We start from the raw sequence: 230,686 nt of genomic DNA on the forward strand, positions 1-230,686 counted from the left end.
CGCATCGGCCAGGGCCTCGACGATTTCCGAATCGGCCCCGGTGCGGTAGAGGGTCTGCCGGATGGCCAGAACGTGCGGGTCCTTGGCGGCCTGGCGCAGCAGGTCGACAACGGGACTGAAATTCTCATAGGGATGCAGCAGCAGGATCGGTCGCTTGCGAATCGCATCGAACATCGAATCCCTGCTGCGAATCTGTTTCGGAATCGAGGGAGAGAATCCCGAATAGGTCAGATCCGGGCGATCCACCAGGCCGTTGACGGCCATCAGCCGGGTCAGGTTGACCGGTCCATGGACCTGGTACAGGTCGCGCTCGGTCAGGCCGAACTCGGTCAGCAGGAATTCCATCATTTCCTGCGGGCAGTTGTCCGCCACCTCCAGGCGCACACCGTCACCGAAACGCCGGCTCAGCAACTCGCCTCTCAGCGCAGAGGCCAGATCCTCAAGGTCGTCTTCGAGTTCCAGGTCGGCGTTGCGGGTCAAACGGAACTGATAGCAGCCCTTCACTTCCATGCCTGGAAACAGTTCATCGGCGTGAGCGTGAATCATCGACGACAGAAACACCAGGTTGTCGCCCTCGCCGCAAACGTCGTCCGGCAGCCTCACCAGCCGTGGCAATGACCGGGGGGCCGGCACGATCGCCATGCCGGTCTCGCGACCAAAGGCGTCCTTGCCATCCAGCTCGACGATGAAGTTGAGACTTTTATTCACCAGTCTCGGGAACGGATGGGACGGGTCCAGCCCGATGGGACTGACCACCGGCAGAATTTCTTCCTCGAAATAGTTACGCACCCACTCGGCCTGCTCAGGCGTCCACTCCCTGCGCCGGACAAAATGAATGTTCTCCCGCTCCATCTCCGGAATCAGGACATTATTGAGGATGTCGTACTGCTCGTTGATGTATTCGTGGGCAACCCGGCTGATTTCGGCGAGCGCCTGTTCCGGGAGCATGCCATCGGCACCAATGGTTTCCCGCCCATACTTCATCTGCTGACGGAGACCGGCCACCCGGATCTCGAAAAACTCGTCCATGTTGCTGCTGAAGATGCAGCAGAAAATCAGCCGATTGATCAGCGGATGGGTGGGGTCCATCGCCTGCTTCAGCACCCGGTAATTAAACTGGAGCTGGCTCAGTTCCCGGTTGAAGTAATTTTCGCTGGCGTCAAGATTGATCTCTTCGCCGGCGGGGGGTACGTCGACCGGAGCCGGGACGCTCTGGTCCGCGTCCGCCACTGCCCGTGTTTTTGCCGTTTCCGTTGTCATACGCTTCTCGATCCCGCTCCTCTGACGTGCATTCTCTGGCCTACTGCCCTGTCCCTTCTCACCGGCCCCGCATCAGGCGGGCCGCACGTACGGCAAAATAGGTCAGAATGCCATCGGCACCGGCCCGTCGCATCGCCATCAAGCTTTCCATCATTACCGCGTCACCGTCGAGCCAACCGTTCTCCGCGGCCGCCATGTGCATCGCGTACTCACCACTCACCTGATACACGAAGGTGGGCACCTGCAATTCCTTTTTTACACGGTGAACGATATCCAGATAGGGCATTCCCGGCTTGATCATTACCATATCGGCGCCTTCGGCAAGATCCATTGCCACTTCGTGCAAGGCCTCATCGCTGTTGGCCGGATCCATCTGATAGGTCGATTTGTTGCCCTTGCCAAGATTGACCGCGGAACCGACCGCATCCCGGAATGGCCCGTAGTAACTGGAGGCATACTTGGCAGAATAGGCCAGAATGCGGGTATTCACATACCCTGCCGACTCCAGGGCATCGCGAATGGCCTCAATCCGGCCATCCATCATATCGGAGGGAGCCACCACATCGGCCCCCGCATCGGCGTGGGACAGCGCCTGGTTCACCAGGGCCTCTACCGTCACATCGTTGAGCACATAACCATCGTTGTCGATAATCCCGTCCTGTCCGTGGGTGGTAAACGGATCCAGCGCCACATCGGTGATCACGCCCAGTTCAGGGTGGGCTTTCTTGAGTGCCCGCACAGCACGCTGTGCCAGACCATCAGAATCCCAGGCGCCGGAACCCGACAGGTTTTTCTTTTCTTTTGGTACCACCGGGAACAGCGCAACCGCAGGAATACCGAGCTCGACCAGCTCAGCCGCCTGTTCCACCAACAGATCAATACTCAGGCGTTCAACGCCGGGCATGGACGGAACGGACTCGCGTTGCCCCTCTCCCTCCAATACGAATACCGGATAAATCAGGTTGTCCGGGGTCAGCTGGTTTTCCCGCACCATACGCCGTGAAAAATCACTGGCGCGGTTGCGGCGCAGACGGGTACGCGGAAATGAGCGGGGGGTCAGAGTCGACACGGAAGGCCTCCTGATAGCATGACGGGAAAGTGTTGGTGATGGCGCCCGGGAACCCCGAAAAACCACTCCGCCTGCCATGATACACGGCAACTGCCTGCCGATGCAGTTGCTGCAGAGGCAATCCTCACGGAGACTTATGGCATTTTCATGACGAAAGGCTCAAAAGACGTCCCCAACCGCCCGCCAGAATTCCAGGTTCCTGCTATTATCCGGGGCAGGCTATCGCAGGAATATGGGCACAGGACGGCGCTTTGGCGCCGCCCTGTGCCCTCGGAACGGGATCAGAAGGAGCGATTATTGAATCCCACATCTACCTTTCGGGGGGAATTGGCGCGGAAGGCATTGTCCACCTGCTGGATTTTGCCACCCTGTTGCAGGAACGCCTCAATATCCGCCTGCAACTGCGCCCTCACCCGCGCCCGACCGGCGACCGAATGGGTATCCTCGCTGTCGTTGCCCCAGTTCCCGTTCCCGGATTGCTCCAGGTTGCTTTCGTCGAATTCACTCACGGGTTCATCTCCATCAACGAAAACAGATCTGAAAGTACGCTCCCCTGACGGGCCTGACGCGCACTCTGTGTCGACGAACGCGCCGTCAATCGGTTCGTCTTGGCGTCTTTATAATCCCGAAACCCTGACGACGCCATTTCCCGGCAACGATATTTTTGTAAATTTTTGTAACTCATCGCAATGTACTGATTTTAAAGATTAAATACACATAAACGACACTAACCGCTGATTGACACAAAGAATGAATAATGATTCACTGCTTTTAAGGAGTAGGCATGGCCTATCGTGAGACGGAAAAGATGCGGCAGCGCAAGGCGGAAGCTCGCCGGCGAATCGTGGAATGCACCTACGAGTGCGTTGCCGAAGGCGGCTTCCGGAGCGCACGGATCACCAGGATCGCCGGACTCGCCGGCGTAGCGACGGGAACGATCTACCGGCACTTTGAATCCAGGGAAGACCTGTTTGCCGAGATCTTCCGTACGGCCACCCAGAAGGAAGTGGACAAGGTCGCAGAGGCGCTGGACACCCCCGGTGACGCGACCACAAGACTGGAGAACGCCCTTCGGCAATTCGCCGAGCGTGCATTACGGGGCCCGATGATGGCCTGGTCGCTGATTGCCGAGCCCGTGGATCCGAAACTGGAGGAGGAACGGCTGGTTTACCGCCGAGCCTATGCCGAACACTTCGAAAGAGCGATCCGGGAAGGTATAGCCGAGGGCTGCATACCGGATCACGACGCCCGCCAGAGCAGCACCTGTCTCGTGGGTGCGATTGCAGAAAGTCTGGTTGGTCCGCTGTCTCCGACACTGGCCGGCCAGAATTCACTGACCGAAACGGACAAGAACCGGCTGGTCGACTCCATCGTCCGTTTTTGCGTGCAGGGGTTGACCGGCTCCAGGAGATAGCCATGACAGCGCGCCAGCTCAAACCCGGAAGCAACACCCAGAAATACGAAGATCGCTACCTGGCGGTTACCCACGACGTATTCAACCAACCGCCAGCCCTGCAGGACTACAACCTGTTCGAACAGGACCAGGCGCTTCGGGAGGCGACTGTACGGGAAGGCGCTGCTCACGCCGCCAGCGACCTGCAGGCGTTCGGCGCGTTGGCCGGAGCCGCCGACACCATCGACCTGGGCTTTCGCGCCAACAACAACAAACCGGTGTTCAATACCCACGACCGGTTTGGTCATCGCATCGACGAGGTCGACTTCCATCCCTCGTACCATGAACTGATGCGCATCGCCATGGAAAACGGCCTTCACAGCAGTCCCTGGACCCATCCGGGCCAGGGCGCCCACGTCGCCCGTGCCGCCCGCTATTACATGCATTCCCAGGTGGAAGCGGCTCATTGCTGCCCGGTGACCATGACCTTCGCTGCCATTCCCTCCATTCGAAAGCAGGCCAACCTGGCGGCGGACTGGGAACAGAAAATCCTCGCCAATCAGTACGATCCCCGAAACCTGCCCGACTCGGACAAGACCTCGGTCACCATCGGCATGGCCATGACCGAAAAGCAGGGTGGCAGCGACGTTCGTGCCAACAGCACCCGGGCCTATCCGGTAGGAAACGAGGGGCCGGGCGAAGCCTACGAGCTGGTGGGGCACAAATGGTTTGTCTCTGCACCCATGTGCGATGCGTTTCTTGTGCTGGCCCAGACGGCCAACGGTCTTTCCTGCTTCCTGATGCCGCGCTGGCGGCCGGATGGCAGCAAGAATCCCTGGCAGGTCCAGCGACTGAAAAACAAGATGGGTAACGTCGCCAACGCCTCCAGCGAAGCGGAACTGCGCGGCGCACTGGCCTGGATGGTCGGTGAAGAAGGCCGCGGCGTACCCACCATCATCGAGATGGTTGCCATGACCCGCTTCGACTGCATGATCGGCAGCTCAGCCGGTATGCGCCAGGCTGTCGCCCAGGCCACGCACCACTGCCGCCACCGGAGCGCCTTCGGCAATCGCCTGATCGAACAGCCACTGATGCAGAATGTCCTGGCCGACCTGGCCCTGGAAAGTGAGGCAGCCCTCGCGTACACCATGCGAGTCGCCCGCGCCCTCGATAACCAGGATGACGAGCGCGAACGGCTGTTCACGCGCCTGGCGACCCCCGTCGGCAAGTACTGGATCTGCAAACGCACCCCCAACCACGCCTACGAGGCCATGGAGTGCATCGGCGGAAGCGGCGTCATGGAAGACTGCATCATGCCCCGCCTGTTCCGGGAGTCGCCGGTAAACGCCATCTGGGAAGGCAGCGGCAACGTCCAGTGTCTCGACACACTCCGAGCCCTGCAGAAAGAGCCCGAGACCCTGGATGCCTTTTTCCGGGAGACCGCCGAAGCCAGAGGCACTGACCGGCGCTTTGACCAGTTCCTGACCCAGTTGCAGGACGATTTCGCCGACATCAGCGATTTCCAGTACCGGGCCCGCAACCTGGTGGACCGGATGGCCCTGGCCCTGCAGGCCTCCCTGCTGATCCGTCACTCCGACAAGGCCGTGGCAGACGCCTTCTGCGCCTCCCGCCTGGAAAACACCGGCGGTCAGAATTACGGAAACCTGCCCTCTGGCACAGACCCCGCGGCCATTATCAAACGGGCCACGCCTGTAGTAGGCTAATGATATTGTCGCCGGCGGGACCCCGTTCCCGCCGGGTCCTGCATCAAAGCCGGAACCAGCCATGTCGGAAGCTCTGAGAAAACTCCTGAGGGAAGGCAACGTCCCCCAACAGCCGGTGATCACGCCGCACGTGGGCGTCCTGACCCTGCATTTCCAGCTCTATGGTTGCGAAGACCTGAAGGCCAAACGCAAGGTATTTACTGCACTGAAAGCGGTCTGGGGCAAAGAACCGGATCTGGCCGTGGCTGAAACCGCCGATCACGACGCGCTGGATTGCGCCACCTGGACCATTGCAGCCCTCGGCACCTCCTCCCGTCAGATCAGCCAGCGACTGGACCTTGTCGAAAAGGCGATTGAGGAGAAGGTAGACGCCGCGGTGCTTGATGTGCAGCGTGAAATTCTTTGACATCATGCCAGCTCCGGCACGTCGGTGGCGTAACCGCCAGTGACGCCGTATACTACGCGTCCTCAGGGATGCCAGCTAACCTGCATGAAGCGGGTAACCAATTTGCCGACGCCGGAACGTGTTCCGGCTATGTCCGTTGGGCATCCGGAACCGGCCCTCGGATGACCACTGATTGTGCGTGGTGCCTATGACCGGAAAGAAAAAGTCCGCCCAGGCCTCGGTTGAGGCGATGTATCGTGTGTTCACGGTGCCCGAAGCACCGGAATCCACGCTCAGCCGCATAGACCAGGACATCTCCCGAAACCTTGCGGGCTTCCTGCAGGAACACATCGTTGCGGTTGAGCGGGACCTCTCGGAAGTCGAGAAAGACTTCTCCGAGTACAACATCCCGGAAAAGCCCGTGTTCGTCTCCGAGCAGGCCCAGTTCCTGCTCGACAAGCTGGTCGCCAACTCGGTCCATACCGCCTCGCCCGCCTTCATCGGCCATATGACGTCGGCCCTGCCCTACTTCATGCTGCCGCTGTCGAAGATCATGATTGCGCTGAACCAGAACCTGGTGAAGACGGAAACCTCCAAGGCCTTTACGCCCATGGAGCGTCAGGTGCTTGGCATGATCCATCGGCTGGTGTACGAAGAAGATGGCTCCTTTTACCGCAAATGGATGCACGATCCCCGGCACACTCTCGGGGTCATGTGTTCCGGAGGCACCATTGCCAACCTCAGCGCCCTGTGGGTCGCCCGAAATCGGGCATTTCCGGCCGAGGGCAGCTTCCGGGGACTGCATCAGGAAGGCCTGTTCCGGGCCCTGAAATATTACGGGCACGAGGGCGCAGCAATCCTCGTCTCAAGCCGTGGGCACTACTCCTTGCGCAAGGCCGCGGATGTTCTTGGCCTGGGCCGGGACGCGCTGATTGCCGTCGACACCGATGACAGGAACCGCATTCAGCCGGATGCGTTGCGGGAGAAGTGCCTGGAACTGCAAAAGCAGAAGATCAAGATCATGGCCATCTGCGGGGTTGCGGGCACCACCGAAACCGGCAACGTCGATCCGCTTGATGCGGTCGCGGACATTGCCCGGGAATTCGGTGCCCATTTCCATGTGGATGCGGCCTGGGGCGGGCCCACCCTGTTCTCGCGCACCCACAAGCACCTGCTACGCGGCATCGAAAAGGCCGATTCGGTAACCTTCGACGCCCATAAGCAACTGTACGTTCCGATGGGCGCCGGCCTGGTGGTCTTCAAGGACCCAAGCCTCGCCAGCGCAGTCGAACACCATGCCCAGTATATTATCCGTAAAGGCTCCCGGGACCTGGGAAGCACCACACTGGAAGGCTCCCGCCCCGGCATGTCCATGCTGATCCATTCCGGCCTGAGAATCCTCGGGCGGGAAGGGTACGAGATCCTGATTGACCAGGGCATCGAAAAGGCACGCATCTTCGGCGAGATGATCAACGAAGCACCGGACTTCGAGCTGGTCACCGAGCCGGAACTGAATATCCTCACCTACCGTTATTGCCCCGAGGACGTGCAACAGGCGCTGAGGTTGGCGGATGAGCTGCAGGCAGAAAAGCTCAACACCTGTCTCAACCGGATCACCAAGTTTATCCAGAAAATCCAGCGTGAACGGGGTAAGGCCTTTGTATCCAGGACCCGCCTTGAGCCCGCTCACTACTATCGCTTCCCGTGCATCGTCTTCCGGGTGGTACTGGCCAACCCGCTGACGACCCGCGAGATTCTGTCGGACATTCTGGAGGAACAGCGGAAGCTGTCCGGAGATGAAGGGATTTCTGACGAGATGAACATCCTGCACCAGATGGCGGCAGCGGTGCTAAAACAGCACGAACCGAGCGCCAGGCAGGCATAAAGCGCCCCGGGACCGCGCTGTGAATGGCCCCGGCCCCGGGCAATTTCCTGGATTCAGTAAAGCGCTTCCTCGTCGTCCAGGACATCGTGAATGATGTCCAGGAACATCCGGTCCGCCTCACTCCAGTGCTCGGGAATGCGGATCGTGGTGTTGGCACTGATCTCCCGGGCAATCACCTCGTCCGCATTGGGCTCAGCCCGATGTTTCCTGGCGATTTCCATCGATTTTACGGCGATTGTGGGGTCACTCAGGACCTTTTTGATAAAGACTCGCAGCTCGTCGATCATCTTCGCCTGACGGCTTTCAACGGATGAACTCATACGTCACTCCCGGAACCATGGAATACCGGGGGGCAGAATGCCCCCTTCGCAGGGAATAGTATGACCAAAGCCGGCCGATACAACCAGCCCGATCAGATCAACAAGCCACGCAGCGTGAAGAACAGAATCGCAGCCATAAAGGCGGAAGCCGGGACGGTAATGACCCAGGCCGCGGCAATTTTCACCAGCTGCGACCGCTTGACCATCTCTTCCCGGTAAATCTTCTTGAGTCGCTTTCGCTCCGACTTGGACAGCGGAACCTGCTTCTTTTTCTTCGCCTGCTTGAGCAGCTTTTCCATTTCTTCCACGGTAGCGTTACGGAAATCATCCAGGAAGGGCTTCAGGCGCTCCTGCTCGGCCGCATCATGATGCTCCATGATCTTGTGCAGCTGGGTGGCGTAGTTACGCTTGAGATACTCCCTGAGGAATCCGACGCCGAAAACACCGCCGATGGCGATATGGGTTGAACTCACCGGCAACCCGAGTTGCGACGCCAGGATCACGGTCAGGGCAGCCGACAGGGCAATACAGAACGCCCGGGTCTTGTCCAGTTCGGTAATTTCACTACCCACCGTCTTGATCAGGCGGGGGCCGAACAGCATCAGCCCGACGGCAATGCCCAACGCACCGACCATCATGACCCACAGGGGAATGCCGGCCGAGGTAACCACTGCGCCCGCCGCCAGGGCATCGTTGATGGCCGCCAGCGGACCAATCGCATTGGCCACGTCGTTGGCACCGTGGGCGAAGCTCAACAAGGCAGCCGCAAAAATCAGCGGCCAGGTGAACAGGGTATTCACGCCACTGGAACTGTTTTCCATGGTCGCCGCCCGGCGGCTGACCAGAACCCGGACAATGAAGAAGACCACCGCTGCCGCAACCAGTCCGATGAGCGACGCTTGCAGGAAATCCACCTTGATGATCTTCTTGACGCCCTTGATCATCAGATAGGTCCCGAAGGCCCAGGCCATGATCCCCACCAGCCAGGGCACAAAGGTGCGCGCAGCCGCCACGACATTCTGACGGTATAGCACGGTCTTCTTGATAACCAGCAGGAACAGGGCAGCCAGCAAACCGCCGAGCACCGGCGAGATGACCCAGCTGGCCACGATCTTGCCCATCACCGACCAGTCGGCGATGCCCCAGCCTCCAGCCGCGATGCCGGCACCCAGGACGCCGCCGACGATGGAGTGCGTGGTCGACACGGGCGCGCCCATCCAGGTGGCCAGGTTCAGCCAGAGCGCACCGGCCAGGAGCGCTGCAGTCATCAGCCAGACGAACGCCTGGCCGTTACCCAGAATCGTGGGATCGATGATGTCACCCTTGATGGTGGACACCACATCACCTCCGGCAATCAGAGCCCCACCGGCCTCAAAGACGGCCGCGATCAGGACCGCAGCCCCCAGCGAGAGGGCGCCAGACCCCACCGCCGGCCCGACATTATTGGCGACATCGTTGGCGCCAATATTGATCGCCATGTAGCCGCCAATCACTGCTGCGGCCATAAGAAGCATGCTGTTTGGCATTCCATTGCTGAAAGAACCGACGGCCAGCCAGATGCCGAGCAAAAACAGCAGGCTGATCCCGACCCTGTATCGTTCCGTGGAGGGGCTCGTGAGGATGGTATCCAGGAATCCGGTTGAACGGGCCATGGCGACTGAATCTCGCGTGATAGGGGTTAAATTTTGCCCGCAACTATAAATTTTTTGACATCAAAATGAAACACAACTGTCATGTACGTCAGTTGTGATACGTCGCAGCGTTTTACATATATTTTGACGCATAATATTTTGAATTCGCGTCAAAAAGACAAAAGAGCCCCCATGACAGACCCTCTTTCAGCAAGCCATGAAGCAGCCGGTGCCCGCGAGGACGCCCAGGTCGCCGGGTTACTGAACTGGCTGTCCGGGGCAGCGATCCTGTCCCTGTCCGGCATTGGCACCAAAGCCTGGTTTGCCGGACATACGCTTCACGCCTGGGTACTCTGGACCTTTGCGGTCCTGGTCGGGCTGACCATCCTCCAGTTTGCACTGACCCGGAACCAGCCCCGCCAGAAAGGCAGCCTCATTGTTATTGCCGCCCTCCTGTTCATGTATCTCGTAGCCTCCGGGGGTGAGAGCAATACCGGCCCACTCTGGTTCTATGTGTTTCCGCCGCTGCTGTTCTTCCTGACCGATCTGAAAACCGGCACCGCGGTCCTCCTGATGTGCTGCCTGGTTGCCGCCATCGTCTTCGAGTTTCCCCAGCTGCCGTTTGTCGGCGCCCATTACAGCTACGACTTCAAGATCCGCTTCTTCGCGACTCTCGCGTTCGAATCCATTTTCTGCTTCATCCTGGAAGCGGGCCGACTGAAAGCACGGAACGAACTGGTGGAGCTGGCAGCAACCCACGAGCACGCCGCCAGGACCGACGAACTGACCGGGCTGGCCAACCGGCGCGATATGCAACAGCGGCTGGCCGAGGAATTTTCCCGCTACCAGCGATCGGGACATCACTTCTCCGTCGTGCTGATTGACCTGGACCTGTTCAAGAAAATCAACGACGTCTTTGGTCACGACGCCGGCGATGCGGTGCTACGACAGTTTTCAGAGGTCCTTTCAGAGGTCGTCCGAAAAACCGATTCCGCCGCCCGTTGGGGGGGCGAGGAATTCCTGCTGCTGTTGCCCAACACTTCCCTGCTCCAGGCATTGACGCTTGCCGAGCGGCTTCGGCAGAAGGTTGCATCGACCTCCTTCGCGTTCAGGGACCAGACGTTGCCGGTGACCCTCAGCGCCGGGGTCTGCTCGATTGCCAACTCGGCCACGCTGGCAGACCTGCTGAAGCAGGTGGACCTGCATCTTTACAACGCCAAACAGGCGGGCCGCAACCGGATCGCACCGCGGGTTCGTCAGAGCGAGGACGGGGAGACCGCGTCGACTTGAGTCGATGAAGGGCCATCGCTATGATCGGGCGCCCGACCCTTCACGCAAACCGACCATCTCAGGACCCAAGATGACCGCGATCCGAATTCTTGTTGGCACCGTTTACGGCGGCGCCCTGCTCACAGCCCGGGAAATCAAGAAGGCGCTGGAGACCGAGGGACACCGGGTGACTGTGCTCGAACAGCCTCAGCTGGAGGACATCACGAACAACGATGATCCCCTGCTCGTATGCACATCAACCACCGGCCAGGGTGAGATCCCACCCAACCTCCTGCCGTTCTATGCCAACCTCCGTGATCAGCTTCCACAACAGCCCGGACGACCGTTCGGGATGATCGTGCTCGGCGACAGCTCCTATGGCGACACCTACTGCGGCGCCGGAGAGCTGATGGAGGAAGCCCTGTATGAAACCGCTGCCCGCAAAGTGGGCGAGACCCTGCGCATCGATGCCATGGAAGTGCTTGAACCCGAGGCCGAAGCCGTCCCCTGGGCGCGGGACTGGGTCACAACTCTGTAAACTGCCTGGCAGTAGCAGCGCCGGCACTTGAGCCAATCCGGGGTTATGGCCATACTCGACAGAAAACGACAACAAAACCGACCGTCCGTGACTCCGATACGCTGGCTTCAAACACTGATCGTTCTGATGATCTCTGTCCTGGCGGTGCCCTGCCAGGGCGCCGAGGGACCGTTCGTGCCCGAAGTAACGTTCCTGAGAGTGACACCAGAAAGCAACCTGAGTCTGGACCAGGCGATCCAGGAGCCGGGCTGGCAGCCACTGTCGGATCGCAGCCCGAATTTCGGCTACATCAATGATCCAATATGGCTGAGTTTCCGCATTCCGCCCGATCCGAAGATCAACGTCCTGGAGATCGGCTACAGCCATCTGGACCATATCCGGTTCTTTCTCCTAAGGGACGGTAAGATCGTGGACCGGATGGTCTCCGGTGACCGGCTGCCCTTTTCCGAACGCCCGATCCAGTACCGCAACTTCCTGTTTCCGTTCGAACATGACGACAGCGCCGATTACCGGATTGTGCTGGAGATCCGGAGCAAGGGAGCCATGCAGGTGCCCCTGCAACTGTGGAACAGCCAGGCCTTCTTCGAGAACGCGTTCCGTGAAGATCTGGCCCACGCGGTCTACTACGGCATCCTGATCACCGTCATCTTTTTCAACGTCTTTATCTTTTTCGCCCTGCGTGAACCCATCTACCTGCTCTACGTCCTGTCGACACTGGGTTACCTCAGCATCATTGCCTGCCTGAACGGCGTGGCCTACCAGCTTTTCTGGCCGGCCTCCCCGGACATCCAGAACCAGGCCATGCTGGTCAGCATTCCGTTTACCATGATCGCCACCCTCTGGTTCTCCAGTACCTTCCTGGAACTTCGCACACGCAGCCCTGCCATCATGCAGGCTATTGGATGGCTGATCGCCGTGAATGCGGTCGCCGCTGGAGCCACCTTCGTCATCGACTACAACACGGCCATCCGACTGGTGGTGGCACTGGCCATTCCCTGCTGTCTGCTGCTGACGTTCCTTGGCCCCCAGCAATGGCTTCGCGGCAACCGCCAGGCGGTCTACTACACCCTGGCCTGGGGTGCGCTGACGCTGGGCAGCGCCATCACGGCGATGAACAAATATGGGTTGTTGCCGAACACCGTTGTAACGGTTTATGGCATCGAGATGGGGTCGGCACTGCAGGCGGTCCTTCTGGCGCTGGCACTGGCCGTTCGAATCTACCGGGAACGACAGGACAAGGTACTCGCACAATCAGCAGAATTGCGGGCGCTGGAAGCCAGACGTTCCGTGGAACACCGCCTGATGGAACAGGCCCTGCACCACCCGCTGACCGGACTGCCCAACCGGGGCAGCTTCGAAATGACACTCAGCGACCTGATCAGCCGTGAACCGGACCGGCGCTATGGCATCGCGGTGATCCATCTCGAAAACCTGGACTCGGTGACCAAAACGCTGGGTCACCGCAATACCGATCGGATCCTGGAACTGGCATCCCGGGCCTATCACGCCATCATGCGCGACGTGCCCGGAGTCCTGCCAATTGAACAGACCGAAAGGCACGTGTACTACCTGGCGTCACTGGACCCGCAATCCTTTGCCCTGATCACCGATGCCAGTCGCTCCGAAGCCATGCCCAAATCCGTGGTGCGCTGCCTGGAGCAACTTCGGCGCCCCATCGATTACCTGGGCATGCAGGTCCCCCTGGACCCCCGGATCGGCGTGGCGATCTTTCCCGAGCACGGCGACGATGCCAACACCCTGGTCCGGCGAGCCATCATTGCCGAAGGATCCGACCGGGCCCGCGATCGGGGCATGGCCTATTACAAGCCTTCCCGGGATGCCTACAGCGCCGAGCGGCTGACCCTGGTGTCCGAACTCCGTCACGCGCTGGAAAACAACGAACTGGCGCTGTACCTGCAGCCCAAACAGTCCCTGCATGACAACACCATCGTCGGCATGGAAGCACTGATCCGCTGGCCCGATCGCAAGGATCGGATCCGGCCGGATGAAATCGTACTCCTGGCGGAGCAGACCGGGCTCATAAAACCGCTGACCCGATGGGTTCTCGAGGAGGCCCTGTCCCTGCGTAGCCGCCTCCTGGACCAGGGCTGGGAACTGGATCTGTCGGTCAACATCTCGCCCAATAACCTGCGGGAGGCGGACTTCTCCCTCTATGTCCAGCGCCTGATGCAGAGTTATCACTCCCACCAGGGCGCGGTAACCTTCGAGGTGACCGAAACGTCGATGATGCTTGATCCGACAAACGCCCTGGAAGCATTGAACGCCCTGGATGGCGCCGGCATACGGGTGTCCATAGATGACTTCGGCTCAGGCTACTCATCCCTCTCCTATATCAAGCAGCTGCCCGCCGGCGAAATCAAGATCGACCAGTCCCTGATCCGCGATCTGGCTACTCAGAGCGACGACCGGGTTATCGTGCAGACCACCATCGACATGTGCCATTCCCTGGGGTATGAGGTGGTGGCAGAGGGTGTTGAAAACGAGGAAGTGGCAGACCAGCTCAGGGGCATGGGGTGCGACATGATTCAGGGCTATCTGCTCACCCCGCCGCTGCCGTTTGCCGAGTTCATGGATTGGCTGGGTGAGCGCGAACCGGGGCGCGCCCACAACCTCGGTTAGGAGCGCTGGCGGATCAGAGCTTCCTGAGTGGTTGAGGCCACCAGGACGCCCTCACGATTGTAGAAGTTGCCGCGATTGAATCCCCGACCGCCTGAGGCACTGGGGCTGTCCTTGTCGTACAACAGCCACTCATCCATCCGGAAATCACGATGGAACCAGATGGCATGATCGAGACTGGCCACCTGCAGCTTCTTGCTCATGAAGGTCACGCCATGGGGGTTCATGGCGGTACTGAGGAAGTGAAAATCGGAGGCGTAGGTCAGCAGGCACCGATGCAACACCGGATCATCCGGAAGGGGGCCCTGTGCGCGGAACCAGCTTTGCTTGTGGGGCGACCGTTTTTCCGGGTGCAGAGGATGAATCGGATTCACGGGCCGGATTTCGATCGGGCGCTCCCGGGTCAGGTTGTCCCTGAGCTTCTCGGGCATCTGCTCCGCCAGCTTCTTACCCAATGCCTTCTCGGATTCGAGGGCTTCCGGCTCGGGTGCGTCGGGCATGTCGAACTGGTGATCAAACCCCTGTTCATCCACCTGGAATGACATTGAACCGGTCAGGATCTCCTTGCCATCCTGGCGGGCAATCACCCGGCGCACTGAAAAACTGCCCCCATCCCTGACCCGCTGGACTTCGTAGTCAATGGGCATACTGTGATTGCCCGGGCGCAGGAAATAGGCATGGAGTGAGTGGCAGAGCCGGTCTTCCACGGTCCGGCTGGCGGCCATCAGGGCCTGTCCAAGGACCTGGCCTCCAAAGACGTTCGGGAACCCGAGGTCCTCGCTGTCACCCTGAAAGTGATCGTCGCCGATGGGAGACAGGTCCAGTAACTCGACCAGCCTTTTTGTGACATCTAGCATGCCTGCTCCTGTTAACTAATTAGCTCACGAATGGGTTTTCTACCCCAAGCGGGCCGTTTTAGCAACGAAAAGCAGGCAACGGACTCCCGGACACTAGCCGTGCAGGGGAGGCACTTCCTTCGCCAGAGACTGCTTCTCGATCGCAAACTGGCCCGTCACCGCAAAGCCCAGTATCTCGCCGGATGCATTCTTGAACAGCGCCCGGACACTGGTGCCATCAGACTCCACTTCCCAGTCACCGTCCGCATCATCCGGCGGCGGGCAAACGGCCGTCGGACAGCAGGGTGTTTTGATCATCACCGGCATGGTGCCATAGCGCACCTCCGTCCGCTCGCCTTTGAGGGTCTTTGCCAGCGCCCGGGCACAGGCCATTAACGGCAGAACATACAGCAGAACGTGACCATCAACTTCGGCACAGTCGCCGAGCGCATACACGTCCGGCACCGACGTTTCCAGTGCCCGGTTCACCTGTATGCCACGACCGACGTCCAGACCAGCCTGCCTGGCCAGTTCGATCCTCGGACGCAGACCGACGGCAGAAATCACGAGGTCGGCATCGACGGTTTCGCCGCTGGCCAGCGCCAGACGAACGCCCTCCCCGTGATGATCGATACGGTCAACCACGGTTTCGAGATGGAACCGGACACCGAGATTTTCCAGTTCCTTCTGCACTGCATTCGCGGCCGGCTCCGGCAGTAATCCGGGCATCACCACGTCTGACGGTGCAATGACATCCACCTCATAGTCTCCGTTGCGGAGATCGTTGGCAAACTCACAGCCAATCAGGCCGGCGCCCATGATGGCCACTCTGCGACCGCCCTCAAGGGCCTGACGAAAGGCCCGATAGTCCATCAGGTCGTTGATGGAGAAAACACGATCCTGGCCATCGCCCTCGATGGACAGGCGGATGACATCCGCGCCCCAGGCCAGAACCAGTTTCGAGTAGGCCAGACGCTCGTCTCCCAGAATCAGCTCATGGGCCGCGTGATCAATACCGGTCACGGTGCTGTATGTCTTGAGCTGAACACCCAGCTGTTCCGCCATCGACTCGGTGGACGCCTGTGCCAGACCATCGGCGTCCTTGCCCTTGGTGAAACCGGTGGACAGCATGGGCTTGGAATAACTGACGCCATCGTCGGCGGTCACCATGATCACCGGCGTTTCTTTATCCTGTTTCCGGAACTCCCGGGCCAGGGAGTAACCGGAGAGACCGGTACCGACGATCACGACGGGGGCTTGCTCAGACATACGTTTAACTCCGCTTTATTAGCCGATCTCGATCATTTCAAAATCTTCCTTGCCCACCCCGCAGTCGGGGCAAACCCAGTCTTCGGGGACATCTTCCCACTTGGTACCTGGCTCGATGCCGTCTTCCGGCCACCCTTCCGCTTCGTCGTAAATAAGCCCGCATACAACGCACTGCCACTTCTTCATGGGTTCTCTCCTGATTATTGGATCTGGCGCATATTAATTGTCAGACAATCATGCACGCAAGTTTTTTCATCAATGTCGCAGCCGACTTGCAGGGTTGCAGGTCCGCCAGCCAATACTTGCTGCGACCATGATACCGGCGGCCCGGCCGTTCACCAATGCCAGTATGGACGCCCCTCGGGGAGGTTTTCTGCCAATAGCCACAAATACAGATATGCCCCACAACCCCAGCCCCTCCCTTCAGGCCACCCACTTCGGTATAATCGCCCGTTTTAGACAGGACCCGACCGTTATGAACGATATCGTCGCCGAAATGAATCAGGTTATGGCCGAAGCCGACTGTCTGGTTAATGAGCAGCAGGTGCAGGCCGCCATAGGGTCACTGGCTGACGACATTTCCGCCCGTCTGAAAGACAGCAACCCGCTGGTTTTCTGCGTCATGAACGGCGGACTGATTCTGACCGGCCAGTTACTGCCCCGGCTCGCCTTTCCGGTTCAGGCCGAATACCTGCATGCAACCCGGTACCGCCAGGAAACCACCGGTGGCATCCTTGAGTGGAAACTGCAACCCGAAGCCGACATGAACGACCGCACGGTACTGATCGTCGACGACATCCTCGATGAAGGCACCACACTCTGCGCCATTGCCGACTATTGCCGCGCCCACGGTGCCAGCAACGTACTGACGGCGGTCCTGGTCGACAAGCAACACGACCGAAAGGCACGGCCGGGCCTGAAAGCCGACTTTACCGGCCTGGAAGTTGAAGACCGCTTCCTGTTCGGGTACGGCATGGACTACAAGGGCTACTGGCGCAACGCTCCGGGAATCTATGCCGTCAAGGGACTGTGAGCCGGTTTTGAGCATCCCTCCTACCCGTTGGTATCGATCGCTCGCCTCTGCCGGATTGCGTGAACCGTCCGTTCATGGCCCCGCAAGGTACTGGTTGAAGGTCGAGGGATCTTTTACCCGGGCGATCCAGCGAGAATGCCACAACGCCTTCCATGTCGAGGTCCGGCACGAAGGGTTCGCACAACCGACACTGGAAGAAGCGCGCCGGCTGAAGATTCCCCTCCGGCAGAAAGCCTGGATTCGGGAGGTCCGCCTGTGCGGCGACGGCCACCCCTGGGTGCTCGCTCGCACCATCATTCCCCTGAACTGTCTTTCTGGCCGCAATCGCGTGCTTCTGAACCTGGGCAACAAGCCGCTGGGAGCCTACCTGTTCAGCAGCCCCCAATGGCGGCGTGGCCCGCTGGAAACCGGCATCTGTGAGCCGCAGGGGCCGGGGCAACCGCGACTGGCCCGCCGCTCCGCCTTTCATCACGGTGAGTGCTCATTGCTGGTAGGCGAATACCTCCTGCCCATCCTCTACCGTTAACATTGCCAGCCTTCCTCCGCCGAGCGCTTTAATACCGCCAGAGCCACTGGCTATAATCAGCGCAGTATTTCCACTCAATACAATCAATCACCGGATGCGCACCATGTTCCTGAATGCCATGCCCGATCACGTCCAGAGCCGCCTGACTGACTACGCCCGGTTACTGCGCATTGATCGCCCGATCGGCTCACTGCTGCTGCTATGGCCGACCTACTGGGCACTCTGGCTGGCCGGCGATGGCCAACCCTCCATTGGCAACATTGTCATCTTCACCCTTGGGGTTTTCTTCATGCGTGCCGCCGGCTGCGCCATCAACGACTTTGCCGACCGGGACTGGGACAAGCATGTCAAACGAACCCAGGACCGCCCACTGACGGCGGGTCGCATCGAACCCTGGGAGGCGGTTGCGCTGTTTCTGGGCCTGTGCGTTGCCTCCTTCCTGATGGTCGTCCTGTTTACCAACACACTGACGTTCTACCTGTCGTTTGGCGGTCTGGTGCTGGCCTTTATCTATCCGTTCATGAAACGGTACACCCACCTGCCCCAGCTGTTTCTCGGCGCCGCGTTCTCCTGGGCCATCCCCATGGCCTGGGCCGCGCAGGCCGGAGAACTGAGCCAGCTGACCTGGCTCCTGTTCACCGCCAATGTGCTCTGGACCGTAGCCTACGACACGCTCTATGCGATGGTAGACCGGGATGACGATCTGAAAGTGGGCATCAAATCCACCGCCATTCTGTTCGGCGATGCGGACCGCGCCATCATCGGTATGCTTCAGGGACTGGTAATACTGATACTGGTGATGGTCGGCGCCCGCGCCGATCTCGGAACCTTCTTCTATCTCGGCGTGTCCACGATGGCCGGTCTCTTTGTCTATCATCAGTACCTGGCGCGCAATCGGGAACGAGCGGGCTGTTTCAAGGCCTTCCTGAACAACAACTGGGCCGGCTTTGCGGTCTTCGTGGGCCTGGTTCTCGACCTTTTGGTTCGGTGAGACTGTCATATACTTGTCATACTTGGACGTTGTAATAAGGCAGCAACAAATCAAGGTCTGACACAGGTTCTCGCTCATGAATGGAAAAACTGTCCTGATCGTCGATGACGAGGCGCCCATCCGGGAGATGATCGCAGTGGCGCTGGAAATGGCGGATTACGACTATCTGGAGGCAGAGGATGCCCGGGAAGCTCACGCACTGATCGTGGACAAGCAACCCGACCTGGTGCTGCTCGACTGGATGCTGCCGGGTACCAGCGGTGTGGAACTCGCCCGTCGCCTGAAAAAGGACGAAGCCACCGCCGATATCCCCATCATCATGCTGACCGCCAAGGTCGAGGAAGACAACAAGATCCAGGGCCTGGAGGTAGGTGCCGACGACTACATCACCAAGCCGTTCAGTCCTCGCGAACTCGTGGCCCGCCTGAAGGCCGTACTTCGCCGCGCCACCCCACCAGGCGTCGATTCCCCGATCGAAGTGGAGGGGCTGACCCTTGACCCGGTTGGCCATCGCGTCACCACGGCAGAGGGCGCCATCAATATGGGACCAACCGAGTACCGGTTACTGCAGTTCTTCATGACGCACCAGGAACGGGTATATACTCGCTCCCAGCTTCTGGACCAGGTCTGGGGCGGCAACGTTTATGTGGAAGAACGAACAGTGGACGTCCATATCCGGCGACTGCGGAAGGCCCTGGGCGACCAGTACGATCACCTGATCCAGACCGTACGGGGCACGGGTTACCGATTCTCCACCAGAGCCGCTTAAGCATTTCCGGCCATAGGGCATCCGGCCGGCATCACAACAAGGCAGCTTTCGATGCAAGACAACTGGTCACGCTACCTGCGGATGATCATCGGCGGGCTCGCTGGTACGACACTGGTGGGCCTGTATTTTGGTGAGCCGCTTTACGGCCTGGTCGTCGGGCTCACCATTTACCTCTGGCTGACCCTGATCCAGGCCCGTCGCCTGCATCACTGGCTGACCCATCCCAGTGCCACTGACGAGGCACCCAAGAGCGTCGGATTCTGGGGGAGTATTTTCGACAACCTCCACAAGCTGCATCAGAATCACCTTCGCACCCAGGATCGCCTCAGGGCCCAGATCAATCGGGTCCAGGAATCCACCAACGCCATGCGTGACGGCGTCATCATGACCGATTCCCGGGGCACCATGGAATGGTGGAACGGATCCGCCGAATACCTTCTTGGTTTCCGACGAAACACCGACCGCGGCCAATACATTCACAACCTGATCCGAAACCCTGCCTTCAAGAGCTATTTTGATTCCCGGGACTACCGTGAGCCACTGGAGATCCATTCACCGGCCAGGCCCCACATCCACCTCCAGATTCAGATCAGCCTCTTTGGTGACGACGACCGGCTCATCGTTGCCAAGGATGTGACGCGCCTGTATCAGCTCGAACAGATGCGCAGGGACTTTGTCGGAAACGTGTCACACGAGATGCGCACGCCCCTGACCGTGATCAGCGGATACCTTGAAACCCTGGTGGATCATTCCGATGAACTGCCGCCAAAATGGCGCAGAGCCATCCGGACCATGGCGGTCCAGTCGTCCAGGATGGAGGCCCTGATCACCGACCTGATACTGCTGTCACGCATTGAAACGGGCGAACAGACGGTGCACGACTCTCTCACCGACGTGGATCGACTGATCCAACAGATCTGTCAGGATGCCCGGGCACTCAGTGGCGACAAACAGCACGAATTCACGGTCAATGTGACCGATCATCGGCTCCTGAAAGGTGACGAAAGCCAGCTTCGCAGTGCGTTCTCAAACCTGGTGTTCAATGCCGTCAAATACACGCCCGCCGGCGGGCACATCACCATTTCCTGGACCACGAACCGGGAAGGCGCACATCTCTCGGTGAAAGACACCGGCATCGGGATCGATCCCGTTCACATTCCACGACTGACCGAACGGTTCTACCGGGCAGATCCGAGCCGCCACAAGGACACCGGCGGGACGGGTCTGGGCCTGGCCATCGTCAAACATGTCCTGCTGAACCACGATGGCAACCTGGAGATCCGCAGCCAAATCGGAGACGGCAGCGAGTTTATCTGCCACTTCCCGCGGGAGCGTCTGGTGGAGCGGGCCCCGGAAGCCACGGCAGACAAGAGATAACCGGTCAGCAAGCGAGCGACTAGCGATTGCCCGCCCGGAAACGTGCAACAAAGCGAGACAGGTCTTCGAGCTTTTTCGGATCCTCATCGACAAACCGGATCGTGACACTGACAAAATCCGTGTCCTGACGTTTGTCGACCGCCTGCAACTGGTGCACATAGCCGTTCAGTCGTGCCATCTGATCCTCGCCAACCTCAATATCAACCACCGCCTGGTCCAGAATTCCCGGAAACACCTGGTCCCGCTTAGCGATAACCCGCACTTCCGTCAGATTGATATCCTTGACCACGGACTTGAGTGTACTGTCGGCGAAACGGATGGACGCCAGACTCATGTTGGTCCTGGGCGAAGCCCGGCCGGTGCTGGCAGGTGCAGGAGCGACCTTTCCGGATTCGGCCTCCGGCGGGGCGGATACCGGCTGGCCCGGCGGTTCCCGTTTCTGGGTCAACAGGGTCGCCGATTCCTTGAAGGCATCGGCCGGACCGGCCATGGACTTACCACTGCCGTCCATCGCCTCTTTCAGCCGACGCCCCATCACCTTGATCACCTTCCGGCTCAGGCCGTCCGGACTGAAAGGCTTGCCCAGGTACTCCGATACCCCTTCCTTCACGGCTTCGATGACATGATCCTTGTCACCCCGACTGGTAATCATGATAAAGGGAACCTTGGCGTACTGCGGCTGCTGGCGCATCCACTGAAGCAATTCGAGCCCCGACATTTCCGGCATTTCCCAGTCGCACAGCACCAGGTCAAATGTGGTTCGTGACATCAAAGACTGGGCCCGGCGCCCGTTCTGGGCATCGGTCGTCTCGATCACAGGAAAACGCTGGCGCACGGTACGTTTGACCAGGTCCCGAACGAAGCTGGCGTCATCCACAACCAGCGCTTTCAACATTGCCATTGTTTCAAGCCTTCCACAGCACACGAGCGGTTATTGTTCGCTCAACTATAGAACAAAGCCCCGCCCATAGGACCCGCTCGCTACAAAAAAACGACAAACGGAATACCGGGGAACCCACCGATTAAACATTTGTCACCCTGTGACAATCCGTAGAGTGTTTTCACGCCGCGAAAACGCGCTACCATGTCCTCCGACACATTTTCATACCCTGACGGGATTTGAGGTATCGAGTGCGCACACCGCCTGCAAGGATCTTTCACCTGGCCCTGATTTTCACAGGTTTCACCGTTGCATTTTCCGGCCGCGTGGCTGCCGAGGCGGCGGCCCCCAGCAGCGACGACTTCGCTCAGTGCAAACAACGCCTTGAACAACGGGCCATTTCCGAGGGTGTCAGCCCCAAGACGGCCGACGATGTCATGACCAAGGCCCAATACCTGGCCCGGGTTATCGAGCTTGACCGGCGCCAGCCGGAGTTCACAACGACCTTTGCCGATTACCTCAACCGCAGGGTCAATGCCGACCGTGTCAGCAAGGGCCGGGAAATGCTCGATAAACACCGGGATCTGCTGGCAAGAGTCACCCGCGAAACCGGCGTGCCGGGCCCCTATCTGGTGGCGTTCTGGGGCCTTGAAACCAATTTTGGCAGTTATTTCGGAAAAATGTCCGTCCCCAGTTCCCTGACCACGCTGGCCTGTGATCCAAGACGCAGCGAATTTTTCAGCAAACAGCTGATCGCCGCCCTTCGCATCATTGATGAAGGCGCCATACCCGCGGACCAGATGGAAGGGTCCTGGGCCGGAGCGATGGGGCACGTGCAATTCATGCCAACGGTATTCCTCAAGCACGCGGTGGATGCCGACGGGGATGGCCGCAGAGACCTCTGGAACAGCCTCCCTGACGCCATGATGTCGGCAGGTCGCTTCCTTGAGTCCATGGGCTGGGATGGCGACTATCGGTGGGGACGGGAAGTGCTCCTGCCCAAAGACTTCGACTACGCCCTCTCAGACGGGCGGCGCCTGCCACTCGAGCAATGGCGCGCCATGGGCATCACTGACGCCTTCGGCAACAAGCTTGCCCATGAGCCCATCAAGGCCGCGCTGTTGGTGCCGGCCGGACACCGGGGCCCCGCGTTTCTGGTCTACCACAACTTCAAGGTGATCATGGGGTGGAACCAGTCGGAATTCTATGCGATCGCCGTCGGCTATCTTGCAGACCGTATCGCGGGCGCAGGGAAACTGCAGAATCCGCCACCGGAAGATGCCCCGGCCCTGTCCCGGCAGGCCGTCACTGAGCTCCAGAAAGCGTTGAGCGCCCGGGGATTCGATGCGGGCAAACCGGATGGCATTCTGGGCCCCTCCACTCGAGCCGCCATCCGCCAGTTCGAGGCGTCGGTCGGAATGGTCGCCGACGGCTATCCCGGCACGGATGTGCTGAGCCGACTCAAGGTGGATAACGAACGCTGACACCCATGCGACTGGACCAGTTCATTGCCCACTGCACGCCCCTGTCCAGGAAAGAGGCCAAACGGGCCATCGCCCGGGGCCGCGTAACGGTCCGGGGTCTCTCCTGCCGGGACGCTGGCGAGAAGATCACCGACGCCTGTCCGGTCTGCCTCGACGGTCAGGGCCTGCATCGCCCCGAAGAGCGCTACCTAATGCTGAACAAACCGGCGGGCGTGGTCAGCGCCACCACCGACGCCGACCATCCGACGGCTCTGGATCTCCTGCCGCACGAGCTCGTCCGGGACCTGCACATCGCCGGCCGGCTGGATCTCGATACCACCGGTCTGCTCCTGCTCACCACCGACGGTCAGTGGTCCCACCGCATAACATCTCCCCGGACGGATTGCCCGAAGGTCTATCAGGTGACCCTGGATACCCCACTATCCAACGAAGCTGAAAGACAACTGACCCGGGGTGTCCGGCTGAAATCCGAAGACAGGATTACCCGCCCCGCCGGTGTCAGGCGTTTGGGGGATCGCATTATCGAGCTGACCATCTCCGAGGGGCGCTATCATCAGGTCAAGCGGATGCTGGCGGCCGTCAGCAATCATGTGCAGGCGCTTCACCGGATCCAGGTTGGCAACATTCGGCTGGACCCCGGCCTGGAAACCGGGGAATTCCGCCCCCTGACACCAGAGGAAGTCGCCAGCGTCGGGTGACCATCCAACGCCTCGCTCAGGCTCGCTCGAAGCGCTGGGCCTCCCGATTCTTCCGAACCGCCCCTGCCTCGAATACTTCCCCGTTCATCGCAATGTAGACACCACTGGGCAGGTTCTGAACAGCGCCCCAGGCAAACCCCAGGTTGAATACCGCATCGGAAACCCGCATCCGCGCCGGCTGCATGGCGCCGAACAGGACAATAGTTTTATCGGAAACAGCGTCGAGCGCGTCGGCGGTTTCGGCCATGGTATCGGTACCGTGAGTGATCAGGATTCGTTGTCCCGGACACGAGCGAACCGCAGACACAATGCAATCCCGGTCTTCGGCGGTGAGATCCAGACTGTCCTTTCGGAGCAACTCGTGGATATGGAAACCATCCCGGATATTGGCCTCGGCCAGCATCTCCGACACCCGTGAAGCGCCGATCTCGAACTGACTGTTGGCGTCGAAATACACCTTGTCGATGGTGCCGCCGGTGGTAAAAATATCGATCATGTGAATGTTTTCTCGCAGCTGACCAGGCGCCCTGAGCGCCCCTTGATGATGACCAGACTATACCAGCCCCTCCGCCTTGCCGGCAGCCCAGGCGTCTCGGGCATCCGTTTCAAACAGAGAATGCAAAATACCTTTAAATGAAGTAAAATTTACGTAAATTCATAAGGTTACAAAAGGTAAAGGGATGTAAGCGAACGTAAAAGCTACTCCTCCCTTCCTCTCAGGATCTGTTCCGAATGGACTCGTCAGCCCCCAATCAAGCCGCTGCGCGCTTTCCCGGAACCCTGGCCAGACGGTTCTTTCTCCGCCTTCGGCCATGGTGGCCGTTGCTGCTACTTGCATCGAGTTTTGCCTACGGCATTCTCGTGGCGCTCTGGCAAACACCCACGCTCCTGAACCCGGCCGTCCCTGCCACCACGCCAACCCCACAGCCGGTGGTCACGCAGATCCTTCCGGAAACCGGTTACCGGCTTGAGACACTGGCATCGGTGCTGGCCAACCGGCGCTGGCAGGATGCCTCCGCCTGGCAACCGACGGACAACCGTCGCTCGGGTATTGGCTATCCGTATCAGCCGGCCACGTACCGGGTAACCCTGGCCAACCTCTCCGATGCGCCCGTCCAACGCAACCTGGTGCTCGACGCGCCCTATCTTGATCATGTGCAGCCTGCGCTGATTTCCCCGGATAACGACGTCCAGACACTGATCGCAATGGGTGACAGCTACCCCGACGGGCACCGGTTGATTGATCTGCCGACCTGGATGTGGCCCGTCACCCTGGCGCCGGGCCGCACCACGCTTCTGGTTGAAGTCCGCAACAATGGGCCCGTGCTCCTGCCCTTGAGCCTTGTGGCGTCCGCGATGCCCGACACCGGGGATATCGTGGCGCTGACCTGGAAGTCGTTCATTTCAGGGTTGCTGGTGTTCGCACTGATCCTGAACCTGAGTACCGTTATCCGGCTCCGTAAACCCGGCCTCGGATGGCTCAGCGTGTTCATGGCCGGCCTGATCCACAGCCAATTGGTCATGGATGGACTCGGGTTCTGGTTGCTGTGGCCCGAGCTGCCCGTTCTGAATACCCTGCTGGGTATCAGCTTGCCCCTGTGCCTGCTGGCCTTGTGCGAGTTCACGCCGCATTTCATCAGTGTCAGCAGGACCTCCGCCGCTGTCCTCAGACTGTTCAGTCTGCTGGCCGGTGCCCACCTGCTGGCCGCGCCCTTCGGCCTCAGACTGATCGGCCAGGATTCCCTGCTGGCGCTGGCGGCTCTTGGGGGTATTTTTATTCTCTCCCTGGTCGTTCGCTATCACCGTCGGGTCTATGACCGATACTTCGGGCTGTCGGTACTGTCGATTCTCATCGGCGTCGTCATTACCTCGTTGCGTACCATCGGTTGGCTGCCGGTCACGCCGCTGACCGACTCGGCCTTTTTCCTCGGCGCCGCTCTGGGATCGGTAATTCTGACCAGCGGAATGGGCAGGCTGCTCGTTGAGGAACGGAACCGCAGGCTGGGGTCCGATATCCAGGCCCGGCAGGAGCGCAAGCTGCGTGCACGCGTGGAGCAGGACATCGACCGGCTGATGAAAACGCACCGGGTAACCGGCAAACCCAACCGGCCGATGCTCGAGGAAACCCTGGACGGCATAAACAGCCAGGCTTCCCCCTACAGCGTCTGCATGATACGTCTGGCCCGGATCAACGAACTGGAACAGGCCCTGGGCTATCGCACCACAGAGGATCTGCTCAAACAGTACCTCCGGCGGCTGAACGGTTTTCTGAAACGGACGGTGGGCGATCGTCTGATCATGGTCAACGGTTTTGCAGTGTCCTCCCTGGACGCCGCCAACCATGCCTTCGCCTTTTATCGCAATGCGCCAGAGAGCGAGGACGACATTCTACTCAACGCCATTGTCGCCTGGCTGGGAACAAACTTCCGGGAAGGCCGCTTCTCGTTTTCCTGGGCCCCTTCGATAGGGCTGGCCCATGCCCCCCAGCATGGCAGCGACGCCTCCAGCATCCTCTCTTCTGCCGGCTTTGCCTCACTCGACGACAGCCGACCACTGACTACCTACGACCCCGCCGTCGCAGACTGGCAATACCGACAGCAGATTCTGATGCTGGAACTCGAGGCATCACTGCGCAGTGACGATATGTGGCTGGAATACCAGCCGAAGGTCTGCATCCGGGATGGACGCATCGCGTCTTTCGAGGCCCTGTTACGCTGGCACCACAGCGAGTTTGGCCGGGTATCCCCGGAGCAGTGGATCCCCGTTGCCGAGGAGGTGGGCCTGATCCCACTGGTTACTCAATGGGTACTGGAGCGCGCCTGTCGGGATTTCGCCAGACTCAGGGACCGGCACGGGCCGGACATTGCCGTTTCCATCAACGTCTCCGCAAAAGACCTGGCAAGGAAGTCATTCCCCGAGAGCGTCATCGAAACCACGGAGCGCCATGGGCTTCGTCCGGAAAACCTGATTCTTGAAATTACCGAAACCGCGGTCATGAACGATACCGAGTTGGCCCGCAACAGCCTTCTCTCCCTCAGCCAACGCGGCTTCAGGATTGCCCTGGATGATTTCGGCACCGGCCATTCATCGCTGGGCACGCTGGCCAGCTTTGAACTGGACGAACTCAAGATCGACCGCAGCTTTCTGATAGACATCATGACCTACCCACGACGCCAGAATATCCTGCGCGTGGCGCTGGACCTGGGCGAAACCCTCAACCTGGATGTGGTGGTCGAGGGAGTTGAGGACGAAGCTACCGCCGTCTGGCTCCAGCAATTCCCCGGACTCTATGGACAGGGGTATTACTGGGGCCGTCCGACGCGCCTGCCTGACGCCTAGAAGTCGTCGGTCACGGCCCCGCCGGACGCGGATCCGACGGTGTGGGCATACTTGGCCAGCACTCCCCGGCGAACCTTGGGAGCCGGTGGTTGCCAGGCCTTTCGGCGACGCTCAAGCTCCGCTTCTTCCACCGCCAGTTCCAACCGGTTGGCAACCGCATCGATCGTGATCCGATCACCGTCTTCCACCAGCGCAATCGGCCCGCCCTCGGCCGCCTCCGGAGTGATATGGCCAACCACGAATCCGTGGCTGCCGCCGGAGAACCGGCCATCAGTAATCAATGCCACATCGTTGCCAAGCCCTTTCCCCATAATGGCCGAGGTCGGGCTGAGCATTTCCCTCATACCCGGACCGCCCCTGGGCCCCTCGTAGCGGATCACGACCACATCTCCAGCCACTACGGTTCCGTCAAGGATTCGTGCCTGGGCTTCTTCCTCGGACTGAAAAACCCGGGCGCGCCCCTCGAAATAGGTTCCCTCTTTCCCGGTGATCTTGGCGACGGCACCGGTGGGTGCCAGGGAGCCATACAGAATGCGCAGGTGGCTGTCTGCCTTGATGGGATCATCGAAGGCATGAATGATGTCCTGCCCATCGGGATAGGGCGCGACATCGGCCAGATTCTCTGCCAGCGTCTGACCCGTAACGGTCAGGCAATCCCCGTTCAGAAGCCCTCGCTCCAGCAGCATTTTCATCAACGGCTGGATACCACCGATCGCCACCAGTTCGGACATCATGTAATGCCCGCTGGGGCGGAGATCCGCGAGCACGGGAACCCGCTTGCCAATCTCGGTAAAATCGTCAAGCGACAGTTCGACCCCCATGGTTCTGGCCATCGCCAGAAGGTGCAGGACGGCGTTGGTGGATCCGCCAAGGGCAATCACCACGGTGATGGCGTTTTCGAAAGCCGCGCGGGTCATGATGTCCGACGGCCGGATATTTCGGTCCAGCAGGTTCAGGACCGCCGCACCAGCTGCCCGTGAATCCTCGGCCTTCACCGAGGAAACGGCATTCTGAGCGGAACTGCCGGGCAGGCTCATGCCCATCGCTTCAATCGCGGAGGCCATGGTATTGGCGGTATACATACCACCGCAGGAACCAGGGCCCGGGATAGCGGTCTCCTCGATCTGTTTGACATCAATGAGGTCCAGATCACCCCGGGCATGGGCACCAATGGCCTCGAACACGGAGATAATATCGGTGTGGTTGGCTCCCGGCTGGATGGTACCGCCGTAGACGAACACCGATGGCCGATTCAACCGGGTAAGACCGATCATGCAGCCCGGCATGTTCTTGTCACAGCCTCCGATGGCTACGAGGCCGTCAAATCCTTCACACCCGGCGACGGTTTCCAGGGAATCGGCGATCACTTCCCGGGAGACCAGGGAGTACTTCATACCCTCCGTTCCGTTAGCAATCCCGTCCGACACGGTTATGGTATTGAAAATCAGCGACTTACCACCAGCCTCATCGGCCCCGCTCGCGGCTTCCTCGGCCAACTGATTGATGTGCATGTTACAGGGGGTCACGTTGCTCCAGGTCGAAGCAATGCCCACCTGGGGCTTGCGGAAATCTTCGTCCTGGAAGCCCACCGCACGAAGCATGGCCCGGCTGGCCGATTTGCCCACACCGTCCACCACGGGCGCAGAATATCGCCGGCGTGAATCTGCAGTCATTGCGTCTACCTCCTCATCACTCATCACTGGCCATTACCGTCATGGAGGGCCCTCTGCGCGACCTCCCGGCGACACGGTGACAGATCTGCCATTTGTCCACAAACATCGCACCGGTTCAGATGCACCGGAAATATGACTTTGCGAATGACCTGCATCAACCACCGTGGCTGCACCCGACCTTACAATCAATTCATAGCAGATATCAGCCACGGAGGCATGGGATGCCAACGCCCACACAGTCCAGCCTGACATCGACCATCGGTGAGCAATGCCCGGAATATCAGGTCTGGCGCAAGGGCTATGGCGTGATCAAACACAGCGAAGCCACCTGCCAGGCGGTCGTGGCGCTGGCTGATCGACTGGTTGAACAGGGTCTGCAACAGGACACCCGGACCGTCTATCGCAAGCTGGCGGCACTGGACCGTATCGCCAGCGCGGGACTCTGGCTTGTGGTGCACATGTCCTATACGAACCGGGTCAACCTCTCCGGTGCTCCGCTGACGCCACAGGATTTCAAGCCAACGCCCCGCGGCCATGCCGGCAGCGCCCTGAATATGGTTCCGGCCTACGCCGGTTATCTGGCGCTCAACGATCTGACCGGACGCACGCGCAGCTGGGTAATGGGTCAGGGACACTGCGTCGCGGCCATCGAGGCCATCAACGTCCTTACCGGCAACATCTTTCCGGAGCAACGCGAGCGCTACCAGAGTCCGGAAGGCCTGTCGCGGCTGGCCGCCGATTTCTACAGTTTCCGACAACGGCCCGACGGCTCGCTCGCAGCGCCCGCCGGCAGCCATGTCAGCGCCCAAACCGCCGGGGCGATACTGGAAGGCGGCTATCCCGGCCTCGCTGAACTTCAGTGCAGCCATATGCCACTTCCCGGTGAATCACTCGTTGCCTTCTTCTCCGATGGTGCCATTGATGGAGAGCGGGGCAGCGACTGGATTCCGCGCTGGTGGCGGGCCAGTGACTGCGGACTGGTTCTGCCTCTGCTGATCCTCAACGACAGGTGTGGCGAACCGGTCCGGGATCCGGAAACCGGGGAAGGTCTTGATGGGCTGGAAAGCGATCTGCGCTACCGGGGCTTCGCCCCGTTCCGGTTCGATGGCCGGGACCCGGCGGCGTATGTTTGCGCCCTCCTCCGCATGGAGTACGACCTCCAGGCCCTCAGCGACGCCGCGTCAAAGGGGCAGGTTCAGTACCCCATCGAGATGCCTTTTGGCCTGGCGCAGACTGTCCGGGGCTTCGGATTCTATGGCGCCGGAACCGAAATCGATCACGACCTCCCGTTACCCGGCAGTCCGCGGACCGATTCCCGAGCCCGGGATCTGTTCAATACCCATGCGGCGCCGTTGTGGGTCGATCCGGAGGAGTTGCGGGAATCGGTTCAGCAACTGAGCGGCCATGCCATGCAGAATCGTCCACTGGAAAGGGATCATCCGCTGGCAGGGCGCAACCCGTCGGATCCGGCTCTCCCGAGACTGTCATCATGCCGTGAGGCCCAGGCATCTCCCATGCACGCTGTGGATCATTTTTTCACCGCTCTGGCAAAGAACAATCCTCAACTTCGGGTTCGTATCGGCGACTCCGGGAACCTGTCAGAACACCGGCTGCCCGGCGTGCTGGACGAATTCCGGAAACGGGTCAGCCAACCCCGCAATCCGCACGAAGACGTCTACGGTGGCATTGTATCCGTCCGGAATGACGAAGCTGTCGCGTCCGCCTGCCTGGGCAACAAGGCCGGACTGAACCTGGTGGTGGGTGATGAGGCATTCTGCGTCAAGATACTGGGCATCCTGCGCCAGGAACTGACTTTCGCCCGCCAGCAGAAAGAAGCAGGCAGACCACCCCGGTGGCTTGGTCTGCCCGTGGTGGCAACCGCCCATACCTGGGAGAACCCCAACAACGCGATCTCCCAACAGGACACTACCTTCTGTGAGGCATTGCTGGGCGAGATGGGCGACGTGTCCCGTGTTCTGTTCCCCGCCGATTACAACAGTACCCTCGCCACACTCCCTTCCGTCTATACCGACCGGGGCCGCATCACCGGGCTGGTGGTACCCGCACAGGATCGTCCACGGGTCTTTGACGCCAGCGAAGCAGAGAGCCTTGCCCGTAACGGTGCGCTGGTGGTGGATGAAGATACCTGCGCCGGCGAACCGCTGTTGCTGATGGCAAGCGGTGCCTATCAGCTGTCCGAGGCGATCCGGGCCTGCGAACGACTGCGGGAAACCGGCACGCCCTTCCGCCTGGTCTACCTTCAGGAACCCGGCCGCTTCCGACAGCCCCGGGATGCCTTCGAGGCTCCGTTCTGTGCCTCGGAACTGGAAAGGGAGCGGCTTTTTCCACACCGCTTGAACTGCCGCGTGGCCCTGACCCACATGCGACCGGAAGTCTTCCGTGGCCATTTGCACCCGCTTTTCCCGTCCATGGAACGATCCCGGGTACTCGGCTTCATCAACCGTGGAGGCACGCTGAACCCGGCGGGCATGCTGTTCGCGAATCAAAGTTCCTGGGGACATGTGCTGGCCGCCTGTGCGGCGATCATGGAAAAACCGCCGGGCGAATGGTTATCGAGCGCGGAACTGGCTGCCGTCGAGGGTCGCGGGGATCCGACGGTCATCACCCGGGGCTTGCCCACCGCCTGAGGCAGACAACAGGCCCGGCCAATAAAAAGGGGAGCAACCCGCTCCCCTTCTGCGTGATGGATGGTCCTGCGGGACTATCCGCTGACAAACACCGGACCGATCCCCATGTTCCAGATAATCGCGGAACCGGCCCTCGTGGACACCAGGATCACCAGTGCAACGGTCAGCAGGGCGCCACCGTACATGACGGCCTGTTCCTTTTCGATACCCATGACAATGGGCAGACCGTCATACATCAACCAGGCGCCATAGCAGGCTGCCACCAGAAACACGATGGCATTGAACCAGGGCACCGGATACAGCAGCGCAAATCCGGCGAGGAACAACGGTGTGCAGGAATAGGCTGCCAGGGCAATGCCGTTGGAAGGCACATGCTCCTCTTTGGCTCCGTAGGTGCGCGCCATCCAGTTGATGGCATAGCCGAGTGCAAAGACTCCGATCAACATGGATATATAGGTCAGCACACTCAGTTGCATGGCGCTGATTTCCGTCAGCTTGATCAGCCGTTCATTGCCGACCGTCCAGCCGAAATGGGCTGTGGATATATAAGCGCATACCGGGCCAATCAGGGCCAGGATCGCGACATAGGCCACATAGACCCGACGTGGAGTTTCATGTTCTTTACGTATGGACACCCACTCTTCATCGGGGTGCGTGAACATTCCGAACGCATGTGACAGGAGCATGGATACCCCCTCTTCTTGCTGTTTTTGGGTCAGGGAAGGCCGGGAGGCAACACACCTCCGGCACATCCCTTTCATTAACTATAGTCAAGAACAGGGGGTGAAACAGAACCGACTGATGATATTTTGTTCAGTTGATAGCCTGTTTCATACAGTTTGGTTCTGACGAGGATCCGTCTGGGCGACCCAGGGATTGTCCTTGCGGGCATCCCGGAAGTCGACGAGGCTTTCAACCCCGCTGAAATCGACGAGATCGCGGAAATCGAGCCAGTCCACCAGGCAGTAGAGGCAAATCGAAGGGTAGTCCCAATTTTCAAAGCGGCCGTCATCAACCTGAGCCGCCAGGGTCCTGAGCGTCGTCATGATCCGCTCGCGCTGGAGGTTGAAGAACATGACATCCGCGTCGACGTCAACGCCGGACTTCTTGGACAGCAACAGCGTCACGGCCGAATCATTGGCCGCGTCAACCAGGGTCAACTGGTTCTCCTGATCCCAGGTCAGGGGATCCCGATTCTGTTTGGCACTCAGATACCTGGCGATGATCCGGGAATCGAAGAGCTCCTGCCCGTCATCCTCGATCATCGGGATTTTCAGGGCCGGATTGTTACGACGGAGTTCATCCCGACCCTCGCCGTAGATATCGAGATTGACGAACTCGTAGGGGTCTTCTCCGAGCAGAATGCGTATACGTCTGACGTAAGGAGAGGTGGTGGATCCGATCAGTTTCATGACTGCTCCGGTTTTCAGGTTCCCAGAAGGGATTCTGGATCTGTGTATGGGTACCCGGTGGCTTCCGCCACTTCCCTGTAGGTCACCTTGCCAGCCATCACATTCAGGCCGGCCATCAGGTGCGGGTCCTCTCTCATCGCCTGTTCGGCCCCCTTGTTCGCCAGCGCAGCGATAAACGGCAAGGTGGCGTTATTCAGGGCAAGCGTGGAAGTCCGCGCGACGGCTCCGGGCATGTTTGCCACGCAGTAATGTACCACACCATCAACAACGTACGTGGGGTTATCATGGGTGGTCGGCTTTGAGGTCTCCGCACAACCACCCTGATCAATGGCAACATCAACGATCACGCTCCCCTCGGGCATTCTTCGGATCATGTCGCGGGTAATCAACTTGGGGGCGGAGGCACCGGGAATCAGCACACTGCCGATGACCAGATCCGACTCCACAACGGCTTCATCCAGGGCATGGGCCGTGGAGAACAGCGTGGTTATACGGTTCCCATAGTGGTGATCGAGCTGCCTCAGAACGTCCATGCTCCGGTCAATCACCGTGACATGTGCGCCGAGACCAATGGCCATGGCCACGGCGTTCTGGCCCACAACACCGCCACCGACGACGGTTACCCTCGCGGGACTGACACCCGGGACACCACCGAGAAGCACGCCCCGGCCGCCCAGATACTTCTCCAGACAGTGGGCGCCCGCCTGGATTGACATTCGTCCTGCGACCTCGGACATCGGCGCCAGTAACGGCAAATGGCCAGCCCTGTCGGTCACGGTTTCGTACGCAATGCAGGTCGCTCCCGACGCCACCAGGTCATCAGTCTGCGCCTGGTCCGGGGCAAGATGGAGGTAGGTAAACAGGGTTTGGCCCTTCCTCAGGAGGGCGCGCTCCGCGGGCTGCGGCTCCTTGACCTTGACGATCAGCTCGGCCTGCTCGAAGACGTCCTCCGCGCTGTCAACAATCCGGGCACCGGCCTGGCGGTAGTCATCGTCGGAGAATCCGCTGGCGGAACCAGCACCCTGCTGCACACAGACATCATGCCCGTGACTGTACAACTCGTGAACCGACGCCGGAGTCATGCCGACACGATACTCGTGATTCTTGATTTCCCGGGGTACACCAACTTTCATGAACACGCTCCCACGATCCGTCCAAACATTCGTAAGTTCTGCTCATCCAGTGTAGTCAAAAGACCCGCACCCGGTGCCGGGGCCATATCCGTACTTTTACAGGGTACCCGCGATCGTGCTTCTGACCTCTTCCATCAGGGTTTCCAGAGACTTGTCGCCGACCGTTACCGGCGGGTGAATCACGATGTGAATGTCGCCACTGCTGAAGGCTGCATGGCCCTTGGGCAACCGGTCATGGGAACCGCGAATGGTGACCGGCAGAATGGGCAGCCCGCCATCCCGGGCGATCACGAAGCCACCGCGCTTGAAAGGGAGCAACCGGCCGTCCCACGATCGGGTGCCCTCAGGAAACAACAGGATACTGGTGCCGTCCGGCAATTGTGCGACGCCCTGTTTGATGCTCTCGAGGGCATCTGAACCTTTTGACCGATCGATGAACAGATTCCGGGAAGTTTCAAGGGCCAGGCCGAACAACGGGACCTTCCGCAACTCCTTCTTGATGACCCACCGGTACTGCAGACCCAGCGCGAGCACCAGTGCCGGAGGATCGAAATACGAAGCATGGTTGCTGAGGATGACGTAACGCTCGCCGGGCCGGATGTGTTCCCGGCCGCTCACTCGCAGGCGGATGCCACAGACCTTCAGAATGACCCAGGCATAGATCTGGGTACCCTGGAACGCTGCGTCCCCGCGTTTGCCTATAAGCGCGGCCACAACAATAGGAACAAACAGAATCAGGGTGAGAAGGATGGCCCAGAAGAAAATCCAGACAGTCTTCAGAACTCGCAGCGGCATGAAACCTTCCCGTGTATCTCGACGACAAATTAAACGAGCAACCGGGAAAGAAAGATTACACAGTCGAAAAAAAATCACAAAAAAAGGCAGCCGAAGCTGCCTTTTTGATGTTGCCGAAGCCGTCAGGACTTACAGGGCAACAACGTTCTCCGCCTGAGGACCTTTCTGGCCCTGAGTCACGGTGAACTCGACCTGCTGGCCTTCGGCCAGGGTCTTGAAACCAGAGCCCTGAATGGCGCTGTAGTGAACAAAAACGTCCGGGCCGCCTTCACGAGTGATAAAGCCAAAGCCTTTTGCTTCGTTGAAGAACTTAACAGTACCGGTAACAGTAGACATACTTAAATTTCCTGAAATCAATCATATTCTCTGCCGCCACACGCCTCGTGCGCATGGTCAGCGTTTGCGGAAAAACAGAACTCGCGGAATCAAAAACAGGACGGCACTACTGACTACAGGTACGTCTTATTCATGAAATGCTTTACTAATCTTTCCTTGAGAACTCACTCTACTCGGGAATTCGGGAATTGCCAAGGGAATTTTCGAACATTTGTATAGGTACTCATACCCATGGCACTACCTGGCCCCGATGGCAAGGCGGGCACCGGTCTGTGCACCGCCAGGACCACCGGGAAACAGCCTTCGGATCAGGCGGGGTTATGGTCGATTAACGTATCCTTGTTGCGGGCGAATTCGTCGAAGGGGAAGTCGTCTACCGTCAGCATTTCCAGCACGACCTGCTCATACTCGCGCATGAAGTCGGCTTCTTCCTTCGTGAACACGCCCGCCTCCAGCGCCGCGTCAAACCGCTCTTCGGGATGCAACGCCGTCATTGGCAACTCGCCCTTCGCGTAGGCCTTGGTTGCCTTGCGGTAGAGCTGTTCCGCCTTGTCATAATCCTTCAACAGCGCATTGTAGCGAGCCACCGGATTCTCCACGTCACCCTCCCCTTCGCTGGTCCAGATGCTGGCCAGCAGACGGTTCCGGATGGGCGTATCGGTGGTGATGGACCTGGCCAGCTTTCTCGCCAGGTCATCGCCGGGCGCATGCCAACGCCGACCCAGGGGCAAGGTGACGGCCCGAAGCACCAGGGCCACCGCCCGGTTCGGAAGATTCTGGAGAAATTCATCCAGCGCGGATTCGGTACGATGCAGCAACAGTTCCATGCTGTACTCCATCACTTCCTTCTCCCCGGCCACTGGCTGATTCTCGTGCCAGTTTTTCAGCACCATCGAGGCGAGATAGAGGTTCGACAACATATCCCCGAGACGGGCTGAAATCAGCTCACGCATCTTGAGTTCGCTGCCCAGCGTTGTCATGGCCGCATCGGAGCATAGACCGAAGGCCGCGCTGAACCGTGCCACCGCCTGTGCATAGCGGCGGCTGACACTGTCAAACGGCACATCCGCATGGCCCAGACCCAGTGCCTGTGTAAAGGCCCGGGCAGCATTTCCGAAGATCAATCCGGCGTGACCGAAGAACGCCTTGTCGAAGGCCCGGATGTCGTCGTTATCTTTTGCCGCCAGCTCCTCGAGGACGTATGGGTGGCAGCGAATCGCGCCCTGGCCGAAGATCATCAGACTCCGGGTCATGATGTTGGCACCTTCGACGGTAATGGAAACCGCTGCGCCGCTGTAGCCAATGCCCAGGTAGTTACGGGGGCCCAGGGTCACCGTCTTGCCACCATGAACATCCATTGCGTCGGACAGGACGCCCCGCTGGAACTCGGTCAGGTGGTATTTCAGAATCGCCGACGGTACCGCGGGCTTTTGCCCGTTGTCGATCATGTTGGCGGTGTGATTTACCGCAGCCTGGGAGATGTAGGTCTTTGCCGCGATTCGTGCCAGCGGCTCCTGGACACCTTCCATCTCAGCTACCGGCGTATTGAACTGGCGACGAACCCGTGTGAATCCGCCGGCGGTACCGACGGAATAAGCCGCAGCACCGGCTGCGCCGGAGGGCAGCGTGATACAGCGCCCCACCGACAGGCACTCTACCAGCATCCGCCAGCCCTGGCCGGCCATTTCCTGACCGCCAATAATGTAGTCGAGAGGGATGAATACATCCTTGCCCCGAATCGGCCCATTCAGGAACGGTGTTCCAATCGGACAGTGACGTCGCCCGATTTCCATGCCCTCGGTATCCCGGGGAATCAGGGCACAGGTGATGCCATAGTCCTTGGTATCTCCCAACAAGCCGTCCGGGTCGAACATCCGGAATGCCAGACCAACCACGGTGGCCACCGGCGCCAGGGTAATCCAGCGCTTCTCGAAGTTGAGCCGGATACCGAGAACTTCCTTGCCGTCCACTTCCTGCTTACAGACGATACCCGTATCGGGCAGCGACGTCGCATCGGACCCTGCGCGCGGACCGGTCAGGCCGAAACAGGGGATTTCCCGGCCGTCAGCAAGCCTCGGGAGGTAATACTGCTTCTGCTCTTCCGTACCGTATTTGACCAGCAGTTCGCCCGGCCCCAATGAGTTGGGCACGCCGACGGTCACCATCAGCATTTCGTTACCAGCCAGCTTCTGCAGTACAGCGGTCTGCGCCTTGGCGGAGAATTCCAGCCCACCGTACTCCCTGGGGATGATCATGCCGAAGAACTTTTCCTTTTTCAGCAGCTCCCAGAGTTCCGGCGGAAGGTCTGCACGCTCCACGGCGACATCCCAGGCGTTACACATGGCAATGGCCTGCGTGCACTGGTTGTCCACGAACGACTGCTCTTCCTCGGACAGCCCGTTATGGCGATTGACCAGCAGGTTCTGCCAGTCCGGGCGCCCGGTGAACAGTTCCCCGTCCCAGCCAACCGTACCCGCTTCCAGCGCTACCTTTTCGGTATCCGAGACTTTAGGCGCCACTTTCTTGAACATGGCAAAAATGCGCGGGGTCAGCCAGCTGCGGCGGAATCCGGGAAGACCGGCAACCGCCGTTACCGCAGCGCCTGCGAAAAGAATCAGGGCCAGCCACCCGGATGCAAAAATCCAGGACAAAAGGCCGACAACCGCCATAACACCGATCGCCTGACCGGCACCGGATTCACGGCGCATTACAATCAACAGGCCGGCCAATGCGACCAGAAACAGAATGAGAGTCATCATAGGTTTTCTCTGTCCTCCATGGATTTCGAGACCCCACCCCGACCCCATGCCAGGCACGGAGTCAGGGAAGCACCAAGACTACACTGTGTTACGTTTACGGTAACGCATCGGATGAGAGCTGACCAGCAACTGCCGCACAGTCAGGGGCTTAGCACCATCAGGCGGTTACGATCACCCGTATTCCCTCCAGGGCGAGACTCGCCCGCCCCACGGCTTCCCGGGCCGCGTCAAGCTGACTCCGGAAGAAATCGATTTCTTCCTCGCGGATGGCGGGATTAACCTTCTGCAAGGCAGTCAGGCGCTGGATTTCCGGTTCAAATGCAGCTTCAACCCGAGCCAGCGCCCGCTCTTTCAGGGGTTCCAGATGCGGTTCGGACAGTCGCTCGGCGTGATCGACCATGGTTTCAACCTGCGGACGGATTTGCGGCACGATGGCCTGCGCGGTGCGCCGGCGGATATTGGAACACAGATCATTCAGACGATCGTGGGGCAACGCCGCCGACAATTCCTTGCCGTTCACATCCACCAGGAGCCGAAGCGGCGAAATGGGAAGATAGCGGGTCAGCTGCAGTGACTCGGGCGCCGGACAATGAACAGTGAACAGGGCTTCCAGCAGCAACGTGCCCGGCGGCAACGCCTTGACGGACAGGCTCGCCAGAGCCGCCTTTCCCAGCCCCGAACTGGTGACCGAATCCATCACACCGGTAACCATGGGATGCTCCCAGCTGATAAACGCCAGGTCCTCACGCTCCAGAGCCTGCTCCCGGCTCCAGGTCACGGTTATGCCTTCCTCGGGCAAGCCCGCCACATGGCCGGGCTGGTATTGCTCTCCCGGCTTCAGGACATCCGAATGCTCGGTGTGATCCTCGATATCCACACCCAGGATATCGAACGCGTCGACCATGTAATCCCGGACCTGCGTCGAGCTTTCTTCCTGCTCGATCCGTTCGATCAGTTCGTTGGCCACCTGGGGCCGACAGGAATTGAGCTCAATGAGCGCGTCCCGGCCGTTCTGCAGTAATGTCTTGAGGCGATGACTCTCTTTTTCCGAGCGCTCGATCAACGTCTCCAGTGCCTCGGGGGCTCCTGCCAGCGCCTGCTGCCATTGATCCTGAACGATCTCCTGGACCGCGACGCCCACAGAGCAACTCTCGGCAAACGCATTGAGCCCCTCCTGAAACCAACGATACTGGACTTCCTGACTGGTCCCTTCCAGGTAGGGAATATGGATCCGGATCGCTTCCTGCTGACCGATCCGGTCGAGCCGCCCGATTCGCTGTTCCAGCAAATCCGGATTGGCGGGCAGATCAAACAGGACAAGATGGTGGGCGAACTGGAAATTGCGGCCTTCGCTGCCGATTTCCGAACAGATGAGTGCCTGCGCCCCCTGTTCATCATCCGCAAAGTAGGCGGCCGCCCGGTCCCGCTCCACCAGGCTCAGGTGTTCGTGAAACGCGGCACTGCGGATACCGGCCCTGAGCTGCAGATAATGCTCCAGCGCCATAGCCGTTTCGGCACGGGCGCAGATTACGACCACCTTGGCCGGACGCAGGCTCTTGAGCGTCTGCTCCAGCCAGGCAACACGGGGATCGTCGGTCAGCCATTGCTCTTCCGGACAACCCCGCTCGGGTGTCAGGCCATCGACTCCGGTTGACGCCCCGGCGAAGAGTTCCGGGCAGGGCAATGCGACAGGAACAGGCTGTCGCTCGGGGAAATCCGGAATGGCGGCCCGGGTATTACGAAACAGCACCCGGCCGGTACCGTGCCGGTCCAGCAAGGCATCAATGATGGCATCCCGGGATTGGGCTTCGAGCTGATCCAGATCGTCCCCCAGCCAGGTACGCAGAATCCCGCGATCGTCGTCGCTGATGGAATCATCCGCCTGCAGGCGTCGAACCACATCGTTCACCGACTGATACTGCGACTCCTGTTCACGGAACACCTCCAGGTCGTGGAAGCGGGCCGGATCAAGGAGCCGCAGGCGTGCGAAATGACTGGCGATACCCACCTGCTCAGGCGTGGCGGTCAGCAGCAACAATCCCCGGGTACGCGCGGACAGCGACTCCACAACCTCGTATTCGGGGCTGGCCGCTTCCGGCGCCCAGGCCAGGTGATGGGCCTCGTCGACGATCATCATGTCCCACCCAGCGGCAAGCGCATCCCGCCGGGCGCGCTCACTGCCGGTCAGGAAATCGAGGCTGCACAGGACCAGCTGTTCGCTTTCGAACGGATTCTCCGAATAGTCGTCACCAAAAATATTGTTGACCAGGGCATCGATATCATCTTCGCCCTCCTTGAGTGCGTCGTATCGGGTCTGGTCGACAATCGAGAATCGCAGATTGAAACGGCGAAGCATCTCCACCAGCCACTGGTGGATCAGGGAATCCGGCACCACGATCAACGCCCGCCGGACCCGGCCTGTCTGCAACTGATAATGAAGGATCAGGCCGGCCTCAATGGTTTTACCCAGACCCACTTCATCGGCAAGCAGTACCCGGGGGGCATGGCGTCGGGCGACTTCATGGGCAATATAGATCTGGTGCGGCAGATGCTGGGTTCGCGCGCCAATCAGCCCCTGGGCGGGCGACGCCCTCAGCCGATCCATATGCTGCAACGTGGCATACCGAAGCCGGAACGCGCCGTTACGATCGAACTGACCGGCAAACAGGCGCTGGTGGGGCGCCGAGAAATCCACGGATCCGGCCAATTTGACTTCGGAGATCGGGTGGATGTTCTCGCCATCGTCCGCGTGATACATCAGGACACCACCCACCTCCTCAACGGCTCTGACAATATATCGCTGACCATCGTAGGTCTCTATTTCCTCGCCCATCTGAAACACGATGCGGGACAGGGGGGCGTTGTCGATGGCGTAGGTGCGTTCTTCGTCCGCCGCCGGGAACCCCAGTGTTACCCTTCGGCCGGCAATGTCCGTGACAATGCCCAGCCCCAGTCCGGTATCGCTGTGGCTGACCCAACGCTGGCCAATGACGAAATCCGATGTATCCAAGAAACCTCCAATCCGAAATTACTGATGATTTGAATCGTTTTCACGCACCCAGAACGCGGTCGCTCCGCATACCGCGGCTGGCACGACAACCAGGTTCAGCAACGGCACCATGGCCGCCAGTGCCACAGGTAACCCGAAGCCCAGTGCCGACAGGCGGGAACCACCGAGCGTTCGGCGCAGAGCCGGAAAGCTCACCCGGTGATTGTCGGCAGGGTAATCGACATACTGGAGAGCCATCATCCAGCTGTTGAACAGGAACCAGAGGACCGCCGCCACCAGGTTGACCACCGGTACCAAACCAATCATGAACAGACCAATGGCGCGGGGCAGGTAATACAGGATCTTCTGCACCTCACGCCAGAGGGCCCGGGGAATATCCTTGACGATGGTGGCCCAGCCATCCTCGGTGGTGACTTCCTGACCGGTGAGATGCTTTTCCGTCAGCTCAGCCAGATATCCGTAAAACGGAGAACCAATCAGATTGGCTACAATCACGAAGCCATATGCCAGCATCAGAAGAATCACGGCGCCGTAAAGAATCCAGAACAGCCAGTCCAGCGACTGCAGCCAGTTCCAGTCGGGCAGCCAGCCCATGGCCGTGGCAATCAGCGCCGAAAAGCCTTCCGCCATGAAGTAGAAAAGAACGGCGAATAGAACGATATTGATGGCGATAGGCAGCAGCACGAAAAGTCGCAGGCCAGGCTGTCGGATGAGGTGAAAACCTTCCCCCAGGTAGCCCAGTCCACGAAAAAAGTTACCCTTGAGCATAACTGGCAGATCCTCCGTTCCAATGACAGTGACGGGGCGCAAAGCATATCATGATGGCTTCCGGCCCACAGCCTGTAAGGACCTACGGAAATTCCCCATGGCATCATTCAGACACAGCATGAACACCCTTTTACAGAACCGGACATTGTGGCGCATCGCGCTCCTGATTTCCGTTCTGGTGATCATTGTGCTGGCAACGGCAGACCCCAAAACGCCACTGCCTTCAACTCCCAGCGACAAACTGAACCACCTTCTGGCCTTCGTTGAACTGACCCTCCTGGCGCGACTGTCATGGCCGGACCGCAGTCCCATTGTCTATGTGCCCGCCCTGCTTGCCTTTGGCATGGGCATCGAACTCGTCCAGGCCAACCTGCCCTACCGGGACTTTTCGTTGATGGATTTCGCCACAGACGCCATTGCCATCGGGATCGGGCTCCTGCCCTGGCCCGGTATTCCAGGGCTCAAAAAAACTGATCTGGGAAAAACACCCGGGGGCATGTGAGATATCTCCTACATGGCTGTAAGCCGATTTACCGACATGGCGTACGCAAGCATGGTCAAACTCACCAATTTTTTCATCATGTCATTGATAAAAAAGGATTTTTTTATTAGCCGGAAATGGAGCCTCCCTGTAACCGTGCAAGGTTCACAGGTTTGTCAAAGTCCGATTGGTATATTGTTCTCGTCAGGGATGACAAGGAAAAGGACGACGCACCGGATGCACCCCGGCACGGAATGCGGGGAGAGGCAAGGACACAGGGATGCCTCGCTTAAGGGATAACAAATTGGAGCGCCGGCTCGGATGCCGGCACCACGGAGTGGAAGCACGGACCGGCAACAGGGTTGTTGCCATCGCGCAAGGACGCGCCGACCTGTTCCGAAAGGGTAGCCGGGAAGGCTGCCCTTCATTTTTTTATGGGCACCGGCCAGCCCGGTAGATCCGCACCCGATTGAACTCCTCGAACTCGTTAAGATCCGGCCAGGTACGAGCCTCTATCACCCCCTGACGAACATACCGCTCATCGCCCAGATCCTTCACCCGCGAATCCGCCAGCAGTACCTCCGGGGCCGCCTCCAGGAACTCGTTCAGGAACGACCGGTTCTCCCGATCGTACAACACATCGGCAGCGGTGATGACATCGACGGTGTCCGGGCGGGCCGCCCAATCGCTACAGACTTCCAGCTCCACGCCATTCAGCGCTGCATTCGACAGGGCCGCATCCAGCGCGGCCGGATCCAGATCACAGGCGATCACCCGGGCGGCGCCGGCCAGGGCTGCCGCCACAGCAACCACACCCGAGCCGGTACCGAAATCCAGCAATGTTTTGCCCGCCACCGCGTCCGGATGGTTCAGTATCCAGTTCGCGAGTACCTGACCGCTGGCCCAGCAAAACGACCAATACGCCGGTTCAGCCACCACCGACTGAGCCTCGTCGTGCGAGAGCGGGCCCTCCAGAACCGTTGGATCGAACAGATAAAGGGACAGCGTCGGACATCCTGCAGGGCGGCTCTTTGCCACTCGTCCACGGGTCAGGGTCTTGCGCAAGTGTTTATTCAGGCGTTCCGCGGACATACTCCCTCCGGCTCGGACAGATCAAAGCGGCTTATTGTACCGGGGCATCCATCGGGGATCAGCGGCTCCCGAGCAGAAAGACGCCGGTTTCGATATACTCGGGCCTCACATTTCCAATCTCCAGGTCCGTGAAATGGCAAGCCGACCCGACACCGACGACTATCTTTTCCTGTTTCTTGACGACGTTCCGCTGATGGATGTGCGGGCGCCCGTGGAGTTTGCCCGCGGCAGCTTCCCCGCGGCGGAAAATGCCCCCCTCATGAACGACGAAGAGCGGCACCGGGTCGGCATCTGCTACAAGGAGAAAGGTCAGGACAAAGCCATTGAGCTGGGACACCAACTGGTTTCCGGAGACATCAAGGCCCAACGCATAGAAGCCTGGAAACGTTTCATCGCGCGGAATCCGGACGGCTACCTGTTCTGCTTCCGGGGTGGACTGCGCTCGCGCCTGACCCAGCAATGGATCCGTGATGCCGGCATCGATTATCCACTGGTCAAGGGTGGGTACAAGGCCCTCCGGCGCTTCCTCATTGACAGCCTGGAAGGGCTGATCGAGACATCCGATTTCCACATTCTCAGTGGCCGCACCGGTACCGGCAAGACACGTGTCCTGCAACAATTGCCGAATCCGGTCGACCTGGAGGGACTGGCCAATCATCGGGGCTCCAGCTTCGGGCGCCGGGTGACGCCGCAGCCCTCACAGATCGATTTTGAGAATCGGCTGGCCGTGGCCATGCTGAAAGCCCATCACCGCATCGGCGGCACCATTTTCCTGGAGGACGAAAGCCGTCTGGTGGGTCGCTGCGCCCTGCCCGAAAGCCTGCGTAAGCGTATGGCCGAAGCGCCCCTGCTGGTGCTGGAGCGTCCGATGGCCGAACGCATCGCTATCATTCGCCAGGACTATGTCGAAGATATGCACGCCGATTACGTGGCCCGTGATGGCGAAGAGGCCGGGTGGCTCAACTTCCGCGACTACCTGCTCGCAGCCCTGGATCGAATCCGCAAACGCCTCGGCGGAGAACGGCACCAGCAACTGAGGGCGTTGATGGAGTCCGCACTTGAAACACAGGCGCACCAGGGCGTGCTCTCCGGACATGACGCGTGGATTGAGGCCCTGCTCACGGACTATTACGACCCCATGTATGACTACCAGCTCAGCCAGAAGGAAGGGCGCATTCTGGTCCGGGGGGGACCGGCTGTTATCCGGGAGCAAGCCAATCTGGCCCAGCCTGCGTAACAATGCGGTTGGGTGCTCCCGGTATCGTTATACCACCGAGACAAATCTCTGCTATATAAAAGGGGCTGGCAGTCCCTGTTTTGTTACGGCACCTTCCGATCCGGTACACCTGGAAAAACACGAATGAACAAGGAGTCTTAGTATGGAAGATCTTTTCGGCGCGGATGGTAGCGCTTCCCAATTTATGGATCATGCAGTGACGCTGGTCATGACCTATGCGCCCAAGGTCGTGCTCGCGATCGTCACACTGATCATCGGTATGTGGCTGATCAACCGCTTCGTCGCCATCCTCGACAAGAAGCTGGGACAGAAAGACCCCACCCTGAACAAGTTTCTGTGCGGCTTGATCAACGCACTTCTGAAAGTACTGCTCCTGATTTCAGTGGCCTCCATGGTCGGCATCGCAACGACCTCCTTTATCGCTGTCATCGGTGCCGCAGGCCTCGCCGTCGGTCTGGCCCTGCAGGGCAGCCTGGCAAACTTCGCAGGCGGCGTCCTGATCCTGATCTTCAAACCCTTCAAGGTCGGCGACACCATTGAAGCACAGGGATTCCTTGGTGCCGTAAAAGAGATCAGCATTCTGTATACGATCATTGACACCTTCGACAACCGGCGCATCGTGATTCCTAACGGCCAGCTTGCCAACGCCAGCCTCACCAATGTGAGTATTTACGATACCCGTCGCTGTGACATGACCTTCGGCATCGGATATGGCGATGATATCGACAAGGCCAAGCAGGTGATCAAGCAATGTCTGGAGGAGGATGAGCGAGTCCTGCCCGAACCAGCTCCCAGGATTGCCGTCGGTTCCCTTGGAGACAGCTCGGTCAACATCATTGTTCGCCCCTGGACGAAAACCGACGACCTCTGGCCGGTCTATTGGGACATGCACGAAAAGATCAAAAAGGCGTTCGACCGCGAAGGTATCTCCATTCCGTTCCCACAGAGAGATGTACATCTCTACAAAGAGGAGTGAACGGTTTCGCATTGATACACCCCGTAACTCGCAAACGGCGTATGCTCAACTAAGCTGAGCAGTAAGGGCGGGAGGCTGAACCAGTCCTCCCGCCAGTTCCGACGGAGCCCGGCCAACCAACAATGAACGGCTCCGAAACGCTGTCATTGCTGGTAGGAGGATGTAACGATGCCGGTACAGCAGTTGAAGGATTACCTCGATACGGCAGGCGTGGAGTACATGTGCCTGTCCCACCCTCCCGCGTTCACGGCCCAGGAACTGGCCCACCACGTCAAGATTGCCGGTGATCGCGTCGTCAAGACGGTCATTATCGAACTGGATGGCAAGATGGCCATGCTGGTGATGCCCGCAACCTGGCGCATCCGCTGGGATCGCCTGTCCCGCATACTCGACACCGATTTCGTCGACCTTGCCGACGAGCAGGAATTCAAGGATCGCTTCCCCGATTGCGAGGTGGGTGCCATGCCTCCCTTTGGCAACCTGTTCGGTATGACCGTTTACTGCGCCGAATCCCTGACAGAACAGCCAGAGCTGGCCTTCGCGGCGGGCAGCCACACGGAATCGGTGCATATGAAGACGGCAGACTTCCTGAATCTGGTGCAACCGATGGTCCTGAACCAGGGGTTCATCAAGCCGGGGGCGAAAAAGCCTGCCTGGCTGGTGAAAGGCCGCCGTCAACCGGAGAATGTCGAAGAGGCAGGTATTTCAGGCGCCATCGGCTACTGAGATCATCGCACCGACTTGATTCGGGTCGCTTGTCTGGGCGCTGCCATCGCGTAAACTGACGGCAACAGACAGGAACCCGATATGAACCAAGCATTCGACATTGCCATCGTCGGCGCGGGCATGGTGGGCAGTTCGCTCGCAACCGGCCTCGGCCGCGACGGCTTCTCCGTTGTACTGATCGATCAGGCCACTCCGCCCGCCTTTGATCCGGCCGGAGCGCCAGACATCCGCGTATCCGCGCTCAGCGCGGGCAGCGAACGATACCTGAGAGATCTTGGAGCGTGGCCTCGAATTCTGGCCATGCGCACAACGCCCTATCGGCGCCTTGGCGTCTGGGACGAAACCCCGCATCCCCTGAACAACCTGTTCCCGACTCCGTTCGCAAAGGTCATGTTCGATGCCCGGGATCTAGGCGCTTCCCACCTCGGCCATATCGTCGAGAACACCGTCACCCAGCAGGCGCTCTGGCAATGTGCCCGGGACGAGAAGACCGTGACCATCCGGGCGGGTGAGGGTGTGAGTGATCTGGAAGAACACGGCGACCATGCCGTCATACGCCTTGAAAACGGGGAGCAACTCACTGCAGGCCTGGTTATCGCCGCCGACGGTGCCCAGTCGAAGGTCCGGACACTGGCCGGCATCGGTGTGAGTCGTGACCAGTATGCCCAGCAAGCCATGGTAATTTCGGTTCGTTATCGGGGAGCCGTGGAAGATATTACCTGGCAGGGATTTTACCCCTCGGGACCGAGGGCCTTTCTGCCGTTACACAGCGCCGGAGCGGAACATCCCGGAGAGAGCTGGGCCTCGCTGGTGTGGTATGACGCCCCTGAGGCGTTATCGACGTTGAAGGACCTGGACGAGCCGGCCCTGATGGATTCGATTCAAAAGGCCTTTCCCGAAAACCTGCCGCCCCTGACCCACATTGACGCCCGGGCCAGTTTCCCGATCGCCCGACAGCACGCACGGCGCTATCATCAGGGACGCGTAGTGCTTGCCGGCGATTCCGCCCACACCATCAATCCGCTGGCCGGACAGGGGGTAAACCTTGGCTTCCAGGACGCGCAATGCCTTCAGTCCATGCTCCGGGAAGCGCGGCGCAGCGGTGCGGATCTGGCGGATGAGCGCTGGCTGACCCGCTATGAACAGCAGCGCCGACCGGCCAACCAGCGCATGATGATGGCCATGGACCTGTTCTACTACCTGTTCAGCAACAACATTCCGCCGGTCCACCTGCTGCGGAATCTGGGGCTCGGCGCCGCACGTGCCCTGCCCTTTGCCCGCAATCGCGTCGCCCGCTACGCCATGGGCATCGACGAAGAATGGCCGGCAATCCTCAAGCGCCTGGCGAGCAGCCTGCCGGGACGTCCCCGGCGTCTGATGCCATAGTCATCGATTCAAACCACAAGAAAGGAGCCTCCATGTCCGAGACGATCTTTACCAAAATCATTAATCGAGAGATTCCCGCTGACATCGTTTACGAAGACGACATCAGCCTGGCCTTTCGGGATATCAACCCCCAGGCACCAGTGCATCTTCTGGTCATCCCCAAGAAGGAAATCGCGTCTATCAACGACATCGAGGAAGGTGATCGGGAGCTGGTGGGACACCTCTACTGGGTAGCCGGCAAGCTGGCCAGGGAGATGGGGTTTGCCGAGGACGGCTATCGGACCGTGATGAACTGTGGCGAGAATGCCGGGCAGACGGTCTTCCATATCCATCTGCACCTGCTGGCTGGAAAGCCGTTCGGCTGGCCTCCCTATACCGACAAGATGAAGCAGGCCTGAGCGGTCTTATCCGCCAGCGACCGTGCGGGGTAAAGGGGTGCTCCCGTGATCACCCCGCACGACTGCCAATCAACCGAAGCGACCGGTGATGTAGTCTTCCGTTTCCTTCCGGTCCGGGTTGGTGAAGATGTTGTCGGTGTGGTCGTACTCCATCAGATCCCCAAGGTACATGAACGCGGTATAGTCAGAGACCCGGGCCGCCTGCTGCATGTTGTGGGTTACGATCGCGATGGCGAAATCGTCCTTGAGTTCGTAGATCAATTCCTCAATCTTCGACGTGGAGATCGGATCCAGTGCCGAGGTAGGCTCATCCAGCAGGAGAACCTCCGGTTTGACGGCGATGCCACGGGCAATACACAGCCTCTGCTGCTGACCACCGGACAGCGCGCCACCGGTCTGTTTCAGCTTGTCCTTGACCTCATCCCACAAGGCTGCACGCTGCAGCGCCCACTCCACACGTTCGTCCAGTTCGGATTTTTTCAGCTTCTCATACAGCCGGACGCCGAAGGCGACGTTGTCATAGATGGACATGGGGAACGGCGTCGGCTTCTGGAACACCATGCCAACCCGCGCCCGCAGCATGTTGACGTCAATCCCGGACCCGAGGACGTTCTCCCCGTCCAGGATCAGGTCACCCTCCGCACGCTGGCCCGGATACAGGTCATACATCCGGTTGAAGACCCGGAGCAGTGTGGATTTGCCGCACCCGGACGGACCGATGAACGCCGTTACCTTGCGGTCGGGAATGCCCATGGAGATATCGTGCAGGGCCTTGAACTTGCCGTAGTAGAAACTCAGATCCCGCAGAACAATCTTGGGATCCGCCACCGCCCGGATGTAATTCGTTTTCTCGAGCAGATCGTCGGTATTACCAGACGCCGACAACGCGGACGCCTCCAACCCGGTGGAGTCTTGGTCGATAGACGATTCTTGAGTCATAGTCGCTGCCTTCATAGTGTCAATCTCTGGCGCTGCCTGAGTAGTCGGTATCACGGCTTCTGTTTATGGCCTTTCAAGCCGTAACGGGCAAATATGTTCATCGCTAGAACGCTGATCGTAATGAGCAGTGCCGCCGCCCACGCGAGATTCTGCCAATCGCTATAGGGGCTCAGGGCGTACTGGTAGATCACCACGGGCATGTTGGCCATCGGCTGGCTCATGTCGGTTGACCAGAAATTGTTGCTAAGAGCGGTAAACAGAAGCGGCGCCGTCTCGCCCATAATCCGTGCCGTCGCCAGAAGGAGGCCCGTGATCATGCCGCTGAGGGCCGCCTTATACACCACGTGAACCGTCACTTTCCAGCGCGGCGCGCCGAGGGCTGCAGCCGCTTCCCGAAGCTGCGAGGGCACCAGTTTGAGCATGTCTTCCGTGGTGCGAACGACCACCGGCACCACCAGAATGGCCAGCGCGACACCCCCGGCCCAGCCGGAAAAATGCCCTACCGGGCTGACAAACAGGGTGTAGACAAACACACCTACAACGATGGAGGGAGCTGACAGGAGGATGTCGTTGATAAAACGCACGGTACTGGCGAACCGGGACTTGCCTCCGAACTCCGCCAGATAGGTCCCCGCCATGATGCCGATGGGGGTGCCAAGCAACACCGCCACCACCGTCAGCAGAAGCGTGCCCACAATGGCGTTGAGCAAACCACCCGACTCACCCGGAGGCGGGGTCATCTCGGTAAACACCGCCCAGTTGATGTGGGCGAAGCCTTTGATAAAAAGGATCGAGAGAATCCAGCCCAGCATGACCAGGCCGAACAGGGTGACCGCAATGGAGGCGGTCAGGTTAAACGCATTGATCATCTTACGGCGGTGATATCGGGTCATATCAGGTACTCCGTCCTTCCTGTACCTTCCCGAGCCGGAGCAGGAACCATTTAGAGATGGCCAGGACAATGAAGGTGATGATGAACAGGATCAGGCCGAGCGCAATCAGCGAGGACATGTGCAGACCATCGGCTTCGTTGAATTCATTGGCCAGTGTCGAGGCAATGGTGGAACCGGGGTAGAACAGGCCGGTCATCAGTTCCTGGGCATTACCGACAACGAAGGTCACCGCCATGGTCTCGCCGAGCGCCCGACCGAGCCCCAGCATGATGCCCCCGATAACCCCCACTTTGGTGTAAGGGAGGATGACTTTCCAGACCACTTCCCACGTGGTTGACCCCATGGCGTAGGCGGACTCTTTCAAATCCTTGGGAACGACATCAAACATGTCACGCATCACCGACGCGATGAACGGAATGATCATGATCGCCAGAATGAAACCGGCGGTGAACAGGCTCACACCGATCGGTGGCCCCTGGAAGAACTGGCCGATCAGCGGAAGCTCACCGATGGTGTCGGTCAGCACAGGTTGCAGGTTTTCGGAAAACCAGGGGGCAAAATAGAACAGGCCCCACATGCCGTAGATAATGGAGGGGACCGCAGCCAGCAGTTCCACCGCAATACCGACCGGCTTCTTCAGCCATTCCGGTGCCATTACGCTGATGAAAAGGGCAATACCAAAGCTCACCGGTATGCCGATCAGAATGGCGATAAACGAGGTAACCAGGGTTCCGACGATGGGAATGACGGCACCATATTGATCATTCACCACATCCCATTTTTCGGTGGTGAAAAAATCGAGACCAAAGGTCTGAAACGTCGGCCAGGCATCCTTGAACAGCATCAGGATGATTGCGGCCAACACCACCAAAACCATGGCGGCAAAAAAGAAGGCGGTGCCCTTGAAGAGCTTGTCGCCCAGCGTACCTATCATCGCTTGCCGGGAGTGTTTCGAATATTGAGTTTCTGGCGCTGCCATGGGTTCTCCCGCCTGGATCAACACGGTTTCAGGATGAACTCCGGCCATAGGGGCCGTTTTCGGGTGGAGCGATTATGCCACAACAAGAAAGGACAGGCGAAAACGCCTGTCCTTCGTTCACAAAAACCCCGATTACTTGAGGTTGATCTTCTCTTCCCAGGAAGATTCGATCAGTTCAGCAACGCTCTTGGGGATCGGGATGTAGTGCAGTTCAGCGGCAGCCGGCTGGCCATTGGCCATGGACCACTTGAAGAAGTCCAGGACTGCTTTCACCTGAGCCGGGTTCTTCGGATCGGTGTGAACCATCGCGAAGGTAGAACCGGTGATCGGCCAGCTGTTTTCGCCCGGCTGGTTAGTCAGGACAACACGGAAACCCGGAGTACCTTTCCAGTCAGCACCGGCAGCGGCGGCTGCAAAGTTATCGCTGGTGGGCGCAACACGGTTGCCGTCGCGGTTGATCATGTCCATGTAGGTCAGCTTGTTTTCCAGGGCATAGGCATACTCAACGTAGCCGATGGCGCCCTTGATGCGACCGGTGTAGGAAGCAACGCCTTCGTTACCTTTACCACCGAGGTTACCCTTGGACATCCAGTTTACGGTTTTGCCTTCGCCAACTTCGGATTTCCAGGCGTCACTGGCCTTGGACAGGTAGTTGGTGAAAATGGCGGTGGTGCCAGAAGAATCTGAGCGGTGAACCACTGTAATACGCAGGTCAGGCAGGTCGGCATCCGGGTTCAGCTTGGCGATGGCCGGATCGTTCCAGTTGGTGATCTTGCCCATCAGAATGGCTGCGAGGGTTTCGCCGTCGACAGCCAGCTCACCCGGCTTGATGCCCGGAACGTTGGCAACCGGTACGATACCGCCCATGATCAGCGGCCACTGGGTCAGGCCACTGTCTTTCAGATCTTCGACAGTCAGGGGTGCGTCGGAAGCACCGAAATCCACGTTACCGGCCTTGATCTGCTTGATGCCAGCACCGGAGCCAACTGACTGGTAGTTTACTTCAATACCGGTCTCTTCCTTGTAAGCGCTGGCCCACTTGGAAATGATCGGATACGCGAAAGATGAACCGGCACCGGTCACCTTCTCGACGCTGGCAGCGTGACCAGCTGCAGAAACAGTTACGGCGGCAGCGGCGAAAATACCCGCAATCAGCTTTCTGTCGAATTTCATGAACTCTCTCCTAAAGCAGTTGAATACTTCTGCCACACTCGTTCCGGTGTAGCTGGTGGCCGTGACCAGCGAGTGGCTGGCAAGTTGTGACCTGCACGCAGTATCCAGAATAATTATGTCAGTTTTATGACGACGACGATAATGGCGACACAAAGGAAAGGAGGTGAGAAACGAAACGTCGGAGGAAACCGGAAGAGAGCGCCGGATGATCCAGCAATCATCCGGCAACACGAGGGGAAATGCGCAGCCCGACCTTAACTGCCGACGACCTGCTCGGCCCACTTGGTCGGCTTGTGACGAACGTCTTCTCCCTCCACCATGTAGATGACATTCTCGGCGATGTTACAGGCGTGGTCGCCCACCCGCTCCAGGGCTCGCAATATCCACATGACCGACATGCATTTCGAAATATTGCGGGTATCTTCCATCATGAACGTCAGCAGTGAACGGGCCGCCGCCTTGTACTCCTCGTCAACCCGCTTGTCCTCTTTCATGATACCGATCGCCGGTTCGGGATCGAGGCGGGCGAACGCATCCAGGGCGTCCCTGAGCATGCCGCGCACATGGTTAGCAATGTGCTGGACTTCCACGTAACCACGCGGGGCCTTGCCCTCCTCGGCGAGCGTGATTGCCAGTTTGGCGATTTTCTTGGCCTCGTCGCCGATCCGCTCCAGATCCGCTACCATCTTGATGACCGCAATCACCAGGCGGAGGTCGCGGGCCGTCGGCTGACGACGGGCAATGATGTGGGTTGCCTCTTCATCAATGAGCAACTCGAGCTGGTCGACCTGCTTGTCCCCGTCACGGACCTTCTCACCGAGATGACCGTCATTCTCCACAAGAGCGGTTACCGCTCCTGCAACATGGGACTCGACCATGCCACCCATTTTCAGAAAGTTGGCCTTAAGCTCGGCAAGATCCTCGTCAAACTTCGCCGAGATGTGATCCCCGTGGCTCATATCCTTTTTATCTGGCATACAAAGCAGTCTCCAAAACGTAACTGTGCAGGTCGCGACCCGGAAGGAGGCCAAGCTGGGAGAGGCCCTGAATTATGGCGTCGCCGGCAAAGCACTAAAAGTCCTAATATAGAGGAGGTGCAAACCTCTGCGCAAACTGTCCTCATGCGCGGCTCTGCTCCGATGGTTACCACACCAACATGACAATCGCATGGCACCCGGATGAATCGGCCCGGATCGTGTAAATTTACTTGCAGAGTGCCCGCAGGCCATTAACATGCAAGCTACTATAATAAATCGCAGAACAGGCTGGCTCCATGACCGATTACGACGACGACAAACCAAAACCCCGCGGCGAACTGACGCTTCAGGTCATTCCTCTCCCCTCTGACACCAATGCCAATGGTGACGTATTCGCCGGCTGGCTGGTCAAACAGATGGACATAGCGGCGGCAACTATGGCCGGGCGGATTTCCCAGGGCCGCAATGCAACCGTCGCCATGGACCGGATGGAATTCCTGTCGCCACTGAGGGTGGGGTCACAGGTTGGCTGTTATTGCGAACTGGTGGATATCGGCCGAAGCTCCATGAAGATCAACGTGGAAGTCTGGACACTGGACCGAACCGCCCGAACCCCCCGCAAGGTCACCGAGGGGCTCTTTGTTTACGTGGCGATCGACGAACACGGTCGGATCCGGGAAGTCCCGGAGCAGAACCTGTAGCACTTACCGCCAGCCCTGCAAGAGGCGCGCGTAATTGAGGCGCTCCCAGGTGTGAGCATTGGGGGCGTTGTCCAGTGACAGGGCCCCGCGTGCTTCTGCCAGCGTGTTATACCCCATTCGATCCAGTTGTCGACTGGCCTCTTCGGTGATCCGCCCAAGCGCTTCAGGCCCGTCCGCCAGCAGCGCCGAGACCACCTGCACCACAGTGGCGCCCGCCAGAATGGCTTTCACCGCATCATCGCCACTGTGAACACCGCCCGAGACAGCCATTTCAAGGCCCGTGCGACCGAACAGAGAGGCCACCGCATGCAGGCGAAGCGGCAATTCGGCATTGCTGGAGAGCACCACGTCCCGGCTCAGGGTCAGTTCGTCCAGATCCATATCCGGTTGGTAAAAGCGGTTGAACAGCACCAGCCCTCGGGCGCCCGCCGCTTCCACGCCGGTCACGAAGGCTGGCAGGGCGGAGTAGAACGGGGACAGTTTAACGCTGACCGGCACAGAAACCTGCGCCACAACGGCCTGCACCACCTCCAGCTGTCGTTTCTCCAGTGTCGCGGCGGTATCAGACGGATCCGTGGCGAGATCATAAAGATTGAGCTCGATGGCCTCCGCTCCCGCGTCTTCCAGTTCCCGGGCATGATGGGTCCAGCCACCGGGCGTAACTCCATTGAGTGAGGCAATCACGGGCACATCCAGTTTGCTGCGGAGTAATTCCAGACGCCTGAGGTAACTGTGTGACCCTACTTCAAAAATCTCTGACTCCGGGAAATACGAGCGCGCCTCGGCGTCTCTGTTGATCTGGGAGTCGATAAACTTGTGCGCCGCCATCTGCTCGGCCACCAGCTGTTCCTCGAACAGGGAATGCATCACCACCGCGCCGGCGCCAGCATCGACACAGGCCTTCAGGGCGTCCAGGTCATCAGTCAGCGGGCTGGCACCCACCACCAGGGGCGAGCGCAGGTCCAGTCCGAGCCATCGGGTTGTCAGCTCAGTCATGACGTTCGCCCTCCTCCGGGTCCGATTCCACGTGTTCATGGGGCTCAAAGTGTATACCGGCCAGCTGTTTGTAGAGCTCTCGCTGGTCGTGGGCCGCTTCAGTGGCCGCGGCTACCAGTTGTTCGTACCGTTCCGGGTCCCGCAGTTCCAGCATCCGGAACCGCGCCTCTTCCTGCATGTATTCTTTCATCGTTACTTTCTGGCGTACGGAATCCAGCTGCAGGGGCGGTAAGCCATCGTCAATCCGCCGGGGATCGAAACGGTAGAGAGGCCAGGCCCAGCTGTCCACCGCTCGACGTTGCTGGGCGGGCGAATGCACCAGATCATAACCATGGGCAATACAGGGACTGTGGGCGATGATCAGCGCCGGCCCCTCGTAGCTTTCGGCTTCCTGCAAGGCTTTGGTGGTCTGGTTGCTGTGGGACTGCAGGGCAATTTGCGCCACATACACGTGACCATAGCTCATGGCCAGCAGGCCCAGGTCCTTCTTGCGGGTTTCCTTGCCAGCCGATGCAAACTTGGCCACGGCCCCGATGGGCGTCGCCTTGGATTGCTGACCACCAGTGTTGGAATACACCTCGGTATCCAGCACCAGCAGCTTGAGGTTCTGCCCGGAGGCCAGAGCATGGTCGAGCCCTCCATAACCGATGTCGTAGGCCCAGCCATCCCCACCAATCACCCAGACGCTCTTGGGGCACAATTCATCCGCCAGGCTGGCCAGCTCGTCGGCCTCGGCACCCGGCTGGTCCGCCAGCCAATCCCGAAGACGGATGACCGCCTCCCGCCGGGCGATCAGGGCGGTTTCATCGATGGTGGCGCAGGGCCCTGTCAGACCGCTGTAGAGCGCCTCGGGCAATCCGGGGCGAAATTCCTCGAGCAGTTGCCGGGCCCGTGTCACCAGCTGGTTCAGCCCAACACGCATCCCCAGCCCCAGTTCTGCGGCATCTTCGAACAGCGAGTTGTTCCAGGTAGGTCCCCGGCCATCGGGGTTGACGGTGTACGGCGTCGTCGGCAGGTTACCGCCATAGATGGAGGAACAGCCAGTGGCGTTGGCAATCAGCAAACGGTCACCGAGCAACTGGGTCAACAGGCGGATATAAGGTGTCTCGCCACAACCACTACAGGCGCCGGAATACTCGAACAGCGGAATCAGCAATGGCAGTGCCTTGAAGTCCCGGGGAATCCGGTCCCGCGGCACCGGCGGGAGGTTACGGAAAAACGCCAGGTTCTCGGCCTCAACCGTTCGATGGTCTTCCAGCGGCCTCATGTTGATGGCCTTGCGTTTCGGCTGACTTCGATCCTTTGCGGGGCAGACTTCGACACACAGACCGCACCCGGTGCAATCGTCGGGCGCGACCTGAATCCGGTAGTCCAGTCCCTCCAGTTCCGACGTCTGGGTTTCCGGCACGGTCTCGAACGCTTCCGGCGCACCCTGGACCGCATCCGGCTCGAACACCTTGCTGGTGATGGCCGTGTGCGGACAGATCATTGCGCAGAAATTGCACTGCACACAGATATCCGACTCCCAGATCGGAATCTCGAGGGCAATGGTGCGTTTTTCATACTGACTCGTGCCGGTCGGCCAGGTGCCGTCCGGTGGAAACGCACTGACCGGCAGCCTGTCGCCCTGCCCCTCGAGTAGAAGCCGTGTGACTTTCTGGACGAAATCCGGGGCATCGTCCGGTACCCGGGGCGGTCGGCTTCGGGTTGCCGTCACCTGGTCCGGCACCGGCACTTCGTGGAGATTGGCCAGGGCGGAATCCACCGCTTCCACGTTGCGGCGAACCACCTCCGGTCCGCGACGCCCCCAGGTCTGACGAATGGACTCCTTGATGCGGTCAATGGCTTCGGCCCGGGGCAAGATGTCCGCCAGGACAAAGAAGCAGACCTGCATAACGGTGTTGATCCGCCGCTCCAGCCCGGCCTTTTCGGCGACGTCTGCCGCATCAATCACATACAGGCTTGCCTTGCGCTCCACCAGAACCCGCTGGGCCTCCACGGACAACCGGTCCCACACCTGGTCCGGCGGCCAGGGTACGTTGAGCAGGACCGTGGCGCCCGGAGCGGCATGCTCAAGCACATCGAACCGCTCCAGAAACTGCGGGGTATGCACGGCCACAAACTGGGCCTGACGAATCTGGTAGCTTGAGCGGATCGGATGCGGCCCGAAGCGCAGATGGGATACCGTGGTGGCCCCGGATTTCTTCGAATCATAGACAAAATGCCCCTGGGCATAGAGGTCCGTACCCTCCCCCAGGATCTTGATGCTGGCCTTGTTGCTACTGACCGTACCATCGGCCCCCAGGCCGAAGAACAGGGCACGGCGGGTTTCCGGCGATTCAATGTCCAGCTCGGCATCAACCTCCAGCGAAAGATGCGAGACATCGTCACGAACCCCCACGGTAAAGCGGGTTTTCGGAGCCGCTGCCTTCAATTCATCAAAGATGGCGCAAACCATGGCCGGCGTGAATTCCCGGGAAGACAGACCGTAGCGACCTCCGACCAGCCTTGGCAGTGTCTGGCGTTCACCCCGGCTATAGGCTTCCATCAAGGCACCACTCACTTCCAGCAGCAGCGGCTCGCCCTGGGCACCGGGTTCCTTGGTCCGATCCAGCACCGCCAGTTGCTGGACCGATTCAGGCAGCGCCTGGAGAAAGCGATCGGTCGCAAACGGCCGGAACAGGCGTACCTTGAGCACCCCGACCTTCTCGCCCTTGCTGACCAGCCAGTCCACGGTCTCGTGGGCGCACTCGGCGCCGGATCCCATCAGGATCACCACCCTTTCGGCTTCGGGGTGGCCGACGTAATCAAACAAGCGGTAGCGACGCCCGGTTATGTCCGCGAACCGCTCCATCACCGACTCAAGCGTGTCGGGAAACGCCTGGTAGAAGGGATTGGTGGCTTCCCGCGACTGGAAAAAAGCGTCCGGATTCTGGGAAGTGCCCCGGACGACCGGGCGATCCGGTGTCATCCGTCGGGCACGGTGGGCATCCAGACCCGCACGGGGCACCAGCGCCCGCAGCTCCTCATCGCCGAGCGCCACAATCTTGGAAATCTCGTGGGAGGTGCGGAAGCCGTCGAAGAAATGCATCACCGGCACCCGGCTTTCCAGCGTTACCGCATGGCCGATGGCCGCCAGGTCCTGTGCCTCCTGTACCGATCCGGACGCCAGCAGCGCGAAGCCGGTGCCCCGCGCCGTCATCACATCGGAATGATCGCAGAAGATGGACAGGGCATGTGTTGCCACGCTGCGGGCAGCGATGTGCATGCAGAAGGGCGACAGTTCACCGGCAATCTTGAACAGATTGGGCAGCATCAGCAGCAGCCCCTGAGAAGCGGTGAAGGTGGTCACCAGGGAGCCCGCCTGAAGGGCCCCATGTACAGCACCGGCAGCACCAGCCTCGGATTGCATTTCAACAACCTTCGGCACCTCGCCCCAAAGGTTTGGCCTGGTCAGGGCCGACCAGTCATCGGCGTGTTCACCCATGACCGACGCTGGGGTGATCGGGTAAATCGCGATGGTCTCACTCAGACGGTAGGCCACTGAGGCGACTGCTTCGTTCCCGTCAAGGGTATGGAATTCCATGGCCACTTCTCCCTGTCATGACCGTCCGGCTTTTCTGAGTCTAGGCAGGGCGCCTGCTGGCCGCAAGCGACCACAGGCCGAGAATCGGGCCGGGCACCAGAATCCACACCACCCACACACCCAGGGATTGCCAGAGACCACTGGTCAGCCAGATGGCCGGCAGGGTCAGGCCGAAACCGATGGCGTTCATGACTGCCAGGGACGAGCCGACGAATTCCCGAGGGGCATTGGCAGCAGCCAGGGCGGAAAACTGGGGCGAATCGGCAACGACAGCAACCCCCCAGCAACACAGGGCCAGCAGCAGGAAGCCGGAAGGCAGGCCGCTGATCAGGGGGTAGATCAGACAGAATACCCCGGAGGTCGTCAGGGCAACCCTGGCGACCCACTCACTGCCCCGGGTCCGGCTCAGCCGGCCACCGCCGATGCACCCGAGCGAGCCCAAAGCAATGATCGCGAACGCCAGCCAGGGAACGAGCGAATCAGGGAGCGCCAGCCGGTCCAGCTCCCTTCCGACCAGCAGCGGTGTCAGCATCCAGAACGCATAGAGCTCCCACATATGCCCCATGTACCCACCAGCGACAGCCCGGAAACGCGGCATGCCCAGCGCAACCAGGCCTTTCCGAAGCGGTACCGGCCCGGCACTTTTCGGCAGGTGCGGACCATCGCCCAGACGCCAGATCAGGCCAGCGCCGATCAGAGCCAACACCGACGCACCCGCCAGCGGCCATTGCCAGGGCATTCCGAGTGTTGCGCCCCGCATCAGATGAGGCAATGCGGTACCCAGCGTAAGCATGCCCACCAGCCAGGCCAGCGCGGCCCCCGCGTAGCGGGGTGTCCACGCAATCACCATTTTCATGCCCAGCGGGTAGATGCCCGCCAGGCAAAGCCCCGTCAGAAATCGCAATACCAGTGCCAGTGGAAAGACACCCGCGGCAAGAATGAATCCTGCGTTGACCAACGCACCGACCACGCTGGCAACCGCGAACATGACACTGGCACCAAAGCGGTCGGCGAGACCGGTGACCGCCAGCAGAAGGGTGCCGCTGATGAAACCGGCCTGGACCGAGAGCGTCATCAGCCCCAGATCGCTCTCGGTCAACACCAGCTCCCGGGAAAACGAGAGCCAGACACCGTTCACACTGAACCATAACGAGGTGCCGAAAAGCTGCGCGATCACGATAACCGGAAGGGGGTAACGCCGGAAAAGATTCATCATTGTTGTTATCGTCATTCTTGATGGCTTGATTCCAACCTATAGCCCCGTGCGTAAAGGCGAAATGCTACTTTGGTTGGCTTCTGACAAAGCTGTAATGAAGACTCTTGGATAGCCTGCTACTATCCACGCTGGCTCTCGGCCGCCTACCCGAACCTTGTAACGGACAGCACTCTATGGAATCTTCCCACGCCCTTTTCCTTGGCCTGCTCCAGGGTTTTACCGAATTCCTGCCCATTTCCAGCTCCGCCCACCTGATCCTGACACCGGTATTTTTCGGATGGAGCGACCAGGGCGTCGGGTTCGACCTGTCGGTGCACTTCGGGACGCTACTGGCGGTGGTGCTGTATTTCCGCCGCGATGTGTTCGGTATCGCCCGGGATGGGCTGGTGTCGCTGTCGAGACGCAAACTGGTCGGTCAGGGCGCTCTTGCCTGGTATCTTGTGATCGGCACCATCCCCGCAGGCCTGGCCGGACTGGCCCTGCTCGATCTGATCGACACCGTGCTCCGGTCGCCCACGATTATCTTTGCCACCACACTGATTTTCGGCATCCTGCTCGGGGTTGCCGACTGGCGGCCGAGCCGCCACCGCACGATGGATTCGCTAAGCTGGAAGGATGCCCTGATCGTCGGTCTCGCCCAGGCCCTGGCTCTGGTTCCCGGCACGTCCCGCTCCGGGGTGACCATTACCGCCGGACTGTTCCTCGGCATGACCCGGGAAGCAGCATCCCGCTTTTCTTTCCTGCTGTCGATCCCCATCATTGTGCTGGCAGCGTCGGTGAAGCTGCTTGAGGTGGCCACCTCCGATGTCGCCGTTGACTGGAGCGGCTTCCTGACCGGCGGCATCACCTCGTTTATCATGGCGATCACCGCGATTCACTTCTTCCTGAAGTGGCTCAACAAGGTGGGCATGTGGCCCTACGTCATCTATCGCCTGATCCTTGCCGCGGTCATCTATGCTGTACTCATGAACTGATCCAATCGACAGAGCAGGAGCGGCCCATGCTGAGATTCTTCAAGATCGTCAACGGCCTGATCAAGGAGCTGGACATCCCCCCCGAATCGGTCCGGGAACGCCTCCACGAGGCCGACTGGATCGACGCCTACGAGCCGGATGAAGACGAACGGCAGATTTTGCAGGGGCTGCTCAAGACCGATGTACCCGAACTTGACGACGTCGAGGAAATCGAAGCCTCCGCCCGCTGCTTTGTCGACCAGGCCGGCATCCACGTCCACTCCCTGTTCCTGACCCAGGCCGACGGCCGCCATACCACGGTGTCGGTGGCTTGCATCCTGCAACGCAACTGCCTGATCACGGTGCGGGAGGGTGAACTGGCCGACTTCCGCCTGTTACGAATGCGAGCCCGCCGCGGCCAGGTCGAAGCGCTGGACCCTTCGGGCCTGCTGGTGACCCTTCTTGAGCAGAAGGTGGAAAATCATGCCGACGGCCTGGAAGACCTCCACCGGCAGCTGGAGGAAGTCAGTTACCTGGTTTTGGAGGACGAGGACTCTGAGCTGGACGAGGCCATTAACCGCCTGGCGCGACTGGAAGACAGTAACGGAAAAACCCGCCTGTGCCTGATGGATACCCAGCGCAACATCTCATTCCTGCTGCGTCATCTGAGCAAAGAAGGCGAACTCCGGGAAACCCTCCGGGAGATCAACCGGGACATCGAAACACTGATGTCCCATACCACGTTCCTGTTCGACAAGATCAACTTCCTGATGGATTCCACCCAGGGGTTCATCAACATTGAGCAGAACCAGATCATCAAGATCTTCTCCATCGCGGCGGTGGTTTTCCTGCCACCAACTCTGGTCGCGAGCATCTATGGAATGAACTTCGTGCACATGCCGGAGCTGCAATGGCAGTTTGCCTACCCTGGCGCCATCGGGCTGATGATTCTGGCCGGGATTGCGCCCTACTGGTATTTCAAGCGCAAGGGTTGGTTATAACTAGCAGGCCTCCAACGGCGCATAAGCCAGCACCAGCCATTTGGCGCCATCGTCGAAGTTCACCTGCACGCGCGTGTGATGGCCGGTGCCCTCGGAGTTCATCACGATCCCTTCTCCGAATTTCGGGTGCCGGACCCGCTGGCCGAGACTGAAACCCGACTGCTGAGCCGAGTCCTGGCTGAACAGCGACTCATTCGGGCGTTCCACCATCGCTGGCCGGGTGACGGTGTTTCTCAGGCGCACTTCCTGCAGGCAGTCACCGGGGATTTCCCGGACGAACCGGGACAGGGCATGGAATTTTTCCTGGCCATACAGGCGGCGGGATTCGGCGTAAGTGAGCACCAGCTTTTTCATGGCGCGGGTAATACCCACGTAGGCCAGTCGGCGTTCTTCTTCCATCCGGCCCGGCTCTTCCAGCGACATGCTGTGGGGGAACAGGCCTTCTTCCACGCCGGCCATGAATACCAGCGGGAACTCCAGCCCCTTGGCAGAGTGCAGGGTCATCAGTTGTACGCTGTCCTCGTGGGCATCGGCCTGGGACTCTCCGGCGTCCAATGCCGCCTGGGCGATGAATTCCGACAGCGGATCGACACCTTCTTCGACCTCAAAATCAGACAGCGCATTGACGAGCTCTTCGAGGTTTTCCACCCTGGCCTGGCCTTTCTCACCCTTTTCACTGGCGTGATAATCCTTCAACCCGCTGACTTCGAGAGTCTGTTTCATCAGGCCTTGAAGGGAGGCGTGGTCCACCATCTCTGACAGGCTATTGATGATCCCGAGGAAGGATTGGAGACCGGTTTTCGCACGGCCTTTGACCTGCCCTGCCTCCAGCAGTCGTTCCGACGATTCCCAGAGCGAAATTCCCTGCTCGGTGGCGTATTCCCGGAGCTCCGCCAGGCTCTTGGCACCGATGCCCCGGGTTGGCACATTGACCACCCGCTCGAATGCGGCATCGTCGCGACGGTAATGAACCAATCGAAGGTACGCCAGGGCGTTGCGGATTTCCTGGCGATCGTAGAACCGCAGCCCGCCGTAAACCCGGTAAGGAATACCCTGGCGCATCAGTGCCTCTTCGAGCAGCCGGGACTGGGCGTTGGAGCGGTACAGGATGGCGACTTCGCTGCGCAGATTCCCTTCATCCACCCACGCGGAAATACTGTCGGCAATGTAGTTGGCTTCGTCCTGCTCGTTGAACGCGGCGTACAGACTGATCGGCTCTCCGTCCGGACCGTCCGTCCAGAGTTCCTTGCCCAGACGCCCCTGATTGTTGGCGATGACCGAGTTGGCCGCCTTCAGGATCATTTGCGTCGATCGGTAGTTCTGCTCCAGCCGAACCAGCCGGGCATTGGGGAAATCCCGCTGATATTGCTGGATGTTCTCGATTTTCGCGCCCCGCCAGCCATAGATCGACTGGTCGTCATCACCGACTACCGTCAAGGGCACCCGATTGCTCGCCAGCACCTGCAACCAGGCGTACTGGATGGTGTTGGTGTCCTGGAACTCGTCTACGAGCATGTGCTGGAAACGACTCTGGTAATGAGCCAACAGTTCCGGCTTATGGAGCCAGAGCTCGTGGGACCGGAGCAGCAGCTCACCGAAATCCACCAGGCCACCCTGCTGGCAGAGGGTTTCGTACTGGCGGTAGATCTTCAGCATGGTCGAGGTGAAGTGATCGCCAGGGTTCTCCTGGATGTGATCCGCACGCAGCCCCTCGTCTTTCTGGCTGTTGATGAACCACTGGGCCTGTTTTGGCGGCCACCGGCTCTCGTCGATCTGGTTTTCCCGCATCACCCGCTTGATCAGCCGCAGCTGATCGTCACTGTCCAGCACCTGGAAATTCTCCGGAAGACCGGCATCCTGCCAGTGCGCCCTCAGCAAACGGTGGGCAATGCCGTGAAACGTGCCGATCCACAGTCCGCGAGTCGGGATCTGCATCATCTGTTCGACCCGATAGCGCATCTCCCGCGCCGCCTTGTTGGTGAACGTCACCGCCAGAATGGCGGTCGGCGGCACCCGGTCCACGGTCATCAGCCAGGCGATCCGGTGCACCAGCACCCGGGTCTTGCCACTGCCCGCGCCAGCCAGTACCAGCAGGTGGTCATTCTGGGCAGTCACGGCTTCGCGCTGGGCATCGTTGAGGGGGTCGATGATGTGGGAGACGTCCATAGGAAATCGGTTCGCTACTGGTTAAATAAACAGGGAAATGAGTATAACAGGGAAGGGTGCGATTGTCGGGCCCGGGACAGCCCTCTTCCGTTTGGCGGAAACGCACGAGGGAGGGCGGTTGTTCAGGACACGCTACGAGCACATCCATGTGCGCTTGAGTGTGGCCATCCCTGGCCACACACAGTCCTGAACAACCGCCCTCCCCCGTGCTTTGCGTACCTGGGAGAAGGCTTTTCTATCAAAAGCCTCTTGGCACGGTTTGCGGTTCCACAAACTCAAACAGGCCCTCAAGGCCGCCTTCGCGGCCGATGCCGGAGGCCTTCATGCCACCGAACGGCGCTTCCGGTGTCGGACCGGTACCGGTGTTCCAGCCAACGTGGCCGAACCGGAGGCCGGCCGCCACCCGCTGGGCACGCTCGGCATCCGCGGTGAACACGTACGATGCCAGACCGAACTCGGTGTCGTTACCGGCCTTGATGACTTCCTCTTCAGTGCGGAACCGCGCCATCGGGACCAGTGGTCCGAAGGTTTCCTCCTGGTAGCAGCACATGTCGCGGTTAACACCCAGAACAACCGTTGGCGGGAAGAACAGACCGTCGCCCAGCTCGCCAGGCTGCTTGCCGGCGACCAGATCGGCACCCTTGTCGAGGGCGTCTTCCAGGTGGCGCTTCACCTTGTCGAAGCCCTGTTTGTTAATCAGGGGCCCGATGTCGATGCCCTCTTTCATGCCATCGCCGACGGTCATCTTGTTGACTCGCTCCGCCAACTTCTCACCGAAGGCATCCGCCACTTTCTCATGCACGAAAATCCGGTTGGCACAGACACAGGTCTGGCCGCCGCCGCGGAACTTGTTCGCGATCAGGTTATCGGCCGCCGCATCGAGATCGGCATCCTCAAAGACAATGAACGGGGCGTTGCCACCCAGTTCCAGGGCCAGCTTTTTCACGTGGTCTGCTGTATCGAGGATCAGTTTCCGGCCGACCTCGGTGGAACCGGTAAAGCTCAACATCGTCACATCCGGATGCTCGCACAGGACCTTCCCAATGACGCTGGCCTTGCCCATCACCAGGTTGACCATGCCGTCCGGCAGGTCGAGTTTGTCCATCAGGCTGAACAGGGCCACCATGGTCAGTGGTGTCTCACTGGCCGGTTTGATCACGGAGGGGCAACCGGCCGCCAGGGCGGCGGACAGCTTCTTGGCGATCATCCCGATCGGGAAGTTCCAGGGCACGATCAGACCGGTCACACCAACCGGGCGATAATGCACGGTCCAGGTGCAGTCCTTGGGCTTCTCCGGAATGGTGTGGGCATCCAGCGCCTGAATGTGCTTGGCGCAGTAATCAAAGAAACCAGCCGCGTAATCTACTTCACCCTGCGCTTCTTTCCAGGGTTTGCCATGTTCCATGCACAGAATCCGCCCTACTTCCTCGCGGTTGTCCTTCAGTGCATCGCGGATGTCCTCAAGCCACTTGCGGCGGGTCTCGATCGGATAGGGCTGGGTCAGCCTGAGTGCCGACTGCCCGGCCTCCACTGCCGCCTTCACATCGTCTTCGGGCATCGAGGGAACTTTTGCAATCACCTCGCCGGTGGCGGGGTTGTAGACATCGAAGGTATTGCCCTGGGCATTATCCGTCCAGCGACCGCCGATGTAGCCAGTAAGCTTGTCCAGCAGTGGTGACTCAATCATCTCGGCTCCTTTTCTGAAATTGGCGACGCCCCGACCACGGGACGAGTTGCGTCAGTGATTCATGTCTTTCATAGTGGATCTTGAGTCTAAGACTGTAAAGTCAAGGCCCGGTTTTTGACGCGACTCCGACACTGCCTATACTCGGAGAATCAGAATTTAAGGAGCCCGGACCATGAAAGCGTATTTCCATCCTTCTCAGGATCTGCACGTACCCAAGACCTACTTTACCCGTGGCCAGATGCGGGAGCCGCAGGAGATCCCGGCTCGTACGGAGCTGATGCTCAAGGGGCTGAAAGACATGGGCATTTCCGTGCTTCAACCGGCAGACCAGGGCGCCGGCCCTATCTCGAAGGTCCACGATCTGGGGTATCTGAGATTCCTGGAATCCGCGCACCGGCGCTGGATGGAAATGGGCGACTGGGGCGATGAGGTCATGTCGAACATCTTCGTCCGTTCCCCCAATGCCATGCGGGGCGTTTTGGCCGAGGCGGCACGCTACCTGGCCGATGGCAGCTGTCCCATCGGCGAGCATACCTGGGAGGCCGCTTACTGGTCCGCCCAGACCGCCCTCGGGGCCGCGGACGCCCTGATTGCCGGGGAACGCACCGCCTACGCCGTCTGTCGTCCGCCGGGGCACCATGCCCGGAAAGACGCCGCCGGCGGCTTCTGCTACCTGAACAATGCCGCGATTGCCGCAGAGCACATGAAGTCCCGGTTCCCGAAAATTGCGATCCTGGACACCGACATGCACCACGGCCAGGGCATCCAGGAAATCTTCTACGACCGCAGTGATGTCCTGTACATCTCCATCCACGGCGATACGACCAACTTCTACCCGGTAGTGACCGGCTTCGAGGATGAACGTGGTGAAGGTGACGGGTACGGATACAACATCAATATGCCCATGCCCCACGGCTCCAGCGAGGATTATTTCTTCGGCAAGGTGGCCGAGGCGTTGACGGCTATCCGGCTGTTCCAGCCCGATGCACTCATCCTGACCCTCGGTTTCGATGTCTACAAGAACGACCCGCAGGCCAAGGTGTCGGTGTCTTCAGAGGGCTTCAACCGGCTCAGTACCGAAGTCCGGGAGTTGCGCCTGCCCACACTGGTGGTGCAGGAAGGCGGCTACGACCTGGAGGCGCTGACCACCAACGTACAGCAGTTCTTCGAGGGCATGGAGGGCTGACCGTCCCTCAGGAGGCCGGAGTGTAGACCTTGACGTTGTTGTGCCCTTCGGCCTTCAGATGACCGGCATGCATGCGACTCATCGAGCCCCGGTCGCAGTACAGCAGGTACTGCCGGTTCCGGGGTAGCGTGTCGATCTGCTGGTTCAGCTCGTAAAACGGAATTTTCAGGATCTGGTTGTTGGTCAGCGTCAGAGGGGCTCGCTCTTCCTCGGACGGATGGCGGACGTCGATGATGACGTCATCTACCCCGGGGGTCTGAACCAATTCCACTTCTTCCGGCGTCGAGGTTGATTCAAGGAGCCGATTCACCGGCGTTTCCTCCCGGTTCTCGATCGCCTGCGCCAGAGCCGCCGGATCCATTTCGGCTTCATCGGCCTCAACACGATGAAGTTTTGCCCGGGTCGCCGGCTTCTGGGAAATCACACCGCAGTATTCCGGCATGTTACGGGCAAAGGACTCGGTCCCGATGTCGTGCGCAATCCGGATAATCTCCTGCTTGTCCATCGCGATGAGCGGACGCAACACCACCTGTTCACAGGCCCGGTCGACCACGTTGAGGTTCGACAGGGTCTGGCTGGACACCTGGGCAACCGCATCGCCCATCACCAGGCCGGACACATTCAGCGTGTCGGCGATCTCGGCGGCGGCCTTGAGCATCTGGCGCTTGAGCACCACGCCCCAGTGGCGATGGTTGACCGAGCGCATGATTTCCGCCACCACTCCGTCAAAGGGTACGGAGATGAATTTAACGCTGTGAGAGGCCTCATAACGTTCCCAGAGGTAATGGACCACCTGACGCACCCCGACTTCGTGCGCGGTGCCTCCGAGGTTGAAAAACAGGAAGTGACTCCGTAGCCCCCGACGCATCATCAGGTACGCCGCGACCGAGGAATCATAGCCTCCGGAAATCAGCGTCATGACGCTCTCCACAGAGCCCAGCGGATACCCCCCGAGCCCAGGATGTTTGCGTCGGGAGACGTGAAAACCGTCTTCCTTGACCTCCACCCGGACTTCCACCTGCGGAGATTTGAGATCCACACCGGCTGTTTCATAAGCGTTCAGCAACGCCGCGCCAACTGCGCGTTCGATATCGATCGAACGGAAATCGTGATCTCCCAGGCGCTTGGCACGGACGGCAAAGGTCTTGCCGTCGAGCAGACCGGCATAGGCCGCCACGGCCTTGTCCGCAATATCCTCCAGGGAAGTCAGCGGATAGACGGCAATTTCCTGGATGCTGGAAATACCGGGCACACGCATCAGCACATCAATCACCGATCCGTACAATCCACGATCATCGGGGACGTCCACGTCGACCCGATCCCAGGTCCCGGTGACGTCAATATCGGAATCGAGCCGAACCAGCAGCTTGCGAACGTTCTGACGGAGTTGACGCATCTGTTGCTGGCGCACGGGCTTGCTTTTGATGGCGACTTCCGGAGCGGGACGGATTAACAGTTTCATAGATCGGAGTTTTGTCGGGTGGCGTATAAAGCGGAAAGCGCCTAGTGTACCTGTTTGTCGGATTGCCTCAAAATCCGGCACGGTCGAAACCATCAGGAGTATCACTGTTACATGAGCGAATCCACGATCACCGCCCTGGTCTCTCCGGAGGGCTCCCTTGAAATCCTGTCCAACCACGAGGTCAACCGACTCAAGGATAAAAGCGAGGGAGGGCTGTACCGGCTGTTCCGCCAATGCGCGCTTGCGGTGCTCAATACCGGCGTTGAAACTGACGATTGCAAGGCCCTGATGGAGATGCACGCCGATTTCGACGTACGCCTCGTCCCCCAGCCGCGCGGTGTGAAACTGGAGCTGATCAATGCCCCGGCCCACGCGTTTGTGGATGGAGAAATGCTCAGGGCCATTCGGGAACACCTGTTTTCGGTACTCAGGGACATCATCTACACCCACTCCATCCCGGAGACCGTACCCGGGTTCCGACGGGACAATCCCGATGACATCACCAACCTGGTCTTCCACATCCTCCGCAACGCCGGGGTCCTGCAGGCGGGGCGGCAGCCGGATATGGTGGTGTGCTGGGGTGGTCACTCCATTGGCCACTCGGAATACCAGTACAGCAAGGAGATCGGCCACCAACTGGGCCTGCGCGGCCTCAGCATCATTACCGGTTGCGGTCCCGGTGCCATGAAAGGGCCTATGAAGGGGGCCACCATCGGCCACGCCAAGCAACGGGTCCGTAACGGGCGTTACGTGGGCATTACCGAACCGGCGATCATCGGCGCCGAAGCCCCGAACCCCATTGTCAACGAACTGGTAATCATGCCGGACATCGAAAAGCGGCTAGAGGCGTTTATTCGTTGTGGCCACGGCGTGATCGTCTTTCCCGGGGGCGTAGGCACCGCCGAAGAAATCCTGTATCTGCTCGGCATCCTGCTGCATCCGGACAACGCCGACCTGCCGTTCCCGGTGATCTTTACCGGACGCCCTGAAAACGCGGAATACTTCGAAATGATCGACAAGTTCATCCGCAATGCCCTTGGCGACAAAGCGGCGGAAAAATACGACATCATCATTGATGATCCGGTTCGCGTGGCGCAAACCATGAAGAAAGGCATGAAAGAAGTGGAGACCTTTCGCAGGGCCATGCAGGACGCCTACTACTTCAACTGGATGCTGAAGATCGATCCGGTGTTCCAGCTCCCGTTCGACCCCAACCACGCCACCATGCGGGCGCTCGAACTCCATCGGGACCAGCCCGTCCACCTGGTCGCAGCAAATCTTCGCAAGGCATTCAGCGGCATCGTCGCCGGGAATGTAAAGGAAAACGGGATTCGGCAGATTCAGGAGAAAGGCCCCTTCGAAATCGCCGGGGACCCGACTCTGATCAAACCGCTCGAGGCCATGCTTGAGCAGTTTGTCGCCCAGGACCGGATGAAGCTTCCGGGCCTGCAGGCCTACCGTCCCTGCTATCGGATCGTCAGCGGAGCGGCCTAGACTGCCCCGCTGACGCAGCGGCCGGAGTTACTTACCGCCGGCGGGGAGGCTTGAGAAGTACGCCGCCACGTTGGCGATATCCTCATCACTCAGTGCAGCCGCCTGCCCCTGCATGATGGCTGCCTGACCACCCGTGCGCTGCTTGTTCTTGTAGGCCTTCAACGCCATTACCAGGTATTGCTCATTCTGGCCCGCCAGGTTCGGATAGGTCGGAATCTGGGCAACGCCGTTCTGACCATGGCATGCCGCGCAAACAGACGTAGCCTTGGCCTTTCCGGCTGCCATATCGGCAGCGGATGCCGCCGTCGGCAGAGCAACGACGGCCGCAACCAGTCCCGCAACTGCAAAATGCTTCAATTTCATGGTAGTGCCCTCTCAACAGTGTTTTTGGTTTTGAGAAAATGAGGCCGGTGTGTTGTCACCGCACATTCATGGGAGTCACTTATAGCACACCAAACACGAGGCTCAAATGTGATCCGTCAAGGTTGTCGTTGCGACATTTGTCCTCTTTACGGCAATTGCCACTTGATGACAGAGTACGTTTCGATCCCAGACCCGGATTTTGTCCGACCTGAAGCGGAGACTTCTATGTCCATTGAGTTGCAGGAACTCCCCTGCCTGGAAGGCAAGCTTGGCCTGCTTACGCTGAATGCCCCGGCAACCCTGAACGCCCTGAGCACAACCATGATTGATCAGGCCCAACGGGCACTGGATGCATGGGCAGACGATGACAGCATCTGCCTGGTCGTCGTTCAGGGGGCGGGCGAACGGGCGTTCTGCGCAGGCGGCAACCTTCGACAACTGTACGACGCCATGATCGGCGGCGAGGATCCGGATCTCCCGGGACAATTCTTCAGCCATGAGTATCGGCTGGACTACAGTCTGCACCGATTTCCGAAACCGGTCGTCGGCATCGGCCACGGCATCGTCATGGGTGGCGGCCTGGGCCTGTTGTCTGCCTGTCGCTATCGCCTGGTCACACCGGATCTCGTATTGGCCATGCCCGAGGTCGCGATTGGTCTGTTTCCCGACGTGGGCGCAAGCTGGTTCCTGAATCGCCTGCCCGGCAGGCTCGGCCTTTTCATGGGGCTCACAGGCGCCCGCCTCAATATCACCGATACGCTCCGTGTCGGCCTTGCGGATATGGCATTGCTCCCGGAAGACCGGGAACCTCTGCTGCGCCAGCTCCAGGAGCAACGCTGGACCGGCGACCCGCCTGCCGACGATAACCGCCTCTTTCGTCTGCTGAACCAGATGCATGCACCCGATTACCATGCGTTGCCTCCCAGCAACCTCGAGCGTCACGAGCAGACCATCGCCCGCCTCAGTGCCGGCACCGACCTGCCCGATATCATCGATCGCCTGCTCTCGTCCGAAGCGGACACCGACTGGTGGAAAGCCTGCATCGAAAACCTCCAGGGCGGATGTCCGGTGTCTGCCTGGCTGGTCTGGACCCAGCTCCGCAAGGCCCAGCAGATGTCCCTGAAAGACGTTTTCCGGATGGAACTGGCGATGGCCAGGGAATGCTGCCGCCGGCCTGATTTGCCGGAGGGCATCCGGGCAAGGATGGTGGACAGGGACCAGAGCCCTGCCTGGTCATATACGTCGGTCGGCGACGTACCGGAAGAGGTGATCGAGGCTCATTTCGAGCCCCAGTGGAACGATGAAACCGATCCCATGCAGCTTCAATAGATGACTACGGGCGGGCGCCCGCCTGCACCAGGAGCATTTCCAGATCCTGGTTCTGGATGGCCCTGGCGCGGTCCAGTGCCGTACTGCCGTCAGCTGCCCGGTAGTTGACGTCCGCACCGGCCGCCAGGAGCATTTCGGCGGTCAGCAGATCGCCGCTGCCCACGATTTTCATTAGCAGGGATTCGCCACCCTGACTGACATTGACGTTCGCGCCAGCCGTCAACAACACTTTGACCACGGCCAGATTGCCCTCCTCCGCAGCTCGGATGACCGGCGTGTAGCCATTGCGATCAACGGCGTTGACCCGGGCACCCGCAGACAACAGCAGTTGCACCAGCCTGCGGCTGCCCGAAGCAGCCGCTTCCATCAGCGGCGTTTCTCCATCAGGCCCGGCCAGATCCGGATCGGCGCCTTCCGACAGCAGGTACCACGCAACCCGGTCTTCGCCCGCCGATACCGCCGCCATCAGCGGCGTACCCTGTTCAGTGACGGTATTGAGAGAATGACCAGCCTCCGCCAGTGCCACGACAGCCTCCAGATCGCCGGAGCGCGCCGAGTCCATCAGTGGTGTGTCGTTCTGGGCGCGGGTCTGATGTTGCAGATTGCTGTGGCCGGAGTCCGAGGCGCAACCGGACAGCAGCCCGAGAATGACAAACGTAAGCAGAAATGAGCGGGCAGCGCCGGGTCCCTTGGCCATATCAACGGTCTCTGTTGTTATCGGTTATCAGAATTTGGCCTATTCTGATCAGCACCGGCGGGGATTTAAATCGAGCGGTTCACAACTCCGGACCGTTTTGCAGAAGTTCGCGAACCATTGACCGCAAACGGTCTTCACCATCGCGCTGTCCAAGGCACCGGCCGGATACCTGCAGTTCCGGCCATGAACGTTGCTGCAGCACAGATTCCGCCCACAACAGAGCATCTTCTGACCGTTCCAGCCATTCAATCACGCCCGGGCACTGGCTCAATACCTGCAGCACCGGCAGACACAGGTCGAATCCGCGATGCCCGCGCGCGAAATGAAACAGGTCCCGATGATCGTCCCCGTCCAGGCGGCCGGTTGCCGGCAAGGCCCGGGTCAGCGCCATCACCAGCTCGGGCGACAGATCACGCCAGTGGCCAGCCAGGTAGGCGGTCCAGTACCTGGCCAGCCGTGAGCGCAGGCGCGACACCAGGTCGATACCCGAAACACTCACTCCGGACAACACCTGAAAGGGATACTCGCCACTGGTCGCCTCCTGCTGGAATCCGAGTCGGACGAACGCCAGATCGCAGGCGCGCCAGAAAGCCAGGAGCTCCGGGGTACCACCAAAACTGCTGCCCAGGGTATCCAGCTCCTCACTGACTGCGTAGTTGCGCGCCGCCAGAACCAGCCGTCGGCCAACTCCACCGTGTCGCAGGTCATTGCGCACGGCAATCCGGATTACCCGGAGAGTACGTTGACAGGCCGCCTCGGGAAAGCCGGCGTGCGACGCCAGCGACTGCGGAAGCAGGTGGCCGCGCACTCGCCGTTCCCCCAGGGCGATCTGCGCCCCCAGGTCTTCCGGCAAGCCGCCCTCCCTTGCCGCCCAGAGCACGCCGACAATATGCCCCTGGCAACGGGCGACCCAGCTTACGGCTGCAGGATCGTCCAGCCATTGGCGGAGGTCTGCCGGCGTCGTGCGGTAGTGCGCATCAACAAGCAGGCCGAAGGCCTCGTTTCGCTCTGCCTCCGTGGCTCCAGCCGGCTGCCAGCGCTCGATCCCGATCCCGGGATCAGTCAGATCACCGGTAAAGCCGCTGGCAGACAACAGGAAGAGCCGGTCAATCAACGGTTCCAGCGGATCACCGGCCGCCCAGCGTATCGGTTCACGCAGGGTAAGCCCCTGCCACCGTGGCGTTTCACTCTCCAGTATGGCCCGGAAACGGATATTGAACCCGCGCCCGGCGCCTTCGTACCCGTGTACGGTGGAGCAGAAAGCCACTCTCGGCCAGCCCGTGAGTATACGTTTCAGAGTATGGGGCGGTATGGCGGCGGCCTCATCGACGAGGACCACTTCCGCGTCTGGACGCTCCGCCAGCAAAGCCTGAACGGGCAGAAAATTCAGCTCCCCGCCGTTAACACAGAGCAGCCGACCATCGTCTTCCGCTGCCAGCTCATCGCCGAGCGTTTCCCGCGCATGCCGGAACAGCGTGGCCACACTTACCCGGCTGGGCGCGGTGACCAGCACCCGTTGCCGTCCCTGCTGCAGGAGCCTTGCAGCCGCCATGCCCAGGGCAGCCGATTTGCCGCGACCGCGATCGGCCGTCACCACGACCGGACGGCGACGACGGCCAAGGCCGAAGGTCACCAGCTGGTCTACCAGTTGTTGCTGATCCGCATTGGTTCCTACGCTGAATGGTCGCTCTGCAACCGGCAAGGACGGTAGCCGAACCTGTTCCGGTGTTGCAGCGTTCACCCGTATCACCGCGGGATCCGCGCCCAGAATGGTCGCCATCCGGTCGGCGAAGGCGTGATACCGAGCCGAATCCAGGCCGGTACGGGCATAATCCGGATCGGGCCAGGCCGACCATTGCGACAGCGGCGGCATGAGCCAGAACAGCAGGCCACCGGCCGTCAGGGTGCCGGCAATGGCTGCGAGTCCATCCGGCGGATTGCCATGCCAGCCGTCCCAGACTACCAGTCCGAGTTCACGCCCGAGCCAGGACCGGGCTTTGCCCGGGGCAACGGTGGCCAAGTCAGGGTCAGGAGAGGCTTCCGGTGAGCCCACCCAGAGTCCGGGTCTGGACGACAGCGATGGCAACAGGCGGCCTAACCAGTCAAGTGCCGCGTCCCGATCCCCTTCGATCAGAACCAGGCGACGTTCGCCCAGGGCGGCAAGCCGGTCCAGCAGATGCTGCCAGTCGGCGGTCTGCGCAGAAGCCTCCCGGGGCATCAGCTGAGGTCGGCTGCGTGGGCTTTCAGGTCAGCGAGATCACACGCTTCCAGCGCGGCCCGATGGGTTGCTCGCAGGCGAACCCTCGGGGCGCTTCCGGCTTCGAAGGCTTCCTGCCAGCGCCCGGCACACAGGCACCAGCTGTCGCCGGCTTTCAGGCCAGGAAAGCCGAATTCCGGTCTCGGGGTGCTCAGGTCGTTGCCCCGGGCTTTGGAGAAGTCGAGGAAGTCGTCGGTGACGACGGCGCAGACGGCGTGAACGCCCAGGTCGTCGGGGCCGACATTGCAGCAGCCGTCGCGGTAGAAGCCGGTTTCGGGGTCGGTGCCGCAGGTTTCCAGCTTTTCGCCCAGGACATTCACCGATTCAGATATCTGCATTTTCTGGTCCTCTGGTCTGGGAGCCAGCAACCTTTTGACAGGCTTTCCAAAACCCGCTCAAGCACATCCATGTGACGCTTGAGCTCCGCCATCCCTGGCTCCGCACAGTTTTGGAAAGCCTGTCAAAAGGTCGCTCTCAAGTTGGGAGACGATCGTTCATCATGTTTAATTCACTGCCCGCAATTATGCGGGACCGGTATCTCTGCTACCAGTTGCCCATTACAATACCGGCCATGCCGACCAACCCCCAAACTCCTGACATTGCCAACCTGCCTGATTACCTGACCGATGAACAGCGGGCGATCATTACCGCCGGCTACGAGCATTCGGTGATTACCGCCGTGGCAGGGAGTGGCAAGACCTCCACGCTCGCATGGCGAATCCGCTATCTGCTGGAGCAGGGACACGATCCGGCCCGGATGCTGGTGCTGATGTTCAATCGCAGCGCCCGGGTGGATTTCGAACGCAAACTGCAGGAGGTATGTCATCAGTCATGGCTGGCGCTGCCGGAAATCCGGACCTATCACGCCATGGGGCTGCGGCTTTACAGGCGGTTTGTCCGGGAGGGGTATCTGCCGGGCTTCTCGGAGAAGATCCTGACCGAGCAGGAGATCGGGTTTCAGGCCTGGCAGCTGACGCGGCGGTTGGCGCCGGAGGATCTGGCGGATGAGATCCGGCGCAACAAGAAGGATTTTGTGGAAACAGCCACAGGGTTCATCGACCTGGTGAAGACCACGTTGTCGCCGGCGGAGGTGGTGTTCGAGGAGCTGGGGTACTCGGACAAGCACAAGTACCTGGTCGACCTGTTCCACAGCTTCGAGCAATGGCGCAAGCGTCAGAGTCGCATCAGCTATGCGGACATGCTCTATGAACCGGTGATGGCCATCCATCAGAATCCGCCGCTGCAGCGGCTGGTGGGGAACAAGATGGATCTGATTCTGGTGGATGAGTACCAGGACACCAACGAGATTCAGCACCTGCTGCTGCGTTACGTGGCCGGCGACCGCGCCCGGGTCACGGTTGTGGGCGATCCGGACCAGACCATCTATGAGTTCCGGGGCGCCAAACCGGAGTTCATTCTCAAGCGCTTCAGTGACGAATTCGAAAGCCCGCTGGAGCAGACCCTGAGCTATACCTTCCGCTACGGCCACCGGGTGGCGCTGCTGGCGAACCATCTGATCAGCCACAACACCGGCCGCAAGGATGTGCTGTGTCATTCGCACCCCAGCACACCGGATACCGAAATCCACCTGCACCGTGTCGAAAGCGACAGCGATCAGGTTCTGCAGCTTCTGGGCGAAATCGAGCCAGGGAAACTGGATGGTGTCGCCATTCTTTTCCGGGTCTGGAGCCAGAGCGTTCCAATCGAACTGAAACTGCTGGCTCGACAAATCCCCTACCGGATTGATGCCGGCAAGGGCGCCTTGTTCAGCCGGGAAGTACAGGCGATCACCGCCCTGCTGATGGTGGTCACCGGCCATCTGGCGAGGCTCCCGGATGCCGACCGGCTGGATCTGGCCCGGCAGCTGTTGCGGTTTCCCCACGTCGGACTGAAAGAGCCGGAGCTGGAGCATCTGGCACAGCAACTGGCAACGCAGGATGGGCGCTGGCATGAGTACCTGCTGGCCATGGAGTTTGATGCCCTGGGTCCGCTGCCCGCCAGAAAGCTGCGCAAACTCGGCGAGGTGCTTGGACAGCTTCAGGGGTTTGCTGGCCCGGTGGCCGGACTGATCAGCGTTTATGCCGAACACACGGACTTGTATGAGGGCATCCGGAGTCTTGCCCTGACTCACGAAAGCGCGGAAGAGCGCATCGATACCATTCAGGGGTTCCGGCAGTACCTCAAGGGACTGGACGTGGATGCAAAGGGCGCACTGGCACACCTGAAGACGCTGAAACAGCAGGCGGGCGAGAAGCAGACGGGCGGCGTTTTGCTCTCCACCATCCACCGGACCAAAGGCCTGGAGTGGCCCGTGGTGATCATCCCCGGATTGCAGGAGAAATACCTGCCGTACAGCCCCCGGCAACACGACGATGCCCGGGCCTTTCTGGAGAGCGAGCGACGACTGCTGTATGTGGCCATGACCCGTACCCGTCAGTCGCTGCATCTGATCACCCGACCGGTCAGCAAGCGTCCTCACCTGGACGGCGACCAGGGCCCGAGCCGGTTCGTCCAGGAATTCTGTTTCGAGCTGTCACAGGCATTCGGGACGGCCCTGGATCTCCGCCCGGATGAGTCGCCGCTGTCGTTCTCCGTGCCTCTTACCCCGATCAGTCAACGCTATGCCGAACGGGAAGGTGTGACGCTGGAGGGTGCCATGGCGCAGGCGGACACCCGGGAGGAACCGGTCTGGCATTGCCAGCGTGTCAGTCATGCCGTTTTCGGCGCCGGACAGGTGGTGAATGAGGACGAAAGCTCTTTCGAGGTGCACTTCGACAACGGCGACACTCTGAACTTCAGCAAAAAAAGTGCGCATCTGTATTTCACCTCCCTGTCGTAAACAATACAGGGGCCAGCAGTTTTGTGTTTTTTGGCCCCATCGCCTAATTTCCAAGTAAGCGGCATTTCTATATTGTGCCTGCAAACCTCAAAAGACCAGAAAGGAGATTCTGAATGAGCATGATGCGCCCCCTCGCGGTAGCAGCTCTCGCCACGACACTGGCCACGCCCGTGCTGGCAGCAGAACGTCAGGAAACCATCTACATCAATCCCTTCGCCGGCTTCCAGCTGTTCGATGACGCCCGTGATCTGAGCGAGACCGGCACCTTCGGCGTGGGTGCGGAATATCGCTTCGCGCCCCGCTGGTCCGTTGAGGCGGTCTATTCCCGCGCCGACGCGGATCGCAAGTATGTACCTGGCTCCTCCGATTTCGAGGAAATCCGGGTCGACGGTACCTATTATTTTGCCGGACCGGACGAAGCCTGGAATCCATACGTCTCACTGGGTGCCGGCAACGCCGACTTCGGCACCGATCCGAACGGACCGCGTACGGCGGGCACCAACCACGATGAAACCCGGGTCAACCTGGGCACCGGCGTTCGCTACAACATCAGCGACAGCGTCTCGCTTCGGGGCGACTTGAGGGAATTCCATGGCATCGACGAGAGCACCTTCGACACCATGGTGTCTCTGGGCCTGAGCTTTGCCTTCTCTCGCACCGTCGGAACGGCCACGCCCGCTGCACCGGCGGATAGCGATAATGATGGTGTCCCCAACACCCGCGACCAGTGCCCTGGCACCACGGCTGGCGCCGTTGTCGATGACACCGGTTGCGAGCCGGATGCGGATATGGACAGTGTGGCGGATGCCCGCGACGCCTGCCCGAATACTCCGACCGGCGCAGAAGTCGATGCCCGCGGATGTGAGATCGACAGCGACAACGATGGCGTTGTGAACAGTCAGGACCAGTGTCCGAACACGACGGCGGGTGCCGAGGTAGACGAACAGGGCTGTGAGGGTGTCACCGAAACCGTCCAGACGTTCACCATCGAGGTGAAGTTCCCGTCCAACAGTTCTGTGATCGGCAATGCTTACGATTCTGAAATTCAGAGGGTGGCTGACTTCCTCAAGGAGAACCCGGAAACCTTCGTCGAAATCGCCGGTCACACGGACAACCGGGGCGAGGCGAAATACAACCAGTTCCTGTCCCAGCGCCGCGCAGAGGCCGTAGCCCGTCGGCTGACCGGACCATTGGGTGTTGATCCGGACCGCGTCAACGCGGTGGGTTACGGTGAATCCGATCCGATTGCCTCCAACGACACCGCCGAAGGCCGCGCCGCCAACCGTCGGGTCGAGGCACGTATCCAGGTTCGTCGCTAAGTGCGACCGGACGGGCTACGTTCATGAAGGCGCCTGCGGGCGCCTTTTTTCTTGGTCTGTTCGGGAATGCAGTGTTCGTATGCCACATCCCTTCCTGCTGATACTGCTGTTGCTGGGCCTGCCGTCAATGGCAGACGCCCAGGTGTATCGCTGCGAGGACGGTCAGGGCGTCACCTTCGCCGATCATCCCTGCAGCGAAACCGCACAGACCGTGGACATTCCCGATAACCGGCTCGGGGGCCGCTTCGACCAGAACCTGCCTGAACCAGATCCCGCTTCCGACAAAACTGCGGATTCGGATGCTTCGGCAACACCGGAAGCAGGCTCGACCTGCCGGTTCATCAACTCAACGGACCTTCGGCGCTACATCGTCCGGCAGCAGGTGATTCCGGGAATGACCCGGGAAAACGTGCGCCGGGCGTTCGGTTCGCCACCCGAGCGCTACACCGATCCGCAGGAAGTCTGGATCTACCAGACCCGATACTACGGAGCCCTGTATGAGCTCACCTATGTGTATTTCAGGGATGGCTGCGTGGATCACGTGGAGTATCGGAAACCCTGACCGCGTCCACCAGCAGGTTTCTCGGCGTCAGCGCCCGTTCACAGAAAGTCCCCAGACGGACCTCATAGCCCTGTTCTTCAAGGAATACGGCGTAATCCAGCACCAGCCAGAGTTCCAGCGGACGCCGGAACAGATGTCGCAATAGCTCGTGCCGTTGAACCTGGCGATGCCGGCGTTCACCCTCCCGACGCCAGTGCACCCAGTCGAGTGAATCCGGCAGGGGCAGTCCCTTCTTCGCCGCAGCCCACTGACAGAAGCCCTCAAAGTCGCCATGGTTCAATCGTGAGGGATGGGAGGGCACCGGAAGATAGTCATCGACGCCACGGAGTGCCCGCTGCAGGGCATCAAAGCCGAGACGCCACTGACGAACACGGACCCTCTGCGCCCGCACCCTGGCCGGCGCTGTGACCGTTTCCTGAACCGCAAGGCGGAGTTCCTCGCGAGACAGGACGAGGGCGTTAACGGCCGATCGCACCCGGGTGGCCATGGGATGATAGGCGTCGGACACGGTCCGATGATAGCAGCAGGGGGAAAAACTGATCCGGGGCGCCTGGCTGTCACTCCCTTTGGCGATCAGGCGGCGGTGGAGATCACCACAGGCATGAAGTGCCACGCCGTGGGCGACATCCGGCCAACGCAGTTCCGGCGCCATCACATCCTGACAGTGAATGGTTAACCGGTCCGAAAACCGTGCCGCCAGACGGTTTCCGTCCTCGACCAGGGCCGCATCCCACTCGAACCCGTTCACCGGTGCGGTGCATTGGCGGGCCAGCGTTCGCGTAAGGTGGCCTTTGCCACAACACCAATCCAGCACCGGTCCGTTCAGCGGCAGAATTGCCGCGGCAAAGGCGCCGGCCTGGGCGCGTTTGCGGCCGGGCATGTCGGTCGCATCAACCTCGTCCAGGGTGACCCTGGCCACAGCGGCCTCCGGGGGCGAGATCGCCGACAGATCGGTCAGTGCCGGATAGTCAGCCATTCCCGGTACCCAATGGGCAATGCGGGACGCCAGCTCCGCCGGATGCCTGTCGAAATAATCGAGAGCAGCCGGGTCGAGAGCATCGAGCCACCGGACCAGCCCTGGAGACCGGCCCTCCCACTGTGGAGACGGTGTCTTGAATGGCGCCGGACGCCAGAACCCGGCATGGCTGGCCAACCAGTCATTCAGGCACTCCCAGCGGGTGTAAAACGATGGCGTCGGCTCGTGCCCTGTGCGGCAACCTGGAGCACTCCCTTCGGAACGAGTAATCATTCCTGAAAGCGGCCGGGCCTAAACGCATCCAGACAGATCGCGGGCTCCTCGCCGTCGATGATCTGAGCGATCACATCCGCACTGCCGGCGGACAGCGTCCAGCCGAAAGTGCCGTGACCGGTATTCAGATAGAGATTCTCGCGCGGACCACGACCAATGATAGCCGGACCGTCCGGAGTCATTGGCCGGAATCCGGTCCAGGTTTCGGCCGCCTTCAGATCCGCACAGCCCGGGAATCGGGACTCCACCGATTTGCGAATTGTTGCCAGCCGGCTTTCAGGGATATCCCGGTTGAAATCCGCCAGTTCAACGAACCCGGTCGCCCTCAGCCGATTGCCAAGGCGGGTACTGACGACCTTGTAGTTGTCGTCGTGAATGGTACTGGCGGGTGCCCGATCCGCATCACGCAGGGGAACGGTGATGCTGTACCCCTTCACCGGATAGATCGGGAGGTTCAGGCCCAGCGGCCGGACCAGCGACGGCGACCAGCACCCGGCACTGATCACGAAGGCATCGGCCTGAATGACTTCCCGCAGCCCCTGTTCATTGCGGATGGCGACCGCATCCACCCGGCGTTCACCCGCCACGAGATTTTCCACCTCGACGTTGAAACGAAACGACACCCCCTGCTTTTCGCACTCGGCGGCCAACGCCCGGGAAAACAGGTGACAATCTCCGGTGCCATCGGTGTCAAAACTCAGGGCACCATAGAGCGGCCCGGGGCCCACCATGCCGGGCTCGGCCTCCCGCGCCTGCTCGGGCGTCAGCAGACGGGAAGCGATACCCATTTCCTCAAGGAGCTGGTGTACCTCCCGATATCCGTCCATGGCTTCCGGCGTACTGGCCAGATGAAGCAGGCCCTTGTGTGCACCGTCGAAGGCAAGGTCGAGCTCCTTTTCCAGTTTCAGGAAACGATCCCGGCTATGCATACCCAGGCGCAGCATGGCACGGCGATTGAGGCCGAACAGGCCCGGCGACCAGGCATACCGGAGCGTGGCAAACATGAAGCGCACGGCTTCCACAGACGGCGGTATACGAAGCTTCAGCGGCCCGTCGGCCTTGAACAGCCAGGGGATCGCCTTGAGTACCATGGACGGATCGGCCCAAGGATAGACCACACCGTAGGATCGCTGTGCCGCGTTGCCCTTGCTGGTCTCATTACCGGTAATCCCGTGTCGCTCCAGCAGGGTGACCTGATGCCCCCGGCGATTCAATTCATAGGCGGTTGTGACACCAACCACACCCCCACCTACGACCACAATATGCATGTGCGCCTCCGCTTGCTTGCTACCGGACCCCATTCTTCGCCAGCAGGCGCCGGTATTCGTCCAAAATGGCTTCATCCTCTGCCGGGTAGTCCGGCGCCAGCCGAATCAGCTGATCCGCCAGAATGGCCGCCACAATGGCCCTGGCTTCCGGCTTACGATCGCCCGGAATGATGAACCAGGGCGCCTCCTCGATGTGAGTGGCTGCCAGCGCCTCTTCGGCAAAACCTTCATAATCTGCCCGTTTTGCCCAGCCATCAATATCGGATTTATCGAATTTCCAACGCTTGCGAGGCTTGTCCAGCCGTTTGAGGAGCCGGTGACGGTGCTCATCCCCGGACAGGTTCAGCCAGATTTTCAGAATCGTCGTGCCTTCCCGGACCAGATGCCGTTCGAAGTGACGAATGGATCGATAGCGACCGGGCCAGTCGTACTGCTCCGGGTTCAGGACCGGCCAGACCCGTTCTCCGATGACGGCCTCGTGATGACTGCGATTGAAGGCGACCATTTCGCCGAAGGCCGGCAGATAGGGCGTCACACGCCACAGGAAATCATGGCGGGCTTCCAGGCCCAGCGGTCGACTGAAGGACCACGCATGGAACCCGGCAGGGTCGGCGTAGGTCGAGAGCGTGCGAATCAGACTGTCCTTGCCGCTGGTATCCGGGCCGTGAACCACCACCAGTAATCCCTTCCGCCGGTTGGCCCAGAGTCGACGCTGGTATTCACCGATGGTCTCCAGACTGTCCTGCAGATCCGGCAATTCCGAATCCTCGGGCGCCAGGGTCGGATAGTCCCGGAATCGCGGGCGCTCCGGGGCGTAACACCAGTGTTCGGCAAACGCCGTCATCTCCATAAGTGGTTTTCCTATCGCCTTGATGTAGGTCAACAATCACACAACCTGCTAGAATTGCGCGTTCAAGTTCCCAGAATAGCAGCCCCGACGCGGGTTGCGATGGAGTTCAGCCCGAGTAATGAGCAAGAAGCGTCGCGAGATTCCCGTTTTCGATCATCCCATCATCGAAACCCACTGCCACCTGGACTACCTCAAGGATCGCCCCCTCGAGGAAACCCTGGAAGAGAGCCAGCGGGTCAACATTGAGCGGGTCATCACGATTGCGGTGGCCCCGGACAACCTGGCAAAGGTCCGCGAACTCAGTAACGTGGCGCCCTGGGTCTACGGTACCCAGGGCATTCATCCCCACGAAGCGGAAACCTACACGGACGCGGTAGAAGAAGAGATTCGCCGGCACGCGGGCGACGAGAAGATCGTGGCCGTGGGCGAAATCGGTCTGGACTATTTCTACGACAACGCCGACCGTGAGGTACAACGCAACGTCTTCCGTCGCCAGCTGCAACTGGCCTGTGACGCCGACCGGCCGGTGGTCATTCACAGCCGCGAAGCCGACGAGGACACCATCGCTATCCTGAAGGAATTCGAGAACAGCCTTACACGACGCGGTGTCATCCACAGCTTCACATCCGGTCCAGGGCTGGCCAAGTACGCCCTGGACCAGGGCTGGTGTCTGGGCTTCAATGGCATTACCACCTTCAATAAGGCCGAGAACGTCCGGGACATCGTGCGCATGTCGCCCATTGAGCAGATTCTGTTGGAGACCGACGCGCCGTTCCTTACTCCGGTGCCCTACCGTGGGCGTGAGAACGCGCCTTTCTACCTGCCGTTTGTGGCCGAGAATATCGCGAAGGTCAAAGACCTGCCCCTGGAGCAGGTGCTCAGCCAGACCTACCTGAACAGCCTACGGACGTTTTTTTCCGAACAATGATCAAACGCATACCGGTTTCGGCCCTCAAGGTCGGGATGTACATCACCGACCTGAACAACGACTGGATTCCTCACAACACCCAGCGCAAGCGGGGTTTTATCAAGCGTGAGGAAACCATCGAGAAAATCCGCCAGATGGGGGTGAAATACATCTACATCGACACCGGGCGGGGTCTCGATACCCAGGATGCCGAAACCGCCGGCGAAGTCGATCGCAGGAACGAAGCTGCGCTACAGAAAGCGGGCGAAACGTCGCCCGGTCTCAGAGCGGCGACGCCGATGGAGGAAGAGATCGTTATTGCCCAGCAGATCCACTCCCAGGCACAGGGTCTGGTGGGCAGCTTCCTGAACAACGTGAAGATGGGCACCGCCGTGGATGTGGCTCCGATCCACCAGCTGGCGGACGAATTGCAGAACTCGGTGTTCCGGAATGCGAATGCGCTGAGTTGCCTGGGCCGGATACGGGAGAAAGACAACTACCTGTTGGAGCACTCCGTCAACCTCAGCGTGCTCATGTCGCTGTTCGGAAATTTCCGGAAACTGTCATCCGACGTGCTGCACCAGACGATTGTCGGCGCCCTGCTCCACGACCTGGGCAAGATCCTGACCCCCGACGAGATCCTGCACAAACCCGGTCGACTGACGGCAGAAGAATTCGAGGTCATGAAGCTCCACGCCCGTCATTCCCGGGACATCCTCTCAAGCACGGAAGGTATCGGCGAGATTAGTGTCATTACCGCCGCCCAGCACCACGAGAAGCTGGACGGCAGCGGCTATCCCGAAGGCCTGAAAGGCGACGAGATATCCGAATACGGCCGCATGGTCGCCATTACGGACGTATACGATGCTATTACGGCCGATCGCGTCTACCACAAGGGGATGACCCCCACCCAGGGCCTGAAAAAGCTGCTGGAATGGAGCGGCGACCACCTCGATCCGGTACTGGTCAAGCAGTTCATCCGGTGCCTGGGGCTGTACCCCGTGGGCTCACTGGTTCTGCTTGAGAGCGGAAGGCTGGGTGTGGTCGTGGAAACCAACGATCACGATCAACGTCTGCCAGTAGTCCGCCTGATGTACCACACCCGTTTTCGCATGCCGATCCCGGTTGAAACCCTGGACCTATCGAAGCCCAACGTCCAGGACCATATCATTCGCGCCGTCGACCCGGACGATTATCACATCGACATCCGTAAATTCCTGATTTGAGTCAGCGGGGTTCTCCCCCGGTCTGCTATCCTCGGAATATTACATCGGTCACGACACCCGCTTTACATGATGGCATCCCTTTTCCAGATTCTCGGTGGCCTGGCCCTGTTTCTCCTGGCCATGGAAATGATGACGGACGGTCTGAAAAGTGCCGCCGGACATCATCTGCGTCATATGCTGGGAAGCTGGACCCGTACGCCACTGCGTGGCCTGGCTGCGGGTTGCCTGATTACCGGCCTGGTGCAATCCTCGGGCGCCGTGACCGTGGCCACCCTGGGATTCGTCAATGCCGGCCTGCTGGGGCTCGGCCAGTCCCTGGGCGTGATCTTTGGGGCCAACATCGGTACCACCGTCACCGCCTGGCTGGTCAGCCTGATCGGCTTTGGCTTCAACATCGAAGCCATTGCGCTTCCGCTGTTGACCTGCGGGGTGGCCCTGAAACTGATCAGCAATCGTTCGCGGGTCCAGTCACTCGGACAGGCCCTGGCCGGCTTCGCCCTGTTTTTCCTGGGCTTGTCCATTCTGAAAAGCTCCCTGGAAGGTTTCACCGCAGGTTTCGACAACCAGCACCTGCTGGCCAATGCCTACGGACTGCCGGCCTGGCTTCTGACCGGCTTTCTGGCGACCGTGCTGACGCAATCCTCCAGTGCCGCGCTGGCCATTGTCCTGACCGCCGCGGCCGGCGGCCTGATCCCGCTCAACAGCGCGGCAGCAGCGGTAATCGGGGCCAACCTGGGATCCACCTCCACGGCGGCGCTTGCCGCCATCAAGGCAACGGCCAACGCCCGACGACTGGCCATCGGCCATATCCTGTTCAACGCCATGACGGGAGTCGTCGCCCTGCTCATTCTTCCAATCATGCTCTGGGTGGTCGAACGGCTGGCAGACTGGCTTGATATGACGGCCAATGTGGCCGTCTCCCTGGCGCTGTTTCATACCCTGTTCAATGTCATCGGGGCCCTGATCATGATGCCCCTGACACCTCGCTTTGCCTACCTGCTCAGCCGCCTGTTCCGGAGCCAGGAAGAAGACAACGCCGAACCTCGGCACCTCGACAGCACTCTGGTCACCACGCCGGAGGTCGCCGTGTCTGCCGTGGATCAGGAGATGAAACGACTGGTAGGCCTGACACGGGGGCTGCTGCGCGTGTGCCTCGACCGGGAAGACCTGACAGGCGCCCAGATCCAGCCCAAAGTGGAGGCCTGTCGCAGCCTCAATGCGGCCATCAACGAATACATATCGAGACTCCGGGCGGAAAAGATGCAGCCGGCCACCGTAGATGCCCTTACTGATACCATACGGGCCTGCCGATATCTGCTTGAGGCCACGGATCTGGCGGTTCAGTTGCTTCAGTTCCGGGATGCCCGGGACGATGTCCGGCTGGCGCCACTGGCCACCCGGATTGATCAGTACCTGGTGACCCTGAGGTCATTGGTGGCCGCAGAAGGCCCAGCGCCGGAGACCTTCGAGCAGTCGGAAGTGCTCTACCACCAACTGAAATCCGGCCTGCTTGCGATGATTGTCCGAACCGAAGTACCGACATCGACCGGAGAAAGACTGCTCGATACGCTGAGCGGGATACGGCGCCTGGCCGACCAGTGGGCAAAATCGCTGGCCTGGCAGCCGGCAACGTCACGACTGAATCACTCCGGGCCGGACTCCCCCACCCTGAACGCGCAATAACGATTGCGCCCGGTCTGTTTGGCCCGGTACATGGCCTGATCTGCCTGCCTCAGGAGCTGGTCACCATCCAGCTCTTCGGGTTGCGGGTAATAGGTGTAGCCCATGCTGGCCGAAACCCGGACCGAGTGGCTGGCAACCCAGGTCGGCTTGGCGATGGCCTGGAGCAGGCGATCCAGCAGGGCCTCAAGCGCCGCAGTATCGCCGACATTGACCACCAGAGCGGCGAATTCGTCGCCACCCAGCCGTGCCAGGGTATCTTCTTCCCGAAGCTCCGCCCGCATGCGGGTGGCGACATCCACCAGCAACTCATCGCCGGCCTGGTGACCAAAGGCGTCATTCACCGGTTTGAACTCATCCAGATCGATATAGACAACGGCCAACCGATAGTCCTGGCGACGCGCCTGGGCCATCGCCTGCTGAAGCCGCTCGGCGAACAGGACCCGGTTAGGCAACTGTGTCAGCACATCGTAGTGCGCCATGGTCCGAAGTTTCTCTTCCTGGGCTTTGAGCTTGCTGATATCGGAAAACAATCCGACAAAATGGGTCACGGAACCATTGTCGTCCCGCACCGGGCTGATGGTCAGGGCCGCCATGTAACGCTGGCCGCCCTGTCGCTTGCTGGCGAATTCTCCACGCCAGAACCCCTGCTGGAGGCAGCTTGAGAAGACCGCAGTGCCCTCGTCCAGCGGCAACGGAGGCAAACGCCCGATGGCCCGGCTGCGCACCCAGCCGGTAATTTCGGTATAGGCATCGTTAACGTCGATCACCATACCGCGGCTATCGGTGATGAATATCGCTTCTCGTGCATGCTCGAAGACACTGGCGGCGAGGCGCTGCCGTTGCTCGGACTCTTTCCGGTCGGTGATGTCATACCACGAGCACAGGATGAATGGCTCGCCCTCACCGGGTTCGTGAATCGGCGCCAACGTCATATCCACCCAGACCTGAGAACCATCGGATCGCCGGAACAGCCATTCCAGTTGTTCCACGGCTCCGTCCCTGACGTGATCCAGCAACGTGGCCAGTTTCGCGCTGGACAGACTGCCATCGGGCTGCAACCGGGGTGAGAAAGCAGCGATGTCCTTCCCGATCAATGACAGTGGCGAACTGAACTGGAGCAGATCGACCGCAGCGCGGTTGCTGTCCATGAACACGGAATCACTGAGCGTGAGCATGGGCTGCGGCCAACTCAGGATCAGACGTCGCAGCCGTTTCTGCTCCTTTCCCAGCTGACGCTTTTTCCGTCCCAGCCAGAGTGCCGTCATCACAAGCATCAACAGCAGAACCGATACGGTAATTATCCAGATGCGGTATTGCTCAAACACTTCCGTCCAGGCAACCCGCGGCACCTGATCGTAGGGCGCAACCCGCAAGCTCCGGGCCAGGGCTTCCACCGAATGGTAATCCGCCGGGGGCGAAAAGCCGGCGATGCCTGCTGCCAGGGCTGCCGGATAGGTATCCTCAATGGAAAACAGCGCCGAGGCGAACCGCCGAACGATCTCGTCATCCACGTGGGGCAATGCGGCCATGGGCCACTCCGGGTAAAGACGGGTTGAGACGACGAAGGGAAAACCTCTCAGATCCTGCCGGTTCACGACATGTATGCGGTCAGCCAAGGTGGGGTCCTCGGCCTCCAACTGCTCAAGAATCCCGGACCTGACAAATCCTACATCCGCATCCCCGGCCAACACCGCGCGAACCACCCGGTCGTGGGTCCCTACCAGTTTGAAACGGTTCTCCCGACGGGCATCCACGCCGGCATTTTCCAGTTCAAAAAGAGGCGCCAGGAAACCGCCCAGATAGTCCATACCCGGTGTGGCAACGGTCTTGCCCGCGACATCTGCGAGGGTCTGGATATCATTGCGGCCCGCCTCTGTGAATATCACCCCTCCGAGACTCGAGGTTGCCGTCTCGCCCTCTTTGCGAACGAGGGTGGCCAGAACACCCGTCAGGCTGCGCTCACTGCGGATAACCAGAAAATGACTGGGATTGGTCATGAAAAAATCAAGCTGGTTGGCCGCCAGGGCGCTGTTCATTTCCTCCTGAGTCAGCACTTCCAGTTGGATGGGTATACCAATCCGGCCAGACAGGTAGTCCGCCAGCGGCTGGTATCGGTTGACAACGATCGAATCCGGACGGTAGGCGAGGATCCCCAGCTTCAGGGAACTGACCGTCTTTGCCAGCGCCAGGCATGGCGGGGCCAGAGACGCCAGAGTGACAATCAGGAACACCATGATCGCGCGTTTCATGAGGCGTCTCCGGGCAGGAAGGCGTCATTGCTGAGCACAGGCGTCGTCAGTGCCCGCGACATCAATCCCTCGCCCAGAAGCAGGCGGGACAGGTGCCGGGCAACCGTATCGATACGACCATTGGTCTCGAGATACCGACGATTGGCGGCCAGATCGGGCAGCATGACCGTCGCCAACGCCGAACGGACATCGTCTGGTGAAACACCCTGACGGGCAGCTACCCGGTAGACCGAGTCATACATGTTGCGAACAAGGTAACGCAACCCGGAAAAGTGCGCCTCCAGAAGATCCGGCACCACCTGGGGGTTCGACCTGACCTCTTCACGGGTCACAACCAGCACGTCGAAAATGGTATCCGGCACCATACTGCTGTCAAACAGCCGCTCTCCGCCGGCGTCTTCCAGAAGCGAGGCGACAGGTTCATAACACACCGACGCGTCCACCTCATTCCGTTTCCAGGCATCAAGGTGTTCATCCACCGGCAGGTCCACAATGACCACCTGTTCCGGGGCAATATCCGCTCTGTCGAGAATGGTCAGTAGCAGGGTGCCGGAAACACCGCCAAGTTCCGTGGCGATACGCTTGCCCCGCAGTTGATCAATCGATCGGATACCCGGCCTGACGATGAGCACATCCGCTCCGGCCGACACATCGGCAACGCCCACCACATACAGCTCCGGCCCTTCGACATGCACCCGGATCGCCTCATCCAGCGTCAGGGCCGCACCGGCCAACGTGCCGGACTGGAGGCCGTCGATCGAATCCGCCGACGACTGGCCTTTTATCAACTTAACGTCATCGCTGAGCCAGCCAAACTCCTCAGCCAGGTACAAGGGCTCGTAGCCAATCCAGGGATGAACGCCAAAACGGAGGGGTTTTCGGCGCGAACAGCCACCAAGACCGGAGACTGCCAGACCCGCGGCAAGGGAGAGACCAATGAATTCGCGGCGGTGCATGCGGGCGTCAGGTCCTTGTACTTCGGGAAGGCCGGTGGTTACCTTTTGCACGATAGTCTATCGCGTCCTATAGAGGCCACCAAATTTATCCCGAATTTGCATCAGATCAACTATCAGCCCAGGGCCAGGAAAACCCCCATCAGAACGGGCGAAAGAAAGGACAGCAGAAAACCCGAGGCAATCGCGACCGGGACACAGGCCAGGCCGCCACTGTTCTTGATGACCGGCAAAGTGAAATCCATGGCCGTGGCACCGCCATAGCCGATCGCCATTGCAGGCCGGGACCGGATGATGACCGGGATCAGTGCCAGGGCAATGATTTCCCGAAGCACGTCGTTCAGGAAAGCCACGCCACCCCAGGCCGGCCCCAGGGCATCTCCCACCACGATGCCAGACAGGGAATACCAGCCAAACCCGGATACCAGGGCCAGCACATCGTGCCAGGGCAAGTCCAGAACCGGCATCAGCAACAGCCCTGCAACCAGGGAACTGGCGGTAACCGCCAGGGCCATACCCAAACCGAAGCGATTGACCAGCAAACGACGCAGGGAGAGCCCTGCATTACGAAGCTGCAAGCCAATCAGGAAAAGCAACAGCATCAAGGCACCGGTGGCCACCTGATCGACCATGGGCAGGGCAGGCAGCAGGAAAAATCCGGCCAGAAGCCCGGCAACAACCGCCATCAAGGGTTTGAGCCCGGCGAGAAACAGGCGCCGATACCCCGCCTGACCGGCTTCTGTCGGCTCATCGATCGGCATCGGGTCCCAACGATGACACAGCCAGAGCCCCAGCATATTGGCGGCCAACAGGGTAATAACCAGCACACCAACCTGGCCAGCCATGTTCGCCAGCTGGTCAACCAGCCCTTCCATCTGACCCAGCCCCAGACCGAGCAGCGCAAGAATGAAATAGACCAGAACCTCCACAGTGTGGTGGATAACGGTCATGACACGCCGATTGGACAGGGACAGGGCAAAGCCAAGGAACAGCGGCGCCAGGATGAGCAAAGCTCCGGTCAACATAGATGTCTCGATTCAGTGAAGTTTCTGGCCGGATTGATCCTGGACCAGGACCCAGGGCGCCACCACCACGGCCCATAATTCAGCATTGCGGTCGTACCAGGCGCGAGCCAGATCCGGGCTGACTTCGCCCACCAGGTCTTCGCGCATCCAGCTTTCAAACCGGGCCTTGTTGTCCTCGGTGAGCTCGGCGGCAACCTCCAGAAGGTCCAGCGCCGGCGCCACCCGGACAACGTTGCCACGGGCGTAGTAGGTTTGCAGTTCGTGCCAGTGAATACGGGACGTTTCGAGGTTCAGCTTTGCTTTCAGTTCGTCCCGGGAGGAAGTTGCCATAGGTGCCTCTCGCTGCAAGATCAGAATCCGGGCGCAAGCCTACCGAAAAAGGCGCGTCGGCGCACCAGCCGGGGCACGCAAAGATCAGCTGTCTGCAAGGATATGACGGATCGTGTCGGCCAGCGTCATCGGGTCAAAGGGTTTGGGAATCACGCCGAGCGCACCCAACTTGAGATAGTGATCCACTTCGGATTCCTGGAGCCGTGCAGTCATGAAAATCACCGGCACATCCCGCACTCCCTGATCGTTACGGAGCGCCTGGAGGGTTTCGGGACCATCCATGCCGGGCATCATGACATCCAGCAGTACCAGATCGGGCGCAAAACCGGGGGCCTCCAGCAAGCCCGCTTCCCCGCTTTCGCAGGTCCGGACGGTGAAACCGCCAACATCCTCAAGCGCCAGCTCGGCAATGGCGCGGATATCGGGATCATCCTCGATATACAGGATACGGGCAGCCCGATCAGTTGGTAGAAGCATTGTCCGGAACCTCCTGCTGGCTGCCACCCAGGCCGAGCCGTCTCATCAGCCTCCGGCATTCGTCAGTCTCGGTTTTACCATCGGCCAGCAAAGCGGCAGTCCTCATCAGAAGACAATCCTCCTGGGTCGAACCCTTCGGCAGGAAGTGAACGGCCCCGATCATTTCACGCAGCTCCAACGCGAGGCGCCACTGGACTTTCAACTCATTGCCAAACGTTTGCGCCCACTTCCGGAGGCATTCCTCGGCCTCGGCTTCATCAAGGCTCCCACCCTGTAAAACGTATTCGTTCAACACCCTCAATACGGCCAGCTCGCCAACACGACTGAGCAATGCCGCCTTCTGAAACGCAAAGGGCGACTTTTTGAGACTCAGAGCCAGGCGCTGGGCCTCCTTCGAGATCGACAGCGTCATGTCCCGGTAGCGATCGGCGAGCATTTTCAAAACCGGACTTTGCATGGCGCCGGACACATCCAGCGACAGCGCCAGCACGTAGTTGAGCGCCATCGGTATACCGAGAAAGCTGATGGCATCCCTGAGGGTCTGGATGGGCTCTCCAGAACGCCTGAGCGATGCCCCATTGGACACATCAAGGAGGCGCGCCAGAATACCCGTCTGATCCCGCCAACGTTCGGCGAGCTGAGCCGACGAGAGCTGATCCCGGCGCGTTATCAAATCCAGGACTTCGGTGACGTCCATAGCCCCGGGCAGCTGAACAATATGGCCCTGGTAGCTGGCCAACATCTCGGCCGGCGTACGCGAAGACACACCATCATCCCTGACTTTCAACAGCGCACTCAGGCGTTTATGGAGCACATCAACGTTGAACGGTTTGGTGATGTAGGCGCTTATTCCGTAGTGGGCCGCCTGCAACACGGAATCCCGGTCTGAACGCCCGGACACCATGACGATCGGCAAATCCCGGTCCTTCGACCGAATGGTTTTCACCAGCTGAAGCCCGGAACCATCCGGGAGATTCCAGTCTGCCACCACCAGGTCAAAAGACGATTCCTGCAGGGCCGATCTGGCCCCACGCACATCCGGGGCCAGCGTTACCTGCATCCCGGGATGCAGCCCGACCAGCACCGTTTCGAGGAGCTCACCTACCAGCTCATCGTCTTCAATAATCAGGGATTTCAATGGGCCTCCTGCGGAGCGTTCTGGGGCCCCGACCGAAAAACCGTAACGCCGTTTCTGCCATTGTACTTACGCCGATACAGTGCTGTGTCTGCGGCGTTGAGCGACTCGTCCGCCGTGCTCAGGGCATGGATGGCAGCGATCCCGGCACTCAAGGTGACGTGGAAACGGTCCTGGCCAGCGGTAAATGCCAGTGCCGAGAAACTGGCGGCGATGTCTTGCATGACCCTCTCCGCGTCGTCGAGATCACATCCCGGCATGACGACCAGAAACTCCTCACCACCATAACGGCCAATCAGATCCGTTTCGCGCAACCGGTTGCGCAACAGATTGGCCAGCGATTTGATGACCGTATCGCCGACCATATGCCCCCAGGTATCGTTCACCGTCTTGAAATGATCCAGATCCAGCATCACGACTGCCGAGGTGTGCCCGTCACGACGGCACCGCGCCACTTCCTGCTCCAGAGTCTGCTTGATCAATGAGTGTTTCAGCAAACCGGTCAGGCTGTCCTGATTCATGAGGTCCGAAAGCAGGCGGGCTCTCAGGCAACGGATCTGCACCGAGCGCACCAGATAATCATCGGACACCGGTTTCATGAGAAAATCGTCCGCGCCCTTGGACAGGGCATCCAACTGGATGTCCGGATCGTCCTCCGAGGACAGGTATATAATCGGCAGACTCAGCCACTGCGCATCGAACCGGATCATGCGGGCCAGGTGGACCCCCGAATACCCATCCAGTTGCACGTCCATCAAGACCAGATCCGGACGGAATGCGGCCATATCCGACAACAGCCTGGTCGGATCATTGACGATCCGCACGTCAATGCCTGCCAGATGCAGCACCAGCCGGTAATGCTCTGCAAGATCCGGATCGTCTTCGACGAGAATCACCCTCCCCCGGGTACCCCGGGCCTGATCCGCAGACAGTTTTTCTATGCGCTCCACCAGCTCCGGCAGCTGTATCGGATCCGGGAAAAATCCCCGAGCGCCGTTTTCAGCCAACTCATATCGATTGTCAAAAGAATCGTGTCCACCGACTGCAAAAATCGGCAACCGGAGAATAGCCGGATCCGAACTCGAATTACGGACCGTCCGGACCTTCGGGACTTTCACCGGCGACGCCAGAAGCGCGACGACACCCGAGTTCTCGGCGCAATCAATCGCGGTCATCATGGCATCGACGGACACTTCCAGGCTATCAAACCCGTAACTCGACAGTTCCCGACACAGCAATGAGGCCCGATCTGTATCCTCATCCACGATCAGTAACCGTGCCTGTTTACCCTCAAGCCGGGTTCGGTCGAATACATTCGCCTTATCAAGAGATGGGTCATGCGCGCTGCTCGTTTGATGGCCAGCTAGTGAGCGGAGTACCTGAAGCCCGGACGACAGTTCCTCGAAAAGCCTTGCCTTATGTCCCGAATCAAGCCTGCTTTCATCCTCTATGCAGGCAACCGGTTTGAGGACCTTTTCCAGCGCGCGCGCCGTCCGCCCGACATCCGGCATACCAAAGGTTCCGGCCGAGCCGGCGAGACGATGGAGGCGATGATACGCCGAGCACAGTGCGCCACCGTCATCATCAGAAACCAGACGATCCGCTTCTTTCTGCAGACACTCCAGATCTTCGGAAAGCCGGACAAGGAAGCGCTCTCTCAATCTGGCCAGCTTGGCAGGCATGTCTGGTGCGTTGGTATACGGCAAACCACAATCTCCACGAGAACCGGATGTTCCCGACACAAAAAATCCACTAATCTTCGGTCTATAAAATCACGTTTCGCTGACCGACACTATTATCCTGAGGAATGAATTTGAAAAATCTCTCTCTGGGGAACCGGATTGTACTGATCACGATTGCCAGCAGCGTTCTGTCAGCGGCATTGCTCCTGGTGATCGCCTACCACCAACTGGTCGGTGATTTCGAAAAAGTACTGACGGATCGCCAAAAGCTCGAAACCCGTTCCTACGCGCTCCAGGTTGATCAGGATCTGCAAAAGCGCCTGAATGCGTTGGGAACATTTGCAGGGAAGCTTAGCAATGGCCAGAGCCTGGTGTCCCTGTCCCAAATCAAACGTTCGTTTGAGCGCCAGCAGAAACTGGCCATGCTTTTTCCGACAGGCCTGGTCGTCTTTGATGCCCGCGGCGTCGTCATTGCCGAAAATGTCCAGGTACCGGGCCGAGTCGGTACCTCCTATGCCGATCGCCGACACATACAGCGGGCCATCAGAACGCACGAACCGGCCATCAGTCATCCGATCATCGGTCGCAAAACGGGTCTACCATTGTTGTCGTTTGTGTATCCGATCGAAGGGGACAATGGCCGCTTGCTGGGTTTGGTGGGCGGCATTCTCAGCCTGGCCACCTCGGGAATTCTCCCGCATCCGGAACTGGCGAACGACAGCGTGCTGTTCAACGTCCTCGACACCCAGAACTTCACCCAGGTGGATTCCCTGAGGCCGGGCAAACCGATGCCGGATCTACCGCCCCCCGGCGAGGATCCATTGATCGACGCTGCGCTCTCAGGCATACCCAGCGGTGTTGTTCAGCGGCCAGACGGTGAACGCTGGATTTACGCCTCCCGGCATCTGGACCGGATTGGCTGGGTGCTGCTTAGGGCCGTCCCATACACACAAGCCATTGCGCCGGCCCGAACGTCCTTTATGCTGTATCTCGCTATCAGCCTGATTGCGCTGGTTCTGATCATCATCGTGGTGATCGCTCTCTCACGGGCGGCTACCCGCCCTCTGGAAAGCATGTCGAGGCGCATACGGCGGATGATGAAACATCCCTCAGACAGGATTCGATTGCGAGAGACCGGACCTCCGGAAGTCCGGAATCTGGCCCGTGCATTTAACCAGTTAATGGCTGAGCGTGAGGCTCTGGATGCGCTGAAAGATCAATTTGTCTCGACCGTCAGCCACGAGCTGCGTACACCGCTGACCTCCATTGGCGGCTCGCTGAAATTGCTTGATGCCGGCGCTACCGGTCCACTGCCCCCGAAGGCAGGAAAGCTCGTGGCGATGGCGCTTCGAAACAGTGAACAACTGCAGATGTTGATTTCCGACCTTCTGGATTTCAACAAAGCCGCGCAGGGTCAGCTGGTGGTCACGCCAGAGATCGTCAAGCTTGCCAGCGCCATGGAGGCTGCCTGTCGTGGCAACCGGACCACGGCGGCAACCCGGGGTGTTCAGCTCACCTACAAAGAAGACAGCGACCTCTGCGTCCGTGCCGACCCCTACCGCCTGCGGCAGATTCTCGACAACTACATCAGCAATGCCATTAAATTCTCCCCCCAGGGGGGCTGCGTGACAGTCTCTGCTGATACGGTCGATGACAACCGGGTTCGGCTAACGGTGTCAGACCAGGGCGAAGGCGTGCCGGAGCACTTCGTGCCGCGACTCTTCCAGCGTTTCTCCCAGGCCGAGTCACACACGGACAGGGCACGCGCAGGCACCGGTCTTGGCCTGGCGATCTGCCGGGAGCTGGCCACCCTGATGGAAGGCGAGGTAGGCTACTATTTCGACGGGGGCGCCCATTTCTGGGTCGAATTCCCCCTGATGCAACCGACAAGGGAGAACGACCGTGCAAACGCCTCCTTTGCCACCCAATGAAGCCGAGCGTCTCCGGGCGCTGGAGCAGACCCGATTGCTGGATACCGCAACGGAGGATCGCTTTGATCGGCTCACCCGCATCGCGCGTCGCCTGTTCGACGTCCCCATTGCATTGATTACCCTCGTGGACCACGACCGGCAATGGTTCAAGTCCTGCCAGGGGCTTACAACGCCGGAAACCCCTCGCGCCATTTCATTCTGCGGCCACGCCATCCTCCATTCCGAGCTTTTCGTCGTGAACGACGCAGGCGAGGATGAGCGCTTCCGCGACAATCCGCTGGTGACTTGCGAACCCCACATCCGCTTCTACGCCGGCGCACCTTTACACTCGGACGACGGCTACCGGCTGGGTACGCTCTGCGTCATTGACCGGAAACCGCGGGAGTTTGACCGGGAACAACGAATGCTGCTGCGGGATCTGGCCAAGAACGCGGAACGTGAAATCAGCCTGCGCCAGAGCGCCGAAACCTATCAACGACTGCGCCAGAGTGAGCGGCGGGCACGGGCCGCCATCGAGGGAACCCGTGTCGGTACCTGGCAATGGAACATCCAGACCGGAGAGACCGTATTCAACGAACGCTGGGCCGAAATCTGTGGTTACACCCTGTCCGAGCTGGAGCCGGTGGACATCCAGACCTGGCTCAATCTGGCGCACCCGGACGACCTGGAAGAATCCGAGGCACGACTGAACGCTCATTTTGAAGGCGCGACCGACGAGTATGACTGTCGATGCCGAATGCGCCACAAGAATGGGCAATGGGTCTGGGTGCATGACAGAGGCCGCGTATTCGAATGGACCGCGGACGGCTCGCCGTTGATGATGTATGGCACCCACGCGGACATCACAGAGGAGATGCAGACTCTCCAGAGGATGGAACAGCAGAATCGAGCCCTGGGCATTCTCAATGATCTGGCCATCAACTCCGACGGATCTCTCAACGCCCGGGTCAACCGCGCCCTGACAAAAGCGAGAGAATTTCTCGAGCTACCGATTGCGATCGTCAGCGAAATCAATGGTGATGCCTACACCATACGGTGGCTTGAAGCGCCCGATGCGCCGGACATCACACCGGGGATCACACTCCCCGTGTCCCAGACATTCTGTTCCCTCCTGCTTGAGCACGGCAACCACCTGGCTATCGAGCACATGGGCAACTCCAGGTTCCGGCACCATGACTGCTACCGGCTGCAGGGTCTGGAAAGCTATATTGCCGCACCAATCCTGGTGGGAGGGCAGCTCTACGGCACATTGAATCTTTCATCGGCCGAACCCCATGGAAAGCCCTTTACGGAAACCGAAATCACATTCGTGACCCTGCTCGCCAAATGGCTCGCGAGTCAGATTGAGCCCCACATGACGTCACGGATCCTCAGCAAACTGGCCGAGCAGGCACCCGGCGTACTCTACCAGTACCGGCAGTGGCCGGATGGTCATTCATCGTTCCCATTCGCAAGCACCGGCATGACCGACATCTACGATGTCACGCCTGAGCAGGTTGTCTCAGACGCATCTGTCGTCTTTGATCAGATACATCCGGACGACCTGCCCAAGGTAAGCCAGACCATCCAACACTCCGGCGAGGCACTGGAGATCTGGCAGTGCCAGTACCGGGTCCGACATGGCGAGGACTGGAAGTGGGTGGAAGGCCGGGCAAGCCCCGAGCGCCTGCCGGACGACAGCATCATGTGGCACGGCTATATCGTCGACATTGACGACAAGAAGCGGACGCAACTGCAGCTTCAGGAGAGCGAAGAACAACTGCGCCGACTGTTCGAGCTCTCGCCTATCGGCATTGCCCTGACCGATTACCAGTCTGGCGAAGGCCTCGCCGTCAACGAGGCCTTGCTGCGCCCGACTGGCTACAACCGAGAGTCCTTCCTGGCACTGAGGCTTGAGGATCTCATCCCTGAGGATTTTGACACCCTGCAGACAGAAGCACTTGAGGCGCTGAGAACAACAGGACGTTTTGGCCCATTCGAGCGCAACATCGCCCGGGCTGACACCTCGACATTTCCAGCGCGGGTTCAGGGCCTTCTGATTCATAATTCGTCGGGCCGCTCACTGATCTGGACCCTGGTCGAAGATATTTCGGAACGCCGGAAAGTGGAGCAGATGAAGAACGACTTCATTGCCACGATCAGCCACGAACTGCGAACACCGCTGACCTCCATCGCCGGCTCTCTCGGCCTCATTGCCGGTGGGGCGCTTGGCCACTTACCGGACAAGGTCAATCGTATGATCGCCATTGCAGCCAGGAACAGCGATCAGCTACGGCTGCTGATCAATGATCTTCTCGACATGGACAAGTTGGTGTCCGGGCAAATGTCGATGACATTGGCTGATCATCCGGCCGGGCCGCTGCTTGAGCGGGTGATTGAACAATTGCACACATATTCAGTGGAACGGGGAGTGGAAGTGCGCCTGCATCAGGAACCTTCCGTGCTTATATACACCGACGCCTTCCGCCTGCAGCAGGCCCTGAACAATCTGCTGTCCAATGCAATCAAGTTTTCGCCGCAAGGCGGCATCGTTGATGTGTTACAAAGTCAGCATGACGGGAAACTTCGGATCCATGTGCGGGACCAGGGTCCGGGGGTACCTGAAGACTTCCAGCCACGTCTGTTTGAGAAATTCGCGCAGGCACACAGTCCCGATAGCCAGAGCCGGGGAGGTACAGGCCTTGGGCTGGCCATCACTCGTGAAATCATGAGTCAGCTGGGTGGGCAGGTCGGTTTCCAGGCGGAACCAGGTGAAGGCACGGTGTTCTGGCTGGAGGTACCACTGGCAGTCCCTGCCTGACACTCGTCAGAGACAAAAAGAAAGGGGCGCCTCACGGCGCCCCTTTCACTGCTTAGGCGGCCTCACCGTTCAGGCGGATTTCAGCATTTCACGCACCACATAATGCAGGATGCCGCCATGCTTGAAGTACACCGCCTCGTTGGCCGTATCGATCCGTGACTTGAGCTCACAGTTTTCCGTGGAACCGTCCTTGTAGGTCACGGTCATCGTCAGGGTCTGTCCCGGCTTGATCTCGCCGGAAAGCCCCTCGATGGAAATGGTTTCCTCTCCCGTGAGTTTCAGGCTCTTGCGGTCAGTCCCCTCGGGGAACTGCAGGGGCATCACCCCCATGCCGATCAGGTTGGAACGGTGAATCCGCTCGTAGGATTCGGCCACCACGGCTTTCACACCGAGCAGCCGGGTGCCCTTGGCCGCCCAGTCACGGCTCGAACCGGTGCCGTACTCCTTGCCGGCAATCACCACCAGCGGTGTGCCCTGCTCCTGGTACTTCATCGCGGCGTCGTAGATCGGCAACTGCTCGCCCGTGGGTACAAATTTTGTGTACCCGCCTTCCACGCCGTCGAGCATCTCGTTCCGGATACGGACGTTGGCGAACGTACCGCGCATCATCACCTCATGGTTACCGCGACGGGAACCGTATGAGTTGAAGTCCTTCGGCTGGACACCATGCTCCTGCAAATACTTGCCCGCAGGAGTATCCGGCTTGAAGGAACCGGCCGGGGAAATATGATCGGTGGTCACCGAGTCCCCCAGCAGGGCCAGGATGTTGGCGTCCCGGATGTCCTCTATGGGGTCCGGCTCTTCGCCCATACCTTCGAAGAACGGAGGATGCTGGATGTAGGTGGACTTGTCCGACCATTCATACACCTTGCTCTCCGGGACCTTGATGGATTTCCAGGTCTCGTCCCCCTCAAAGACCTCGCCGTATTCCGTGCGGAACATGTCGGTTTTAACCTTCTCGACCGCCTCGGCAATCTCCTGCTGGCTCGGCCAGAGATCCTTCAGATAGACCGGGTTACCGTCACTGTCTTTGCCCAGCGGATCTTTGGTCAGGTTCAACCGGACGTTACCGGCCAGTGCATAGGCCACCACCAGCGGGGGCGACGCCAGCCAGTTGGTTTTCACCAACGGATGCACACGGCCTTCGAAGTTCCGGTTACCGGAGAGCACTGAGGCCACGGTCAGATCACCGTCGTTGATGGCCTTCTCCACCTCATCCGGCAGGGGGCCGGAGTTACCGATACAGGTGGTGCAGCCGTAGCCAACCAGGTTGAAGCCAAGCTTGTTCAGATCATCCTGCAGTCCGGCGACCTTGAGGTAATCCGTCACAACCTTGGACCCGGGAGCCAGCGAGGTTTTCACCCACGGCTTGGTACTGAGCCCCTTCTCTACCGCCTTCCTGGCGATCAGGCCGGCGGCCATCATCACACTGGGGTTGGAGGTATTGGTACAGGAGGTAATCGCGGCGATCACCACCGCACCCGGATCCAGACGGAACTTCTCGCCATTCATTTCCACCTGCTGGCTGGCGTGATGCTCGTAGCTGTCCTCCACGCCAACGGCGGTCTGGCCACCCTCGGATTCGAGATTGCTCTCGCGGGTCTCGCCCGCACCTTCGGCGGTTTCCATCAACAGCTCGAAGGAGGCCTTCATATTCTTCAGGGCCACACGGTCCTGAGGGCGCTTCGGCCCGGCAAGGCTCGCCTCGACATCACCCATGTCGAGCTCCAGCGTATCGGTATACATCGGCTCGTGACCCGGCTCACGCCAGAGGCCCTGGGCTTTGGCATAGGCTTCCACCAGTTCGATCTGATCCTCGTCGCGTCCGGTCAGGCGCATGTAGGTCAGTGTCTGGTCATCGACCGGGAAGAAACCGCAGGTGGCACCATACTCTGGCGCCATGTTGGAGATGGTCGCCCGGTCCGCCACCGGCATGTCCTTCAGGCCGTCACCATAGAACTCGACGAACTTGCCGACCACACCTTTCTTACGCAGCATCTCGGTAACAGTGAGCACCAGATCCGTGGCAGTGATGCCTTCGCGGAGCTTGCCGGTGATCTTGAACCCGACAACCTCCGGAATCAGCATCGAGACCGGCTGGCCCAGCATGGCAGCTTCCGCCTCGATACCGCCAACGCCCCAGCCCAGAATACCGAGGCCGTTGATCATCGTGGTGTGGGAATCGGTGCCCACCAGGGTATCGGGATAGGCAACGGTCTTGCCATCCACCTCTTTCTGCCACACGGTCTTGCCCAGATACTCAAGGTTCACCTGGTGGCAGATACCGGTACCCGGCGGCACAACCCGGAAATTGTCGAAGGCCTGCTGGCCCCAACGGAGGAATTCGTAGCGTTCCTGGTTGCGTTCCATCTCAATGGCCACGTTATCCTTGAAGGCCGATGGATCGCCAAACTTGTCGACCATCACCGAGTGGTCGATCACCAGATCCACGGGTGACAGCGGATTGATCAGGGAGGGATCCTTGCCCGCCTTGTTAACGGCTTCTCGCATGGCCGCGAGGTCAACGACCCCGGGCACCCCGGTAAAATCCTGCATGAGAACCCGCGCCGGGCGGTACTGGATCTCGGTGTCGGAGTGACGTTGCTTCAGCCATTCGACCATGGCATCGATGTGGGAACGATCGACCGTGGTCCCGTCCTCGTTACGCAGGAGGTTTTCCAGCAGGACTTTCAGGGAGAATGGCAACCGGTTCAGGTCACCGAGGGATTCGGACGCTTTCGGCAGACTGAAGTAGTGGAACGTTTTACCACTGGCTTCCAGTGTGGAGAGCGTATTCAGGCTGTCTTTGCCTAGACTGTCGTTCGACATGTGGTGCCTCCTTTTCGTCGTGATCCGAGCATTCCGGAAGGCTGTCCGGGAATCTTTTCATCAGCCCTGATGTGCCTGTTGCCCGGGAATTGAAGGCAGACTGATGGAAAGACTCCGGAAAGTGAAGTCACCTATAACTATTGCACCGATTAACCAGAGTTCAACCGTGGGCCGGTGAATACCGGGCATTCGTCCGCTGAATACCCGGCACGTCCCTTGCCCGAAGAATCAGGCGGTCCGATAATCCCGGACCAGGGACTCGACATCCAGAATGGTACTCTCGAGGCGCTCGGCCATGGTTCGGGTCGCCTCCGCTTCCCCGACAATGTCCGAGTTGCGGCTGGCCACCAGCTGCACACTCTCGCTGATCTGCGACGATGCGACGGCCTGCTGTTCCGACGCCGAGGCAATCTGCTCATTCATGCCGTTGACGTCGGCAATGGCGGCCTCGATCCTGGCGATGGCCTCCACTGTCTGCCGGATGGACCGGGTGGTTTCAGAGGAACGGGTCAACCCCATATCAATGGCCGCCAGGGCCGCCTCGGCGGAGTCACTGAGCTCGTCAACGGTTGATCCGATTTCCTGGGTGAACTCCTGCGTCCGTCTGGAAAGATTTCGCACTTCGTCGGCCACAACGGCAAATCCCCGCCCGTGTTCGCCGGCCCGTGCTGCTTCAATAGCAGCGTTGAGGGCCAGAAGATTGGTCTGGTCCGAGATTTCATTGATCGACGCCACGAAACTCTGGATGGATCCGACTTTTTCCACCAGGCGTTCAACAGTGCTGGAGGCATCCCCCAGAGTGCCATGGGTGGCTTCCGTCAGCTCTACCGCATGGTCTGCCGTGGTGCGCCCCTCAGAGGCCGCCTCCGACGCTCGACCGGCGGCTTCTGCAGCCAATTGGGCGTTATGGGCCACCTCCTGGATGGTGGCGGCCATCTGATTGGTCGCCGCGGCGGCCTGATCGGTCTGCCCGTGCTGCTCCCGGATAATGCCGCTGGTTTTTTCGCTCACGGACGTCAGGTCCGCCGAACTCGTTCTCAGATGAGTGGCCAGATGCCGGACTTTCTCAATCAGCTCCCCAAACTGGGACATCATATCGTTGAAATGCAATGCAGTATGGCTTCCGCCCTCGTGATCCAGGCGGCCTGTCAGATCCTTGCTGTCACCAAACGTCCGAACCACAGAAATGATCTGCAAGGCTTCCCGACGCTCGGCGGCCATGCGGATCGCAAAGAAAATCAGGACACTCGATTCGAACACGACAAATCCGGCATGCAAAAATGCCATGCCGAACGTGGCATTGTGATTGAAAAGCATTAACGGCATACCGAGGAACTGCGCGCCAGATTGCTGCAAGGCCGTCAGGATCAAGTGGTGCGCCGCGATCACGCCGGCGGCGGTGACAATCGGCAACCAGTCCCGGTAGGTAATCACGAGCGCCAGCGCCGCAAAAATGTGGAAGTGCATCTCGATCTGACCCAGGCGTGCCTGGATCATAACGGCCGAAAAAGCCATCAGGCAGGCGGCAAAGATCGCCGAACAGGCCCGACTGCCCTGCAAAACCATCCAGGCGCCGACGGCGATGATGCCAATCAGGACGGAGGCCCCGAGTGCAAATCCGCCCGTATCGTGACCAAGCGGCACGATAAAGCCGACGAATGGCACATGGGCAAGCAGGATATAAAGCAGGTATCGGTCACTGGCAAGACGATCCTGCAAGGCAAAGGAGAGAGTTCGAGACCCGGACATTCAGCAATTCCTCATGTTAACCAGCGCGGATTATCGACGTCCCTGCATCACCGGCATATAGGTGCATTTCGCAATCGTTTAACCACGTATTCATACGCGACAGGTCTGGCCCGGATCATCCTTTGTTGTAACAAAAAGTAAGGTTTTCACCGGGAGCGTTCCGGGCTGTTAACCACGTAGCTGCGCGATGCCTCCTCATCTGTCATCATGAACGATCTGTTAACTTCTGAAGGACCAGGACGCGAGCCCACCGTGAAGCACGATTGCCATTACCACCCCGGAGATCCTGCCAAATGGCATTGCCAGACCTGCCAGATCCACTACTGCAGCCGCTGCATGCCGGACGCCGACAACCGGAACCGCAAGGCCTTTTGCCCGCACTGTAATCAGGCCATGCGCTATCTTGGCGCTTCCACCGAAGTGGTGCCCTTCTGGAACCGGGTCGGCGCGTTTTTTCGCTACCCCTTCCACACCGACCCGCTGATGGTGATCGCCATCTGCACCCTGGTGCCGGTGATCGCTCCGGCGAATCTGATCGGGCTGATCATCTGGATTGTCCTGGCAGTGGCGCTGTTCAAATACACCTATGCAGTGATCAGCCATACCGCCGAAGGCCATCTCAAGCCCCCACCGGTCTCCGTGGCCTTTACCGGCAGTGGTTTCGACATCGTGTTTCTGCAATTGCTGGTGTTTGCCCTGATGGGGGGACTGGTGAGTGCATCGGCCATGCTTGGCGGACCGATCCTGATGATGCTGGCACTGGCATTCGTTGTACTCGCCCTGCCGGCCAGCATCATGGTGCTGGCCATGGAGCACTCCGTCGGTGCTGCCGTGAACCCGTTCAACCTGGCATCACTGATTTCCCGAATCGGAACACCCTATTTCCTGCTGTACGGTTACCTGATCCTGGTCACACTGGCCTCTGGCGCCGCCCAGGATCTGGCCCTCACCCATTTCCCGCGCTGGTTGTCCCAGCCGCTGACCGGCTTTCTGAACAGTACCTTTACCCTGATCCTGTTCCACATGCTGGGCTATCTGCTGTTCCAGTATCAGGAGGAGCTGGGTTTTGCGGCGGACGTGCAGGAGTCTTCGGCGGCCGAACCCTCCGCAAAAGACCGAAGCCTGCGCTTCGATGCCGACCTTGATATGAACCTGAAGGACGGCAACTACGACCGGGCACAGTCGATGCTCAAGGAGGCCTTGAAGCGGGATTCACAGAACGCCCTGCGGATCGGTCAGCTGTACCATCTGGTCATGGCCCGACGGGACATCCAGGAACTGTACCGCTACCATCCGCGCATACTCGGCTGGCTGGCCGATCGGAACGATGGCGAGGCCATTGCCGAAGCCATCAGCCTATTGCAGGAAGCCGAACCGGCGTTCCGACTGGACGATCCCGAGCTGGCGGTGCGCTGTGCCCGTGCACTGTATCTACGGGGAGAATACAAGCCGGCCTTGCGCCTGCTTCAGGACTTCCACAAACGCTTCCCGGAGAGCGATCAGCTCGCACCGGCCTATCTGTTGGCCGCGCAGGCGCTCGCCAATGGGCTGGGACAGTGGGAGAAGGCTTCTGCCTTCCTGACGTTTGTGCAGAAGCGTTGTGCGGGGCATCCGCTTCACGGGCAGGTCGACACCTACCTGGAGCAGGCCAGGCAGAAACAGCCGCTGAAAGGTCCGAAGGCCACCTTCGCGGTCTCCGAATAACGCCGTTCCCTGAGGATGGTCGGCGTCAGGCCGGGGGCTCAACCGCCCTGCAACTGACGGTAATGCCGTGCCTTCGGCTCCATCTGGAGCTTTTCAAACTCCTGGATGAGCAGGCGGCAGGCCTCATCGGCGAGCAGAGTGTTTCCGGTGGCGCGCAGGCGTTCGAACGCTTTCTCGGCCAGGCTCAGGTCCTGCCTTTTCAAACTGGCGAAGAGCACCCGGTTATGGTCTTCCGCGTCCAGTGGCTGGAAACTTTCCCCTTTGCTCAGGTACTCGCGCCACACCTCGGTCATCCGCTCCGTTTGCTGGCGGCTCTGGGTCTCGTTCATCAACTCGCGCGCCCGCTCCCGATAGGCAGGCAAGTCCGGGCGCAGCTTGGCGAGCTGGTACAGATGCTCCAGAAGGATCGGACGGTCCGGGTAGTGTTCCCGCAGCGCCTGGAACTGCTTCTCGGCCAGCTTGAATTCCATTCTGCCCAGGCTCGCCATGGCCTGGCCGTAGCTGGTCGCGAACCGGTTATCAATGACGTCCTCTTCCGGCTCGAAGAAGGTTTCCTGCACCTGCAGCCACGACCGGCCAAAGGCCCAGACAAGCGCTGCACCCGCAGCCAGCCCTCCCACATGGGCCATGTAAGCGACACCGGTGGCACCGGCAAACCAGTAGTCATAGATTTCCTTACCTAGCCAGACCGGCAACATGGCCAGCGCCGGTGCACGGAAGTAGTTGAAATACACACCCAGGAAATAGAAAAAGCGGATCTTCTGCAGCCCGTATATGGCCACATACATCCCCATCAGGCCCGAAATTGACCCCGACGCTCCCACCAGTGGCGTGCCACTACCGGCAGAAACCGCGGCAAACACCAGCCCGGACAGCGCACCACAGAGCAGATACGACAGCAGAAAGCGTCCCGGCCCCAGGGCCTTCTCCACCGTAAAACCCAGCAGAAACAGAAAGATCAGGTTACCGATGATGTGGCCCCAGCCTCCGTGGAGAAACTGGTAGGAAATGAGGGTATACAGCTTGATGTCCGCAGGCACCAGTCCCATCTGGCGGGCACTGAGGCGGCTGATAAAGTCCTGCTCGATCTCTTCCCGGTGCTGCTGCCAGTAGGCCTGATCGCGTGGTGCCCAGAGCACGTCCTGATTGTCTCGGAGGTACTGGTAGAAGGGCCGGTCCATCATCAGCGTGACCGCCACCCATTCCTCGGCGTTCTGCTCTTGCAGGGAACGGAAGTCCTGGAGTTCCTGAACGCGGTCCTGCTCGCCATCAAACCGGATCCTGCGCTGCAGATAGTCCTCATAGACGGGCGCTTCCAACCGTTGCAGGTCGGCATCGAGGTAGGCATCGACGGCGTTCTGAAGTTTCTGTCTGTCTTCGCCCTGGTAGAAAACGAACACCAGGAAGCAGAGCAGCATCAATGTGAGGGTTGCCCAGGGAGGGCGTTTCCAGTCAACAGCCTTTTCGGCGGGAATAATCAGCATGGGTGGCCACAATTCATCACAATCGGTCCCTGATAGGCCCCTGTTTTACCACAGCGCTGACTGTTTTTCGCGTTCAAATACAGGCTATGGGGATGGCCGTCACAAGACAGTCACAGAAATGACATTCAATCGGTACCTGTCAGGGAAGGCACCAATGTCTTATCGACCATTCGCCTATTGCCGTTATTCCCGCCACGACGAATAGTAAGCGGGAATAACAAGAACAACCGGATATTGAGATCAAGGATACTGCACATGACCGTACTTGTTTTAGACACCCCGGAACTGCTCGCGAAGGCCGCAGTGGCCTCTGGTTTCATGTCGGCGATGGCCAGCTCTCCGGATCACAGGCCCCACCGCCTCAAATTCCACTTCGGTTTCAATCGTCACGCGCCCGGTTCCGAGGATCTGGCGATGATTCGACAGCACGCCGCGTACCTCCGGCAATATCCCGGACTGAAGGTCCGGATTCACGGACACTCCGACAATTTCGGTGGGGAGGACTACAACCGGTTTCTGTCCCGTTTGCGGGCGCACTCGGTCGCGAAGCTTCTGATGCAGGAAGGCGTGGCGGAAAACCAGATTCTTCTGGCTCACTGGGGCTCTACCCGGCCGCTGGCGCGTCCCGAGGACCATGCTGCCAATCGACGGGTCGAACTCGAGTACCTGAGCCAGGACATGGCTCAGGCCCTCTAGAAACGGTCTCAACGGGACGGGGGAGCACTCTCCCGTCCGGGCGGCCGATCAGCCGCCGTATACCTGCCAGACGTTCCAGAGTAGCAACAGCGCCGCCACCAGAATCGACAGCCAGGTCAGCAGGATGCCAATCATGCGGGCCTTGTGGGGACCACCCCGGCCGTTAATCATGCCAAATGCGTGCAGAATCCGGCCAACAACGAGCGCCATACCGGTCCAGTAGATCAACGCGCCGGACACACCGTTCAACTCGGCAAATCCGAGCATCAGCAGGCCCAGGGGAGCATACTCTACCAGATTGGCGTGGGCCCGGACGGCGGCCTCAAAATCCTGGTCGTCGTTCACGCCCAGGCCCTTGCGGTACTTCAGCCGATACTTCACCACCTGGCCGGAAAGCACCAGCAACAACAGGCCGAGGACAGCCGCGAATACTCCAGTGACGGGTACGATCATGTTCAGCCCTTTTTGATTTTATTCACTATCGCCAGAAGCAGCACTGCCCCGACGGTGGCAGTGACCAGACGCCCAAGTGCGCCATGGGCCGAGAGCTGAAACAGGCCGAACAGAAAGCCGCCGATCATCGAGCCCACGATCCCGATGCCGATGTTCGCCAGGACGCCAAATCCACGTCCCTTCATGATCAGACCGGCGAGCCAGCCTGCCACACCGCCAATAATCAGAAACAGAATCAGGTTCATTGTTTGCCTCTCCCTGAGGATGATTCACATTACATGAGGACCCCGCAAAGACTGCCCTGTTCCAGGCTTTGCTTCAAGCACTTCGAACGGAAGCGGCCGGGGTGATGGAGGCAATGGCGTCGGCCATCTGCTGATGACACCGGGCCATCAGGTCGGGCAGATCGGCCGGCGTCAGTCCGCGGGTCTCTACCGGAGGCAGAATCCGGACGGCCACCGGCTCCCGACGACCACTGAGACCGCAAGACCGGTCCGCGTACTCACTGGCGCACACCATGGTGATGGGAAGACCGGAAGCAATGGCAGCATGGAATGCGCCCTTCTTGAAAGACCCAAGCCCCTTACCATGACTGCGGGTCCCCTCCGGGAACACCCAGAGACTTTTTCGATCATGGGCAAGGGTGTCGCCGACGGTCTGCATGATGGCGACGGCTTTCTGCGACCGCGAACGGTTCAGTACCACATTGCCTCCCAGCCAGAAAACCTGCCCGAAGAACGGCACCCAGACCAGCGCAGACTTGCCAACGGTAACCGTACGGGGGGGCAACAGATCGCCCATGATGAACAGATCGTCGTTGTGCTGGTGGTTGGCAATGACAACGGTCGGACGATCCAGCGGCATATTCTCCCGGCCCTGAACCGGACGTTTCATACCAAGGAGACACCGACCAACCCGGGCTACCGTCCAGCCCAGCAGACGATTGTTATCCGGATTGAACGGACGCGCGCAATACAGCAACAATGCAAACAGACAGACCACCGGCACGCTCAGCCAGGCCAGTAATTTTCTCAGAACACCCATGTGTAAAACGATCTCTGTTATCGAAACAAAGCGTACAAGTGTACGCCAGGGCTATAGTCCCGCAACAGTATCAATTTGTTCCCGCCAGTGGCCAGCCAATGCCCCCTTGGCATGGGCGGTCACGACGTAACGCATTGGGCCGCCCGGCTCCAGACTGTCAAAGGGATAGCAGGTTACCAGCATCAGGGTGTCGGAGGGCAGGCGGCCAGCATCGATCCTGCCCGAACGGCTGTCCACCACCTGCGTATCCGTCACCCGGAACTCTTTCCAGGCCCCCGAACGGGCCTGCAGCCGGATAGCGCTTCCCGTCTTGAGGGCTTTCAGGTGCCGGAAATGCGTGTCCCGATGACCGGCAATCACGATCGGTCCCGGCCCCCGGTCACTTCCAAGGAGGCGGCCGGGGCCAAACGCCAGACTCTCGCCGGATGCGCCTTCCAGCACGATCATGGACTCCGACAGGTCGGGCCAGCTCATCCGTGCCACTGGCCAGGTATCCGCCCAGGGCCAGGGCCGGGTGTCGGTCTGACGGGCCTGCGTCTCGGCCCATGCCAGTTCAAGCAGCTCCTGGGCCACCAGTGCTTTCAGCGGAATCCACAGGCCAAACACCAGCACCGTTGCCGAGCTTGTGAAGAGACTGAGCAGCCAGCGATTCATGCCACTGCCCTCCGGCGCAGGAGCGCAATGGCCAGGGAGAACATCAGGCCCACCAGGCCAACAGCCGTCAATAACGGCGCCAGGGTGGCCGTTTGCGGGTACCGAAGCATACCCGCCTGACTGCCTTTGGGAAGCAGCGTGGGTATGCTCTCGCGTGCGAGGGGCACGTCCGCCGCCCTCGCCGGTGTGGTATCCACTGCCACGAAACTGGTGTAGGGCGAAGCCAGTGTATGGGCCATGGCGAGCCGGGTAATCTCCGCCTTATCGGGTTCTTCGTTGGCCAGTTCCGCCTGATCCAGCAGGCTGTTGATCCGGGCACGGGCCCACCGACGATGCAGGCCCTGCGCCGGCGCGGCCTGCTGCAGATCCAGGGATCGCGACCAGCGCTCTCCATCCGGACTGAGGCCGGAGACCGTCAGCGTGCCACTGGCGGGCACCCCCTTGACCACCTGAATGAGCGGCTCTCCCTGAAACAGGTCCCCCGGCCGCGCCGGGTAGGCCTCTGCACCAGCGGGCCACGACGTTTGAATATCGGTCAGAACCGGCGAGGACATGGCCGCAAACAAGGCTTTCAATGGCCCCTCCAGATCCGAAGGATCCCCCACCGACGTATAGGTGCCCCGCCCCCATTTGGCCGCTTCCCTCATGAAGTACTGGTTTGGCGCGGAACCAATGCCCACCGTGAACAGCCGTTGGGAACCGAGCTGGGCACGAATCTGTCGAAACAGTGCCGCCTCATTGCCAACCGCACCGTCGGTCATGAACACCACCTGGCGTACCCGACCTGCTTCCGGCTCTTTATCCCCGGCGGACGACCCGAGGGCCAGTGTCAGGGCCGATGCCATTTCGGTGCCACCATCCGCACTCAGATTGCGAACATAGCGTTGTGCGCGGGCGAGATTGTTGGCATTGGCCGCCACCGGTTCCATAAACAGCGCATGGGGCTGACTGTTGAACTGGATCACGTTGAAACGATCACCCGCACGCAGGGTTGCAAGGCCCCGGTCCAGCGCCGACCGGGCCTGGCGAATGGATTCACCGGCCATCGAACCGGACGTATCGATCACAAAAACCAGATCCCGGGGCAGCGGCGTCTGGCCGGTTTTACCCGGCAACACCATTGTCATCAGGTAGTCCTCGCCTTCGAACTGGTCGTGAAACACGGCGGCGACGGGCGCATACCCCTGAGCCGGTTGCCAACGGAGTACGAAGTCCCGATCCATCAGCACCTTATGTCCTGTCGGAGACACTTGAACGGTGCCGCCATCGCGGCGAGTGTCCAGCGAATGACTGGGGCTGGTGATTGAGGTCAGTGGCACACCGGCCTGGATCTCCACATCGATATCCGCCCGATGACTGTCAGAGGCAACATCGGTCGGCGTCACGGTATACGGGCTGATGGCACCAGCGTCGGGCACCACTTGGGTGGCCAGTGCCCAGCCGGACTGCCACTGATCGGGCTGGGCTTCCTCGACGGGCGGGCCCGGCATAAAGCGGGGCGTCAGGGTCGTGGGCAAGCGCAGCTCAAAAATGCCATTGCGGTACTGGACGGGCTGCTGATAGGCCATGTCGACGGTCACGGTCTCACCCGGGGGAATGTTCGCAATCCGGGCGGTGAACAGGTTGGGACGCTGCTGTTCGACATTCACGGCCTGGTGCCCGGTCTGCTTCGCCCGGGCGTATTCCTTCCGGGCTGCGAGCCGGGGCCGCACCTTTCCCTCGATCCTGCGCTCGCCCACCACCATTGCCAGATCGTACACGCTGGCCTTGTCGGGCAGCGGAAACACGAACACACCTTCCTGCCACTGGTCGCTGGTGTTACGGAAGCGTCGCACCAATCGTGTCTGTGCAATCATCCCGCTGACGGTGACGTCGAACTGGCTCCCGAGCACCAGCGCCGGTTGCCGGTATCGCCCGCTGGCGTCGACGAAGTGCAATACGCCGGCCTCACCCTCGTCCGCAGTGGCCGCATCGGCATACAGGGGCTGGACGAACAGCAACATCAGGAACGCCAACCAGAGGGTAATCCCCTCCACAAGGCGTCGCAGCCTCCGCGAGGCTCGTGTATTCGTCCGGTCCATCCGTAACAGGTTCAGGGAAAGCATCATCGCAACATCCTTCATTTGGTGAATCCCATGGATGGCAACGATTTCAGCAAGCCCGAAGGCAGATACCGTGGCAGACTGCGACAATCCGGCGGCGAAATATGATCAATTGTGGCAGGGGCCGCCCCGGTTCTTGTTCTGACCCGATGGCGTGGTTAAATAAGGACAGTCACGAACCACAGCAGGGACCCATGAAAAAGCACATTGTTCTGATCGAGGACGAACCGGGCATCCGGGACAATTACAGAGCCGCGTTCGAACGGCGGGGCTATCGCGTCTCGGCGTTCGGTGACCGGGCATCGGCCTACCAGGCGCTGCGGCAGGAACTGCCGGACCTGGCCATCATCGATGTTGGTCTCGGAGAAGAGCCCGAGGGTGGATTCACGCTGTGTCAGGACCTTCGGGCCCTGTCGATGACGCTCCCGATCATCTTCCTGACCGCGCGGGACAGCGACATAGACACGGTCCACGGCCTTCGCCTGGGCGCCGACGACTATGTGACCAAGGACATGAGCATCGACCACCTCCTGGCCCGGGTCACCGCCCTGCTGCGACGGGCCGATGCCTGGGCCCAGGCACTGCAAAAGCCGGACGAAATCCTGCACCGGGGACGGCTGACCCTCAACGTCGACCGGATGACCGTCGCCTGGAACGACCAGCCCGTGGACCTGACGGTTACCGAATTCTGGATGCTCCATTCCCTCGCCCGGCATCCCGGCCACGTTCGCAGCCGGGATCAGCTCATGGAGGCGGCCAGTACCGTTCTGGATGACAACACCGTGACCTCCCACATCAAGCGGATTCGACGGAAATTTGCCCAGCTGGACAACGAGTTCGATGGTATCCAGACCGCCTACGGCATGGGCTATCGCTGGAATGCCCATGAGGCCTGACTTTTGAGCCTAAAACGCCAGCTGTTCATCGCCAGCCTGCTGATGCTGCTCATTCCCTGGGCGGGCCTGAAGTTCGTCCTTGAACTGGATACCGCCCTGCGGGACCAGGCCAGCCAACAGCTGGACAACCAGGCAAAACGGCTCGCCGATCTGGCCGGAGACCAGCTCGTGGGCATCCCGCCGGTCACCAGCGATACACCGATCCTGTACGTCACCCCTGTGGACCAGCCCATGGAACTGGACGGTTATGCCGCGGACTGGCCCGGTTACGATGAAAACGGCAGTGCTCAGTATTGGCAGACGGCCTCCGAAAGCGGGCCCGGTACGCCAACCCTCAAGTGGCAGGCCGCCAGCGAAGGTCAGTATCTCTACCTGCTGTTACGCCTCGGCCACCCGACCTCGTTCTATAATCCCGGCTCGCCGGAACAACCCCATGATCGAGTCCAACTGTGGCTGCAACCCTCGGCAGTGCGGGTAGACGCAGCATCGGGACGGGACGGCTGGCTCCTGAGGCCTTCCGCCCCGGGCGAGCTTTACGCCCTTCGCGAACCCCGGCCCTACCGCCCCGACTATCGGATCAAGGGCGCCTGGCAGGCGGTCGCCGGCGGTTGGCAGCTGGAACTGCAAATGCCCTTGCCATCGGCCTATTCGCGCCTTGGCTTCGAGGCCCGCTGGGGGCCGTCAATGGCATCCGGAACGGGCACCTCGCCGTTACCCGTTGTGTTCCAGCCGGACGCTGCACTGGAGCGGGCGCTGTTCCGCCAGCTCAGCGCGGGTCAACAGGCCCGGATCATCGAACCGGCAGGCTGGGTGATTGCCGACACGGACCGTCCCACGGACACGCCCTCGCCCGATTTTGACAGCCTCAGCCCGATGCAGGTGATTGAACAGATCAGCTTGAACGCCCTGCGTCAGCTGATTCAGTTTTACCAGCCGGATCCCGAACAGATCGACACCGGGGAACGCCAGCTGCAAACCGCCCAGTTGCCCACGGAGGGTCTGGTGCGGCATCCGGATGGCAGTCGCTGGCTCCTGACCACCCAATCCCTGTTCGGTGGTCGCACCCTGGTCCTGGAACAATCCATCGATCAGCTCCTGAGTCTGTCCGGCTCGACCCTGGGCTCGGTGATTGCCCGGAGCACGCTGATCATTGTCAGTCTGACCCTGGTGCTGCTCGGCTATGCCAGCTGGCTGTCCTGGCGCATCACCCGTCTCCAGAAACTGGTGAACGACACCGTGGACGAGGACGGTCGCATCACCGGTACCCTGCCACAGCCGCGGACGGGCGACGAACTGGGCCAGCTGCAGGCGCACTTCGGCCAGATGGTGCAGCGCCTGCATGGCTATAACCGCTACCTGGAAAGCTTCTCCCGACGACTGTCCCACGAACTGAAAACACCCGTGGCGGTGGTCCGCTCCTCGCTGGAAAACCTGGGCCACGCCGAATCCGACGAGGAACGCCAGCAGTATCTCGACCGGGCGAGCACAGCCACCCAGCGGCTCCAGCAGATACTTCACGGCATGAGTGAAGCGGCCAGACTGGAACAGAGTTTTGACCATGCCGACAAGGAGCCCTTCGACCTGGCCGAGGTCGCCGCAGAGGCCACCAGCGCCTACCAGAGTCTCGATCCTGGGCATGTCATCCGGTACCAGGGACCGAATCAGGGCTGCCCCATGCTTGGCTCACCGGAACACATGGTGCAACTGCTCGACAAACTGGTGGACAACGCGCGGGATTTCACGCCGCGGCAGGGGCTGATTGAAGTCGCCCTCAAATCCGTACCCGGACAACTCGAACTGTCGGTGTTCAACGAGGGCTCACAGCTCCCGGGCGGCGACTCCGCCGACATCTTCGGCGCCTTTATCTCGCATCGTGACGGAAATGGTGAAGGCCACCTCGGCCAGGGCCTGCTGATTGTGCGCCTGATTGCCGACTACCATGGTGGCCGTGTGGAGGCCGCCAATGAGTCCCTTGGTCGCATTGACGGTGTCCGCTTCCGGGTTATTATCCCCAATACACCCACCTGAAGCACCGGAACGCCTTGTGAGCACGCCACTGAATCAACTGGACGTCCACCCCCTGAGACAGACGCTCTACAACGAGCTGCATTCGCGCCCGTTCCAGGTACTGCCAACACGGGCCCGGGTGACCCAGATCGCTGTTCTCACCACGCCGGAGCAGAAACTTCAGCAATTCGAGCATCTGTGTCAGCTGCATCGCCAGCTGGGCTACCCCGAACCCAGCGAGGACGTGGGGTGTTTCGAGAAAACCTTCGGCACCTTGCGGGTGCGGCGGGAAATGCACATGGAGTTCGCATCCTATACCTTCACCAACCTCGCCGAGTCGGATCGCGAACCGTTTGTGGAGACCGGCGTTTCGCCCCTGCCTGACGGATGGCTGGCGCAGCTCGTCGGCACCGTGATTGCCGCGTTTCACGTAGAGATCCGGCCCTCGTCAAACGATGCGGAAGACGACCTGGCCTACGTTCGCCAGCATTTCGAAGGGTTGAGGCTGGTGGGCAGCAGCCCGCAGGAAGGGGCCGCCCGGGTATGGGGTACCTTCCGGCTCCACAGCGACGGTTTTGGCCGATTCATGGTGCTCAATCACGAGATGTCGGACAGCCAGCTGGGGCGACTCACCCAACGCCTGATGGAAATCGAGACCTACCGGTTAATGTCCCTGCTGGCCCTGCCGGTGGCACGGGACATTTCGCCGTTCCTGAACGACATGGACCAGCAGCTGGCCACGATCAACCAGGCACTGGCGGACAACCAGGCGGTGGACGAACCGGGTCTGCTGAAGGAGCTGAGCCATATTGCCGCCCGCATCGAAGCGTTCCGGGCCCATTCCACCTTCCGTTTCTCCGCCACGCGGGCCTACCACCAGCTGGTGCTGACCCGGCTCGACGAACTGCGCGAAGACGAGCTGTCCGGACACCTCACGCTGACCGAATTCATGACCCGGCGGCTGACCCCGGCGGTGAAAACCTGCGAAGCGGTCAGCGAACGGCTGGAAGATCTGTCCCGACGGGTAGACCGCGCCTCTGACATGCTGCGCACCCGCGTGGAAATGGCCATCCAGAGCCAGAACCAGCAACTGCTGGCCTCCATGGATCGGCGCTCACGCATCCAGCTCATGATGCAGCATACGGTAGAAGGGTTCTCCGTAGTGGCGATTTCCTACTACCTGGTTGGCCTGCTGAAGCTCGGTCTGGACACCCTCTACGATGCCGGCCTGGTGTTCAATAAAAGCCTCGTGCTCGGCATCGCCATCCCGGTCATTATGGTGGCGGTATTCCTGGGCATACGGACCATCCATCACCGGTTTATCCGGATGGCCCGACGCCAGTAGGCATCAGATAAAGCGGGCATCCCCCGCCATCTGGCGGTAGAACTGCTGGGCTGTCCGGCCGTTGCGAACCCCCTTGCCGGTGGCGAACCGGATCGCCTCCTGGTGTAGCGCTTCCCGATCCTGAACGTCCGGGAACAGGGCATCCACCGCTTGCAGGTAGACGTCCTGGGAGAAGGGGTAGAAAGACAGCTGCAGACCAAACCGATCCGCCAGGGACACCTGCTCCTCAATGGCCTCGGCCGGGTGCAGCTCGCCATCCCGGACTTCGCTCTTCAGGTTATCGCTCATGAATTCCGGCATCAGGTGGCGGCGATTGGACGTGGCGAACACCCGCACATTCTCAGGCGGCAATTCCAGAGACCCTTCCAACACGCTTTTCAGCGCCTTGTACCCGGATTCGCCAACGTCGAACGAGAGATCGTCGCAGAAAATCACGAACCGGAACGGCAGGTCGCAGATGTCGTCGACAATTTCGGGCAGGTTGACGAGATCGTCCTTGTCGACCTCGATCATCCGGAGCCCCTGCTCCCGATACCGGTTCAGCAGCGCCTTGATCAGGGAGGATTTCCCGGTCCCACGGGAACCCCAGAGCAGCGCGTTGTTGGACGGTTCCCCAGCCAGAAACCGCTCGGTATTGCGGGCCAGGGCCTGCTTCTGTCGGTCAATCCCCGTCAGGTCGTCCCAGGTGATCGGATCAAGCCGACGAATCGCCCGCAGGCCGGACCGATGCCGACGCCAGACAGCGGCCGGCGTGTGTTGCCAGTCAAAAGTCGGTGTTTCCATAAAACCTCTTTCCAGTTTCGCGTACCGCGCCGTTGTGGAACACTGAGCACACATCGACATTCCCAGACAGGAGACTTTACCGCAAATGGCCGTAAAATCCGTCGCCCTGGTGGCGCACGACAACAAGAAACAGGAACTGGTGGACTGGGCCCGGGCCAACCGCACCCGCCTGGCCCCTCTGCGACTCTATGCCACCGGCACCACCGGCCGGCTGCTGCGAGACAGCCTGGAACGTGACGATCTCACCTGCCTGCTGAGCGGCCCCCTTGGCGGCGACCAGCAGATCGGCGCCAAAATCGCCGAAGGCGAAATCGACCTCTTGGTCTTCTTCTGGGATCCGCTGGAACCCCAGCCCCACGATCCCGATATCAAGGCACTCCTGCGCATCGCGGCGCTGTGGAACATCCCCGTCGCCTGCAACCGGGCCACCGCGGAATTCATTCTGACGTCCGCCTATATGACCGACGATGCCCACCATCCGCAAAAGCCGGACTTCTCCGACTACACCGGTCGCAACGTGACAGCGACTTGAATTCAGCCCCGGCGGGCACTATCTGAATTAACAGAGTGATTAACCGAGGACCTATTGATGTCTGACCCTCTCCAGATCAAGTGCCCACACTGCCTGAGAACCAACCGGGTTCCTGCTGCCCGACTGGCGGACAAACCCAATTGTGGCGCCTGCAAGAAGCCCCTGCTGAACGGCGACGTGGCCAACGTGGATGACGCCTCCATGGCCAAATATGTCGGCCAGTCCGACCTGCCCGTGCTGGTGGATTTCTGGGCCAGCTGGTGTGGACCGTGCAAGGCCATGGCCCCGGAATTCGAACAGGCCGCCCGGCAATGGGCCGGCAAGGTCGCGTTTGCCAAGCTCAACACCGAACAGGCCCAGCAGGCGTCAGCCCAATACGGCATTCGCAGCATTCCCACCCTGATCCTGTTCAAGGGCGGCCGGGAAGTTGCGCGCAAGAGTGGCGCCATGCCCGCAGCCCAGCTCTCCGCCTGGATCAACAGCGAGTTGGGTTAACCCAGATCATCGCCGAGAGCCCTAACAGCCCGGTGCCGGGGTGCTATGATGGCCTCAAAAAGCAAAAAGGAGAACGCAATGGCCAACATCTATGACGACAACTCCCTGTCCATCGGGAACACACCCCTGGTCCGGCTCAACCGGGTTAACGACGGCGCCACCATCTGGGCCAAGATCGAGGGCCGTAACCCGGCCTATTCGGTGAAGTGCCGCATCGGCGCCGCCATGATCTGGGACGCCGAGAAGCGCGGCACCCTGAAGCCGGGCATGACCATCGTGGAGCCCACCAGCGGCAACACCGGCATCGCCCTCGCGTTCGTGGCCGCCGCACGGGGTTACAAACTGATCCTCACCATGCCCTCGTCCATGAGCCTGGAGCGGCGTAAAGTCCTCAAGGCGCTGGGCGCCGACCTGGTCCTTACCGAACCGGCCAAAGGCATGGCGGGCGCCATCGCCAAAGCCGAGGAAATATTTTCATCCGATCCGGACAACCATTTCCTGCCACAACAGTTCCAGAACCCGGCCAACCCTCGCATCCACGAAGACACCACCGGTCCGGAAATCTGGAACGATACCGACGGTGCCGTAGATGTGTTCGTCGCGGGCGTCGGTACCGGCGGCACCCTCACCGGCGTCTCCCGCTACATCAAGGAAACCCGGGGCAAACAGATCACCACCGTGGCGGTCGAGCCTACCGACTCACCGGTTATTACCCAGGTAATGAACGGCGAAGATCCCAAGCCAGCCCCTCACAAGATCCAGGGCATTGGCGCCGGCTTCGTGCCGAAGAACCTCGATCTCGATCTGGTGGATCAGGTGGAAGCGATCTCGAACGAAGAAGCCATGGACATGGCGCACCGCCTCATGCAGGAAGAAGGCATTCTCTGCGGCATCTCCTGCGGCGCAGCCGTTGCAGCCGCCATCCGCGTGAGCAAACAGCCGGAACACAAGGGAAAGAACATCGTGGTGGTCCTGCCCGACTCCGCCGAGCGCTACCTTTCATCCGCACTGTTTGCGGAACGGTTTGGGGAGTTGGAGAACGTGCAGTAATACGACCATGAACGGGGCGTGAGGGAGAATCCACGCAGCTCTTACGCCCTTATTTCATTTTTTCCACGAATGGCTCTTCATAACTTCATTGACAAACAGAACAGTAAAGCCCGGCTCTGTCCCTGCTAAATCAGATGCTCTTCAGGCAGCATACGCTCGTGAAGGATGCGGATAATTTCGACATCACTATCCAGGGAAATCTTGTAAAAAATAATATGACTGCCCAGCGGATACTGACGATAATTGGGGCTTATCTCAAAACAGGTTTGGCCCAATTTCGGATTATCCTTCAAAAGGTGGAAGCAATGGTCGAACTGAAGAATATAGTGGTTCCGTTGTTCCCGACCCCATTTAGTTTCCGTGTGCCGTGCAATTGATCTAAGGTCAGTTTTAGCCTTCCTGGAGAGCTTGAAATTCGACATCAGCGTCCTTCGTCGTCAAGTTCACGAATAAACGAATCGTATGAATATTCCTCAAAACCACTCTCTTCGCCTTCCTTAAGCAATCTACGAAGAGATTCCAGACGAGCTTCAGATTCTTCCAGCAGACGTAACCCTGCACGAACAACCTCACTTGTTGAGCTGTATCGACCACTCTTCAATTGATCTGCAATAAATGAATCAAAATGCTGACCAAGAGTAATGCTGGTGTTTTTCTGCATAGCCGGCTCCTTAATATACCAATAATTGGTATATTCTGATTCCTCTACCTTGGCTTTGCAATCCAAGCGGAGGGATGGGACCTGCAATAGCTTTACCAGACCGTTGCACATCAACAAACCGCCACCTTCACCAAAACAAAGGAAGTTAGGGCTCATCGTCCCGGATCCGCAAATAGCTCGCAAAGCGGGGCAAACCAGACGAAGTGTATCCATGGAATTTAAACGTCACTGTCTGACCTGGCTCAGGAGGAGACTCACGTTCGGCGTCTGAGAAACCAGTACCGATACGGAAACGGCGGCCACTCGGCAGTTCGACCAACAGTGCACCCATCATCCCCTCGAATTGACCCCGGCCCGGGATCTGCTCAACCACAACCGCTTCGCGATCCTGAAAGGGTTTCACCTTCAAAAGATCGTCCGAACGACCGCCCAGGTACAGACTCTTCTTACGTTTGAGCATCAACCCCTCTCCGCCGGCAGCGACGGTCTGGTCAAGTTGCTCCATCAGGGCTCGGTGGGAGGAAATGGGATGCTGGCGAACAAGCGCCAGATATGGGGAACCCGAGTCTGCCACGATAGCCCTCAGTTCCTCATACCTCTCCGAAAAGGGCGTGTTCTGCATAGGAAGATCAAACACATGAAAGGAGACCCTCCTCCAATCCTGGTCAACTGGAACCTGTGTACGAACAATCCCGGACAGCTCAGAAAATCGACCTCGTCCCAGCCAGAGTTCTCCGTCTAATGGATCGTCAGGGAACCTCTTGGTGAACCATTCCGGACTCTGATATTGATGCCCTCCTCGCGACCAGAGATGCTCGCCATCCCAGTAAGCCCTAACACCATCCAGCTTTTCACTGACCCAATACTCACTCAGGTCGGTCCCTTGATGATAGACATTCGCCAGGGGTAATTCTGGCGGCGCCCCATGGACGTCAGTAGTGACAGAAACCAGTACTAATAAGACTGTTCGCAGAAATATGCTCTGATTCAGGACGGACATGGCAATTCCTTTGCCTTAGCGGTTGCAATCATTCAGAAAGCGAGCGGATTTAATATAAGCTTCGGGGTAAACGGTAGCCTGCCAATAACTGCTGCGTGAACGGGTTGATATTACTGGCAGCATGCAAGCGATAGCGCATTTCTCCATCATCCACTTTGAAGCGAACATCCACCGCACTATCGCTGACACCCGTAATGTCCGCACGATCCAGCAGACGAAACAACGCCCATGGACCGCTTTCGGACAGGCTTCGGGGCGACCGGTTGACCTGTACCGGAACCAGCGTAATTCGGCTTTCAACCGTGTCCCGCAGAGTGTTTGGCCAAACCAACGGGGTGTTCTGACGTGGTCCGTGACTGAACTCTACCAACTGGCCGTCCACGTTCACGACACTGCGGCGCTTGTTTGCAGACAGATTGAGGGGTTCCAGGGCAAACTCAACATCAAGATTCCCGTTCAGGGTGAAATATGCGGACCTGATCCGCTTTGCGCGATCAAGAGCTTTCAGCACGTCACGGCGCACCAGACTCCTCGTTCTGGCATGTGCAACCTGCTCGGGATAGTCTTCGAGAAAGGGTTTCAGTTTGTTTTCGTAAAACGTCTCAAGGATTCCGTCCGAACCGAAGAAACGTTCGAAATCCGCCAACGCGACACTCTCTGTTGCGTCCGGGCTAAGCGGGTAACGACCGGCCAGGTTCTGCTGGAACGGCTGGAATACGTTCCGATACCATTCCCGCTCGAGTTGAGCCACCGCCTGATCCAGCACCACGCGCCAACTTTCATTCGCGACGCGGTGGAGAATTCTCTTCAGGGGTTCCGGCTGATTATCCGCCATGCGTTGTAGCACGAAAATTGGATCCGCCCCCTGGAGACCAAGCCTGGCCCGCGCAGCTGCGAGAGCTGCCTTGCCAACATCAGGGGCTTCCTGGATATTCCGCAGGTATTGGTGGAGATCACTGAGGACCTTCGTGATCTGTTCCAGTCCACTAGGCTGGTCGCCCACTTTCCGGGTGAGTTGATTAAGATCCGAAAACTGCCGCTGTATGTCGTTCAACATTCGAAGGTGCGGCGATTGTTCGAGGATATTACCGCCCGTCTCTGTATTTCCGCCTGTTTGAGGTATGAAAACCGTATTATCCCGCACCTTTTCCAACAATCGGGCCAGTGGTCGATCCCCACTACTCAGACACTCAAGAATTCGGACACCGTGATTGAGGTCCTGGAATCTTCGAACCGTAAAATGACTCAGCGCCCCTCTCCAGGCATCGACGTAATGTTTCGCATAACGCGTTTGCAACTGTGCCAGGAGTTCCTCTTCATCGGCGTCGCTGAAATGCACATCGTCCCGACGCCCCAGAACCCAGGCATCTATAAGGGCCAGCTCCGTCGCAGAGCGAGACTGTCCAAGAAACCATTTGTTAAGTCCCTCTCGGGTCAAGAGAGCCGGAATTACCAGCGGATCAGTTGTTCGAAAGCCATCAGATGCTGACTTGTCCGATGCAACCGCCGTCTGGAACGAAGAACTGAACGCCGGTCCGGACGCTCTGGCCAAGTCAAGCGGTGCCTCGAACTGCTGATCGGCACTGATCTCGAGGTCCCGATAGACTCGATCAGATGTCGACACACGCCCCAACTCATTCTGAGCCCATCGAACCGTACTCCGGAAGGGCGCCAAAACCATGTCAGCCGTCTCGTCGCCGTGCTCTGCCATCCTGGCAAGATCCGTATGAGCCATTGCGTATCGGAGGTGGTCCATCAGTCTTTTCTGCACATTCCGTTGGCCCGGGAAATGACGCTGCCAAAAATCGCTCATGTAACGGGTTACTATGTTCTCACGACGACCGCTGCCGTCGTAGAGCATCCGCAGTACTCGAAGGTGCTCCAGTCGTTCATGACTATCTTGAGATGCCTTGCTCATCTCAGTCATCACGCCGAGCATAATGGCCGGAAGGTACTGATAGGAAAGCATATCCAGGTAGGAGGCCTCCACTTTCGGGCCAATACGATGACCTTGGTAGAGTCCCATCTGGGCCACCATTGGCCACTCTTCACGGTAGCCTCCGAACGCTAGCATCGCTTCGCGAAGTTCATCCAAAGGTTCTAACAGGTTGCGGCCAGTCGAATCGGGCTCAACTCCCACCGGCTGCCAGTCATCCACAAAAGCACGCACCCGGGCCTCTACTTCTGTTGCAGCTTCGGCGTTACGAATAAAGTAATGCTGCCAGCCCGCAATCATTCCGGCGCCCGCAAAAATGGCTACCACACTGGCCATGGCGATTCGGTTTTGACGCCTTTGCACAACCCGCCGGTTATCGCCGGCCAGCCCAGCCTCCGGATATATGATTCCGGGGAACAGATGACGGGTAAACAGGCTGAGGGACTTGCCAGAGCGCTGCGCCGGCTGAATGGGCCCGACCATCCGGTAATTTGCAGCCGCCGCCGACACGAACGCATCCTCGGGCACCCCTTCCTGCAAGACGGACGTAAAATAGGTTCCACGCACCAGAGCGGGTGTGGAGAAGGCGTCCGCCGACAACAGTTGTGTCAGATAATGTTCGAGTACAGGCTTGAGCCCCGCCATCTGACGAGTGAAGGAGTAGGCCGCCGCACGCTCTTCTGCATCCCGTGTGTTTGCCAGAATCTTCGGAAGCCGGTCTCCCAGGCCTTCAACCAGCAACGTGAACTGCTCCGAAAACTCGTCGAGCCAATGGTCCTGATCGGACCCATTGCCGATCGTAAACGTGAAGCCCAGCGCCTGCTCCTTCTCCTTCTTATCCAGAGAGCGGGCAAACGGAGCAAAGCCGTACAGCAGGTCCATCTTGGTAAAGCTGACATAAACCGGCAAACGGGAGCCCAGTTGGTCCATCAGCTCACGGAGTCGTGTTCGAAGCAATATCGCCCTGCCCTCACGCTCCTGCTCGCCAAGCATACTCAGTTCAGCCAGGTCGACCGTCACGACCACACCGTTCAGAGGCCGCTGCGGTCGATTGTGCTCGAGCCAGCTCATGAAGTGTTGCCATAATCGCTGTTGCACCTCGGCACTTTCACCCTGCTCCGGATTCTGGTCCAACAACGCACCATCCGGGTCAATCAGCACACCGTCATCTCCTATCCACCAGTCAAACCCAAACGGATTGCGATCGGTGCGGTTGTTTCGGGTGACGTTCGTCAGTGTGTAGGTCTGGCCCGCTCGCTGAATCAGGCTGGTTTTGCCGGCGTCCTCCGATCCGATGACCAGATACCAGGGCAGACGATAGAGTCCCTTACGACCGGGGAGATTGCTCTTCAGGGCCGCCAACTGGCGGTCCAGAAGGCGTTGCTGTTTGCGTTCCATGGGCAGGATGGGGTCTTCCTGCTCCCGCTGTTGATCGGCCTTTTCCAGGTTGACCTTGCGGAGGCGGCGCGCAAGCATGATGCCCCAGACCATGGCTACCAGTAACACCACGGCCAGTGTCACCAGAGCCCGCATCTGCCAAGCCGCAAATGGATATCCTCCATTGAACGACCAACGGGGGGCCAGCCACCAGGTGGCTACCAGCAGTGCGATTACTGCCAACATCAGAATGATCGGTGCCGCACCGCGGATGTAAGGAAGTAGCCAGCGACCTACGAGTAAAGCCTTTCTCCACATGGTATCCATTCCTGCAATCAATCCTTTAAAAAACTCAGGCCAGCCTTTCGAGAACCTTGATCAATTCCGGCTCCCACTCCTCAAGCTCCCGCCCCTGAATCTGACGACGCATATCCTCGATCTGATGAGCCGCCAGCGACGCCATCCCGGCATCCCGTAATACCCGCGCATTGGAAAGCCGCCAGTAAAACCTCTCTCTCGGTTGACGAGCATCCGAGAGCCCCTTCTCCATCAGCTGCAAGGCATCGTTCAATGCGTTTTGTGCGAGTAGTTCCCGGGCCTTTTCATAGGCCTTATCCCAGGGATTGGCTTCGGCACCACCACCACTTCCGTTTGACGGCGACGCCCAAAGCCAACCTGCAGCTTCCCTCCTCAGAAAAGGCGTGCCGTCATTGAACGTAAGCTCCGGGATTTGCGGCAGGCGCTCGACAAATTCCCTCAACGCCTCGCGAATGGCCTCGGCACAGGGTTCGTTACCGAGTGCCGAGGCAATGCGGGCGCTCAGCCAATGCCCGTCAAGCCAGAACGGGCTGACAGAGAGGCTCTGCTCCACCCGTTGCCAGAGGCCGAGATCCGGCGCTTTTTCCAGGGCCTCCTGATACTCGGCAACCCGATCTCCGCTGACCGCAGCCAGATCGGTCCGCTTACCATCCCGGGTGGGTGGCGCGTTAGTGACGCCCAACCAGATGGCATAGCGTCGCATCCGATAGCCGAGTGGGCTGTCAGGTTCACTGGTGGTCAGCATTTCAGACACCTTCAGCAAACTCTGCCGGGTCGCCCGCTCATTGCCCGGGTCCAGGGTGAGCTGGCCCAGTGAGCCTGGAGGCCCCGGCCTCGATTCCGCTTCCTTTGAGCGAGCCGCAGGGGTGTCGCTTGCCGCTGTCTGGGGCTCGGTGCCGCCGGCTCCCGTTGGCTCAATCATTTCGAGCCTCTCGATACTGCGCGTGATATCCAGCAACAGTTCATCGGGAAGTCCCTGCCGTTCAGCCTGGCCCACCAGCGTTGAAAGGAGATCTATACAGTAACTACGTCCATCCCCGGCGCCACCGTCAAAACTCAGACCCTCCACTCCCTTCTCAGCGCGCTGGAGCATCTGGGTGAACATCATCCTGCGGGCACGGGTTCCTTTTTCACCAGGATACGGCCAGGCCTGATCCCACCAGCTATCCAGTACCCGGTGTAGCAGATACAGCGACAACGCGAACCGCTCGCCGTTGCCTCCGCGCTGGAGTGCTAACAGGAGAAAACCGAACACCTTGAGATGCTTGCTCCGATCCGAAAGCAGCCTCAGCGCCTCCGATTCCACTTTCACCCAATCGATCTTGTTGTGGGCAAGCGATCCCACTTTCATGATCTCGTCTTCCAGGAACTCCAGCGTTGCATCCTCTTCCAGGGCCTCACCAACGCCATCTTCGCCGGCAATCGGATCCAGAACCTGCTCAACATAGGGATGCTGCACTATGATCTGCACACTCAGCCTCCTTGCCCTCTACCAGCCACACGCCAAACGTACAGGGCGAATGGTTGTTTCAAATCCGGTCAGGTCAAACACAAGACCATCCAGTTCGCTGCGCTGTGCATTAACACGAATATCGGGTTCGCCAAGCATCGCTTTCGCGGTTCGTATCGACGGAAGCCCCCGACCGCCACTGACGACGAATCCACCATCCCGCACCCGCCAATTGGCCGCGCGCTGATTGCTGATAGCCACTCGCACCCGTTCCGCATTGAGTGCCCGTGGCAGCATGACCGACAGCTCGGTGATGTTGTTCTGGCACTGCAACACCAGCAACGGCCGGGGAGGCTTGACCCCGAGCGCAGGAACGGTCACCAGCAACCCTGCCGCCCGCCCGGTATCCCGATAGATTGCCGTGTCAGTCTGACTGGCCTGGGCGAAAGCCTGACGCCAACGTTCGGGCTGGTTCGACCTGGGAGCTAGTACGGTTGACGAAGTCACCAACGGCGTCGCAAAAACCCGATCAAAGCAAGCGAGGCGCGCCAACCGGTCAACCTTATTCACGCAGGCACGGGCTTCCTCGAGTTCGCTGGCCGACACAGGTAAAACCAGGATGAGCATAAACACAGCCGAAATCGGCAAATGACCTCGCACCAATTTCATGACTCCGATACCTGATACTTCAGGCACTTGTGAGCCAGAGTCCGCTTGGGCAGCCCCAGACTTTCGGCCGCCTGGGCGCGATTGCCACCATACTGTTGGAGACGCTCCCGAATGACCGCCGCCTCAAAAGCCTGAGCCGCAGCCTTCAGGTCCCGAATATCGTTGGAGGTGGGCACGCCCGTCATGGTCTTGGGCTCGACTTCTGCGGACATACCAGTTCCGGAGGCGCAAAACGGATCCTCCAGCCTGAGCAGTTCCGGCTGTATGTCATCTCCCGCCGGGGTCTGCAAACAGGCCAGTTCAATAATGTTGCGTAGCTCCCGTACATTGCCCGGAAACTCATACCTGGCCAGAGTATGCAAAGCGTGGCTGCTGATGCCTTGAGGCCCGGCACCTTCCCGCTCTGTATACAAACGAATGAAGTGTCTACTCAGCGCCTCCAGATCCTCTGGGCGCTCCCGCAACGGCACAATGCGCAGCGGGAACTGGTTCAAGCGGTAAAACAGATCCCGGCGAAAACGCCCATTTTCAATGCTCTGTTGCAGGGGCTGGTGAGTGGCGGCTACCAAACGGAAATCGGAGTGTTGCTCCTGGCTTGCGCCAAGGGGCCGGAATTGTCGGCTTTCCAACACTCGCAGAAGCTTCGACTGCAATGCCATAGGCATATCCCCGATTTCGTCCAGAAACAGGGTGCCGCCATTGGCTTGGGCCAGCAGGCCCTCCTTGTTCTGCTCAGCGCCGGAAAACGCGCCCTTGGTATGGCCGAACAGTTCGCTTTCCAGCAGGGTATCGGGTATCGCCGCGCAATTGACAATGATAAGGGGGCCAATGCCGCGCTCGGACATCTCATGGATGCCTCTGGCAACGACATCCTTGCCACAGCCCGTCTCACCCTGAACCAGCACAGACAATCGGCTGCCGGCAGCACGAATGACCTGGGCCCGGAGCTGGTTCATCACGAGAGAGTTGCCAACCAGCGTTCTGGACAGCTGTTCGCTTCTCTGTCTCAAGGATTCGCTGTCGTTCAATTGATCCAGGGAGCGTTTGAGAAAGCGCCGCTGCCAGCCTTCATCACGGCTCTGCAACCGCGCAACCCACAGCAGGGTCAGCAGCTCTTTCAACCCCCGATAAAGCGGTTGGCTGACGATACCGTCCCAGTCACCGCCATCCCGGCACATCACCAGGATTCCAAGGATTCTGTCGTCGGCCCCTTTCAGCGGCTCCAGCCAGAGCGATCGCGGCCGGTTGCTGGTCTCGAACAAGTCCTGAAACCCCGGATGATCCAGCCGATAGCTGGCCGCACGAGTCAGTTCCCGGGGCTTCCCGGTTTGCAGAATATGACTGAACGGGTGACTGAAATCACTGCAATCGAACTCGCCTTGAGCCGCGAGGTCGCTGCAATGTAGGAGACGACCGCTCAAGTCCAGTTCCAGTGCCCAGCAACGAGTCAGCCCGAAGGCAGTCTCCAGTTGTTTTGTAGCGGTGCGCAGCAGCTCTGGCAGCGTTTGCTGCTGTACCATGGCAACCGCCAGTTCTATACCGGTGTGCAGTTCCATCTGCATCCGTCCCATTTTTTCAGTCCCTTTCAAATCAGATCGTGCCGCCCGCGTGCCATGAGGCTCACCCTCTACAAAACACGCTGTGAATACTTCCCTGTACGCTCGGCTCCGCCATCCATGGCTCCGCACGGTTTCGGAGAGGGTGAGCCCCATGCCCCGCTACATCGGTTCGCAATTAAACAACCGTTCCGACAAAACGATTGCTATCTACAGACAGCGTCACTTTTTCCACAGGCTCTTTTGCCGCCAGTTTCTCCAGCAACGCCAGCGACACCGGTGGCAGCAATTCCCCTTCAATGATGGATTCGAGCATTCGTGCGCCGTTTTCGCTTCGGTGTGCCCGCGAGCGGATGGCTTCCACCAGGCCCTGTTCCAGGATCACTTCGGTCTGGTAACGCTCGCGAATCTGGGCCGCCAGGCGTTCGAGCTTGTCGCCGATAATCCGGTTCAGGGTTTCGTCTCCAAGCGGCAAGTACGGCACTACTTCCATCCGGGCCAGTAGCGCTGGCTTGAAGAATTGCGAGAGTTCGGGGTAAAGCGCTGCTTCGATATTTTCAGGCTGCTCAGCGTGATCGACGATGGCCTGGTAGCCCAGGTTGGAGGTCAGGAAGAACACGACGTTCTTGCAGTCGATCAGCCGGCCTTCGCCGTCGGCGAGTTCGCCCTTGTCGAAGGCCTGGTAGAACAGGTTGAGCACTTCCGGGTGGGCCTTTTCCACCTCGTCCAGCAACACCACGGAATAAGGCTTCTGGCGGAGAGCTTCGGTGAGGATCCCGCCCTCGCCAAAGCCAACGTAGCCTGGAGGAGAGCCGATCAACCGGGAGACCGTGTGCTTTTCCTGGTATTCGGACATGTTGATGGTGGTCAGGAACTGGCGCCCGCCATAGAGCAGCTCCGCCAGCTGCACCACGGTTTCGGTTTTACCCACGCCGCTGGGCCCCACCAGCAGGAAGGCCCCCATGGGTCTGCCCGGGCGCCGCAGATCGGCACGGGCGGTCAGCAAATGCTGATGCAGGCAGTCGATGGCTGTGTCCTGTCCCTTGATGTGGGCTTGCAGATAGTCCGGCAGCTGGGTAATTTTTTCGAGTTCATCGGCGGTCATGCGATTGACAGGAATGCCGGTCCAGTCAGCAATCACTTCGGCCACCTGATGCGCATCCACGCGGGCATGAATCAGAGGTTCGTCTGCCTGTAGCGTCGCCAGCTTCTGCTCAACGGCTGCGGCCTGACGGCTCAGCGCCGGTGTTTCTTCGTCCGCCTGATCATCCTCAGGCTCTTCATTGCCTGATGACAACAGACGTTGTCGGATATCAATCAGCTTCGCGACCAGATCACGCTGTTCGCTCCAGCTCTGTTCCAGCTCAGTTGCCTCACTTTCCAGCTCGGATTTTCGACTTTCCAGGACGGCCTCTCGTTCGCCGTCCACGGTTTGCCCGAGTGTATGCTCCCGTTGATGGAGTTCCTGTTCCATCGACAGCTGGTGGATCTCGTTCCTTACGTGGCTGAGCCGACGCGGCGGCGTGCTCAGGTTGAGGCTGACCCGGGCACAGGCGGTATCGAGAACATCAATGGCCTTGTCCGGCAGCTGGCGGCCTGCCAGATAACGAGCGGACATTTCCGAGGCCGCTTTCAGTGCGCTATCGGCAATCAGTACGTTGTGGGCTTTTTCATACACGGTTCTCAGGCCCCGCAGGATATGAACCGCCTCCCGGGGGCTGGGTTCGTCCAGGGCCACCGGCTGAAAACGGCGGCTCAGGGCCGGGTCTTTCTCAAAGTACTTTTTGTATTCCCGCCAGGTGGTTGCGGCAATTGTCCGGAGCTCGCCGCGCGCCAGTGCGGGTTTGAGCAGGTTGGCTGCATCAGAGCCGCCCTCGCTGTTGCCGGCTCCGATGAGTGTATGTGCCTCATCAATAAACAGGATAATCGGCGTTGGCGATCCTTTAACGGCTTCGATCACACCTTTCAGTCGTTTCTCAAACTCACCTTTGACCGAAGCGCCAGCCTGGAGCGCGCCCATATCCAGGGTCCAGAGTTCAACCTTGCGCAGGCGCTCAGGCACCTCCCCGGCAACAATTCGCAGCGCCAGGCCCTCAACCACCGCACTTTTACCCACGCCAGCATCACCCACCACAATCGGGTTGTTTTTTCGGCGGCGGCAGAGGATATCGATCATCTGGTCAATTTCTGTATCCCGGCAAACAACCGGGTCCAGTTTTTGTTTCCGGGCCAGACCAGTGAAATCCGTGGCATAGCGTTGCAGGGGATCCATATCCGCTGCGGCAGCCTTCGAACCTGCATCCACCTTGCCCAGCTCCGGGCGCTCGACTGAACCTTCGGTGCAGCGGTCGTAATGGCGGCGAATCTGTTCCCGGTTGATGTCGCCCAGCGCCTGGCTGGCCGCGGGCGTCAGATAGCGGTCCGCATTCATCAACAGGGCAAGAAAAATGTTCCCCGACCGGAGTTCCTGATGCTGGAGTTCTGTCGAAGCCAGCAACCATGCATCCTGGAGCAGTTCAACCAGCAACGGCGAGACCGAGGGATAGGGCTCGGCGCTTTGGCGTTCACCGTTGAGGCTGTCGCCGAGTAGAGCCTGGACGGCCTGCGGATCAATGTCGCTGTGATCAAGAATCTGGCGCACATCCGAAAACGGTGTATCCAGCAGTTTGAACATCAGATGTGCAGGTGTAATTTCGGCACCCTGACGGCTGATGCATAGAGCCGCAGAGGATTCCATTCCCTCCCGGCAGATTTCATTCAAGCGGCCGAAGAGCGCCGGCAGTTCAACCCGAATCACTGTCAATATCCTTATTTCGGTAGTTGGTCGAGCACGCTGAGCACATCCCTGATGCGTTCATCCAACGCCACTCGGTAGAGTGTGAAAACACCAGCCATGGCGGCCAAAAACAATCCGGCAATCCCCCAGATCGGAAGGCCGCTGCGCAGGCGGTTTCGAGCTGGCATCACATTCTCCGTGGCATCCGGCATTGCCGGACGCTCAAGATTTCGTGCTTCACCATCCGGGATTTCGTAGAGGGTCTCGTAAAGTCCTCGTACAATCTGCTCGTACTCTTCCCGACCGTTCTCCATCACCTTGTAACGGCCCTCGAAACCGAGGGACAGGCAAAGATAGATAAAGGCCAGCATCTCGTGATATTGCGCCGGTTCCTGTTCCATGCGCGCAAGGATGGCGAACACTTTTTCGCCACCCCAGGTTTCATTGTGGAATCGCGACAGTAGCGAGTGCTGGGACCAGACACTGTGCGCTCCCCAGTCGGTGCCAAGAACCGCCTCATCAATCAATGCGCAAAGTACATAGCGATAGGCCACGACCGTGGGGCGTTCATAACCCTCCTCAATCAGCTCCCGGTCAATATCCGCCACGTCGTCCACAACCTGCTGATACAGGCTCTCTACGCCCCGGAAGTCGGCCAGCCGGCGAACCCGGATAACCAGTCCTAGCAGAGGCGTTGCCGCATCGATCAGTCGGTTGCTCTCCAGCCCCCGCAACTGGAATTGTGGATCGTCAAAACTGACACCCTTGCTCACTCGCTGACTATTTTGGTTGGCAAACAGCAACTCGCTGAATTCGCTGCTACTGCCTGACTCGCGATCAGATGCATCCATTAACGCTGTGTCCTTCATGACCTAGCTCCTGATTGCCCAGAACTGCATTTCCATACCCGGGAAATTGCCTGCGACGTGAAAGGCGAAACCGCTGGCGTTGTCCAACATCTGCCAGGCCTGACTCTGATCGTCCAGCCGGAAGTAGACGAACCCGGCATGGTATGGCAGCTGGCGGGGTGCCACCGGCAATGCCGACAACGGGATACCCGGAAGCTGAAGACTGATGAGGTCACGGATTTTCTCTACCGACGCCACCTTGCACTGCTGGGCAAACTGTTTGCGGAGGTCGTCCGGTGGCATGTCAGCTTTCACTGCAAGGATGAACTCGGCGCTCTGCATCAACTGTGCATCCTGCACCGGAGCGACAGTCAGACCGTACTGGCGCTGTTGTAACTGGACGGCAAGCGCGCGCGGCTCCAGGACCGTACTGAGTGACTGCCTGAGCACCTGCATCAGGGGGCTGAAACAGGCCTCCGGCAAGTCATGATCATAGGCCGTGTATTCCTGGGGCAGGCGAGACTCATCGGTGAAGGTGACCAGCTCACCGCACAGCTCCAGCAGCGCCTCAAACAGTCGCTCCGGATGCAGTTGTCGCAACCGGGCGAGGTGCATGAACCTGGGATGGCACCGGTTCAGCATCTGCAGCAGCATGAAGTCTGACACATCAGCGACACCTGTCTGGCCGGGGGCACCGACTCGATCGGCCAGGTTCCGAGCCCTTTCCCGCATCAACCCGGCGATCTCGCCGACAAAACGTTGAAGCCTGTGCGCCGCCCTGACACTGAGTATGGTCGGTATGAAGTTCGGATCCATGACCAGGCTGCCGTCCGGCCGTTTTTCCAGGATCCGGCCGATAGAAAGGGCAGCATAGGCACTGCGGTCTTCCTGCTCCAGCATCAGTCTGGGCGCCACCCGGGCGACGTCTATCATGTGGGCATCACCATCAAGGGAGTGTAGATCCCTGATCTCTGCGCTCTGCGCCCTGAACCTTCCGGTGACCGAGCCATCCGGCCACTCCACTTCCGACAAGTTGTCGCTGCCAAGAGGCAAGGCCAGATAGACCACCTGGTTGGCCACAGACGCGTCGCTGATCTCCAGCGGCTCAGGCATCACATCATCCTGCGGCAGGTTGAATCGGGTACCATCCGGGAAAAGCCCGGCCCCGCGCACCAGCCCCACCCGGCCAAAGCTCAGGTATTCGGCATTCAACTCAAGGTCACTGAAGCCATAGAGGTAATCCGATACCGCCAGGGCACGCTCGTTAATCTGGTGTTCAAGATATCGTTGCTGCTGCTGGAAGTGTTGGGGTTTGATAAACAGTCCGTCACTCCAGACCACGCGATTGGTGACCGTCATCAGGATTCGTCCGAGCGTTTGAGTTGAACTTCCCGCTCACGCAGGTTGATCAGCAGGTGGTAGCGACTGCCAATGGGGTCCACCTTAACCACTTTCTTCCATTGCGAGAGATTGGGATACGCGTAAAAGGCAATGATGCCGACAAAGCGGGTGTCCTCACTGATCTCAAACGGCTCAACAAACTTGAACTGGCCGGGCACCAGGGAATAGTCACTGTGATCCACGTAGTTCTGGCCCAGGGAATCCTCCAGGTTGTTGAGCAGGGAATCGAAATCGCCAGCCATCAACAGGGAGCTGTCTCGCATCTCGATAACCTGAAAGGCGATCGGCGTTGGCGCCAGGGACTTGTTGGGGTTTACATCCGGCTCTGCAACCATAGTGAGGTCCACCCGGCTGGGCAGGTCCTCGGGGTAGCCCACAGGGATATCCGGGTCCCAGAGTACCTTGGCGGTCTTGGTAACTGCGTTGTACGGCGTGCTGCATCCTGCGAGCACAAACACAATGGCCAGCAAACTCCATTTGCAGGTCTTCACTTCAGGTTCTCCCTTTGTAGTTGGCGCAGATGTTGGTCGTAGGCCTGATCGAACACCTCCTGAAACAGTCGTTCGAACCCCTGCTGACGACTGGAATTCAGTTCCCGGTAATAATGCTGATACATATCCCAGGCCCACTGGCTCTCGTCTTCACTTTGCCGCAGCCCCCGGCGATAGCCGTGAAAGCGGCGTAATAGCGCTTCCGGTGAAAATGCATGCAGAATCGCATCGAGGGCCTCGCGGATGGCTACCCGGGTCGCCTGCTGGTGCTGATTGAGGCTATCAAGACTTTCCTTGACCGCCGCCGGCGCGGAGAGATGAACCGGGCTGCGCTGACCGGCGAACAGTGTCTGGATGGTATCTTCATAGGACTCGCCGAGGCGCAGAGGGTTGTCTTCGATAGGTTGCAGCCGGGTTCTCAGTGCCCGGTGATGGATGTCTTCTCCTCGATGCAGCGCCAGCAGCCCCTCCACGGTTGCCTGCAGGGTTTGGCCCGCCTCTTCAAGAAACAGATGCATCTCACCGCTGTCGGCAAAGTCGAGTCCACAGTCCATACCATTGATAAGCGGTACAACGCCAATGTGCTTGCGACTCTGATCCTCCTGGTGTCCTCGCAGTCTGGATGTTTCGGGAGTCTGCTCGGCGTCTGGCCAATGCAGCATCGGGTCATTAGTTTCGACAACCGGGGTAACCGGTTCGATGCCTTCCAAGGGTTCACAACCTCCGGGTTCGGCATCGCGCACCTGCGCCCTTGCCAGCTGCGCGGACTGACCATTGATCAGCCGGTCATCGTCCCCCGAACTCTCGGGCCAGGCTGTCGAAGGGTCATCGCCAACGAGTTCAGCGCGGATCTGGTATCGGCCGATGGCCAGCATGTCACCGTGGTTCAGCCTTGCCCGCCGGCCACGACCAACCGGCTGGCTGGCACTGTTAATGTAGGTACGGCCACTGCGGTCAATCAGACAGAAATCACCTTCCATGAACCGCACTTCGGCATGCCCCGCCACGGCGCCCGTGTGCTGTGGGGACAGACGCCAGGTATCATTGGCCGCGGTCCCGATAGACCCCCCGGCGGCGTCGAAACGATGTTCAACGGCGACACCACCATTCATGGCCGTTGGGTTGGTGACGGTCAGTTTCAGAACCGTTGCTGGTTGCCTTTCCATAATCAACTTCCCTGTATCGCCTGTCTCGCTAACGGCGTATCTGAATCCGAACGGCAGGTCGGGACGAGGCCCGCTCTGGCGTGACAAAAGAATTCCATCCCAGCCGAACCGCCCCGCCCAGCTGCACCGGGCGTATGTCCCTGGGCCGCATCTGTAGCTCAAGGTCGTATGCCAACTGTTCCCGGGTGGCGAACTCCACAAGTTTGAGCAAGCGTTTGTATTCCCGGCCGTTGGGCAGGAAGTCCTCGAAACGTTGGCGACTCAGGTTGCGAATACGCAGCACGAACTTGCCACTGCGATCGCGCACCCGAGCGCCCACGAGAGTGTCCATTCCCAGCGACGCATTCCTTCTCCCCAGCTGGGTCTGCTGGGTTTTGGCAATATCCACCTTACGCAGCACCCATTGCTCGATACTCACATCGTCGAGCTCGAAGCAATGGGCAACCATGCCACTGACAACCTCGGGGGACCGACTTCGCCCGGCCATCAATCCGGCGTAGGCAAGCATTTTTGACCAGTTCACAGGTGTCGCATCCCGCAAACGGGCATCGCCCAATCCGACCAGGGCAAAGACCAGGTCAGAAAATCCGTCGGAAGCACCCGGCTGGAAGCGAACGTAATACCGGTATTTGCGCCAGACGCGATGAAAAAGCGTCACCAGTCGATGGTTAAAGAAATCCAGAAAATGGTGCCGTACACCCAGGTTCTGACCGGCTTCCCACGCCAGATCTTCAAGGTAATATCCCGGCAGTGGGGACTGGGAACCGTGCAATCCGAGGAAGCTGACTTCCATCTGGTAGGGCGCATGCTCATGTTCGGGCGACAATGCCGATACCACGTCGCTACCCGGGAAGCCTAACCCTGCAGAGGCAGAAAAGCGGATACGCTCCCGCTGCGGGTGGCCTTCACGACCCTGCTCCAGATCGTCTCCGTGATGTCGGTGAATAAGGTCAACCAGCTGGAAAAAGCTGTACCGCCTTGCATTACCCAGAACGGGTTGCAGCTCGGCTACATCAGCGGCTGCTGACCTTGCTGTAACGTCCATGTATACCGTTCCTGGTTGTCTGTATTCACCACTTCCAGTTGGTGAAATGCATTGATACTGGCACAAAGCGCAAAGAACTGGCTGAGCACGGTTCCAAACAGATACAGATCCCCCTCCGAGGCAAATCCGCTCTGGTCCAGGCTCAGCTCCGAGCGTATCCCGCGCACTGGCAGTCCGCGGATCATCCTGTCCACAGGATTCGTGGCGATGGCACTGATACCCGCCAGCCGCTTCCTGGATATTCGCTCAGCCTGCCGGTCCACCAGTGCCCGGAAGTCGTAAACCCTCAACACCGTCCTCAAGGCCTCTACATCCAGCATGGAGAGATAGTTGAGGGACAGGTTGGATATCAATGTCCACAGCAGACTGCCATCCAGCGTTGGGCGAAGAGTCGCCGTGGGGCGGGTAATGTTGCTGAACGAAGCAAATGCCGGCGTTGACTCCGTTGCCATGGAGATTTCCCCCACCGCCAGTTGATTCGGTAACTGACGGTTGGTGCAGGTGAGTGTCAGGGAAACGGCTTCCTGCCGGTTCAGACAATCGCTCTCATCGCCGCGCACAAAGGACATGTAATGGTCGAAGCCGTCGCCACGGAGACTTTCACGAACCCGGGTCCGGTAATAAAGTGCCGTACGCTCCCGATCTCTCTCCACCTCGTGCTGAAAACTCTCGAATGGCGTGTAAATTCGTGGCTCACCCCGCCCAGAGCGCCCCTCAAGCCAACCTTCCACCTGGTCGATACTGAATACTTCGAAGTGATCCGGAGACCGACTGGACGGAGAAATTCGGTACTCGGTCTGGCGCCCGTTCAGGTCCACTGGTTCGCCCTCATGGCTGAACAGGTTGACCGCCGGGGTGCAGTACATCTGAAGACTTTCCCGCACTACCCTGGCCTCCGGTGGAAGCATCCGGCTGAACTGGAAACGCACGCTGATCTCCTCGGCCTGGACAGACGGAAGCCGCGCCCTGAGACCAGTAACATCCACAAATCGGAAAGCTCCCGGAAAGCTGAGGTATTCCTGGAGGATCCGATAGCCGGGATAGGCATTTTTCGGATACGGCAGCAGTGCTTCATCGGCCTCGAACCCAACAGGACGCAGCGATGCAGAAGGAAGGCGGTAAACCGAATTACCAACCACCAGTTCAATACCGGCCAGGTAGTGATTCAGCCACAGGTAAAGGGTCTCAGAGGTGTGATCATCGCCGCCCAGATAGAAGCGCAACACATCCAGCCCCAAAGCGTTCAGCGACTGATCGGTGTGCAACGCCAGGTCCACGGTGACGGAAGAAACCTCCCTGGAATGCTCGGCATATACCTCTGCGACACTGATGGGAAATACATCCACCGTCCGACAGGTCCGGAAACGACATTGGGTCTGGCGGATTGCATCGCCCACCGGGCGACTCTTGATCTCGGTGTGTCGCTCCACTCTCTGGCGTTCACTGATGGCATGCAGCAGCGGATCGAATTTCATGATGGTGCAACTGGGCACCGGCCTCAGATAATTGGGCCAGAGTATGTTCAGAAGAGAATGGGTCAGCTCGGGGAACTCATCTTCAACCTTCTCACGAAGTTTGCCTGTCAGGAATGCAAAACCCTCGAGCAACCTTTCCACATCCGGATCGGTGCTCTGCTCTGACAGAAACCGTGTAAGTTGAGGATGGGCATCCGCAAACTCCCGCCCCTGCAGCCGCAGAAAGCTCAATTCATCCCTGTAAAACCGATTCAATTTCATGGCAATAACACCAATGCCCGACGACTGCTCTCATCCTTGTGTTCAGCTACTGCGGTGTTAAATCACCCGGTAGTAGCGCTTGTCATCCAATAACAGATCAATGGTCGTCTTGTTGTCTTCCGAACCAGACCTGAGATAGACCGTCACCTGAAACCGCAATTGCAGCGGGTCCGGTCCCTGAGCCAAGGCAACGACTTCAACCCGGCTCACCCTGGGTTCATAGCCTTCAATACACTTCCGGATCGCTGACCGGATCTGGATGCTCAGATCATGGGTGCCCAGTGTGGCGTCGTTGAAGTCCAGCAAACCCAGAGCCGGGACACTCGCGCTGTTACCCGGATGGGCATTCAGCAGGCGGACCAAATGGCGTTTGATGGATTCAACAATGTGGGGGCTATCGCCCATACCTCGACCGTCGGGTTCAGCAGCCCGTTCCAGACGTTCAAACAGGCTGCCACCGCGACATGGAACTTCATCTCCGAGCACGGATTAGTCCTTGTCCAGACGACCTACCAGAGACAGTTCAAAATTCGCTCCCATATACTTGAAGTGAGGACGCACCGCCAGGGACACCTGATACCAGCCCGGATCACCCTCGACTTCAGAGACCGTTACCTGAGCAGCGCGCAGTGGGCGGCGGCTGCGCACATCGGCAGGTGGATTCTCCTGATCGGCCACGTACTGGCGGATCCAGGTATTGAGTTCCCGCTCCAGATCCTGGCGTTCTTTCCATGAGCCAATCTGTTCCCGCTGTAGCACCTTGATGTAATGCGCCAGCCGGTTCACGATCATCATGTAAGGCAACTGGGTCCCCAACTTGTAGTTGGTCTCAGCTTCCTTGCCTTCCTTGGTGTTCGGAAACTGCTTCGGCTTCTGAACCGAGTTGGCGGAGAAAAACGCGGCGTTATCACTGCCCTTGCGCATGGTCAGGGCAATGAAGCCCTCATCCGCCATTTCGTATTCCCTGCGGTCGGTAATCAGCACCTCGGTGGGGATTTTCGACTCCAACTGACCGAAGGACTCGAACACATGCACCGGCAGATCTTCAACCGCACCACCGCTTTGGGGACCAATAATGTTGGGGCACCAGCGGTACTTGGCGAAGCTCTCGGTCAGTCGGGTTGCCAGTAGGTACGCCGTGTTACCCCACAGGTAATGTTCATGATCGGCAGACACATCTTCCCTGTAGCTGAAGCTACGAACCGGGTTTTCGGTCGGGTCATAGGGTACCCTCAGCAGGAATCGTGGCGATGTTAACCCCAGATAGCGGGCATCTTCGGATTCCCTGAGCGAACGCCACTTGGCGTACTTCGGTCCCTCGAAAACGGCCTTAAGCTCTTTGATAGCCGGGAGTTCCTGGTAACTGTCAACGCCGAAAAATGACGGCGCCACGGAAGACAGGAACGGCGCATGGGCCATCGCCCCCACAGAAGACACATACTGCAGCAATTTCATATCCGGGGTAGATGGGGTGAAAGCGTAATTGCCAACGACAGCTCCCACCGGTTCGCCCCCGAACTGACCATACTCTGTAGAGTAGATATGGTTGTAGAACCCGGTCTGGGTTACATCCGGAGCGAACTCGAAGTCTTCCAGGAGTTCGGTTTTGGTGGCGTGCAGGATATCGACCTTGATGTTCTCACGGAAATCGGTGCGATCCACCATCAGCTTCAGGCCTCGCCACGAAGATTCAAGCTCCTGCAGCTGGGGAGCATGCAGGATTTCATCCATCTGGGCGCTGATCTTCCGGTCCAGCTCCACAACCATCTGATCCACCAGCGCCTTGTTGACCGGTTGACCTTTTTCATCACTTTTCAGGAGGTTGGCAATAAACGTTGCCACCCCCTTTCGGGCCACATCATATCCCTCATCCGCAGGCACCATGCGACTGTTCGCCATAACCTGATCGAGAAGTGACCCTTCGGCCACGGATTCGGAGGCAGCAGATTGCTGCACAGCAGTATCAGACATACCACATCCCTTCAGTATGTAATTGATCGTCGATAGGAAATGCCGCGTCCGGGCGGCAGTCTCGATTATTCGCCGTCGGCGGCCAGTTCCAGCTCAGCCAGCAGCTTGTCTCGTGCATCATCGTTGTCCAGCAGTTCCTGCAGCTTGGATCGGAACGATGGGACATTACCCAGAGGGCCTTTGAGGGCGACCAGCGCTTCCCGAAGTTCAACCAGCTTTTTCAGTTCGGGCACCTGGCGGGCAATACTGTCAGGGGAAAAATCGTCCAGGGACTGGATTTCAAGGTTTACCGACAAGTCGTCGGCCGCCTCATCCAGTTTGTTGGTCACGGTGGTGGAGAGGCCAAGACCGGCTTCCTTCATGACCGAACGGAAGTTGTTCTTGTCGACGGAAATGGCCTTGCGATCTTCGATGGGAATTTCTTCAGCATGCCCCTTGAAATCGCCAACAACGAACATTTTCAGCGGCAATTCGGTTTCTGCCTGCTGATCTCCGGCAGCGGGGACATACTTGATATTGATGCGCTCTTTAGGCGCGACGGAACCGTCTTTAGAAGACATGCGCTTGCTCCCTGTGCAAATCACTTTGCGATTGTTCAATCCTTTGAATTCGCCATCCTGGCGAACATCGCGGAAGACTCTACACCGGTATAATTGGATTCTCAAGCAAAGACTGGCCAGGCCGCCGCAAAATAGTGGATTCTGGCAAATCCTTGCCAAAAGTCGTGTTCACCTGCAGTCTCCCAACAACGGAGTAGACAAGCACCGCGCGCTTCGCGACGATGCCTGTCCCGATTAGAAGAACAAAAAAGATCAGAACTGGAACTTCAGCCCCACCCGACCAGTGTCGAAATCGGGTCCGTCATTGTTGACCTGTCCGTTGAAGTCACTCTTGTCGATGTCGACGTTGTAGCGGTCGTATTCGGCGAAGGCGGTCAACTGGTCGGTCACCCGGAAGTCCACGCCTGCGCCGACGAGGGGGTTCACGTCGTCGTAGGTTTTACTGTTGTCGAACGCGTCGACGTCAAAAGCCGATGCAAACACGCCTGCCTTACCGTATATGCCAAAGCTCTGGGTCAGGGGTAGGCGCCCGATCGCGCTCAGGCCGAGGCCCTTGAGCTTCCCGTCCACGTCGTCATTACCGAAATTCCCGAAGTCAATGTACTCCGCTTCCAGCGAGAACATCGGGTTGAACTGGTAACCGAGTGCGGCGCCGAACAGGTCGTTCTCGTCGTCGAATTCGCCACCATGGGATTTATAGCCACCATAACTGCCGCTGACGTAGGGCCCCGCTTCATCCCGGGCTACGTCATCTTTTGCCCAGGTGGCCGGTGCAAATACAAACGCTGCGGAAAGAACGGTGACCGTCGCCAAACCGGATTTGTAGCTCATAGTGCTCAATCCTCCACTATTGGTTTCCTTTCCTTCGATGCGCAGTCGGTGACTGCTTGCAACCACCCTAACGGGATTGACCGGGTATGGGGGTTAAAACCGTACTAAGATCCCTTAATCTCACATCCATCCGCACCATGACGTTCCGGTCAACCCGGTCGGCCAGTCTGGTCAATGACGGGCCGCTAAAGGCTGGCTATACTCGCGCTCAATCAGGACATAAAACACTGTGCCAAGGAGAACGACATGAGCGACCTGAAAGCGAAATTCGACGAAGCGGTGAACTACATTCAGAGCGCCGAAGGCGATTTCAAACCGTCCAACGAGCTGAAGCTGGAGTTTTACGCGCTTTACAAGCAGGCCACCGAGGGCGATGTGTCCGGCAAGCGTCCGGGCATGATGGATTTCGTGGGTCGGGCCAAATACGACGCGTGGGAGAAGCTCAAGGGTACGTCCAGCGACGAAGCCATGCAGCAGTACGTGGACAAGCTGGAATCCCTGAAATAAGGGGTCCGCTCAGACCGGAGCCTGCCTTTCAGGCTCCGGCAGCCCATTGGGCAAAAATTTTGCGGGCTTCAAACGATTGTCATAAGATAGCGCCACCATAACAACAAGAATCCCCAGCGGAAGAGTAAACCATGACCATCACCGAGGCACTGGAACAGTCTCAGCCCGGCCTTATGGGCCGCGTCACCGATGCCATCCGAAAGCAGAAACTCAATCAGCGGTCCGAACAGACCTACCTGCACTGGATTACCCGGTTCGTGCTGTTTCACGACATGAAAGATCCCGAGACCCTGGAAGCCGACGACCAGACGGCATTCCTCGACTATCTGAGTGAGGGCATGCGCGCGTCACGGGCGCGGCTCAATCAGGCCCGGCAGGCACTGGGATTCTTCTATGAGGAAGTGCTGAACAAGCACGCAAGCGCCGCGAGCACGGTCGCTGCCTGAGCAGGGCTCAGCGTTCGATCAGGTTGGTGTTGAGGCGATCGTAGGTGCGGTTTTCCGGCGGCCGAATCACGTAGTTATTGCTGTGAGTCTGGCCCGGTACCACTTTCGGGTTGCTGTAGCGGATATCCACCGGAATTTCAGAGCGGCCAAGATCGGTGCGTTCGTCCCTTGGCTGCATGGCCAGAGGATCGAGGTAGGACTGGTCGTCGGATCCGGGTTTGACCGGTACCCCCGCTGCCGGCGCCGAGAGGCCACCTTCGATCACCGTGTTGGCGAGGGTATCTTCTTCGATGGATTTCAGGGGGATGGTATTGAGCGTGGACCGCTCCTCGTACTTGAACGCTTCCTTGCCGTTGTCGTCTTTGTGGGACTCGGCCTGGGCCAACGCTACCCCTGACGCGAACAGGAAAGCCGCACCGACGATTATGCCGGTCCGCCACTGCCCTTGTGTCCGCCTGTTTCGTTGAATACCCATACTCTCACCTTGGTCAACGTCCCTGTCCACGTCAAATCGTGTGACAATTTTTGAACAGTTTACCGCCATTCGGAGTGGGTTTCTGCTTGTGCTGACGGGAATGTGACGCTTTTCACTTGTCCTGAGAGGCCGAAGCGTAGCGGATACCGGTAATCCAGACGGATTTGAAGCCTTCAGGGGTACGCACGCTGACTTCGTCGTCCAGCCGCTTGCCTATCAGCGCCCGGGCCATCGGTGAATTGATGCTGAGATATCCCCGATCAAGATCGAATTCATCCGCGCCCACCAGCCGGTAGGTCTGCTCTTCGCCGTTTTCATCCTCAATCGTCACCCAGGCACCGAAGAAGACCTTTTCCTGATCGTCCGGCAGGCGATCAACCACCGTCACTTCCTCAAGGCGTTTGGTCAGAAACCGCACCCGCCGGTCGATCTCGCGCAACTGCTTTTTGCCATAGATGTATTCGGCATTTTCCGAGCGGTCGCCAAGTGCCGCCGCCTCGCGAACGGCCTGCGTGACCTCCGGACGTTTCTCCTTCCAGAGGAACTGTAATTCCTCGCGCAGTGCCTGTTCACCCTCGGGCGTGATGTAGCGGGGTCGATGACCGCCGTTGCCGGATGCCTTGTTCATCGTATGTGGAGATCCTCAATTGCGCCGAACCAAAATGGAGGGGGCATAAAAAAACCCCGTAAAAACGGGGTCAAGGCTAGCGCTGTGCTGGAGGGAGAAGCAAGCGGTTTGGATCGCTTCCTTCTTTCTACAGTACCTATTCTCCACACTTCACATTACCTACCTGTGGCCAGCGAATTACCTTTTTGACAGAGATTGGGCGCATCGGAAATTAGGTTGAGTTGCCTAGATGGATGGGGCTATGTTTCAACTCAAAATTACGTCATCCGGATGCACGAATGGAGATCCGACCATGAACACGCAAAAGCTGTTGAAACTGACGCTGGACGGCGTCGATTCACTGGGATTCCGGCTCGATCAACTGGGCGTTACCAGTCGCATCAACCGGCACAACCTCGCAGCGTTCCTGTTTGCCGAGCAGAAGCATTGGGAAGGAGAGTGGGACAGCCTGCAGGCAAAGGTAGATCGCCGGCGCTCCCAGTTCGAGCACCTGGCCCACGAAGTGGAGGTCCGGGCAGACTCGGTCCTCGGTCCGATCCGCAACCAGTTCAACCGTTTCCGGGCCAGCCAGTAATCAGGTCTCCGGGGCGTCCGCCGTCGGCCTGGACGACGCGTTAGACGCCGGCAATTCCGCCTGGGTTGCCTTGATCCGTTTTGTCTCTCCCGTGTAGGCGGGCATCCGGATCGTCACGGTCAACCCGGGCGTCTCATCGCCCGGATAGGTGTCTGTCAGAATAATCCGGCCCTGGTGGATTTCCGCCACCGCACTCACCAGACTCAAGCCCAGACCATTACCCGGCAGTGACCGGCTTTTTCCGACCCGGTAGAAACGCTGGAACACCTGGTCCTTTTCATCATCAGGTATACCGATACCACTGTCCTGAACCTCAAAGATTGCGTCCGTTCCCTCGCGGCGCACGGCAACCCCGATACGCCCGTGCTCCGGCGTGTACTTGATGGCGTTGTCGATCAGGTTGCTGACCATCTGGAACAGCAAATCCCGATCGCCTTCGATCATCACGCCCTGCTCCACACTCTGCTCGAAGGATTGTTCCTTGTCTTCGGCCACGGCCTCGTATAATTCACAGGCATCGCTCACCAGTTCATCCAGCGAAACCACTTTCATGTCGGCCGCGTTGCCCCGGGTTTCCAGCCTGGCAATGCGCAACAAGGCATTGAAGGTAGCCAGAAGCTGATCGGCCTCGGCAACCGCCTGTCCGACGTGATCGCGCGCTTCTTCGTCATCAACGGTGATCAAGGTGCTCTCAAGCTGGTTCCGAAGACGGGTCAGCGGCGTCCGCAGGTCGTGGGCGATGCTGTCGGAGACATGGCGAATGCCCTCCATCAGATAGACGATCCGGTCCAGCATCTGATTGAGGTTTTCCGCCAGCTGGTCGAAATCGTCTTCGGTTCCCCGGGTGGGGATCCGCAAAGACAGGTGCCCGTTCATGATCCGCCTGGAGGTGTTGTTGATCACCTCGATGCGTCGGGTGGTGCTGCGGCTCATCAAGAAGCCACCGAGAAGGGCGAGCGCCAAGGTGATACCCATTCCCCAGTTGATCGCGGTTTCAATGACCCGCTTGAGGTTGGTGAGTTCGTCTACATCACGGCCCACCAGCAGACGCAAACCACCCTGCACCTCGAAAATCCGGGCCCGGGCGAGGCGCTTGGGGCCGGTCCAGCCGACCGATTCGTCCAGGGTGAAGTTGATCCAGCCGCTCTCGGAACGGGCGCCTTCAGGCCAGGAATCGATGTTGCCGGCCAGCTTCAGGAAATCATCGGTGGTCAGGAGATAGATGGACTTGGCGTTGGGATCGCGGGTCACCCGCTCCCGGATGATGGTGATCAGGCCATTCACGCCCCGCCCCCGATACTGCTCGGCGAGGCCGGCAATTTCGGCCTCGATGGTTTCATCGGTCTGGGCGGTCATGAACCCCGCTGTACGCCAGTAGATAAAGGCCAGTAAAAGAAATACCGAGGTGGCAAACACCACCATGTACAGCAGGGCCAGCTGAAAGGAAGAGGTTCTAAGCTGACTAAGCAGTTTCACGCAGCATGTATCCTGCACCCCGGATGGTCTGCAGCAAGGGTGTTTCGAATTCCTTGTCGATCTTGGCCCGCAGGCGGCTGATGTGAACGTCGATCACGTTGGTCTGGGGATCAAAGTGGTAGTCCCAGACCTTCTCCAGCAGCATGGTCCGGGTCACTACCTGGCCGGCATTGCGCATCAGGTACTCCAGCAGGCGGAATTCCCGGGGCTGAACATCGATGTTCTTGCCCGCTCGCTTGACGGTACGGGCCAGCAGATCCATCTCCAGGTCGGCAACGCGAAGCACGGTTTCGGTCTCGGCAGCCTGCCGGTGGCGACGGATCAGGGATTCGATCCGGGCAAGCAATTCCGTAAACGAGAACGGTTTGGTGAGGTAATCGTCCCCGCCACCGCGCAAACCTTCTACCCGGTCGTCCACATCACCCAGGGCACTGAGGATGAGAACGGGTGTCTGATTGCCGGTTGCCCGGACGGTTTTGATGATGGACAAGCCATCCATACCCGGCAGCATCCGGTCGACGATCATGATGTCGTAGTCTTCGCTGGCCGCCATCATCATGCCTTCCTTGCCGTCGGCGGCATGGTCAACCACGAAGTCGGATTCTTTCAATCCCTTCAACAGGTAGTTGGCTACGTCCTTATCGTCTTCGATTACCAGTGCTTTCACCGGTGTCCCTCCTGATAGCGGAAAACATTAACTGCAAGGTTACGGAGATACCCATACGCCGGCCAGTTACGATCTTGTAAGAGGGTGTCGCCTTAAGCGACGGTCACGAACCGCCCGAATACCAGTCCAGAGAGGCGGCCGTGTCACTGGAAGGCCGGTACTCTGCACTCACCCAGCCATCGTAGTCCATACCGTCGATTGCCGCGAAAACATTCGAAAAGTTAATCTCTCCCGTCCCGGGTTCATGACGCCCCGGATTGTCGGCAAACTGGATATGTCCAATCCATGGCAACAGGCACTCCATCGTGCGGATCAGATCACCCTCCATGATCTGCATATGGTACAGATCATACTGAAGCCGGACGTTGGTGGAGTCCACTTCGTCGATCAGCGCCAGCACCTTACCCGAGGTATCCAGGAAAAAACGAGGCATGTCGACCCGGGAGTTGATGGCCTCCAGGCACAGGGTGATGCCCTCTGCCTCCAGCCTGTCGGCGGCGTACTGCACGTTTGAGACGAGTGTTTTCCAAGCCACCTCTTCCTCAAGATCCACCGGCTTCAATCCCGCCAGACAGTTCACCTGCCGGCAATTCAGAGCCCGGGCATAGTCAATGGTCTGATCCACGCCGGCCCGGAACTCCTCAACCCGGTCCGGCAGGCAGGCAATGCCCCGCTCGCCTGCGTCCCAGTCTCCGGGCGGCAGATTGAACAGCACCTGCGTCAGATTATGGGCTTCCAGCTCCCGGGCGATGTCCGCCGCCGGCCACGCATAGGGAAACAGGTATTCCACACCCTCAAAGCCGGCGTCACGGGCTCTGGCAAAGCGCTCCATAAAATCCACTTCCGTGAACAGCATTGACAGGTTGGCAGCAAAACGAGGCATGATTAAGACTCCTTGGGGCCGCGGCCCAGAGAGCCGAGGAGGGTTCCGTTGAGGTGTTCCAGTTCCAGCAAGAGACCACTGTGGTCCACATCGCTGTGGCCATTGGCGATCAGGGACTGGTATTCATTATGGGTCTGCTGGGCAAGCGGGAGCGTCAGCCCCTCAGCGCGGGCCTCGTCCAGAATCATCCGCATGTCCTTGAGCTGGATACGGGCTGGCGCGCCTGGCGCAAAATCCCGGTCGATCATGCGTTGCCCGTGCAATTCCAGGATTCGGCTACTGGCAAAGCCGCCCATCAGTGCTTCCCGAACCGCCGCCGGATCCGCACCGCCCTTCGCCGCCAACAACAGCGCTTCAGACACTGCACCGATGGTAATACCGACGATCGCCTGGTTCGCCAGCTTGGCCAGCTGACCGGCACCCACCGGCCCGATATGTGTGCATTTACCCAGTGCCTCAAAAACCGGTCGGGCCCGCTCGATATCCGCTTCCGAGCCACCCGCCATAATACTCAGCCGGGCTTCCGCCGCTCCGACGGTGCCACCGGACACCGGCGCATCGACGTATCCCGCGTCCTGTTTAGCAGCCAGTTCCGCATGGCGCCGGGCCAGTGACGGCTGGACCGAACTCATGTCGATCACCAGGGCACCGGGCTTAAGGGCGTCAACCGTTCCCTGCCCGACCAGTACGTCCTCAACCACATCGCCATTTTCCAGCATGGTGATCACAACGTCGGCCTGACGGACGGCGTCCGCCGGCGTTCCGGCGATGGTCGCCTCTCCAGCAAACGGATCACACTTGCTGGCGGTCCTGTTCCACAGGGTCATCGGAAAGCCCGCATCCAGCAGGTTGCGGGTCATGGGGGCGCCCATCAGGCCTATCCCGAGGAAGGCAATATGGGGATGAGTTGAAATCATTGTTTGAAGGCCCTTTTATCAAAAGTATGGGAAGGGATTGGCTGGCCCTCTCCAAAACTGTGCGGAGCCATGGATGGCGGAGCCCAAGCGTCACATGGAAGTGCCGCAAGGAGCGTGTTTTGGAGAGGGCCAGCCAATCCCTTCATCCCGCAAATTGAGCATTACCGATTATACAAACAAAAACGCCACCAACCGCGAACGGTGGTGGCGTTTATCTGTCTCGGACAGCGGACGAATCAGACCGCTTCGGCCATCTTCGCCTTGATCTTCTTCATGGCGTTCTTTTCAAGCTGGCGAATCCGCTCAGCAGACACGCCGTATTTGTCCGCCAGTTCATGCAGTGTGGACTTGCTGTCTGTCAGCCAACGCTCCCGCAGGATGTCCTGACTACGCTCGTCCAGACTTTCCAGAGCCTGCATCAGGCGACCGTTCGAATCCTCGGACCAATCGGCGTTTTCCAGCTGGGTGGCCGGATCGCTACGACGGTCTTCCAGATAGTAGGCCGGCGCCTGATAGGCGTTGTCGTCGTCATCGTCCATCGGACCGTCAAAGGCGGTATCCTGAGACGCCAGACGACCTTCCATCTCGCGTACGACCCGGGGCTCGACCCCAAGGTCAGCCGCGACAGCCTGGAGCTCCTCGTGGTTCAGCCATGCCAGCTTCTTCTTCTGACTGCGCAGATTGAAGAACAGCTTGCGCTGGGCCTTGGTGGTGGCCACCTTCACGATGCGCCAGTTACGCAGAATGAACTCGTGAATCTCGGCCTTGATCCAATGAACCGCGAAGGACACAAGGCGTACCCCGTACTCCGGATTGAACCGTTTTACCGCCTTCATCAGGCCCACGTTGCCTTCCTGGATCAGGTCCGCCTGAGCCAGACCATAACCGGAATAACTCCGGGCAATGTGAATCACAAAACGCAGATGAGAAAGTACAAGCTGACGGGCGGCCTCTACATCTCCTTCGTAGTGGAGCCGTTCTGCCAGCTCCTTTTCTTCATCCACTGTGAGCACAGGAATGCGGCTCGCAGCCTGGATGTAAGACTCGAGATTGGCACCCGGAACCAGTCTGTCAACCAGTTGTAAACTCGTACCCATTCACTTACCTCCGAACCCAACGGCCCTTAAATATATCAACACCTATTTAGACCGCCAAGAACCTGAAAAGTTCCCGAATTCTCCAGTAAAACGTTTTTAATCAACTACCTGGAAAACCCACGCTGTTTTCTTAGCCTTCCAAACTACGGCAACGAAAGCTGTCTTTTCCATACGGTTTTCCCGTAATCCGGATCACCCTCCGGCAATTTCGCCGGGCTCAATATCGTCCAGATGACGCTTCACAGCGACCCATGCGCCAAGCCAGCCTAGCACCATTGCAACAATAATCAACGTCAGTGCGCCATCGACGCCCAATCCCATCAGGGAAAAATCACTCCGATAGAGCCCCGCGAGCCGCTCAATGGGACCACTGAGCCACCACAGCGCCGACTCCAGCAACAAACAGGCCACCAGACCGCCACCCAATCCGTACCACGCACCCGTGTAAAGGAAGGGCCTGCGTACAAAGGCGTCGGTGCCGCCCACAAGCTTGGCCACGAGGATTTCATCCCGGCGACTTTCAATCGCCAGTCGAACGGTATTGCCGATCACCAGAATCACGGCGGCGGCCAGCAGTATCGCCAGGGCCCAGACTGCCCTGGAGAGCAGATCGGTCATCGCATTGAGGCGTTGCAGCCACCCCAGATCCACCTGTACCCGCTCCACGCCTTCCATTCCCTTAACAAAGGTTACCAGCGCTTCGACGCCCGCCGCCGAACGGCTGCGCTCCTCCGGCGTGATCAGCAGGGTGTGCGGCAGCGGATTCTCGCCAAGATAGTCGAGTGCGTCCTCAAGCCCGGAAGAGGCACGAAATTCCGCCAGGGCCTCCTCGCGATCAATCAGTTGAACCTCGGCCACCCGGCCATCGGCATCGATCTTCTTCGCCAGGGCCCGGGCATCTTCCAGAGGCACGTCCAGATCCAGATACGCAGTCACGCGGGCGCTGCTTTCCCAACCGGCACTGACGCCCTCGAGACTGGCCAGCAGCAACAACAGCGCAACCGGCAATGCCAGGGCTACCCCCATGACCATCCAGGTCATCAGGCTTGCGACCGGCGCACGCCAGAGTCTTTCGGCGCTGTCCCTGCCGATCTTGCGGTGGTGATCCAGATAACTGCGCGCCTGATCCTTCCAGGGAGACGATTGACTGGCTGCGCCCCGGCCGGATTCTGTCTTGCGACGTGGGTCAGTGGCCACCGACACCTCCCGGAGGCTGTCCCACCAGCGCCGCGCCGCCCGCAATCAGACGCCCATGTTCCAGCGTCAACGTCCGCCGCTGCATCTCGTTCACGAGAGCAATGTCGTGAGTGGCGATCAGCACGGTAACCCCCACCTGACTGAACTGCGTGAACAGGTTCATGATGTCGGCCGACAGTTCCGGGTCAAGGTTACCGGTCGGCTCGTCCGCCAGCAGAACCGGCGGCTTGTTAACCACCGCCCGGGCGATACCCACCCGCTGCTGCTCACCGCCGGACAACTGGATCGGGTTCATTTTTTCCTTGCTGAGCAGACCCACCTTATCCAGGGCCGCCCGCACACGACGCCCCGTATCCCTTGGCGACGCCCCCATCACTTCCAGGGGCATGGCGACGTTGTCGAAGACCGTCCGGTCAAAGAGCAGCTGGTGATTCTGGAACACAACGCCGATGTGGCGTCTGATGTAGGGAATCTGCCGGCGCGGCAGGCTATTCAGCAGCTGTCCACCCACGATGACCTCGCCTGCGCTGGGGCGCTCCATCACCATGATCAGCTTGAGAAGGGTACTCTTGCCGGCCCCGGAGTGGCCGGTCAGAAACGCCAGCTCACCCCGGTTCAGGGCAAAATTGACCTGGGCCAGCGCAGTATGATCGCTGTCATAGCGCTTGGTGACCTGGCGGAATTCGATCATGACCGACGACTACTCCCGATGAGACTCAACATCAGTCAAACAGGGCATCCACAAAGGTTTCGGCATCGAAACTCCGAAGATCCTCGGCCTGCTCACCGACACCGATGAAGCGAATTGGCAACTGCAACTGGCGGGCGATGGCGAATACGATACCGCCCTTGGCGGTGCCGTCCAGTTTCGTCAATGTAATGCCACTGACACCGACGGCCTGCTGGAAAACCTGGGCCTGGCTGAGTGCATTCTGACCGGTACCGGCGTCCAGCACCAGCATCACCTCGTGGGGCGCACTGTCGTCCAGTTTTTTCATCACCCGGACAACCTTTTCAAGCTCATTCATGAGGTTGTCCTTGTTCTGCAGCCGGCCCGCCGTATCGGCGATGACCACGTCGGTGCCACGAGACTGCGCTGACTGGATGGCATCGAAGATCACCGAAGCACTGTCAGCACCGGTTTCCTGGGCCACCACGGGCACATTGTTGCGCTCCCCCCAGACCTGCAACTGCTCCACGGCAGCGGCCCGGAAGGTATCGCCGGCGGCAAGCATCACGGATTTGCCCTCGGCCTGAAATTTCTTCGTCAGTTTGCCGATGGTGGTGGTCTTGCCCACACCGTTCACACCCACCATCAGGATCACGTAAGGCTTACGGGCTGCATCGATTTCCAGCGGGCGAGTCACGTCTTTCAGCAAACCGTGGAGCTCGTCACGCAGGGCCTTGCGGAGGGCTTCGCCGTCTTTAAGCTGATTGCGCTCGAGCTTGTCCGTCAGCGACTCAATAATTTCAGACGTGGCGGTAACGCCGACATCCGCCATCAACAGTGTGGTCTCGATTTCTTCAAGAAGGTCCTCGTCGATCTTTTTGCCGACGGAGAACAGGTCGGCCAGACCTCCGGTCAGACTCGCGCGGGTTTTCCCCAGGCCTTTCTTGATGCGCTCGAAAACACTGACCTGAGGCTCGGGCTCCGGAGCAAGTGCCGCGGGCTCCGGCTCCGCTTGTGGCACTTCCGGTTGCGGCTGCGGCGCAGGTTCCTCAGGCTCTTTAACTGCAGGAGCTTCGGCTTCACCCTTCTGCTCGGGTTCAGCGGCCGGCGCCGGACCACGTGCGACTTCCGGCTTACGCTGCGGGACCGCTTTCGGCCTGGGCACCCGCTTTCGATTACTGGCGATGTCCAGCGCAAAAATGAGCACGAGAAGGGCCAGAAGGCCGATAGAAATCCACTCTGCCGTCATAGTCTTACCATCTGTCTGAGTTGGGCGGGGCGAAAATGAAAGCCGACATTCTATCAGACTCGCTCGCCTAAGCGAGGGCCGCCGCATTATCGGCCCTGCGCGCGTTTCCGGTACCATATGTCGGGCAGAGAACCTCATCAAACCAGACAATCCCATTGCCGAACCGCCTGACCGGAGCAGCCTATGGCCCGACGAAAACCAGCGAACCGCCGCGCATCACCTTCTGCGTCCCGCACCAGCGGCACCGCTGGCATGGGTGAGCTTCGGATCATCGGCGGCGACTGGCGCAGTCGCAAACTACGCTTCCCCGACGCCGGCGGCGTCCGGCCCACACCTGCGCGCACCCGTGAAACTCTGTTCAACTGGCTGAACTATCAGCTGGCAGGGGCGGATTGCCTGGACCTGTTTGCCGGCTCCGGCGCCCTGGGCCTGGAAGCTCTGTCGAGGGGCGCCGGAACAGTCACCCTGGTGGACCATACGCCCGCCCTGGCCAGGGCGCTTCGTGAAAACCTGCGCCTGCTCAAATCCGACCGGGGTGAGGTCGTTTGCGACGATGTGGCGCATTACCTGGCAACGCGACAGCGGCCGCCAGTCGACATCGTGTTCATGGATCCGCCGTTTCGTCAGGGCTGGCTGGAGCGACTGCTCCCGCTGCTGGATGAGCAGCAATGGGTCAAGCCTGATGGATGGGTTTACGTGGAACACGAAAGTGAACGGGCGGCACCGACTGTGCCGTCGCACTGGCAGCTGCACCGGGAAAAAAGTGCCGGGCAGGTGACCTATTGCCTGTTCCGCGTGACCGGAAGCGATGACTGACCAGCCACAAAAAACCCCGCCGTAGCGGGGTTTTCAGCAACTGGCGCGTCAGGCAGCCGGACGCAGGGAATAGGCCCTCAGGTGAGCGGCGAAATCCTCCAGGTAACGAATGCCGCTGGCTTCCGCTTCCTTGCACCAGTCCATCAGCGCCTGCAGCTTGTCCTGCGGCTTCAGCCCACGCTGCCGCCACAACGCCTGGAGCTCATGGCTCTTCTCATAGATCTGACGGAGGATGGCGTTGCGCTCCAGCACCGTCTCCAGATGCTCTTTTTCACGGGGCTTGATCAGCGTGATTTCCCGGGACAGAAGCTGCTTGAGCTTGCGGTATCGGGGACGGATTTCATCATCCATCAAAGACTTCTGCTGGCGCAATACCGGTTCCATGACCCGCTTACGATACTGACGCATGATGTCGAAGCGGTTATTGGCAATAGCCTGTACCGTTTCAACGTCTACCTCCTGCTTGCCCGGCACGTAGTGAGCGATCGGCCGATAGCCCTTGGGTTTAGCCAGGCCAAAGAGCTGGAACAGGCGAATGTAACCCCAGCCGATGTCCACTTCGTACCAGCGACGGGACAGTTTCGAGGAATTCGGATAGGTGTGATGATTGTTATGCAGTTCTTCGCCACCAATCAGGATACCGATCGGAGAAATATTGCGGGCGTTATCCGCACACTCGAAGTTCCGGTAGCCAAAATAGTGACCGATGCCGTTCACAACACCGGCTGCCCAGACCGGGATCCACATCATCTGAACCGCCCAGATCCAGATGCCGTGAACACCAAACAGCAGCAGGTTGATCACCGCCAGCAAGGCAATCCCAAGAGCCTTGTGCCGGGTGTAGACGTTTCTTTCGATCCAGTCCTCGGGTGTCCGCTGACCGTAACGCTGCAGGGTTTCCGGGGTGGCGGACTGGGCATACAGTTCTGCGCCCTCCAGCAGTACCTTGCGAATACCCAGCACCACGGGGCTGTGCGGATCTTCTTCCGTTTCGCATTTCGCATGGTGTTTGCGATGGATGGCCGTCCACTCCTTGGTATTCTGGGCGGTGGTCAACCAGAGCCAGAACCGGAAGAAATGCGCGAGGGCCGGGTGCAGGTCCAGGGAGTTGTGGGCCGAATGCCTGTGGAGATAGAGCGTCACGCTGACGATCGTGACATGGGTAAGCGCCAGGGTGACCAGAATAAGCTGGGGCACCGACAGGTCAAGGAGACCGTTGAACCACATAATTTTTCCTCAAATTCAAATCTGCGGCCTGAAGCCGTTCGGCGGGCGATGAGTCCGGGGGATTCGCAAACACTCGAAGGGAACAAACCAATGTTGACACTTTAGCGTACAGCTGTTCGCCGCAACAACTGCATTTGGCCGTTATTTTGTTACTGATTACACTTATTGGCCTCAAAAAGTAACCACCTCACCAGGCCCGACCGGAGATCCTACGTGCCCGAATTACCCGAAGTCGAAACCACCCGCCAGGGCATTGCTCCTCACTGCGAGGGCCGAACGGTTACCCGGGTGACCGTAAGGAATCCGAAGCTCCGCTGGCCGGTGCCAGACGATCTCGCGGCACGCCTTGAAGGACAGACCATACGCGCGGTGGACCGGCGTGCGAAATACCTGTTCCTGGTGTTCGACCAGGGCACCGTTATCGTTCACCTGGGGATGTCCGGGAGCCTCCGGGTGATCACGGACGATACCCCACCGCTCACCCACGATCACATTGACCTCGCCCTCGATTCCGGCATCACGCTTCGTTTCAACGATCCGCGCCGGTTCGGCTGCTGGCTGTGGACCGACGCACCCCTCACCCATCCACTGATTGCACATCTGGGGCCCGAACCGCTATCCAGAGACTTCAACGGTCCACTGCTCTTCCGTCTGTCGCGCGGGAAGCAGACTCCGGTGAAATCGTTCCTGATGGATAATCATGTGGTGGTGGGCGTCGGCAACATTTACGCCAACGAGGCGCTGTTCAAGGCCGGCATTCATCCCCGGCGCAAGGCAGGCCGGATCAGCCTGGACCGATACCACCGGCTGGCGGAAGCGGTACGTGAAACCCTCAGCGCCGCCATTCTGATGGGGGGCACCACCTTGAGAGACTTCGTGAACAGCGACGGCAAACCGGGCTACTTCGCCCAGTCCCTGCTCGTTTACGGTCGGGGCGGCGAGCCCTGCAAGCATTGCGGTTCGCCGCTCAAGGAAATCCGGATGAACAACCGGTCAACGGTCTATTGCCCGAAGTGCCAGCGCTAGGACCTCACACAATGCACATTTTGCAACGAAAAATCGTTTGAAAATGCGCAAATATGATTCATAGTTAACAGAGGATTAATGCTTTCGGTCTAGAATAGGGGTGTGCTTTAAGTGGCGGGCCCGATGATCGATATTGCCAGATCGGAGCAAACAGGGCCGACAAGTTCAGGAGACAGTACAATGACCCGCAAGATCTACCGCACATTCATGGCCACAGTGGCAGCCTGCCTGATGGGCTTTTCTTCCATGGGTTACGCTCAGGCCGTCGACGAGACGCCGTCCGCCCTGGCCATGACCGGAGACGCCCTGTTCGTCCGTCCCGCGCTGCTGGCAACCACCATCATCGGAAGTGCGGTATACCTGGTATCCCTGCCCTTCTCGGCACTGGGCGGCAACGCCGGTGAAGCTGGCGAGGTCCTGGTAGTAGGGCCGGCAAAAGCGACGTTCGTTCGCTGCCTGGGTTGCACCCGGACTGGTCGCAAAGAAGACACGGTCAAACAGACGGACAACTGATCTGCGAATCCGTACTATTCCGGCTTGCCTCTGCAAGCCATCTTGGGCAGCCTGAAGAAAAGTTTCTTCAGGCTGTTTTAGTATGGTGAACTGGTCCCTCGTCGAGACGGTGTTCCTGGATATGGATGGCACCCTCCTCGACCTGCACTTCGACAATCATTTCTGGCTCGAGCATTTGCCGAAGCGGTACGCCGAGCACTTCGATCTTAATCCCGGGGATGCCAGGGATACCCTTATCCCGATGATCATGGCCGAGCGCGGCTCGCTCAACTGGTATTGCACGGATTACTGGAGCGAGAAGCTGTCGGTGGATATTACCGCCCTGAAAGCCGAAGTGGGTGACCGGATCGGCTATCGCCCCCACGTCATGGATTTTCTGGACGCCGTCCGGTCCGCCGGATTGCGCTCGGTCATCGTGACCAACTGCCATCCGGACCCGCTGGCACTGAAGATCCAGCGAACCGGGCTCGATCGCCATGTCGACGCCATCGTCTCCAGTCATGAACTGGGACGCCCCAAGGAGGACCCGGTGTTCTGGCAGGACCTCCAGTTAAGAACGCCCTACGAGGCACCCCGGACACTGATGGTGGATGACAGCTTCCCGGTACTGGAAAGCGCACTGGGCGCCGGCATCGGTCAGTGCCTTGCCATTCTGTCCCCTGACAGCCAGCAACCGGCTCGCGAACGGCACCCGGACATTCCGGGAATCCATCACTTTGACGAGGTGCTGCCCTCACTCCGGCAGCGATCCCCCCTGCCATCCGGGCGTTGAGCCGGTTATAATCTGACCATACGCTCATCAGGTGAGGAGACATGACGGCGAAAAGCGCTGAAGAACAGAAGGTAAGGCTGGACAAGTGGCTCTGGGCCGCCCGATTCTACAAAACCCGCTCCCTGGCGAAGGAAGCGATCGAAGGCGGGAAGGTGCACTACAACAGCCAGCGCACAAAGCCCGGCAAACTTGTGGAAACCGGCGCCAAACTGACCTTGCGCCTGGGCTGGCAGGAAAAGGTGGTGATTATTGACGGCATCAGCGACCGCCGCCGCGGCGCTCCGGAAGCCCAGACGCTTTACCACGAAACCGAGGACAGCGTGAAACGTCGTGAGGACCTTGCCTGGCAGCGCAAGACCATGCAGGCAGCCCAGCTACCACCCGCCCGACGCCCCAACAAGAAAGACCGCCGTGACATCCGGCGTTTCCGCGAGCAACAGGGCATTTGAGCCTTCGCGGCCGCATTGCATACCCGATATCTCGATTCCAGCAGTCAAATTCCAGGAGACAGACCATGGCATCCCGCGACCAGTTTCAACGTTTTATCTTTGAGCATAGCCAGGTGCGGGGTGCCTGGGTCCAGCTCGGCGAAAGCTACCGGGAAATCGGCAGTCAGGCACCATACCCGGACTCCGTCCGCCAGCTGCTAGGGGAGTCCCTGGTGGCGAGCGTACTGATGAGCTCCTCACTGAAATTCGAAGGCACGCTCTCCCTCCAGGCACAGGGCGAAGGCCCGGTTCGCACCCTGATGGCCGAATGCAGCCATGACCGCTATATCCGGGGATTGGCCCGCTTTGACGAACACTCCATGGCAGAGGAATCGTTCGAGGCGCTGCTGGGCGAGGGCCGGATGGCCATCACCATTACACCGGACAAGGGGCAACGCTATCAGGGCGTTGTCCCACGGGAAGAGAGCAACCTCGCCGGCTGCCTGGAAGACTACTTTGACCGCTCCGAGCAGATTGCCACCAGCCTGTTCCTGTTTGCCGACGACAACTGCGCCGCCGGCCTGATGCTGCAGCGCCTGCCGGGCCACACCGAGGAGGACGACGATCTCTGGGAACGCGTCAATCACCTCGCCCGCACCGTGGAAGCCGGCGAATTGCTGGAACTGGACAGCACCACGCTGCTCTATCGCCTGTTCAACGAGGAAACCGTCCGCCTGTTCGACAGCGAACCCGTCGCGTTCCGTTGCAGCTGTTCCCGAGAGCGCACCGAAAAGGCGCTGGAAGCGATCGGCAAGGACGAGTGCTACAGCATCCTCGAAGAACAGGGATCCATCGAGATGGATTGTCAGTTCTGTCATGCTCACTATCGCTTCGATAGAAATGATATTGATCACCTTTTCACCGGTCATACGCTACACTGAACACTCACCAAACATGGCTGAAAGCCACGCCTGGCGCGGCTTTCAGGGCAGTCGTTTTTTATCGGCGTCTCTGGCATAATAGCGCGCCTGAATTGACCCGATTGCTCAGTTTTCCGTCAATTTAACGGGGGGACGGTCTGGGCAATCACGAAGACATCCCGAGGGCGAGGTCGAAGTGAGCAACACTTATAATGATCTGAGTACAGCACGACTGGTCGAGCTGGCACTGGCACGTAACGAAGGCCAGCTGGCCAGCAACGGTTCACTGGTGGTCAAGACCGGTGATCGTACAGGTCGGTCCCCCATGGACCGCTTCATCGTCGAGGAGCCCAGCACCTCCGACGATATCCACTGGGGTCCGATCAACCGCCCATTCGACGCCGACAAGTTCGACGCCCTCTGGGACCGGGTGGAAGCCTACATTGCCGAGAAGGACCAGTTCGTTGCTCACGTGCACGTCGGTTCCGACCCGGAGCACTACCTGCCCGTGAAGATGACCACAGAAACCGCCTGGCAAAACCTGTTTGGCCAGAACCTGTTCATTCGCCCGGACACCTACAACGCGGCGGACAAACAGGAGTGGCAGATTCTCAACGCCGCCAATTTCGAGTGCGACCCGGCGCGTGACGGCACCAACTCCGACGGCTGTGTCATCATCAACTTTGCCAAGCGCAAGGTTCTGATCGCAGGCATGCACTACGCCGGCGAGATGAAGAAAGCCATGTTCTCGGTACAGAACTTCCTGCTGCCCGAGAAAGACGTTCTTCCGATGCACTGCTCCGCCAACGTCAGCGAGACCGGCGAGACCTGCCTGTTCTTTGGCCTGTCCGGGACCGGCAAGACCACCCTGTCTGCCGATCCGCACCGGTTCCTCATCGGTGACGATGAGCACGGCTGGGGCCCGGGTACCGTCTTCAACATCGAAGGCGGCTGCTACGCCAAATGCATCGACCTGAGCCGCAAGAACGAGCCCATCATCTGGGACGCCATCCGGTTTGGCGCCATCGTCGAGAATGTGGTGATCGACGAAGATACCCGGGTGCCCGACTATACGGACGTCTCCCTGACCGAGAACTCCCGTTGCGCCTACCCGCTGGAGCACATCGAGAAGCGCGTCATCGAGAACCGGGCGGGTGAGCCCTCCCACATCGTCTTCCTGACCTGTGACATGACCGGCGTCCTGCCCCCCGTGTCCATTCTGAATCCGGAAGCGGCGGCCTATCACTTCCTGAGCGGGTACACCGCACTGGTTGGCTCCACGGAAATGGGCTCCTCGTCCAAGCTGAAGTCCACGTTCTCCACCTGCTTCGGGGCACCTTTCTTCCCGCGGCCGGCCGGCGTATACGCCGAGCTTCTGATGAAGCGCATGGATGAGTTCGGCAGCAAGGTCTTCCTGGTGAATACAGGCTGGACCGGCGGTCCTTACGGCGAAGGCACACGTTTCAGCATTCCGACAACGCGCGCCATCATTGCCGCGATCCAGAATGGTGACCTGGACGATGCCGAAACCGAGCATCTGGACACCCTGAACCTGGACATCCCGAAACACGTGCCGGGTGTGGATACGCAACTGCTCAACCCCCGTCAGACCTGGGTGAGCGCTGACTACTACGACGGCAAGGCGCAGGAACTGATCAGTCAGTTTGTCGAGAACTTCAAGAAATTCGACGTAGCCGATGCCATCGTTGAGGCTGGTCCGAAGCTGAAATAAGTTTCAGCTCGAAAAAAAGGCGCCCTGCTCACGCACGGCGCCTTTTTTGTGCCTGATGGTCGGTCAGGCGTAGAACAGAAGCGGCACAAACGCTACGACCAGCAGGGACAGACCCATCGCGATCAGGGGCATGATGATTCGCTCATGGCGCTGGTAGAAGGTACCGGACTCCTGTTGCGCGGCAAGAATCTCGGCCTCGCCAACCACTTGCCTGGCCAGGAGGTGGTTCAGTGCCACCGGCGGACTGAGATAACCGAGTTCGAAGGCCACCAGTGTGACCATCCAGAAATGGATCGGATCGATGCCGCTGGAATAGGCGATATTGGCCACGGTCGCGGTCACCAGAATGACAGCGCCAAAGGCGTCCATGATCATTCCGAGCACCACCAGGATCGCCACCATCAACAGCATCGCCGACCAGGCGCTGTCGAAGGCCTGTGGAACGCTCTGCATGATGTGTGATCGCTCGATCACCCCTCCGATGCTGACTGACAGACCAAGCAGCAAAAGAAGTGCGCCGATCTCGGCGGTGGTGTCATTGGTCGCGCCACGCACACTGCGCTCAAGGCCCTGGTGATGGAGTTCACCGGACAGGCGCTGACGGTCTTTTTTGAGGCTGACGTGCTCGTAGACCAGGATTGCGAGCAGGATCACCGGCAGCAGACGGGGCGCCGAGAATTCATCCATTTTGACGTCGAGTGCGACGCGATAGAACAACACCACCCCGGCAATCACCAGCACATAGGGAACCAGGGGGCGAATAGCCTGCAGCATCGCCGGGACCGCCTCCGACACCGGGGCCAGATCGAACTGGCTGCGGCGGTTGACCGTCATGGCAACCAGGATGAACAAAGTCGACGTCAGTACGAAGACCCAGATGCCCCAGCCAAACAGTTCATCCGTGGTCACTTCGCGGTTGAGGTAGGCAATGACGACCACCAGCAGGCACGGCCGCAATACGACCCCAAGGGAGCCGGACATCGCGGTCGCAGCGAGCGCCAGTTGGCGACGGGCACCCGCCGCCCGCAGCTCACTGTAAATCACCGCGCCCGCGGCAATCACGAAGATCCCTGAAGCACCGGTGTAGGCGGTCGGTACCGCCGCTACGAGAACCGCGACCACCGCCAGCATTTCCGGTGGCAAGCGCCAGGGCCGGAACACATTGAACACCAGGGTGGCGAGGCGGGTCTGCTTCAGCATCATCCCGACCCAGACGTACAGGCCGACGTTCAGGAACATGTCCGCCAGCTCCATCATCTTGCCCAGATAGATGCCGATACCCGACGCATGGCCGATCAGTGCGAAATAGGTGCCAGAGATGAGGCACATGCCGGAATATAGCGGGACCGCCAGGAAGGCCTTGTTCAGGGTGCCGCCCTCCTTGAGGTCGTCGGGCACCCGGATCAGACGGTACAGACTGGCCAGGGTGAGGCAGGCAAAACCCGCGATCCACAGGTCATGCAGTAGAAGCTCAGCACTGGAAACCGAGGTTTCCGCCCCCAGGCTGGATTGCCGGAAAATCGCGCTGGATCCCAGCAGCATGGCATTGGCGATGGTCTGAATGGTGTAGGAAACCGTGTAATCGAGCCGGGTTTCCATGGCGCGCATTGCAATGTGGTGACGGGTCAGCGTGGCAGTGACCGCACAGAGCATGACCAGGATCACAAGAATGTATCGCTGGGACGACAGCCCGAACGCAATGGCATCTGCCACGAACAGTTCAACGGCGCGGTACGCCCGAACCGCGGGCGTCAACTGGTCTTTCAGAAGCTGGTAGGTCTGGTGGGCTTCCTGGCAATTGGCCACCGACCGTTCAATGGCGGTGCGGACTTCGGCCGGATCCTTCTGTTCAGCGCCAAGCAACGCGGCCATGGGATCGTCATCGGCGGGAGCTTTTGCCATTTCGGCGGCCACCGCTGCATCGATGTCCCGGGCCGGATCGCAGCTGGGCGCGACCGGATCCATCCTCAACTTGTAGTATCCGCTCCAGATCGCCTCTCCGGCCTGGAGCATTCGGTTATGGATATCGCTGCTGGTGGAAAAAAGGACGACTGCCAGCAAGAGCAGGCAGGCCGGCAGGGAAGAAAACCATTCCATACCCGTCCGGCGAAAACCGGCCCCCTGCATCAATGCGTCTCCCGAGGTCGTGTTCATCTACAGCAGATCGTCCAGACTCATGGTTTCCACGTCTTCCTTCTGGTCATCCCAGAAAGTTCCCAGCTGACCCAGCGGAGTCCGGTGCCCGGTGTTTTCCATCCAGAGCTGATCGGAGATGGCGACAATCATGTTGTTTGCCATGGCATCCACGAAACGCCAGTCCGGATTGGGTTCGTCTTCGTCCAGGGATTGGGCATGCTCCCGGATCACGTCCTTGACCATGGCCATATCACCCTTGTTCAGCGCTGCAATCGCGTGAAACACGTGGGGCAGTCGGACGCCTGCCTCTTCACCCTGCTTGTCGGCAATGGCAAGCCGTTCAAATGCGTCTTCACCCTGGGGTTTGGAGCCGGGGATCATGGCCCAGACGGTCGCTCTCAGCGCCATCGGTGCGCCCCACCACTTCTCGTTGCTCAGACAACCGGTGGCGCGAGCAACAATCGAACCGATGTTGGTCGGCACGCCAATCGATGACGTGGACTGGATCTGGGCGTTCAGGGCTTGCAGGCCGGAGAGCAGGCCCGCCATATAGATGAATTCGTCCATATCATCATCGAAATCCGGACATTCTCCGGAGCCGACATCGCCGTAATACGCCTTGTGATGTTTCCAGGCACTGAAATAGCGCTTCGCCGCCACGGAATAAGCCCGCTTTTCCCGAATCATGGCATCCTGCGCTTCACCCGCATTCATGGCATTCATCGCTGCCAGACTCTCCAGACCATATTCCCGGGCCTGCTCTTCAGCACACCCGCCGGACGACAGATACAGCATGACCGCCAATTGATCCGGTTCCGTGGTCACCCGCCCGAAAGACATCAGAAGGGGCGCCGTCGCCTTGCTCATGGAGCACCCCATGGCGACATCATCGGATTGCATCAGGTAGGGCACCGTGTGATTCCGTGAAAACCCCTGCATAACGTCGCCGGTGGTCTTGTAGACCATGTGATTGACGACGCCACAGCCACTCAGCAGCAGCCCGCCAATCACCGCACACAACAGCCGTAACGTGCTGGCATGTATGTCCAGGGAAGGACGGAAGGAAAACCGGATTGGGATCATGATTCCTGTACCTTTCTCTTCTTGTTCTGATGTCTTCGTGGCTCAGGCGCCCGCACATCCTGTAACAAACTGTAACCGGCGCATTATGACCAACAACGACGCCACTTTATGCGACCAGCCCCTCAAATGGCGATAACAGCCACACCCTGCAGCCCATCCGGGGTTTGCACATTCCCGGCCAAACCGCTATAGAAAAGGGGCGACAACGACAATAAAAGGAGTATTCAATGCGCAAACCTGAACTCGCCGCTGCCATTGCAGACCAGACCGGCATGAGCCGAGACAAGGCCAGTGAGGTCATCACGGCCTTTACTGATCAGGTGTCGGCTGCAGCCGCCCGGGGTGAGGACACAACCCTGATAGGATTTGGCACATTCAACATCCGCTCCCGAGAGGCTCGCAGTGGCCGCAATCCGCAGACTGGCGCCGCGATTCAGATCCCTGCCAGCAAAACCGTCGGGTTCAAACCCGGTAAAGCTCTCAAGGATGCCATCGGCTGATCGACCGGGTCCGTCCTGAGACGGGCCCTACTGTCACGACGAGGCGCACTCCGCCCGGCTGCCGTCCACCCGGCACCGAATTGCCTTCATCAGCTTGATCGCCCGCGGGTCATACACGCCGTCATCCAGAAGAGACAGGCGTACCTGACGCAGCATCTTGTTGTATTCCGAGATATCTTCCTGGGGCAGGTTCATCCAGACATTCTTCGGAATGTCGGCTTCCGCCTTGCTGATGATGCCGTACGCCTGATCCAGACGTTTGATCGATTCGTCACGGACCATCTGGCCGGCGTCATCCGGGAAGCGATTCCGGTGAATAATCACCTGGAAGTTCATGTACGCCAGTGCGTACTTGAAGATACCACCGTTGGGCGTCACGCCTTTGTAGAGTTCCAGGGGCTCGTAGGCAACGGCCGGTGCGTAGGCGAGATCGACGCTGCCATTGTTGAATTTGCCGGCAAAATTCGCGGAGTTGGAACCGACCACGGAGGCGCCCACATGGCGGACCATGCGAACCGATGCCGTGTCGTAGTCGAGCGTCGCAATCCGCTTGCCCTGCAGTTTTTCCACAGTGTCGATGGAGCGATCGCGGGTGTAGAGATAGATGGCGCCCGCCGGGAACAGGCCTGCGACCTCGTAGGGACCGTCCACCAGGAAGGGGCGAGCCTTGGGCTGACTGAGGGTGTTGTAGAGCAGTCGCATCTCCTGCTCTCCGGGCACGGCGCCCATGGCCTCGAGGCTTCCGGTGAACTTGTTGAATTCACGGGCCCGGGTTCCGGTCAACAGTACGGCGTCACACTGGCCGGCCTTGAAATCCTCGGCCGCCACCTTTTCATCGGTATAGGCTCTGAGATCCAGTTTGATGCCGTGTTGCAGCGCGACCGGCTGGAACGTCTTGGTGATGGCAAACAGTGGCCCATTGGCACCGACCGGGTCAAAGACACAGAAACTACGTTCCAGAACCTTGCCCTGAGCCTGGGCCAGAGAGGGAAGAAAGAGACTGCTGAGCAGAAGGGCCGCGACAGCCCTCCATTGCAAGCGTTTTGCAGATTTCACGGGATGACTCCTGAATTATTATTGTCGGGCCCCGGAACCTCCAGATGTTCCGGCACGGCCACGCATTCCTTGTCCGACCTTAGGTCGACGGCCATAAGGATACGTTGGCACCAGTGCCTGCCATCAAGGTCTTTTCGGCAAAACGGGAACAAACTGTGATGGTGTCGACAGAGGCGGTACTACCCCTGCCGCATTTCTGCTGTCAGGCGGGCAGTGACTCCCAGGCCTTCCGTCCCTCCACCAGGGTCAGCCGAACGACACCGGGCAGATTCCGATTTTCAACCGGAACATGACGCCCTGCGGATACGAGCGTGCGCTCGTTCGCCTGCCAGGTCGCGGCCGGATCGAACAGGCAGAGATCCGCCAGCTCCCCTTCGGCGATGGCTGCGCTTCGGTCAATCACAGAGGCCGGGCCCGAGGTCAGTGCCCGGATCAGTTCCGGCAACGTCAGTTCGTCCCGATTCACCAGTTCCAGCCCCAGAGACAGCACACTTTCGATGCTCGACAATCCCGGCTCGGTCGCGGCCAGGGGAGCCTGTTTCGCGGCCGAATCATGCGGCTGATGCTGGCTCACAATCGCATCGATCGTACCGTTGCGCACACCACCAACCAGAGCCAGCCTGTCGGCTTCTGAACGCAAGGGGGGACGGACATGGAAGCGACCATCAAAGCCGGCCAGCGCTTCCTCGGTGAACACCAGTTGGTGCATGGCCACGTCCGCCGTTACCTGGATACCCCGCTGACGGGCTTCGGCCAGCATGTCGACACTGCGCGCACAGGAGAGCTGGCTCAGGTGCAATCGAACGCCGGTTTCCTCGGCCAGAAGCAGCAACTCCATAACGGCGGCAGTTTCCGCGACTTCCGGTATGCCCAAAAGCCCGAGTCGCGAAGTGACCAGGCCATCGTGGGCATAGCCGTCGGCGGCCAGCGACTGGTTCTCCGGATTGAACATCACCGTCAACCCGAAGGTCTGGGCATAGGCCATGCACCGTCGGAGGATCCGGGCGTTGCGCACACCGCGGGAGCCATTGCCCACCGCAATACAGCCGGCGCTCTTCAGGCCCGCCATATCGCTGAGCAAGTCGCCTTCAAGGCCACGGGTAATGGCGCCGATGGGCAATACCCGCACGACAGCGCGGCTGGCTGCTCCATCGCGGATCAGGTGGGTGACAGCGCCGGAATCGTTGACTGGCGATGTTTCCGGTGAGGCACAGACGGTGGTGAAGCCGCCGTGGGCCGCCGCCCGGGTTTCAGACGCAATATTGCCCTTCTGGCCATTGCCCGGTTCCCGCAGGTTGCAGCACAGATCGACCAGACCCGGCGTCAGGACCCAGCCATCGGCCTTGATCACTTCGTCCGCCTGAACGTCCAGGGCCTTGGCGCCCAGTGCCTCGATCCGGCCGTTGCGGATCAGCAGTCCATCGTTGCTGCGGTCCAGGCCCGTGCCATCCACCAGGCGCCCACCGGTCACGAGGATACTGCCGGCGGAAGGATTGATGGAGTTGTTCATGCCTGCGCCCTCTCACTCTGTTGCATCTGCCTGTCCGCCACCTGACCTCCCATCGCCATGGACATGACCGCCATCCGAACCGCAATACCATTGGTGACCTGGTTAAGAATGACCGATTGTGGTCCATCCGCCACCGCCGATTCGATCTCAACGCCCCGGTTGATCGGCCCGGGATGCATCACGATGCACTCCGGATGCGCCAGTGCCAGCTTTTCGCGGTTGAGGCCATACAGACGGTAGAATTCACGCTCGCTGGGCAACAGCGCTCCCTCCATCCGCTCCTTCTGCAGCCGCAACATGATCACCACATCCAGATCCTTCATGCCCCGGAGCATGTCGTACTCCACCGTGCAGCCCAGGCTCTCGACATCCTTGGGCAGAAGCGTCCCCGGAGCGATCACCCGGACTTCCGCAGCGCCCAGTTCGTTCAAGGCGCGAATCTGTGAGCGCGCAACCCTCGAATGCAGAACGTCCCCGACAATGGCCACCCGCAGCCCCTCGAAACTGCCCTTGTGCTGGCGAATGGTGAGCATATCCAGCATGGCCTGGGTCGGATGGGCGTGACGGCCGTCACCGGCATTAATGATGGCAACACCGGGTGTCACGCTCTCGGCGATAAAGTGCGGCGCACCACTCTGTGAATGACGCACCACAAACATGTCGCTGGCCATTGCTTCGAGATTCAGCAGGGTATCGGATAACGACTCACCCTTGGACGTGGCGGAGGTACTGATATCGAGGTTCAACACGTCGGCCGACAGCCGCTTCGCTGCCAGTTCGAAGGTACTGCGGGTGCGGGTACTGGATTCGAAGAACAGATTGACGACGGTTCGGCCCCGCAACAGCGGGACTTTCTTGATGGTCCGTTCACCAACCTCGATGAAGGAATCCGCAGTATCGAGGATGTCCGTCAGCAGTGAACGGTCCAAGCCGTCCAGAGTGAGGAAGTGCCGCAACTGACCATCCCGGGTCAGCTGCAAGTGGTTCGGGGAGCGGTCGTTTGCGGTCATGGGTCGCCTGTATGCTCTGTTGCGGTTCGAAGTCGCGGGTCAGTGTCCGGTTTCCTGGAGCTCGATGCGCAGGGGATCGGGGCCCCGCAATTTCACCCGCTGATTGGCATCCAGTTCCAGCGTGCGACCGGTGACATCGGGCTGAATGGGCAGCTCCCGGGCACCAAGGTCGATCAGGGTGGCCAATATGATACTGGCCGGCCGGCCATAGTCGAAAATTTCATTCATGGCGGCACGAATGGTGCGGCCACTCATAATCACGTCATCGATCAGCAGGATATCCCGGCCCTCGGTATCGAATGGAAGGCTGGACGGTTTTACCCGGGGATTCAGGCCGATCCGGCTGAAGTCGTCGCGATAGAACGAAATGTCCAGCTCCCCGATGGGGCCCTCGATGCCGAGCCGTTTGGCGAGGACATCGGCAAGCCAGACACCGCCGGTGCGGATACCGATCACAACCGGATCCGCCACCTGCCGATCCTCGATCATCCTGCGAAGTCCGTTTTCCAGCTGGTCCAGCAACTGGTTGATATCAAGCTGTGCGGTCATTACGTCCTCGCAGTGTCCTATGGCCGGTTTCAGAATTGACCGGCGCCATTATCCTGTTCCCGGAACCAGGTTTCCAGAATCAATACCGCCGCGCGATCATCAACACCATGGCGGCCGAAGTCCCGACTGCCTCCGGCCGCCATAACGTCGCCCTTGGCCTCGAAACTCGTCAGGCGCTCATCCACCATTTCGACCTCGAAATGGAAGCGACCGTGAATCCGTTTGCCGAACTTGCGGGCCCGGGCACACATCTCGTTCTCGGAATCGTCCATGTTCAGGGGCAAACCCACCAGAACCAGGTCGGGCTGCCATTCTTGCAGGAGCTTTTCGATCACGGTCCAGTCAGGAATACCATCCCGGGCGGGAATCATCGCCACCGGTTCGCCGCGTCCCAGCATTTCCTGGCCCGCAGCCACACCAATCCGGCGGGTACCGTAGTCAAAGGCCAGAACCCGGCGGCGCCCACGCTCAGGCATGTCCCACGGACTCCGTGAGCTGGTTTAGATCGATCCCAAGAAGCTTGAGGACGGCCTGGTACCGTTCCTCCGCCGGCGTACGAAAAAGAATATCGGTATTTGCAGGGCAGGTCAGCCAGGCATTGCTACCCAGCTCCTCTTCGAGCTGCCCCTCACCCCAGCCGGAATAGCCCAGTACGACCAGGAACTCCTCAGGCCCGGTGCCACGCCCGATACCGGATAGAATGTCGCGGGATGTCGTCAGGAACACATCCTCAGTCACACTGGCGGTGTTCTGCCAGCCCGTGCCTGGCGGGTGGAGCACGAACCCTCTCTCCTGCTCCACGGGCCCCCCATTGAACACCGGAAGATCGAGCTCACTCCCTTCCATGTCCAGCTGCTCCAGGATTTCTCCCAGAGTGATCTCGAGGGGCTGGTTGATCATCAGGCCAAGGGCCCCGTCATCGGAGTGTTCACACAGGTAGATAACCCCGCCGTGGAAGCGGGGGTCGGCGAGCCATGGCGATGCCACCAGAAAATGGTGCCGCAGGCTGTTGGGAGATTCCTTGGTTGCCGTCATCCGGATGTCAGCCCCCGTTTCTGGAAGGACCAGGTTCGAATGATTTCCAGCTCATCCACGTCGTCGGCCATATCCTCGGGGAACGGCGCGAACGGCGCTGCCATGCGGACGATCCGGATGGCAGCGTCATCCAGCACACGACTGCCGGACGACTGGAGAATGGCCACTTCCTTGATTGTGCCATCTTTCTTGAGAGAAACCAGCATTCTCAGAGTCCCGTAAATGCCAGCCTGGCGGGCTTCCGTGGGGTAGTTGATGTTGCCGACCCGGGTCACCTTGCTGACCCAGTTCTGTACGTACCACGCATTGGTGGATTTGAGCGTTGATGCCGCCGTCACCCGCATGACTCGCGGCTTCCGCGCATAAGCCCGTTGTTGCGCATCAAACCTGGCCTCCAGGGAGGCGATCTCCAGGCTCCGCTCCATCAGGCTTTTCTTTTTCTTGACCGGCAGATCCTCGGGCTTGGATTCCTGATCCGGGGGCGCCACCTTGCGATCGGACTTGCCCGTGGTCTGCACCACAGGCTGCTGCTGGCGCTTCACCGGTTCGGTCTGTGCCGGCGGTTCGGGCTGGACCTGGACCGGTTCCGGCTGACTGACCTCTGCCGGTTGGGGCGTGGTCATTTCCTGGGGCTTTTCTTCCGTCCCGCTGCCCTTCTGGTTGGTCTGGGCCAGGAAATCCGCCTTGTCCGGCGCCTTCTCGTCATCAAACTGGGACAGGGTAATTTCCATGGTCTGCGCCGACTTGCTGGGCGGCTCCGGCGCAAAGGTAATACCCAGCACAATAACGGCGTGCACGGCCAACGCCATGAACAGGGTAAAGGAAAACCGGTCAAAATCGCTTACCTGAACTGCCATTCCTGATCCTGTCGTTGGCCCTGCATTTGCCTCATTCCGTCAGTCACGCCTGCTTGAGGCGCTTCTCAATTGCGTCCATCAAAAGGCCCCCGATATCAATGCCGAAAGCCGTATCCAGTTCACGGATACAGGTGGGGCTGGTGACGTTGATTTCGGTCAGATAGTCACCGATAACGTCGAGGCCAACGAACATAAGCCCCTTGGCCTTGACCACCGGCGCCACGCGGGCACAGATTTCACGGTCCCGGGCGGTCAGCTCCCGACCTTCACCGCGACCACCGGCTGCCAGATTACCGCGATTCTCTCCCTGGGAAGGAATACGGGCAAGGGCATAGGGCACCGGCTCACCCTCGATCAGCAGGATGCGCTTGTCGCCATCGACGATTTCGGGAATGTACTTCTGGGCCATGGCCTGGTGAGTGCCATAGTTGGTGAGCGTCTCGATGATCACCCCGAGGTTGAAGTCGTTTTCCCGGACCCGGAAGATCGAATGTCCGCCCATGCCGTCCACGGGCTTCATGATGATGTCCCCATGCTCGGCGTAAAAGTCACGGAAACGCTGGGCGGAGCGGCTGACCAGCAGCGGCGGCGTCAGGTCTTCGAACTGGGTCGCGAAGAGCTTTTCATTGCAGTCCCGCAGCGTTGCCGCCGGATTCACAACCAGTGCGCCTTGTTGCTCTGCGGCTTCCAGGATGTAGGTCGCCATCAGGAACTCACGGTCGACAGGCGGATCCTTGCGCATCAGGATCACATCGAGATCGCCGAGCGCCCGCTCCTGGCTGCCCCCGAAACTGAACCAGTTCTCCGGATCCATGTGGACCATCAGGTCCCGGGTGTGTGCCATGGCCCGGCCACCATCCAGATACATGTCCGGCAGCTCCATGTACTCCAGTTCCCAGCCGCGCTTCTGGGCCGCCAGCAGCATGGCCAGTGAACTGTCTTTCTTGAAATGGATATCTTCTATGGGATCCATCACGATCCCGACTCGGACTGTCATAGGTTCTGTTCAGCTCCTGGACGTTGAAAACACGAACCGGTCAACAGAGCGGACCGGGTGGAAAGTGCTATGCTGAGACGACAGATGGTATTGTACCCGAGCCACGAATGCATCCGGAGATATCCTCAGGCAAATACGTGACGTCGCAGGCACAAGTACATTTGGTCACAAACAAATACTTTTTATATCGCCATTGATATTCTATAACTGATCGGGGTTTATAGAAGAACCTGTAGGTTTGTGATACAAACCCCTGTTCGAAAACAAGACAGTCGCTGAGCGCAAGGCAGTTGGACAATGGATGACAACTTCGAGAATCTGAAGATCATGGTGATCGACGACAGTAAAACCATCCGTCGCACCGCAGAAACACTCCTCAAGAAAGTAGGTTGTGAAGTCATCACAGCCACCGACGGCTTTGACGCTCTGGCCAAAATCGCCGATTCCCAGCCGGACATCATTTTTGTCGATATCATGATGCCCCGCCTGGACGGCTACCAGACCTGCGCACTTATCAAGAACAATTCCTCTTTCAAAAAGACGCCGGTTATTATGCTCTCCAGCAAGGACGGTCTGTTCGACAAGGCGAAAGGCCGCATCGTCGGCTCGGACCAGTACCTGACCAAACCCTTCAGCAAGGACGAGCTGCTCAACACTATCCGCCAGTATGTCCCCCAGGCGGAACAGTAAACCTGCTGAGACCAAGAACCATCGAGGAAAACATGGCCCGCATTCTGATTGTTGATGATTCCCCTACCGAGGTTAAGAAGATTTCCACCATTCTGGAAAAGCACCAACACGAAGTGCTGACCGCCGACAACGGCGCAGATGGTGTCGCCAAGGCCCGCGCTGAAACGCCGGACCTGGTACTCATGGACGTGGTCATGCCTGGCCTGAACGGCTTTCAGGCGACCCGCCAACTGACCCGGGCACCGGAAACCGCTTCGATCCCTGTCGTCATCGTGACCACCAAGGACCAGGAAACCGACCGCGTATGGGGAACCCGTCAGGGCGCCAAGGGTTACCTGGTCAAACCGGTTAACGAAGACGATCTGATCAAGACCATCAACAGCCTGATCGCCTGATCCCCAACCTTGGAGTACGCATGTCCGCCCAGGCCGCCCCTTTCGCCGTTCTGACGGATATCGCCCAGCGCAGCCGGCGCATGGCCGCCGGCCTGCCGGAACAGCAGGAGGCCGTTGCGCTGTGGAACGGTATCGGCTTTGTCCTGTCGGGTGAACGTTACGTGGCTCCCATGGGTGAAGTCACCGAAATCCTGCACGTACCCCGCTTCACCCACATTCCGGGTGTTCGTCCGTTTCTGCTGGGGGCCGCCAATGTGCGCGGTCGCCTGCTACCTCTGGTAGACCTTGCCGGCTTTTTCGACATCCCCCGCTCGTCCCGTAGCCAGCGGGAGCGTCGGGTGCTGGTGGTTGAGCAGGGCGACGTGTTCAGCGGATTGGTAGTCGACAGTGTATTGGGGATGCAGTACTTCGCATCCGATAGTTTCCGGGACGCCCCCGAGGGCGTTCCGGACAGCGTTCGTCCGTTCGTAAACGGCGGTTACGAACGCAATGAAGAAGTCTGGAAAGTGTTTTCGGCAGCAGATCTTGTGGCCGACGAACGCTTTCTGGACGTAGCACAGTGGTAAGGGTGGTGACACTGGCAGGAACATCACCCTGACCGTCTGAAGCCCGCAAAAACAAACTTGCCAATTTTTGAAAAGGCCGGGAGCCAGAAAATGAAAAACAGAGCCGGAAGACTCGGTATGGGACAGGGGGGCAACAAACTGATTGCCGGCCTGATCGCCGCACTGATCGCACTTACCGTCCTGCTCGTTGTAGTGCTGTTCATCATCAACCGCGACAGCCAGAACGACCAGCGATACATCGCCCACACCGCGGAACTGCGGGTACTTTCCCAGGCCATCGCGAAAAACGCGACCGAGGCCGCGGGTGGTACCGCATCAGCATTCGACCAGCTGCGCAGCTCCCGTGACAAGTTCCAGAAACTCTGGACCTACGTCACCGAGGGCAACCCGGAAACCGGCCTGCCAGCCAGCGACATGGCCCAGCAAAGCGGCGTTCAGAAAACCTGGGACGCCGTCCGTGAAAACGCGGACAAGGTGCTGTCAACCCAGGAAGCGGTACTCGGCCTGCATGAAGTAGCCCAGACGCTGAACGAAAACATTCCGCAGCTCCAGGTCGAGTACGACGATATCGTACAGATCCTGCTCGACAACAACGCACCGGCCGAACAGGTTGCCCTGGCACAACGCCAGTCGCTGCTCGCCGAACGGATCGTTCGCTCGGTCAACAACGTTCTTTCCGGTGACGAAGACGCGGTTATCGCAGCCGACCGTTTCGGTCGCGACGCCAACCTGTTCGGTCGGGTACTGGACGGCCAGCTTAATGGCAATGAAGCCATGGGTATCTCCAAGGTAACCGACGAAGACGCCATTTACGGTCTCGAGGCGGTACAGGAACTCTTCCAGTTCGTTTCCCAGAACGTTGACGCCATCCTTGAGGCTTCTCCCGACCTCTTCAAGGTGCGTACAGCCGCCAGCGGCATCTTCGACAACTCCGAGCTTCTTCTGTCTGAACTCTCCACCCTGGCGGATCAGTTCCGGAACCAGTCCGGCTCCCGCCTGATCAGTCCGACCCTGGCCTTTGTCATTCTGGCCGCCATGGTCGCGATTGTCGTCTTCATCGGTCTCGCGCTCTATCGGGAAGCCCAGGCGCGCCTGGCAACCACCCAGGAACAGAACGAGCAGAATCAGAACGCGATCCTGCGACTGCTGGACGAATTGGCCGACCTCGCGGACGGTGACCTGACGACCGAGGCCACGGTAACCGAGGACTTCACCGGTGCCATCGCCGACTCCATCAACTACGCGATCGACCAGATGCGCGGGCTGGTACAGGCGATTCGTGGTACCGCCGTGCGAGTAGCCTCAGCGGCCCAGGAAACCCAGGCCACGGCCATGCACCTGGCGGATGCTTCCGAGCACCAGGCCCAGGAAATTGCCGGCGCCTCCGCGGCGGTGAACGAGATGGCCGTGTCCATCGACCAGGTATCCTCGAACGCTGCTGAATCCTCCGCGGTTGCGGAGCGGTCGGTTGCGATCGCGAAGAAAGGCGCGGAAGTGGTACAGAACACCATCCGCGGCATGGACAACATCCGGGAGCAGATCCAGGAAACCTCCAAGCGGATCAAGCGACTGGGTGAATCCTCCCAGGAAATCGGTGACATCGTATCCCTGATCAACGACATCGCCGACCAGACCAACATCCTGTCCCTGAACGCCGCGATCCAGGCCTCCATGGCCGGTGATGCAGGCCGGGGCTTCGCGGTGGTTGCGGACGAAGTACAGCGATTGGCGGAACGTTCCTCTGCAGCAACCAAGCAGATTGAAGCGCTGGTCAAGACGATCCAGTCCGATACCAACGAAGCGGTTATCTCCATGGAACACACCACCGCCGAGGTGGTCCGTGGTGCCCGTCTGGCCCAGGACGCGGGTATTGCGCTCGAGGAAATCGAGAACGTATCCATGTCCCTGGCGGAACTGATCCAGAACATTTCCAACGCCGCACGTCAACAGTCGTCTTCCGCGGCCCACATTTCCAATACGATGAACGTCATCCAGGAAATCACGTCCCAGACCTCGTCCGGTACCAACGCAACCGCGAAGTCTATCGGTAACCTGGCGGAAATGGCCTCCGAGCTCCGGTCTTCCGTTGCCGGCTTCACCCTGCCGGAAGAGGACGTGGTCGACGAAGAACAGGAAGAAGACAGCGACGTTCCGGTGGTGGGCTGATTCGCGGCCCCGGGCAGTTGACGGTTTATGGCGAATACGCATAACAGCCTGTCACCGGCCGAAGGTCTCTGGTCACTGCGCCGACTCCCCGATATGGACGAGGCGCAGTTCACCCAGTGGCAGACCCTGCTGGAACATCGCACCGGTATCACGCTGTCCTCGGAGCGCCGATCGTTTCTGGAGACCAATCTCGGTATCCGGATGAGGGAAATCGGATGCAGCAGCTACCAGGCCTATTACGAAAAGATCGTTTCCGGGCCGGATGCTGTTGTCGAATGGTCGACGCTGGTTGATCGGTTGACCGTTCAGGAAACCCGGTTTTTTCGAGATCCCGACGCATTCCGACTGGTGTCGGACTATGTCATAACGCGGCCCAGGGAACAGCTGAGGAGACGGCCACTGGAAGCCTGGAGCGTAGGCTGCTCAACCGGCGAGGAGCCCTACACGCTGGCCATGGTCCTGAACGACTGCATGAGTCAGCTTGAACTGCCGCCCCTGTTCGGAGTCACCGGCTCGGATATCAGTAAACCCGCGATCGACAAGGCGCGACGCGGACAGTTCAACGCCCGCAAGTTGCTGGGTATGAACGAGGAGTTGAAAGAACGGTATTTTCGCCCCTCGGAGCGGAACACCGTTGAGATTGTGAACAACCTTCGGGATCGGGTGTGCTTTACCAGGCTCAATGTTCTGGACCTGGCCGGCGCACCGATGCACGGAATGAATATTATCTTTTGCCAGAATCTGCTGATCTATTTCCGCCGCTGGCGCCGGCGGGAAATCGTCAAACGACTGGCAGAGCGGCTGGCGCCCGGGGGATTACTGGTGCTGGGCCAGGGTGAGTTGACCGACTGGCAACCGCCCGGCCTCCAGCGGGTACCCTCGGAACATGTTCTGGCGTGGATCAAACGCCAGACCGACGAAGAATAACCGGAGTGGTTATGGGCAATCACCATGACAGCATCGCCCTGGACTGGGTTCGGGGCGAAATACAGGACACGCTGACCCAGGGCCAGCATGCCCTAGAAGCGTATGTCGAGAACCGTGACGACACCGCGCGCCTGCGCTTCTGCCTGAATTATCTTCACCAGGTCCATGGCACCCTTCAGATGGTGGAGTTGTACGGTGCAGCCCTGCTCACCGAGGAAATGGAAAAGCTTACCCAGGCCCTCCTGAACGAATCCGTCACTAATGTCGACGAAGCTGTTGACGTTCTGATGCAGGCGATTCTGCAGCTGCCCCAGTACCTGGAGCACCTGACGACCAGCCGGGATGATTTCCCGATGGTACTGCTTCCTTTGCTGAATGACCTCCGCGCCGCACGCGGTGAATCCCTGCTTTCGGACACCTCCCTGTTCAAACCGGACCTGAGCCGCGCACAGATCCGGGTCACCAGCAAGTCGGCTCAAAGACTGCAGGACCCAAAGGTCCTGGGCCATGTCCGCAAGCTCCGGCAGATGTACCAGTTTGCGCTGGTGGGAGTGGTGCGGGAAGAAGACCTGACCGCCCAGTTCGAGTACCTGCAAAAGGTGATCGCCCGCCTGATCCGTTTATGCCAGAAAACCCCTCAGGGCGAACTGTGGAAAGCGGCCGGAGCCTTTATTGAAACCCTGCAGGCACAGGTGAACCCGGTCAATGCCGCCGTCAAATCGCTGCTTCGCGAACTGGACAGTGAAATTCGCCGACTGATCGATGAACACGCCACCATCCTGCAGGAGCCGGCGGCCGAGGCCCTGCTCAAACACCTGCTGTATTACGTGGCCCGAGCCCGGGATCTCGACTCCCCTCAAGTTGTCGCTATCCGGAACGATTACCAGCTGAACGACGCGCTTCCGTCCGTTGACGATGTCGACGCCGCTCGCACCCGAGTGTCCGGCCCCGGCCGGGAAGCGATCCATTCCGTGGTCAGCGCCCTGAATGAAGAGCTGGCCAAACTGAAGGATCAGCTGGACCTGTTCGTACGATCAGAACAGCGCCAGAATGCCGAGCTCGAGGAGCTCCTGCCCGGGTTGCGCCAGGTGGCCAACACCCTGGCCGTCCTGGGACTGGGCATTCCCCGGAGAGTGGTCAGCGAACAGGTCGAGTTGGTGGAGAAACTCTCGGCCCAGGCCGATCTGGTCGACGATGGCACATTGATGGACATTGCCGGGGCACTGCTGTACATCGAAGCCAGTCTGGCCGGTCTCGATACCGACCGGCAGACGGATCAGCAGGGAGAAGAGGACACCGGCAGACTCCAGCCTGGTTCCCGTGAACTCGGGGAGGCCAGCTCCGCACTGCTTCGGGAATCCCGGAATACGCTCGAGCAGGTCAAATCTGCCATCGTGAACTTCATTGCATCCCAGTGGGACACCCGTGAAATCGAGCATGTTCCTGGCCTGCTGCACAGCATCCGTGGCGGCCTGAGCCTGATTCCTCTGGATCACGTTGCCGACATGCTCGCGTCGGCGGAGCGCTACATCACCGACGTTCTGCTGGGCGGAAAGCAGGTACCCGACTGGAAGCAGCTCGACACCCTCGCCGACGCGGTAACCAGCATCGAGTACTATCTTGAGCGACTTGCCGAAGGGATCGGAGAGAATGATGGCGTTCTCAGGGTAGCCGAAGACAGCCTCGCTTCGCTCGGCTTCCCCATTGGCAGTGAGCCCACCTGGCAGGCCGACACCGAAGAGCCGGAGCTGCCGACGCTGGAAGACACCACGCCGGAGCCCGCCCCCGAAGCAAGCTCCAGCAAGGGCTCGGACGACGAACTGCTGGACGACGAGATCCTGGGCATTTTCGTCGAGGAAGCCGGCGAAGTACTCGAAACCATCCACGAATATTACCCCCGTCTGCGCCAGGATCACGACGATCGCGAAGCACTGACGGAAGTCCGCCGGGCGTTCCATACCCTCAAGGGCAGTGGCCGGCTTGTGGGTGCTACCAGCATTGGCGAACTCGCCTGGTCCATCGAGAACCTGCTGAACCGGGTCATTGACCAGACCATCAAGCCCACCGATGACCTGTTTACCCTCATCGACGAAGTGAACACGCGGATTCCGGCGCTCATCCGCGAATTCCAGGACGGGCATTCCGACGGCGATGTCCAGGCCTTGATCGAGCGGGCCGAAGCCATGGCGGACACTCGCCGTGCAGACACCGAACCGTCCCCGGAAATGTCCGGACCGGCGGAGGAAGCATCGTCAGAGGCTGCTGAGGCCGAAGTCCCGGCGACCGAAACCGACACACCGGCCGGTGCGGATCAGGCAGCAGAAGACGATGACGACCTGATCGACGATGAAATCCTTGAAATCTTTATAGAGGAAGCCGGCGAGGTACTCGATACCATTCGCGAATACCTGCCCATGCTGCTGCGCCAGCACGACGACCGAAGTGCTCTGGCAGAAGTCCGCCGCGCGTTCCACACCCTCAAGGGCAGCGGTCGCATGGTAGGCGCTTCCGTCGTGGGTGAACTGGCCTGGTCGGTTGAGAACATGCTGAACCGGATCATCGACGGCAGCATTTTCATGAACGATGACATCGCCCGATTACTTGAGGATGTCACTGGCACCCTGCCGGAACTGGTCGAGGATTTCGAAAAACGTCGCGCCCCCTCCGTGGATACCTCTGCCCTGGAAGCCAGGGCCAAAGCTCTGGCCAACGGCGAAATTCCGGATGCCAGCGATATGCCTGCCGGGGAAGCGCCGCCACAGAATCTGTCCGAGGCGAGCACCGAAGAAGCAACCGAAGAAAGCCCTGAAGATCTGGACGATTCGGAGGTGGACCCGGTTCTGCTGGATATTTTCCAGAGTGAAACCGAAACCCATCTGGCGACACTCAAGGATTACCTGGCTGCAGCTGGCGACAAGTCCTCCGTGTCCTATACCGACGACCTGTCCCGGGCACTGCACACTCTCAAAGGCAGTGCGCATACTGCCGGCATCGAACCGATCGCCCGTGTGATCACCCCCCTGGAACGGTTCGTCAAGGAATCCCGTGCCCAGAACAAGCGTGCCGACCAAGACGTTCTCGAACTGATTCAGCAGGCCTGTACCTTCCTGACCCAGGGACTGGCCCAGATTCGTGAAAATCCCCAGGCCCCTCTCGAAGGTACCGACGAATTCCTCTCCAGGCTGGAACAGATTTCGGAAGCCACGTTGCACGCGGCCAGAGAGCCAGATGCCGAAGAACCGGCCAGGCAGGAAGAATCCCAACTGGTTCTGCTTTTCCTGAACGAGGGCCTGGATATCGTTCTGGATGCCGATCGCATCCTGGGAAGCTGGGCCGAGAATCCGTCTGAAACCGGGACACTGCGTCAGTTGCGTGACGAATTGGACCAGCTGACCCTGGGTGCGGCCGATGCGGGTCTTCCGGATGTGTCGGCACTGGCCGGCGCATTACGCGATGTCTATGCCACCAAGGCAGATCAGACCACGGCGCCGGACGAGGCGTTCTTTACGATTGTCGAGGACGCCCACGAGCAACTGATCAACATGATGGACCAGGTGGCTGCAGGCCTGGCCACGGAATCCGACGACAACCTGCTGGCCCAGCTGGAAGCACTGGCAGAACCGGTCCCAGAGACAGCTGATGACGAACCGGAACCCGTTCCGGAAGAACCGGATGCGTTCGATCAGGAGTTTACCGGCGATCTGGAAGAAATCGATCTGAGCTTCGACATGGACGAGCTCGAGTCGTCTGGAACCCCGGAATCCACATCGGACACGCCGGAACCCCCACCCCTGCCGGAAACCAGTGAATCCGATGAAGAGCTGGACCAGGAACTGGCGGAAATTTTCCTGGAAGAAGCCCGGGAACTGGTCGACAGCACCGCTGATGCGCTCCATAACTGGAGTGAGGATACCGCCAACCTGGACATTCTGCGCCTGCTACAGCGGGATCTTCATACGCTGAAGGGCGGCGCCCGACTCGCCGACATACCGGCCGTTGGCGACCTGTCCCATGAACTGGAAAATCTCTTTGAAGGTCTGACCGAACAACGACTTTCGGTGAATGATCAGCTGTCTGATCTGCTGTTCCGGTGCCACGACCGCCTCGCTGGTATGATCGAGGCCCTCGAGGCCAGCGAACCTCCGAGACCGGCGCCGGATCTGATTGGCGAAATCCGCAGCTACATGGATAACGCCCAGGGCGCCCGGGCGATTACCGACGTTCGCGAGGCCGAAGCTGAGCCGGATGTACCGGAGGAAACGCCGGTCGAGAGCGAGGACAGCGGAGAAGTTGTCGCCGCCGAGGAGCCGGCGTCCGAGTCGGCACCGGACCTGTCCCATCTGGATCCGGAACTGGTCGGCATCTTCCTTGAAGAAGCCTATGACCTGATCAACTCCACCGGCAGCGCCCTGCACACCTGGAGCGAGAACCCGTCGGACACCACTGTCGCCGGGGAGCTTCAGCGTGATGTCCACACCCTCAAGGGTGGCGCCAGAATGGCAGGCGTGGAGGCCATCGGTGACCTCAGCCACGTGCTCGAAGACCTTTTCGAGAGAGTGGCGGACGGCCGGCTGGCGGCGTCTGAAGACATGACCGACCTGCTGTTTGCCTGCCATGACCGTCTCGCGCAAATGGTAGAGCAGGTTGCGACCCAGAAGCCCTGCCCGCCCGCAACGGATCTGGTTGCCCAGGTAGAGGCCATCATCCGGGGCAAGGCCCCGCAGCCATCGGCTGAAGCTCCGGAGACGACCGAACCCACGCTGAACGAAACCCTGCAGACCGCCAGTGACGACGATCTGATCGGCATTTTCCTGGACGAAGGACTGGAAATACACGGGGCGATCAGCGAGTGCCTGGCACAATGGAAGGACGAACCCGAGGAACTGTCCGGCGTTACCCGACTCCAGCAGGAGCTCCATACCCTCAAGGGCGGCGCACGCCTGTCTGACGTCGATGCCATCGCGGATCTCGCGGAAGTCTGGTCCGACGCCCTGGATCCGCTCATTGGCGGTGCCAACAACCAGCAGGCGCTTCTGGCGCTGAGCGAACGCGCCAACGGCCAGCTCAAATCCATGCTCGAGGCACTGGAAGAAGGCAACACGCCCGAGGCCGCATCAGAACTGGCAGACGCGTTCCGCCTGGCGGGCGAATCCGCTGGCCCCGAGCAGGCAGAGTCTGCCGAAACCGAATCCGGGACCACGGCGGAACCGGTCGATCCTGAAGTGCTGGAGATCTTCCTCGAGGAAGCCGGCGAGATCATGGACCAGCTGGAGCAGCTGCTCGATGACTGGCGCAAGGAGCCCGGCAACCACCACTTCAATCAAGAAGCCCAACGGGCCCTGCATACCCTCAAGGGAGGTGCCCGTCTGGCCCAGCTGACCGAGCTGGGCGACAAGGCCCACGCGTTCGAGACCCGGTTGATCGACCTCGGCGGCAACAGTCCGGACGAGTCCCAGTGGCAGGCCATCACCGCTGACCACGATGCGATCATCGAACTGGTGAACCGCATTCGCCAGGGCTATGAAGGCGCTGCAGAAGTTCCGCCCAGCCCGGAAGTACCAGTCGAAGAGCCCGAGGCGAAGGCACCGCCCGAGCCGGAAGCAAAGGCGCCAGCAGCCGCTGAAAAACCAGCCGCCCCCACCCCGGAGCCGCCGAAAAAGCCCGAGGCCAAATCGCCTGCGCAGCCCCGGAAGAAGGCGCCGGAAGTGCAACGGGTTCAGGAAACCATCCGCGTATCGGCGCCGTTGCTGGACGAACTGGTCAACCTGGCCGGTGAAACCAGTATTACCCGCGGCCGTCTCGAACAGCAGACCAGTGATTTCGGGCACACGCTGGAGGAAATGGCGGCGACGATCGAACGTCTGCGGGAACAGCTGCGGCGTATGGAGATTGAAACCGAGGCCCAGATTCTGTTCCGTGCCGAGCAGGAACACGGCCCGGACTACGGCGACGACTTTGACCCGCTGGAAATGGACCGTTACTCGTCGATCCAGCAGTTGTCACGGGCATTGACCGAATCCTCCTCGGACCTTGCGGACCTCCGGGAAACCATGTCCGATCGCGTGCGCGATACCGAAACCCTGCTGGTGCAGCAGTCGCGGATCAATACGGAGCTTCAGGAAGGTCTGATGAAGACCCGGATGGTTCCGTTTGCCTCAATGGTGCCTCGCCTTCGCCGGATCGTGCGACAGATCAGTGGTGAATTGGCCAAGAAGGTGGATTTCGACGTCCGTAACGCCGAAGGCGAAATGGACCGGAACATCCTGGAGCGCATGGTGGCTCCGCTGGAACACATGCTCCGTAATGCACTGGACCATGGCATCGAGACACCGGAAGACCGGAAGAAAGCCGGCAAGCCTGAAACCGGCGAGGTCATCCTGTCGCTCACCCGTGAAGGCGGCGACGTGGTCCTGCGCATGATCGACGACGGCAAGGGCATCCCCTCATCCGTCATTCGGGACAAGGCGATCCGCCAGGGCATGATGCGGGAGGACGAAGAGCTCAGCGAACGGGAAATCCTGCAGTTCATCCTTCAGCCCGGCTTCTCGACCGCCGAAAAGGTCACCCAGATCTCCGGTCGCGGTGTGGGCATGGATGTGGTCGCCAGCGAAATCAAACAGCTTGGCGGCAGCCTCGACATCGATTCGGTCCTGGGCCAGGGCACGACTTTCACCGTCCGTCTGCCATTCACGGTATCGGTAAACCGGGCCCTGATGGTGTCCACCGGCGAAGACTTCTACGCGATCCCGCTGAATACCATCGAAGGTATCGTGCGGGTCAGCACCTACGAGCTGGAGGAGTACTACAAGCCGGAAGCGCCGATGTACGAATACGCGGGCCAGGAATACCGGCTCCAGTATCTCGGCAGCCTGCTCAACAGTGACCATCAACCGAAGCTGCAGGGTCAGGCCCTGCCGCTGCCGGTGATTCTGGTGCGTGGCGCCGAGCAGCCCATGGCCCTGCAGGTGGACAGCCTGATGGGCAGCCGGGAAATCGTGGTCAAATCTCTCGGGCCCCAGTTCAGTTCCGTCCGGGGTGTCTCCGGTGCCACCATTCTTGGTGACGGCAACGTGGTGGTGATCCTCGACCTGCCGGCCATGATCCGTTCCGACATCCTGTCCGAACGCCAGCGCCTGGCGAGCCTGGAGAAGGCCCGCGAAGCTGCGCGTTACGAACAGCAGGTTACCACCGTTATGGTGGTGGACGACTCGGTCACCGTCCGCAAGGTGACCTCCCGCCTGCTGGAACGGAACGGCATGGAAGTCATCACCGCCAAGGACGGTCTGGATGCCGTCGCCCAGCTTCAGGACCACAAGCCGGACATTATCCTGCTGGATATCGAAATGCCGCGAATGGACGGCTTCGAAGTGGCCAGCTTTGTTCGCCACGACGACAACCTGCGGGAAACCCCGATTTGCATGATCACCTCACGGACGGGGGAGAAGCACCGGGAGCGTGCCCTCGCCATTGGTGTCAACGAGTACCTTGGCAAGCCGTTCCAGGAAACCGAGTTGCTTGACACCATCAAACGGCTGACCGGGACCGAGTGATGACCGGCCAGTCTGGCCGGCCCAGGGTCGGGATCGTATCGGACGTGGTCCTCCAGCGACATCGGTTGCAGGGGGCCACGGCCAAGTTTGGTCTGGAGATCTGCTTTTCCGGCGATCCGGAGCGACTGCAGGATTACCCCGAATTCCCCGAAGCCAGCCTGTGGCTGGTAACACTGGAAGACGAAGCGGACCATCCGGTCCTGTTCGACCACCTGCTGGAGAACACCGACGCACCGGTCCTGTTCGGTGTCGACCAGGCGCCCCGGCCTGGCAGTACCGATTACTTTCGCTGGGAACGTCGCCTGCTGAGCAAGCTGGAACAGCAACTCGGACACCTGGAAGAACTGGATTCCGAGGACAGCCTCGAGCAACTCGAGGAACAGGCGCCGGCGAAAACCGACGCACCGGCCCTGCCACAATGGATCCCGCCGGCGGCACCCGGTTCCATTGCCGAGGAGATCTGGATCCTCGGTGCCTCATTGGGCGGTCCGGCAGCGGTAAAAGCCTTTCTCGACAACCTTCCACCGGGACTGCCCGTTGGCTTCGTCTACGCCCAGCACATCGATGGCAATTTCGCCAACGTGCTCACCCGTGTGCTCGGCCGACACGCGCATTACACGCTGAAGTCCGCTGAAGAAGGCTATCGGGTCAGGAACGGCGACGTGGTCATGATGCCCGTCGAGCGCGAGTGGAAAATCGACAGCACCGGATGCCTGACCGAAATAAACAGTCCCTGGCCCGGTCCCTATGGCCCCTCCATCGATCAGGTTCTGCTCAATGTGGCCGATCATTACGGCGGGCGCTGCCATGCTATTCTTTTTTCCGGCATGGGCAATGACGGCGCGATCGCCGCGCCGATGCTGAGAGCCTTTGGCAGCCGGATCTGGGTTCAGGAAAGCAACAGCTGTGGCAACAGCTCCATGCCCGATTCCGTTGCCGCAACCGGGTGCAGCAGCTTTAGCGGAACCCCCGAAGAGTTGGCAAAAGAACTGGTCAAAACCATTGAAGAATCCTGCCTGATCAAAGGTCGGCAGAAACGCGATTCCGCCTGAGGACAGAAGCGATGAACGATAACAGCCACATTCTCTCCTGCGTCATGATTCCGGTGAGCGGGCGGCAACTGCTCCTCCCGAACGTTTCGATCGCGGAGGTGGTGGATTACGCCAGCGAAGATGCCGGCTCCCGGACTCCGGACTGGCTGGTGGGCTATCTTAACTGGCGCGGCCTGGAACTGCCGGTGATCTCCTACGACGCTGCCAACGGTGAGAGCCTGACCATCCCCGGAGACAATCGCGGACGGATCGTCGTGCTCAACACCATCGGCGAACACCATCAGGAGACGCCATTCATGGCGCTGGTCACCCAGGGTATTCCCAGCCAGTCACGACTGTCCGAGGCCGAAGTCCACCGGGTTGACGGCGAGACCGGTCCCGCCGACCTGATGAAGGTTGAGGTGGAGGGAGAATCCGCCTGGATTCCGAATCTCGAATACCTGGAATCCCTTGCCCACGAGTCTCATCGCTGAGAAAGACCACCGTGATGGCTCCCCCTTCGGGAAATGTTATAATGTTTCAAAATTTCCCGGAGTTCCGCCATGGCCAGCCGCGCCCTTGCCTATCGCCCGCATGATCACGAGGTCTGTGTTACCCATGCACTCGAGCATGCCCGCTCGGTCTGCCGCCAGCAAAACGCCCGCCTGACTCCGATCCGGCAACGGGTACTGGAACTGATCTGGCAGTCCCACAAACCCCTCGGTGCCTATGACGTGCTCGCCGAGCTGGCCAAAGACGGACAGAATGCGGCCCCGCCTACGGTTTATCGCGCCCTCGACTTTCTTCAGCAACAGGGCCTGGTCCACCGCATCGCGTCGCTTAATGCGTTCGTGGGTTGCACCCACGCTGGCGAGCATCACAGCGGGATGTTCCTGATTTGTCGTCAATGCCGCACGGTTCTGGAACTGGCCTCCCCGGAGGTATCCGGAGTCATTACCGAAGCGGCGCAGGCGCAGGGCTTCCTGCCGGAGGAAACAACGCTGGAAATCGCCGGTCTCTGTCCCCGATGCCAATCGGGAGGCGTTCATGACTGATCCTCTGGTCCGGCTCGAGAAGGTTTCGGTCCGTTTTGATGGTCGACCGGCCGTTCAACAGGTCAATCTGAGCGTACATCGTGGCGACATTTTCACCATCATCGGCCCGAACGGCGCGGGCAAGACCACCCTCATCAAGGCCCTGGTCGGACTGCAACCGGTCACAGAGGGGTCCGTGGAACGGGCCCCGGGCCTGGTCATCGGATACGTTCCCCAGCAGCTGCAGATAGAGCCGACACTGCCACTCCACGTCGGTCGATTCATGTCCCTGAGCGGACAGCCGGAGGCGGAATGCCGGCGGGCACTGGAACGAACCGGCATCGGCCACCTGATGGCCTCTGAAATCCATCACCTGTCCGGCGGTGAGCGACAACGACTGTTGCTGGCAAGAGCGCTCGTCCGGCGACCGGACCTGCTGGTTCTGGACGAACCCGCCCAGGGTGTGGACATCAATGGGCAAGCGGCCCTCTACAATCTGATTCGCCAGTTGCGGGATGAACTCAATTGCGGCGTCATCATGATTTCCCACGACCTGCATCTGGTCATGGCAGCCACCGACAAGGTGATCTGCCTTAACCAGCATGTTTGCTGCAGCGGCTTTCCCGCCGATATTTCCCACGATCCGGCATTTATCGACACCTTCGGCCATTCGGTCGCAGAGTCCCTGGCCGTCTATCACCACCACCATAATCACAGCCACGACCTGCACGGCGACGTTGTTTCCCGAAGGGCCGCTGAGCCTGCTGCTCACGGAGCTCACTGTAACCATGACCATCATTGATTCCGTGCTGAATGACTTTTTCTGGCGGGCGCTTCTGGGCGGGTTGGGAATCGCACTGGTCGCCGGGCCCCTGGGCTGTTTCGTGGTCTGGCGCCGGATGGCCTACTTTGGCGACACCCTGGCCCACTCGGCGTTGCTCGGCATTGCCCTGAGCTTCCTGTTCAGCCTGCCCCTGAATCTCGGAGTCATGATCGTCTGCGTCGTGTTGGCCCTTGCCCTGGTCAGTCTGAGCCGCACCCGGGCCCTGGCCACCGATACCCTGCTGGGCATACTTGCCCACAGTGCTCTGGCGATCGGTCTGGTGGTACTGAGTTTCATGCCCCACGTAAGAGTGGACCTGACCGGATTGCTGTTCGGCGACCTGCTGGCCATGAGCCGCCAGGATCTGCTGTGGATTTACCTGGGTGCCGGCATCGTGATCCTGCTGTTGATCAAACTCTGGGACGGCCTCCTGATGAGCACCATCCACGAGGAGCTGGCCCGAGTGGAAGGCGTGCCGGTCGAGAAACTGCGACTGGTACTGATGCTGATGTTTTCACTGGTGATCGCAGTCGCCATGAAAATGGTCGGTGTGCTGCTCATTACTGCGCTTCTCATCATTCCCGCCGCAACCGCGCGGCGCCTGGCGAGGACGCCGGAGCACATGGTATTCCTGGCGATCGCGTTCGGATGCCTGGCGGTTGGCGGCGGCCTCACCCTGTCCTGGTATATGGATACGCCGGCGGGGCCGTCGGTAGTCGTCACCGCATTTCTGGCGTTCCTGTTCACCTATGGCACCACCCGAAAAGCCGCCTGATTGCCTTTCACTCCATCAACGGCTGGTTTAAGGTAAGGAAACTGAAGGGTGAGAGGATCTGCCTCCAGGGAGCACACGCATGGAAAGCCGTTCAGACAGGAGCAAGCGGGCCGGCTTGTGGCCCGGGCTGTGGATCCCTCTGGTCATTCTCGTAGGGGGCCTGATCGTAACTGGCGTCGCCGCCCGTACCGAGGCGGAACAGGCCCGTCAGCTTGCAGAAGCCCGCTACCAGGCCGAGCATCAGGCGCTGGTCAATCGATTGCTCGCCATCGCCCCGGATTACCTGGAACAGGGGGCTCCGCCCTCGATCTGGTTGCCGACGCTGTTCGATAGTGGCCTGCCCGCCGGGCTGGGCCTCAGAATCGACACCCTGCAAAGACACACCAAAGTGCCGTTGCTTCAGATCGGAGTGAACGGACAAATGGATCCCACCCGGACCCTGCGTACTGAAATCCAGCCGGCGGGGCAAGACTGGATGGTGACGACCGTGCCGAACCAACCGCTGCTCGGCGCGGCCGCACGTGAAGCCAGCGCGACCATCTGGCTGGTTGGCCTGATGATCAGTGCCACAGCCGCCGGCCTTTCCTTGCTTCTGTGTCGACGACTCCATCACCAATCCCGCAGCCTTCGTGAATTCCAGTCCCTGTCCGCTGCCGCTCAACAGCGTATTTCAACACTGCAGGTCGAGAAAAATGTTCTCAGGCAGGCACTGAACGAGAGTGAGGAGCGCAGCCGGGACCTGGTGTCGCTCTCCGGTGCCATGGTCTGCGAGCTGGACGAACACGGCGTCATCGGGTTCGTTTCCGCTCAAAGCGCTGACCTGCTTCGGGAAGCGCCCAGCGACCTGACCGGGCGCCGGTTTGTGGAGCTGATCCGGCCGGAGTTCCGGGACAATTTTGAAAAAACGCTCGTGGCTTCACGACAGGAGCGACAGTCTGAACGGATCGACCTGATACTGATCCATCGACATGACGAGCGGGGGTTGCCGGCCACGATCCGGATCAAGGCACTCACAGATCCTCTCCATGGGCTGACCGGCTACCGGCTAAGCGCAACGCCCGGAACTCCGGAGAGGGGTTAATCAAGGGTTTTGTGGCGACCACTGCACATCGGGGGTGACCCCGTCTGTTTACAACCGCAGAACCAGACCCATTCGGTCTTTTCGGCGGTGTATTTGACCGGACTGAATGAGGTTCCCTTGTGGGAGCCATCACAGAAGGGTTGCGTGTTGCTGCGCCCGCAGGCGCACCAGAAGTAATTCCTGCCACCCTCAACCTCAATCGCGTATGGGCTGGGTTTGGCAATGACAGGCTGCTCGTCGGACATGGCTCCTCCCGGTTCGCCATTGATATCGAACCAGTATAGCAGCCCATCCCACAGGCCTTTGTTTCTTCAATAATCAGCCCTGGAGCCAGGATACGATCTGCTCGCGGCGGGGAATCGAACCGGAGTGCACGACTTTGCCATCCACGGCGACACCCGGGGTCGACATCACCTGATATTCCATGATCCTGGCCGGATCCGTTTCCTTCACCACTTTCACATCCACACCCAGTTCGCTGGCGACCCGCTCAATGCTCTCGGCGGTTTTGACACACTTGGCACACCCGGTACCCAGCACTTCGACAAGTTTCATGACGCTCTCCTTTACTCGAGATTTAATGTCCCACCATCAGCCAGGGGCCAACCAGGTTGATGACCCAGCCCACTACCATGAAATTCGACAACAGGATGACGAAGATCAGCAGAAGCAGGCGAAAGGTCATGACCTGCTTGAGCATGACGAATTCCGGGAAGCTCGCGGCCACGGTACTCATGCAGAACGCAAGCGTCGTACCCACCGGCAATCCCTTCATAATCAGGCTTTCCATGACCGGTATGACACCCGTGGCATTCGAATACAGGGGCAAACCGGCGACCACGGCAGCCGGCACATTCCACCACTGCCCCGACCCCAGGTTGGCAGCAAACCAGTTATCCGGCACGAATCCGTGAAGCGCTGCACCCAGACCCACACCGATCAACACCCATTTCCAGATCCGGCCCACGATCTCGGCGAGTTCCTGTTTGGCGAATTGATGCCGCTCGGCAAGGGTGAGGCGTGGCGCTTCGGGAACCTCGATCGTGCCAGCCCCTGCTTCCACCTCAGCCGCCGCCTTCTGGTATGCCCTGGCCGCGAAGTCCTTCAGCCAGCGCTCTCCCCGGAGTGTGTCCAGTAACAGGCCACCGATCATCCCGACGGCCATGCCTACCACCACGTACGCCAGAGTGAACTTCCAGCCAAGGAGCCCCCAAAGCATGATCACGGCCACCTCGTTGATGATGGGCGAGGTAAACAGAAACGCCATGGTGATCCCCAGCGGAATGCCGGCGCTGGTGAATCCCAGGAACAGAGGTATCGATGAGCAGGAACAGAAAGGGGTAATCGCACCGAAGCCAGAGCCAAACAGATATCCGGCAAACCGGTTCCGCCGTTGAATATAGGCTCGGACACGCTCCAGGTTCAGGGAGGCGCGGATCAGGGCAATCACGTAGATCATGGCCACGAGCAGGAACAGGATCTTGGTGGTGTCCTCGATGAAAAAGTGCACAGAGGCACCGATCTTCGTGTCCGGACTCAACCCGAATACGTCGTAACTGAGCCAGTTGGCCAGAAGAGTAAAGATTTCAAACATGACAGACACCGGATCCTGAAGGTGCAATATGAGCAAGCCCTCTCACTTATATGCGCTAAATCGAATATAGTAAAGTACAGAACCGCTAAAACCTGATCCGAGTCAATCCGGCACGAATTCTTTATTTACTCTGTCATTTCGGTTTACGAGCGGAACGGTCACACTATAGAATACCGCCAACAGATATTCGATTTGTCATATATACAGCGAGTCACCGATCATGCGTCGTCGCGTCCTGTTTGTCTGCACCGCCAACAGCGCCCGGTCCCTCATGGCAGAAGCCCTGCTCAGGGACATAGCCGGCAACAGTTTCGATGTGGCCAGTGCCGGCACCCGTCCCGGATCGCCACATCCGCTCGCCGTTCAGGTTCTGGCAGAGGCCGGCATCCCTACTGAGGCACTGGCCAGCAAACCGGTGTCGCAGGTCACGTCAGAGCATTGGGATTACGTCATCACGTTGTGCGATCAGGCCGCCAGAGACTGTGACCGCTCTTTTCCCGGCGCCCAGAAAATTGCCTGGGACTGCGCCGATCCGGTTCCCGACAACCAGTACGAGGGATTTTTACAGACGTTCCGGGAACTCCGGGAGCGGATTGGCCTGTTTGTTCTTGTCCATCAGAAACAGGCCACCACCCGAACCCAGCCATACGACCCCGTCTCTGTCTTCAAGGCGCTGGGCGATGACCGCCGCCTCACTATGGCGCTCTTGATCCGGGATCACAGGGAGTTATGCGTCTGCGAGCTGACCGCCGCGCTGGGGGAATCCCAACCCAAGATCAGCCGACACCTGGCGACCCTGCGAGAAGTCGGATTGCTGTCAAGCGAACGCCGGGGGCAATGGATTCACTACAGATTGCATCCCGATCTGCCACACTGGGTATTACGCATACTGAACGAGGCGGCAGAAGCCAGTCGCGACCGTATCGGACCTGAATTGCATCGATTGGCGAAAATGGAGGATCGCCCGGTCAGGGAGCCTTGCGCATAACGACCCGGAAAGTTTCGGGTCTGACGATTGAATCATCACGGAGAGGAAGGAGCGCCCCATGAACAAGATCAAGGTTGGAATCAACGGCTTCGGCCGCGTCGGCCGTCTGGCCCTTCGGGCGGCCTGGGACTGGCCCGAGATGGAATTTGTCGCCATTAACGACCCCGGCGCGGATGCTGCCACACTGGCTCACCTGCTGAACTTTGACAGCGTCCACGGGCGCTGGGCCCAGACCGCGGACTTCGATGACACCGGTATCCGGATCGGAAACCGGCACATCCGAGTTACCCACAACAGAAGCATCGGGGAAACCGACTGGTCCGACTGCGATCTGGTCATCGAAGCCAGTGGCGCCATGCGCAAGGTGAATCTGCTCCAGGGCTATCTGGATCAGGGCGTGAAGCGGGTACTGGTCACAGCACCGGTGAAGGAAGCCGGGGTAAAAAACATCGTACTGGGCGTCAACGAGCACATTTTTGATCCTGCCACTGACCGGATCGTGACCGCCGCCTCCTGTACCACCAACTGCCTGGCTCCGGTGGTCAAGGTGATTCACCAACACCTGGGTATCCGGCACGGTTCGCTCACCACGATTCACAGCCTCACCAACACCCAGACCATCCTCGATGCACCCCACAAGGACCTTCGGCGAGCCCGGGCCTGTGGCAGCTCACTGATTCCCACCAGCACCGGATCGGCCACCGCCATTATCGAGATTTTCCCCGAGCTGAAGGACCGGCTGGATGGCCTTGCGGTGCGGGTACCGCTGACCAATGCCTCACTCACCGACTGTGTGTTCGAGGTCGAAAAGGCCACCGACGCCCAGACGGTGAATCGGTTGCTGCAGGAGGCTGCCGAGGGTGAGCTCAAGGGCATTCTTGGCTATGAAGAACGCCCCCTGGTATCGATCGACTACCGGACCGATCCCCGATCCTCCATCGTCGATGCCCTCTCCACGCGCGTCATCAACGGCACCCAGGTCAAGATCTACGCCTGGTATGACAACGAATGGGGTTACGCCAACCGCGCCGTCGAGCTGGCTCGCAAGGTAGGCTCTGCCTGATATGACACCCGCTGTCCGCCAGTACCTGGTCATTACAGGAAATTACTGGGCCTTCACGCTGACCGACGGCGCCCTGAGAATGCTGGTCGTGCTGCATTTCGACCAGCTCGGGTACTCGCCGCTGGAAATCGCCATGCTGTTCCTGTTCTATGAGCTTTTCGGCGTGGTGACCAACCTGGTGGGCGGCTATCTGGGCGCGCGACTGGGCCTCAACCGAACCATGAACCTGGGGCTGCTTCTGCAGGTTATTGCGCTGGCCATGCTGGCTGTGCCGGCCACCCTGTTAACGGTTCCCTGGGTGATGGGGGCGCAGGCGCTCTCCGGTATCGCCAAGGATCTCAACAAGATGTCGGCCAAAAGTGGCATCAAATTGCTGGTACCGGGCGAACAGCAGGGCACGCTGTATCGATGGGTCGCCATGCTCACCGGCTCCAAGAATACGCTCAAAGGCGTCGGATTTTTCCTGGGGGGCGTATTGCTGATGGCGATCGGCTTCCAGGGTGCCGTGGTTGCCATGGCCTCTGTACTGGTCGCGGTCTGGCTGGCCAGCCTGTTTCTGCTTCGTAATGCCTTGGGCAAGAGCAAGGCCAAACCCAAATTTTCTGACATTCTGTCGAAAAGCCGGGCGATCAATGTGCTGTCCGCCGCCCGGCTTTTCCTGTTCGGGGCGCGGGATGTCTGGTTTGTGGTCGCCCTTCCGGTCTACCTTCATACCGTATTCGGCTGGGATTTCTGGCAGGTGGGTGGCTTTATGGCCACCTGGGTGGTTGGTTACGGCATTGTCCAGACCCTTGCGCCGCGCTTTACCGGCCACCAGGACGACAGCCAGCCTGCGGTTTTCTGGGGGGTGCTGTTGGCCCTGGTTCCGGCCGGCATTGCCGGGGGGCTTTCGCTCGGATGGTCACCGCACATCATGGTCGTCGGTGGACTGCTGGTGTTTGGCATCCTCTTCGCCATCAATTCCGCACTGCACAGCTACCTGATCGTCAGCTATGCCCGCGGCGATGGCGTTTCCCTGGATGTTGGCTTCTATTACATGTCCAACGCCGCAGGGCGACTTCTGGGCACGGTGCTCTCCGGCTGGATTTTTCAGAAATTCGGCCTGGAAGCCTGCCTCTGGATCTCGGCCGGACTGGTGGCTCTCGCAGCGCTGTTCGCCACGGCCCTGCCCACAACCCGGGTCAGGACAACGGCCTGATCACATCCATCAGTCGACCGGCCTCAACCAACTCCAGAAACTCGTCTCCCAATCGATCGCTTTCGGCAACAGCCCGGCGCCACGCCCGCTCCCGACCGGCGTCATCACCAGCGTATTTCTCGAAATCCTTCCGGTCCGGCAGTTTTCGATCCGGCAGGGACTCCAGATACTCGGCTGACGGCGCCACCAGAACAACATCCTGCAGGCGGTTTGCATCGCCCCTGCGCCAGGGTAGGGATTTGTCGAACCAGCCAGGTACCACCTTATCGGTGAAGTGGGGATACAGGATGATTCCCGGCTGGTCATAGGGCAGATCCAGGTGGTAATCGAGCAGGCCGCCATCCCGGTAGACCCCCTCCGGTGCACCCGGAATGTTTCGCACACCAGACATCACCAGAGGAATGGAAGCAGAGGCCAGCAGGGCCGGAAGCAGATTTTCGCGGGTCAGGGCCACCTCGTGACTGGGAAAATCCACCAGCTTGGATACCGGCGTTTTGAGCCGGACGTCATGCACAATGCCCCGCTCCATGAAACGCCCCAGATGGCGCCGGCTCACCATATTGGCGGCGATGACGTTCATCAATCCCAGGCCCAGGCGCCCGCGGGCATCATGACGGAGCAGGCCGAGACTTCGCACGACCACGATATTCAGCCGATACCACGGGTGATGCAGGATCTGCTCTTCATGCCCGCCAAGCAGGGTTTCCAGGAACTGGACGCTCTTACGCGTGACTTCAGCGGCACTGACCCCTTTCGCAAACCTCTGGGCGGTATACAGCTCCGCCAGCCGGGCCAACTGGGCGCGGGGATCGTTCGACGATGCGACGGCCGCAAAGCGCCAGCTGCCAATGGACGATCCAATGAGCGCCCGCTCCTGCGGAACACGGGGAAGCCAGTCGCCAAACACCGCCTGATCGAGGCCGCTGATGCCCAATGCCTTCGGCCCACCGGCCGCTCCGGGGATGACATGGACGTCCTCCGGTGACAGCGGTTTTTCCTTCAGTCTCTGCATCGCACGGTGTCCGGCACGGATCGTGAGCGCCGGGGCACGGGTCTGGATAGCGGTCATCTTGAGCTCCCTTTCGATCAGACGGGAGTCTATCGGAGGTCGGTTGGACCCGCCAACTGAAGAAAACTAATGACGCCCATAAACGCACCTTTCTGGTTCATTCATCAAAAGCTCATGCTAGACTTTGAATTCAGTTTCACGGAATGCGGACTGATCATTACCAACAGCAGCAGGAGTACGCTGTGAACTACTTGCCCTCTGCCAGCTCCCTGGCTCCGACGCCTACTCTGGCAGTCCTCGGTTTCAAGAAGCAGTTGGTGTATCACCTGCACTTCTGGGCGTTTGTGGCTGTCGCGCCCCTGGTGGTGGTGCAATGGCGGCAAGATCACTTCCTGTTGTCCTGGCTGCTGGTGTTTTTCTGCCTGAATGCCCTTCTGGTCATCGCCTTTCTCCGGTTCCGTAACACCTACTTCCTCAAGGGCCGCCTCTTTCCCCTGCTGGCCGTGGTCTGTGCCACCTATTCCACCAGTATCAACGGGCATGCCGGCCTTTACTGGGCCTATCCGGCGGCGACCGCCCTGTTTTTCCTGTTGCCCCTGCGCGAAGCCATCGTCAGCAACGCAATTTTCGTGGTGGTGATGGCCGTGGTCTCCTTTTTCAAGTTTCCCGAAGCGGACTTCTGGCGCATCACTTTCTCACTGGGCCTGACCTGCGTCTTTGCCATGGTGTTTGCCTGGCTGGTGGGGCGACTGCAACTGGAACTGACCCGGCTCGCGACCACCGACCCACTGACCGGGTGCCTGAACCGCTCCCAACTGGCCGATATTCTGAACAACCAGATCCAGATGCGAGAGCGGTATGAGCGGGTGTCCAGCCTGGTACTCATAGATCTGGACTTCTTCAAGACCATCAACGATCAGTGGGGGCATCTCGCGGGTGATCAGGTGTTGAAGGAAATGACACTGCGCCTGCGAAAACGGTTGCGGGAGAGCGATCAGCTGTTCCGGATCGGCGGTGAGGAATTCATGATTGTGTTGCCTGAAACCCGCCAGAAAGACGCGGACACACTGGCACACCAGCTGCTCACCGGCATCAGCGCCCGTCCCTTCCTCGACAATATCAACATTACCGCCAGCGCCAGCGTGGCCGAGGTCAGTCAGGGCGAAACCTGGTCGATCTGGCTCAACCGGGCCGACCAGGCCCTCTACGAGGCCAAATCCCGGGGACGAAACCAGGTCGTCAATGCGCCCAGAAATACGCCGGACCGGCCCCCGGAAACCGACGGTGAAGTGCCGGATACGATCAGTTAGTCGCCGGCGGCACGAAGGGACTTCCGGAATGTCCGGTAGGCGGAAAACACCTCCCACGGACTCTCAAAATGCGGGTAATGCCCAACGTTGCGCAGCGTAACCACATCGGGGCTTTCAATCAGCTCCCGATAACGGGCGGCCATCGCACCACCGGATACCGGATCTGCCGCCCCCGAAATCAACCTCATGGGCTGGCGGGCATTCTGCAACGCGCCCACCCAGCGATTTCGATGACACCGTCGTTCCTCCATGAACTGGATGAGGTGGTGCAGGATACCCCGACCGTTGTTGTAGACCAGCAGGTGCCAGAAATCGTCCAGGTCCTGGCGATCCGGCGGATTCTGGCTGCCGAACAGCCGCCTGAAATTGTTCTCGAACACCCGACGCGTCAAGCCGCGGCTGATCAGCCCGCCAAACCGGCTACGCAGGACTTTCTGGATGAACAGCGGATTGTGAACCTCCGGAAAAAGAGCACCATTCAGAAAACACACGCTACTGATCCTGAACGGTAGTGCCCCTTCCTGATCCCTCGCCAGCAATTCCTGAACCACACTGCAACCATAGTCATGGCCCATCAGGTGAACCGTCTCCAATCCCAGGCCATCAATCCAGCCCTGAACCAGATCCGCCTGATCCTCAATGCTGTAAGTATATTTGGAGGGTTTGTCAGAAAAGCCGAAGCCCAGCATGTCCAGCGCAAAGACCGAATACTCCTGGGTCAGCATCGGCCAGATGCGGTTCCAGTCCCAGCTGGCAGTGGGAAAGCCGTGCAACAGCACCAGGGGATCACCACGGCCCGCCATCCGACTGAAGATCGCATGCCCGCCGTAACTGAACCATTTGCTGTTTTCCTGCCATGCCTCGAGACTGCCCGCCCTGCCTCCACTGGCTGGCTTTGCCCTGTCGGTCATAACCTGTTCCATGCCTTTGTCCCGGCCTCCCTCTGGATCCCTGAAACTCTATAGTAAAGCCTCTGCGCTCGCCAGAATGCCGAAACGATTGCAATAATTCCGGTTGTCGGTGGTCTTTTCCGGAAGCGCCGGCGTAAATCGTAGAGATGCCAGCCAAATTCCCTTAAGCTTTGGCCCCTGAAAAGAGACAGCCAACCGGATACGAATATGACCAAACTCCTTGACGATCTTGCCGGCCACTACCGGGCCATTATTGATGGACTCGGTGAAGATCCCGATCGGGAAGGTCTGCAGGATACCCCCCTGCGTGCGGCCAAAGCCATGCAGTTTCTCACCCACGGATACCAGCAGGACCTGAACGACCTGGTGAATGGCGCGGTGTTCGAGTCCGCCATGGACGAAATGGTGGTGGTACAGGACATCGAGCTCTATAGCATGTGCGAACACCACATGCTGCCCTTTATTGGCAAATGCCACATCGCGTATCTGCCTCAGGGTCGGGTTCTGGGACTGTCCAAGTTTGCCCGGATTGTGGATATGTATGCCCGCCGCCTGCAGATTCAGGAGAATCTGACGCGCCAGATCGCCGAAGCGATAGAAAGCGTCACCAACGCCAAAGGGGTTGCGGTCGTCATCGAAGCCCAGCATATGTGCATGATGATGCGCGGTGTCGAGAAGCAGAATTCGCGGATGAAAACATCCATGATGCTCGGCCAGTTCCGCAAATCCCAGGCCACCCGCACCGAGTTCCTCAACCTGATCAGCGGCCATCGCTGATTGCCAAGGGTCAACCGGAGGTGAGATGTCAGACGTAATTGGTCACCAGAACGCCAGGGTCCGCATCAAGGACCTCCTCCTTCGTGCCTACATCGGCATCAAGGAGGAGGAGATCAACAATCAGCAGGACGTACTGATAAACGTTGAGCTCACCTACGATGCCAGCGGTGCGATCCATCGGAACGAAATCGAAGCCGCTCTGAACTATCGCACCATCACCAAGCAGATCATCCACCACGTGGACGGCAACCGGTTCGCGCTCCTGGAGCGGCTGACCCACGAAGTGTTGAGCATCGTCATGGAGCACGAAGCGGTCCAATGGGCCCAGGTGGAAATCGACAAACCCCATGCGTTACGCTACGCGGAGTCCGTTTCCGTGTGCCTTGAGGCACATAGATAACACCCTGTCCTGAGGATTCACGCGCATGCCCGTCAAAGACCCGGATCAGATTCGTACCCTCCTTGAAAAGGTTCGCACCATTGCCCTGGTCGGAGCCAGCGAAAAGCCCAACCGGCCATCGCACGAGGTTATGGAATTCCTGCAATCGAAGGGCTACCGGATCATTCCGGTGAATCCCAGACTGGCCGGCAAAACCCTGCTGGGAGAAACGGTGGTTGCTGACCTCGCCTCGCTCCCGGAACCGGTAGACATGGTGGAACTGTTTCTCGCGCCGGAACGCACGGATCCGGTGATCGATGCAGCGATCGAACAGAAGATCCCGGTGATCTGGATGCAGATTGGTGTGATCAACGAAGCCGGAGCCGCCCGAGCCGAAGAGGCTGGCCTGACCGTCGTGATGAACCGCTGTCCGAAGCAGGAAATCCCTCGCCTGGGCGTACAAACGGCCGCTTGACGCCCCGAAGACCGGGACAGGCATCACGAACCTCGCCATGTCCCGGCCCCTCACCCTGTTCCAGTTGCGGCACCCATGCCATAATCGGTCGACATAATCACAAGACTGGTCAGAGCCATGGGGTTCCGTCGTAAATCCAGCAGACCGGCCACTCCGGTGCCCGGTACAGTGTCTTCCGAAAGCAGGCAGCCATCCCTGCATCGTGTCCGTCTACCCGTGGATCTGCTGAAACCGGGTATGAGGGTCGTCAAACTCGATCGTCCGTGGACCGAGGTGCCCGTATTATTCCAGGGGTTCACCCTGACGGATGATACCCAGGCCCGGATCCTGCGCCAGCATTGCGAGTGGGTACTCGTGGAAGACGAAGAGGCGGCCCTTCACGCCGTCCTGGATGAAGTGGCAGACCGGAAGGCACGCACTACCCGCCCCCTCAGCGAAACCCGGCCTCTGACCGAGGAGTTACCTCACGCCCGGCAAGCCTGGAGCAGGACCCAGAGCTTCGTCGAAAAGGTGACCCGCGACATCGAAGCAGGTAATGACCTCAACCTGGACGATGCCCGTCCGGTTCTGCAACAGTGCGTCGCCAGTATCAAGGCCAATCCGGGCGCCATGTTCTGGGTCAGCCGGATCAAGCACCGGGATGCCTATACCGCCGAGCATTGCCTGAGGGTTGCGATCTTCTCCATCGCCTTCGCCCGCTTTCTGGGGATGCCCGACGACGACCTGGAAACCATTGGTGTCTGCGGCCTGCTGCACGATCTCGGCAAGCTCAGGGTACCGGACCAGATTCTCAATAAACCCGGCGCCCTCAGCCCGGACGAGTTCCGGATCATGCGCGAGCACACCAGCCATGGTTACGAGTTGCTGAAGGCGGACCGAAGCCTCGATCCGATCGTCGCCGATGTTACCCTGCATCACCATGAACGCATGGATGGCAGGGGGTACCCGCAACAGCTGGCCGAATGGCAAATCAGCCGGTTTGCCCGCCTGATCTCCATTGTCGACGCCTTCGATGCGATCACCAGTGACCGCTGTTACCGCGACGGTTTACCGACCGCCGAAGCTATCCGTATCCTGTACCGGAACCGGGGGCAACAGTTTGACGCCGGGATGGTTGAGGCCTTTATCCGCATGATTGGTATTTACCCCTCCGGAAGCCTGGTGGAACTGAATACCGGAGAAGTCGCGCTGGTGGTAGCCACCCATCCAGGACGGAAGCTGTCTCCACGGGTCGAAATTCTCCTGGATGCCCAAAAGCAACCGGTCACGCCACGGATCATCGACCTGTCGGAGCCGTGCCCGGATGGCGGGGCCCAACGGGAAATCGCCAGCGGGCTCCCGGATGGCGCATACGGCATGTCTTTGGAGGACAGGATTCGCCAATTGACCAAAGACAATGCCTATAATGTGTAAACTTCAATCCTGTTCTGCCGTTAACCTGGCAGTTGTTCGACACACTGCGGGGTAGTCAGTGGATAAACCGGTCACATCCAGCAAGACCCTTGCCAGGGCCCTTCTCAGCCCGGCTTTTCCCGCACTCATCGCTGTCGTATTTCTTGCGCTGGCTGCCGCCCTGCGTCTCGGGCTGGAAGATCAGGACAACAGCCAGATTCAGGCCAACCTGGCCAACGAAAGCCAGGCCATGGCCACGCTTCTGGAACGGGAATTCCAGATTCATGCCGATGCCATCGACCGGATGGCGTCACGGATGACCATTGATCCCGACCTCAGCGAATACCGCTGGCGGGCAGATGCGCGTAATTACCTCCAGGATTTCGGCGTCTACCAGGCTGTGGAGTGGATCGATCAAAACTTCGTCATTCGCTGGCTTGAGCCGCTTGCCGGCAACGAAAACGTGATCGGCTACAACGTTGCCTTTTCCGAGCAGCGGCGCAAGGCGCTGGAAGAAGCGCGCGCCACCGGCGCTTACGACATCTCGGACGTAATCAACCTGCGCCAGGGCGGCAAAGGCATGGTGATCTACGCGCCAGTCGGGCTTGGAGCAGGCAACCGGGGCTTTGTTGCCGGAGTCTTCCGAATGCAGACCCTGGCCGAACAGCTGCTGGACAAGCGGGTACTGAATAACTTCCTGATCGAAATCCGTAACGGCAGTCGCCTCAGTTACACCCTGAATCAGTCCGCCGACATCGATCCCGGATTTTCTGCCTCGTCATTGGTCAATCTTCCATCGCTGGACTGGACGTTAACCCTCAAACCTACGCGCGCATGGGTCGAGCAGCAACAGAGTCCCTGGCCGTGGCTGACCTTCACCACCATGCTCTTTATGGGCCTGTTAACCAGCATCACGACCATCCTGGTACAGCTCATCCTCAAGCGAAACCAGGCCTTGCTGAAGACCCGGCGTGAGCTGGAACAGGAAATCGACCAGCGCAAGACCATGCAACAGGACCTGGCCCGTCTGGAATCGACCGATACCCTGACCGGCCTCGCCAACCGTCGCTTTTTCATGGAGGATCTGGCCCATACCCTGAACATCGCCGATCGTCAGATGCGTCAGGTGGCGTTGATCATGATCGATCTGGACCGGTTCCAGATGCTGAACGATTCCCTGGGCCATCAGTTTGGTGACGAACTGCTGATCAAGGTCTCCGAACGCCTCAACCAGCTCAGTGACGAACGTGTTCTGGTGGCTTATTCCGGCGGCGATGAATTCATGGTCTGCCAGCAACAGCTTGATGACATCGACGATGTCATCAAGCTGCTCGGACAGATCAAACAGTGCTTCCACGATCCATTCGTGGTTCAGGACGAAGCCCACACCATTACGGCGACCATGGGTGTCGCGGTCTACCCGCAGAGTGGCCTGGATGCGGACACCCTGCTGCGAAACGCCGACATCGCCCTTTACCGCGCCAAGGATCAGGGCCGCAACACCTACCAGTTCTATACCGAGGGCATGCAGGATCGGGAAGTCATGCGCCTGGAGCTGGACAAGGATCTCAGCAAGGCCCTGGCCAACGAAGAATTTGTCCTGTATTACCAGCCCCAGCTGAACCTGGAGACCGGCGATATCACAAGCGTCGAGGCACTGATTCGCTGGCAACATCCGCGACGGGGCCTGTTGTCGCCGGTCGAATTCATTCCACTGGCCGAAGAGAGCGGCCGGATCTCGGATATCGGACGCTGGGTTGTCATGGCGGCCTGCCGGCAACTGGCCCGGTGGAAAAAGACCCCGTGCGAGAACCTTCGCATCGCGGTGAATCTGTCGGGGCGGGAGCTGGATGACGAATACCTGGTGGATCACATCCGCGACGCCCTGGCGAAGGAGAATCTGTCGCCGGACCAGCTGGAAGTTGAACTGACCGAGGAAATCTTCATCGAGAACCTCGAGCACAATCGCAACCAGCTCAACCGCCTTCGGGAGCTTGGCGTTCAGCTGGCTATCGACGACTTTGGCGTCGGCTATTCCTCGCTTGCCTATCTGCGGGATTTCCCGGTGGACCTCCTGAAAATCGATCGCTCGTTCATTACCGAGGTCACCGAGCGTCACGACGACGCGGTGATTACCCGGGCCGTGATCAATCTGGCCCACAACCTGGGTATTCAGGTTATTGCCGAGGGTGTCGAGACTGACGGCCAGCTCAATTTCCTGCGCAACCATCGGTGTAACCTTGCCCAGGGCTATCTGATCAGTCGCCCCATACCCGCAGCAGACCTGGAACAGGCCCTGGAAGAAGGCATTCTTGTGACGGGCCTGCCCGAAGGCACCGGATTGTAATCGCGACACTCAACCCCCACCATAAGCTCACACCCTGACGGCGATTCAGCTATGGCATCCAACTATCTTACTCCCGAACAGGACCGGCAGATCCGACGCTGGGAACGCTGGAACCGCAACTACTTCCTCGTGGCGTTCGTGGCACTGGTGATCGTTCTTGTGTTCAGCAGTCAACTCGGGCTGTCCAGCGGCGAGAGCTGGGGATCTCTGGGTGTGCTTCTGGCGGCCATTGTCGCACCTATCATCGTATTGCAACTGCGTCTGCGCTGCCCTGCCTGCGGCCACCGAATCGGCTGGCAAGCCAAGCTGATGGCGCCCGACCAGTGCCAGGCCTGTGGCACCTTCCTGCGAGCCAGATCCCGGTAACCCCCTTTTCTCCGAAAAAACCTTTGACCTGTGAGTAGCTCACAGGTTTTATGCTTGGTTCATGGTCCGGAATCCGTCGGAGTCCGGTCAGGCAACGTTGGCCGCGAGCCAACCGATGACAAAGTGACCGAGCATGAAAGTCAAAGAGATAGCGGATGCGGCCGGGGTCAAACCCGATACCGTCCGTTTCTACACCCGGGAGGGCCTGCTGAATCCGGCCCGGAACCCGGAGAACAATTACCAGCAATATGGTGCGGATGACCTGCGTCGGCTGAGGTTCGCCCGAAAGGCGCGTCAGCTCGGCTTCTCGCTGCCCGAAATCCGGGACATTCTTGGGGAAGCGGACGAACACCACTCTCCCTGCCCCATGGTCCGGGAAGTGTTCGAGCGACGCCTGGCTGACGTGGAACGGGAAATACGCGAGCTGGAACAGCTGCGGCAACGGATGCAAAACGCCCTGTCCGCCTGGAAGCAGATGCCGGACGGCACACCGGACGGCCACACCATCTGTCGTCTTATCGAACACTGGGATGACGGCGCGGACCAACCATCCAACACATTCAAGGGGGACTGCTGTCATGACGGAGACCATTGAACTCAGACCGGCCCTGTCAATTTCGGGCGCCTCCTGCCAGGGCTGTGCCAAGAAAATACGGACGGCCCTGGAATCCATCGCAGGAGATACAGAGCGGGTCCAGGTCAACCTGGACGAACAGACTGTCGCTTTGCCGGAGGGGGTAGACCTTGAGGAAGCCGCCCGGATTGTGACCGAGACCGGGTACCCCGCGGAACCGCTGCTCAGGGACGCACTGTCCATCAACGGTGCTTCCTGTCAGGGGTGTGCCAGGAAAATTCGCAATGCGTTGGAACCGTTGACCGGAAACACGGACCTGGTGAGCGTCAATCTCGACTCCCAAACCGTTGCTTTGCCTTCAGGTATCGACCTTGAAGATGCGGCTCGACGGGTCACCGAAGCCGGTTATCCGGCGGAGCCGCTGGCCGGAAAGTCGGACCAGACGCCGTCCTGCTGCAAAACGTCGGCGAATGATGACCAGTCGCCCCGTCCGTCCGAACCTGAGCGTTCCGAGCCGACATCCTCTGAAGAGCCGACGGACTCAACCTCCAAGGCGTCAAGCGGTGATCAGATCAGTCTCTCGGTAACCGGCGCCACCTGCGCGTCCTGCGTCAACACCATCGAAAAAGCGATGATGTCGGTGCCCGGCGTCACCCATGCCCATATGAACCTGGCTGATAACACCGCTACCGCGACCGGCCAGGCCGATCCGAATGCCCTGACCGCTGCCATAGAAAGTGCGGGCTACGGCGCCAGTGTGATTGAAAACCCGGACGAAGCGGACGAACGCAAACAGATCGAGGACCGCAAACAGTACCGCTCATTGCTGATCAAGATGGCGGTCAGCCTGTCACTCGGCGTGGCCTTGATGATCTGGGGCCTGGTCGGAGATGCCATGACCGTGACCGCCGACAACCAGGGAACCTGGCTCGGCCTGGGCATGCTGACACTGGTGGTTATGGCACTCACCGGCGGCCATTTCTATACCGGCGCCTGGAAGGCCTTCCGGCACCACAACGCCAACATGGATACGCTGATTGCGCTGGGCACCGGCACGGCCTGGCTATATTCCATTGTGGTGGCCGCAGCACCTGCGCTGCTTCCTGAAATGGCCCGTCACCTTTACTTCGAAGCATCCGTGATGATCATCGGTCTGATCAATCTGGGTCAGGCGCTGGAGTTGCGCGCCAAGGGCAAGACCTCCGAAGCCGTCCGCCGGCTGCTGGACCTTCGCGCGAAAACGGCCCGGGTGATCCGGGACGGCGAGGAAACCGATATTCCGGTGGAGCAGGTTCAGAAGGGCGATCGGGTCCGTGTCCGCCCCGGCGAAAAGGTGCCGGTGGACGGAACCATCGTTGAAGGACAGAGCCGCATCGATGAGAGCATGCTCACTGGTGAGCCCATGCCGGTCAGCAAACAGGTGGGTGATGATGTGTCCGCCGGGACCATGAATACCCATGGCTCCATTGTCTACGAGGCAACCAGGGTCGGCAGCGAAACCGCCCTTGCCCAGATCATCCAGCTGGTGAAGAAGGCGCAGGGCTCCAAACCGGCCATTGGCCGGTTGGCGGATCGTATCTCCTCGGTCTTCGTGCCCACGGTCATGATTATCGCCGTGATCTCCGCGCTGCTCTGGTACAACCTCGGGCCGGAACCTCTGATTGTGCATATGATCGTCGCGGCAACCACCGTGCTGATCATCGCCTGCCCTTGCGCCCTGGGTCTGGCAACGCCCATGTCGGTTATGGTGGGTGTCGGCAAGGCCGCAGAGTACGGCGCCCTGATTCGCCAGGGAGATGCCCTGCAAACTGCTGGCAAGCTGGACCTGGTGATCCTCGATAAAACCGGAACCATCACCGAGGGGCATCCTGCGGTGACCCGTGTGCACTCCGTCAATGGCGACGAGGATCGGCTTCTGGGATTGGCGGCTGCGCTGGAACAGCACTCTGAACATCCCCTGGCGGAAGCTATCACGGCGAAAGCCAGCGAAAACGGGATTACCCTGGAGAAGGTGACCGACTTCGAGGCCATCAACGGCAAAGGGGTACAGGGCACCTTTGACGGTCATCGCCTCCGGTTGGGCAATCGCCGCTGGCTTGAAGAAGAAGGCGTTTCGGTAGCATCCTGCGACGAAGCCATCCACAGCATCACACAGGAAGCCGGAACCCCACTGCTGTTGGCACTGGGCGACAAGGCGCTGGGCGTTATCGGCGTGGCCGATGCCATCAAGTCCGATTCCCGCGAGGCCATCGAACGCCTGCACGCCGCCGGCATCCGGGTCATGATGGTGACCGGCGACGTGGATGCAACGGCGAAAGCGATCGCGGCCGAAGCCGGCATTGACGACTACCGTGCCGGAGTCCTGCCCGAGGACAAGGCCGAGGTCGTCAGCGAAATGCGCGGAAAAGGCTATACCGTCGCCATGGTCGGCGACGGCATCAACGACGCGCCCGCCCTGGCCGCCGCCGACGTTGGCTTTGCCATCGGTACCGGCACAGACGTCGCCATCGAGAGCGCTTCCATCACCCTGATGCGCGGGTCACTCCACGGGGTGCCCGATGCCATTGAGATTTCCAGGGCAACTGTCCGGAACATCCACCAGAACCTGTTCGGCGCCTTTGCCTACAATACGCTCGGCATACCGGTGGCAGCCGGCCTGCTCTATCCGATCTGGGGCATCCTGCTGAACCCGATTCTGGCCGGGGCGGCCATGTCGTTGTCATCGGTTACCGTCGTGACCAACGCCAACCGCCTCCGACTGTTCCGCACCAGTCGGAAAAAGACACCTAACCAGACAGAGGAACGGAACTGATGGAAACATTGCTGGTCAACGCCGGAGGTTTGCTGCTGGTCGCTGCCATTGTCTGGTGGTTCTGGCTCTCCGGCTCAGGTTCAGACACAACCGACGAACATCAACATCACTGAGAGATCATCATGAAAAAGCACGCACTGGCGCTTGGCTTTCTGGCCGCCTCGGGATTGAGTTCCCCCCTGTTGGCGGACGATACCAATCCCGGGATCCACGTCTATAAGTCGCCAACCTGTGGCTGTTGTGAGGGCTGGGTCGACCATCTGAAGGCTAATGGCTTCAACGTTGAGGTCACCGACACCAACAGCCTGAACCGGATCAAGGCCGAAGCCGGGCTCACACCCGCACTGGCCAGTTGTCACACCGCGTTCATTGGCGATTACGTGATCGAGGGACATGTTCCGGCCCGGGACATCCGCCGCTTGATCGCCGAATCGCCCCAGGCACGTGGCCTGAGCGCTCCGGGGATGCCCGTCGGTTCTCCGGGCATGGAAATGGGCAACCGGAAAGACCATTACAAGATCATGCTGTTCAATAGCGCGGGTCAGTCCCGGGTGTTCTCCGAATACAATTGATCATTACCCCGGCCAAAGGAACCTCGCCGGGGGCAGATTTTCTGTCTATTTTTTCTACACTGTCGCCAGACAGTGTTTTATCATGGATCAAATACGACCGAATCAAGGCAAGGAAGAAGCTTGAGTCTCAAAACCCGCATCCTTGGTCTTGCCGCGACGCTACTTGTTCTCGCAGCAACTGCGTCGTGGCTGGCCTATCAGCAGCTATCCGAAGACATCATCCAGCGCTGGGGCCAGCAGGTGGCCGAGATTCAGGTGCGGTACGACAGTGCCCGCCTGTTGCAGTCGCTGGAACGGGAAATCGGCCTTGCCCGGCAGATGGCCGACTCGTCCGCCCTGGTCAAATGGGCGGAACAGCCGGACAACCCGGCACTGGAAAAGGATGCACTCCGTCAGGCGGAAAGCTTTCGCACCAATTTCCGGGACAACAGTTATTTCCTGGCACTGCGAAAGAACAATCATTACTACTACAACAACGCCGCAAATGAATACGCCGGCAAACAGTTCCGCTACGTACTGGATCCGGACAAACCCGATGATGCCTGGTTCTTCCAGCTGATCTCCCAAGGCCGGGATTTCCACCTGAACGTGAATCCGGATACCGAACTCGGCGTTACCAAGCTTTGGATCGACGTCCTGATGCGCAACGAACAGGGCGACATTGTGGGCATGGTGGGCACCGGGCTCAATCTCGACGACTTTCTCAAGGACATTGTCGACATCAATCAGGACGGCATCACCACGTTGTTTGTTGACCACAACGGCGCCATCCAGCTCTATCGCGACCGCAATTACATCGATTTCGCCACGATCGTGAAACCCGAGGGGCAGAAAAACACCGTCGATTTGTTGTTTGACGAACCGGAAGACAAACAACAGATACTGGGCATGCTGGCGATGCTCAAGAAACGATCGGATCAGGCCGGACAGGTCGAGAGTGGCTTCGTGACGGTGGATGGCCGGGAACATCTGGCCGGCGTCGCTTATCTTCCGGCGATTGGCTGGTTCGAGATCACCCTTCTGGACCTCAATACCCTGGTGCCTCGCAGCTATCTGCTGCCTCTTGTCGCGGTATTCCTGGTTGCCCTGCTGGTGACGCTGTTGCTGTTCCACTACATCATCCAGTCGAGAATCCTCAAACCGATCATGGGCCTGGAAAGTGCGGTGAAACGGGTACGGGAAGGCAATTTTTCCCTGCCCCGCCTCGACAAGCCCGATAACGAAATCGGTCGTTTGACCGACCACTTCGAACAGATGGCCCTCTCGATGCGGGATTCGACCCGGGAACTGGAAAACAAGGTGGCCCAGAGAACCGATGAACTCAGTCGCCTGGCCCGGATCGATCCCCTGACCGGGCTGAAGAACCGCCGGGGCCTGGATGAACTGCTGGACGAGGAAATCCAGCGATCACGGCGCCAGGACAACCGGTTCGGGCTTGTCTGGCTGGATATCGATCATTTCAAGGCAATTAATGATCAGCTCGGGCACCAGGCCGGAGACGAAATCCTGTGTCGCGTGGCGCTCTGGCTCAAAGCCGGTGTCCGCCCCTACGACGCGCCGGGCCGCTGGGGAGGCGACGAATTCGTGGTGATCCTGTCCCCGTGCGATACGCATACCCTCTCGCAGATCGCCAACCGTATCCGGCATTCTGTGGAAGAAGAAAGCCGGAAAACAGGCACACCGGTCACCGTGAGCGTAGGGGGTTATCTGTGCGAGCCCGGAGACACCAGTGACGGCATCCTGAGGGAGGCCGACCGGGCGCTTTACAAAGCCAAGGAGCAGGGCCGCAATCGCGTCTGCATCGTGTCCAGGAACGACGAGACACCCGTGCCGGAAACCGAACTCTGAGGTTCGGCCCCCGGCACAGAACGATCGTTACTGATAGAGGTAGGGCGACAGCGCCAGTTCCAGGCGGGCCTGGGCGGCATAGGCGTTAGGGACAGCCACGACCGGCGTTTCCGGCGCAGCGAACGCAGGCCAGACCTGCTTGAGTTCATCGAATGCCGTCATCGCATGACGCCAGGCTTCCTTGTTGCTCGCCTGGAGCCGTGCTTTATGACGGGTGAGGTATTCCTCCGCCGCCAGAACAAAACCTCGACCGTCCTGATATTCGTGGATGGCCACAAAGGCGCCGTCATCGATCGCCCCGTCGTATTCAAGAACCGCCTGTTTGGTAAGAGACAGCACCACCCGTGCAACCGTCGCCGGTGCCTGGGCATCATCTCCGGAGGCCGCTGCCATTGCCCTTTCCGTGGCCCGCCAGGCTTTTTCAAAGTCGGCCTCGACGTCAGACCACTGGTTGGTCCGACCGGCGGTCTCGGACAGCGCCTTGAGTGACTTGGCAAGGTCTGACTGGCCACGCGCCCGCAGCCCGTCTTCCAGCGCGGGATAGATTTCTACCCAGGGGTGGGTCAGGTGGGGCCGGCCATCGGCCACATCACCGGACCGAATCAGGTCACGGGCGGCCATCATATGGCCCTGCATCATCTCGATCATGGCGATGTAGACACCATCGGAACGGACGGCGGACGCCTGCTGGGAGCCGGATTCTCCGCCTTCACCACCTTCGCCACCGCCGTTATCAGCGGGGAAGTAGAGGAAGGCCTCGCCCATCTCGCCACCTTCTCCACCGTGATGCTCTCCTCCTTCACCACCGTCGTGGAGGGATGACTTCATCATCTCGTCATGGCCGGATTCGCCGCCTTCACCGGCCATGGCGCCGGAGCTGGACAGAATCGTCGCGACGCCAATGCCCATCCATAATTTGATTTTCTGGTCTTTCATTTCCTGTTCTCCTGATCTGTCGCGTGAGGCAGCCACGGGACAGCCTTGATGCATATTGTAGGTTGAGGCATGATGCTCAAATAATTATGCGATTGCAAATAATTCCTATTCCGGTCGGAGATTCCATGATTCTGTGCATTGGCAACCTGCTAGACGACCCCAGCCTGTCCCGTATTCGTCAGGTGCTGGATCGCAGTGACTTCGAAGATGGTCGCACCACAGCCGGCTGGCATGCAAAGCTGGTCAAGAACAACGAGCAGATTGCCCCGGGCCAGGAACCGCTCAGCGAACTCCGCTCCGAAGTCGGCAAGGCCCTCGGCCGTCATCCGGTTTTCCAGATGGCGGTCCGTCCACTGAAAATGACGCCAATCCTGTTCAGCCGCTATCGCGACGGTATGACCTATGGCAATCACGTGGACGATCCGGTGATGGGCCAGGGCGAGCACCGGATTCGCACCGACGTGTCATTCACCCTGTTTCTGGATGACCCGGACAGCTATGACGGCGGTGAACTGGTGACGGACACCACTGCCGGTGAGCAATCCTACAAGCTTCCAGCCGGCTCGGCCGTCGTCTACCCCTCTTCGACCCTGCATCGCGTTGAGCCGGTCACACGGGGCCAGCGGCGGGTCGCGGTCGGCTGGGTACAGAGCACCGTCCGCGATCCCGCCCATCGTGAAGTCCTGTTTGATCTGGACACGGCGCGACGCCAGATCTTCGAGCGGGAGGGAAAAACCGCAGAGTTCGACCTGCTGACCAAATCACTGGCCAACCTGCAGCGATTCTGGGTAGAGATCTGATCTTTCAGGGTTACAACCTGGTATCTGACGGCTGCCGCCATAACCGTTATACTCCGCCCCAACATCCAAATTTTGCAGCCAGGTTCCTCATCCATGCTCAATGCCGACGCTCTCAGCCAGTTGCGCCAGCTCAAATCGGACATCAAGGACAACAAGGTCGTCTTCCCCGGAACAGTGAAGGCCACCAACGGCCGCTTCGGCTTTGTCGCCCTCGACGAGGGCCGGGACGTCTTTCTTCCCCCTGAAGAAATGCAGAAGGTATTGCCTGGTGACCGGGTGAACGTGACCGAACACGAGATCGAGAAGGGCAAGACCCAGGGTGAGGTGGAGGAAGTACTCGAAACTCACCTGACTACGTTTGTCGGCCGCTATCTGGTCCGGGGCAAGGGCCATTTTGTCGCCCCGGACACACCCGGGATCAATCGGTGGATCTTCATTCCGCCCAAGGAACGCAAAGGCGCCCAGCCGGATGACTACATCTACTGCCAGATCCACCGCCATCCGTTCAAGGACGGCAAGGGGCAGGCGCGGGTCCTGCGGATCATCGGCAAGGCCGGTGAACCGGGCATCGAACGTTCCTTCACCCTGGCCAGTTTCGACCTGGCCGACACCTGGCCGGAGCCGGTCCTGCAACAGGCGAACAAGCTCAGCGAGGAAAGCCTTGCCAGCGAGTTCGATGGGCGGGACGATCGCACTGACCAGCCCTACGTGACCATCGACAGCCCGGGCACCCAGGACATGGACGACGCCCTGATGGCGACGCCCAATGCCACAGGCTGGACCCTGTCCATTGCCATCGCCGACCCGACCGCAGTCATCCAGCCTGGCTCACCGGCCGAAGAGGAAGCCTTTAACCGGGCGACTGCCATTTACTTCCCCGGCGAGCCGCTGCCAATGCTGCCGGACGCCATCAGCACACGCCTGTGCTCGCTGATGCCGGACGTCAAGCGCCTGGCGCTGGTGTGTGACCTTCAGGTCAACAACGACGGCAGCCTCGGTGACTACCAGTTTCATCGGGCTGTGATCCAGTCCCGTGGCAAGCTCAGTTACGATCTGGTCGCCCACCTGATCGAAGGCCGGGAAGACGACGAGATCAAGGCCCTGCCGGACACCGTTGCCAACAGCCTGGATCAGCTTCACCAGGCCGCCACGGCACTGCGCAAGTGGCGCGACGAACATGCCCTGCTAAGCGCAGACCGTCCGGAATTCCGGCTGCGCCTCGATGAAAACAAGCGGATTCGCGTCATCGAGCCATCGGTGCAGAACGAGGCCCATCGTCTCGTGGAAGAATGCATGGTAGCGGCCAACCGGTGTGCCGCTGATTTCCTCCAGCAGCGCGGAGAAGGCCTGTTCATTCAGCATTCCGGCCTGCGGGACGATCGGGCCGAGAACATTCGCAAACTCCTGGAGGATCATGCTCCCCATCTGGCGGATGTGGACGCGGGCTCTGCCCAGGGCTTCAAGACCCTGATGAAGCAGAGCGGCGAGCTGGAAGCGGAGGTACCGGTCAAGTCGATTCTCTCCCGTCAGCTTGCCCGCGCAGAACTGGGATTCGAAGCGGCTCCCCACCAGGGTATGGGCCTGCCCGCCTACACCACCTTCACATCTCCGCTGCGGAAGTTTTCGGACTTCTACGTGCATCGCCTGATCAAGGCTGCACTCTGGGAAACGCCGATCAAACCCCTGAATCCCCAACAACTCGAAGCACTGCAGGCGAGCCAGATCCGGGCCCGTCAGGCTGCCAATGCGCTGGAGGCCTGGCTCAAGAGTGATTACGCCAAATCGCTCACCGAGGAGGCCATGGCCGGAACCATCAGCCGGACCATGCCATCGGGCTTCTTTGTGCGCCTCGATAGCAACGGCCTGGAAGGCTTCGTCAACTGCAAGGATCTTGACGGCAAGTACAGCTTCGACCCGGTCACTCTTCGCCTGATCCACAACAAGAACGGCCGGATCTTCCAGCTGGACCAAAGAGTTGAGGTGTGTTTTTCCGGTGTCGATGACGAACGTCGCCAGATCAACTTCAAGCTGATGAACGCCGAGTCAATTCCGGCAACCGGCGACAACGGAAACGATTGAAAAACCGGAACGGCGGGCGCATCGTAAGGAGTGGAACACAGCAACACGGAGATGCGCCATGCCCATCAGTCCGCAGGAGTTCCTGAAAAAATACGGTTTCGATGACGACGACGAGGAACGGGATCACAGCCTTCGCCATAACGCGATGGAGCATGCCCGGCACCTGCGCCGCCCCCACGCCGGCACCCCGCACGACTGGGAGGAATGGGAGCGCTACAAGCGCGAACATCCGGATGAAGTGGACGACAGCGAGGACACCTGAGTCCGCGCTGGCGGTTTAACGATCCGCCAGCATCCGTGTCAGCCGCTCGTCCTTGGCCTGCCACAGGCCTGCGAGCCAATCCTTTACGTTTCGACGATGCTCGGCATCGGAAGCGTAATCACGGCCCTTGAGGTGATCCGGGATACGCTGGGTATCGATTTCCATACGGATGTCGGGTACCCGCCCGCACAGGAACTCCCAGAACGTGGGGGCGCCATCGGGATAGGCGATGGTGACGTCCACCAGTGTTTCTATCGAATCCCCCATCGCATCCAGCACGAACGCCACGCCGCCGGCCTTGGGCACCAGAAGGTGCTGATAGGGTGACTTCTGCTTGTCGTGCTTCGCCTGGGTGAATCGGGTGCCCTCGACAAAGTTCATCACACTCACCGGGGTATACCGGAACCGCTCACAGGCACGTCGGGTCGCGCGCAGGTCTTCTCCCCGCTTTTCCGGATGCTTGATCAGGTATTCCCGGCTGTAACGCTTCATGAACGGGAAATCCAGGCCCCACCACGCCAGACCGATCACCGGCACCCAGATCAGTTGCTGCTTGAGGAAGAATTTCAGGAACGGTGCCCGACGGTTGAACACCCGCTGCATGGCCAGGATATCCACCCAGCTCTGATGATTGCTCAGCACCAGGTACCAGCTCTGTCGTTCCAGCTTTTCCGCGCCGTCTACCGACCAACGGGTGCCGTGGGTCAGCTTCATCCAGCCGATGTTGCCCGCAACCCAGGCCTCCGCAATGGCGATGATCATCCTGGTGCAAAGCACCCGGAATCCCTTGATCGGGATGATCAGTTTGAGAATGGCCGGGATGTAGAGAAGAACGCACCAGAATAGCGTGTTGATTCCCAGCAGCAGGGCATTGAGTACACCGATTACGGGCGAGGGCAGAAAGCTGAGCATGACCATCCTGTTCTGGTTGTTGTCTTCGGCGCTGAATGATAGCAAGCCTGATGCCTTATGGGCAGTGGCCGCAAGTGACCGACCTGCCCATGAACCTGGACGAATCTGCCATAGCGACATTCAATCCAAAGGGTTAGCCTCTGGACAACGCTTTTACGTATTCCTGATACTCGGTTGTTCCTGGACTCATTCATGCTCAATCCACTCAAAACCGCCCTGCACAAAGCCTCTGACCTCTCCCGGCACACTGCCGGATATGCGGGCAATGCTTTCGACCGGGTCTTTCGGGCCGCCAGCCTGGTCAAGGCCGGCCAGACCACGTTCGAAACCATCGAGACCGATGGCCTTGTCAGTCTTCGTTACTATCCTCCCCTCAAGGAGGACTTCATTGAACTGGATGACATGACCATCCCGGTGGAGCGGACCACACACCGCACGCCTATCGTTATCATCCCGCCCCTGGCGGTGAACATGCTGATCTACGACCTGTTTCCCCAGCGCAGCCTGGTTCGGTTCCTCCGAGCCAGGGGCTTCGAGGTCTACCTGATCGACTGGGGCATCCCCACCCGGGCACACAGCCATTACAACCTGCACACCTATGTTGCAGAGCTGCTGCCGGCCTATCTGAACCGGGTACGCGAACACAGCGGCGAGCAGGATCTGTCTCTTCACGGCTGGAGCATGGGCGGCATGTTTACCCTGTTCTACTCGGCCCTCAGCCAGGATCAGCACGTGCGCAATGCCATCATCCTGGGTTCCCCCATCGACAGCCACGCCTCCGGTTTCATGGGGCTCGCTTCCCAGGGGATTGCCGAAGTGGCCGAAATCATCCGCAAACGCACCGGCTTTCGTCTTCACAACCTCAAGCCGCACTGGTTCCACACCCCGGGATGGGCGAACACCATCGGCTTCAAGCTGACCAACCCTATCGGCAGTCTGATGGGCTACTGGGAACTGATTGTGCGGCTGGGTGACCGGGAATTTGTCACCAACCATGCCACCACCTCCGCGTTTCTGGACCGCATGGTCGCCTATCCCGGCGGCATCATTCAGGACACGGTGGTCCGTGTATGGATTGACAACCAGCTGTCGAAGGGCGAGATCCAGGTGGGCGAGGACATTGCCCGGCTGGAAAATGTAAATGCCAACTTACTGGCCATCGCCGGCAGCGAGGACACCATGGTCACACCGGGGGCCGCCAAACGGGTGATGGACCACGTCCGCTCCCACGACAAAACTTTCCGGGTCGTCCCCGGCGGGCATATGGGCATTCTCGCGGGCAGCAAGGCACCGAAAAAGAGCTGGCTGGAGATGGCGGAGTGGCTGGCCGAGCGGTCTGACTAGCTTTCGAGCATGCCGGCAGGGATCAGGTAGAGCTATCCAAAACCCGCTCGAGCACGTCCATGTGGCGCTTGAGCTCCGCCATCCATGGCTCCGCACAGTTTTGGATAGCTCTACCTGACCCCTGCCTCCGCTGGCCCTAAAGGGCTTCCAGAGCAGAGGATAACTCTGAAAGGCTACTAATGATCGCCGACGGCTGGATGCCCCAGTCTTCAAAAACCTTTCCGGAGTCCCGCTGCACCCAAATGGCGTGAAGTCCTGCCGCCCTCGCGCCGATCACATCCCACGCGTTGCTGGAGACCAGACACAACGGCTGCTCCCAGGCGCCGGTTGCCCGTCGCGCGTAGGCGTAGACCGCCGGATCGGGTTTGAAGCTTTTGACGTCGTCAACCGAGACCAGGCCATCCAGCTGCGCCAGCAGATTGTTATGGCCCAGAACCTTCTCTAGTGCCGGGTAGCTGCCGTTGGAAAAGGCGAACAGGGGGTATTTGCCCTTCAGGGCCTGGAGGGAAGGCAGTGAGTCGTCAAACGCTGGCAGGGCCAGGTAGGCTGCCATCAACTCCTCCTCCCGCTCGGCGGTCAGCGGCAGTTGCCGGGTTGCCATGGCAAACCGCAACGCCTGGCGGGTGCACACCCCAAAATCCTCATAGGCCTTCATCAAGCCTTTCCGGAACGAGAATTCCAGTTGCTTTTCCCGCCACAGGGCCGCGAGTGCGTTCGCATCCTCGCCGGCCTCGGGCCGGAGCAGCTCCGCCATCCCCATGGGGTCAACCAGGGTTCCGTATACATCGAATGCCACATGCAGTGTCATGCCATCGCCTCCTGTTGAGCCGTATCATCTGAACCATCTGTTTCCAGCGTATACTGGGGCACGCTTCTTTCGAAAGGATCATCTGCGGAAACCCGATGGCCTCGTTTTTCATCATACCCAACGCAAAACAATGGTTTCGCACCCTTTTGCTGCTGACCTTACTCGGCTCGACGACAGCCTGCGCCTCTGGTCCATCCCTTTACACGGCCGGCAGTCAGCAGATCACGGCCGAGCCGGTAACCGACTTCGACAGCTATCGCGATCGCGTCCGCGCCGTGTTGGAGACAAACCGGGTGGCCCTCGATGGATTCCCCCGGGAACAGCAGATTGACTGGAATCTGCCTTTCAGGCGCCCCGTCGCCGGGGACTGTCCACCTGGCCCTTCCACCGGCATATTGCTGGTCCACGGGCTGAGCGACTCGCCCTTCGTTTTCCGGGACCTGGCGGATTACCTGTCCGATCAGTGCATCGAAGTCCGCGCCCTCCTGCTTCAGGGCCACGGCACACGGCCCGGCGACATGGTTGATGCCAGCGCGTCGGTCTGGCGGCAACAGGTGCGCAACCATTTCCAGGCCCTGGCCGACTCGGTGGATCGGCCCTTCATCGGGGGCTTCTCGCTCGGCGGTGCCCTGGCGACCGAATACGCGCTTTCCGGACAGTCGCCAGAACCGGCGGGTCTGGTGGCACTGGCGCCCGCCTGGGAGCTCAACGGGTTGGGAAGCTATCTCTGGCTGGCCCGGGTGGCGGATCTTTTCGGGGACTTCGTGGAGGAAGAGCCGGAACTGAACCCGGTGAAATACGAGTCCCTCGCCTTCAATGCCGGGGCCCAGACCGCCGACGTCCTGAGTGAGACCCAGGACATTCTGGAGTCCCGCCAGCACTGGGATCTGCCTCTGTTTCTCGTGGCCACGGAAGCGGATTCGGTCATCAACCTGGACTATCTGGTGCAGCAGTTCCGGAATCGTTTCACCTATCCCGACAGCCGTATGCTGGTATTCCGGGATCTCCGCCGACCCTGGCCGGACACCCTTCAGAGCCCGCGCATCGAAAGTCTCAACAGCTTCCTGCCACAGTTCAATATCCTGGAGTTTTCCCACCAGTCCCTGGCGATATCGGCAAACAACGAACTGTATGGCCCGGGCGCCCCTCTGCAGCGCTGCCTGGAACCCAACCAGATGTCCGTGGAAGACTGCCGGACGTTGCCCCCGGAGCAGCTCTGGTTCAGTGCCTGGCATGGCGAGCCAAAGGCGGTTCCGACCAGCCGCCTGACCTGGAACCCCTGGTTTCCGGAGATGGCCGACAAGATCGCACAGTTCCTGAAAGCGCCCACAAGCCCTGACCAACCATAGCGGTGAAACCACCATCGGGTTAAACTGCCATTCATGAACCCGATTGATACATTGAATCTCGATTTCCGGGCATTGAGCACCTTCCTGGCGGTGCTGGACGAAGGGAGTGTCTCCCGGGCGGCCGTGAAGCTCGGCGTCACCCAATCCGCGGTCAGCCACACCCTTGAGCGCCTGAGGCAGACGCTGGGCGATCCCCTGTTCGTGAAGTCCGGCCGGGGCATTGTCCCTACCCGCTACGCCCTGCAGGCAGGCCCGCACATTCGCCAGATACTGGATGACATCCGGTCACTGTCCGCCGGACCACCGTTCACTCCGGCCACCGCCGAATTCACGTTTACCATCGCGGCCAACGACTATCAGCGGGACCTCCTGCTACCCGGGCTTTTGAACATTCTGCGGCGGGAAGCACCGGGAATCCGCCTGCAGGTGGTCCCCTCCGGCATTCCCAGTGCCGAGATGCTCCGAAAGGACGCCTGCGACCTGATCATCTCGCCCCATGCCCCCGAGGCCACCGACATCATGCAACGTGGCCTGATGGCGGACCGAATGGTGGTGTTCTACGATCCGGCCCACCGGGAACCACCCCGGGACCTCCCGGAGTACCTGAAGGCGGATCACATCGCCCTGCTGTTTGCCGCCGGCGAAAAGCCAGCGCTGGAAACCTCGCTGACGGCACGGGGCCTGACACGGCGGGATGTCGTGACGGTCTCCAACTTCTCCGGCCTGCCCGAATTTCTGCGGGGCACGGACATGCTCGCTACGGCGCCGGAACTCATGGGCAAGCACCTGCTACGGGACTTCGCCTCGGTGCCCCTGCCTTTTGATTTCAAGCCCTTTACCCTGCTCATGCTGTGGCACCGCCGCAACCAGGACGACCCCGCCCACAAGTGGCTGCGCAATCAGGTAAATGCCGTGGCTGCCTCCATGAACAAGCTCGACACCTAATCAATTATTTTTGTTCATGTGTTGTATGAACGCTTACGCCGTTATTTTTCCCGCCATCAAACCTTAGACTTCATGCATCTCGTGGCTTGGCCGGGCAGGGACAGCGCTTCCGAAACACGCTCAAGCACATCCCTGTGACGCTTGAGCTCCGCCATCCATGGCTCCGCACAGTTTCGGAAGCGCTGTCCCTGCCCGACCGGTCAAACCTTTGGAAATAAAGCCTGGAACAAACATGCTCACCCTGACCAGTATCTGGACAACCATACTGCTCGCCGCGGCCGTGGCTCTCGGGCCGCTCGCAACGGACATGTACCTGCCGGCATTGCCGCAGATCGGCACCGATTTCGGCGCTGGAACCGACCAGGTCCAGCTGACGCTGAGCCTGTACATGGTGGGGTTTGCTATTGCCCAGCTGATCTGTGGTCCGCTGGCCGATCGCTTCGGCCGGAAGCCGATCATGATCGGGGGCTTTGTACTGTTCGCGGCCGCGAGCGTCGGCTGTGCCCTGGCCACCAATATCGAAACACTCCAGTTTTGCCGTTTCCTCCAGGCACTCGGCGGCTCCGCCGGCCCCGTGCTCGGGCGCGCGGCCATCCGCGATATCTACACGCCGCGGGAGGCGTCGAAAATCCTGGCAGTTCTGGCCAGCATTATGGCCGTCGCACCGGCCGTGGCGCCCACGCTGGGAGGGCTGTTGGTGTCCGGGCTGGGATGGGCTTCCATCTTCATCGCTCTGGGCGGGTATGCGCTCGTGATGGCCATGATTGTGGCCTATGGCATTCCTGAGCCAATGCGGGCGGAATACCGCCAACCGCTGAAACCGCGCAAACTGCTGCAGAACTACCGCATCATCGCGACGGACATCAGCTTCCTGGGCTATACCCTCACCAACGCCACCATATTCGGCGCCCTGTTCGCCTTCCTGTCCGGGTCGTCGTTTGTGTTGATCGAATTCCTGGGCGTGGCCCCCGAGCACTTCGGACTGTACTTTGCGTGCATGGTTGCCGGTTTCATCATCGGCAACCTGGCAGCCGTTCGACTCGGAAACAGGCTTGCGCCAGACCAGCTTCTGGTCCGCGGACTGATCATTGCAGTAGCCGGTGGCAGCACCATGGCCTTGCTGGCGTATAACGAGATCTACAACGTCTGGGCGGTTATTCTGCCCCAGGCCCTGTTCATGATCGGAACCGGGATGGTGCTGCCACAGACCATGTCAGGCGCCCTCAGCAACTTCCCCAGGATGGCAGGTTCTGCATCCTCGCTGTTCGGCTTCGTCCAGATGTCAGTCGCGGCCCTGACCGGCGCCCTGGTCGGACACCTTCATGACGGCACTTCCCTCACGATGGCCTCCATCATCGCAGTGTCTTCCGCTCTGGCCATGGCCTGCTACCTCCTGCTGGTCCAGCGTTTTCCCGCCACCGGATTCGAGCCCCAGGGCGCGTCGGGTCGGTAACCCCGTTCAAGAACCCTTCGCGCTATCCGGTAATCGTGTGGCGGGGTGCCCCATCCGAAACAGTGCGAAGCCATGGATGGCGGAGCTCACGCGTCACATGGATGTGCTTGAGCGTGTTTCGGATGGGGCACCCCGCCACACGATCGCATTCGCCGCCAATGATAATGACAATAAGAGTCATCCAAACTACTCTGATAACAGTATGTTGAATGACCACGAACCGAAAATCCCAAGGAGCAACGAATGAGCAAAGTCACCCTGGACGGCAACCCCATCGAACTGAGCGGCAAATTTCCCCAGCCGGGCGACAACGCTCCCCCCTTTACCCTGACCAACAGCGGTCTGGAAGAGGTGAAGCTGGATAACTGGGCCGGCAAACGCAAGATTCTGAACATCATCCCCAGCATCGACACCGGCGTGTGTGCGGCGTCCACCCGCAAATTCAACGAGAAAGCCGGTAGCCTGGACAACACCGTGGTCCTGGTGGTTTCCGCCGACCTGCCCTTCGCGGCTTCCCGATTCTGCGGCGCCGAAGGCATCAAGAACGTCGAAACCCTCTCGACCTTCCGGAACTACAGCTTCCAGCAGGACTACGGCGTCGCCATCCAGGACGGCCCTTTGGCCGGCCTGTGCGCGCGGGCCGTCATCGTACTGGACGAGAACAACAAGGTACTGCACAGCCAGCTGGTCGATGAAATCAAGAACGAGCCGGACTACGACTCAGCTTTGAACGTTCTCTGATTCCCTCAATTGCAACCCTCCTCCGGCCACCGCAGATTCCTGTGCGGTGGCCGGATTGCGTTATACTCTTGCGCCTTCCATTCACCTCCTGATTGATACAGGCGCCCGTGAAACCATTACCGAACCATCCAAGCCTCGGCCGCCAGCTGTATGCCATGACCTGGCCGATGCTGTTCGGCGTGTTATCCCTGATGACATTCCAACTGGCCGACAGTGCGTTCATCGGTCAGCTCGGCCGTGACCCCCTCGCCGCCCTGGGCTTCACCCTGCCCATGCAGCAGTTGATCATCGGCCTGCAGGTGGGTCTGGGCATTGCCACCACCGCCATCATTTCAAGAACGTTGGGCGAAGGGGACGAACAACGCTCCCACCGGCTCGGCGGCCTGGTGATCACTGTCGGCGGCACGCTGGTGCTGGTGTTGTGTCTGAGTCTCTGGCTCCTGCAAGGCCAGATCATGGCCGCGCTTGGCGCCGAAGACAGCCTGCTGCCGCTGATCCGGAGCTACTGGGTACCCTGGCTGATCGCCGCCTGGACCGGCGCCTTCCTGTATTTTGGCTACAGCGTATGCCGCTCACATGGGGACACAAAACTGCCCGGGTACATGATGATGGCCACCAGCCTCCTGAACATCGGGCTGGACTACCTCTACATTTTCATCTTCGACTGGGGATTGCCTGGTGCAGGATGGGCCACCGTAACCTCGTTTGCGCTGGGCTGCCTGGTGATTTATCCCGCGTTGTTCAACCGGGGCTGGGCCCGATTCGATTTCCGCCAGCTGGCCCTGTTCGACTCCCTCAAACAGCTCAATCGCATCATGGCTCCGGCGATGGTGAGTCAGCTCATGCCGCCGCTCTCGGCAATGCTGGCGACAGCACTGGTAGCCGGTTTCGGCTCGGCGGCCGTGGCGGCCTGGGGGCTTGGGACGCGGCTGGAATTTTTCTCCATCGTGGTAGTGCTGGCGCTGACCATGTCCATGCCACCGATGATCGGACGGATGCTGGGCGCCAACGACATCGGCCAGATCCGCAAACTGGTGCGGATTGCAGTCCGTTTTGTGGTGGTCTGGCAGCTGGCGATCGGCGTCACCTGGGTAGTGGCGTCCGGGCTGGTCTCCGACCTGTTCAGCAGCGATCAGTCTGTGCAGTCGGTACTGGAGGGGTACCTGTTGAGAGTACCCCTCAGCTACAGCGGTCTCGGGGTATGCATGCTCATGGTGTCAGTGTGCAACGCCCTGGGCCTGGCGATGCGGGCGTTGCTCGTATCCACACTGCGCCTGTTCCTGTGCTTTCTGCCGGCCCTGTGGATCGGCAGTCAGCTCAACGGCATTTTCGGACTGATGAGTGGTGCACTGATCGGCAACCTGTTTGCCGGCGCCATGGCCTATTCGTTCTACCGCGCCGGCATGCGCCAACTGACAGCCAGCAAACATGCCTCAGCCAAAGCGTGAGCGGAACTGCTCCGGAATCGGGACCACTTCCCGCTGCTGGTAATCGAAGAAGACAAACCCGTACTTCGCCAGTGCCACCGGCTGCCCGCTTTCGGCCTTGGTGACGCGAAACACGAAGTCGCCACCATATTTGTTGAAATCCATCAGTCCCACCTCAAACCGGAGCATTTCCGGAAAGAAGGACTCGGACTGATACATGGTCGCCAGATCGGTGACGATAATGCCGATGTCCTTGTTACCGGTCTCCTCAACCCCGTACTTCACCATGAACTGCGCCCGGGCCTCCGACAGCATGGAAATAAGGGCATCGTTACCAAGGTGGTTGGCACCGTTGATGTCGGTGATGCGCACCGGCATCTGGGTTTCGTAGATGAAGACGTCATCGGGAAAAGAGAGTTTGATTCGGGCCACGTTCGGGTACCTGCGTGTGTTCGGATGTCTGATGGCGACGCATCATACGCTTCTACCCCGTACTGTTCACCCGGTAAGAAATTCGGTTATCTTGCTCAGGATCCCGGCGCGTTCAGCTTCGGTGCAGTGGCCAACGGGAAGCCCTGTCCAAAACCCGCTCAAGCACGTCCATGTGGCGCTTGAGCTCCGCCATCCATGGCTCCGCACAGTTTTGGAAAGGGCTTCCCGTTGACCACATCCGACTATCGATGCGCACCTACAACAAACACATGAACGGACGTTTTATGGACATTCGCCCTGCAGCCACACTGGTTCTGACCCGAGACAGCTCTGAAGGCCTGGAGGTACTTCTGCTCCAGCGCACCTGGGACGCGGTTTTCCTTCCCGGCTATTTCGTGTTTCCCGGCGGCGCTGTGGACGAGGGCGATCCCCGGGGGCGTCGGCACGCCGTGGGCGCTGGCGATGCCGAAATCAGCCAGATTATGAGCCTGGACGAAGGCGGTGCCGATTTCATGCTTGGGGCCGTGCGGGAGTGCTTCGAAGAGGCCGGGATCCTCCTGGCTAAAGATGGCCAGGGGAAGCTGATCGACGGCGATCATCCTGTCCATTCACAGCGACAAGCGCTGTTTGCCGGGAAAGTGTCCCTGGCAGAGCTGTGCGAGCAGCACGCGCTGACTATCCCTCTGGACCGGCTCGCTTACCTGAGCCACTGGATCACACCACCAGGGCCTCCCCGCCGGTTCGATACCCGGTTCTTCGTGGCAACCGCGCCGGAGGGCCAACCGGCCGGCCACGACGGCGTTGAGACCATCGATCACGTGTGGATCCGACCGGAGCAGGCCCTGGAAGAACATCGCAATGGCCAGCGTCTGCTGGGGCTGCCGACGATCCGTACGCTCCGGATGCTGAGCGATTTCGACAACACCGATGCGCTTATGCGATACGCCCACGCCAATCCGCCAGAGCCTCAGCCAGACCAACCCTGGCCGGCACTGAAAAAAGGCCAGCCGGTTATGCTGGAACCGGGGGCGCCGGCCTATGAGGAGGCCGCGAAACTGGATCCGGAGGGTGAAGGGTCCACCCGCGCGGAAATCGTGCCCGGCGAGCCAGTGGAAATCGCCGCCGGCGTGGTCCGGCTGACGGCCCCCAACCCGGGCATGATGACCGGGCCGGGCACCAACACCTACCTGCTCGGGCGGGAGCGGTTCACCGTGCTGGATCCCGGCCCCGACGATCCGGTGCACGTTGAACGGATCCTGGAGCTGACGGGTGGCAATATCGAGCAGGTGGTGGTGACCCACACCCACATCGACCACTCTCCGGCCGTGCGCACACTGAAGGAAAAAACCGGCTGCCGGGTGTTCGGGTGGCCGGCGCCGGAGGGCACATCCCAGGATCAGACATTCAAACCCGATGAACAGCCCGAGCATGGCGACCTTCTGGTTACCGGGGCGGGGCTGCTGAAGGTTCTGTACACCCCCGGCCATGCGTCCAACCACCTGTGCTATCTGCTGGTGGAACAGTCACTGCTGTTTGCCGGCGACCACATCATGCAGGGCTCCACGGTGGTGATCAATCCGCCGGATGGGGACATGAAGGCCTACATAGAGTCCCTTTACGACCTGCTCGCGGAGTCCATCCACTACATCGCGCCAGCCCACGGATTCCTGATGGGTAACCCGGAATCCGTCATCGACTTCCTGATCACCCATCGCCTTTCCCGGGAACACAAGGTGGCCCGCAGTCTTGAGGCTAACGGACCGGCACCCTTGAAGATTCTGGTCCAATCCGCCTACGATGACGTACCCCCTCAACTGCATGCCGTCGCGCAGCGCTCGCTTCTTGCCCATTTGCTCAAACTCGAAAAAGAAGGTCGAGCGGCTCGGGATGCCGAAGATCACTGGCGTGCCACGGAGGGAGCCTTGCCCACCTGATTTGCAACCTAAGCGACTCCCTCCTACGCTGGTATCTGGTTTCATAAAAAAACCGTTTGAAGGAGCGCAACGTGATCAAGCGAGTCATCCTGGGCGCCGTCGTCATCCTTGTGGTGGCCGCGTTCATCATCGTCTGGAATCCGTCGATCTCCCGGATTGACCCACCCGCGGCAGGTTCATTCAAGCAGGCCGATGTTGACCATGGCAAAGTACTGGCCGGTCTGGGCAACTGCGGCACCTGCCACACGGCGAACAAGCAAAAGCCCTTCGCCGGGGGCGTCAGTTTCCCCACACCGTTCGGCACACTCTATTCCGCCAACATCACACCAGACCTGGACACCGGCATCGGCCACTGGTCCGAGGAAGCCTTTGTCCGGGCCATGCGTGAAGGCGTCGACCGGGAGGGCGAACAACTCTTCCCGGCTTTCCCCTACACCCATTTCACCAAGGTGACCGACGAGGATCTGCACGATCTCTACGCCTACCTGATGACCCGGGATCCGGTATCCCAGGAGAAACCGGCCAACAAGCTGGAGTTTCCGTTCAGTCTGCGACCGCTGCAGGCCGGCTGGAAGCTGCTCTTCTTCGACGACCAACGGTTTGAACCCAACGCCGACAAAAGCGACGCCTGGAATCGTGGCGCCTATATCGCCGAAGGGCTCGGCCATTGCACCGCCTGCCATTCACCGCGCAATGACTTCGGTGCCGAGCAGACAGGCGCGGCGTATGACGGCGCACTGGTGGACGGCTGGTACGCGCCGGCCCTGAATACCAGCCACAGCACCCCGGTGGCCTGGACCGAGGAAGAGCTCTATCAGTATTTGCGGAATGGCGGGTCTGAATTGCATGGCGTCGCGGCCGGCTCCATGGCAGAGGTGGTCCACCGGGGACTGGCCGAAGCCCCGGATTCGGATATCCATGCGCTGGCTGTTTACTTCAACGATCTGTCCGGTGCCGGCGGCACGGACGCTGCCGGCGCCCGGAAGACCGCCGCAACGGCGATCAGGGACGCCAAGGCGGCCGGCCAACGGCAGATGGGCCATGGCGAGCAGATCTATGCAGCAGCCTGCGCGTCCTGCCATGCCAACGACCCGGATTCGCCCAACCTGATGCGTCCGGAACTGAGCCTGAACAGCGCGATCACCGCGCCCGACCCCACCAACCTGCTTCGGGTGACCCTTGAGGGCATCGATACCCCCTCCGGCCTCGACGGTGTGGTGATGCCGGCCTTCCACGATGCCCTCGACGATGAAGATCTGGTGGCGCTCGCGGATTTCCTGCGCGAGAAGGTGGACCGGCCGGCCTGGAAAAACCTGCAGGCTCGCATCGACGAACTCCGCCAACCCTGATTCATCGCCCGGACCGAATGGAGAGACCATTATGGCGACCAAGATTATTCTCAACGGCGAAGCGGTGACCCTGGACGTTGCCGACGATACCCCCCTGCTCTGGGCGATCCGCGACCATGCCGGGCTGACCGGCACCAAATTCGGATGCGGCATCGGCATGTGCGGTGCCTGCACCGTGCACATCAATGGCCGGGCCACCCGCTCGTGCATCACACCGGTCAGCGACGTGGCCGGCACCTCCGTCACGACCATCGAGGGTCTCGGCGGCGACGGTTCCCACCCGCTCCAGGACGCCTGGGTCAAGGCGCAGGCGCCACAATGCGGTTACTGTCAGTCTGGCCAGATCATGCAGGCCGCCACGCTGCTGCAGGATTTCCCCAATCCGACGGATGAGCAGATCAACGAGGTCATGTCCGGCAACCTGTGCCGCTGCATGGCCTATGTGCGGATTCGGGAAGCCATTCACCTGGCCTCGGACGCCATGGGTACGACAGCCAGCGACGCAGAGGAGAAGGCCGATGCGTAAATTCGTCGAATCGCTCTACAACGCCGCGACCAACGGTTCGCGCAACAACGAGGGTACCGGCATCACCCGTCGCGGCTTCCTGATCGGGTCCGCCGGCGCCGGCTTCACCATGGCCTTCACCATGTCCGGACTGAGCCTGGCCAACCCGGCCGAAGCGGCTGAGAAGGGCCTGTTTGAGCCGACCATCTGGTTCCGGATCGAACCGGACGGCAAGATCGTGGTCAACATCGTCGAAGCGGAAATGGGGCAACACGTGGGCACCGCCCTGGCCCGCATCGTCGCCGACGAACTGGAAGCCGACTGGGATGACGTGGTGCTGTATTACGTCGACAGCGATCCCAAGTGGGGCACCATGGTCACGGGCGGTAGCTGGTCCGTGTGGCAGAACTTCGACACCCTCAGCCGGGCCGGTGCCGCCGGCCGGCAGGTATTGATCGAGGAAGGCGCAAAACTGCTGGGTGTCTCCCCGGATCAGTGCCGGGCCAGGGACAGTCAGGTCCTGGCCGGTGGCCGTTCGGTGACCTACGCCCAGATTGTCCAGGCTGGCAACATCAGCCGCAGTTTCACCGACGACGAGCTCAAGAAGATGCCCATCAAGCCGCCTTCCGAGCGTCGCCTGATCGGCAAGGACACCCTGGCTCGCGACATTCCCGGCAAGACCAACGGCGAAGCCATCTACGGCATCGACGCCAGCGTCGAGGGCATGGTCTATGGCCGGCCGCTGATACCACCCACACGTTACGGATCCACCGTCGACTCGGTGGATGACAGCCAGGCCAAAGACGTGCCGGGCTATCAGCAGACCCTGGTACTGGACGACCCCTCCGGCACCGTACCTGGCTGGGCTGTGGTAATCGCCGATTCGGTGACGGCGGCCAACAAGGCCGCCCGAAAGGTCAAGGTGAACTGGACCGCCGGCAAGACCGCCAAGGTGACCGAAAAGGACATCCTTGAGGAAGGACGGAACCTGATCGCCGATGACAGCAAAGGCGCCCTGGTGGTCGACGACGGCGACCTCAAAGGCACCTTCGACGGCGCCGATTCGGTACTGGAACAGGAGTACATCACCCACAGCGTCCTGCATTTCCAGATGGAACCGCTCAACGCCCTCGCCTTCAAGAAGGACGGTCGTTGGGAAATCCACACCGGCAACCAGTGGCAGACGCTGATCCTGCCCACCCTGGCGAAAGCCCTGGGTGTGAAGCAGGAACACATCATCATGCGTACCTATCTGCTCGGCGGCGGCTTCGGGCGGCGACTGAACGGCGACTATGCCGTGCCGGCCGCGCTCGCGTCCAAAATGCTGGACAAGCCCGTGAAGCTGGTATTCAGCCGGGAGGACGACACCCGGTTCGACTCCATCCGCTCACCCTCCGTGCAGAAACTCCGGATGGCCTTTGATGCGGAGAAGCAGGTCATCGGTATGGAGCACCACGCCACCGCCGGCTGGCCCACCCAGGTCATGGCCCCCGGCTTCATGCCGAAAGGCGCCAATGGCGAGCCCTTCGATCCCTTCTCGATCCAGGGTGCCGATCACTGGTACAGCGTTGGTGCCCAGCGCCTGCGCGCGATTTCCAATGGTCTGGCCAACGACACCTTCCGGCCCGGCTGGCTTCGCTCGGTCGGTTCCGGCTGGGTGAACTGGGCACTGGAGAGCTTCATGGACGAGGCGGCCCACCAGGCCGGGCAGGATCCCATCGACTTCCGGCTCGGCCTGCTGAAAGCCGAAGGCAAGAACGCCGGCAGCGCACCCAACTCCGTGGGCGGTGCCAGCCGGCAGGCCAATGTGTTGAAGCGGGTGCGCGAGCTGTCCCAGTGGGGCCAGGATATGCCGGCTGATACCGCACTGGGCGTCGCCACATCCTACGGCCAGGAGCGGAACATGCCGACCTGGACCGCCTGTGTCGCCAAAGTCCATGTGGATCGGGACAGCGGGAAAGTGACCCTGCACCACCTCACCCTGGTGACCGATGCCGGCACCGTGGTCCATCCCGACGGCGCCCGCGCCCAGGTGGAAGGTGCCGCGCTCTGGGGTGCCAGCATGGCCCTCCACGAAGGCACGGAGATCGACAATGGCGAGGTGAAGGACCACAACCTCAACAGCTACCAGCCGATGCGGATGCGGGATGTGCCCGCCATGACGGTGGAATTCATCGACAGCACGGAAACCTCCGTCGGCCTTGGCGAACCCGCCACCACCGTGGTCGGGCCTGCGATCGCGAACGCGATCTTCGCCGCCGTGGGTGTGCGACTGCGGACCATTCCAATACGACGCGAGGCGGTGCTGGAGGCACTCAAGGCATAAAGAGCCAGAGCCCGGGACCTCCCGGGCTTTTTTTGTGGCTTAACAAATCGCAACCAGAATTCGCAAAAGTGGGCTGTTACCGGGCGGGAAACCGGCGGTATAACAGAAGCGTCGGCCACACGGTCCGGTGTCGCCGGCATTAAAGCTTTGTCACACCGGTATCCAGAAACAGTGGTGGCCCACTATCCTTGGGCGCACGTTGTTGACCAAGAGGCTCTATGCTGTTCGAACCACTCAGGACCCTGCCCCTGCGCCTGCTTTTTTCGGGATCCGTCGCGCTGTTGCCATTGGCCACATGGGCGGACACTACGGCCAAGGTCGCACCTGACATCGATCTGAAAGAAGTGGCGCCAGTACCGCAGCCCGAAGCGAAAGCGCCGGCCACCGCCGATCAGGAGTCGAGCCCGGATGCGGACGAAGCCAATCCAGCGCCGGGCGAACCGGAAGCGGAGCCAGAACCCGAGTTTGTTAAGGCCACCCGGTTCTCGCTGCTGGGCAGTGATGTACTGCCGGGCACCTCCACCCGGCTGGCCTGGACCCCGGGCATCCAGATCGCCGGACTTTCCCAGCCAACGCCCGTCCTGGTGGTCAACGGCCTTCATGCCGGACCGACCCTGTGCCTGACGGGCGCCGTCCACGGCGACGAACTCAACGGCATCGAGATCATCCGCCGCACCCTGTACGACCTGGACCCCGAGAAGCTCAGCGGTCGCGTGGTGGGCATTCCGATCGTCAACCTGCCGGGTTTCCAGGAGGCCAGCCGCTACCTGCCGGACCGTCGGGATCTGAACCGGCATTTCCCGGGCAACCCCGACGGCAGCCTGGCGGAACGGATTGCCTACTCGCTGTTCGAGAACATCATCCGTCATTGCGACATGCTGGTGGATATCCACACCGGGTCCCTGAAGCGAACCAACCTGCCCCAGTTGCGGGCCGACATGACCAACCCGGAAGTGGCGCAGTTCACCCGGGGTTTCGATCGCATGGCGGTGGTACACAGCCCGGGCACCGATGGCATGCTCCGGGTGGCGGCCACCCGGGCGGGCATCACCACCGTCACCCTGGAGGCGGGCGAATCGCACCGCATCCAGGAACACCAGATCGAGGCCGGGGTGAACAGCCTCACCAGTCTGATGGAAAAGCAGGACATGATTTCACGCATGTTCGAATGGGGGGACCCGGAACCGGTCTACTACGAGTCGTCCTGGATCCGCGCCAACCATGGCGGCATCCTGTTCAGCGAAGTCGATCTAGGCGCCCGTGTAAGCAAGGGAGAAATCCTCGGCTATGTCGCCGACCCGATCACCAACGCCCAGTTCCCCATTCATTCCAGCGCAGACGGCCGGATCATCGGTATGGCGGTGGACCAGGTGGTGATGGCAGGGTTTGCCGCCTACCACATTGGTACAGAGGCAGAGGTGCCCGGAGAGTAGTATCCTAGGCGTTTTCACCCATCGGCTGAAAACGACAGGAGCAGTTCCTTGGCCTCTTCCCGATCTTTGTCGAAATCCCCGTTGCTGGCCTACATCGGCCTGGTCCTGACCCCGCTGTTCTGGGCCGGCAATGCGGTGATCGCACGGGGAACGGTGCAGCACATACCGCCCCTGTCGATGTCCTTCTGGCGCTGGATTATAGCCCTGGCCATCCTGTTGCCCATCGGCCTGCCGGGGGTTATCCGCCACAGGCAAGTGATCCGTCAGCACCTGGGATCGATGATTGCACTGGCCACTTTCAGCGTGGCGGCGTTCAACTCCCTGCTCTACTGCGCGGCCGTCACCACCACCGCCACCAACATCGCGCTGATCAACGCCACCATCCCGATTTTCGTCGCCCTGCTGGCCTGGCTGATGCTGGGTGACCGCACCCGGCCCATCCAGGCCCTGGGTATCCTGCTGGCGGTCATTGGCATCCTGACCGTCATTGCCAGGGGAAAACTGTCGGTCCTCACGGGGCTGGAGGCACAACCCGGTGATCTCATCATGGTGGCGGCGGTATTCAGCTGGGGCCTGTTCTCCGTGCTGTTGCGACGCCAAGCCGTGCCCCTGCCAGCACTGACCTTTCTGACCACCCAGATCCTGTTGGGCACGGTCATCATTCTGCCGTTTTACCTGACCGATCTGCTGGCCTTCTCCGGCGGTTTCGAGGTCTCGCGCGAGACGGTTCTGCCGCTGATCTACTTTGCGATATTCCCGGGCATCCTGGCGTACGGTTTCTGGAACCACGGCGTGCAGACCATCGGCCCCGGCAGCGCTGCCATTTTCATGTATCTCACGCCCGTCTACGCCTCAGTCCTGGCCGGCCTGTTCCTGAACGAATCCCTCGGGGTGTTTCACTGGGTGGGCGGCGCGCTCATCCTGATCGGCCTGCTGCTGGCCACCCGCGTGGGACGGCCCGCGTTCCGGCGAAGTGGGACTGGCTGAACCCGGTTAGCGGCGTTTCAGGGCATCGGCGATCCGGGTCAATACCTCGTCCAGGGTGGCTCGCGGACAGCCGATGTTCAGGCGCATGAAACCACGGCCGGGCACGCCGAAGCTGATGCCCGGATTCATCCCGACGCCCGCTTCCTGAACGAAGAATCGCTTCAGGCCGGCATCGTCCAGGCCCAGCTCCCGGCAATCCAGCCACATCAGATAGGTGCCCTCGGGCGCGAAGGTACGGATGCCGGGCAGATCACGGTTAACCCGCTCCGCCACATAATCCCGGTTGTCCTGAAGGTAAGGCATCAGCTCATCCAGCCAGGCGCCGCCCTTTCGATAGCCCGCCTCGAAACCGGCCACGCTGAACGGGTTGCACTGGGGCAGGTGCATCTGGTCGAACACCGCTTTCAGGGCCTGCCGCCGGTCCCTGTCGGGAATCACCAACGCAGACAACCCAAGGCCCGGCATGTTGAAGGTTTTGCTGGGCGCCACGGCCGTGACCAGCTTATCGTCCGGGCCCGCCAGCGACGCCAGAATGGTGTGGGCGGAGGCATCCGGAAAGACCAGATCACAATGGATTTCATCACTGACCACCACCAGACCGTGACGGCGGGCAATGGCCAGGACCGCTTCCAGTTCGTCCCGACTCCAGACCCGCCCGACCGGGTTATGGGGTGAGCACAACATAAGCATTCTGGCGTCCGACTGCGCCGCGCAGGCCTCCAGGTGTTCCAGGTCCATCCGGTAATGCAGCTCCCCCGAATCGGTCTGTTCCGCGATCAGCGGATTTTCGATGACCGTTCTTCCGGTGAGCTTTATCGAACTGAAAAACGGCGGATACACCGGTGGCTGGATAATCACGCCGTCTCCGTGCCCGGCGTAGGCCAGGCACGCCGCGTGCAGGGAAGGCACCACGCCCGGAGCCATCAGGATCGACTCCCGTTCGATGGTCCAGCCATGACGTTCCCGGAACCAATCGATCATGGCGGTGTACAGGGACTCCGGAAACAGCGTGTAGCCATAGACCGGATGCTGCGCCCGCCTCACCAGCGCCTCGGTTACCGCCTCAGGCGCCGGAAAATCCATATCGGCCACCCATACCGGAACGACGTCCTCACGGCCGAACACCGCCTTTCGGGCATCGAATTTCACGGATTGGGTCTGCTCCCGTGACAGAGGCTCATCGAATCGGGACACGCATCGTCTCCAGCAGTGGTTTCCGAAAAGGTACGGATGCCATTGTGGCCAGATCCACCGGGGCAGGCAAACCTTCGGCTTTGGTCTAAGGAAGGGCGGATTGTGTTTGCCAAGCCCGGCATTACTTGCGAACCTAACCGTTTGTTCATCCGACTCTCTCGGTTTTCTGGAGCCGTCCGAATGATTGGTCAGATTCTCTCGACAATGCTGCCGGTGTTTCTCATTGCCGGCTGTGGTGCGTTATACGGGCGTTACCGAAGCCCCGACATCAAGGGCCTGAACGTGCTCAACATGGAGCTGTTCGTGCCCATGCTGGTGTTCGGGGTGCTCGCCGACCAGAAGGCGCCGCTGCAGGATTACGCCCAGCTGGCACTGGCCGCCACCGTCGTGGTTCTGGGCTCCGGTATTGTGCTGTATCCGCTGGCAAAGGTCCTGAAACTGAACCTGAAGACCTTCCTGCCGCCGATGATGTTCAACAACTCCGGCAACATGGGCATCCCCCTGCTGGTGCTGGCGTTTGGCGACTCGGCCCTGCCGGCAGCGATTGTGCTGTTTATCGTGGAAATGCTGCTGCACTTTTCAGTGGGCCTGTACATGCTCGACCCTCACAGCTCCATCATCCAGCGCCTGAGACTGCCCATCGTCTTTGCCAGTATCGCCGGCCTGGCCGTCAATATCAGCGGGATTCACCTGCCCGACTGGCTGCTGGAGACCCTGAACATGCTTGGCGGCGTCTGTATCCCGCTGATGCTGTTTGCCCTCGGTGTGCGCATGCTGGAGATCGACTTCAGTGACTGGAAACTGGGTATACTGGGTGCCATCGCCTGCCCCGCCAGCGGCCTGATCCTGGCCTGGCCCATGATCGCCGTGCTGGACCTGCCCGGCCTGCAGGTGGCTTCTCTGTGGGTGTTTGCGGCCTTGCCGCCTGCCGTGCTCAATTATATGGTGGCGGAACAGTACAAGCAGGAGCCCCATACCGTGGCGTCGCTGGTCTTGTTGAGCAACCTGGGCAGCCTGGTGGTCATCCCCATTGTTCTGGGGCTGGTGTTCTCCGCCGGCTACGTATAAGGAAGACGTCTGATGTCCGAAGCGGCTGCGGTCGTTCGTGCTTTTCGCCCCAATTTCCTCATCCTCGCACCGCTGTGCGCCGGCCTCGGCGTCGCGGTCGCCTGGCAGCAGGCGTCGTCACCGTCGCTACTGGATGCGGTGCTGGTCCTCATCGGTGCCCTGTTGGCCCATGCGGCGGTCAACCTGTTCAACGAGTACGACGATTTTGTCTCCGGCCTGGACCTGATCACCCAGCGTACCCCCTTCTCCGGTGGCAGTGGCGCCCTGCCGGAGGTTCCCTCCGCGGCCAGGGGCGTACTGGCCGCCGCCATCGGTACGCTCACCCTGGTTATCGCCATCGGCCTGTATTTCCTGTGGTTGCGCGGACTGCCGATGCTGGTACTGGGAACCGCCGGCGTTGTTCTCGTCCTGACCTACACCCGCTGGATCACCCGACTCCCCATCCTGTGTCTGCTGGCACCGGGCCTGGGCTTCGGCCCGATCATGATCCTTGGGGCC

General features: G+C 59.9%; 201 protein-coding genes (2 of these 201 cut by a window edge). 98 read left to right on the forward strand and 103 right to left on the reverse strand.

Annotation, left to right across the window (positions count from 1 at the left end):
* From ppk1 to MLD04_RS06185, 3 genes are all read right to left on the reverse strand, one after another.
* A protein-coding gene (ppk1, locus tag MLD04_RS06175) for a polyphosphate kinase 1 (protein WP_248155817.1) crosses the window boundary here: on the reverse strand, window positions 1-1,260 show its 5' portion. It extends 885 nt beyond the left edge of the window; only the first 1,260 of its 2,145 coding nucleotides appear in the window; it begins with the start codon at window positions 1,258-1,260; the stop codon falls past the left edge of the window.
* A gap of 58 nt (window positions 1,261-1,318) precedes the next feature.
* Window positions 1,319-2,329 (reverse strand): porphobilinogen synthase, encoded by a 1,011-nt coding sequence (hemB, locus tag MLD04_RS06180; RefSeq protein WP_248155819.1) that lies wholly within the window; start codon window positions 2,327-2,329, stop codon window positions 1,319-1,321.
* 281 nt (window positions 2,330-2,610) lie between these two features.
* Window positions 2,611-2,838 (reverse strand): hypothetical protein, encoded by a 228-nt coding sequence (locus MLD04_RS06185; RefSeq protein ID WP_248155821.1) that lies wholly within the window; start codon window positions 2,836-2,838, stop codon window positions 2,611-2,613.
* A gap of 275 nt (window positions 2,839-3,113) precedes the next feature.
* Here MLD04_RS06185 and MLD04_RS06190 point away from each other — a divergent pair, with 275 nt between their 5' ends.
* The 4 genes from MLD04_RS06190 (at window position 3,114) to panP (ending at window position 7,716) form a co-directional block, all read left to right on the forward strand.
* Window positions 3,114-3,743 (forward strand): TetR/AcrR family transcriptional regulator, encoded by a 630-nt coding sequence (locus MLD04_RS06190; protein ID WP_248155823.1) that lies wholly within the window; start codon window positions 3,114-3,116, stop codon window positions 3,741-3,743.
* Window positions 3,744-3,745: 2 nt separating this feature from the next.
* A complete protein-coding gene (locus MLD04_RS06195; protein ID WP_248155825.1) occupies window positions 3,746-5,446 on the forward strand; it encodes an isovaleryl-CoA dehydrogenase in 1,701 nt (566 codons plus the stop codon).
* Between the two features lie 61 nt (window positions 5,447-5,507).
* Window positions 5,508-5,852 carry a DUF503 domain-containing protein gene (locus MLD04_RS06200; RefSeq protein WP_248155827.1) on the forward strand — a complete coding sequence of 115 codons (345 nt, stop codon included), beginning with the start codon at window positions 5,508-5,510 and terminating at the stop codon, window positions 5,850-5,852.
* A 187-nt stretch (window positions 5,853-6,039) separates the two neighbouring features.
* Window positions 6,040-7,716 (forward strand): pyridoxal-dependent aspartate 1-decarboxylase PanP, encoded by a 1,677-nt coding sequence (gene panP / locus MLD04_RS06205; protein WP_248155829.1) that lies wholly within the window; start codon window positions 6,040-6,042, stop codon window positions 7,714-7,716.
* 53 nt (window positions 7,717-7,769) lie between these two features.
* On the opposite strand, the gene MLD04_RS06210 is transcribed toward panP, so the two are convergent.
* Window positions 7,770-8,036, reverse strand: coding sequence for a hypothetical protein (locus MLD04_RS06210; RefSeq protein ID WP_008939692.1), 267 nt, complete (start codon window positions 8,034-8,036; stop codon window positions 7,770-7,772).
* Window positions 8,037-8,128: 92 nt separating this feature from the next.
* The gene (locus MLD04_RS06215; protein WP_248155831.1) at window positions 8,129-9,688 is read right to left on the reverse strand and encodes an inorganic phosphate transporter; all 1,560 of its coding nucleotides are present in this window, start codon (window positions 9,686-9,688) and stop codon (window positions 8,129-8,131) included.
* Window positions 9,689-9,859: 171 nt separating this feature from the next.
* Between MLD04_RS06215 and MLD04_RS06220 the strand changes: the two genes are divergently transcribed.
* From MLD04_RS06220 to MLD04_RS06230, 3 genes are all read left to right on the forward strand, one after another.
* Entirely contained in the window at window positions 9,860-10,957 is a 1,098-nt protein-coding gene (locus tag MLD04_RS06220) for a GGDEF domain-containing protein (RefSeq protein ID WP_248155833.1), read from the forward strand.
* Window positions 10,958-11,027: 70 nt separating this feature from the next.
* Window positions 11,028-11,474: a flavodoxin gene (locus MLD04_RS06225; protein WP_248155834.1), complete on the forward strand. Its 447-nt coding sequence runs from the start codon at window positions 11,028-11,030 to the stop codon at window positions 11,472-11,474.
* Window positions 11,475-11,600: 126 nt separating this feature from the next.
* Window positions 11,601-14,114, forward strand: coding sequence for an EAL domain-containing protein (locus tag MLD04_RS06230; protein WP_248155836.1), 2,514 nt, complete (start codon window positions 11,601-11,603; stop codon window positions 14,112-14,114).
* Here the strand turns inward: MLD04_RS06230 and tesB are convergent.
* The 3 genes from tesB to MLD04_RS06245 all read right to left on the reverse strand — a co-directional run bounded on the left by tesB (window position 14,111) and on the right by MLD04_RS06245 (window position 16,402).
* Window positions 14,111-14,968: an acyl-CoA thioesterase II gene (gene tesB / locus MLD04_RS06235; RefSeq protein ID WP_248155838.1), complete on the reverse strand. Its 858-nt coding sequence runs from the start codon at window positions 14,966-14,968 to the stop codon at window positions 14,111-14,113. The two genes, MLD04_RS06230 and tesB, sit on opposite strands and share 4 nt — an antisense overlap.
* 93 nt (window positions 14,969-15,061) lie before the next feature.
* Window positions 15,062-16,216 (reverse strand): NAD(P)/FAD-dependent oxidoreductase, encoded by a 1,155-nt coding sequence (locus MLD04_RS06240; protein ID WP_248155840.1) that lies wholly within the window; start codon window positions 16,214-16,216, stop codon window positions 15,062-15,064.
* 18 nt (window positions 16,217-16,234) lie between these two features.
* Window positions 16,235-16,402: a rubredoxin gene (locus MLD04_RS06245; protein WP_008173532.1), complete on the reverse strand. Its 168-nt coding sequence runs from the start codon at window positions 16,400-16,402 to the stop codon at window positions 16,235-16,237.
* Window positions 16,403-16,691: 289 nt separating this feature from the next.
* Between MLD04_RS06245 and MLD04_RS06250 the strand changes: the two genes are divergently transcribed.
* From MLD04_RS06250 to phoR, 5 genes are all read left to right on the forward strand, one after another.
* On the forward strand, window positions 16,692-17,249 hold the full coding sequence (locus MLD04_RS06250) for a hypoxanthine-guanine phosphoribosyltransferase (RefSeq protein WP_248155842.1): 558 nt from the start codon (window positions 16,692-16,694) through the stop codon (window positions 17,247-17,249).
* Window positions 17,230-17,775: a chorismate--pyruvate lyase family protein gene (locus MLD04_RS06255; RefSeq protein ID WP_248155843.1), complete on the forward strand. Its 546-nt coding sequence runs from the start codon at window positions 17,230-17,232 to the stop codon at window positions 17,773-17,775. Before MLD04_RS06250 ends, MLD04_RS06255 begins: the two co-directional genes overlap by 20 nt.
* Before the next feature lie 103 nt (window positions 17,776-17,878).
* Complete coding sequence (gene ubiA, locus MLD04_RS06260; protein WP_248155845.1) at window positions 17,879-18,766, forward strand: 4-hydroxybenzoate octaprenyltransferase; 888 nt, start codon at window positions 17,879-17,881, stop codon at window positions 18,764-18,766.
* 76 nt (window positions 18,767-18,842) lie between these two features.
* Window positions 18,843-19,535: a phosphate regulon transcriptional regulator PhoB gene (phoB, locus tag MLD04_RS06265; RefSeq protein WP_248155847.1), complete on the forward strand. Its 693-nt coding sequence runs from the start codon at window positions 18,843-18,845 to the stop codon at window positions 19,533-19,535.
* A gap of 51 nt (window positions 19,536-19,586) precedes the next feature.
* Entirely contained in the window at window positions 19,587-20,912 is a 1,326-nt protein-coding gene (gene phoR, locus MLD04_RS06270) for a phosphate regulon sensor histidine kinase PhoR (RefSeq protein WP_248155849.1), read from the forward strand.
* 19 nt (window positions 20,913-20,931) lie between these two features.
* Here phoR and MLD04_RS06275 read toward each other — a convergent pair whose 3' ends face one another.
* Window positions 20,932-21,813: a response regulator gene (locus tag MLD04_RS06275; RefSeq protein WP_248155851.1), complete on the reverse strand. Its 882-nt coding sequence runs from the start codon at window positions 21,811-21,813 to the stop codon at window positions 20,932-20,934.
* A gap of 230 nt (window positions 21,814-22,043) precedes the next feature.
* On the opposite strand from MLD04_RS06275, the gene MLD04_RS06280 reads away from it, so the two are divergent.
* Window positions 22,044-23,276, forward strand: a complete 1,233-nt coding sequence (locus MLD04_RS06280) for a lytic murein transglycosylase (RefSeq protein WP_379883135.1) — start codon at window positions 22,044-22,046, stop codon at window positions 23,274-23,276.
* Between the two features lie 5 nt (window positions 23,277-23,281).
* The gene (locus MLD04_RS06285) at window positions 23,282-23,974 is read left to right on the forward strand and encodes a pseudouridine synthase (RefSeq protein WP_248155854.1); all 693 of its coding nucleotides are present in this window, start codon (window positions 23,282-23,284) and stop codon (window positions 23,972-23,974) included.
* A gap of 16 nt (window positions 23,975-23,990) precedes the next feature.
* Here the strand turns inward: MLD04_RS06285 and MLD04_RS06290 are convergent, their stop codons facing one another.
* Window positions 23,991-24,470, reverse strand: a complete 480-nt coding sequence (locus MLD04_RS06290; RefSeq protein WP_248155856.1) for an asparaginase domain-containing protein — start codon at window positions 24,468-24,470, stop codon at window positions 23,991-23,993.
* Between the two features lie 236 nt (window positions 24,471-24,706).
* On the opposite strand from MLD04_RS06290, the gene MLD04_RS06295 reads away from it, so the two are divergent.
* Complete coding sequence (locus MLD04_RS06295; RefSeq protein WP_248155858.1) at window positions 24,707-27,313, forward strand: EAL domain-containing protein; 2,607 nt, start codon at window positions 24,707-24,709, stop codon at window positions 27,311-27,313.
* Here the strand turns inward: MLD04_RS06295 and ilvD are convergent.
* On the reverse strand, window positions 27,310-28,986 hold the full coding sequence (ilvD, locus tag MLD04_RS06300) for a dihydroxy-acid dehydratase (protein ID WP_248155860.1): 1,677 nt from the start codon (window positions 28,984-28,986) through the stop codon (window positions 27,310-27,312). The genes MLD04_RS06295 and ilvD overlap by 4 nt on opposite strands.
* A 221-nt stretch (window positions 28,987-29,207) precedes the next feature.
* On the opposite strand from ilvD, the gene MLD04_RS06305 reads away from it, so the two are divergent.
* Window positions 29,208-31,634, forward strand: a complete 2,427-nt coding sequence (locus MLD04_RS06305; RefSeq protein WP_248155863.1) for a phosphoketolase family protein — start codon at window positions 29,208-29,210, stop codon at window positions 31,632-31,634.
* Between the two features lie 74 nt (window positions 31,635-31,708).
* Here MLD04_RS06305 and MLD04_RS06310 read toward each other — a convergent pair whose 3' ends face one another.
* From MLD04_RS06310 to cysZ, 8 genes are all read right to left on the reverse strand, one after another.
* Window positions 31,709-32,320 (reverse strand): Yip1 family protein, encoded by a 612-nt coding sequence (locus MLD04_RS06310; RefSeq protein ID WP_248155865.1) that lies wholly within the window; start codon window positions 32,318-32,320, stop codon window positions 31,709-31,711.
* A 144-nt stretch (window positions 32,321-32,464) separates the two neighbouring features.
* On the reverse strand, window positions 32,465-33,046 hold the full coding sequence (locus tag MLD04_RS06315) for a glutathione S-transferase family protein (protein ID WP_248155867.1): 582 nt from the start codon (window positions 33,044-33,046) through the stop codon (window positions 32,465-32,467).
* Window positions 33,047-33,060: 14 nt separating this feature from the next.
* Window positions 33,061-34,179 (reverse strand): alanine dehydrogenase, encoded by a 1,119-nt coding sequence (ald, locus tag MLD04_RS06320; RefSeq protein ID WP_248155868.1) that lies wholly within the window; start codon window positions 34,177-34,179, stop codon window positions 33,061-33,063.
* Between the two features lie 96 nt (window positions 34,180-34,275).
* A complete protein-coding gene (locus MLD04_RS06325) occupies window positions 34,276-34,974 on the reverse strand; it encodes a lysophospholipid acyltransferase family protein (RefSeq protein ID WP_248155870.1) in 699 nt (232 codons plus the stop codon).
* Between the two features lie 129 nt (window positions 34,975-35,103).
* Window positions 35,104-35,310 carry a cold-shock protein gene (locus MLD04_RS06330; protein ID WP_008939715.1) on the reverse strand — a complete coding sequence of 69 codons (207 nt, stop codon included), beginning with the start codon at window positions 35,308-35,310 and terminating at the stop codon, window positions 35,104-35,106.
* A gap of 308 nt (window positions 35,311-35,618) precedes the next feature.
* A complete protein-coding gene (locus MLD04_RS06335) occupies window positions 35,619-38,069 on the reverse strand; it encodes an acyl-CoA dehydrogenase (protein ID WP_248155872.1) in 2,451 nt (816 codons plus the stop codon).
* A 157-nt stretch (window positions 38,070-38,226) separates the two neighbouring features.
* Complete coding sequence (gene rapA / locus MLD04_RS06340) at window positions 38,227-41,079, reverse strand: RNA polymerase-associated protein RapA (RefSeq protein ID WP_248155874.1); 2,853 nt, start codon at window positions 41,077-41,079, stop codon at window positions 38,227-38,229.
* Window positions 41,080-41,097: 18 nt separating this feature from the next.
* Window positions 41,098-41,847, reverse strand: coding sequence for a sulfate transporter CysZ (gene cysZ / locus MLD04_RS06345; RefSeq protein ID WP_248155876.1), 750 nt, complete (start codon window positions 41,845-41,847; stop codon window positions 41,098-41,100).
* Window positions 41,848-41,944: 97 nt separating this feature from the next.
* Here cysZ and MLD04_RS06350 point away from each other — a divergent pair, with 97 nt between their 5' ends.
* Window positions 41,945-42,349 (forward strand): VanZ family protein, encoded by a 405-nt coding sequence (locus tag MLD04_RS06350; protein ID WP_248155878.1) that lies wholly within the window; start codon window positions 41,945-41,947, stop codon window positions 42,347-42,349.
* Between the two features lie 411 nt (window positions 42,350-42,760).
* On the opposite strand, the gene MLD04_RS06355 is transcribed toward MLD04_RS06350, so the two are convergent.
* Entirely contained in the window at window positions 42,761-43,420 is a 660-nt protein-coding gene (locus MLD04_RS06355) for a class I SAM-dependent methyltransferase (RefSeq protein ID WP_248155880.1), read from the reverse strand.
* A gap of 133 nt (window positions 43,421-43,553) precedes the next feature.
* On the opposite strand from MLD04_RS06355, the gene mnmH reads away from it, so the two are divergent.
* The 5 genes from mnmH to MLD04_RS06380 all read left to right on the forward strand — a co-directional run bounded on the left by mnmH (window position 43,554) and on the right by MLD04_RS06380 (window position 48,143).
* Complete coding sequence (mnmH, locus tag MLD04_RS06360; RefSeq protein WP_248155882.1) at window positions 43,554-44,657, forward strand: tRNA 2-selenouridine(34) synthase MnmH; 1,104 nt, start codon at window positions 43,554-43,556, stop codon at window positions 44,655-44,657.
* A gap of 142 nt (window positions 44,658-44,799) precedes the next feature.
* Window positions 44,800-45,633 carry a mechanosensitive ion channel family protein gene (locus tag MLD04_RS06365; RefSeq protein ID WP_248155884.1) on the forward strand — a complete coding sequence of 278 codons (834 nt, stop codon included), beginning with the start codon at window positions 44,800-44,802 and terminating at the stop codon, window positions 45,631-45,633.
* Window positions 45,634-45,801: 168 nt separating this feature from the next.
* Complete coding sequence (locus MLD04_RS06370) at window positions 45,802-46,359, forward strand: aminoacyl-tRNA deacylase (RefSeq protein WP_248155886.1); 558 nt, start codon at window positions 45,802-45,804, stop codon at window positions 46,357-46,359.
* Window positions 46,360-46,440: 81 nt separating this feature from the next.
* Window positions 46,441-47,745, forward strand: a complete 1,305-nt coding sequence (locus MLD04_RS06375) for an FAD-dependent monooxygenase (protein ID WP_248155888.1) — start codon at window positions 46,441-46,443, stop codon at window positions 47,743-47,745.
* Between the two features lie 32 nt (window positions 47,746-47,777).
* Window positions 47,778-48,143, forward strand: coding sequence for a histidine triad nucleotide-binding protein (locus tag MLD04_RS06380; RefSeq protein ID WP_248155890.1), 366 nt, complete (start codon window positions 47,778-47,780; stop codon window positions 48,141-48,143).
* A gap of 69 nt (window positions 48,144-48,212) precedes the next feature.
* On the opposite strand, the gene pstB is transcribed toward MLD04_RS06380, so the two are convergent.
* The 5 genes from pstB to phoU all read right to left on the reverse strand — a co-directional run bounded on the left by pstB (window position 48,213) and on the right by phoU (window position 53,104).
* On the reverse strand, window positions 48,213-49,082 hold the full coding sequence (pstB, locus tag MLD04_RS06385; RefSeq protein ID WP_248155892.1) for a phosphate ABC transporter ATP-binding protein PstB: 870 nt from the start codon (window positions 49,080-49,082) through the stop codon (window positions 48,213-48,215).
* A gap of 50 nt (window positions 49,083-49,132) precedes the next feature.
* Entirely contained in the window at window positions 49,133-49,975 is an 843-nt protein-coding gene (gene pstA / locus MLD04_RS06390; RefSeq protein ID WP_248155894.1) for a phosphate ABC transporter permease PstA, read from the reverse strand.
* Between the two features lies 1 nt (window position 49,976).
* Complete coding sequence (gene pstC, locus MLD04_RS06395) at window positions 49,977-50,954, reverse strand: phosphate ABC transporter permease subunit PstC (protein ID WP_345799609.1); 978 nt, start codon at window positions 50,952-50,954, stop codon at window positions 49,977-49,979.
* A gap of 132 nt (window positions 50,955-51,086) precedes the next feature.
* Window positions 51,087-52,127: a phosphate ABC transporter substrate-binding protein PstS gene (gene pstS, locus MLD04_RS06400; RefSeq protein ID WP_248155896.1), complete on the reverse strand. Its 1,041-nt coding sequence runs from the start codon at window positions 52,125-52,127 to the stop codon at window positions 51,087-51,089.
* A gap of 254 nt (window positions 52,128-52,381) precedes the next feature.
* A complete protein-coding gene (phoU, locus tag MLD04_RS06405; protein WP_248155898.1) occupies window positions 52,382-53,104 on the reverse strand; it encodes a phosphate signaling complex protein PhoU in 723 nt (240 codons plus the stop codon).
* A gap of 296 nt (window positions 53,105-53,400) precedes the next feature.
* Between phoU and MLD04_RS06410 the strand changes: the two genes are divergently transcribed.
* Window positions 53,401-53,805 carry an acyl-CoA thioesterase gene (locus MLD04_RS06410; RefSeq protein WP_248155900.1) on the forward strand — a complete coding sequence of 135 codons (405 nt, stop codon included), beginning with the start codon at window positions 53,401-53,403 and terminating at the stop codon, window positions 53,803-53,805.
* 3 nt (window positions 53,806-53,808) lie between these two features.
* Here the strand turns inward: MLD04_RS06410 and MLD04_RS06415 are convergent, their stop codons facing one another.
* From MLD04_RS06415 to MLD04_RS06425, 3 genes are read right to left on the reverse strand one after another with little or no spacing between them, the layout of a single operon-like run.
* Window positions 53,809-54,801, reverse strand: a complete 993-nt coding sequence (locus MLD04_RS06415) for a dihydroorotate dehydrogenase-like protein (RefSeq protein WP_248155903.1) — start codon at window positions 54,799-54,801, stop codon at window positions 53,809-53,811.
* Window positions 54,794-58,387 (reverse strand): pyruvate:ferredoxin (flavodoxin) oxidoreductase, encoded by a 3,594-nt coding sequence (nifJ, locus tag MLD04_RS06420; protein WP_248155905.1) that lies wholly within the window; start codon window positions 58,385-58,387, stop codon window positions 54,794-54,796. Before nifJ ends, MLD04_RS06415 begins: the two co-directional genes overlap by 8 nt.
* Window positions 58,388-58,427: 40 nt before the next feature.
* On the reverse strand, window positions 58,428-59,603 hold the full coding sequence (locus tag MLD04_RS06425) for an MFS transporter (protein ID WP_248155907.1): 1,176 nt from the start codon (window positions 59,601-59,603) through the stop codon (window positions 58,428-58,430).
* 173 nt (window positions 59,604-59,776) lie between these two features.
* On the opposite strand from MLD04_RS06425, the gene MLD04_RS06430 reads away from it, so the two are divergent.
* Both MLD04_RS06430 and corA read left to right on the forward strand, forming a co-directional pair.
* Window positions 59,777-60,577: an undecaprenyl-diphosphate phosphatase gene (locus tag MLD04_RS06430; protein ID WP_248155909.1), complete on the forward strand. Its 801-nt coding sequence runs from the start codon at window positions 59,777-59,779 to the stop codon at window positions 60,575-60,577.
* A gap of 26 nt (window positions 60,578-60,603) precedes the next feature.
* The gene (corA, locus tag MLD04_RS06435) at window positions 60,604-61,557 is read left to right on the forward strand and encodes a magnesium/cobalt transporter CorA (protein ID WP_248155911.1); all 954 of its coding nucleotides are present in this window, start codon (window positions 60,604-60,606) and stop codon (window positions 61,555-61,557) included.
* Here corA and uvrD read toward each other — a convergent pair whose 3' ends face one another.
* Complete coding sequence (gene uvrD / locus MLD04_RS06440) at window positions 61,558-63,723, reverse strand: DNA helicase II (protein WP_248155913.1); 2,166 nt, start codon at window positions 63,721-63,723, stop codon at window positions 61,558-61,560. It abuts the gene before it with no gap.
* A 238-nt stretch (window positions 63,724-63,961) separates the two neighbouring features.
* Window positions 63,962-65,410, reverse strand: coding sequence for an NAD-dependent succinate-semialdehyde dehydrogenase (locus tag MLD04_RS06445; RefSeq protein WP_248155915.1), 1,449 nt, complete (start codon window positions 65,408-65,410; stop codon window positions 63,962-63,964).
* A 172-nt stretch (window positions 65,411-65,582) separates the two neighbouring features.
* Here MLD04_RS06445 and MLD04_RS06450 point away from each other — a divergent pair, with 172 nt between their 5' ends.
* A complete protein-coding gene (locus MLD04_RS06450) occupies window positions 65,583-66,596 on the forward strand; it encodes a histone deacetylase family protein (RefSeq protein ID WP_008939740.1) in 1,014 nt (337 codons plus the stop codon).
* 7 nt (window positions 66,597-66,603) lie between these two features.
* Here MLD04_RS06450 and thiI read toward each other — a convergent pair whose 3' ends face one another.
* Complete coding sequence (gene thiI / locus MLD04_RS06455) at window positions 66,604-68,058, reverse strand: tRNA uracil 4-sulfurtransferase ThiI (protein ID WP_248155917.1); 1,455 nt, start codon at window positions 68,056-68,058, stop codon at window positions 66,604-66,606.
* A 111-nt stretch (window positions 68,059-68,169) separates the two neighbouring features.
* On the opposite strand from thiI, the gene ppnN reads away from it, so the two are divergent.
* Window positions 68,170-69,552, forward strand: a complete 1,383-nt coding sequence (ppnN, locus tag MLD04_RS06460) for a nucleotide 5'-monophosphate nucleosidase PpnN (RefSeq protein WP_248155919.1) — start codon at window positions 68,170-68,172, stop codon at window positions 69,550-69,552.
* 27 nt (window positions 69,553-69,579) lie between these two features.
* Here ppnN and MLD04_RS06465 read toward each other — a convergent pair whose 3' ends face one another.
* The gene (locus MLD04_RS06465) at window positions 69,580-69,915 is read right to left on the reverse strand and encodes a c-type cytochrome (RefSeq protein WP_248155921.1); all 336 of its coding nucleotides are present in this window, start codon (window positions 69,913-69,915) and stop codon (window positions 69,580-69,582) included.
* A 225-nt stretch (window positions 69,916-70,140) separates the two neighbouring features.
* On the opposite strand from MLD04_RS06465, the gene MLD04_RS06470 reads away from it, so the two are divergent.
* On the forward strand, window positions 70,141-71,244 hold the full coding sequence (locus MLD04_RS06470) for an enoyl-CoA hydratase/isomerase family protein (protein ID WP_248155923.1): 1,104 nt from the start codon (window positions 70,141-70,143) through the stop codon (window positions 71,242-71,244).
* A gap of 4 nt (window positions 71,245-71,248) precedes the next feature.
* Here the strand turns inward: MLD04_RS06470 and MLD04_RS06475 are convergent, their stop codons facing one another.
* From MLD04_RS06475 to MLD04_RS06485, 3 genes are all read right to left on the reverse strand, one after another.
* Window positions 71,249-71,941, reverse strand: a complete 693-nt coding sequence (locus MLD04_RS06475) for an ankyrin repeat domain-containing protein (protein ID WP_248155926.1) — start codon at window positions 71,939-71,941, stop codon at window positions 71,249-71,251.
* Between the two features lie 79 nt (window positions 71,942-72,020).
* Complete coding sequence (locus MLD04_RS06480) at window positions 72,021-74,159, reverse strand: tRNA(Met) cytidine acetyltransferase TmcA (RefSeq protein WP_248155928.1); 2,139 nt, start codon at window positions 74,157-74,159, stop codon at window positions 72,021-72,023.
* Entirely contained in the window at window positions 74,159-74,536 is a 378-nt protein-coding gene (locus MLD04_RS06485; protein WP_248155930.1) for a DUF2237 family protein, read from the reverse strand. The genes MLD04_RS06480 and MLD04_RS06485 overlap by 1 nt, the downstream gene beginning before the upstream one ends.
* Before the next feature lie 185 nt (window positions 74,537-74,721).
* Here MLD04_RS06485 and MLD04_RS06490 point away from each other — a divergent pair, with 185 nt between their 5' ends.
* The 3 genes from MLD04_RS06490 to MLD04_RS06500 all read left to right on the forward strand — a co-directional run bounded on the left by MLD04_RS06490 (window position 74,722) and on the right by MLD04_RS06500 (window position 78,918).
* Complete coding sequence (locus tag MLD04_RS06490; RefSeq protein WP_248156850.1) at window positions 74,722-77,037, forward strand: ATP-dependent helicase; 2,316 nt, start codon at window positions 74,722-74,724, stop codon at window positions 77,035-77,037.
* Window positions 77,038-77,150: 113 nt separating this feature from the next.
* Window positions 77,151-78,356 (forward strand): OmpA family protein, encoded by a 1,206-nt coding sequence (locus MLD04_RS06495; protein WP_248155932.1) that lies wholly within the window; start codon window positions 77,151-77,153, stop codon window positions 78,354-78,356.
* 79 nt (window positions 78,357-78,435) lie between these two features.
* Window positions 78,436-78,918 carry a DUF4124 domain-containing protein gene (locus MLD04_RS06500; RefSeq protein WP_248155934.1) on the forward strand — a complete coding sequence of 161 codons (483 nt, stop codon included), beginning with the start codon at window positions 78,436-78,438 and terminating at the stop codon, window positions 78,916-78,918.
* On the opposite strand, the gene MLD04_RS06505 is transcribed toward MLD04_RS06500, so the two are convergent.
* Genes MLD04_RS06505 through MLD04_RS06515 form a run of 3 tightly spaced genes read right to left on the reverse strand, consistent with a single transcriptional unit; the run spans window position 78,875 to window position 82,285 of the window.
* The gene (locus tag MLD04_RS06505; RefSeq protein ID WP_248155936.1) at window positions 78,875-80,167 is read right to left on the reverse strand and encodes a methyltransferase; all 1,293 of its coding nucleotides are present in this window, start codon (window positions 80,165-80,167) and stop codon (window positions 78,875-78,877) included. The two genes, MLD04_RS06500 and MLD04_RS06505, sit on opposite strands and share 44 nt — an antisense overlap.
* Entirely contained in the window at window positions 80,164-81,435 is a 1,272-nt protein-coding gene (locus tag MLD04_RS06510; RefSeq protein ID WP_248155937.1) for a D-amino acid dehydrogenase, read from the reverse strand. Before MLD04_RS06510 ends, MLD04_RS06505 begins: the two co-directional genes overlap by 4 nt.
* A gap of 19 nt (window positions 81,436-81,454) precedes the next feature.
* A complete protein-coding gene (locus MLD04_RS06515; RefSeq protein WP_248155939.1) occupies window positions 81,455-82,285 on the reverse strand; it encodes a polyphosphate kinase 2 family protein in 831 nt (276 codons plus the stop codon).
* A 118-nt stretch (window positions 82,286-82,403) separates the two neighbouring features.
* Between MLD04_RS06515 and MLD04_RS06520 the strand changes: the two genes are divergently transcribed.
* From MLD04_RS06520 to MLD04_RS06530, 3 genes are all read left to right on the forward strand, one after another.
* On the forward strand, window positions 82,404-83,213 hold the full coding sequence (locus tag MLD04_RS06520) for a TatD family hydrolase (RefSeq protein WP_248155941.1): 810 nt from the start codon (window positions 82,404-82,406) through the stop codon (window positions 83,211-83,213).
* Window positions 83,210-84,418, forward strand: coding sequence for an HD-GYP domain-containing protein (locus tag MLD04_RS06525; RefSeq protein WP_248155943.1), 1,209 nt, complete (start codon window positions 83,210-83,212; stop codon window positions 84,416-84,418). Before MLD04_RS06520 ends, MLD04_RS06525 begins: the two co-directional genes overlap by 4 nt.
* Window positions 84,419-84,484: 66 nt before the next feature.
* On the forward strand, window positions 84,485-86,101 hold the full coding sequence (locus MLD04_RS06530) for a Na/Pi cotransporter family protein (RefSeq protein WP_248155945.1): 1,617 nt from the start codon (window positions 84,485-84,487) through the stop codon (window positions 86,099-86,101).
* Here the strand turns inward: MLD04_RS06530 and MLD04_RS06535 are convergent.
* The 7 genes from MLD04_RS06535 to MLD04_RS06565 form a co-directional block, all read right to left on the reverse strand.
* The gene (locus MLD04_RS06535; RefSeq protein ID WP_248155947.1) at window positions 86,062-88,350 is read right to left on the reverse strand and encodes a diguanylate cyclase domain-containing protein; all 2,289 of its coding nucleotides are present in this window, start codon (window positions 88,348-88,350) and stop codon (window positions 86,062-86,064) included. The two genes, MLD04_RS06530 and MLD04_RS06535, sit on opposite strands and share 40 nt — an antisense overlap.
* Window positions 88,347-89,306 (reverse strand): ABC transporter substrate-binding protein, encoded by a 960-nt coding sequence (locus MLD04_RS06540; RefSeq protein WP_248155949.1) that lies wholly within the window; start codon window positions 89,304-89,306, stop codon window positions 88,347-88,349. The genes MLD04_RS06535 and MLD04_RS06540 overlap by 4 nt, the downstream gene beginning before the upstream one ends.
* A 113-nt stretch (window positions 89,307-89,419) precedes the next feature.
* Complete coding sequence (locus MLD04_RS06545; RefSeq protein WP_248155951.1) at window positions 89,420-90,328, reverse strand: LysO family transporter; 909 nt, start codon at window positions 90,326-90,328, stop codon at window positions 89,420-89,422.
* A gap of 12 nt (window positions 90,329-90,340) precedes the next feature.
* The gene (locus MLD04_RS06550) at window positions 90,341-90,658 is read right to left on the reverse strand and encodes a DUF2288 domain-containing protein (RefSeq protein ID WP_008939761.1); all 318 of its coding nucleotides are present in this window, start codon (window positions 90,656-90,658) and stop codon (window positions 90,341-90,343) included.
* Window positions 90,659-90,742: 84 nt separating this feature from the next.
* Window positions 90,743-91,135, reverse strand: a complete 393-nt coding sequence (locus tag MLD04_RS06555) for a response regulator (RefSeq protein WP_248155953.1) — start codon at window positions 91,133-91,135, stop codon at window positions 90,743-90,745.
* Complete coding sequence (locus tag MLD04_RS06560) at window positions 91,119-92,273, reverse strand: response regulator (protein WP_248155955.1); 1,155 nt, start codon at window positions 92,271-92,273, stop codon at window positions 91,119-91,121. Before MLD04_RS06560 ends, MLD04_RS06555 begins: the two co-directional genes overlap by 17 nt.
* Window positions 92,270-93,976 (reverse strand): diguanylate cyclase, encoded by a 1,707-nt coding sequence (locus MLD04_RS06565; RefSeq protein WP_248155957.1) that lies wholly within the window; start codon window positions 93,974-93,976, stop codon window positions 92,270-92,272. Before MLD04_RS06565 ends, MLD04_RS06560 begins: the two co-directional genes overlap by 4 nt.
* A 101-nt stretch (window positions 93,977-94,077) precedes the next feature.
* On the opposite strand from MLD04_RS06565, the gene MLD04_RS06570 reads away from it, so the two are divergent.
* Window positions 94,078-95,883 (forward strand): ATP-binding protein, encoded by a 1,806-nt coding sequence (locus MLD04_RS06570; protein ID WP_248155959.1) that lies wholly within the window; start codon window positions 94,078-94,080, stop codon window positions 95,881-95,883.
* A complete protein-coding gene (locus MLD04_RS06575) occupies window positions 95,855-98,683 on the forward strand; it encodes a PAS domain-containing protein (RefSeq protein ID WP_248155961.1) in 2,829 nt (942 codons plus the stop codon). Before MLD04_RS06570 ends, MLD04_RS06575 begins: the two co-directional genes overlap by 29 nt.
* Before the next feature lie 69 nt (window positions 98,684-98,752).
* Here MLD04_RS06575 and acnA read toward each other — a convergent pair whose 3' ends face one another.
* Together acnA and MLD04_RS06585 are read right to left on the reverse strand one after the other, a co-directional pair.
* Window positions 98,753-101,512, reverse strand: coding sequence for an aconitate hydratase AcnA (acnA, locus tag MLD04_RS06580; protein ID WP_248155963.1), 2,760 nt, complete (start codon window positions 101,510-101,512; stop codon window positions 98,753-98,755).
* 228 nt (window positions 101,513-101,740) lie between these two features.
* Window positions 101,741-103,261, reverse strand: a complete 1,521-nt coding sequence (locus MLD04_RS06585; protein WP_248155965.1) for a methyl-accepting chemotaxis protein — start codon at window positions 103,259-103,261, stop codon at window positions 101,741-101,743.
* 252 nt (window positions 103,262-103,513) lie between these two features.
* On the opposite strand from MLD04_RS06585, the gene MLD04_RS06590 reads away from it, so the two are divergent.
* Window positions 103,514-104,965: a tetratricopeptide repeat protein gene (locus MLD04_RS06590; protein WP_248155967.1), complete on the forward strand. Its 1,452-nt coding sequence runs from the start codon at window positions 103,514-103,516 to the stop codon at window positions 104,963-104,965.
* 38 nt (window positions 104,966-105,003) lie between these two features.
* Here MLD04_RS06590 and MLD04_RS06595 read toward each other — a convergent pair whose 3' ends face one another.
* The gene (locus tag MLD04_RS06595) at window positions 105,004-106,449 is read right to left on the reverse strand and encodes a rhomboid family intramembrane serine protease (RefSeq protein ID WP_248155969.1); all 1,446 of its coding nucleotides are present in this window, start codon (window positions 106,447-106,449) and stop codon (window positions 105,004-105,006) included.
* 255 nt (window positions 106,450-106,704) lie between these two features.
* On the opposite strand from MLD04_RS06595, the gene MLD04_RS06600 reads away from it, so the two are divergent.
* On the forward strand, window positions 106,705-107,145 hold the full coding sequence (locus MLD04_RS06600) for an OmpA family protein (RefSeq protein ID WP_248155971.1): 441 nt from the start codon (window positions 106,705-106,707) through the stop codon (window positions 107,143-107,145).
* A 48-nt stretch (window positions 107,146-107,193) separates the two neighbouring features.
* Here the strand turns inward: MLD04_RS06600 and MLD04_RS06605 are convergent, their stop codons facing one another.
* The 5 genes from MLD04_RS06605 to MLD04_RS06625 form a co-directional block, all read right to left on the reverse strand.
* Complete coding sequence (locus MLD04_RS06605) at window positions 107,194-107,598, reverse strand: MAPEG family protein (RefSeq protein WP_008939771.1); 405 nt, start codon at window positions 107,596-107,598, stop codon at window positions 107,194-107,196.
* Window positions 107,599-107,600: 2 nt separating this feature from the next.
* The gene (locus MLD04_RS06610) at window positions 107,601-107,843 is read right to left on the reverse strand and encodes a GlsB/YeaQ/YmgE family stress response membrane protein (RefSeq protein ID WP_008939772.1); all 243 of its coding nucleotides are present in this window, start codon (window positions 107,841-107,843) and stop codon (window positions 107,601-107,603) included.
* Between the two features lie 73 nt (window positions 107,844-107,916).
* Window positions 107,917-108,642 (reverse strand): lysophospholipid acyltransferase family protein, encoded by a 726-nt coding sequence (locus MLD04_RS06615; protein ID WP_248155973.1) that lies wholly within the window; start codon window positions 108,640-108,642, stop codon window positions 107,917-107,919.
* Window positions 108,643-108,693: 51 nt separating this feature from the next.
* On the reverse strand, window positions 108,694-109,296 hold the full coding sequence (locus MLD04_RS06620; protein ID WP_248155975.1) for a class GN sortase: 603 nt from the start codon (window positions 109,294-109,296) through the stop codon (window positions 108,694-108,696).
* Window positions 109,293-111,419, reverse strand: coding sequence for a marine proteobacterial sortase target protein (locus MLD04_RS06625; RefSeq protein WP_248155977.1), 2,127 nt, complete (start codon window positions 111,417-111,419; stop codon window positions 109,293-109,295). The genes MLD04_RS06620 and MLD04_RS06625 overlap by 4 nt, the downstream gene beginning before the upstream one ends.
* Window positions 111,420-111,592: 173 nt before the next feature.
* On the opposite strand from MLD04_RS06625, the gene pdsR reads away from it, so the two are divergent.
* The 3 genes from pdsR to MLD04_RS06640 are packed head-to-tail and all read left to right on the forward strand — an operon-like array spanning window position 111,593 to window position 115,646.
* A complete protein-coding gene (gene pdsR / locus MLD04_RS06630; protein WP_248155979.1) occupies window positions 111,593-112,294 on the forward strand; it encodes a proteobacterial dedicated sortase system response regulator in 702 nt (233 codons plus the stop codon).
* Between the two features lie 3 nt (window positions 112,295-112,297).
* A complete protein-coding gene (locus MLD04_RS06635; RefSeq protein ID WP_248155981.1) occupies window positions 112,298-114,322 on the forward strand; it encodes an ATP-binding protein in 2,025 nt (674 codons plus the stop codon).
* Window positions 114,323-114,338: 16 nt separating this feature from the next.
* On the forward strand, window positions 114,339-115,646 hold the full coding sequence (locus MLD04_RS06640; protein WP_248155983.1) for a DUF3422 family protein: 1,308 nt from the start codon (window positions 114,339-114,341) through the stop codon (window positions 115,644-115,646).
* Between the two features lie 3 nt (window positions 115,647-115,649).
* Here MLD04_RS06640 and MLD04_RS06645 read toward each other — a convergent pair whose 3' ends face one another.
* A complete protein-coding gene (locus MLD04_RS06645; RefSeq protein WP_248155985.1) occupies window positions 115,650-116,429 on the reverse strand; it encodes an ATP-binding protein in 780 nt (259 codons plus the stop codon).
* A gap of 85 nt (window positions 116,430-116,514) precedes the next feature.
* On the opposite strand from MLD04_RS06645, the gene MLD04_RS06650 reads away from it, so the two are divergent.
* The 3 genes from MLD04_RS06650 to cysK all read left to right on the forward strand — a co-directional run bounded on the left by MLD04_RS06650 (window position 116,515) and on the right by cysK (window position 118,506).
* Window positions 116,515-116,961, forward strand: coding sequence for a methylglyoxal synthase (locus MLD04_RS06650; protein WP_248155987.1), 447 nt, complete (start codon window positions 116,515-116,517; stop codon window positions 116,959-116,961).
* Between the two features lie 57 nt (window positions 116,962-117,018).
* On the forward strand, window positions 117,019-117,456 hold the full coding sequence (trxC, locus tag MLD04_RS06655) for a thioredoxin TrxC (protein WP_248155989.1): 438 nt from the start codon (window positions 117,019-117,021) through the stop codon (window positions 117,454-117,456).
* Between the two features lie 78 nt (window positions 117,457-117,534).
* Window positions 117,535-118,506, forward strand: coding sequence for a cysteine synthase A (gene cysK / locus MLD04_RS06660; RefSeq protein WP_248155991.1), 972 nt, complete (start codon window positions 117,535-117,537; stop codon window positions 118,504-118,506).
* Window positions 118,507-118,631: 125 nt separating this feature from the next.
* Here the strand turns inward: cysK and MLD04_RS06665 are convergent, their stop codons facing one another.
* The 18 genes from MLD04_RS06665 to MLD04_RS06750 form a co-directional block, all read right to left on the reverse strand.
* Window positions 118,632-118,928: a type II toxin-antitoxin system RelE/ParE family toxin gene (locus MLD04_RS06665; RefSeq protein ID WP_248155994.1), complete on the reverse strand. Its 297-nt coding sequence runs from the start codon at window positions 118,926-118,928 to the stop codon at window positions 118,632-118,634.
* Window positions 118,928-119,323 (reverse strand): type II toxin-antitoxin system ParD family antitoxin, encoded by a 396-nt coding sequence (locus MLD04_RS06670; RefSeq protein WP_248155996.1) that lies wholly within the window; start codon window positions 119,321-119,323, stop codon window positions 118,928-118,930. The genes MLD04_RS06665 and MLD04_RS06670 overlap by 1 nt, the downstream gene beginning before the upstream one ends.
* Window positions 119,313-120,167 carry a DNA ligase gene (locus MLD04_RS06675; RefSeq protein WP_248155998.1) on the reverse strand — a complete coding sequence of 285 codons (855 nt, stop codon included), beginning with the start codon at window positions 120,165-120,167 and terminating at the stop codon, window positions 119,313-119,315. Before MLD04_RS06675 ends, MLD04_RS06670 begins: the two co-directional genes overlap by 11 nt.
* A 49-nt stretch (window positions 120,168-120,216) precedes the next feature.
* A complete protein-coding gene (gene tssM / locus MLD04_RS06680; protein ID WP_248156000.1) occupies window positions 120,217-123,798 on the reverse strand; it encodes a type VI secretion system membrane subunit TssM in 3,582 nt (1,193 codons plus the stop codon).
* Window positions 123,799-123,832: 34 nt separating this feature from the next.
* The gene (gene tssA / locus MLD04_RS06685; protein ID WP_248156002.1) at window positions 123,833-125,269 is read right to left on the reverse strand and encodes a type VI secretion system protein TssA; all 1,437 of its coding nucleotides are present in this window, start codon (window positions 125,267-125,269) and stop codon (window positions 123,833-123,835) included.
* Between the two features lie 18 nt (window positions 125,270-125,287).
* Entirely contained in the window at window positions 125,288-125,875 is a 588-nt protein-coding gene (gene vasI, locus MLD04_RS06690) for a type VI secretion system-associated protein VasI (RefSeq protein ID WP_248156004.1), read from the reverse strand.
* Between the two features lie 38 nt (window positions 125,876-125,913).
* Window positions 125,914-127,479, reverse strand: a complete 1,566-nt coding sequence (locus MLD04_RS06695; protein ID WP_248156852.1) for a sigma-54-dependent Fis family transcriptional regulator — start codon at window positions 127,477-127,479, stop codon at window positions 125,914-125,916.
* A 172-nt stretch (window positions 127,480-127,651) separates the two neighbouring features.
* Window positions 127,652-130,270 (reverse strand): type VI secretion system ATPase TssH, encoded by a 2,619-nt coding sequence (tssH, locus tag MLD04_RS06700; RefSeq protein ID WP_248156006.1) that lies wholly within the window; start codon window positions 130,268-130,270, stop codon window positions 127,652-127,654.
* An 11-nt stretch (window positions 130,271-130,281) separates the two neighbouring features.
* Entirely contained in the window at window positions 130,282-131,118 is an 837-nt protein-coding gene (gene icmH, locus MLD04_RS06705) for a type IVB secretion system protein IcmH/DotU (protein ID WP_248156008.1), read from the reverse strand.
* Between the two features lie 3 nt (window positions 131,119-131,121).
* A complete protein-coding gene (tssK, locus tag MLD04_RS06710; protein WP_248156010.1) occupies window positions 131,122-132,456 on the reverse strand; it encodes a type VI secretion system baseplate subunit TssK in 1,335 nt (444 codons plus the stop codon).
* Window positions 132,456-132,989 carry a type VI secretion system lipoprotein TssJ gene (gene tssJ, locus MLD04_RS06715; RefSeq protein ID WP_248156012.1) on the reverse strand — a complete coding sequence of 178 codons (534 nt, stop codon included), beginning with the start codon at window positions 132,987-132,989 and terminating at the stop codon, window positions 132,456-132,458. The genes tssK and tssJ overlap by 1 nt, the downstream gene beginning before the upstream one ends.
* Complete coding sequence (gene tagH / locus MLD04_RS06720) at window positions 132,986-134,155, reverse strand: type VI secretion system-associated FHA domain protein TagH (protein WP_248156014.1); 1,170 nt, start codon at window positions 134,153-134,155, stop codon at window positions 132,986-132,988. Before tagH ends, tssJ begins: the two co-directional genes overlap by 4 nt.
* Before the next feature lie 28 nt (window positions 134,156-134,183).
* The gene (gene tssG / locus MLD04_RS06725; protein ID WP_248156016.1) at window positions 134,184-135,200 is read right to left on the reverse strand and encodes a type VI secretion system baseplate subunit TssG; all 1,017 of its coding nucleotides are present in this window, start codon (window positions 135,198-135,200) and stop codon (window positions 134,184-134,186) included.
* Window positions 135,164-136,936, reverse strand: coding sequence for a type VI secretion system baseplate subunit TssF (gene tssF, locus MLD04_RS06730; RefSeq protein ID WP_248156018.1), 1,773 nt, complete (start codon window positions 136,934-136,936; stop codon window positions 135,164-135,166). Before tssF ends, tssG begins: the two co-directional genes overlap by 37 nt.
* A gap of 57 nt (window positions 136,937-136,993) precedes the next feature.
* On the reverse strand, window positions 136,994-137,422 hold the full coding sequence (gene tssE, locus MLD04_RS06735; protein WP_248156020.1) for a type VI secretion system baseplate subunit TssE: 429 nt from the start codon (window positions 137,420-137,422) through the stop codon (window positions 136,994-136,996).
* Window positions 137,423-137,425: 3 nt separating this feature from the next.
* On the reverse strand, window positions 137,426-138,907 hold the full coding sequence (tssC, locus tag MLD04_RS06740; RefSeq protein WP_248156022.1) for a type VI secretion system contractile sheath large subunit: 1,482 nt from the start codon (window positions 138,905-138,907) through the stop codon (window positions 137,426-137,428).
* A 65-nt stretch (window positions 138,908-138,972) separates the two neighbouring features.
* Window positions 138,973-139,467 (reverse strand): type VI secretion system contractile sheath small subunit, encoded by a 495-nt coding sequence (gene tssB / locus MLD04_RS06745; protein ID WP_248156024.1) that lies wholly within the window; start codon window positions 139,465-139,467, stop codon window positions 138,973-138,975.
* A gap of 252 nt (window positions 139,468-139,719) precedes the next feature.
* Window positions 139,720-140,298: a porin family protein gene (locus tag MLD04_RS06750; protein ID WP_248156026.1), complete on the reverse strand. Its 579-nt coding sequence runs from the start codon at window positions 140,296-140,298 to the stop codon at window positions 139,720-139,722.
* A gap of 246 nt (window positions 140,299-140,544) precedes the next feature.
* On the opposite strand from MLD04_RS06750, the gene MLD04_RS06755 reads away from it, so the two are divergent.
* Complete coding sequence (locus MLD04_RS06755) at window positions 140,545-140,805, forward strand: acyl-CoA-binding protein (RefSeq protein ID WP_008939801.1); 261 nt, start codon at window positions 140,545-140,547, stop codon at window positions 140,803-140,805.
* Between the two features lie 131 nt (window positions 140,806-140,936).
* On the forward strand, window positions 140,937-141,251 hold the full coding sequence (locus tag MLD04_RS06760) for a site-specific integrase (RefSeq protein WP_248156028.1): 315 nt from the start codon (window positions 140,937-140,939) through the stop codon (window positions 141,249-141,251).
* Window positions 141,252-141,258: 7 nt separating this feature from the next.
* Here the strand turns inward: MLD04_RS06760 and MLD04_RS06765 are convergent, their stop codons facing one another.
* The gene (locus tag MLD04_RS06765) at window positions 141,259-141,726 is read right to left on the reverse strand and encodes a hypothetical protein (RefSeq protein WP_248156030.1); all 468 of its coding nucleotides are present in this window, start codon (window positions 141,724-141,726) and stop codon (window positions 141,259-141,261) included.
* Window positions 141,727-141,838: 112 nt separating this feature from the next.
* On the reverse strand, window positions 141,839-142,354 hold the full coding sequence (greB, locus tag MLD04_RS06770) for a transcription elongation factor GreB (RefSeq protein WP_248156032.1): 516 nt from the start codon (window positions 142,352-142,354) through the stop codon (window positions 141,839-141,841).
* A 292-nt stretch (window positions 142,355-142,646) separates the two neighbouring features.
* Between greB and MLD04_RS06775 the strand changes: the two genes are divergently transcribed.
* The gene (locus MLD04_RS06775; protein ID WP_248156034.1) at window positions 142,647-142,928 is read left to right on the forward strand and encodes a hypothetical protein; all 282 of its coding nucleotides are present in this window, start codon (window positions 142,647-142,649) and stop codon (window positions 142,926-142,928) included.
* On the opposite strand, the gene MLD04_RS06780 is transcribed toward MLD04_RS06775, so the two are convergent.
* The 8 genes from MLD04_RS06780 to ftsY all read right to left on the reverse strand — a co-directional run bounded on the left by MLD04_RS06780 (window position 142,929) and on the right by ftsY (window position 151,084).
* Window positions 142,929-144,404, reverse strand: a complete 1,476-nt coding sequence (locus tag MLD04_RS06780) for a HAMP domain-containing sensor histidine kinase (RefSeq protein WP_248156036.1) — start codon at window positions 144,402-144,404, stop codon at window positions 142,929-142,931.
* Complete coding sequence (locus MLD04_RS06785) at window positions 144,391-145,071, reverse strand: winged helix-turn-helix domain-containing protein (protein ID WP_008939807.1); 681 nt, start codon at window positions 145,069-145,071, stop codon at window positions 144,391-144,393. Before MLD04_RS06785 ends, MLD04_RS06780 begins: the two co-directional genes overlap by 14 nt.
* Before the next feature lie 103 nt (window positions 145,072-145,174).
* Window positions 145,175-145,954, reverse strand: coding sequence for a hydroxypyruvate isomerase (gene hyi / locus MLD04_RS06790; RefSeq protein WP_248156038.1), 780 nt, complete (start codon window positions 145,952-145,954; stop codon window positions 145,175-145,177).
* 2 nt (window positions 145,955-145,956) lie between these two features.
* Entirely contained in the window at window positions 145,957-146,871 is a 915-nt protein-coding gene (locus MLD04_RS06795; protein ID WP_248156040.1) for an NAD(P)-dependent oxidoreductase, read from the reverse strand.
* A gap of 236 nt (window positions 146,872-147,107) precedes the next feature.
* A complete protein-coding gene (gene rpoH / locus MLD04_RS06800) occupies window positions 147,108-147,968 on the reverse strand; it encodes an RNA polymerase sigma factor RpoH (protein ID WP_248156042.1) in 861 nt (286 codons plus the stop codon).
* 192 nt (window positions 147,969-148,160) lie between these two features.
* The gene (gene ftsX / locus MLD04_RS06805) at window positions 148,161-149,165 is read right to left on the reverse strand and encodes a permease-like cell division protein FtsX (RefSeq protein ID WP_248156044.1); all 1,005 of its coding nucleotides are present in this window, start codon (window positions 149,163-149,165) and stop codon (window positions 148,161-148,163) included.
* Window positions 149,155-149,856: a cell division ATP-binding protein FtsE gene (gene ftsE, locus MLD04_RS06810; RefSeq protein ID WP_248156046.1), complete on the reverse strand. Its 702-nt coding sequence runs from the start codon at window positions 149,854-149,856 to the stop codon at window positions 149,155-149,157. Before ftsE ends, ftsX begins: the two co-directional genes overlap by 11 nt.
* A gap of 31 nt (window positions 149,857-149,887) precedes the next feature.
* Complete coding sequence (gene ftsY / locus MLD04_RS06815; protein WP_248156048.1) at window positions 149,888-151,084, reverse strand: signal recognition particle-docking protein FtsY; 1,197 nt, start codon at window positions 151,082-151,084, stop codon at window positions 149,888-149,890.
* 183 nt (window positions 151,085-151,267) lie between these two features.
* Between ftsY and rsmD the strand changes: the two genes are divergently transcribed.
* Entirely contained in the window at window positions 151,268-151,900 is a 633-nt protein-coding gene (gene rsmD, locus MLD04_RS06820) for a 16S rRNA (guanine(966)-N(2))-methyltransferase RsmD (protein WP_248156050.1), read from the forward strand.
* 48 nt (window positions 151,901-151,948) lie between these two features.
* Here the strand turns inward: rsmD and MLD04_RS06825 are convergent, their stop codons facing one another.
* Complete coding sequence (locus tag MLD04_RS06825) at window positions 151,949-153,127, reverse strand: DesA family fatty acid desaturase (RefSeq protein ID WP_248156053.1); 1,179 nt, start codon at window positions 153,125-153,127, stop codon at window positions 151,949-151,951.
* A gap of 213 nt (window positions 153,128-153,340) precedes the next feature.
* Between MLD04_RS06825 and mutM the strand changes: the two genes are divergently transcribed.
* The 6 genes from mutM (at window position 153,341) to MLD04_RS06855 (ending at window position 158,518) form a co-directional block, all read left to right on the forward strand.
* Window positions 153,341-154,153 (forward strand): bifunctional DNA-formamidopyrimidine glycosylase/DNA-(apurinic or apyrimidinic site) lyase, encoded by an 813-nt coding sequence (gene mutM, locus MLD04_RS06830; protein WP_248156055.1) that lies wholly within the window; start codon window positions 153,341-153,343, stop codon window positions 154,151-154,153.
* Between the two features lie 180 nt (window positions 154,154-154,333).
* Window positions 154,334-154,666, forward strand: a complete 333-nt coding sequence (locus MLD04_RS06835; RefSeq protein ID WP_008939817.1) for a hypothetical protein — start codon at window positions 154,334-154,336, stop codon at window positions 154,664-154,666.
* Window positions 154,667-154,748: 82 nt separating this feature from the next.
* On the forward strand, window positions 154,749-155,438 hold the full coding sequence (gene yrfG, locus MLD04_RS06840; RefSeq protein WP_248156057.1) for a GMP/IMP nucleotidase: 690 nt from the start codon (window positions 154,749-154,751) through the stop codon (window positions 155,436-155,438).
* 41 nt (window positions 155,439-155,479) lie between these two features.
* Entirely contained in the window at window positions 155,480-155,887 is a 408-nt protein-coding gene (gene hslR / locus MLD04_RS06845) for a ribosome-associated heat shock protein Hsp15 (RefSeq protein WP_248156059.1), read from the forward strand.
* Window positions 155,888-155,952: 65 nt separating this feature from the next.
* Window positions 155,953-156,807 (forward strand): Hsp33 family molecular chaperone HslO, encoded by an 855-nt coding sequence (hslO, locus tag MLD04_RS06850; RefSeq protein WP_248156062.1) that lies wholly within the window; start codon window positions 155,953-155,955, stop codon window positions 156,805-156,807.
* 175 nt (window positions 156,808-156,982) lie between these two features.
* The gene (locus MLD04_RS06855; protein ID WP_248156064.1) at window positions 156,983-158,518 is read left to right on the forward strand and encodes a phosphoenolpyruvate carboxykinase; all 1,536 of its coding nucleotides are present in this window, start codon (window positions 156,983-156,985) and stop codon (window positions 158,516-158,518) included.
* A 63-nt stretch (window positions 158,519-158,581) separates the two neighbouring features.
* Here the strand turns inward: MLD04_RS06855 and MLD04_RS06860 are convergent, their stop codons facing one another.
* On the reverse strand, window positions 158,582-160,645 hold the full coding sequence (locus MLD04_RS06860; RefSeq protein WP_345799614.1) for a TRAP transporter large permease subunit: 2,064 nt from the start codon (window positions 160,643-160,645) through the stop codon (window positions 158,582-158,584).
* A 27-nt stretch (window positions 160,646-160,672) separates the two neighbouring features.
* On the reverse strand, window positions 160,673-161,737 hold the full coding sequence (locus MLD04_RS06865) for a hypothetical protein (protein ID WP_248156068.1): 1,065 nt from the start codon (window positions 161,735-161,737) through the stop codon (window positions 160,673-160,675).
* 227 nt (window positions 161,738-161,964) lie between these two features.
* Between MLD04_RS06865 and MLD04_RS06870 the strand changes: the two genes are divergently transcribed.
* Complete coding sequence (locus MLD04_RS06870; RefSeq protein ID WP_248156070.1) at window positions 161,965-162,237, forward strand: HU family DNA-binding protein; 273 nt, start codon at window positions 161,965-161,967, stop codon at window positions 162,235-162,237.
* A 33-nt stretch (window positions 162,238-162,270) separates the two neighbouring features.
* Here the strand turns inward: MLD04_RS06870 and MLD04_RS06875 are convergent, their stop codons facing one another.
* From MLD04_RS06875 to gshB, 8 genes are all read right to left on the reverse strand, one after another.
* The gene (locus tag MLD04_RS06875; RefSeq protein ID WP_248156072.1) at window positions 162,271-163,293 is read right to left on the reverse strand and encodes a putative solute-binding protein; all 1,023 of its coding nucleotides are present in this window, start codon (window positions 163,291-163,293) and stop codon (window positions 162,271-162,273) included.
* A gap of 202 nt (window positions 163,294-163,495) precedes the next feature.
* Complete coding sequence (locus MLD04_RS06880; protein ID WP_248156074.1) at window positions 163,496-164,803, reverse strand: dihydroorotase; 1,308 nt, start codon at window positions 164,801-164,803, stop codon at window positions 163,496-163,498.
* Window positions 164,800-165,813 (reverse strand): aspartate carbamoyltransferase catalytic subunit, encoded by a 1,014-nt coding sequence (locus tag MLD04_RS06885; protein WP_248156076.1) that lies wholly within the window; start codon window positions 165,811-165,813, stop codon window positions 164,800-164,802. Before MLD04_RS06885 ends, MLD04_RS06880 begins: the two co-directional genes overlap by 4 nt.
* Window positions 165,814-165,852: 39 nt before the next feature.
* Entirely contained in the window at window positions 165,853-166,362 is a 510-nt protein-coding gene (gene pyrR, locus MLD04_RS06890; protein WP_248156078.1) for a bifunctional pyr operon transcriptional regulator/uracil phosphoribosyltransferase PyrR, read from the reverse strand.
* 29 nt (window positions 166,363-166,391) lie between these two features.
* Complete coding sequence (ruvX, locus tag MLD04_RS06895) at window positions 166,392-166,838, reverse strand: Holliday junction resolvase RuvX (RefSeq protein WP_248156080.1); 447 nt, start codon at window positions 166,836-166,838, stop codon at window positions 166,392-166,394.
* Window positions 166,831-167,397 (reverse strand): YqgE/AlgH family protein, encoded by a 567-nt coding sequence (locus MLD04_RS06900; protein WP_248156097.1) that lies wholly within the window; start codon window positions 167,395-167,397, stop codon window positions 166,831-166,833. Before MLD04_RS06900 ends, ruvX begins: the two co-directional genes overlap by 8 nt.
* On the reverse strand, window positions 167,394-168,254 hold the full coding sequence (locus MLD04_RS06905) for an energy transducer TonB (RefSeq protein WP_248156099.1): 861 nt from the start codon (window positions 168,252-168,254) through the stop codon (window positions 167,394-167,396). The genes MLD04_RS06900 and MLD04_RS06905 overlap by 4 nt, the downstream gene beginning before the upstream one ends.
* A 43-nt stretch (window positions 168,255-168,297) precedes the next feature.
* On the reverse strand, window positions 168,298-169,251 hold the full coding sequence (gshB, locus tag MLD04_RS06910; protein WP_248156101.1) for a glutathione synthase: 954 nt from the start codon (window positions 169,249-169,251) through the stop codon (window positions 168,298-168,300).
* Window positions 169,252-169,548: 297 nt separating this feature from the next.
* Between gshB and pilG the strand changes: the two genes are divergently transcribed.
* From pilG to MLD04_RS06970, 12 genes are all read left to right on the forward strand, one after another.
* Window positions 169,549-169,941 carry a twitching motility response regulator PilG gene (gene pilG / locus MLD04_RS06915; protein WP_008175635.1) on the forward strand — a complete coding sequence of 131 codons (393 nt, stop codon included), beginning with the start codon at window positions 169,549-169,551 and terminating at the stop codon, window positions 169,939-169,941.
* A 32-nt stretch (window positions 169,942-169,973) separates the two neighbouring features.
* Window positions 169,974-170,336, forward strand: a complete 363-nt coding sequence (gene pilH, locus MLD04_RS06920) for a twitching motility response regulator PilH (RefSeq protein WP_008939836.1) — start codon at window positions 169,974-169,976, stop codon at window positions 170,334-170,336.
* Between the two features lie 20 nt (window positions 170,337-170,356).
* Window positions 170,357-170,902 carry a chemotaxis protein CheW gene (locus tag MLD04_RS06925; protein WP_248156103.1) on the forward strand — a complete coding sequence of 182 codons (546 nt, stop codon included), beginning with the start codon at window positions 170,357-170,359 and terminating at the stop codon, window positions 170,900-170,902.
* Window positions 170,903-170,992: 90 nt separating this feature from the next.
* Window positions 170,993-173,068 carry a methyl-accepting chemotaxis protein gene (locus MLD04_RS06930; protein ID WP_248156105.1) on the forward strand — a complete coding sequence of 692 codons (2,076 nt, stop codon included), beginning with the start codon at window positions 170,993-170,995 and terminating at the stop codon, window positions 173,066-173,068.
* A gap of 27 nt (window positions 173,069-173,095) precedes the next feature.
* Window positions 173,096-173,995, forward strand: a complete 900-nt coding sequence (locus MLD04_RS06935) for a CheR family methyltransferase (RefSeq protein WP_248156107.1) — start codon at window positions 173,096-173,098, stop codon at window positions 173,993-173,995.
* Window positions 173,996-174,006: 11 nt separating this feature from the next.
* Window positions 174,007-181,545 carry an Hpt domain-containing protein gene (locus tag MLD04_RS06940; protein WP_248156115.1) on the forward strand — a complete coding sequence of 2,513 codons (7,539 nt, stop codon included), beginning with the start codon at window positions 174,007-174,009 and terminating at the stop codon, window positions 181,543-181,545.
* Window positions 181,545-182,597: a chemotaxis protein CheB gene (locus MLD04_RS06945; RefSeq protein ID WP_248156117.1), complete on the forward strand. Its 1,053-nt coding sequence runs from the start codon at window positions 181,545-181,547 to the stop codon at window positions 182,595-182,597. The genes MLD04_RS06940 and MLD04_RS06945 overlap by 1 nt, the downstream gene beginning before the upstream one ends.
* Before the next feature lie 11 nt (window positions 182,598-182,608).
* Window positions 182,609-183,070 carry a chemotaxis protein CheW gene (locus tag MLD04_RS06950; protein WP_248156119.1) on the forward strand — a complete coding sequence of 154 codons (462 nt, stop codon included), beginning with the start codon at window positions 182,609-182,611 and terminating at the stop codon, window positions 183,068-183,070.
* Between the two features lie 69 nt (window positions 183,071-183,139).
* Complete coding sequence (locus MLD04_RS06955; protein WP_248156121.1) at window positions 183,140-183,631, forward strand: Fur family transcriptional regulator; 492 nt, start codon at window positions 183,140-183,142, stop codon at window positions 183,629-183,631.
* The gene (gene znuC / locus MLD04_RS06960) at window positions 183,624-184,412 is read left to right on the forward strand and encodes a zinc ABC transporter ATP-binding protein ZnuC (protein ID WP_248156122.1); all 789 of its coding nucleotides are present in this window, start codon (window positions 183,624-183,626) and stop codon (window positions 184,410-184,412) included. The genes MLD04_RS06955 and znuC overlap by 8 nt, the downstream gene beginning before the upstream one ends.
* A complete protein-coding gene (gene znuB, locus MLD04_RS06965; RefSeq protein ID WP_248156124.1) occupies window positions 184,399-185,208 on the forward strand; it encodes a zinc ABC transporter permease subunit ZnuB in 810 nt (269 codons plus the stop codon). Before znuC ends, znuB begins: the two co-directional genes overlap by 14 nt.
* Before the next feature lie 79 nt (window positions 185,209-185,287).
* Window positions 185,288-186,289: a PAS domain-containing protein gene (locus tag MLD04_RS06970; RefSeq protein ID WP_248156126.1), complete on the forward strand. Its 1,002-nt coding sequence runs from the start codon at window positions 185,288-185,290 to the stop codon at window positions 186,287-186,289.
* On the opposite strand, the gene MLD04_RS06975 is transcribed toward MLD04_RS06970, so the two are convergent.
* From MLD04_RS06975 to MLD04_RS06985, 3 genes are all read right to left on the reverse strand, one after another.
* The gene (locus MLD04_RS06975) at window positions 186,286-186,534 is read right to left on the reverse strand and encodes a CDGSH iron-sulfur domain-containing protein (RefSeq protein ID WP_248156134.1); all 249 of its coding nucleotides are present in this window, start codon (window positions 186,532-186,534) and stop codon (window positions 186,286-186,288) included. The genes MLD04_RS06970 and MLD04_RS06975 overlap by 4 nt on opposite strands.
* Before the next feature lie 73 nt (window positions 186,535-186,607).
* Window positions 186,608-186,844, reverse strand: a complete 237-nt coding sequence (locus MLD04_RS06980; protein ID WP_248156136.1) for a thioredoxin family protein — start codon at window positions 186,842-186,844, stop codon at window positions 186,608-186,610.
* A gap of 22 nt (window positions 186,845-186,866) precedes the next feature.
* Window positions 186,867-187,883, reverse strand: a complete 1,017-nt coding sequence (locus MLD04_RS06985) for a permease (protein ID WP_248156138.1) — start codon at window positions 187,881-187,883, stop codon at window positions 186,867-186,869.
* A 220-nt stretch (window positions 187,884-188,103) separates the two neighbouring features.
* Here MLD04_RS06985 and MLD04_RS06990 point away from each other — a divergent pair, with 220 nt between their 5' ends.
* Genes MLD04_RS06990 through arsJ form a run of 3 tightly spaced genes read left to right on the forward strand, consistent with a single transcriptional unit; the run spans window position 188,104 to window position 191,132 of the window.
* Window positions 188,104-188,871: a metalloregulator ArsR/SmtB family transcription factor gene (locus tag MLD04_RS06990; protein ID WP_248156145.1), complete on the forward strand. Its 768-nt coding sequence runs from the start codon at window positions 188,104-188,106 to the stop codon at window positions 188,869-188,871.
* 58 nt (window positions 188,872-188,929) lie between these two features.
* The gene (locus tag MLD04_RS06995) at window positions 188,930-189,934 is read left to right on the forward strand and encodes an ArsJ-associated glyceraldehyde-3-phosphate dehydrogenase (protein WP_248156147.1); all 1,005 of its coding nucleotides are present in this window, start codon (window positions 188,930-188,932) and stop codon (window positions 189,932-189,934) included.
* Window position 189,935: 1 nt separating this feature from the next.
* Entirely contained in the window at window positions 189,936-191,132 is a 1,197-nt protein-coding gene (gene arsJ, locus MLD04_RS07000; protein WP_248156149.1) for an organoarsenical effux MFS transporter ArsJ, read from the forward strand.
* On the opposite strand, the gene MLD04_RS07005 is transcribed toward arsJ, so the two are convergent.
* Entirely contained in the window at window positions 191,116-192,201 is a 1,086-nt protein-coding gene (locus MLD04_RS07005) for a patatin-like phospholipase family protein (protein WP_248156151.1), read from the reverse strand. The genes arsJ and MLD04_RS07005 overlap by 17 nt on opposite strands.
* 182 nt (window positions 192,202-192,383) lie before the next feature.
* Between MLD04_RS07005 and MLD04_RS07010 the strand changes: the two genes are divergently transcribed.
* Entirely contained in the window at window positions 192,384-193,451 is a 1,068-nt protein-coding gene (locus MLD04_RS07010; protein WP_248156153.1) for a GGDEF domain-containing protein, read from the forward strand.
* On the opposite strand, the gene MLD04_RS07015 is transcribed toward MLD04_RS07010, so the two are convergent.
* Window positions 193,448-194,374 carry an alpha/beta fold hydrolase gene (locus tag MLD04_RS07015; protein WP_248156155.1) on the reverse strand — a complete coding sequence of 309 codons (927 nt, stop codon included), beginning with the start codon at window positions 194,372-194,374 and terminating at the stop codon, window positions 193,448-193,450. The two genes, MLD04_RS07010 and MLD04_RS07015, sit on opposite strands and share 4 nt — an antisense overlap.
* Before the next feature lie 195 nt (window positions 194,375-194,569).
* On the opposite strand from MLD04_RS07015, the gene folE reads away from it, so the two are divergent.
* From folE to MLD04_RS07065, 10 genes are all read left to right on the forward strand, one after another.
* The gene (folE, locus tag MLD04_RS07020) at window positions 194,570-195,139 is read left to right on the forward strand and encodes a GTP cyclohydrolase I FolE (protein ID WP_248156157.1); all 570 of its coding nucleotides are present in this window, start codon (window positions 194,570-194,572) and stop codon (window positions 195,137-195,139) included.
* A 25-nt stretch (window positions 195,140-195,164) separates the two neighbouring features.
* Window positions 195,165-195,539, forward strand: a complete 375-nt coding sequence (folX, locus tag MLD04_RS07025; protein WP_248156165.1) for a dihydroneopterin triphosphate 2'-epimerase — start codon at window positions 195,165-195,167, stop codon at window positions 195,537-195,539.
* 25 nt (window positions 195,540-195,564) lie between these two features.
* On the forward strand, window positions 195,565-195,993 hold the full coding sequence (locus MLD04_RS07030) for a CoA-binding protein (protein WP_248156167.1): 429 nt from the start codon (window positions 195,565-195,567) through the stop codon (window positions 195,991-195,993).
* A 117-nt stretch (window positions 195,994-196,110) separates the two neighbouring features.
* Window positions 196,111-197,406: an HD-GYP domain-containing protein gene (locus MLD04_RS07035; protein ID WP_282451786.1), complete on the forward strand. Its 1,296-nt coding sequence runs from the start codon at window positions 196,111-196,113 to the stop codon at window positions 197,404-197,406.
* 58 nt (window positions 197,407-197,464) lie between these two features.
* A complete protein-coding gene (locus tag MLD04_RS07040; RefSeq protein ID WP_248156172.1) occupies window positions 197,465-199,732 on the forward strand; it encodes a putative bifunctional diguanylate cyclase/phosphodiesterase in 2,268 nt (755 codons plus the stop codon).
* Between the two features lie 51 nt (window positions 199,733-199,783).
* Entirely contained in the window at window positions 199,784-200,098 is a 315-nt protein-coding gene (locus MLD04_RS07045; RefSeq protein WP_248156174.1) for a hypothetical protein, read from the forward strand.
* Window positions 200,099-200,231: 133 nt separating this feature from the next.
* Window positions 200,232-200,693 carry a MerR family transcriptional regulator gene (locus tag MLD04_RS07050; protein ID WP_248156190.1) on the forward strand — a complete coding sequence of 154 codons (462 nt, stop codon included), beginning with the start codon at window positions 200,232-200,234 and terminating at the stop codon, window positions 200,691-200,693.
* Window positions 200,677-203,484, forward strand: coding sequence for a heavy metal translocating P-type ATPase (locus MLD04_RS07055; RefSeq protein ID WP_248156192.1), 2,808 nt, complete (start codon window positions 200,677-200,679; stop codon window positions 203,482-203,484). The genes MLD04_RS07050 and MLD04_RS07055 overlap by 17 nt, the downstream gene beginning before the upstream one ends.
* A 122-nt stretch (window positions 203,485-203,606) precedes the next feature.
* Window positions 203,607-204,056, forward strand: a complete 450-nt coding sequence (locus MLD04_RS07060) for a DUF411 domain-containing protein (RefSeq protein WP_248156194.1) — start codon at window positions 203,607-203,609, stop codon at window positions 204,054-204,056.
* Between the two features lie 120 nt (window positions 204,057-204,176).
* Window positions 204,177-205,904, forward strand: coding sequence for a sensor domain-containing diguanylate cyclase (locus tag MLD04_RS07065; RefSeq protein WP_248156197.1), 1,728 nt, complete (start codon window positions 204,177-204,179; stop codon window positions 205,902-205,904).
* Between the two features lie 27 nt (window positions 205,905-205,931).
* Here the strand turns inward: MLD04_RS07065 and MLD04_RS07070 are convergent, their stop codons facing one another.
* The gene (locus tag MLD04_RS07070; RefSeq protein ID WP_248156205.1) at window positions 205,932-206,840 is read right to left on the reverse strand and encodes a hypothetical protein; all 909 of its coding nucleotides are present in this window, start codon (window positions 206,838-206,840) and stop codon (window positions 205,932-205,934) included.
* 125 nt (window positions 206,841-206,965) lie between these two features.
* Here MLD04_RS07070 and MLD04_RS07075 point away from each other — a divergent pair, with 125 nt between their 5' ends.
* The 3 genes from MLD04_RS07075 to MLD04_RS07085 all read left to right on the forward strand — a co-directional run bounded on the left by MLD04_RS07075 (window position 206,966) and on the right by MLD04_RS07085 (window position 209,981).
* Window positions 206,966-207,640 carry a Fe2+-dependent dioxygenase gene (locus MLD04_RS07075; protein ID WP_248156214.1) on the forward strand — a complete coding sequence of 225 codons (675 nt, stop codon included), beginning with the start codon at window positions 206,966-206,968 and terminating at the stop codon, window positions 207,638-207,640.
* 93 nt (window positions 207,641-207,733) lie between these two features.
* Window positions 207,734-209,719, forward strand: coding sequence for a ribonuclease R family protein (locus tag MLD04_RS07080; protein WP_248156216.1), 1,986 nt, complete (start codon window positions 207,734-207,736; stop codon window positions 209,717-209,719).
* A 58-nt stretch (window positions 209,720-209,777) separates the two neighbouring features.
* Window positions 209,778-209,981 (forward strand): hypothetical protein, encoded by a 204-nt coding sequence (locus tag MLD04_RS07085; RefSeq protein WP_248156218.1) that lies wholly within the window; start codon window positions 209,778-209,780, stop codon window positions 209,979-209,981.
* A gap of 15 nt (window positions 209,982-209,996) precedes the next feature.
* On the opposite strand, the gene MLD04_RS07090 is transcribed toward MLD04_RS07085, so the two are convergent.
* Window positions 209,997-210,893, reverse strand: a complete 897-nt coding sequence (locus tag MLD04_RS07090; protein WP_248156854.1) for a 1-acylglycerol-3-phosphate O-acyltransferase, YihG family — start codon at window positions 210,891-210,893, stop codon at window positions 209,997-209,999.
* A 192-nt stretch (window positions 210,894-211,085) separates the two neighbouring features.
* Here MLD04_RS07090 and MLD04_RS07095 point away from each other — a divergent pair, with 192 nt between their 5' ends.
* Window positions 211,086-212,237 (forward strand): alpha/beta fold hydrolase, encoded by a 1,152-nt coding sequence (locus tag MLD04_RS07095; protein ID WP_248156220.1) that lies wholly within the window; start codon window positions 211,086-211,088, stop codon window positions 212,235-212,237.
* Between the two features lie 136 nt (window positions 212,238-212,373).
* Here the strand turns inward: MLD04_RS07095 and MLD04_RS07100 are convergent, their stop codons facing one another.
* The gene (locus tag MLD04_RS07100; protein ID WP_248156228.1) at window positions 212,374-213,045 is read right to left on the reverse strand and encodes a haloacid dehalogenase type II; all 672 of its coding nucleotides are present in this window, start codon (window positions 213,043-213,045) and stop codon (window positions 212,374-212,376) included.
* 95 nt (window positions 213,046-213,140) lie between these two features.
* Between MLD04_RS07100 and MLD04_RS07105 the strand changes: the two genes are divergently transcribed.
* The 5 genes from MLD04_RS07105 (at window position 213,141) to MLD04_RS07125 (ending at window position 218,981) form a co-directional block, all read left to right on the forward strand.
* A complete protein-coding gene (locus MLD04_RS07105) occupies window positions 213,141-214,394 on the forward strand; it encodes an alpha/beta hydrolase (protein WP_248156230.1) in 1,254 nt (417 codons plus the stop codon).
* A gap of 33 nt (window positions 214,395-214,427) precedes the next feature.
* Window positions 214,428-215,339 carry a LysR family transcriptional regulator gene (locus tag MLD04_RS07110; protein WP_248156237.1) on the forward strand — a complete coding sequence of 304 codons (912 nt, stop codon included), beginning with the start codon at window positions 214,428-214,430 and terminating at the stop codon, window positions 215,337-215,339.
* A 232-nt stretch (window positions 215,340-215,571) separates the two neighbouring features.
* Window positions 215,572-216,792 (forward strand): multidrug effflux MFS transporter, encoded by a 1,221-nt coding sequence (locus tag MLD04_RS07115; RefSeq protein WP_248156238.1) that lies wholly within the window; start codon window positions 215,572-215,574, stop codon window positions 216,790-216,792.
* Window positions 216,793-217,035: 243 nt separating this feature from the next.
* On the forward strand, window positions 217,036-217,533 hold the full coding sequence (gene tpx / locus MLD04_RS07120; RefSeq protein WP_248156240.1) for a thiol peroxidase: 498 nt from the start codon (window positions 217,036-217,038) through the stop codon (window positions 217,531-217,533).
* Window positions 217,534-217,688: 155 nt separating this feature from the next.
* Window positions 217,689-218,981, forward strand: a complete 1,293-nt coding sequence (locus tag MLD04_RS07125) for an MATE family efflux transporter (protein WP_248156856.1) — start codon at window positions 217,689-217,691, stop codon at window positions 218,979-218,981.
* Here the strand turns inward: MLD04_RS07125 and MLD04_RS07130 are convergent.
* Entirely contained in the window at window positions 218,967-219,392 is a 426-nt protein-coding gene (locus tag MLD04_RS07130) for a thioesterase family protein (protein ID WP_248156242.1), read from the reverse strand. The two genes, MLD04_RS07125 and MLD04_RS07130, sit on opposite strands and share 15 nt — an antisense overlap.
* A gap of 284 nt (window positions 219,393-219,676) precedes the next feature.
* Between MLD04_RS07130 and MLD04_RS07135 the strand changes: the two genes are divergently transcribed.
* The 6 genes from MLD04_RS07135 to MLD04_RS07160 all read left to right on the forward strand — a co-directional run bounded on the left by MLD04_RS07135 (window position 219,677) and on the right by MLD04_RS07160 (window position 227,926).
* Window positions 219,677-221,326 carry an MBL fold metallo-hydrolase gene (locus tag MLD04_RS07135; RefSeq protein ID WP_248156244.1) on the forward strand — a complete coding sequence of 550 codons (1,650 nt, stop codon included), beginning with the start codon at window positions 219,677-219,679 and terminating at the stop codon, window positions 221,324-221,326.
* 71 nt (window positions 221,327-221,397) lie between these two features.
* Window positions 221,398-222,675, forward strand: coding sequence for a c-type cytochrome (locus MLD04_RS07140; RefSeq protein ID WP_248156246.1), 1,278 nt, complete (start codon window positions 221,398-221,400; stop codon window positions 222,673-222,675).
* 31 nt (window positions 222,676-222,706) lie between these two features.
* The gene (locus tag MLD04_RS07145; protein ID WP_248156248.1) at window positions 222,707-223,201 is read left to right on the forward strand and encodes a (2Fe-2S)-binding protein; all 495 of its coding nucleotides are present in this window, start codon (window positions 222,707-222,709) and stop codon (window positions 223,199-223,201) included.
* The gene (locus MLD04_RS07150) at window positions 223,194-225,506 is read left to right on the forward strand and encodes a xanthine dehydrogenase family protein molybdopterin-binding subunit (protein WP_248156250.1); all 2,313 of its coding nucleotides are present in this window, start codon (window positions 223,194-223,196) and stop codon (window positions 225,504-225,506) included. The genes MLD04_RS07145 and MLD04_RS07150 overlap by 8 nt, the downstream gene beginning before the upstream one ends.
* Window positions 225,507-225,724: 218 nt before the next feature.
* Complete coding sequence (locus tag MLD04_RS07155) at window positions 225,725-226,939, forward strand: succinylglutamate desuccinylase/aspartoacylase family protein (RefSeq protein ID WP_248156252.1); 1,215 nt, start codon at window positions 225,725-225,727, stop codon at window positions 226,937-226,939.
* Window positions 226,940-226,987: 48 nt separating this feature from the next.
* Entirely contained in the window at window positions 226,988-227,926 is a 939-nt protein-coding gene (locus tag MLD04_RS07160) for a DMT family transporter (protein WP_248156254.1), read from the forward strand.
* 6 nt (window positions 227,927-227,932) lie between these two features.
* Here the strand turns inward: MLD04_RS07160 and MLD04_RS07165 are convergent, their stop codons facing one another.
* Window positions 227,933-229,120, reverse strand: coding sequence for a MalY/PatB family protein (locus MLD04_RS07165; RefSeq protein ID WP_248156262.1), 1,188 nt, complete (start codon window positions 229,118-229,120; stop codon window positions 227,933-227,935).
* A gap of 180 nt (window positions 229,121-229,300) precedes the next feature.
* Here MLD04_RS07165 and MLD04_RS07170 point away from each other — a divergent pair, with 180 nt between their 5' ends.
* Both MLD04_RS07170 and MLD04_RS07175 read left to right on the forward strand, forming a co-directional pair.
* A complete protein-coding gene (locus MLD04_RS07170) occupies window positions 229,301-230,188 on the forward strand; it encodes an AEC family transporter (RefSeq protein ID WP_248156264.1) in 888 nt (295 codons plus the stop codon).
* Window positions 230,189-230,200: 12 nt separating this feature from the next.
* Window positions 230,201-230,686, forward strand: the 5' portion of a protein-coding gene (locus MLD04_RS07175) for a prenyltransferase (RefSeq protein ID WP_248156266.1). It continues 405 nt past the right edge of the window; only the first 486 of its 891 coding nucleotides appear in the window; it begins with the start codon at window positions 230,201-230,203; its stop codon lies beyond the right edge, outside the window.

Source organism: Marinobacter koreensis, from assembly GCF_023156285.1.
Taxonomy (GTDB): Bacteria; Pseudomonadota; Gammaproteobacteria; order Pseudomonadales; family Oleiphilaceae; genus Marinobacter; species Marinobacter koreensis.

Bases quoted from the DNA above. Each gene is read 5' to 3' on its own strand.
- ftsE (WP_248156046.1), bottom strand. From the start codon at position 149,856: ATGATCGAATTCCGCCAGGTCACCAAGCGCTATGACAGCGATCATACT.
- MLD04_RS06970 (WP_248156126.1), top strand. From the start codon at position 185,288: ATGGAAAGCCGTTCAGACAGGAGCAAGCGGGCCGGCTTGTGGCCCGGG.
- MLD04_RS06760 (WP_248156028.1), top strand. From the start codon at position 140,937: ATGACCATCACCGAGGCACTGGAACAGTCTCAGCCCGGCCTTATGGGC.
- znuB (WP_248156124.1), top strand. From the start codon at position 184,399: ATGACCATCATTGATTCCGTGCTGAATGACTTTTTCTGGCGGGCGCTT.
- pilG (WP_008175635.1), top strand. From the start codon at position 169,549: ATGGATGACAACTTCGAGAATCTGAAGATCATGGTGATCGACGACAGT.
- MLD04_RS07070 (WP_248156205.1), bottom strand. From the start codon at position 206,840: ATGAAAGACCAGAAAATCAAATTATGGATGGGCATTGGCGTCGCGACG.
- MLD04_RS06880 (WP_248156074.1), bottom strand. From the start codon at position 164,803: ATGAACAACTCCATCAATCCTTCCGCCGGCAGTATCCTCGTGACCGGT.
- phoU (WP_248155898.1), bottom strand. From the start codon at position 53,104: ATGCCAGATAAAAAGGATATGAGCCACGGGGATCACATCTCGGCGAAG.
- pstA (WP_248155894.1), bottom strand. From the start codon at position 49,975: ATGACCCGATATCACCGCCGTAAGATGATCAATGCGTTTAACCTGACC.
- MLD04_RS06775 (WP_248156034.1), top strand. From the start codon at position 142,647: ATGAACACGCAAAAGCTGTTGAAACTGACGCTGGACGGCGTCGATTCA.
- MLD04_RS06905 (WP_248156099.1), bottom strand. From the start codon at position 168,254: ATGGCAGTTCAGGTAAGCGATTTTGACCGGTTTTCCTTTACCCTGTTC.
- MLD04_RS06955 (WP_248156121.1), top strand. From the start codon at position 183,140: ATGGCCAGCCGCGCCCTTGCCTATCGCCCGCATGATCACGAGGTCTGT.
- MLD04_RS06835 (WP_008939817.1), top strand. From the start codon at position 154,334: ATGACCCGCAAGATCTACCGCACATTCATGGCCACAGTGGCAGCCTGC.
- MLD04_RS06410 (WP_248155900.1), top strand. From the start codon at position 53,401: ATGACCGATTACGACGACGACAAACCAAAACCCCGCGGCGAACTGACG.
- MLD04_RS06415 (WP_248155903.1), bottom strand. From the start codon at position 54,801: ATGACTGAGCTGACAACCCGATGGCTCGGACTGGACCTGCGCTCGCCC.
- MLD04_RS06550 (WP_008939761.1), bottom strand. From the start codon at position 90,658: ATGGCAACTTCCTCCCGGGACGAACTGAAAGCAAAGCTGAACCTCGAA.
- tssK (WP_248156010.1), bottom strand. From the start codon at position 132,456: ATGACGGTCACCAATCGCGTGGTCTGGAGTGACGGACTGTTTATCAAA.
- MLD04_RS06505 (WP_248155936.1), bottom strand. From the start codon at position 80,167: ATGATTACTCGTTCCGAAGGGAGTGCTCCAGGTTGCCGCACAGGGCAC.
- MLD04_RS06520 (WP_248155941.1), top strand. From the start codon at position 82,404: ATGAGCAAGAAGCGTCGCGAGATTCCCGTTTTCGATCATCCCATCATC.
- ruvX (WP_248156080.1), bottom strand. From the start codon at position 166,838: ATGCCTGAGCGTGGGCGCCGCCGGGTTCTGGCCTTTGACTACGGTACC.
- yrfG (WP_248156057.1), top strand. From the start codon at position 154,749: ATGGTGAACTGGTCCCTCGTCGAGACGGTGTTCCTGGATATGGATGGC.
- MLD04_RS07110 (WP_248156237.1), top strand. From the start codon at position 214,428: ATGAACCCGATTGATACATTGAATCTCGATTTCCGGGCATTGAGCACC.
- MLD04_RS06980 (WP_248156136.1), bottom strand. From the start codon at position 186,844: ATGAAACTTGTCGAAGTGCTGGGTACCGGGTGTGCCAAGTGTGTCAAA.
- MLD04_RS06225 (WP_248155834.1), top strand. From the start codon at position 11,028: ATGACCGCGATCCGAATTCTTGTTGGCACCGTTTACGGCGGCGCCCTG.
- MLD04_RS06950 (WP_248156119.1), top strand. From the start codon at position 182,609: ATGAACGATAACAGCCACATTCTCTCCTGCGTCATGATTCCGGTGAGC.
- MLD04_RS06610 (WP_008939772.1), bottom strand. From the start codon at position 107,843: ATGAACCTGATTCTGTTTCTGATTATTGGCGGTGTGGCAGGCTGGCTC.
- rpoH (WP_248156042.1), bottom strand. From the start codon at position 147,968: ATGGGTACGAGTTTACAACTGGTTGACAGACTGGTTCCGGGTGCCAAT.
- MLD04_RS07135 (WP_248156244.1), top strand. From the start codon at position 219,677: ATGGACATTCGCCCTGCAGCCACACTGGTTCTGACCCGAGACAGCTCT.
- MLD04_RS07150 (WP_248156250.1), top strand. From the start codon at position 223,194: ATGCGTAAATTCGTCGAATCGCTCTACAACGCCGCGACCAACGGTTCG.
- tssB (WP_248156024.1), bottom strand. From the start codon at position 139,467: ATGTCTTCTAAAGACGGTTCCGTCGCGCCTAAAGAGCGCATCAATATC.
- MLD04_RS06290 (WP_248155856.1), bottom strand. From the start codon at position 24,470: ATGATCGATATTTTTACCACCGGCGGCACCATCGACAAGGTGTATTTC.
- MLD04_RS07015 (WP_248156155.1), bottom strand. From the start codon at position 194,374: ATGGAACAGGTTATGACCGACAGGGCAAAGCCAGCCAGTGGAGGCAGG.
- MLD04_RS06695 (WP_248156852.1), bottom strand. From the start codon at position 127,479: ATGCAGATGGAACTGCACACCGGTATAGAACTGGCGGTTGCCATGGTA.
- MLD04_RS07075 (WP_248156214.1), top strand. From the start codon at position 206,966: ATGATTCTGTGCATTGGCAACCTGCTAGACGACCCCAGCCTGTCCCGT.
- MLD04_RS06190 (WP_248155823.1), top strand. From the start codon at position 3,114: ATGGCCTATCGTGAGACGGAAAAGATGCGGCAGCGCAAGGCGGAAGCT.
- folX (WP_248156165.1), top strand. From the start codon at position 195,165: ATGTCAGACGTAATTGGTCACCAGAACGCCAGGGTCCGCATCAAGGAC.
- nifJ (WP_248155905.1), bottom strand. From the start codon at position 58,387: ATGGAATTCCATACCCTTGACGGGAACGAAGCAGTCGCCTCAGTGGCC.
- pstS (WP_248155896.1), bottom strand. From the start codon at position 52,127: ATGAAATTCGACAGAAAGCTGATTGCGGGTATTTTCGCCGCTGCCGCC.
- panP (WP_248155829.1), top strand. From the start codon at position 6,040: ATGACCGGAAAGAAAAAGTCCGCCCAGGCCTCGGTTGAGGCGATGTAT.
- MLD04_RS06475 (WP_248155926.1), bottom strand. From the start codon at position 71,941: ATGGCCAAGGGACCCGGCGCTGCCCGCTCATTTCTGCTTACGTTTGTC.
- MLD04_RS06445 (WP_248155915.1), bottom strand. From the start codon at position 65,410: ATGATTGAGTCACCACTGCTGGACAAGCTTACTGGCTACATCGGCGGT.
- MLD04_RS06285 (WP_248155854.1), top strand. From the start codon at position 23,282: ATGCGACTGGACCAGTTCATTGCCCACTGCACGCCCCTGTCCAGGAAA.
- MLD04_RS07100 (WP_248156228.1), bottom strand. From the start codon at position 213,045: ATGACACTGCATGTGGCATTCGATGTATACGGAACCCTGGTTGACCCC.
- MLD04_RS06605 (WP_008939771.1), bottom strand. From the start codon at position 107,598: ATGATCGTACCCGTCACTGGAGTATTCGCGGCTGTCCTCGGCCTGTTG.
- MLD04_RS06495 (WP_248155932.1), top strand. From the start codon at position 77,151: ATGAGCATGATGCGCCCCCTCGCGGTAGCAGCTCTCGCCACGACACTG.
- MLD04_RS06945 (WP_248156117.1), top strand. From the start codon at position 181,545: ATGACCGGCCAGTCTGGCCGGCCCAGGGTCGGGATCGTATCGGACGTG.
- MLD04_RS07060 (WP_248156194.1), top strand. From the start codon at position 203,607: ATGAAAAAGCACGCACTGGCGCTTGGCTTTCTGGCCGCCTCGGGATTG.
- MLD04_RS06650 (WP_248155987.1), top strand. From the start codon at position 116,515: ATGGCCGTAAAATCCGTCGCCCTGGTGGCGCACGACAACAAGAAACAG.
- MLD04_RS06330 (WP_008939715.1), bottom strand. From the start codon at position 35,310: ATGTCTACTGTTACCGGTACTGTTAAGTTCTTCAACGAAGCAAAAGGC.
- MLD04_RS07030 (WP_248156167.1), top strand. From the start codon at position 195,565: ATGCCCGTCAAAGACCCGGATCAGATTCGTACCCTCCTTGAAAAGGTT.
- MLD04_RS06825 (WP_248156053.1), bottom strand. From the start codon at position 153,127: ATGTGGTTCAACGGTCTCCTTGACCTGTCGGTGCCCCAGCTTATTCTG.
- MLD04_RS06975 (WP_248156134.1), bottom strand. From the start codon at position 186,534: ATGTCCGACGAGCAGCCTGTCATTGCCAAACCCAGCCCATACGCGATT.
- MLD04_RS06375 (WP_248155888.1), top strand. From the start codon at position 46,441: ATGAACCAAGCATTCGACATTGCCATCGTCGGCGCGGGCATGGTGGGC.
- MLD04_RS06535 (WP_248155947.1), bottom strand. From the start codon at position 88,350: ATGAAACGCGCGATCATGGTGTTCCTGATTGTCACTCTGGCGTCTCTG.
- MLD04_RS06585 (WP_248155965.1), bottom strand. From the start codon at position 103,261: ATGTCCGGGTCTCGAACTCTCTCCTTTGCCTTGCAGGATCGTCTTGCC.
- MLD04_RS06250 (WP_248155842.1), top strand. From the start codon at position 16,692: ATGAACGATATCGTCGCCGAAATGAATCAGGTTATGGCCGAAGCCGAC.
- MLD04_RS07035 (WP_282451786.1), top strand. From the start codon at position 196,111: ATGGGGTTCCGTCGTAAATCCAGCAGACCGGCCACTCCGGTGCCCGGT.
- MLD04_RS06645 (WP_248155985.1), bottom strand. From the start codon at position 116,429: ATGGAAACACCGACTTTTGACTGGCAACACACGCCGGCCGCTGTCTGG.
- MLD04_RS06485 (WP_248155930.1), bottom strand. From the start codon at position 74,536: ATGCAGATATCTGAATCGGTGAATGTCCTGGGCGAAAAGCTGGAAACC.
- MLD04_RS06500 (WP_248155934.1), top strand. From the start codon at position 78,436: ATGCCACATCCCTTCCTGCTGATACTGCTGTTGCTGGGCCTGCCGTCA.
- MLD04_RS07005 (WP_248156151.1), bottom strand. From the start codon at position 192,201: ATGACCGCTATCCAGACCCGTGCCCCGGCGCTCACGATCCGTGCCGGA.
- MLD04_RS06625 (WP_248155977.1), bottom strand. From the start codon at position 111,419: ATGAAGGATGTTGCGATGATGCTTTCCCTGAACCTGTTACGGATGGAC.
- MLD04_RS07155 (WP_248156252.1), top strand. From the start codon at position 225,725: ATGCTGTTCGAACCACTCAGGACCCTGCCCCTGCGCCTGCTTTTTTCG.
- MLD04_RS06355 (WP_248155880.1), bottom strand. From the start codon at position 43,420: ATGTCCGCGGAACGCCTGAATAAACACTTGCGCAAGACCCTGACCCGT.
- MLD04_RS07095 (WP_248156220.1), top strand. From the start codon at position 211,086: ATGCTCAATCCACTCAAAACCGCCCTGCACAAAGCCTCTGACCTCTCC.
- MLD04_RS06615 (WP_248155973.1), bottom strand. From the start codon at position 108,642: ATGGGTGTTCTGAGAAAATTACTGGCCTGGCTGAGCGTGCCGGTGGTC.
- MLD04_RS06220 (WP_248155833.1), top strand. From the start codon at position 9,860: ATGACAGACCCTCTTTCAGCAAGCCATGAAGCAGCCGGTGCCCGCGAG.
- vasI (WP_248156004.1), bottom strand. From the start codon at position 125,875: ATGCTCATCCTGGTTTTACCTGTGTCGGCCAGCGAACTCGAGGAAGCC.
- MLD04_RS06310 (WP_248155865.1), bottom strand. From the start codon at position 32,320: ATGCTCCTGTCACATGCGTTCGGAATGTTCACGCACCCCGATGAAGAG.
- MLD04_RS06480 (WP_248155928.1), bottom strand. From the start codon at position 74,159: ATGCCCCGGGAGGCTTCTGCGCAGACCGCCGACTGGCAGCATCTGCTG.
- MLD04_RS07055 (WP_248156192.1), top strand. From the start codon at position 200,677: ATGACGGAGACCATTGAACTCAGACCGGCCCTGTCAATTTCGGGCGCC.
- MLD04_RS06570 (WP_248155959.1), top strand. From the start codon at position 94,078: ATGAATTTGAAAAATCTCTCTCTGGGGAACCGGATTGTACTGATCACG.
- MLD04_RS06255 (WP_248155843.1), top strand. From the start codon at position 17,230: ATGCCGTCAAGGGACTGTGAGCCGGTTTTGAGCATCCCTCCTACCCGT.
- znuC (WP_248156122.1), top strand. From the start codon at position 183,624: ATGACTGATCCTCTGGTCCGGCTCGAGAAGGTTTCGGTCCGTTTTGAT.
- MLD04_RS06940 (WP_248156115.1), top strand. From the start codon at position 174,007: ATGGGCAATCACCATGACAGCATCGCCCTGGACTGGGTTCGGGGCGAA.
- pstB (WP_248155892.1), bottom strand. From the start codon at position 49,082: ATGACTCAAGAATCGTCTATCGACCAAGACTCCACCGGGTTGGAGGCG.
- MLD04_RS07045 (WP_248156174.1), top strand. From the start codon at position 199,784: ATGGCATCCAACTATCTTACTCCCGAACAGGACCGGCAGATCCGACGC.
- MLD04_RS06995 (WP_248156147.1), top strand. From the start codon at position 188,930: ATGAACAAGATCAAGGTTGGAATCAACGGCTTCGGCCGCGTCGGCCGT.
- MLD04_RS06860 (WP_345799614.1), bottom strand. From the start codon at position 160,645: ATGCAGGGGGCCGGTTTTCGCCGGACGGGTATGGAATGGTTTTCTTCC.
- greB (WP_248156032.1), bottom strand. From the start codon at position 142,354: ATGAACAAGGCATCCGGCAACGGCGGTCATCGACCCCGCTACATCACG.
- MLD04_RS06530 (WP_248155945.1), top strand. From the start codon at position 84,485: ATGATGGCATCCCTTTTCCAGATTCTCGGTGGCCTGGCCCTGTTTCTC.
- tssC (WP_248156022.1), bottom strand. From the start codon at position 138,907: ATGTCTGATACTGCTGTGCAGCAATCTGCTGCCTCCGAATCCGTGGCC.
- MLD04_RS07170 (WP_248156264.1), top strand. From the start codon at position 229,301: ATGATTGGTCAGATTCTCTCGACAATGCTGCCGGTGTTTCTCATTGCC.
- MLD04_RS06515 (WP_248155939.1), bottom strand. From the start codon at position 82,285: ATGGAGATGACGGCGTTTGCCGAACACTGGTGTTACGCCCCGGAGCGC.
- MLD04_RS06305 (WP_248155863.1), top strand. From the start codon at position 29,208: ATGCCAACGCCCACACAGTCCAGCCTGACATCGACCATCGGTGAGCAA.
- MLD04_RS06215 (WP_248155831.1), bottom strand. From the start codon at position 9,688: ATGGCCCGTTCAACCGGATTCCTGGATACCATCCTCACGAGCCCCTCC.
- tssF (WP_248156018.1), bottom strand. From the start codon at position 136,936: ATGAAATTGAATCGGTTTTACAGGGATGAATTGAGCTTTCTGCGGCTG.
- MLD04_RS06595 (WP_248155969.1), bottom strand. From the start codon at position 106,449: ATGCTGATTATTCCCGCCGAAAAGGCTGTTGACTGGAAACGCCCTCCC.
- MLD04_RS06675 (WP_248155998.1), bottom strand. From the start codon at position 120,167: ATGTCCGTCCTGAATCAGAGCATATTTCTGCGAACAGTCTTATTAGTA.
- trxC (WP_248155989.1), top strand. From the start codon at position 117,019: ATGTCTGACCCTCTCCAGATCAAGTGCCCACACTGCCTGAGAACCAAC.
- MLD04_RS06245 (WP_008173532.1), bottom strand. From the start codon at position 16,402: ATGAAGAAGTGGCAGTGCGTTGTATGCGGGCTTATTTACGACGAAGCG.
- tagH (WP_248156014.1), bottom strand. From the start codon at position 134,155: ATGGAAAGGCAACCAGCAACGGTTCTGAAACTGACCGTCACCAACCCA.
- MLD04_RS06870 (WP_248156070.1), top strand. From the start codon at position 161,965: ATGCGCAAACCTGAACTCGCCGCTGCCATTGCAGACCAGACCGGCATG.
- MLD04_RS06985 (WP_248156138.1), bottom strand. From the start codon at position 187,883: ATGTTTGAAATCTTTACTCTTCTGGCCAACTGGCTCAGTTACGACGTA.
- MLD04_RS06930 (WP_248156105.1), top strand. From the start codon at position 170,993: ATGAAAAACAGAGCCGGAAGACTCGGTATGGGACAGGGGGGCAACAAA.
- ppnN (WP_248155919.1), top strand. From the start codon at position 68,170: ATGAGCGAATCCACGATCACCGCCCTGGTCTCTCCGGAGGGCTCCCTT.
- MLD04_RS07125 (WP_248156856.1), top strand. From the start codon at position 217,689: ATGACCTGGCCGATGCTGTTCGGCGTGTTATCCCTGATGACATTCCAA.
- hslO (WP_248156062.1), top strand. From the start codon at position 155,953: ATGGCATCCCGCGACCAGTTTCAACGTTTTATCTTTGAGCATAGCCAG.
- MLD04_RS06425 (WP_248155907.1), bottom strand. From the start codon at position 59,603: ATGATGAATCTTTTCCGGCGTTACCCCCTTCCGGTTATCGTGATCGCG.
- ald (WP_248155868.1), bottom strand. From the start codon at position 34,179: ATGAAAGTTGGTGTACCCCGGGAAATCAAGAATCACGAGTATCGTGTC.
- MLD04_RS06900 (WP_248156097.1), bottom strand. From the start codon at position 167,397: ATGACGGCAACCAAGGAATCTCCCAACAGCCTGCGGCACCATTTTCTG.
- MLD04_RS06450 (WP_008939740.1), top strand. From the start codon at position 65,583: ATGAAAGCGTATTTCCATCCTTCTCAGGATCTGCACGTACCCAAGACC.
- folE (WP_248156157.1), top strand. From the start codon at position 194,570: ATGACCAAACTCCTTGACGATCTTGCCGGCCACTACCGGGCCATTATT.
- MLD04_RS06325 (WP_248155870.1), bottom strand. From the start codon at position 34,974: ATGCCGCTGCGAGTTCTGAAGACTGTCTGGATTTTCTTCTGGGCCATC.
- MLD04_RS06200 (WP_248155827.1), top strand. From the start codon at position 5,508: ATGTCGGAAGCTCTGAGAAAACTCCTGAGGGAAGGCAACGTCCCCCAA.
- MLD04_RS07145 (WP_248156248.1), top strand. From the start codon at position 222,707: ATGGCGACCAAGATTATTCTCAACGGCGAAGCGGTGACCCTGGACGTT.
- MLD04_RS06670 (WP_248155996.1), bottom strand. From the start codon at position 119,323: ATGAGCCCTAACTTCCTTTGTTTTGGTGAAGGTGGCGGTTTGTTGATG.
- uvrD (WP_248155913.1), bottom strand. From the start codon at position 63,723: ATGGACGTCTCCCACATCATCGACCCCCTCAACGATGCCCAGCGCGAA.
- MLD04_RS06275 (WP_248155851.1), bottom strand. From the start codon at position 21,813: ATGGCAATGTTGAAAGCGCTGGTTGTGGATGACGCCAGCTTCGTTCGG.
- MLD04_RS06755 (WP_008939801.1), top strand. From the start codon at position 140,545: ATGAGCGACCTGAAAGCGAAATTCGACGAAGCGGTGAACTACATTCAG.
- MLD04_RS06315 (WP_248155867.1), bottom strand. From the start codon at position 33,046: ATGAAACTGATCGGATCCACCACCTCTCCTTACGTCAGACGTATACGC.
- MLD04_RS06765 (WP_248156030.1), bottom strand. From the start codon at position 141,726: ATGGGTATTCAACGAAACAGGCGGACACAAGGGCAGTGGCGGACCGGC.
- MLD04_RS06380 (WP_248155890.1), top strand. From the start codon at position 47,778: ATGTCCGAGACGATCTTTACCAAAATCATTAATCGAGAGATTCCCGCT.
- pstC (WP_345799609.1), bottom strand. From the start codon at position 50,954: ATGGCAGCGCCAGAAACTCAATATTCGAAACACTCCCGGCAAGCGATG.
- MLD04_RS07090 (WP_248156854.1), bottom strand. From the start codon at position 210,893: ATGCTCAGCTTTCTGCCCTCGCCCGTAATCGGTGTACTCAATGCCCTG.
- cysZ (WP_248155876.1), bottom strand. From the start codon at position 41,847: ATGCTCAAGGGTAACTTTTTTCGTGGACTGGGCTACCTGGGGGAAGGT.
- MLD04_RS06370 (WP_248155886.1), top strand. From the start codon at position 45,802: ATGCCGGTACAGCAGTTGAAGGATTACCTCGATACGGCAGGCGTGGAG.
- MLD04_RS06295 (WP_248155858.1), top strand. From the start codon at position 24,707: ATGGACTCGTCAGCCCCCAATCAAGCCGCTGCGCGCTTTCCCGGAACC.
- gshB (WP_248156101.1), bottom strand. From the start codon at position 169,251: ATGACAGTCCGAGTCGGGATCGTGATGGATCCCATAGAAGATATCCAT.
- MLD04_RS06545 (WP_248155951.1), bottom strand. From the start codon at position 90,328: ATGTTGACCGGAGCTTTGCTCATCCTGGCGCCGCTGTTCCTTGGCTTT.
- ubiA (WP_248155845.1), top strand. From the start codon at position 17,879: ATGTTCCTGAATGCCATGCCCGATCACGTCCAGAGCCGCCTGACTGAC.
- MLD04_RS06365 (WP_248155884.1), top strand. From the start codon at position 44,800: ATGGAAGATCTTTTCGGCGCGGATGGTAGCGCTTCCCAATTTATGGAT.
- pyrR (WP_248156078.1), bottom strand. From the start codon at position 166,362: ATGACCGCACAGCTTGATATCAACCAGTTGCTGGACCAGCTGGAAAAC.
- MLD04_RS06195 (WP_248155825.1), top strand. From the start codon at position 3,746: ATGACAGCGCGCCAGCTCAAACCCGGAAGCAACACCCAGAAATACGAA.
- MLD04_RS06465 (WP_248155921.1), bottom strand. From the start codon at position 69,915: ATGAAATTGAAGCATTTTGCAGTTGCGGGACTGGTTGCGGCCGTCGTT.
- icmH (WP_248156008.1), bottom strand. From the start codon at position 131,118: ATGAAGGACACAGCGTTAATGGATGCATCTGATCGCGAGTCAGGCAGT.
- tssG (WP_248156016.1), bottom strand. From the start codon at position 135,200: ATGGACGTTACAGCAAGGTCAGCAGCCGCTGATGTAGCCGAGCTGCAA.
- MLD04_RS06350 (WP_248155878.1), top strand. From the start codon at position 41,945: ATGGCATCATTCAGACACAGCATGAACACCCTTTTACAGAACCGGACA.
- MLD04_RS06935 (WP_248156107.1), top strand. From the start codon at position 173,096: ATGGCGAATACGCATAACAGCCTGTCACCGGCCGAAGGTCTCTGGTCA.
- MLD04_RS06795 (WP_248156040.1), bottom strand. From the start codon at position 146,871: ATGATTTCAACTCATCCCCATATTGCCTTCCTCGGGATAGGCCTGATG.
- MLD04_RS06490 (WP_248156850.1), top strand. From the start codon at position 74,722: ATGCGGGACCGGTATCTCTGCTACCAGTTGCCCATTACAATACCGGCC.
- ftsY (WP_248156048.1), bottom strand. From the start codon at position 151,084: ATGACGGCAGAGTGGATTTCTATCGGCCTTCTGGCCCTTCTCGTGCTC.
- MLD04_RS06210 (WP_008939692.1), bottom strand. From the start codon at position 8,036: ATGAGTTCATCCGTTGAAAGCCGTCAGGCGAAGATGATCGACGAGCTG.
- tssM (WP_248156000.1), bottom strand. From the start codon at position 123,798: ATGTGGAGAAAGGCTTTACTCGTAGGTCGCTGGCTACTTCCTTACATC.
- corA (WP_248155911.1), top strand. From the start codon at position 60,604: ATGCTGAGATTCTTCAAGATCGTCAACGGCCTGATCAAGGAGCTGGAC.
- MLD04_RS07115 (WP_248156238.1), top strand. From the start codon at position 215,572: ATGCTCACCCTGACCAGTATCTGGACAACCATACTGCTCGCCGCGGCC.
- mnmH (WP_248155882.1), top strand. From the start codon at position 43,554: ATGGCAAGCCGACCCGACACCGACGACTATCTTTTCCTGTTTCTTGAC.
- MLD04_RS06665 (WP_248155994.1), bottom strand. From the start codon at position 118,928: ATGTCGAATTTCAAGCTCTCCAGGAAGGCTAAAACTGACCTTAGATCA.
- MLD04_RS06750 (WP_248156026.1), bottom strand. From the start codon at position 140,298: ATGAGCTACAAATCCGGTTTGGCGACGGTCACCGTTCTTTCCGCAGCG.
- MLD04_RS06600 (WP_248155971.1), top strand. From the start codon at position 106,705: ATGACCGTACTTGTTTTAGACACCCCGGAACTGCTCGCGAAGGCCGCA.
- MLD04_RS06470 (WP_248155923.1), top strand. From the start codon at position 70,141: ATGTCCATTGAGTTGCAGGAACTCCCCTGCCTGGAAGGCAAGCTTGGC.
- rsmD (WP_248156050.1), top strand. From the start codon at position 151,268: ATGGCCCGACGAAAACCAGCGAACCGCCGCGCATCACCTTCTGCGTCC.
- phoR (WP_248155849.1), top strand. From the start codon at position 19,587: ATGCAAGACAACTGGTCACGCTACCTGCGGATGATCATCGGCGGGCTC.
- tpx (WP_248156240.1), top strand. From the start codon at position 217,036: ATGAGCAAAGTCACCCTGGACGGCAACCCCATCGAACTGAGCGGCAAA.
- MLD04_RS07080 (WP_248156216.1), top strand. From the start codon at position 207,734: ATGCTCAATGCCGACGCTCTCAGCCAGTTGCGCCAGCTCAAATCGGAC.
- MLD04_RS06335 (WP_248155872.1), bottom strand. From the start codon at position 38,069: ATGATGACTCTCATTCTGTTTCTGGTCGCATTGGCCGGCCTGTTGATT.
- hslR (WP_248156059.1), top strand. From the start codon at position 155,480: ATGACGGCGAAAAGCGCTGAAGAACAGAAGGTAAGGCTGGACAAGTGG.
- MLD04_RS06865 (WP_248156068.1), bottom strand. From the start codon at position 161,737: ATGATCCCAATCCGGTTTTCCTTCCGTCCTTCCCTGGACATACATGCC.
- MLD04_RS07085 (WP_248156218.1), top strand. From the start codon at position 209,778: ATGCCCATCAGTCCGCAGGAGTTCCTGAAAAAATACGGTTTCGATGAC.
- cysK (WP_248155991.1), top strand. From the start codon at position 117,535: ATGGCCAACATCTATGACGACAACTCCCTGTCCATCGGGAACACACCC.
- MLD04_RS06240 (WP_248155840.1), bottom strand. From the start codon at position 16,216: ATGTCTGAGCAAGCCCCCGTCGTGATCGTCGGTACCGGTCTCTCCGGT.
- MLD04_RS06510 (WP_248155937.1), bottom strand. From the start codon at position 81,435: ATGCATATTGTGGTCGTAGGTGGGGGTGTGGTTGGTGTCACAACCGCC.
- pdsR (WP_248155979.1), top strand. From the start codon at position 111,593: ATGAAAAAGCACATTGTTCTGATCGAGGACGAACCGGGCATCCGGGAC.
- thiI (WP_248155917.1), bottom strand. From the start codon at position 68,058: ATGAAACTGTTAATCCGTCCCGCTCCGGAAGTCGCCATCAAAAGCAAG.
- MLD04_RS06620 (WP_248155975.1), bottom strand. From the start codon at position 109,296: ATGAATCGCTGGCTGCTCAGTCTCTTCACAAGCTCGGCAACGGTGCTG.
- MLD04_RS06555 (WP_248155953.1), bottom strand. From the start codon at position 91,135: ATGCTTCTACCAACTGATCGGGCTGCCCGTATCCTGTATATCGAGGAT.
- MLD04_RS06430 (WP_248155909.1), top strand. From the start codon at position 59,777: ATGGAATCTTCCCACGCCCTTTTCCTTGGCCTGCTCCAGGGTTTTACC.
- MLD04_RS07105 (WP_248156230.1), top strand. From the start codon at position 213,141: ATGGCCTCGTTTTTCATCATACCCAACGCAAAACAATGGTTTCGCACC.
- tesB (WP_248155838.1), bottom strand. From the start codon at position 14,968: ATGCTAGATGTCACAAAAAGGCTGGTCGAGTTACTGGACCTGTCTCCC.
- phoB (WP_248155847.1), top strand. From the start codon at position 18,843: ATGAATGGAAAAACTGTCCTGATCGTCGATGACGAGGCGCCCATCCGG.
- acnA (WP_248155963.1), bottom strand. From the start codon at position 101,512: ATGTCGAACGACAGTCTAGGCAAAGACAGCCTGAATACGCTCTCCACA.
- hyi (WP_248156038.1), bottom strand. From the start codon at position 145,954: ATGCCTCGTTTTGCTGCCAACCTGTCAATGCTGTTCACGGAAGTGGAT.
- MLD04_RS06990 (WP_248156145.1), top strand. From the start codon at position 188,104: ATGCGTCGTCGCGTCCTGTTTGTCTGCACCGCCAACAGCGCCCGGTCC.
- pilH (WP_008939836.1), top strand. From the start codon at position 169,974: ATGGCCCGCATTCTGATTGTTGATGATTCCCCTACCGAGGTTAAGAAG.
- MLD04_RS06925 (WP_248156103.1), top strand. From the start codon at position 170,357: ATGTCCGCCCAGGCCGCCCCTTTCGCCGTTCTGACGGATATCGCCCAG.
- arsJ (WP_248156149.1), top strand. From the start codon at position 189,936: ATGACACCCGCTGTCCGCCAGTACCTGGTCATTACAGGAAATTACTGG.
- MLD04_RS06525 (WP_248155943.1), top strand. From the start codon at position 83,210: ATGATCAAACGCATACCGGTTTCGGCCCTCAAGGTCGGGATGTACATC.
- MLD04_RS06885 (WP_248156076.1), bottom strand. From the start codon at position 165,813: ATGACCGCAAACGACCGCTCCCCGAACCACTTGCAGCTGACCCGGGAT.
- MLD04_RS06540 (WP_248155949.1), bottom strand. From the start codon at position 89,306: ATGCACCGCCGCGAATTCATTGGTCTCTCCCTTGCCGCGGGTCTGGCA.
- ilvD (WP_248155860.1), bottom strand. From the start codon at position 28,986: ATGACTGCAGATTCACGCCGGCGATATTCTGCGCCCGTGGTGGACGGT.
- MLD04_RS06230 (WP_248155836.1), top strand. From the start codon at position 11,601: ATGATCTCTGTCCTGGCGGTGCCCTGCCAGGGCGCCGAGGGACCGTTC.
- MLD04_RS07050 (WP_248156190.1), top strand. From the start codon at position 200,232: ATGAAAGTCAAAGAGATAGCGGATGCGGCCGGGGTCAAACCCGATACC.